The sequence below is a fragment of the Brevibacterium aurantiacum genome, assembly GCF_007558825.1.
Taxonomy (GTDB): Bacteria; Actinomycetota; Actinomycetes; order Actinomycetales; family Brevibacteriaceae; genus Brevibacterium; species Brevibacterium aurantiacum_A.
Genome location: NZ_VLTK01000008.1, coordinates 1 through 230686, shown reverse-complemented (window position 1 = coordinate 230686; position 230686 = coordinate 1). Strand labels below are relative to the sequence as shown.

200 protein-coding genes, 6 tRNA genes and 9 pseudogenes (1 of these 215 cut by a window edge) are annotated in these 230686 nt (G+C 61.6%); 111 read left to right on the top strand and 104 right to left on the bottom strand.

Annotation, left to right across the window (positions count from 1 at the left end; translation table 11 throughout):
- The 22 genes and pseudogenes from FO013_RS14960 to FO013_RS14865 all read right to left on the bottom strand — a co-directional run.
- A protein-coding gene (locus FO013_RS14960; protein WP_260848180.1) for a type IV secretory system conjugative DNA transfer family protein crosses the window boundary here: on the bottom strand, positions 1-869 show its 5' portion. Its footprint begins 1063 nt before the window's first position; the window shows 869 of its 1932 coding nt (coding positions 1-869); it begins with the start codon at positions 867-869; its stop codon lies beyond the left edge, outside the window.
- Positions 869-2407 carry a conjugal transfer protein TraC gene (locus FO013_RS14955; RefSeq protein WP_143923351.1) on the bottom strand — a complete coding sequence of 513 codons (1539 nt, stop codon included), beginning with the start codon at positions 2405-2407 and terminating at the stop codon, positions 869-871. Before FO013_RS14955 ends, FO013_RS14960 begins: the two co-directional genes overlap by 1 nt.
- A gap of 3 nt (positions 2408-2410) precedes the next feature.
- Positions 2411-4054: an SCO6880 family protein gene (locus FO013_RS14950; RefSeq protein ID WP_143923350.1), complete on the bottom strand. Its 1644-nt coding sequence runs from the start codon at positions 4052-4054 to the stop codon at positions 2411-2413.
- Position 4055: 1 nt separating this feature from the next.
- On the bottom strand, positions 4056-5204 hold the full coding sequence (locus FO013_RS14945) for a hypothetical protein (protein ID WP_143923349.1): 1149 nt from the start codon (positions 5202-5204) through the stop codon (positions 4056-4058).
- A gap of 38 nt (positions 5205-5242) precedes the next feature.
- Positions 5243-5569: a hypothetical protein gene (locus FO013_RS14940; RefSeq protein ID WP_143923348.1), complete on the bottom strand. Its 327-nt coding sequence runs from the start codon at positions 5567-5569 to the stop codon at positions 5243-5245.
- 73 nt (positions 5570-5642) lie between these two features.
- Complete coding sequence (locus FO013_RS14935; RefSeq protein ID WP_143923347.1) at positions 5643-6416, bottom strand: hypothetical protein; 774 nt, start codon at positions 6414-6416, stop codon at positions 5643-5645.
- A gap of 135 nt (positions 6417-6551) precedes the next feature.
- Complete coding sequence (locus FO013_RS14930) at positions 6552-7109, bottom strand: hypothetical protein (RefSeq protein ID WP_143923346.1); 558 nt, start codon at positions 7107-7109, stop codon at positions 6552-6554.
- 75 nt (positions 7110-7184) lie between these two features.
- Positions 7185-7502 (bottom strand): hypothetical protein, encoded by a 318-nt coding sequence (locus FO013_RS14925; RefSeq protein ID WP_143923345.1) that lies wholly within the window; start codon positions 7500-7502, stop codon positions 7185-7187.
- Between the two features lie 2 nt (positions 7503-7504).
- A complete protein-coding gene (locus tag FO013_RS14920) occupies positions 7505-8371 on the bottom strand; it encodes a sigma factor (protein WP_186293136.1) in 867 nt (288 codons plus the stop codon).
- 8 nt (positions 8372-8379) lie between these two features.
- Positions 8380-8997 (bottom strand): hypothetical protein, encoded by a 618-nt coding sequence (locus FO013_RS22925; RefSeq protein WP_260848175.1) that lies wholly within the window; start codon positions 8995-8997, stop codon positions 8380-8382.
- Positions 8998-9378: 381 nt separating this feature from the next.
- Positions 9379-9582 (bottom strand): annotated as a pseudogene (locus FO013_RS23300) (helix-turn-helix domain-containing protein); the annotation flags it as partial.
- A 58-nt stretch (positions 9583-9640) separates the two neighbouring features.
- Entirely contained in the window at positions 9641-9952 is a 312-nt protein-coding gene (locus FO013_RS14910) for a hypothetical protein (RefSeq protein WP_143923342.1), read from the bottom strand.
- A 125-nt stretch (positions 9953-10077) separates the two neighbouring features.
- The gene (locus FO013_RS14905) at positions 10078-10293 is read right to left on the bottom strand and encodes a hypothetical protein (RefSeq protein ID WP_143923341.1); all 216 of its coding nucleotides are present in this window, start codon (positions 10291-10293) and stop codon (positions 10078-10080) included.
- Positions 10290-10451 carry a hypothetical protein gene (locus FO013_RS22415; RefSeq protein WP_186293135.1) on the bottom strand — a complete coding sequence of 54 codons (162 nt, stop codon included), beginning with the start codon at positions 10449-10451 and terminating at the stop codon, positions 10290-10292. Before FO013_RS22415 ends, FO013_RS14905 begins: the two co-directional genes overlap by 4 nt.
- A 28-nt stretch (positions 10452-10479) precedes the next feature.
- On the bottom strand, positions 10480-10731 hold the full coding sequence (locus FO013_RS14900) for a hypothetical protein (RefSeq protein WP_143923340.1): 252 nt from the start codon (positions 10729-10731) through the stop codon (positions 10480-10482).
- A complete protein-coding gene (locus FO013_RS14895) occupies positions 10728-11330 on the bottom strand; it encodes a hypothetical protein (protein WP_143923339.1) in 603 nt (200 codons plus the stop codon). The genes FO013_RS14900 and FO013_RS14895 overlap by 4 nt, the downstream gene beginning before the upstream one ends.
- A 168-nt stretch (positions 11331-11498) precedes the next feature.
- Positions 11499-11981, bottom strand: coding sequence for a hypothetical protein (locus FO013_RS14890; RefSeq protein WP_143923338.1), 483 nt, complete (start codon positions 11979-11981; stop codon positions 11499-11501).
- The gene (locus tag FO013_RS14885) at positions 11978-12538 is read right to left on the bottom strand and encodes a hypothetical protein (RefSeq protein ID WP_143923337.1); all 561 of its coding nucleotides are present in this window, start codon (positions 12536-12538) and stop codon (positions 11978-11980) included. Before FO013_RS14885 ends, FO013_RS14890 begins: the two co-directional genes overlap by 4 nt.
- Positions 12531-13418 (bottom strand): DUF2637 domain-containing protein, encoded by an 888-nt coding sequence (locus FO013_RS14880; RefSeq protein WP_260848179.1) that lies wholly within the window; start codon positions 13416-13418, stop codon positions 12531-12533. The genes FO013_RS14885 and FO013_RS14880 overlap by 8 nt, the downstream gene beginning before the upstream one ends.
- A 212-nt stretch (positions 13419-13630) precedes the next feature.
- Positions 13631-14473 carry a hypothetical protein gene (locus tag FO013_RS14875; RefSeq protein ID WP_143923335.1) on the bottom strand — a complete coding sequence of 281 codons (843 nt, stop codon included), beginning with the start codon at positions 14471-14473 and terminating at the stop codon, positions 13631-13633.
- Positions 14470-15165, bottom strand: a complete 696-nt coding sequence (locus tag FO013_RS14870) for a hypothetical protein (protein WP_143923334.1) — start codon at positions 15163-15165, stop codon at positions 14470-14472. Before FO013_RS14870 ends, FO013_RS14875 begins: the two co-directional genes overlap by 4 nt.
- A gap of 212 nt (positions 15166-15377) precedes the next feature.
- The gene (locus tag FO013_RS14865; protein ID WP_143923333.1) at positions 15378-15635 is read right to left on the bottom strand and encodes a helix-turn-helix domain-containing protein; all 258 of its coding nucleotides are present in this window, start codon (positions 15633-15635) and stop codon (positions 15378-15380) included.
- A gap of 111 nt (positions 15636-15746) precedes the next feature.
- On the opposite strand from FO013_RS14865, the gene FO013_RS23295 reads away from it, so the two are divergent.
- Positions 15747-16073 carry a helix-turn-helix domain-containing protein gene (locus FO013_RS23295; RefSeq protein ID WP_143923380.1) on the top strand — a complete coding sequence of 109 codons (327 nt, stop codon included), beginning with the start codon at positions 15747-15749 and terminating at the stop codon, positions 16071-16073.
- Here FO013_RS23295 and FO013_RS14855 read toward each other — a convergent pair.
- Positions 16033-16106 (bottom strand) — tRNA-Met (locus tag FO013_RS14855). The genes FO013_RS23295 and FO013_RS14855 overlap by 41 nt on opposite strands.
- Positions 16107-16385: 279 nt before the next feature.
- Positions 16386-16459, bottom strand: a tRNA-Met gene (locus FO013_RS14850).
- A 189-nt stretch (positions 16460-16648) separates the two neighbouring features.
- On the opposite strand from FO013_RS14850, the gene FO013_RS14845 reads away from it, so the two are divergent.
- Positions 16649-17197 (top strand): YceI family protein, encoded by a 549-nt coding sequence (locus tag FO013_RS14845; protein ID WP_143923332.1) that lies wholly within the window; start codon positions 16649-16651, stop codon positions 17195-17197.
- A gap of 142 nt (positions 17198-17339) precedes the next feature.
- Here the strand turns inward: FO013_RS14845 and FO013_RS14840 are convergent, their stop codons facing one another.
- From FO013_RS14840 to FO013_RS14820, 5 genes are read right to left on the bottom strand one after another with little or no spacing between them, the layout of a single operon-like run.
- Positions 17340-18611 (bottom strand): aminotransferase class I/II-fold pyridoxal phosphate-dependent enzyme, encoded by a 1272-nt coding sequence (locus tag FO013_RS14840; RefSeq protein ID WP_143923331.1) that lies wholly within the window; start codon positions 18609-18611, stop codon positions 17340-17342.
- Positions 18612-18651: 40 nt separating this feature from the next.
- Positions 18652-19458: a histidinol-phosphatase gene (gene hisN, locus FO013_RS14835; protein ID WP_143923330.1), complete on the bottom strand. Its 807-nt coding sequence runs from the start codon at positions 19456-19458 to the stop codon at positions 18652-18654.
- A 9-nt stretch (positions 19459-19467) separates the two neighbouring features.
- Positions 19468-20505, bottom strand: a complete 1038-nt coding sequence (rsgA, locus tag FO013_RS14830; RefSeq protein ID WP_143923329.1) for a ribosome small subunit-dependent GTPase A — start codon at positions 20503-20505, stop codon at positions 19468-19470.
- Position 20506: 1 nt separating this feature from the next.
- Positions 20507-21823 (bottom strand): 3-phosphoshikimate 1-carboxyvinyltransferase, encoded by a 1317-nt coding sequence (gene aroA, locus FO013_RS14825; protein WP_143923328.1) that lies wholly within the window; start codon positions 21821-21823, stop codon positions 20507-20509.
- Positions 21816-22313, bottom strand: coding sequence for a DoxX family protein (locus tag FO013_RS14820; protein ID WP_143923327.1), 498 nt, complete (start codon positions 22311-22313; stop codon positions 21816-21818). Before FO013_RS14820 ends, aroA begins: the two co-directional genes overlap by 8 nt.
- 196 nt (positions 22314-22509) lie before the next feature.
- On the opposite strand from FO013_RS14820, the gene FO013_RS14815 reads away from it, so the two are divergent.
- Positions 22510-23118: a sigma-70 family RNA polymerase sigma factor gene (locus FO013_RS14815; RefSeq protein WP_143923326.1), complete on the top strand. Its 609-nt coding sequence runs from the start codon at positions 22510-22512 to the stop codon at positions 23116-23118.
- Positions 23115-23387 carry a mycothiol system anti-sigma-R factor gene (gene rsrA, locus FO013_RS14810; protein WP_143923325.1) on the top strand — a complete coding sequence of 91 codons (273 nt, stop codon included), beginning with the start codon at positions 23115-23117 and terminating at the stop codon, positions 23385-23387. The genes FO013_RS14815 and rsrA overlap by 4 nt, the downstream gene beginning before the upstream one ends.
- A gap of 101 nt (positions 23388-23488) precedes the next feature.
- Here rsrA and FO013_RS23290 read toward each other — a convergent pair whose 3' ends face one another.
- The 3 genes from FO013_RS23290 to FO013_RS14800 form a co-directional block, all read right to left on the bottom strand.
- The gene (locus FO013_RS23290) at positions 23489-23563 is read right to left on the bottom strand and encodes a 50S ribosomal protein bL37 (protein WP_373270343.1); all 75 of its coding nucleotides are present in this window, start codon (positions 23561-23563) and stop codon (positions 23489-23491) included.
- Positions 23564-23674: 111 nt separating this feature from the next.
- Positions 23675-24289, bottom strand: a complete 615-nt coding sequence (locus FO013_RS14805) for a GDSL-type esterase/lipase family protein (protein ID WP_143923324.1) — start codon at positions 24287-24289, stop codon at positions 23675-23677.
- On the bottom strand, positions 24286-28041 hold the full coding sequence (locus FO013_RS14800; RefSeq protein ID WP_143923323.1) for a multifunctional oxoglutarate decarboxylase/oxoglutarate dehydrogenase thiamine pyrophosphate-binding subunit/dihydrolipoyllysine-residue succinyltransferase subunit: 3756 nt from the start codon (positions 28039-28041) through the stop codon (positions 24286-24288). Before FO013_RS14800 ends, FO013_RS14805 begins: the two co-directional genes overlap by 4 nt.
- Before the next feature lie 101 nt (positions 28042-28142).
- Here FO013_RS14800 and guaB1 point away from each other — a divergent pair, with 101 nt between their 5' ends.
- The 30 genes from guaB1 (at position 28143) to murA (ending at position 59514) form a co-directional block, all read left to right on the top strand.
- On the top strand, positions 28143-29600 hold the full coding sequence (guaB1, locus tag FO013_RS14795; RefSeq protein WP_143923322.1) for a GMP reductase: 1458 nt from the start codon (positions 28143-28145) through the stop codon (positions 29598-29600).
- A gap of 9 nt (positions 29601-29609) precedes the next feature.
- Positions 29610-29732, top strand: coding sequence for a hypothetical protein (locus tag FO013_RS22920; RefSeq protein WP_260848174.1), 123 nt, complete (start codon positions 29610-29612; stop codon positions 29730-29732).
- Positions 29732-31060, top strand: a complete 1329-nt coding sequence (locus FO013_RS14790) for a hemolysin family protein (RefSeq protein ID WP_143923321.1) — start codon at positions 29732-29734, stop codon at positions 31058-31060. Before FO013_RS22920 ends, FO013_RS14790 begins: the two co-directional genes overlap by 1 nt.
- Positions 31060-32115 carry a hemolysin family protein gene (locus FO013_RS14785; RefSeq protein WP_143923320.1) on the top strand — a complete coding sequence of 352 codons (1056 nt, stop codon included), beginning with the start codon at positions 31060-31062 and terminating at the stop codon, positions 32113-32115. Before FO013_RS14790 ends, FO013_RS14785 begins: the two co-directional genes overlap by 1 nt.
- Before the next feature lie 277 nt (positions 32116-32392).
- Complete coding sequence (locus FO013_RS14780; RefSeq protein ID WP_143923319.1) at positions 32393-33430, top strand: M15 family metallopeptidase; 1038 nt, start codon at positions 32393-32395, stop codon at positions 33428-33430.
- A gap of 87 nt (positions 33431-33517) precedes the next feature.
- Positions 33518-33593: transfer RNA gene (locus tag FO013_RS14775), tRNA-Arg, on the top strand.
- Between the two features lie 94 nt (positions 33594-33687).
- Positions 33688-34443: an ABC transporter ATP-binding protein gene (locus FO013_RS14770; protein WP_186293134.1), complete on the top strand. Its 756-nt coding sequence runs from the start codon at positions 33688-33690 to the stop codon at positions 34441-34443.
- Positions 34440-36989: an FtsX-like permease family protein gene (locus tag FO013_RS14765; RefSeq protein ID WP_143923317.1), complete on the top strand. Its 2550-nt coding sequence runs from the start codon at positions 34440-34442 to the stop codon at positions 36987-36989. The genes FO013_RS14770 and FO013_RS14765 overlap by 4 nt, the downstream gene beginning before the upstream one ends.
- A gap of 45 nt (positions 36990-37034) precedes the next feature.
- On the top strand, positions 37035-38210 hold the full coding sequence (locus tag FO013_RS14760) for an MFS transporter (protein WP_143923316.1): 1176 nt from the start codon (positions 37035-37037) through the stop codon (positions 38208-38210).
- Between the two features lie 113 nt (positions 38211-38323).
- Positions 38324-39226, top strand: coding sequence for a DALR anticodon-binding domain-containing protein (locus FO013_RS14755; RefSeq protein WP_143923315.1), 903 nt, complete (start codon positions 38324-38326; stop codon positions 39224-39226).
- Entirely contained in the window at positions 39226-40662 is a 1437-nt protein-coding gene (gene lysA / locus FO013_RS14750; RefSeq protein WP_143923314.1) for a diaminopimelate decarboxylase, read from the top strand. Before FO013_RS14755 ends, lysA begins: the two co-directional genes overlap by 1 nt.
- A 31-nt stretch (positions 40663-40693) precedes the next feature.
- On the top strand, positions 40694-42001 hold the full coding sequence (locus FO013_RS14745) for a homoserine dehydrogenase (protein WP_143923313.1): 1308 nt from the start codon (positions 40694-40696) through the stop codon (positions 41999-42001).
- Between the two features lie 2 nt (positions 42002-42003).
- Complete coding sequence (gene thrC / locus FO013_RS14740; protein ID WP_143923312.1) at positions 42004-43092, top strand: threonine synthase; 1089 nt, start codon at positions 42004-42006, stop codon at positions 43090-43092.
- A 2-nt stretch (positions 43093-43094) separates the two neighbouring features.
- Positions 43095-43997 (top strand): homoserine kinase, encoded by a 903-nt coding sequence (gene thrB, locus FO013_RS14735; protein ID WP_143923311.1) that lies wholly within the window; start codon positions 43095-43097, stop codon positions 43995-43997.
- A gap of 224 nt (positions 43998-44221) precedes the next feature.
- Complete coding sequence (rho, locus tag FO013_RS14730; protein WP_143923310.1) at positions 44222-46324, top strand: transcription termination factor Rho; 2103 nt, start codon at positions 44222-44224, stop codon at positions 46322-46324.
- Position 46325: 1 nt separating this feature from the next.
- Positions 46326-47405, top strand: a complete 1080-nt coding sequence (gene prfA, locus FO013_RS14725) for a peptide chain release factor 1 (RefSeq protein ID WP_143923309.1) — start codon at positions 46326-46328, stop codon at positions 47403-47405.
- A gap of 34 nt (positions 47406-47439) precedes the next feature.
- Positions 47440-48327, top strand: a complete 888-nt coding sequence (gene prmC / locus FO013_RS14720; protein ID WP_143923308.1) for a peptide chain release factor N(5)-glutamine methyltransferase — start codon at positions 47440-47442, stop codon at positions 48325-48327.
- 54 nt (positions 48328-48381) lie between these two features.
- The gene (locus FO013_RS14715; RefSeq protein WP_143923307.1) at positions 48382-49032 is read left to right on the top strand and encodes an L-threonylcarbamoyladenylate synthase; all 651 of its coding nucleotides are present in this window, start codon (positions 48382-48384) and stop codon (positions 49030-49032) included.
- A complete protein-coding gene (locus FO013_RS14710) occupies positions 49033-50142 on the top strand; it encodes an MraY family glycosyltransferase (RefSeq protein ID WP_143923306.1) in 1110 nt (369 codons plus the stop codon).
- Positions 50139-50585, top strand: a complete 447-nt coding sequence (locus tag FO013_RS14705) for a Cg1360 family ATP-synthase-associated protein (protein ID WP_143923305.1) — start codon at positions 50139-50141, stop codon at positions 50583-50585. The genes FO013_RS14710 and FO013_RS14705 overlap by 4 nt, the downstream gene beginning before the upstream one ends.
- Positions 50586-50791: 206 nt before the next feature.
- Positions 50792-51604, top strand: coding sequence for a F0F1 ATP synthase subunit A (gene atpB / locus FO013_RS14700; protein ID WP_260848173.1), 813 nt, complete (start codon positions 50792-50794; stop codon positions 51602-51604).
- An 82-nt stretch (positions 51605-51686) separates the two neighbouring features.
- Complete coding sequence (gene atpE, locus FO013_RS14695) at positions 51687-51911, top strand: F0F1 ATP synthase subunit C (protein ID WP_009884049.1); 225 nt, start codon at positions 51687-51689, stop codon at positions 51909-51911.
- Positions 51912-51930: 19 nt separating this feature from the next.
- Positions 51931-52482 (top strand): F0F1 ATP synthase subunit B, encoded by a 552-nt coding sequence (locus tag FO013_RS14690; protein ID WP_143923304.1) that lies wholly within the window; start codon positions 51931-51933, stop codon positions 52480-52482.
- Positions 52482-53288, top strand: coding sequence for a F0F1 ATP synthase subunit delta (locus tag FO013_RS14685; RefSeq protein ID WP_143923303.1), 807 nt, complete (start codon positions 52482-52484; stop codon positions 53286-53288). The genes FO013_RS14690 and FO013_RS14685 overlap by 1 nt, the downstream gene beginning before the upstream one ends.
- A gap of 84 nt (positions 53289-53372) precedes the next feature.
- Positions 53373-55007 carry a F0F1 ATP synthase subunit alpha gene (gene atpA / locus FO013_RS14680; protein ID WP_143923302.1) on the top strand — a complete coding sequence of 545 codons (1635 nt, stop codon included), beginning with the start codon at positions 53373-53375 and terminating at the stop codon, positions 55005-55007.
- Between the two features lie 31 nt (positions 55008-55038).
- Positions 55039-55971 carry a F0F1 ATP synthase subunit gamma gene (locus tag FO013_RS14675; protein ID WP_143923301.1) on the top strand — a complete coding sequence of 311 codons (933 nt, stop codon included), beginning with the start codon at positions 55039-55041 and terminating at the stop codon, positions 55969-55971.
- A gap of 27 nt (positions 55972-55998) precedes the next feature.
- Complete coding sequence (atpD, locus tag FO013_RS14670) at positions 55999-57447, top strand: F0F1 ATP synthase subunit beta (protein ID WP_143923300.1); 1449 nt, start codon at positions 55999-56001, stop codon at positions 57445-57447.
- Between the two features lie 3 nt (positions 57448-57450).
- Positions 57451-57711 carry a F0F1 ATP synthase subunit epsilon gene (locus FO013_RS14665; protein WP_143923299.1) on the top strand — a complete coding sequence of 87 codons (261 nt, stop codon included), beginning with the start codon at positions 57451-57453 and terminating at the stop codon, positions 57709-57711.
- Positions 57712-57733: 22 nt separating this feature from the next.
- The gene (locus tag FO013_RS14660) at positions 57734-58201 is read left to right on the top strand and encodes a DUF2550 domain-containing protein (RefSeq protein WP_009884056.1); all 468 of its coding nucleotides are present in this window, start codon (positions 57734-57736) and stop codon (positions 58199-58201) included.
- Positions 58201-59514, top strand: a complete 1314-nt coding sequence (gene murA, locus FO013_RS14655; protein ID WP_143923298.1) for a UDP-N-acetylglucosamine 1-carboxyvinyltransferase — start codon at positions 58201-58203, stop codon at positions 59512-59514. The genes FO013_RS14660 and murA overlap by 1 nt, the downstream gene beginning before the upstream one ends.
- Before the next feature lie 3 nt (positions 59515-59517).
- Here murA and nucS read toward each other — a convergent pair whose 3' ends face one another.
- Positions 59518-60213, bottom strand: coding sequence for an endonuclease NucS (gene nucS, locus FO013_RS14650; protein ID WP_143923297.1), 696 nt, complete (start codon positions 60211-60213; stop codon positions 59518-59520).
- Between the two features lie 444 nt (positions 60214-60657).
- A complete protein-coding gene (locus tag FO013_RS14640; protein WP_143923296.1) occupies positions 60658-62232 on the bottom strand; it encodes a coiled-coil domain-containing protein in 1575 nt (524 codons plus the stop codon).
- Between the two features lie 228 nt (positions 62233-62460).
- Between FO013_RS14640 and FO013_RS14635 the strand changes: the two genes are divergently transcribed.
- The 9 genes from FO013_RS14635 (at position 62461) to ettA (ending at position 71385) form a co-directional block, all read left to right on the top strand.
- On the top strand, positions 62461-63651 hold the full coding sequence (locus FO013_RS14635; RefSeq protein WP_143923295.1) for an acetyl-CoA C-acetyltransferase: 1191 nt from the start codon (positions 62461-62463) through the stop codon (positions 63649-63651).
- Between the two features lie 38 nt (positions 63652-63689).
- Positions 63690-64004 (top strand): thiamine-binding protein, encoded by a 315-nt coding sequence (locus tag FO013_RS14630; protein WP_143923294.1) that lies wholly within the window; start codon positions 63690-63692, stop codon positions 64002-64004.
- Positions 64005-64132: 128 nt separating this feature from the next.
- Complete coding sequence (locus FO013_RS14625) at positions 64133-64339, top strand: hypothetical protein (protein WP_143923293.1); 207 nt, start codon at positions 64133-64135, stop codon at positions 64337-64339.
- A gap of 142 nt (positions 64340-64481) precedes the next feature.
- A tRNA-Arg gene (locus FO013_RS14620) sits at positions 64482-64555 on the top strand.
- Between the two features lie 130 nt (positions 64556-64685).
- On the top strand, positions 64686-66383 hold the full coding sequence (locus tag FO013_RS14615) for a dynamin family protein (RefSeq protein WP_260848172.1): 1698 nt from the start codon (positions 64686-64688) through the stop codon (positions 66381-66383).
- Positions 66380-67960, top strand: coding sequence for a GTPase (locus tag FO013_RS14610; RefSeq protein ID WP_143923292.1), 1581 nt, complete (start codon positions 66380-66382; stop codon positions 67958-67960). The genes FO013_RS14615 and FO013_RS14610 overlap by 4 nt, the downstream gene beginning before the upstream one ends.
- Before the next feature lie 207 nt (positions 67961-68167).
- Positions 68168-68782, top strand: coding sequence for a single-stranded DNA-binding protein (locus FO013_RS14605; protein ID WP_143923291.1), 615 nt, complete (start codon positions 68168-68170; stop codon positions 68780-68782).
- A gap of 143 nt (positions 68783-68925) precedes the next feature.
- Positions 68926-69636: a DUF6993 domain-containing protein gene (locus FO013_RS14600; RefSeq protein WP_143923290.1), complete on the top strand. Its 711-nt coding sequence runs from the start codon at positions 68926-68928 to the stop codon at positions 69634-69636.
- A gap of 66 nt (positions 69637-69702) precedes the next feature.
- Positions 69703-71385 (top strand): energy-dependent translational throttle protein EttA, encoded by a 1683-nt coding sequence (gene ettA, locus FO013_RS14595; RefSeq protein WP_143923289.1) that lies wholly within the window; start codon positions 69703-69705, stop codon positions 71383-71385.
- Positions 71386-71527: 142 nt separating this feature from the next.
- Here ettA and FO013_RS14590 read toward each other — a convergent pair whose 3' ends face one another.
- Complete coding sequence (locus FO013_RS14590; protein ID WP_260848171.1) at positions 71528-71761, bottom strand: hypothetical protein; 234 nt, start codon at positions 71759-71761, stop codon at positions 71528-71530.
- Positions 71758-72666: an acyl-CoA thioesterase gene (locus FO013_RS14585; RefSeq protein WP_143923288.1), complete on the bottom strand. Its 909-nt coding sequence runs from the start codon at positions 72664-72666 to the stop codon at positions 71758-71760. The genes FO013_RS14590 and FO013_RS14585 overlap by 4 nt, the downstream gene beginning before the upstream one ends.
- Before the next feature lie 94 nt (positions 72667-72760).
- On the opposite strand from FO013_RS14585, the gene FO013_RS14580 reads away from it, so the two are divergent.
- Positions 72761-73300: an acyl-CoA thioesterase gene (locus FO013_RS14580; protein WP_143923287.1), complete on the top strand. Its 540-nt coding sequence runs from the start codon at positions 72761-72763 to the stop codon at positions 73298-73300.
- Positions 73297-73974, top strand: a complete 678-nt coding sequence (locus FO013_RS14575; RefSeq protein WP_143923286.1) for a DUF8185 domain-containing protein — start codon at positions 73297-73299, stop codon at positions 73972-73974. Before FO013_RS14580 ends, FO013_RS14575 begins: the two co-directional genes overlap by 4 nt.
- A 50-nt stretch (positions 73975-74024) precedes the next feature.
- Here FO013_RS14575 and FO013_RS14570 read toward each other — a convergent pair whose 3' ends face one another.
- Genes FO013_RS14570 through pepN form a run of 3 tightly spaced genes read right to left on the bottom strand, consistent with a single transcriptional unit; the run spans position 74025 to position 78256 of the window.
- Entirely contained in the window at positions 74025-74426 is a 402-nt protein-coding gene (locus FO013_RS14570) for a globin (protein ID WP_143923285.1), read from the bottom strand.
- Positions 74427-74428: 2 nt separating this feature from the next.
- Positions 74429-75547, bottom strand: coding sequence for a mechanosensitive ion channel family protein (locus FO013_RS14565; protein WP_260848170.1), 1119 nt, complete (start codon positions 75545-75547; stop codon positions 74429-74431).
- 12 nt (positions 75548-75559) lie between these two features.
- On the bottom strand, positions 75560-78256 hold the full coding sequence (gene pepN / locus FO013_RS14560; protein ID WP_143923374.1) for an aminopeptidase N: 2697 nt from the start codon (positions 78254-78256) through the stop codon (positions 75560-75562).
- A 104-nt stretch (positions 78257-78360) separates the two neighbouring features.
- On the opposite strand from pepN, the gene FO013_RS14555 reads away from it, so the two are divergent.
- The 3 genes from FO013_RS14555 to FO013_RS14545 all read left to right on the top strand — a co-directional run bounded on the left by FO013_RS14555 (position 78361) and on the right by FO013_RS14545 (position 80667).
- Positions 78361-78966 carry a mycothiol-dependent nitroreductase Rv2466c family protein gene (locus FO013_RS14555; RefSeq protein ID WP_143923284.1) on the top strand — a complete coding sequence of 202 codons (606 nt, stop codon included), beginning with the start codon at positions 78361-78363 and terminating at the stop codon, positions 78964-78966.
- A 98-nt stretch (positions 78967-79064) separates the two neighbouring features.
- Positions 79065-79538 (top strand): ribose-5-phosphate isomerase, encoded by a 474-nt coding sequence (locus tag FO013_RS14550; RefSeq protein ID WP_143923283.1) that lies wholly within the window; start codon positions 79065-79067, stop codon positions 79536-79538.
- A 16-nt stretch (positions 79539-79554) separates the two neighbouring features.
- On the top strand, positions 79555-80667 hold the full coding sequence (locus FO013_RS14545; protein WP_143923282.1) for an alcohol dehydrogenase catalytic domain-containing protein: 1113 nt from the start codon (positions 79555-79557) through the stop codon (positions 80665-80667).
- On the opposite strand, the gene FO013_RS14540 is transcribed toward FO013_RS14545, so the two are convergent.
- Both FO013_RS14540 and FO013_RS14535 read right to left on the bottom strand, forming a co-directional pair.
- Positions 80648-81772: a PQQ-dependent sugar dehydrogenase gene (locus tag FO013_RS14540; protein ID WP_260848169.1), complete on the bottom strand. Its 1125-nt coding sequence runs from the start codon at positions 81770-81772 to the stop codon at positions 80648-80650. The genes FO013_RS14545 and FO013_RS14540 overlap by 20 nt on opposite strands.
- 294 nt (positions 81773-82066) lie before the next feature.
- A tRNA-Pro gene (locus tag FO013_RS14535) sits at positions 82067-82140 on the bottom strand.
- A 178-nt stretch (positions 82141-82318) separates the two neighbouring features.
- On the opposite strand from FO013_RS14535, the gene FO013_RS14530 reads away from it, so the two are divergent.
- Together FO013_RS14530 and FO013_RS14525 are read left to right on the top strand one after the other, a co-directional pair.
- Positions 82319-82392, top strand: a tRNA-Gly gene (locus FO013_RS14530).
- Positions 82393-82487: 95 nt separating this feature from the next.
- Positions 82488-83675 (top strand): tyrosine-type recombinase/integrase, encoded by a 1188-nt coding sequence (locus tag FO013_RS14525; protein ID WP_143923280.1) that lies wholly within the window; start codon positions 82488-82490, stop codon positions 83673-83675.
- Between the two features lie 47 nt (positions 83676-83722).
- On the opposite strand, the gene FO013_RS14520 is transcribed toward FO013_RS14525, so the two are convergent.
- Complete coding sequence (locus FO013_RS14520; protein ID WP_186293133.1) at positions 83723-84319, bottom strand: TetR/AcrR family transcriptional regulator; 597 nt, start codon at positions 84317-84319, stop codon at positions 83723-83725.
- A gap of 88 nt (positions 84320-84407) precedes the next feature.
- On the opposite strand from FO013_RS14520, the gene FO013_RS22410 reads away from it, so the two are divergent.
- Positions 84408-84632 (top strand): hypothetical protein, encoded by a 225-nt coding sequence (locus tag FO013_RS22410; RefSeq protein WP_186293132.1) that lies wholly within the window; start codon positions 84408-84410, stop codon positions 84630-84632.
- A gap of 23 nt (positions 84633-84655) precedes the next feature.
- A pseudogene (locus FO013_RS14515) lies at positions 84656-85622 on the top strand (IS481 family transposase).
- Between the two features lie 52 nt (positions 85623-85674).
- On the opposite strand, the gene FO013_RS14510 reads toward FO013_RS14515, so the two are convergent.
- Positions 85675-86685, bottom strand: coding sequence for a multidrug effflux MFS transporter (locus FO013_RS14510; protein ID WP_260848178.1), 1011 nt, complete (start codon positions 86683-86685; stop codon positions 85675-85677).
- 276 nt (positions 86686-86961) lie between these two features.
- Between FO013_RS14510 and FO013_RS14505 the strand changes: the two genes are divergently transcribed.
- The 5 genes from FO013_RS14505 (at position 86962) to FO013_RS22655 (ending at position 90076) form a co-directional block, all read left to right on the top strand.
- Positions 86962-87432 (top strand): MarR family transcriptional regulator, encoded by a 471-nt coding sequence (locus FO013_RS14505; RefSeq protein WP_143923278.1) that lies wholly within the window; start codon positions 86962-86964, stop codon positions 87430-87432.
- A 286-nt stretch (positions 87433-87718) separates the two neighbouring features.
- Positions 87719-88243, top strand: a complete 525-nt coding sequence (locus FO013_RS14500) for a TRAP transporter large permease subunit (protein WP_395949777.1) — start codon at positions 87719-87721, stop codon at positions 88241-88243.
- A 312-nt stretch (positions 88244-88555) separates the two neighbouring features.
- Positions 88556-88909 (top strand): hypothetical protein, encoded by a 354-nt coding sequence (locus FO013_RS14495; protein ID WP_143923276.1) that lies wholly within the window; start codon positions 88556-88558, stop codon positions 88907-88909.
- Between the two features lie 282 nt (positions 88910-89191).
- Positions 89192-89731: a hypothetical protein gene (locus FO013_RS22660; RefSeq protein ID WP_222103645.1), complete on the top strand. Its 540-nt coding sequence runs from the start codon at positions 89192-89194 to the stop codon at positions 89729-89731.
- Positions 89732-89932: 201 nt separating this feature from the next.
- On the top strand, positions 89933-90076 hold the full coding sequence (locus FO013_RS22655) for a hypothetical protein (protein ID WP_222103644.1): 144 nt from the start codon (positions 89933-89935) through the stop codon (positions 90074-90076).
- Positions 90077-90248: 172 nt separating this feature from the next.
- Here the strand turns inward: FO013_RS22655 and FO013_RS14485 are convergent, their stop codons facing one another.
- Positions 90249-91475 carry a YibE/F family protein gene (locus FO013_RS14485; RefSeq protein WP_143923275.1) on the bottom strand — a complete coding sequence of 409 codons (1227 nt, stop codon included), beginning with the start codon at positions 91473-91475 and terminating at the stop codon, positions 90249-90251.
- A 222-nt stretch (positions 91476-91697) separates the two neighbouring features.
- Here FO013_RS14485 and FO013_RS22650 point away from each other — a divergent pair, with 222 nt between their 5' ends.
- Positions 91698-92282 (top strand): hypothetical protein, encoded by a 585-nt coding sequence (locus tag FO013_RS22650; RefSeq protein ID WP_222103643.1) that lies wholly within the window; start codon positions 91698-91700, stop codon positions 92280-92282.
- A 1191-nt stretch (positions 92283-93473) separates the two neighbouring features.
- Positions 93474-93731: pseudogene (locus FO013_RS14475) on the top strand (leucine zipper domain-containing protein); the annotation flags it as partial.
- A gap of 259 nt (positions 93732-93990) precedes the next feature.
- On the opposite strand, the gene FO013_RS22915 reads toward FO013_RS14475, so the two are convergent.
- The gene (locus FO013_RS22915) at positions 93991-94116 is read right to left on the bottom strand and encodes a hypothetical protein (protein WP_260848168.1); all 126 of its coding nucleotides are present in this window, start codon (positions 94114-94116) and stop codon (positions 93991-93993) included.
- Positions 94113-94367, bottom strand: a complete 255-nt coding sequence (locus FO013_RS14470; protein WP_143923274.1) for a MerR family transcriptional regulator — start codon at positions 94365-94367, stop codon at positions 94113-94115. Before FO013_RS14470 ends, FO013_RS22915 begins: the two co-directional genes overlap by 4 nt.
- Positions 94368-94528: 161 nt before the next feature.
- Here FO013_RS14470 and FO013_RS14465 point away from each other — a divergent pair, with 161 nt between their 5' ends.
- Positions 94529-94960: an Hsp20/alpha crystallin family protein gene (locus FO013_RS14465; protein ID WP_143923373.1), complete on the top strand. Its 432-nt coding sequence runs from the start codon at positions 94529-94531 to the stop codon at positions 94958-94960.
- A 1438-nt stretch (positions 94961-96398) separates the two neighbouring features.
- Here FO013_RS14465 and FO013_RS14460 read toward each other — a convergent pair.
- Together FO013_RS14460 and FO013_RS14455 are read right to left on the bottom strand one after the other, a co-directional pair.
- Complete coding sequence (locus tag FO013_RS14460; protein ID WP_143923273.1) at positions 96399-97040, bottom strand: biliverdin-producing heme oxygenase; 642 nt, start codon at positions 97038-97040, stop codon at positions 96399-96401.
- A 141-nt stretch (positions 97041-97181) separates the two neighbouring features.
- On the bottom strand, positions 97182-99608 hold the full coding sequence (locus FO013_RS14455) for an LPXTG cell wall anchor domain-containing protein (protein ID WP_143923272.1): 2427 nt from the start codon (positions 99606-99608) through the stop codon (positions 97182-97184).
- 211 nt (positions 99609-99819) lie between these two features.
- Between FO013_RS14455 and FO013_RS14450 the strand changes: the two genes are divergently transcribed.
- The 7 genes from FO013_RS14450 to FO013_RS14420 all read left to right on the top strand — a co-directional run bounded on the left by FO013_RS14450 (position 99820) and on the right by FO013_RS14420 (position 110931).
- On the top strand, positions 99820-101082 hold the full coding sequence (locus FO013_RS14450) for a heme/hemin ABC transporter substrate-binding protein (protein ID WP_143923271.1): 1263 nt from the start codon (positions 99820-99822) through the stop codon (positions 101080-101082).
- Positions 101079-102275 (top strand): FecCD family ABC transporter permease, encoded by a 1197-nt coding sequence (locus tag FO013_RS14445; RefSeq protein WP_143923270.1) that lies wholly within the window; start codon positions 101079-101081, stop codon positions 102273-102275. The genes FO013_RS14450 and FO013_RS14445 overlap by 4 nt, the downstream gene beginning before the upstream one ends.
- Positions 102272-103123, top strand: coding sequence for a heme ABC transporter ATP-binding protein (locus FO013_RS14440; protein WP_143923269.1), 852 nt, complete (start codon positions 102272-102274; stop codon positions 103121-103123). Before FO013_RS14445 ends, FO013_RS14440 begins: the two co-directional genes overlap by 4 nt.
- On the top strand, positions 103117-104508 hold the full coding sequence (locus FO013_RS14435) for a hypothetical protein (RefSeq protein WP_143923268.1): 1392 nt from the start codon (positions 103117-103119) through the stop codon (positions 104506-104508). The genes FO013_RS14440 and FO013_RS14435 overlap by 7 nt, the downstream gene beginning before the upstream one ends.
- A gap of 89 nt (positions 104509-104597) precedes the next feature.
- On the top strand, positions 104598-106928 hold the full coding sequence (locus FO013_RS14430) for an HtaA domain-containing protein (RefSeq protein WP_186293131.1): 2331 nt from the start codon (positions 104598-104600) through the stop codon (positions 106926-106928).
- 2176 nt (positions 106929-109104) lie between these two features.
- On the top strand, positions 109105-110376 hold the full coding sequence (locus FO013_RS14425; RefSeq protein ID WP_186293130.1) for a DDE-type integrase/transposase/recombinase: 1272 nt from the start codon (positions 109105-109107) through the stop codon (positions 110374-110376).
- 300 nt (positions 110377-110676) lie between these two features.
- On the top strand, positions 110677-110931 hold the full coding sequence (locus tag FO013_RS14420; RefSeq protein ID WP_143923266.1) for a hypothetical protein: 255 nt from the start codon (positions 110677-110679) through the stop codon (positions 110929-110931).
- Positions 110932-111471: 540 nt separating this feature from the next.
- Here the strand turns inward: FO013_RS14420 and FO013_RS14415 are convergent.
- The 8 genes and pseudogenes from FO013_RS14415 to FO013_RS14380 all read right to left on the bottom strand — a co-directional run bounded on the left by FO013_RS14415 (position 111472) and on the right by FO013_RS14380 (position 119889).
- The gene (locus FO013_RS14415) at positions 111472-112353 is read right to left on the bottom strand and encodes an ABC transporter substrate-binding protein (RefSeq protein ID WP_143923265.1); all 882 of its coding nucleotides are present in this window, start codon (positions 112351-112353) and stop codon (positions 111472-111474) included.
- A gap of 35 nt (positions 112354-112388) precedes the next feature.
- Entirely contained in the window at positions 112389-113549 is a 1161-nt protein-coding gene (locus FO013_RS14410) for an ABC transporter ATP-binding protein (RefSeq protein ID WP_222103642.1), read from the bottom strand.
- Between the two features lie 11 nt (positions 113550-113560).
- The gene (locus tag FO013_RS14405) at positions 113561-114406 is read right to left on the bottom strand and encodes a carbohydrate ABC transporter permease (protein ID WP_143923263.1); all 846 of its coding nucleotides are present in this window, start codon (positions 114404-114406) and stop codon (positions 113561-113563) included.
- Positions 114406-115317 carry a carbohydrate ABC transporter permease gene (locus FO013_RS14400; RefSeq protein WP_143923262.1) on the bottom strand — a complete coding sequence of 304 codons (912 nt, stop codon included), beginning with the start codon at positions 115315-115317 and terminating at the stop codon, positions 114406-114408. The genes FO013_RS14405 and FO013_RS14400 overlap by 1 nt, the downstream gene beginning before the upstream one ends.
- A gap of 30 nt (positions 115318-115347) precedes the next feature.
- Positions 115348-116478 carry an ABC transporter substrate-binding protein gene (locus FO013_RS14395; protein ID WP_222103641.1) on the bottom strand — a complete coding sequence of 377 codons (1131 nt, stop codon included), beginning with the start codon at positions 116476-116478 and terminating at the stop codon, positions 115348-115350.
- Between the two features lie 157 nt (positions 116479-116635).
- Positions 116636-117499, bottom strand: a complete 864-nt coding sequence (locus tag FO013_RS14390) for a polysaccharide deacetylase family protein (protein WP_186293129.1) — start codon at positions 117497-117499, stop codon at positions 116636-116638.
- A gap of 259 nt (positions 117500-117758) precedes the next feature.
- Positions 117759-118433: a GntR family transcriptional regulator gene (locus FO013_RS23285; RefSeq protein ID WP_143923259.1), complete on the bottom strand. Its 675-nt coding sequence runs from the start codon at positions 118431-118433 to the stop codon at positions 117759-117761.
- Positions 118434-118611: 178 nt separating this feature from the next.
- Positions 118612-119889 (bottom strand): annotated as a pseudogene (locus FO013_RS14380) (ISL3 family transposase).
- A 792-nt stretch (positions 119890-120681) separates the two neighbouring features.
- Between FO013_RS14380 and FO013_RS14375 the strand changes: the two are divergent.
- Entirely contained in the window at positions 120682-121971 is a 1290-nt protein-coding gene (locus FO013_RS14375; protein ID WP_222103640.1) for an ice-binding family protein, read from the top strand.
- 110 nt (positions 121972-122081) lie between these two features.
- Here FO013_RS14375 and FO013_RS14370 read toward each other — a convergent pair whose 3' ends face one another.
- From FO013_RS14370 to FO013_RS14345, 6 genes are all read right to left on the bottom strand, one after another.
- The gene (locus FO013_RS14370; RefSeq protein ID WP_260848167.1) at positions 122082-123260 is read right to left on the bottom strand and encodes a malate synthase; all 1179 of its coding nucleotides are present in this window, start codon (positions 123258-123260) and stop codon (positions 122082-122084) included.
- A 1771-nt stretch (positions 123261-125031) separates the two neighbouring features.
- Positions 125032-125856, bottom strand: coding sequence for a heme ABC transporter ATP-binding protein (locus FO013_RS14365; protein ID WP_143923258.1), 825 nt, complete (start codon positions 125854-125856; stop codon positions 125032-125034).
- Positions 125850-127064, bottom strand: coding sequence for a FecCD family ABC transporter permease (locus FO013_RS14360; protein ID WP_260848166.1), 1215 nt, complete (start codon positions 127062-127064; stop codon positions 125850-125852). Before FO013_RS14360 ends, FO013_RS14365 begins: the two co-directional genes overlap by 7 nt.
- On the bottom strand, positions 127061-128089 hold the full coding sequence (locus FO013_RS14355) for a heme/hemin ABC transporter substrate-binding protein (RefSeq protein WP_143923257.1): 1029 nt from the start codon (positions 128087-128089) through the stop codon (positions 127061-127063). The genes FO013_RS14360 and FO013_RS14355 overlap by 4 nt, the downstream gene beginning before the upstream one ends.
- Positions 128090-128252: 163 nt before the next feature.
- On the bottom strand, positions 128253-132194 hold the full coding sequence (locus FO013_RS14350) for a non-ribosomal peptide synthetase (protein ID WP_143923256.1): 3942 nt from the start codon (positions 132192-132194) through the stop codon (positions 128253-128255).
- Between the two features lie 7 nt (positions 132195-132201).
- Entirely contained in the window at positions 132202-133455 is a 1254-nt protein-coding gene (locus FO013_RS14345) for an alpha/beta hydrolase-fold protein (protein ID WP_143923255.1), read from the bottom strand.
- Positions 133456-133632: 177 nt separating this feature from the next.
- Here FO013_RS14345 and FO013_RS14340 point away from each other — a divergent pair, with 177 nt between their 5' ends.
- The 8 genes from FO013_RS14340 to FO013_RS14305 all read left to right on the top strand — a co-directional run bounded on the left by FO013_RS14340 (position 133633) and on the right by FO013_RS14305 (position 144871).
- A complete protein-coding gene (locus FO013_RS14340; protein ID WP_143923254.1) occupies positions 133633-134778 on the top strand; it encodes a nucleotide disphospho-sugar-binding domain-containing protein in 1146 nt (381 codons plus the stop codon).
- Positions 134775-138584 (top strand): ABC transporter ATP-binding protein, encoded by a 3810-nt coding sequence (locus tag FO013_RS14335; RefSeq protein ID WP_143923253.1) that lies wholly within the window; start codon positions 134775-134777, stop codon positions 138582-138584. The genes FO013_RS14340 and FO013_RS14335 overlap by 4 nt, the downstream gene beginning before the upstream one ends.
- Positions 138581-139378: an SDR family oxidoreductase gene (locus FO013_RS14330; protein WP_143923252.1), complete on the top strand. Its 798-nt coding sequence runs from the start codon at positions 138581-138583 to the stop codon at positions 139376-139378. Before FO013_RS14335 ends, FO013_RS14330 begins: the two co-directional genes overlap by 4 nt.
- 37 nt (positions 139379-139415) lie before the next feature.
- The gene (locus FO013_RS14325; RefSeq protein WP_143923251.1) at positions 139416-140600 is read left to right on the top strand and encodes an isochorismate synthase; all 1185 of its coding nucleotides are present in this window, start codon (positions 139416-139418) and stop codon (positions 140598-140600) included.
- The gene (locus FO013_RS14320; protein ID WP_222103639.1) at positions 140597-142294 is read left to right on the top strand and encodes a (2,3-dihydroxybenzoyl)adenylate synthase; all 1698 of its coding nucleotides are present in this window, start codon (positions 140597-140599) and stop codon (positions 142292-142294) included. The genes FO013_RS14325 and FO013_RS14320 overlap by 4 nt, the downstream gene beginning before the upstream one ends.
- Positions 142291-143163 (top strand): isochorismatase family protein, encoded by an 873-nt coding sequence (locus FO013_RS14315; RefSeq protein WP_143923250.1) that lies wholly within the window; start codon positions 142291-142293, stop codon positions 143161-143163. The genes FO013_RS14320 and FO013_RS14315 overlap by 4 nt, the downstream gene beginning before the upstream one ends.
- Positions 143164-143221: 58 nt before the next feature.
- Positions 143222-144064: a 4'-phosphopantetheinyl transferase family protein gene (locus FO013_RS14310; protein WP_186293127.1), complete on the top strand. Its 843-nt coding sequence runs from the start codon at positions 143222-143224 to the stop codon at positions 144062-144064.
- A gap of 159 nt (positions 144065-144223) precedes the next feature.
- Entirely contained in the window at positions 144224-144871 is a 648-nt protein-coding gene (locus FO013_RS14305; protein WP_143923248.1) for a homing endonuclease associated repeat-containing protein, read from the top strand.
- A gap of 110 nt (positions 144872-144981) precedes the next feature.
- Here FO013_RS14305 and FO013_RS14300 read toward each other — a convergent pair whose 3' ends face one another.
- Positions 144982-146118, bottom strand: a complete 1137-nt coding sequence (locus FO013_RS14300) for a pyridoxal phosphate-dependent aminotransferase (RefSeq protein WP_260848165.1) — start codon at positions 146116-146118, stop codon at positions 144982-144984.
- 174 nt (positions 146119-146292) lie between these two features.
- On the bottom strand, positions 146293-147192 hold the full coding sequence (locus tag FO013_RS14295; protein ID WP_143923246.1) for a LysR family transcriptional regulator: 900 nt from the start codon (positions 147190-147192) through the stop codon (positions 146293-146295).
- 112 nt (positions 147193-147304) lie between these two features.
- On the opposite strand from FO013_RS14295, the gene FO013_RS14290 reads away from it, so the two are divergent.
- Both FO013_RS14290 and FO013_RS14285 read left to right on the top strand, forming a co-directional pair.
- Entirely contained in the window at positions 147305-148609 is a 1305-nt protein-coding gene (locus tag FO013_RS14290) for an MFS transporter (RefSeq protein WP_143923245.1), read from the top strand.
- Between the two features lie 66 nt (positions 148610-148675).
- On the top strand, positions 148676-150301 hold the full coding sequence (locus FO013_RS14285) for an amidohydrolase (RefSeq protein ID WP_143923244.1): 1626 nt from the start codon (positions 148676-148678) through the stop codon (positions 150299-150301).
- 5 nt (positions 150302-150306) lie between these two features.
- On the opposite strand, the gene FO013_RS22905 is transcribed toward FO013_RS14285, so the two are convergent.
- A complete protein-coding gene (locus FO013_RS22905; RefSeq protein WP_260848164.1) occupies positions 150307-151233 on the bottom strand; it encodes an NAD(P)/FAD-dependent oxidoreductase in 927 nt (308 codons plus the stop codon).
- A 56-nt stretch (positions 151234-151289) separates the two neighbouring features.
- Positions 151290-151760, bottom strand: coding sequence for an FAD-dependent oxidoreductase (locus FO013_RS22900; protein ID WP_260848163.1), 471 nt, complete (start codon positions 151758-151760; stop codon positions 151290-151292).
- A gap of 631 nt (positions 151761-152391) precedes the next feature.
- Here FO013_RS22900 and FO013_RS14275 point away from each other — a divergent pair.
- The 10 genes from FO013_RS14275 to FO013_RS14230 all read left to right on the top strand — a co-directional run bounded on the left by FO013_RS14275 (position 152392) and on the right by FO013_RS14230 (position 166206).
- Positions 152392-153342 (top strand): ABC transporter permease, encoded by a 951-nt coding sequence (locus FO013_RS14275; protein ID WP_143923243.1) that lies wholly within the window; start codon positions 152392-152394, stop codon positions 153340-153342.
- Positions 153339-154355, top strand: coding sequence for an ABC transporter permease (locus FO013_RS14270; RefSeq protein ID WP_143923242.1), 1017 nt, complete (start codon positions 153339-153341; stop codon positions 154353-154355). The genes FO013_RS14275 and FO013_RS14270 overlap by 4 nt, the downstream gene beginning before the upstream one ends.
- Complete coding sequence (locus FO013_RS14265; RefSeq protein WP_143923241.1) at positions 154352-155929, top strand: ABC transporter substrate-binding protein; 1578 nt, start codon at positions 154352-154354, stop codon at positions 155927-155929. The genes FO013_RS14270 and FO013_RS14265 overlap by 4 nt, the downstream gene beginning before the upstream one ends.
- A complete protein-coding gene (locus tag FO013_RS14260; RefSeq protein WP_143923240.1) occupies positions 155926-156798 on the top strand; it encodes an ABC transporter ATP-binding protein in 873 nt (290 codons plus the stop codon). Before FO013_RS14265 ends, FO013_RS14260 begins: the two co-directional genes overlap by 4 nt.
- The gene (locus tag FO013_RS14255) at positions 156795-157574 is read left to right on the top strand and encodes an ATP-binding cassette domain-containing protein (RefSeq protein ID WP_143923239.1); all 780 of its coding nucleotides are present in this window, start codon (positions 156795-156797) and stop codon (positions 157572-157574) included. Before FO013_RS14260 ends, FO013_RS14255 begins: the two co-directional genes overlap by 4 nt.
- 271 nt (positions 157575-157845) lie before the next feature.
- Positions 157846-159933, top strand: coding sequence for a hydantoinase/oxoprolinase family protein (locus tag FO013_RS14250; RefSeq protein ID WP_143923238.1), 2088 nt, complete (start codon positions 157846-157848; stop codon positions 159931-159933).
- The gene (locus FO013_RS14245; protein WP_222103638.1) at positions 159930-162113 is read left to right on the top strand and encodes a hydantoinase B/oxoprolinase family protein; all 2184 of its coding nucleotides are present in this window, start codon (positions 159930-159932) and stop codon (positions 162111-162113) included. Before FO013_RS14250 ends, FO013_RS14245 begins: the two co-directional genes overlap by 4 nt.
- On the top strand, positions 162110-163372 hold the full coding sequence (locus FO013_RS14240) for a CaiB/BaiF CoA transferase family protein (RefSeq protein ID WP_143923237.1): 1263 nt from the start codon (positions 162110-162112) through the stop codon (positions 163370-163372). Before FO013_RS14245 ends, FO013_RS14240 begins: the two co-directional genes overlap by 4 nt.
- A complete protein-coding gene (locus FO013_RS14235; RefSeq protein ID WP_143923236.1) occupies positions 163369-164184 on the top strand; it encodes an enoyl-CoA hydratase/isomerase family protein in 816 nt (271 codons plus the stop codon). The genes FO013_RS14240 and FO013_RS14235 overlap by 4 nt, the downstream gene beginning before the upstream one ends.
- A gap of 54 nt (positions 164185-164238) precedes the next feature.
- Positions 164239-166206 carry a helix-turn-helix domain-containing protein gene (locus FO013_RS14230; RefSeq protein ID WP_186293126.1) on the top strand — a complete coding sequence of 656 codons (1968 nt, stop codon included), beginning with the start codon at positions 164239-164241 and terminating at the stop codon, positions 166204-166206.
- Positions 166207-166208: 2 nt separating this feature from the next.
- Here FO013_RS14230 and FO013_RS14225 read toward each other — a convergent pair whose 3' ends face one another.
- Complete coding sequence (locus tag FO013_RS14225) at positions 166209-167537, bottom strand: MFS transporter (RefSeq protein ID WP_186293125.1); 1329 nt, start codon at positions 167535-167537, stop codon at positions 166209-166211.
- A gap of 186 nt (positions 167538-167723) precedes the next feature.
- Between FO013_RS14225 and FO013_RS14220 the strand changes: the two genes are divergently transcribed.
- Together FO013_RS14220 and FO013_RS14215 are read left to right on the top strand one after the other, a co-directional pair.
- Positions 167724-169001, top strand: coding sequence for a hydroxymethylglutaryl-CoA reductase, degradative (locus FO013_RS14220; RefSeq protein ID WP_143923233.1), 1278 nt, complete (start codon positions 167724-167726; stop codon positions 168999-169001).
- Complete coding sequence (locus tag FO013_RS14215; RefSeq protein ID WP_143923232.1) at positions 168998-169924, top strand: hydroxymethylglutaryl-CoA lyase; 927 nt, start codon at positions 168998-169000, stop codon at positions 169922-169924. Before FO013_RS14220 ends, FO013_RS14215 begins: the two co-directional genes overlap by 4 nt.
- Position 169925: 1 nt before the next feature.
- On the opposite strand, the gene FO013_RS14210 is transcribed toward FO013_RS14215, so the two are convergent.
- The gene (locus FO013_RS14210; RefSeq protein ID WP_143923231.1) at positions 169926-171266 is read right to left on the bottom strand and encodes an aminotransferase class I/II-fold pyridoxal phosphate-dependent enzyme; all 1341 of its coding nucleotides are present in this window, start codon (positions 171264-171266) and stop codon (positions 169926-169928) included.
- An 83-nt stretch (positions 171267-171349) separates the two neighbouring features.
- On the opposite strand from FO013_RS14210, the gene FO013_RS14205 reads away from it, so the two are divergent.
- Genes FO013_RS14205 through FO013_RS14195 form a run of 3 tightly spaced genes read left to right on the top strand, consistent with a single transcriptional unit; the run spans position 171350 to position 175280 of the window.
- Positions 171350-172033 (top strand): FMN-binding negative transcriptional regulator, encoded by a 684-nt coding sequence (locus FO013_RS14205; protein ID WP_143923230.1) that lies wholly within the window; start codon positions 171350-171352, stop codon positions 172031-172033.
- Positions 172033-173631 carry an amidohydrolase gene (locus tag FO013_RS14200; RefSeq protein WP_143923229.1) on the top strand — a complete coding sequence of 533 codons (1599 nt, stop codon included), beginning with the start codon at positions 172033-172035 and terminating at the stop codon, positions 173629-173631. Before FO013_RS14205 ends, FO013_RS14200 begins: the two co-directional genes overlap by 1 nt.
- The gene (locus FO013_RS14195; protein WP_143923228.1) at positions 173628-175280 is read left to right on the top strand and encodes a thiamine pyrophosphate-binding protein; all 1653 of its coding nucleotides are present in this window, start codon (positions 173628-173630) and stop codon (positions 175278-175280) included. Before FO013_RS14200 ends, FO013_RS14195 begins: the two co-directional genes overlap by 4 nt.
- 230 nt (positions 175281-175510) lie before the next feature.
- Here the strand turns inward: FO013_RS14195 and FO013_RS23280 are convergent, their stop codons facing one another.
- Positions 175511-175894, bottom strand: a complete 384-nt coding sequence (locus FO013_RS23280) for a transposase (RefSeq protein WP_143923227.1) — start codon at positions 175892-175894, stop codon at positions 175511-175513.
- A gap of 460 nt (positions 175895-176354) precedes the next feature.
- Here FO013_RS23280 and FO013_RS14185 point away from each other — a divergent pair, with 460 nt between their 5' ends.
- Positions 176355-176957 carry a TetR/AcrR family transcriptional regulator C-terminal domain-containing protein gene (locus FO013_RS14185; RefSeq protein WP_222103637.1) on the top strand — a complete coding sequence of 201 codons (603 nt, stop codon included), beginning with the start codon at positions 176355-176357 and terminating at the stop codon, positions 176955-176957.
- An 83-nt stretch (positions 176958-177040) separates the two neighbouring features.
- Here FO013_RS14185 and FO013_RS14180 read toward each other — a convergent pair whose 3' ends face one another.
- The 4 genes from FO013_RS14180 to FO013_RS23275 form a co-directional block, all read right to left on the bottom strand.
- Positions 177041-177838, bottom strand: a complete 798-nt coding sequence (locus FO013_RS14180; RefSeq protein ID WP_222103636.1) for a siderophore-interacting protein — start codon at positions 177836-177838, stop codon at positions 177041-177043.
- Complete coding sequence (locus FO013_RS14175) at positions 177835-178500, bottom strand: vitamin K epoxide reductase family protein (RefSeq protein ID WP_143923226.1); 666 nt, start codon at positions 178498-178500, stop codon at positions 177835-177837. Before FO013_RS14175 ends, FO013_RS14180 begins: the two co-directional genes overlap by 4 nt.
- 516 nt (positions 178501-179016) lie before the next feature.
- Entirely contained in the window at positions 179017-179421 is a 405-nt protein-coding gene (locus FO013_RS22895) for a hypothetical protein (protein ID WP_260848162.1), read from the bottom strand.
- Between the two features lie 497 nt (positions 179422-179918).
- On the bottom strand, positions 179919-180335 hold the full coding sequence (locus tag FO013_RS23275; RefSeq protein ID WP_395949802.1) for a DDE-type integrase/transposase/recombinase: 417 nt from the start codon (positions 180333-180335) through the stop codon (positions 179919-179921).
- Between the two features lie 185 nt (positions 180336-180520).
- Here FO013_RS23275 and FO013_RS22890 point away from each other — a divergent pair, with 185 nt between their 5' ends.
- From FO013_RS22890 to FO013_RS14155, 3 genes are all read left to right on the top strand, one after another.
- Positions 180521-180784: a hypothetical protein gene (locus FO013_RS22890; protein ID WP_260848181.1), complete on the top strand. Its 264-nt coding sequence runs from the start codon at positions 180521-180523 to the stop codon at positions 180782-180784.
- Entirely contained in the window at positions 180673-181122 is a 450-nt protein-coding gene (locus FO013_RS14160; protein WP_313900589.1) for an ATP-binding cassette domain-containing protein, read from the top strand. Before FO013_RS22890 ends, FO013_RS14160 begins: the two co-directional genes overlap by 112 nt.
- 129 nt (positions 181123-181251) lie before the next feature.
- Positions 181252-181686 carry a hypothetical protein gene (locus FO013_RS14155; RefSeq protein WP_143923223.1) on the top strand — a complete coding sequence of 145 codons (435 nt, stop codon included), beginning with the start codon at positions 181252-181254 and terminating at the stop codon, positions 181684-181686.
- Between the two features lie 679 nt (positions 181687-182365).
- Here FO013_RS14155 and FO013_RS14150 read toward each other — a convergent pair.
- Genes FO013_RS14150 through FO013_RS14115 form a run of 8 tightly spaced genes read right to left on the bottom strand, consistent with a single transcriptional unit; the run spans position 182366 to position 191406 of the window.
- A complete protein-coding gene (locus tag FO013_RS14150; protein WP_143923222.1) occupies positions 182366-183055 on the bottom strand; it encodes an O-methyltransferase in 690 nt (229 codons plus the stop codon).
- A gap of 40 nt (positions 183056-183095) precedes the next feature.
- Positions 183096-184352 carry an MFS transporter gene (locus FO013_RS14145; protein WP_143923221.1) on the bottom strand — a complete coding sequence of 419 codons (1257 nt, stop codon included), beginning with the start codon at positions 184350-184352 and terminating at the stop codon, positions 183096-183098.
- Positions 184349-185839, bottom strand: coding sequence for an ATP-binding cassette domain-containing protein (locus FO013_RS14140; protein ID WP_143923220.1), 1491 nt, complete (start codon positions 185837-185839; stop codon positions 184349-184351). The genes FO013_RS14145 and FO013_RS14140 overlap by 4 nt, the downstream gene beginning before the upstream one ends.
- Positions 185836-186573: an energy-coupling factor transporter transmembrane component T family protein gene (locus FO013_RS14135; protein ID WP_260848161.1), complete on the bottom strand. Its 738-nt coding sequence runs from the start codon at positions 186571-186573 to the stop codon at positions 185836-185838. The genes FO013_RS14140 and FO013_RS14135 overlap by 4 nt, the downstream gene beginning before the upstream one ends.
- Complete coding sequence (locus FO013_RS14130) at positions 186566-187201, bottom strand: MptD family putative ECF transporter S component (RefSeq protein WP_143923218.1); 636 nt, start codon at positions 187199-187201, stop codon at positions 186566-186568. The genes FO013_RS14135 and FO013_RS14130 overlap by 8 nt, the downstream gene beginning before the upstream one ends.
- Positions 187198-187836, bottom strand: a complete 639-nt coding sequence (locus FO013_RS14125) for an MptD family putative ECF transporter S component (RefSeq protein WP_143923217.1) — start codon at positions 187834-187836, stop codon at positions 187198-187200. The genes FO013_RS14130 and FO013_RS14125 overlap by 4 nt, the downstream gene beginning before the upstream one ends.
- A 28-nt stretch (positions 187837-187864) precedes the next feature.
- The gene (locus FO013_RS14120; RefSeq protein ID WP_143923216.1) at positions 187865-189598 is read right to left on the bottom strand and encodes an ABC transporter ATP-binding protein; all 1734 of its coding nucleotides are present in this window, start codon (positions 189596-189598) and stop codon (positions 187865-187867) included.
- A complete protein-coding gene (locus FO013_RS14115; protein ID WP_143923215.1) occupies positions 189595-191406 on the bottom strand; it encodes an ABC transporter ATP-binding protein in 1812 nt (603 codons plus the stop codon). Before FO013_RS14115 ends, FO013_RS14120 begins: the two co-directional genes overlap by 4 nt.
- 289 nt (positions 191407-191695) lie before the next feature.
- On the opposite strand from FO013_RS14115, the pseudogene FO013_RS14110 reads away from it, so the two are divergent.
- From FO013_RS14110 to FO013_RS14100, 3 genes and pseudogenes are all read left to right on the top strand, one after another.
- Positions 191696-192100, top strand: a pseudogene (locus FO013_RS14110) (transposase); the annotation flags it as partial.
- A 142-nt stretch (positions 192101-192242) separates the two neighbouring features.
- Positions 192243-192428: a hypothetical protein gene (locus tag FO013_RS22640; RefSeq protein WP_222103634.1), complete on the top strand. Its 186-nt coding sequence runs from the start codon at positions 192243-192245 to the stop codon at positions 192426-192428.
- Position 192429: 1 nt separating this feature from the next.
- On the top strand, positions 192430-192609 hold the full coding sequence (locus FO013_RS14100; RefSeq protein WP_143923214.1) for an ATP-binding cassette domain-containing protein: 180 nt from the start codon (positions 192430-192432) through the stop codon (positions 192607-192609).
- An 856-nt stretch (positions 192610-193465) separates the two neighbouring features.
- Here the strand turns inward: FO013_RS14100 and FO013_RS14090 are convergent.
- Complete coding sequence (locus tag FO013_RS14090) at positions 193466-194041, bottom strand: helix-turn-helix domain-containing protein (RefSeq protein ID WP_143923213.1); 576 nt, start codon at positions 194039-194041, stop codon at positions 193466-193468.
- Between the two features lie 130 nt (positions 194042-194171).
- On the opposite strand from FO013_RS14090, the gene FO013_RS14085 reads away from it, so the two are divergent.
- The 3 genes and pseudogenes from FO013_RS14085 to FO013_RS14080 form a co-directional block, all read left to right on the top strand.
- On the top strand, positions 194172-195557 hold the full coding sequence (locus FO013_RS14085) for an MFS transporter (protein ID WP_143923212.1): 1386 nt from the start codon (positions 194172-194174) through the stop codon (positions 195555-195557).
- 33 nt (positions 195558-195590) lie between these two features.
- Positions 195591-195749 carry a hypothetical protein gene (locus FO013_RS22405; protein WP_186293124.1) on the top strand — a complete coding sequence of 53 codons (159 nt, stop codon included), beginning with the start codon at positions 195591-195593 and terminating at the stop codon, positions 195747-195749.
- A 239-nt stretch (positions 195750-195988) separates the two neighbouring features.
- Positions 195989-198187 (top strand): annotated as a pseudogene (locus FO013_RS14080) (ATP-dependent DNA helicase); the annotation flags it as partial.
- A 77-nt stretch (positions 198188-198264) separates the two neighbouring features.
- Here FO013_RS14080 and FO013_RS14075 read toward each other — a convergent pair.
- Positions 198265-199113: a DNA-processing protein DprA gene (locus tag FO013_RS14075; RefSeq protein ID WP_143923211.1), complete on the bottom strand. Its 849-nt coding sequence runs from the start codon at positions 199111-199113 to the stop codon at positions 198265-198267.
- A gap of 69 nt (positions 199114-199182) precedes the next feature.
- Entirely contained in the window at positions 199183-199524 is a 342-nt protein-coding gene (locus FO013_RS14070; protein ID WP_143923210.1) for a sulfate permease, read from the bottom strand.
- Between the two features lie 626 nt (positions 199525-200150).
- Between FO013_RS14070 and FO013_RS22885 the strand changes: the two genes are divergently transcribed.
- From FO013_RS22885 to FO013_RS23270, 4 genes and pseudogenes are all read left to right on the top strand, one after another.
- On the top strand, positions 200151-200285 hold the full coding sequence (locus tag FO013_RS22885) for a hypothetical protein (protein WP_260848160.1): 135 nt from the start codon (positions 200151-200153) through the stop codon (positions 200283-200285).
- A 334-nt stretch (positions 200286-200619) separates the two neighbouring features.
- Entirely contained in the window at positions 200620-203154 is a 2535-nt protein-coding gene (locus FO013_RS14060) for a DEAD/DEAH box helicase (RefSeq protein WP_186293123.1), read from the top strand.
- 75 nt (positions 203155-203229) lie between these two features.
- A complete protein-coding gene (locus tag FO013_RS14055) occupies positions 203230-203784 on the top strand; it encodes a hypothetical protein (protein WP_143923208.1) in 555 nt (184 codons plus the stop codon).
- A 368-nt stretch (positions 203785-204152) separates the two neighbouring features.
- A pseudogene (locus FO013_RS23270) lies at positions 204153-205408 on the top strand (NAD(P)-binding domain-containing protein); the annotation flags it as partial.
- Positions 205409-205425: 17 nt separating this feature from the next.
- On the opposite strand, the gene FO013_RS14045 reads toward FO013_RS23270, so the two are convergent.
- From FO013_RS14045 to FO013_RS14030, 4 genes are read right to left on the bottom strand one after another with little or no spacing between them, the layout of a single operon-like run.
- Positions 205426-207267 (bottom strand): ABC transporter ATP-binding protein, encoded by a 1842-nt coding sequence (locus FO013_RS14045; RefSeq protein WP_143923207.1) that lies wholly within the window; start codon positions 207265-207267, stop codon positions 205426-205428.
- On the bottom strand, positions 207260-209014 hold the full coding sequence (locus FO013_RS14040) for an ABC transporter transmembrane domain-containing protein (RefSeq protein WP_222103633.1): 1755 nt from the start codon (positions 209012-209014) through the stop codon (positions 207260-207262). The genes FO013_RS14045 and FO013_RS14040 overlap by 8 nt, the downstream gene beginning before the upstream one ends.
- Before the next feature lie 3 nt (positions 209015-209017).
- Positions 209018-210013 carry an ABC transporter substrate-binding protein gene (locus FO013_RS14035; protein WP_186293122.1) on the bottom strand — a complete coding sequence of 332 codons (996 nt, stop codon included), beginning with the start codon at positions 210011-210013 and terminating at the stop codon, positions 209018-209020.
- Positions 210010-211902 (bottom strand): siderophore-interacting protein, encoded by a 1893-nt coding sequence (locus FO013_RS14030; RefSeq protein ID WP_143923205.1) that lies wholly within the window; start codon positions 211900-211902, stop codon positions 210010-210012. Before FO013_RS14030 ends, FO013_RS14035 begins: the two co-directional genes overlap by 4 nt.
- Positions 211903-212120: 218 nt before the next feature.
- Here FO013_RS14030 and FO013_RS14025 point away from each other — a divergent pair, with 218 nt between their 5' ends.
- Both FO013_RS14025 and FO013_RS14020 read left to right on the top strand, forming a co-directional pair.
- A complete protein-coding gene (locus FO013_RS14025) occupies positions 212121-213689 on the top strand; it encodes a helix-turn-helix domain-containing protein (RefSeq protein ID WP_143923204.1) in 1569 nt (522 codons plus the stop codon).
- Positions 213690-213811: 122 nt separating this feature from the next.
- Positions 213812-214081 (top strand): annotated as a pseudogene (locus tag FO013_RS14020) (transposase); the annotation flags it as partial.
- A 20-nt stretch (positions 214082-214101) separates the two neighbouring features.
- Here FO013_RS14020 and FO013_RS14015 read toward each other — a convergent pair.
- From FO013_RS14015 to FO013_RS14005, 4 genes and pseudogenes are all read right to left on the bottom strand, one after another.
- Positions 214102-215169 (bottom strand): IS110 family RNA-guided transposase, encoded by a 1068-nt coding sequence (locus FO013_RS14015; protein ID WP_143923202.1) that lies wholly within the window; start codon positions 215167-215169, stop codon positions 214102-214104.
- A gap of 296 nt (positions 215170-215465) precedes the next feature.
- Positions 215466-216302, bottom strand: a pseudogene (locus FO013_RS14010) (IS5 family transposase).
- A 244-nt stretch (positions 216303-216546) separates the two neighbouring features.
- A complete protein-coding gene (locus FO013_RS22400; protein ID WP_186293121.1) occupies positions 216547-216696 on the bottom strand; it encodes a hypothetical protein in 150 nt (49 codons plus the stop codon).
- A 183-nt stretch (positions 216697-216879) separates the two neighbouring features.
- On the bottom strand, positions 216880-217527 hold the full coding sequence (locus FO013_RS14005; protein ID WP_143923201.1) for a helix-turn-helix domain-containing protein: 648 nt from the start codon (positions 217525-217527) through the stop codon (positions 216880-216882).
- Between the two features lie 286 nt (positions 217528-217813).
- On the opposite strand from FO013_RS14005, the gene FO013_RS14000 reads away from it, so the two are divergent.
- The gene (locus FO013_RS14000; RefSeq protein ID WP_186293120.1) at positions 217814-218794 is read left to right on the top strand and encodes a YkvI family membrane protein; all 981 of its coding nucleotides are present in this window, start codon (positions 217814-217816) and stop codon (positions 218792-218794) included.
- Positions 218795-218837: 43 nt separating this feature from the next.
- On the top strand, positions 218838-220016 hold the full coding sequence (locus FO013_RS13995) for an NAD(P)/FAD-dependent oxidoreductase (protein WP_143923199.1): 1179 nt from the start codon (positions 218838-218840) through the stop codon (positions 220014-220016).
- 761 nt (positions 220017-220777) lie between these two features.
- Here FO013_RS13995 and FO013_RS13990 read toward each other — a convergent pair.
- The 12 genes from FO013_RS13990 to FO013_RS13935 form a co-directional block, all read right to left on the bottom strand.
- Positions 220778-221374, bottom strand: a complete 597-nt coding sequence (locus FO013_RS13990; protein ID WP_143923198.1) for a copper resistance CopC family protein — start codon at positions 221372-221374, stop codon at positions 220778-220780.
- Entirely contained in the window at positions 221371-222069 is a 699-nt protein-coding gene (locus FO013_RS13985; protein ID WP_143923197.1) for a YcnI family copper-binding membrane protein, read from the bottom strand. Before FO013_RS13985 ends, FO013_RS13990 begins: the two co-directional genes overlap by 4 nt.
- A gap of 89 nt (positions 222070-222158) precedes the next feature.
- Positions 222159-222449 (bottom strand): ATP-binding cassette domain-containing protein, encoded by a 291-nt coding sequence (locus tag FO013_RS13980; protein WP_186293119.1) that lies wholly within the window; start codon positions 222447-222449, stop codon positions 222159-222161.
- Between the two features lie 23 nt (positions 222450-222472).
- The gene (locus FO013_RS13975; RefSeq protein WP_143923196.1) at positions 222473-222682 is read right to left on the bottom strand and encodes a biliverdin-producing heme oxygenase; all 210 of its coding nucleotides are present in this window, start codon (positions 222680-222682) and stop codon (positions 222473-222475) included.
- An 824-nt stretch (positions 222683-223506) separates the two neighbouring features.
- On the bottom strand, positions 223507-223887 hold the full coding sequence (locus tag FO013_RS13970; RefSeq protein WP_143923195.1) for a hypothetical protein: 381 nt from the start codon (positions 223885-223887) through the stop codon (positions 223507-223509).
- Positions 223888-223907: 20 nt separating this feature from the next.
- On the bottom strand, positions 223908-224873 hold the full coding sequence (locus FO013_RS13965) for a hypothetical protein (protein WP_143923194.1): 966 nt from the start codon (positions 224871-224873) through the stop codon (positions 223908-223910).
- Positions 224874-224923: 50 nt separating this feature from the next.
- Entirely contained in the window at positions 224924-225961 is a 1038-nt protein-coding gene (locus FO013_RS13960; protein ID WP_143923193.1) for a hypothetical protein, read from the bottom strand.
- A gap of 44 nt (positions 225962-226005) precedes the next feature.
- Positions 226006-227001 carry a hypothetical protein gene (locus FO013_RS13955; RefSeq protein ID WP_143923192.1) on the bottom strand — a complete coding sequence of 332 codons (996 nt, stop codon included), beginning with the start codon at positions 226999-227001 and terminating at the stop codon, positions 226006-226008.
- A gap of 135 nt (positions 227002-227136) precedes the next feature.
- Positions 227137-228084 carry a hypothetical protein gene (locus FO013_RS13950; RefSeq protein ID WP_143923191.1) on the bottom strand — a complete coding sequence of 316 codons (948 nt, stop codon included), beginning with the start codon at positions 228082-228084 and terminating at the stop codon, positions 227137-227139.
- A gap of 36 nt (positions 228085-228120) precedes the next feature.
- Entirely contained in the window at positions 228121-229503 is a 1383-nt protein-coding gene (locus FO013_RS13945) for a J domain-containing protein (protein WP_143923190.1), read from the bottom strand.
- Positions 229504-229569: 66 nt separating this feature from the next.
- Entirely contained in the window at positions 229570-229905 is a 336-nt protein-coding gene (locus tag FO013_RS13940) for a hypothetical protein (RefSeq protein WP_143923189.1), read from the bottom strand.
- Between the two features lie 6 nt (positions 229906-229911).
- Positions 229912-230112 carry a hypothetical protein gene (locus tag FO013_RS13935; protein WP_143923188.1) on the bottom strand — a complete coding sequence of 67 codons (201 nt, stop codon included), beginning with the start codon at positions 230110-230112 and terminating at the stop codon, positions 229912-229914.
- Positions 230113-230686: the final 574 nt, after the last annotated feature.

Here is a 230686-nt window from a genome sequence, read left to right as displayed (position 1 = left end):
TGCATAATCAGCACAGCCGGCGACTTCCACTCAGCATTCGTGGAATGCTCCGACAATCCTGCGGCACTGATGAGCGAGTTGGCTCGTTGGTTCGCCGTCTGGCCACGCTGACAACCGGTCACAGGCGACCACTTCAACGTCGTGGCCTTACCTGTCAGACCCTGCGGATCGAACAGCGTCACTGGCCCCTTCTTCGCGCGGAGGGGAGCAGTCATCGAGTAGTTGTCCGCACGAGTCGATGTCGTGATGACCGGGCCGGGAGCATCGAGGATCGCACTCACGAGAACGTTCACGCCTTTACCTGAACGCGGAGGTCCGATGAGGATCATCGAATCTTCCATGCTCACGTAGATGGTCACACCCTGGCTGATCCCGAACTTCACGGTGCCCATCTCGGGAGTGATCTGTTTCTTCGGGATCGTGGGGCGCACCGTCCGGGCCATCTTCTTCGCCTTCCGCTTGCCCAGGGTCCGTCGTACTTCCCACCATTTGGCGATCCCGCGGCGCTTGCGCAGTTCCTCGACAAAGTATTCGTCCGATTCGACTCGCACCTGGTACCAGATGATGCCGCCGATGACGGCTACGAGAATCAGTCCGATAATGATCGACCACGCTGTGATGACGCTCCACGTTGGTGCTGAGCATCCGTCGGGAGTCGTGCCGAATACACCGGTGTCTCCGGATGAGATGAACGACAGGACGTCGAACACCCCTCGAGGTGTCGCCCACGCACCACACGCGAGGCGATTCACCACCATCGCTATCCCGGTCAGAGCCGCCAGGAATCCGAGAATTGCTCCGACCACGACGACAAGGACATCTTTGCCGGAGTGGATGAAGCCCTGCCTGCCTTCTCTTTCTTCGAACATCACGCTGCCACCCAATCGTCGACAAGGACATTGCCGAAGTCGTCTGTCTTCGCCTCCGCGCCCGTGCGCTGGTCGGTGTCCAACAGAGGCTCCTCTTCACTCGTGAGCTTGTTGTAGACCTCGAACGAAGCCTGTCCCACACGCCATAGGCCCTCACCCTTTTGATACGACCTGAGCTTGGTGCGCTCTCGTTCGTTGAGCTCCAACTGGTTCGTCGTTGCTTTCAGCGCGGCCGCGTCCTGCCGGTAGATCACTTTCACATCAGCATCGGCCAGCAGCGAGTTCGCCATTGCCGCCATCTGTGAGCCAGCGTCGCCGGCCATGTCGAGGTCAGTGACCTTGTGCATCAGCAAGACATTGAAGATTCCGTAGTCACGCGCCAGCTTCCAGTTCTCAACCATCCGCTCCAGGTCGGCCCGGTTCGTCACCGAGTCCCAACCCTCTTCGTAGACGACGATGCGTTTACCCGAATCCGAGTTCGACACCATCGCTTCCAACCAGGCCGCGCAGCAGATCGAGACCATGCGGCGCGCAGTCGGTGTGGCACCGCGCATTGCGGACGTGTCGATGGACACTGCCGGTGCTTCTGACTGGAATCGCTCTGTCGACTCACCGTTGAACATTCCGGCCACGTCGCCGGTCGTCATGCGTCCCAGCGACAGGGCAATGTCCTCGCACGCCGACGCGATCTTCACACTGACAGAGGTCTCAACGTCCTTGAGACCCGCGATGACGTCGGAGATGATCGGTGAGCGATTCTCTTCAGCGCCATACTCGACGGCCTGGTCCACGCCCAATTCGAGGGCGGCGTGTTCTGCTGGGGTCAGTTCGTCTGAGCCGGTGAGTACCTTGAGCAGGGTTTCGAGAATCGAGAGCCTGCGTGAGCGGACCACCAGTGCCCATTTTTCGTCGGTCATCGGTTTCCCGAGCCGGTCAACACTGGGTCTGACGCCCTCATCCAGTGGATTGATGCACGTGCCCAGGCCGGGACCGACCTGGATGACCGGACCACCCAAGCGCCGCACCACGCGCGTCCACTCGCCTTTCAGGTCTGATGCGACTGCGAGCTTCCGCCCTGCACCGACCATGCGCATCGCCATCGCCTTGACCAGTGACGACTTACCGGTACCGACCGTGCCGAACACGATCATCGACATCCCGGAAATGATCCTGCTGTCGTAAAGTTCCCAAGGGTCGAAGTTGAATGCGCCACCGCCATTGAGGTCCTGGCCAATGAAGTTGCCCCGTGTGCCCAGTGAAGGACCCGACACGAACGGGAATGCTGTCGCGGCAGTGTGCGCGGCGACCTTGACTCCACGATCCTTCAACACCATCGCACCGAACCCGGACTTCGGCGACGAATCGCCACCGCCTTTGAACTGCCTCTTCGGCAGGTCATCGTCCTTCTTGACCTTGGACGCGAGAGCATCTTCCCACTCTTTGTCCTTGATCAGTTCCCGTAGTTCGCGGCGTTGGCGACGTCGGGTTTTGCGGTCCCCGTCGATAATGGCAAACGCGCCGTGTTTGCGAGTTCGCATCGGTTACACCTCCAGCTTTCCAAAGGGCAGAGCGCCAGCTATGAACCCTTCCTCGGCCTGCCCGTAGAGGACGCGCAGGTCCAGATTCGCCTCCGCCGCACGTGTTTCCAGGTCCGCGCAGTTGGCATTGAGCTCACGGTCGGTCTCAGCGGTAACGGTGATGACGCAGATGAGCTTCAACGGTGCGTGACCGGCTGTGACCTCATCCTCTTCTTGCACGAGGTCCTGGATCTGTCGCTCCTTGCGCGCGGTCTGCTGCTTGCCGATCTTGTCGCGGATCTTGTCATTCGACGACCACGTCGCACGATCTCGCTCATTAGCTTTCAGCGCTTTCGCCGTATCGCGCGGCTTGATATAAAGACTGACTGTATGACGGAAGTCGCCCGCGAACACGAGCTTATCCAGGAAGCCCAGACGTGCCTGTGAGTGAGGCCATTCCGCGATCTTGTACGTCCGGTGCAAAGCTCCGTCCGATTCATAGGTTTTGATGTCTCGCGGGGCCGCGTACATCGGTCCTGCCTGCCTGACAGCAACACCGTCCTCCCCACGCTCGGAGACCTGAATCGCGGAGTCTGGGTCGAACGCAGTGCGTGTGCGTGCGGCCAGAGTGTGCGGGGAGTGCCACTTCGTGACGTACGCCCCGGAAGTCGGAATGGCGTTCTCAATAGTGCCCATCATCGACAGAGCTGTTTCCATGAACCCAGCGACGCCACCGCCAGCGGCCACGATGCGTTCGTTGAGTTTCTCCTTGCTCAGCACCACAGCCATCCACATATCGTGGACCGGCTGGTTCTCCACCGACATGATCGTCTCCACCAGCGACTGGTGCATAAACGGGTCCACATCAGGACCGGCCTGACGAACCGTCTCTCCGTCTGCCGTCGTCACTGCTGGGGCTTTGAGGATCTGTTCTTCATACCAGTGACGAATCGAAGCCCCCGAGATCATGGTCGTCTGATCGGACAGCTGCACGATGTCGACACCAGGAATTCGAGCAATCGTCGACTGCACACTGACCCATTCTCTGAGTCGGTCTTCCTTCTCCTCGAACGAGTTCAGCTGGAACGCCTTCTCAGTCATGACTTCAGCCACCATGGTCGCGACCTTCAAGACGGGGTCATAGATGAATGCTCCACCACCCGGCAATTGGTACACGAGCAGTTCACCAAACTCTCCCGGCAGGGACATCCGCACCGGTTTTCCAGGGCGGATACGATTCTTCCCATCACGGGGAGTGTCATCACCGCGACGCACCGAGCCGTCCATGATCTCGAACTCGGGTCCCTCCACGATCTCAACTTCTCCATCGTCGGTGAAGCCGATCTCGACGCCGTCATCCTTCTGCACAAACTGGTCGTTGCCAGACCGCTGCCGCGACTTCGAACGAAAGAAGATCCGTGCCCACCCGATCAGAGAATTTCCCTTGATACGGGGTATGCCGATGCCGCCGAAAACGATAAGCAGGCCAATGGCTGCCGCCAGCCCCCAGGGGAACCCGTTGATCATAACGACCAACACCCCGAGGACGACTCCCACAGCGATGAAGATGACCTGGTCGGCCTCCATCCCGAAGATGACGCCGGTTGATTCCTCTCGACCGTACTTCGCGCCGTCCCATTCGCTCTCGACGGGTTGTGTCGAACTCATGTCACTTTCCTCCCGTTAGGATTCGACCGCCTTGGCGAACACCGCCGCCGACTTTCCTGGCTCCATTGCTGGTGAAGCGAACGACCGAGCGGGTCGAGTTGGCCAGACGTTGCTGCCCTCCGCGCATCATTCCGCCTGCCGCGTTCTCGAATTGATGTGTCCCGCCTCCGGTCATGAAGCTGATGATGGCCACGACGAAGACCGGGGCCAGAGCCGCCAGTAGCACAAGCGCGATTCCGGCGATCATCATCACCCAGTCGGTACCGATGGAGGCCATAGTGATTCCGAACTTCACTATTCCTGCGGCTATTGGTTTGGCCAGTAGTAGTCCGACGACGAAGCTGGCCCACTTCGTGAAGATTCCTTGGCCGATTTCCCACGTCAGGGAAAATACTGCCACTGGAAGGAACGTGGTCGAGACGAGAATTACCAGAGTTCTCAGCAGCATCATCAGCATCAGTACGATGCAACAGGCCAACACGACGAGCGCGACGATGAACGGCAGAATGATCTTGCCTGGTTCGTTCTCGATGGTGCCCCACCGCCAGACCTCGAAACCGGCATCGACCATGACTTTGCCCTTGCCATCATCGGCAGTTGGGTCCCACCACAGTCCGAAGAGCCGCAGAATGGCACCCACACCAACATCGTCGCCGGATGTGTCCCCTTTGCCGACTTCGAGGATCCATAGTGAGATCTGGTCGAACGCCAGCAGAAGCATATACACGATGCCGGAAATGGCATAGGTGGCAGGCACCGCCAAGATCGATCCGGCAAACGCTCGCAACATGCCTGCCGTGGACGAGCGCACTACAGAGGTGACGACTTGGAACACGAGGAAGATCACGAGCACGGGGAGCATCGCCATGACCATGACGTTGAGCATTCCGGGATACTCGACGGTGTGCTGGTAAGCGCCGTCAGTGTAGACCTCGACACTGCCACCCATGACGGCGACCCACCAGTCCGCCGCGCCACCGTCTTCGCTCATACCGCCGACGGTGAACGCACCCTTCAACGACTCCCACGCACCGACGGCAAACCCATCGATGGCCTGCGCCAGTAGAGCACGGAAGGACTCACCCCAGTCATCGAGTGGGAGTTTGATCCCATCCAGCCAATTCTCTGGGGCTGCCATGATCTCAGTCATTCCGGTCACCTCCTTTCTTACTGATCGTGATCAGGTGCTCAGGCGAACAGGTTGAACCCGGTGAAGTACATGACCATGGACGCCGCCGATCCGAGCAGGACACAGACGATGATGCCGATGATCACTCCCATCACGCCGATGTTCTGGGCGTGGCCTGCACCGAAGGCTTTCGCGCCACCCCAGACGATGGCCGCGATCACAATGAACACGACGGTCAAGATTGCGCCGGTACCGATGATCTGTCCGGCGATGGTACGCATAAATCCCATCCACGGGGCATCCATACGGATCTTCACCCCGGTGTCTGTTCCCTTGGCGATCAGGGTCGTCGCTGCCGCGACGAGTTCAGTAGTGTGCGAATGCATTGTGCTTTCCTTTCTTCGCCCCGGCCTTCTCCGATGAGCCGGGAAACATATTGGGGGAGTGTGTTGTGGCTTGTTATGTCACTGGGATTCGGAACATGCGGTACCCGTACTGTTTTGCTCCGCCGGTGGGGTCGTGGTTGCTTCCCGACCCGGTCTTGTAGAGCTCCCAGAAGATCACTTCGACTGGAGCGCCCTTGGCGGCATGGAAGTTCTTGTTGTCACACTTGCCTTTCGTTCCGTCAGGCAACCACTGGATCCGCGAATACATGGGAGTGTGCTTTTCCATGTAGTCGGCACGATTTTCTTTCCAGTCCTCCTTGGCCGGCATATCGCCGAAACGACCGCCCCAGGCAATCGACTTGGTCCAGACCTTGTCTGCCGCCATCTTGTCGGCACCAATCTCGCGGATAGCCTTGCCCATCTTCCCGGCCTCGGCCTCCGTGGGTTTGTACTGCACACCCTCTTCGTCGTCGGCCTTGTCCTTCTTCCCATCGAGATGCTTATCCGAAGCGATGGAGACCAGCTCTTCGCACTTCGACGACGGTGAGTCCCGGTCGACCCGAATGGTGCGTTGCTTCGCCGCTTCCGGCAGAAGGTCTTCTGTCATGCTGTCTTTGGTCGAGTATTTGATTGCTCCGCTGATGCTTGCCAGAACCACGCAAGCAATCACGACCAGGACCACTCCGGTCTGTCCTCTGCTCGTCAGTCGTGCGCTGCCGAATGCCTTACCACCGGTCCAGACATTGCCGAGAATCACCGCTGCCGCGACCATGATCACGAGTGAGGTTCCAAGCACCCATCCCGCGACGGTGTCGAGGTCTGAGTTAGGCGGGTTGATATCCAGCATTCACGGTCTCCTTGACCATCGAAGTTTCATCCGACATCCGTGTTTCCGCGCTGGGCCTGGACAATGTCTGTCAACACACAAATGGTGGGTGCCCCACACCTGGAGCACCCACCATGAATTCGTCTGATTGACCGGCTACACCCGCACTCCGATCTTGAATTGCTCAGAAGCGATTCCGACGGCCAGGTCAAACTCCGCCTGTTCCAACTGGTCAGAAATCGCCCGAAACTGCGCTGTCTCCACATCGTCGAGACCACCCGCATCGCGCCGACGCCGATGAAACGCAAAGACCCGATTCTGCAGAGACTCAACAAGGAAGCCGACGTCGGCCACCTCGGTCAGAATCCGGGAATCCACGTTCCACAATTCCTGGGGCACCGACCACGTGTCGCCATTCTGTTCCCCCGGATCGATGTACACGTGGAAGATCACGCACATGATGGCCGATGGCACTCCGACGATGATGACGAATCCGGGCACAGCGAGCATCCCCGGCAAGTCAAGGTTGGCCCATCCCACGACACCCAAGGTGGCGACTGCGGCCGTCGCGATCAGCACCACCGCAGCACCGTGGCGCTGCCACAAGGTGGACTTCCGCACTTGCACGTCAACGACCGCCGCCTCATTCCCGACGTCGGACCAGTCACCTCGCGACCAGTGCCGTTCGACTCTCCACTGAGTTCCGTACTTCATCGTCGTTCCCCTCACTCACGCATAGGCATTACGGACTATTCGCCCGATGCCCGATAAATGTTTGTCTCCACGGTCTTAAGTGACGACGAGCACGATCACGATCAGCCACCCCAGCAGAACGACGATGGTTGCCGCTCCCATAATCAGTCGCCCGCGAAGCCCGTGCAGCCACCGGGGAAGCCCCTTTGGTGCATCGTCGTCGCGGGGCATCGTCTCCAGCCACTGATCCCACCAGACCCCGAGCAGATTCGTGAATCGCAGCCACAAGCGCTTACCCACCCAGGGGCGTTTCGCGGGGCGGGTGTCCTCGCCGCTTTCTCCGAGATTGATTGACAGGCTTGTCGTTGACTCGTCGGTTTCTGTTCCAGTTGCTTTACTCCGTCGACCCCTCATGGTCACTCTCCTTCGGTTGTCTTGGCTACGAGCACACCCAGTGCCACCTGTAGAAGTGTTCTCGTGATTGGCAGATACTGTCTGGCAGTGTTGGCCTTCCACCCGGTCTCGGCCACCACATGATCGACGGTGACCTCCGAGAGGCGTCCTGGCCAGGTCTGGATGGCCGCACTCACCTGACGCGTCCAGGCACCCGCTGATCCTTCTTCAGGAAGGCAGTCGAGCAGATCCGACAGATGCACTTGTCCGACGAGCTCGGCCTTCTTCTGTTGGGCACGATGGATGACCTGGCAGTGCAGCTCGAACGAGCGTTTGCAGTCACGGATCCGCTGTGATGAGACTCCGAACTTCTCTGCCGCGTCGGCGGCGTGAGAATCGAAACGTACGTAGGTGAGGAACCCGACGATGAAGCTGGCCGTGTCCATCACCGATGCTGCTGCCGCGACGACCGGCTGGAGCCATGAGGTAGTGGCCAACTGCTCTGCCACCGCGACCGCGAAGTCGTCGACCACTTGGTCCGCCGCAGTCGCGGCCAAGCGCTCGAGGATTTCGTCGGATGACATCGAGTAATCACCATCGAGGATTAGATGACCATGTTTGCGCGATTCAATGTCGACGCGATCCGCGAGGCGATTCTTCGCGATCTGGTTGATCCAGGATTGGAGACGACCGCGCTGAGGATCGAACTTCTCACGGCTCTTCCACGCCGACAACATCACCTCTCCGGCCACATCATCAGCCCACTGACCGAGGCCGTATGACCGCATCCGAGGACGAATGATTCTGTCCGTGGCGATGCTGACCGCCGCCAACAGTGCTTCGTTGGTGAATCCAACCTGCTGAGTTGTGTTCTCTGGTTGCTCTTGCATGACTCTCCTCATCCGAATGACCGGTCAGCTGACCGGACAATCGGTGATCTTGTCCGGTCACGGTTGACCGGCACTTCGACGACGGTGACCGTCTGGTCCCGGTCAATGAGGTCGCGGACATCGGGATCCAGGGCTTCATAGATTGACCGGTCGAGCATCTTGGGGAAGTCCAGCTGCTTCCGGCAACCGGGACAGTTATGGGCTTTCCACCCACAGTCGGCGTGATGGGGGATCGGGCACTTACGGTCATCGACACGGTCCAGTCCGGATGACCGGTCATCGGCACCGAAGTGGTCAATGACCGCTTCCTGCCAGTCGTGACCGTCGTTGACCAGGCTGCGGCGGACGAACGCGTCCGGGGACCCGACCGTGCGAGCTGACCGACCGATGATGGCCTCGGCCAGCCACACAGCCCGGTCACGGTCGAGGGTGACCGTCCAGTGTCCGGCCACGACCGCAACCAGCTTGTCCAGATCCACCGCGCCACGCGCATTCGCCACTCGGCAAGTACCGAACCGAACCGGCTGCGACTCGGGTACGTGCTCTTTCACATCACTTTCGTTCTTCGTCGTCGTCTCACCGGCTCCTGCCGGTGACCGGTCCTCAGCACGGACGCTGGGACTCATAGACGACGATGAGGGTTCAATGATGGTTAAAGACGCACCCGCGTCAGTCTTCGCGCGCGGGACCTGACTGTGAGTCAGGTGGGACCTGACTGTGTGTCGGTTAGGGTCACCTTGCCTGGGGGACCTGACTGTGTGTCGTGTCTTGAATTCTCGGGGCTGAGAGGGGGCACCTGACTGTGTGTCGTGTCTTGAAATCTCAAGACCAGACACTGTGTCACCCCTTGAATAATCAAGACCTGCCTCTGAGTCACCCCTTGAAGATTCGGGGAGTGCCTCAGTACGCGCAATGGGTTGATTTACCGCCTCCGGGTGGAATCTGTACGTGTTTCCGGACTTCGCCCCGCTCTTCTTGTAGCGAGGTTCGATGCTGATTAACCCAAGATCACGGAACCGTTTCACTGCACGGATTACAGCGCGTTCGCTGTAACCGGAATCATGTGCCAGAGTCTTTTGGAACGGCCATGACGACCACAACCCTGTCTCTTCATCAAACGATGCGTTGTCAGCCAACAGCATCAGAATGAGCCGTTCTGGACCGGAAAGTTCGAACTGGTCGAACACTTGCCTCCTGGCCCACGTGATCATCTCATTCGCCATGGTTCACCCCCTAAACCGTCAGTCGCCTTCAGCTTCGTCATCATGGTCATCGCCTCACTGAGTCAGGGAAACGACGATTGAGGGTGAAAGCGGTGGCCATGGGCACACCGTTGTCTCGGGCGAACCAGGACACCACGTTGTTCTCGCGGAGAATCTCGAGATGGTGTTTGACGGTCTCAATGCTCATCCCGGCATCGGTGCTCAGAGTTTCGAGAGTCTCGTCTGATTCCCACTGGTCATTGACCGTCAGAGCCATCAGCCACACCAGCAACAACTGCTCAGGTGCGAATCGACCGGTCCTGCCAAGTTCACGCGTCCACTCTCGGGCCTCATCACCGTGGACTGTCCGTATGTTCATTGCCTTCGTCCTTCCCCTGATTCCGCACTGCTTCGTTTCTCTGATCTCTTCGGGAATCTCATTGAGTAAATCGAGTTGCCCCGGGACTTGAATCCCCTCAGCGGTGCTCTCTGACTGCATTGTCATCACTTCCTCGGTGGTCCCTCATGGCCTTGTGTCTGTGTGCCGTCGAGCCACGGTTGGGACATCACCCAGTCGACGAAGCTTGTTCCCACGGCCCACCACCACTTCAGATCGAGGACGGATAGGTAGGCCGGACCGGTCTCGGACACGTTCGTGAACGTTCCAACTCCGAGGAAAAACCCGACCGCGCCGAGCGCGATCGCACTGATGCCCTTCATGTCTGATCCCATTCGTCGTTTTGAATCGAGGCATAAGCGTCGAAGCCTGCTTCCTGGATAGTTGAACTCGAGGCGGTGGATCCGAAACCGAATTCGGTGAAGTCCTCTTCGCCGTCTTCGCGCTTCATGATCGAGAAATCAATTCGGTAGTCAGCCATCACGGTCTCCCTAGGTCGTTCTGGGCACTCACTGGACGGATCCCCTCTTCACCCACCGGTGGACCCTCCATTCGCATCCGGACATCAGCGCGCACCCGTCGCCGAGTCCCACATGCGTGGCGCGTTTCCCGCAGCAGGGGCATCTGCGCCGCGATGTGGAGTGGATGGGTGCCATAGCGCGGTGGCCGTCCACTGAACCGTGTCTGCCGTCGGCTGTGATCTTCCCTGCAGCCAGAGCACGGTTGTCTTCGCGTTGGAGAATGCTGTCGTGGTCACTCATTGGTTGCCTCCTCCAGCCTCCGTGTTGACCTCGGACCGGGTTTTTCCTGTCCCGGACCCGAGGAAGATCAATGGTTGCGGTGACCTCAACTGCTCGTCGTCTCCGGAAGTGACGTACACGAGGCGGGTCCGGTTCTGACCGATCCGAATAGCGCGTCCGATGATCTTGCAGGTTCCCCAAAAGATCACGAGAGTCACGGTTCCTCCGGCTACCTGTTCTGCCGGTGCCTCGCGTACCCATTCGATTCCATCGACGAGGATCGAGGTCTGCGTCAGGAATGCCACCACATAGCTCACGCCAGCAATCCAGCCGCCGATGCCCAATAGTTGCCGCAGTTTCGAGGACTTGCGTTGATACACCGTCACCGGCTGATATCGGCCAGCAAGGTCGTCGCTGACGGCCTTACCCGTCACTGCACCGACCGTGCCCAGACGCATCGGCCACCTGGTCCCCTGCTCAGCTCGACCGAGCATCACACGGTCCTTGACACCGCTGGTGCACCTCGCGGTCCGGTTTTTCTCCGTCGGAAGTTCGTAGTCGCCGATACTCGGCCTCTGGTGGCCAGTTGTCGACACAGAGTTCGTGGGGTGATCAGTCATTAGACTCCTCCTCGATTCGATTAGCCCGGTCTCGGAGCCACGCACCGATATCCGGTTTCGTCGACGCGAACCTCCAGACGGTCGAAGAGAGCATTCGCTCGTCAAACTCCAAATCGTCAGCAGCCTCTCGCAATGTTTGTGCCGCTACCTTGTGATCGTCGGTACCAGTCATGCCTGTTCTCCTTCGCTCAAGGCCCCAGTCGCTTTTGTGTTTCGTTCGCGCTTCGGTTTGCCCCATTCACGCGCAGTGAGACGAATGATCACGAGGACGACTGCGCTTGCTGCCGCAATCGGCATAGCGGCCCACACGGCTACTGCCAGCAGTAAGAGGGCTCCACTGGCGACGGTCACGATGGCCACATCGATCAAAGGTGAGACGCTTCCCCCACCCGAAACCAGGCCCAGAGTGACGGCGATGGCGGCTATACCAATGAGGACCAAGAGTCGCTTAGTGGAAATGCGACCCGTCTTCGACCGGGCAATCATGGCGAGACTCCACCAGATGATGAAAGCCACTCCTGACAGCGCAGCCAGGTACAGCGGGGACACAGACTGTGCATGATCGAACGCCTGCGTTGTGTTCGGCATCGGTTTCGGCCAGTCGGCGTCAACCCAATGTGTAGGCAGAAAATCGATATACGAGTGCATCACTGCTCGGCCTCCTCAACGAGTGAGTCTTCCGACTCGTCGACTGCCTCTGGTGGTAGATCGCGTGCCTCGACGACCACCGGACCGGGAAGTCCCGCGTCCATCAGTCCCGACATGCTGGCACCGACGGGAACGCCATTGACCTCGAGTTGAAAGTCCCACCACACCGGGTCACACCAGGCGCACTCCGCCCTGTCGACACAGACCACACGGTCATAGGCCATGAACAGCACACGGTCGTCGCCTACCAGACTCACCTGAATCAGTGGCTTGCCATTGAACGGATGAAGGGAGCCGGCCCCGGTCCACGCGAGGCTGTCGACCAGCGGTGTCTCTCGGGGATCGTCCGGGGCAAAATGTCCCGCGTAGAGGAACGGCACTTCGGTCTGCTGTCCGAGAAGATGAACGATGCGCTCCACAACCGATTCGGGAGGGGCCGCGGTGTTATTGAGGAACGGCACTGCGGTCTCCCGCCCGAGAAGATGAGCGATGTGCTCCTCAATCGCCTGAGATGTGGTCGCGGTGGCTGTGGAGTTGAATGGATCGGTGTTCTCACGCATCGGTGCCTCCCACGAAGATGTGCGGGTGAGACTCGCGCAGTGCCGACAGGCGGCGGCGTCCCGTCTTGTCGCTGAAGCCGAACTCATTCGCCAGATCAGATCCGGATGTGTCCAAGCCCTGTTCCGTTCGCGTGGAAATGAACTCCACGACCTCATTGAGATCGCTGTTCTTCGGCTTCGGAGACCCAGGCTTCGGATCTGGCGACTGGGACGCGACAGGCTCTTGTGCTACCGGCTCTGGCACGCTGGCCAGTGTGGGCGACTGGGGCAGTGCGTAGACCTCGCCGCGCTCAGCGGCCTGTGCTGCCTGGGTTGCGAGGGCTTCACGCTGAGCACGAACAACTTCGAGCTGGGTAACGTGCTGTTCCCTGGCAATTTCGGATTCCTGGCGTGCTCGTTCACGTTCAGCTTCGACCTCGAGTTGCTTCCGCTCGCGCTCGGCTTGCGCCGCCATCCACTCGGACTCTTCCTGCAGCTCCTTACGGCGAGACAGGGGATCTTCGACAGCCACTCGCGACAACTGCTCGGTGGCGGCGAACACTGCCAGGGGAACCATGCCTGCGATAACTGCACCGATGATCGCCTGCCACGAGTCGCGATTCGCGGTCCCAAACGTCAGTGCGTGGGAGGCATTCGCCACCACCGACAGTGCGGTGAACGTGCCCAGGAGCATCCACGATGGCCAAGTACGTTCACCGCGTGTCTTATGGATCAATACCGATCCGGCGTAGACGAGGATCGCGGTATCGATGAACGCAGGCACGGCCCAGTTCATCCACTTCGGCAGTCCCAGCCATGACGCGACTTCCATCAACGTCACGAAGGAGATTGCGAATGCGACCAGTCCAGCGAACGCGACCCCGATGATGATAATGCGGATGAATTTGGGGTCGTCGGGATTGATTCGTGACGACCTTGAGCGGGTTACAGAAATAGTCGCCTCCCGACGTGTACTCTGGTGTTCGCCTGCAGTTTCTGTAATAGCTCTTGCATGACTCTCAGGTAGGGCGGTCGTCTCGTTAGGGGCGACCGCTCCTTCGTGCTCGTCAGGTGTGTTCTCAGCGATTGCGCTGCTACTCACGTTTGCCTCCTTCATTTCTGGTCCTCGGCGTTCGAGTCGTCATCCAGCCACTTCTGTGCGACTTCCTGTGCCTCGACTCGTCGGGTTTCTTCTTCGCCAATTGATGTCGCTCGCACAGCCACATCGAAGTCGTCCGCGATGTCTGCCGAGAGCGATTCGAGTTCGTTGATCTGGTCGTTGAGGTGATCGAGTTCGAGCTTCACGCTGGCCTCAACTGGTGTGCCGGACACCTGTTCCAAGTGCTTCCGGCCCTCAACCCACCGTTGCCCGAGTCGGTCCAGCGAGTCCTGATGCTTAACCCATCGTTCGAGAGCAATGAGTTTCGCTGGTTCACGCTCGATGAGCTGCAACCACTCGATGGGAACCACTGCACTCGGCCCATCCCAGTTGCACACACGCGCATCCACCGCGCAGCTCACATGCATGAGCCCCGGAGAATAGACCCGCTGAAGCACCCGGAATTGTTTATCGACGCCGATCCCACGTGATTCCCGGACCATGTTCCACAGACTCAACAGCATTGGTGCTCCGACTACACCAATCACGAGCGGAATGATCGAACCGAGGAATGCCGTAGCGAATATGCCCGTCATGCTCCCAAAGGCGAGGCCACAGAACGTGTACCGGTGGAGAACGAACCGGTCCCCAATCACGACGAACTTGCTCTCAAGCGAGTCAGTGAAATTGACCAGGTTGACCGGCTGAGTGTTGAGTAGAGCAATCTTGTCGATCCACCCGCGTGGCATCACGTCCACGGCATCATCCACTCCGAGGGAGACGAAGAAACGCGGACGTTCCTTAGATGCTCGGCGGACAGCTCGTCCGGTCAGCTTGGGTAGGTGGTCCATGGTCATGACCGGTCACCCGTAATCATGCTCAGGTTCTTGACCGCCTTCCGCATGGAACCGGCAGTATCCCGGTCGGTCAGCACTGACCGGACACTCGGTCCGCTGCTGTCCATCGCGGTCAACAAGTCGGTGAGCACGGCGACCGTGTCCGCGACGTCCTGACCGAGGTCGGTGATCTGCTCCAACTCGAACTGGTCACTATTGGCCAGGCCGGTCGCGAAGGCTTGTTCCAGTAGTTTGGACTTCTTCTTGACCAACGGCAGAGGTGCCCTTGTGCCTGCGTGCAGTTCGTTGACCACCCGGACAATGTGCGCTCCGGACAGTGGAGCGTCCGTACCGGTCATGGTGACCGCGATTGGCTCGATTCCCAGGTCTGAGGCCAGCCGGTCAGTGTCCGGCACTTGACCGGTCACATGCCATGTCTCTTCGTACTCAATGACCTCGGCATCCACGATGTCTTCTGACCGGTCAGCCGGGGGAGCGGGACGCTGAGGCTGGTAGGACTTACCATCCAGGCCGATGACCGGGGCAGGAGTAGCAGGTGAGTCATTTGACTCACCTGCGTGGGTCGTGTTCGCAGGTGTCCCATTTGGGACACCTGCATCAGCTACCCGGCGGTCAATTGTTGACTTACTGATATCAGTGGCGGCAGCGATGCCCCGCACGCTCATTCCTGCTGCGCGAAGTTCCCCGATCACTTGATCCTCGAGATCCTTCGGCGGGCGAAGGCTTACATCTCTGAATTCTTCGTCGAGGTAGTCCTGCCATGATTCGTAACCAAGCGCCAGCCAGATTCGACCTTGCCACGCGGTGGAAATCTTGACCTGTAGCGATCCGTAGTCACTTCGAAGCTCGTCTGTAAGCTCCCGTGCCTCAGCTTCAGAGAACTTTGATTCCAGTGCAAGAGCCATCATGCACCTACCGGCTTGGGGTCGCCATTAGGAGCGAACGGGTCGTCTTCTGTTCCTTCGAGCAAGGTAGCAATCGGAATGTCCCACGCTTGCGCTAGCCGCAGCAGATCCCCGATTCGCCAGTCTGTTTCGCCGGTCATGCGTTTCGACACTGAACGCTGACTTGTGTTCAGAACTTTCGCAACGTCACCTTGTTTGAGTTCTCTTCGGCCCATCTCAGCGAGCACGTTTGCTCGCACCTGTTTTGTATATCTCATGGTGCCACCGTATACACATAGGTTTTACGGGTCAAGGACATACAGATCTATAGGTTCTCGGAGTGTCGCAATATCGTTTACATTGAGTCGCTTTCGATCTACGCTGGACTCATGACTATTGGAGAACTGCAGTTAACTGAGAACGAGAGGGTCGGGCGTGAGGTCGCAGCGTGGATGACCCGGTACAACCTGAGGCAGGCAGACATTGCTCAGATCCTCGGGTTTGCCCAGCGAAACGTGTCGAAGCGGATCCGTGGCGAGATGCCATTTCGGATCGATGAACTGCTTGCGATTGCCCGGTATATGGGCATCTCGCTTTCGCAGCTGCTGGGTGAGGGCATTGTGAATGAAAAGAACCCCCAGTCAGTTGAACTGACTGAGGGTTCTGCCACTTTCGTGGCGGGGGGAGGATTTGAACCTCCGACCTCCGGGTTATGAGCCCGGCGAGCTACCGAACTGCTCCACCCCGCGGCGTTTGTCTACTCGTTAAATACTACGTCCTCGCAAGTCAGAAGCATAATCGGGTGCTCTTCGCGTCATTGCTCCCTGGCGGCCTGTGGAGTCTGACCCTCAGCACAGGTGAGTCCTTCAGGAGAGGCCAGTCCCTCAGAAGAGTCCAGCCCCTCAGGAGAGGTGAGTCCCTCAGAAGAGTCCAGCCCCTCAGGAGAGGTGAGTCAGAAGCGGAGGTGAGTCAGATACAAAAAATGTGCCGCAACATCGAGTCAACGATGCTGCGACACATTCACAACGTGGCGGGGGCAAGATTTGAACTTGCGACCTCCGGGTTATGAGCCCGGCGAGCTACCGAACTGCTCCACCCCGCGTCGTGATCCCCACTTTACATGAGCTGTTTCCTGCAGGCCAAACCGAAGTCGGGTGACGTCCGCCACATGTCCACCTGCCGTTCACCTGAGGTGCTCAGTCTGAAATCAATTCCGATTCAGGGTTGCGGATGGTTGAAACCTAAACTATAGTCAATCTCGTATTTCAAATTTCAACTAAAAGGAGAAATCATGACTGCTCTTCCACAGGGGCTCACCGCAGGAACCTGGAACATCGACCCGGTGCACTCCGAGTTCACATTCACCGCTCGCCACGCCGGCGTCTCGAAGGTCCGCGGACACTTCGAAGACATCGCGGGAACCGTCAACGTCGGCGAGACCCTCGAAGACAGCACGGTCACCGCCGAGGCTGACGTCGAATCGATCAGCACTCGCAATCCTCAGCGCGACGGTCACCTCAAGAGTGGTGACTTCTTCGAAGCAGAGACCAACCCGAAACTGACCTTCAAGTCCACTGGGATCAATGCGGCGTCGAACGATGAGTTCGAACTCATCGGAGACCTCACCATGCGCGGCGTGACCAAGGAAGTCAGCTTCACCACCGAATTCAGCGGAGTTGCCACCGATCCCAACGAGAACCAGGTTGCGGGCCTCTCGGCTGTCGCCAAGGTCGATCGCAAGGACTTCGGCATGGAGTTCAACGCTGTTCTCGGCGGCGGCGAGCTGCTCGTCTCCAACAAGATCAAGATCGAACTCGAGCTCGAGCTCGTCAAGGCCTGAACCGCCTGACGCTGCCACCAGTGCACTGGCAGCGAGGCAGTCGCAGCGAACAGAGAAGGGGGCGGGCCGCAGCAACGCGGTCCGCCCCCTTCTCTGTGTGCTCTTGACGGTTCTGCCTGTCTTCAGCACGGCGCTGGTGCAGTCAGCTCTGCCTGCGAAGCGCAGCGGGATTCTGGTCTAATTCGGCAGCGAGGTCGTAGAACAGCTGTGCCCCGCGATCGACATCGGCCGCAGACTTGCAGAATGAGTAGCGGATCGATGATCGGTATGCGCCATACGCAGGCGATCCGTTCCGGCACAGGGCAGGCACGGGAATCCCGACGATCGAGTACCGCCTGGCCAATAGGTCGTTGAGCTCGAAGGCGTCAAGATCGGTCAGGGCTGAGAAGTCGACGACGGTGAAGTATCCTGCGGCCGGTGTAGACGCGATGACTCCCGGAACAGCACGACAGGCCGGCACCAGGACCTCCGCTCGTTTCTGCAGTGAGGATCGATTCTCGGCCACGAAGGTCGATCCATCGGTCATGGTCCGCGCCAGGCCCACCTGCAGGGGACCGCTTGCTGTGAACGTGAGGAATTGTTTGACCGCCTGAATGGCCTCCCTGACCTCAGGCTCAGCAATCACCCACCCGATCTTCCATCCGGTCGTGTTCCACGACTTTCCCGCCGAGGAGACTGTGACGACTCGTGCTCCGTCGTCCATGGCCACCGCCGGCGCCACATGGGGCATGCCATCGAGGATCAACTGTTCATACACCTCGTCGGTGAGGACCCAGGCGTCCGCGGAGACTGCGGCTTCACCGATGCGAGCCAGGTCCTGTGCGCTGAACATGAACCCGGTCGGGTTGTGGGGAGTATTGATGAGAATGATCGAAGGGAGGCTGTCGGCAGCGGTCACAGCCTGATCGAAGCTCTTCCAGTCGGGCGCGAACCCGCCTTCCGCGGTCGGAAGGATCGGCACGGTGACCAGCGATCCTCCGGCAGCGGTGATCGCCGCAGGGTAGGAATCATAGAACGGCTCGAAGGCGAGCACGGTCCCGCCGCGGGGGAGCAGGGCAAGAATGGCGGCAGTGAGGCCCTCTGTGGCCCCGCACGTGTAGAGCACATGCTGCGGTGACACCTCGTGCCCGAAGTCCCGAGACCGCTGTTGGGCCACGGCCTCGAGCAGTGCAGGATATCCCTGACCGGGTGCATATTGGTTCCAGCCTTCTCGCATCGCCTCGGCAGCGGCATCGATGAGCTCGGCAGGAGCATCGGTTCCCGGTGCTCCCTGTCCCAGATTCACTGCTCCGGTCTTCGCTGCCAATGCTGTCATCTGACCGTAGATCGTCTCACCGATCGTTCCGTCGGCATTGATCAGACCGGCCGCATCAGCCATCGAATGCCACAGATCGGCACGCATCACATCGGGCATCTGTCTCCTTCTGCAGAGATGATCGGGTTTCGGTGAGAACTCACACTTGTGTGTGCGCAGGAGGGGCGGCAGGGGCAATCCGTCCCAGCGAATCAAGGGTTCGTTCATGCAGGCGCGAATTGCTGGCCAGGGCATTTCCGCCGAAGGGCCCGCTGACCCCTGCCGTGTTCGTGAACGTCCCACCGGCTTCCAGAACGATCGGAACCAAAGCACCCATGTCGTAGAGCTCGAGTTCGGGTTCGCATGCGATGTCGACTGCACCTTCGGCCAGAAGCATGTATGAGTAGAAGTCGCCATAGCCTCGAGTCCGCCACAGGCTCTCACACAGGAGAAGGAATTCGTCGAGGACCCCGAGGGCCTTCCAGCCGGACAGCGATGCGTAGGACATCGAGGCATCCCCGAGGGAATCGACGTCGGAGACGTGGATGCGTTTGGCGGCTTCTCCCAGCGCCGAGGTGAATGCTCCCTGACCTGCCTGGGCCCACCATCGGCGTCCGAGAGCGGGAGCGGAGACCATGCCGAGGATCGGCGTCTCGCCGTCGTAGAGCGAGATCAGGGTGGCCCAAATCGGAACTCCGCGGACGAAGTTCTTCGTACCGTCGATCGGATCGATGATCCACCGCCTCGGCGAACTTCCGTGGGAACCGAATTCCTCCCCGAGGACGCTGTCATCCGGACGTTCGCGGTGGAGGCGTTCCATGATCGCAGACTCCACGGCCCTGTCGCATTCGGTGACGGGTGTCAGATCGGGTTTGGTCTCGACGGTGAAGTCCTGGGCCGCGAAATGACGGTAGCTGATGGAGTCTGCGAGGTCGGCGAGTTCGGTCGCCAGGTCGAGATCGTTCATTCCTCCACCTTATCCAGTCGAGGGCAGCAGTCTGCGCAGCGACTCCAACCGTGAGACTCCGCCGGGTCCCGCATTGCCGGCATCGACCCAGGCGTCGAGCTGGCAACCCGGCGCATCGGCCTGATGAGTGCACCCGCGTGGGCACTCGGCAGTGGCTTGGACGAGTTCCGGGAAGGCTGAGATCAGCGTGTCCCGATCGACATGGGCGAGCCCGAAGCTGCGGACGCCAGGTGTGTCGACGAGCCAGCCGCCTCCGTCAAGACGAAGGCAGATCGCCGACGACGAGGTGTGCCTACCGCGCCCGGTGACATCGTTGACATGGCCTGTGGCTCTCTCAGCGCGGGGGACCAGCGCGTTCATCAGGGTCGATTTTCCGACTCCCGAATGTCCGACCAAAACGCTGATCTGGCCCTGCAGACGATCGAACACCGTCGCATCGGTCAGCGTCCCGTCGGGGCTGAGCCCGGAGGACACGATCTCCACTCCGGTCTGCGAGAACCGTTCAATGATGTCATCGGCCGATTTCAGGTCGGTCTTGGTCACGATGAGCAGTGGAGCGATGCCGGCGTCGAAGGCCGCTGTCAGTGCCCGATCGATGAGCCCGTATGAAGGCTCAGGGTCCTCGGTGGCGGTGACGATGCCCATGACGTCGACATTGGCAACGATCACCCTTTCCGTCGGATCCGTGTCGTCGGCGCTGCGACGCAGCAGGGACCGCCGTTCTGTGATCTCGACCAGGCGCGCCAAAGATCCCTTGCTGCCCGAGGTATCTCCGACGAGCTTGACGATGTCGCCCGGCACCACTGCATCTTTGCGCAGGTGGGAGGCTCGTACAGCCGTGACGTCTGAGGTGGCGGCACCAGCCCTGTGGGATTCACGGACGTCGCCGGTATCATCGGCGACGACTACTCGATATCGTCCGCGGTCAACGGCAGTGACGAGTCCCTCGATCGCTTCGTCGTGCTTGGGCCTGTTCTTCGTCCGGGGCCTGGAGCCGCGTCTGCTTGGGCGAGGGCGGTAATCCTCGTCGCGGTAGATCCGTGCCATCTCAGGCGCGCCGACTGAGCATGTCTTCCCACAGCTGGGTGAATTCGGGCAGTGTCTTCGCCACAGTGTCGGCGTTCTCGATGACCAGTCCATCGACGTGCAGACCGAGAATGGCTCCGGCCATGACCATCCGGTGATCGTTGTACGTATGCCACGTTCCTCGGCGCGGGGCCGAACCGGTGATCCTCAGAGACGTCGGCTGTTCGTCGACGTCGATGCCGATGGCACCGAGCTCGCGGCGAAGGGCCGAGAGCCGATCGGTCTCATGCCCACGGAGATGGCCGATCCCAGTCAGATTGGACGTGCCGTCGGCGAGTGCTGCCAGGGCAGCTACGACGGGCGTGAGTTCACCGATGGCAGAGAGATCGAGGTCAACAGCTTGCAGGACTTCGGGCCCCTGAACCCGCAGACCATTGCGGTCCAGGGTCACAGTACCGCCGAAGGCTTCGGCGATGGATCGGAATCCGTCACCGGCCTGTGTCGTATGAGCTGGCCAGTCGAGGACGGTGACATCGCCGTTGGTGGCCATGGCCGCGGCGACGAAGGCTGCTGCGTTCGACAGATCCGGTTCGACGTGGACATCGAGTCCGCGTGGCAGGCCAGGCTCGACGATCCACCGTTCGGGTTCGGGCTCTGTGACGTCGACCCCCGCATCGGCGAGGACTTCGATGGTCATGTCGACGTGGGCCCGGCTGGGCACGGAACCGCCGCGATTGACGAGCTCGATTCCCAGGGGCAGCGCAGGGGCAGTCAGGAGCATCCCCGAAACGAATTGGCTGGAGGCGCTGGCGTCGATCTCAAGGTGCCCACCACGAAGGTGGGATTGTGAGTGGATCGTCATCGGCAGCAGGTTGTTCTCTGCGGTGATGGAGGCGCCGAGGCGGGTGAGAGCGTCGATGATGACTGACATCGGCCTGACCCTGGCCTGCTCGTCGCCATCGAGGACGATCTCGCGTCCGGTGGCGGCGGCGAGCGGAGGAACGAAGCGCATCACGGTTCCGGCGAGACCGCAGTCGATGGTGATCGGAGGATCTTCACGGTGTGCGGCGAAATCAATGGGGGTGATGTGCAGGCTGCCGTCGACTTCGTCGATGTCGGCCCCGAGCGCTCTCAGCGCCTCGACCATGAGCAGCGTGTCACGGCTGCGCAGCCATCCGCGCACAATCGACTCGGATTCGGCTAGAGCAGCGAGGATGAGATAGCGGTTGGTGAGGGACTTCGAACCGGGGACGCTGACATTCGCGGTGACGCCGCCACCGGCGACCGGAGCAAGCCAGTCGCCGGTGGCGGGTGCAGTGAGATCGGGTGTGTCAGTCAACGCCAAGTGCACTCATTGCCTGTTTCGAGGTGTCTTCGACCGAGGACCAGAGATCTTCGGCGGCATGCTGCGTGCGCCACCAGAGTCCTGGCTTGCCCGCTGTGTCGACACTGGCCAGCAGCGCGCCGCCGAGCATCGAGGTGCGGATCAGGGTGCGCTCTGTGCGCGCCCGTTTGTCTTCCTTCGAAGTCGCCTTTTCCGCTGCGATACGTTCACCGACGGTGTCGAGGAGGTAGGTGCCGACGAGGATCGTGGCGCTGAGACGAGGGAATCTGCCGATAGCCAGCAACGATCCAGCAGCGACCTGAGCCGCCCCAGTGGCGCGTGCCAAGGTAGGTGCGTCGATGGGCACGTCGATCTGCTTGCGTGCCATGTTCAGCAGCGGACCGATCGATGCGGCTGCCGCTTCTGGTCGGCGCAGACGATCGACCCCGTTGCTGATGTAGCCGGCGGCCAACATGGGCCGTGCCAGGAATCTGATTGGAGACACTATGGTCCTTCCTACGTGTCGGGCATCTCACTGGCAAGCATAACGGTTGTCCGGGAATAGTGGGGGCTCGCCCCGGTGTTGATCAGAGAACACGCACCGGTGAGGGCGATCCTGCCGGTGCCGAGTCGAAAGGCAGAAGGAGAAGTCTGTGAACGCCACTGCCGTCCTAGAGAGAACGGGCGTACCATTGACTACGATGACCGAATCAGTCAAAGAAGTCCCCGAGACCAAGGCCGAACGTTCGGCCCGTTTCGAGCGTGACGCTCTGGAATATCTCAATCAGCTCTACGCAACTGCTCTGCGGATGACCCGAAATCCTGCCGATGCCGAGGATCTCGTCCAAGAGGCCTACGCGAAGGCCTACGCGGCGTTCCACCAATACAAGCCGGGAACCAACCTCAAGGCATGGCTGTACAGGATTCTGACGAACACGTTCATCAACAACTACCGGAAGAAGCAGCGTCAGCCGCAGGAACACGGCAGTGAGGACATCGAGGACTGGCAGATCGCCCAAGCCGCGAGTCATTCCTCCTCCGGGGGCCGCTCGGCGGAACTCGAAGCGCTCGACCATCTGCCTGACTCCGACGTCAAAGACGCGTTGTCGGAGCTTCCGGAGGACTTCCGCATGGTGGTCTACTATGCCGATGTCGAAGGTCTGCCGTACAAGGAGATCGCTGAGATCATGGATACGCCTATCGGCACGGTGATGTCGCGTTTGCATCGGGGGCGCCGTCAGCTGCGTGAGAGATTGGCCGATTACGCTGCGGATCGCGGCTTCTCCAAACCTGCGGGAGGTGCGAAATGAGCGATGAATGCTGTGAGAGTGTGCGTGCGGAGTCTCTGACGCGCATCTACCATTATCTTGACGGGGAGCTGACTACGACGGAGATCCGTGAGATCTCGGTGCACCTCGAACAATGTCCGTCGTGCCACGACGAGTATGAGATCGAGGCACTGCTCAAGGAGCTGGTGCGCAGGTCCTGCAGCCGGGAAGAGGCACCGATGGGACTGCGTGAGAAGATTCGTCAGCGCATTGCCACTGAACAGACAGTCTGGCCCGGAGCTGGAGCTTAGTCGCCTGCAGCGCACATGAAGAGGACGGCGCACATGAAGAGGACGGGAAGAATAGATATTCTCCCCGCCCTCTTCACATGTCCTGAGCTGATTCGAAAGAATCAGCCGTTCGGACGCTTACCATGGTTCGCGTTGGAACGACGACGGTCGTGACGCTTACGGCTGCGCTTGCTCATGACTACACTCCTTCACTAGATGCTTCATTCTTTCATGACGACTGTGCCTGGGCAAAGTGTCACCCATGCCTCAAGGACCAGGCTCCTGCGGTTGAGACGGCAGCGCGGAGATCAGGAATCGCCCATGGCATCCTGGACGCCGAGCCACGGGAACCACCCCCGGTGCAGAACCAGCCAGGCGAGCAGACCGTAGCCTTCCTGTCCGGGAAGATGGTCACGCGAGGATGCGATCTCCCGCTGCCACACAGGATGGCCGAGCAGGGGCGTGAACGTATCGACATAAGCGATGCCGCGTCGTTTTGCGACATCCGAGAAGCTCGTATTGAGCTCAGCGATTCCACGATTGCGCTCGGAGTTGTACTCAGGGGGAGGCCCGATGACGAACGCCGAAACCTTCAGTGCCAGTGCCTCGTCGAGAACATTGGCCACATCTAGACGGGCACGGGCGACGGAACGACCCGAATCGAGATCTCCCGAACCCAAAGCAAGGACCAGCCGATTGTCACCGTCCGAGGTGTACCTCAGGGACGCCTCGGCGATGGTGCGGGCATGCAGACCAGAAGAGTCCTCGTGCGGCACTGCCAAAGGAAAGACCCTGAGATCGGGCAGGCTGGGCAACGTCCTGGCAGTGACGCGTCCAACCCACCCGAGACCACGACCATCGCCGTGACCGGCGACCAGGGGGCCACCGATCACAGCAACAGTCGTCGGAGTCACGGTGCTCACCGGCGGAAGATCCGGTCGATGACTTCCTGCTGCTGGACTTCGTGGACATGCTTGAGTCCGGTTGCAGTCGCAGCGGAGGCAGGACGAGAGATCACGGTGATCTCACGGTCGCCCAGCAGCTGTGGCATGTTCAGCGCCATGAATGGCCAGGCTCCCTGGTTCTCAGGCTCTTCCTGTGCCCAGATCAGCTCTGCGCTGTCAGGGTACCGGTCGAGCAGAGCCGCGATGGAGTCTTCGTCAAGCGGGTAGAGCTGTTCGACACGCACGAGTGCAGTCTTCGTGTCTTCACGCTTCTCCCGCTGAGCCAGCAGCTCCCAGTAGAGCTTGCCGGAGACCATCACGACACGGTCGACCTTTTCGGGATCGACGACGGCATCGTCTATGACGGCCTCGAACGTTCCCGAGGTGAAGTCCTCGGGAGAGTTGGCCGCGGCCTTGAGTCGCAGCATCGACTTCGGGGTGAAAACGATGAGCGGACGCTTGTTCGTCGTCATCGCGTGGCGACGCAGCAGGTGGAAGTACGACGCACCATTCGATGGCAGAGCCACCGTCATGTTCGACTCGGCACACAGCTGCAGGTAGCGCTCGATGCGAGCAGAGGAGTGGTCGGGGCCCTGTCCCTCGTATCCGTGGGGCAGGAGCATGACGACGCCGGAGTTCTGCTGCCACTTCTGTTCCGAGGACGAGATGAACTCGTCGATGACGGATTGGGCACCCTGCGCGAAGTCACCGAACTGAGCTTCCCAAGCCACCAGTGCATCCTTGCGCTCGACCGAATAGCCGTATTCGAAGCCGACCGCCGCGTACTCGCTCAACAGCGAATCATAGACCCAGAACCGGGCCTGTTCGTCGCTGAGGTTCTGCAACGGCGTCCACTCGTTGCCGTTGACGGCGTCGATAAGCACCGAATGGCGCTGCACGAACGTGCCGCGACGCGAGTCCTGGCCGGCGAGGCGAACAGGAATTCCGTCCATGAGCAGCGAGCCGAAGGCCAGCAGCTCAGCGAAGCCCCAGTCGATTCCGCCGGACAGCGACATCTCCTTGCGCTTCTCGAGGAGGGCACGCAGCTTCTTGTGGATGGTGAAGTTCTCCGGAACAGCGGCGAAGGTCTCACCGATGTGGTGCAGCGTCTCCGTGCTGATCGCGGTCTCGGCATTGTTGAACGCTTCGATGTCACTGGGCACATGCGGTGCGTTGAAGGCATCGCCGTCGTCGGAGCCGGTCTCGGCTTCCTTTGTCTCGGCGAACGCCGATTCCAGCTTCGACTGGTAGTCCTTGAGCGCTTCGCTGGCTTCCTCATCGGTGATGCACTTCCTGCCGACAAGCGATTCGGTGTACAGCTTGCGCACCGAACCCTTCTTCTCGATGAGGGAGTACATCAGCGGCTGCGTCATCGACGGATCGTCGCCCTCGTTGTGTCCGCGCCGGCGGTAGCAGACGAGGTCGATGATGACGTCGCGGTTGAATTCCTGACGGTATTCGAACGCGAGTCGTGCTGCTCTGACGACGGCTTCGGGGTCATCCCCGTTGACGTGGAAGATCGGTGCGTTGATCGACTTCGCAACGTCGGTGCAGTAGAAGGACGAGCGGGCCGAGGCGGGAGGGGTTGTGAAGCCGACCTGGTTGTTGATGATGATGTGGATCGTGCCACCGGTTCGGTAGCCGCGCAGCTCCGAGAGGTTGAGGGTCTCGGTCACGACACCCTGACCTGCGAACGCCGCGTCGCCGTGGACGAGGACGGGAAGCACGGTGAAACCGGCTTCTCCCTGGTCGATGAAGTCCTGCTTGGCGCGCACGATGCCTTCGAGGATCGGATCGACGGTCTCGAGGTGGCTGGGATTGGCCGCGACGTAGACATCGGTCGAATTGCCAGCAGGCGACGTGAAGGATCCCTCGGTGCCCAAGTGGTACTTGACGTCGCCGGAGCCCTGAACGCTGTCCGGAGACATCGTTCCGTCGAACTCACGGAACATCTGTGCGTAGGACTTGCCTGCGATGTTCGTGAGCACGTTGAGACGTCCACGATGGGCCATGCCGATTGCGACCTGTTCCATGCCGGTGTCAGCCGACTGGTTGAGGACTTCGTCGAGGAGGACGATGGCTGACTCGCCGCCCTCGAGGCTGAAGCGCTTCTGACCGATGTACTTCGTCTGCAGGAAGGTCTCGAAGGCTTCGGCCGCGTTGAGGCGACCGAGGATGTGTCCCTGCTCAGATCGAGTCAGCTCCTGATGCGGAACCTCGATCTTGGCCTGGAACCAACGGCGCTGCAGCGGATCGGCGATGTGCATGTATTCGAAGCCGATGGTCCGGCAGTAGCTCTCGCGCAGGAGACCGAGGATGTTGCGGAAGGGCATCATCGGCTTGGCCCCGAAGCCGCCGGTGGGGAACTCGCGTTCGAGATCCCACAGGGTCAGACCGTGTTGATTGATGTCGAGGTCTGGGTGCGAGCGCTGACGGTACACGAGCGGATCGATGTTCGCCATAAGGTGTCCGCGGGTGCGGTAGGCGTCGATGAGTTCGATGACGCGGGCGGTCTTATTGACATCGTCCTGGTCTTCGGCCGAGACGTCAGGCACCCAGCGCACGGGCTCGTAGGGCAGTCGCAGCGACTCGAAGACGTCGTCGTAGAAGCCGTCCTCGCCGAGCAGGTAGCTGTGGACGAGCTTGAGGAACTCACCGGATCCTGCGCCCTGGATCACACGGTGATCGTAGGTGGACGTCAGAGTCAGGACCTTGGAGACGGCCAGCTTGTTGATCGTGTGCTGGCTGGCACCCTGGAACTCTGCCGGGTAGTCGAGTGCACCGACGCCGATGATGCATCCCTGTCCCTTGGTCAGACGAGGCACGGAGTGTACGGTACCGATTCCGCCGGGGTTGGTCAGTGAGACCGACGTGCCCGCGAAGTCGTCAGCTGTGAGCTTTCCCTGCCGAGCCTTGTCGACGAGGCCGTCGTAGGCATCGACGAACTGGCGGAAGGTCAGAGTCTCAGCCTTCTTGACGTTCGGCACCAGAAGAGTGCGCGAACCGTCCTTCTTCGGCACGTCGATCGCGAGACCGAAGTTCACGTGTGCGGGGGAAACCATGACGGGCTTGCCGTCACGGACATCGTAGGACACGTTCTGGGAGGGGAAGTTCTGCAGAGCTCGGATGACTGCGAAGCCGATGAGGTGAGTGAAGGAGACCTTTCCACCACGGGTCCGCTTGAGGTGCGAGTTGATGACGATTCGATTGTCGATGAGTGCCTTTGCCGGCAGCGCCCGCACGGACGTGGCCGTGGGAACTTCGATCGAATCGTCCATGTTCTTGGCGATCAGCTTCGCCGGACCGCGCAACGGAGTCACGGTCTCTTCGGGAGCCGGCTTCGGCTCAGTGTCCTTCACGACGACCTTGGGCACGGACTTGGTCTCGGCCTTCAGAGTCTCGGTCTGTGCCGAAGACGGGGAGATTCCGCGGGGACTGTCATCCGCAACAGAGTCTGCGCCCGAGGTGTCCTTGGCGGACTTGTCGGCCGGCTTCGCAGGAGCCTTCGATGCTGACTTCGCGGCCGGCTTGGTGCCGGTCTTCGCTGCGGGTTTGGCGTCTGCAGTCTTCGCTGCTGCTCCATCCCCGTTCTTTTCGTACTTGTCGAAGAACGGCCACCATGATTGGTCGACGGAGTTCTTATCGGACTTGTACTGTTCATACAATTCCTCGACCAACCACTCATTCGACCCGAAGTCGTCGACGGTGCGGTTCGGAGTATTGACGGACACGGCGTTGATCGCCTACTTCCTGATTCAAGAATTGCTGCTTAACGACATGACCAGCCTAACGCGATGTACCCGAGTATGTCCGCATAGGGGACAATAGTGTTATGCGTTTCATCTCAAATGACCCGAATAATGATCTGACGTACTCAGATGTGTTCCTGGTTCCCAATTCGTCCTCACTGACTTCCCGGTTCGACGTCGACCTGTCGACGACCGATCCGACCGGCTCGACGACACCGATCGTCGCTGCAAATATGACCGCCGTGTCCGGTCGTCGGATGGCGGAGACCATGGCTCGCCGAGGTGGCCTCGCTGTTCTGCCGCAGGACATCCCCCTATCTGCTGCCCAGGACACGATCGAGTGGGTGAAGAGTCGCGATCGCGTCTTCGATTCGGCGCTGCGGTTCTCCCCGGAGGACACAGTGCTGAGCGCACTGCACGTCCTGGCCAAACGGTCCCACGGCTACGGAGTGGTCGTCGACGACTCCGGCAAGCTCGCCGGGGTGATCGATTCGACGAGTCTCAAAGGCGTCGACCGGTTCACTGCGGTGTCTTCGCTGCTCGAACCGTCGCCACATGTCATCCGGGCTTCGGACATCGACTGGTCCGATGGCGCACAACTGGAGTCTCTGTTCGAGTCCATGAACGAGGCCCGGACCCCTTTCGCAGCCGTCGTCGATGACAGTGACAGGGTGCTGGGGTCCCTGACTCCCAAGTCGCTGCTTCGGTCATCGATCTACGCCCCCAACCTCGATGATCAGAACAGACTGAAGATCGCAGTGGCGGTCGGAGTCAACGGCAACGCCGTCGACCGAGCCTCTGCGCTGGTCTCAGCCGGTGCCGATGTGCTGGTCGTCGACACTGCCCACGGCCATCAGGTGAAGATGCTCGACACCTTGAGCTCGATCGCGGGCGCTGACCTGGGAGTTCCCATCGTCGCCGGCAACGTCGTCACCGCCGATGGTGTTCGCGACCTCGTTTCGGCCGGTGCTCAGATCATCAAGGTCGGTGTCGGCCCCGGTGCTATGTGCACGACGCGCATGATGACGGCCGTCGGCCGTCCGCAGTTCTCTGCTGTTCGCGAATGCGCCGAGGCTGCCAGGCAGCTGGGTGCTCATGTCTGGGCGGACGGAGGAGTGCGCTATCCCCGGGATGTGGCGCTGGCTCTCGCCGCAGGCGCATCACAGGTCATGGTCGGCTCGTGGTTCGCCGGCACCCACGAGTCTCCGGGTGATCTTCTTGTCGACGGTGAAGGCCGCAAATACAAGGAGAGCTTCGGCATGGCTTCGGCGCGGGCAGTGGCGAACAGGACTCGGACGGAGTCTGCTTTCTCCCGCGCACGCAAGGGCCTGTTCGAAGAGGGCATTTCTTCGTCGACGATGTACATTGACCCAGAATCTCCCGGTGTCGAGGATCTGCTCGACGGCATCACTTCGGGCGTACGCAGCTCATTCACCTATGCAGGAGCCCGCAGTCTCGGGGAATTTGCGGAACTCGCAACGGTCGGAGTTCAGAGCGCTGCAGGCTACGATGAAGGCCGCCCTCTGTCCCGGAGTTGGTAAGATCTAGCCATGCACAGTGACAGTCCCAGCCGGCGGGAAGCCGGCGCCCCAGACGACGACCCTCACCCGTTGAGGCTCGATCTCATCACCTACTCCGATCTCCTGACCGCGAACGGCGGGGATCGTCACTGATGGAATGGTTCTACCTTGCGTTAGCCCTCATCCTCATCTGCGGCACCGGCGTCTTCGTCGCTGCCGAGTTCTCCCTTCTCACGCTCGATCGTCACACCGCGGACAAAGCGGTGGACGACGGTATGTTCGGGGCCAAGACTCTCCGTCGTTCGATGACCCACCTGTCCACGCAGCTGTCCGCGGCCCAGGTGGGCATCACCATCACGACCCTGCTGACCGGTTATCTGATGGAACCATCCCTGGGCAAGCTCCTGGCTCCAGTCTTCGAATCGTTGGGCGCGAGTCCGGGTCTGGCAGCCCCGATCGCCCTGGCGATCGCTCTCATCGTGTCCACGTTCCTGTCGATGATCTTCGGCGAACTGGTGCCCAAGAATCTGGCGATCGCAGTGCCGTTGGCAACCGGCCGCATTGCCGCGCCGATGCAGTATGCCTTCTCCCTCGTCTTCAAGCCCGTGATCAGCGTGCTCAACGGCACCGCGAACAAGATTCTTCTGTCCTTCGGCATCGAGCCTCAGGAAGAGGGCTCGGTCGGTCGGTCGCCCGAAGAGCTGACATCTCTGGTGCGTCACTCCGCTGAAGAGGGAATGCTCGATGAGCAGACCGCCGACCTCCTCGAACGGACTCTGAGTTTCTCCGAGCGCACCGCAGAGGACGTGATGACTCCGCGCACACGCATGTCATCGGTGTTCAAGGATACGACCGCGCGAGCGATCATCGAACAGGCCCGAGAGACAGGGTTCTCTCGCTTCCCGGTCGCCGGCGAAGATAAGGATCACATCGTCGGCGTCGTCCATGTCAAACAGGCATTTGCGGTTCCGCTGCCCAATCGTGACGATGCATACGCCGGAGGACTGATGACCGAGGTGACAGAGATTCCTGAAACTCTCCGGCTCGATCCGCTCCTCATGGAGCTTCGCGCCAAGGGCCTGCAGCTGGCCGTCGTCGTCGACGAATTCGGCGGCACCGCCGGTGTCGTGACGCTCGAGGATGTCGTCGAAGAACTCGTCGGTGAGGTCGCCGATGAGCATGATCGGATGCGTGTGGCGGCGCGGCCGGCTCGGGATGGCACATGGATCGTTCCGGGACAGCTTCGTCCCGACGAAGTTTCGTCGACGATCGGACTCGAGATACCGGAAGATTCCGATTATGAGACTCTGGCGGGCTTCGTCCTCAAAGAACTGGGGAGGATCCCAGAACCAGGGGACCAGATCCGAACTGATGACGCGCTGATCCGTGTCGAACGGATGCATGGTCGCCGGGTCGAGAGATTGCGCATTCTCCTTCGTGCGACCGACGCAGCCGGCTATGAACAGGGTGGTGAATTCTGATGAGCACTGACTGGTTCGGCCTTATCTGGCTCGTCGTACTGCTTCTGGGCAACGCCTTCTTCGTCGCAGCCGAATTCGCGGTGGTCGCGGCCAAACGATCACAGCTCGAGCCCCGGGCTCAGGAGGGGTCATCCGCGGCGAAGACCGCTCTCTACGCGATGGAGCATGTCTCGGTGATGTTGGCGATCTGCCAACTCGGAATCACCGTGTGCTCTCTGCTGTTGGGCAATGTGGCAGAGCCGGCCATCCACCATCTCCTGTCAGGGCCGCTGGAAGGGCTGGGCATTCCGGCCGGGTTGTCCTCGACGATCTCTTTCATTCTGTCTCTGGGAGTCGTCACATATCTGCATGTCGTAATCGGCGAGATGGTGCCGAAGAACATAGCTCTGGCAGCCTCGGCTCGCGCCGTGATGCTGCTGGCGCCCCCGCTCGTCTTCCTCTCCCGCGTCTTCGGCTTCGTCATCAAACCGCTCAACGGTCTGGCCAACTCGATCCTGCACCTGTTCAAGATCGAAGCACGCGACGAGGTCAACGAGGCGTTCACGATCGAGCAGGTTGAGTCGATCGTCGCCGAGTCCAAACGCGAAGGTCTGCTCACCGACGACACCGGGCTTCTCAAGGGTGCACTGGAGTTCAGCGACAAAACAGCCGCCGACATCATGGTCCCGATGTCCGAACTGATCACCATCTCCTCCAGTGTGACTCCTGATGAGCTCGTCACCCTGGTCGGAAAGACCGGGTTCTCGCGCTATTTCGTCACCGACGAAGACGGATATCCGCAGGACTACCTCCATATCAAAGACGTCCTCTATGCCGACAGCACGCTCGAATACGGTGCACCGGTTCCGACGAAGAGATTCCGCCCCCTGTTCACGGTGACTGCGGGTGACGAAGTCGAAGAGGCCCTCTCCCAGATGCAGAAGGTCGGCATTCACGTTGCCAGGGTCGTGTCTGCAGACGGGAACGTGCTGGGACTGCTCTTCCTCGAAGACGTCTTGGAAGAACTCGTCGGGGAAGTCCAGGACGCCATGCAGCGGGGCCGACACGAATACTGAGCATGACATCACTCAGGTACGGTGATGAATGTGTGACACACGTCATCCAAATGCCTGTTCTTTTGTAACAATATGTTACTAAAGGCCCCCGCCGGAGCCCGCAAAAACCCGATCTGTGACGCTCTGGTGGGGGTTGAGACTTGCTAAACACCAGGTCACACGCCACATATGAACGGAAAGTGACAATCTGTAACGACCTCGTTATAGTGTTGTGACATAAGGTTTTCGTTCGCCCGGATACATGGCGGCCGAAATACGGACAACAGTACGGAGTAATATGTCGAGTGAGTCCTCGACCGCAGAGATGCCACTGGTTCGCCGTCGCGATCTGCGCAAGCAGCACACAGCTTCACCTGTGCCATCTGTCTTTTCCAAGCAGTCCGCGACATCGGTGTCGCAGCATTCGGACCCGACTCCATCCGCACCCCTTTCGCCGCGTCGTGCCGCGATGGCTGCAGAAGCCAGGGCCGCCGCTGGATCTCCCCGTCGGGCCGCGATGGCCAAGGAAGCTTCGGCCCATCCCGACCATGGCGGTTCGGCCTTCGTGGCCGCTCGCATGGGCAGCCGCGGATCTGACGGTTCACTGCTGCGTTCGGTGCGTCGACGTCGTGTGACGACCTTCTCGGCTTTGGCCACTGTCTCTGTCACAGGAACCGCGATCGCCGCCGTCATGGTTGCAGGCAACATGAGCGGCAATCAGGAAGTCAAGGTCGACGAGACTGCCGCCGATAGCCAGACTCGCGCCATCAATTCTGAATCCGTCTCCGCCGATATCAAGGCAGACGACGAGAAGACGAGCATGGCCATCGGCGCCCCGAGCGCCAAACAGACCAAGGTCGAGGCCGCTTCGCGTGCCATCACCAAAACAGTGCTTCCCGGATGCGAAGGCGAGGCTCCGAAGGGCGAGGCGTCGAACGGTGAGGTCCCCGAAGAGTGGCTGTGCGATATCGGCGTCGGAAACCACCAGCTGCGTTCGGACGCTGCGGTGTCCTTTGCCAAGATGAACGCTGCGTTCAAGAAGGACACGGGAAAGGAACTGGCAGTCACCGACTCGTATCGGTCGCTGGAATCTCAGATCTCCGTCGCGGAACGCAAGCCCGGATTCGCTGCTCGCCCCGGCACGTCCAACCACGGCTGGGGAATCGCGCTGGATCTCGGTGCGGGAACTCAGAACGGAACCGGCGTGCAGTATGACTGGCTCGTCGCCAACGGTGAGAAGTACGGTTGGGAGAACCCCGACTGGGCAAAGCGCAACGCCTATGAACTCTGGCACTGGGAATATGTTCCAGGCCGCAAGGACCTCAAGGGCGCCTGATGCCGATATCCGCGTGCAATCGAGACTCGATTGCACGCGGATCCGTTTTGGGAAGCACCACAAGTCGGTGATAGCATTGCACCCGTTGCCCGCGTAGCTCAGTGGATAGAGCGTCTGCCTCCGGAGCAGAAGGTCGTAGGTTCGAATCCTGTCGCGGGCACCACACACCGTCCTCCTCATCAGCTGAGGTGGGCGGTTTCTGCTACCACCGATTATGGTGGTTCCTAAGCAACCTCAACCAGCTGATGAAGGCCCTGATGTCGACTCCTGCGGATGTGACGAACGCCGATGTCGTGCTCAGCGCACAATCGGTGCGTAAGAGCTTCGGTCGCGGCGACACCGCTGTGACAGCCCTCGATGACATCACGGTGAACTTCGAAGCCGGCAGGTTCAGCGCGATCATGGGACCCTCGGGCTCAGGAAAGTCCACGTTCATGCACGTCCTCGCCGGACTCGACAGAGTGGATTCCGGAACCATCACGATGGGCGGCCAGGAGATTACCGGTCTCAATGACAAAGAACTGACCCAACTGCGGCGAGACCGGGTCGGATTCATCTTCCAAGCATTCAATCTTGTTCCCACACTGACCGCTGAACAGAACATCGAGCTGCCGGTGTCGCTGGCTCGCAAGAAGATCGATCCGGAGTGGAAAGCAGAAGTCGTTGAGCGTCTTGAGCTGGGGGACCGGCTCAGACACCGACCGCACGAACTCTCCGGTGGCCAGCAGCAGCGCGTTGCTGTGGCTCGGGCTCTTCTGACTCGCCCGGACGTGATCTTCGCCGATGAGCCCACAGGCAACCTCGACTCCCAGGCAGGAGCAGAGGTGCTGGCCCTGCTCCATGGCGCAACCACCCGCTACGGGCAGACGATCATCTTGGTCACCCACGACCCCGTAGCCGCCTCCCACGCCGATCGCGTCGTGCTGCTCAAGGACGGACGGGCCGGGGGAGAAGTGCAGCAGCCGAGCAGGGAATCCGTGGTCTCCGCGCTGGGTGAGCTGAGCGATCTGTGATCGCAGTCGCTCTGGCGGAGATCCGAATCCACTGGGCGCGATTCCTCGCAGTGGGTCTCGGCATCGCGCTGGCGGCTGGATTCGTCGCCTCGACCCTGATCATCAGCTCATCCCTGCAGACGAGCCTGCAGGAATCGGTCGGGCACACATTCTCCGAATCGGATCTCGTCATCGTTCCGGGCCAGGACGTCTTCGTCAATGGGCAGGAAGTCTCTCCTCTGGTGAAGCCTCTGGAACGGGTCGACGGGGTCAGCGGTGCGGCCGTCAGTGCTCGCACGACGACGACAGGTCGAGGTCAGTCCTTCTCTGAGAGCACGTTCGCTCTGAATCCTGCACCCGCCGATACGAGCCTGGATACGTTCTCCATCACCGAAGGCACACGGCCCGATTCGAATACGGATCTGGTCCTGGATGAGGCCACTGCGACAGATCTGGGTGTGGGCATCGGCGAGGAGATCCGCTTCTCCGTTGACGCGGTGTCCGTCGGACCTGATGAAGATTCGATGCCCGTCTACCGGGGACCTCGCCAGAGCAACACGACGTTCACCGTGGTCGGTCTGGCCTCCATGGGCAGCGGTCCCGCGACTGCAGGCATGCACCGGGGAATGACAACCTCGGCGAGCTATCAGGAGTACTTCGCCCAAAAGGGCGACGTCATTGCGATCCAGATCGCGCTCGACGCGGGTGCGGATCCGGCCGCGGTCCTCCCGCGTCTGCAGGCGACGATCGACGACTCTGCACTGCAGGGGAGCCTGGAGGCGATGACCGTCTCCGACGCCATCGACGTCAAAGCGGAACGGCTTTCCGGCGGCAACGAGGTCATCACCTGGCTGCTCCTGGCCTTCGCCGGCGTCTCAGTCATCGTGGCGATACTGGTGGTGTCCAACACGTTCTCCGTCATCGTGGCCGGGCGCAGACGCGAACTGGCACTGCTGCGCTGTCTGGGAGCCTCACGTCTTCAGCTCTACGGGTCTGTGGTCACGGAGGGTACGGTCGTGGGGCTGCTCGGGTCGATCATCGGTGTGGCTGCAGGGGCAGGCTTCAGCTTCTGCCTCGCTGCCGGAGCGAAGCAGATCTGGCCCAAGGAGTTCGACTATCTGAGCCTCAGTGTGCCCCCATCGGCATTGTTGATCGGCGTTGCCGTCGGGGTGCTTCTCACGGTGCTCGCCACCATCCGACCGGCCCGCAGCGCCATCGCGGTGACACCGCTGGAGGCGCTGCAGCCCTTCGACGAGGCGCTGTCTCCTTCGCGCCAAAGCAGGCTGCGACACATCGTCGGGTGGTCGAGCATCGGCCTCGGAGTCGTGCTCCTCCTCGCCTCGATCTATCTGATTGAACAGTCGCAGGCATGGATCCTGGGCGGCGCACTTGGGGGAGCTCTTCTCGTCTTCGGCCTTGTGCTGTGCTCCGTGATGATCATTCCCCCGATTGTCGTGGCCATCGGTGACCTGGCCTTCAGCCCCTTCGGTATCCCGGGTCGACTGGCCACCCTGAACACCTTGCGCAACCGCCGGCGAACAGCAGCGACCGCAACCGCACTCATCATCGGCGTCACCCTTGTGTCGACGATTCTGGTCGGCGGAATGTCAACGAAGGCCACGATGGGTTTCGGCCTCGACCAGCGCTATCCCATCGACATCGCTGTCCCGCTCGAAACCACCGTCGACCGCGACGAAGCCGATGGCGTGCGTGACATCGCGGGCGTGGAAGCCGTCGTCGTCGCTCATCGGGCACAGGTGATCGGCGATCACGGCGACTCACCCCCTGAGCTCTATGTCATCGATCCCGAATCGGCGCAGACGGTCATCAGCGAGGGCGCCGAGGCCCCAGTCGCCGGCAAAGTGCTCGTCCCCAAGGACTTCGCTCCCGACAGCATCCGCATCAAGGGTCTCACCGAGGCGACGGTTCCGGTTGAGAAGGCCGGTGACTCGAGTCTGGTGTACTTCACCACCCCAGATGTCGGCAACGACCTGGGCGTGTCCGCAACCTCCACGTCCGTTCTGGTCAGGGTCGACCCGAAAGCTTCGGTCTCAGACGTCTTTCGGATCCAGCAGGACGTGGCCGAAGTACTCGATGTCACCAGCGACGAGGTGGCCGGTTCAGCAGTGGCTCGTGGCCAATACTCCGAGTTCATCGACGTGCTTCTCATCGCTGCTGTGGCGCTCCTATTCGTTGCGGTCCTCATCGCCCTGCTCGGTGTCTCGAACACGGTGAGCCTGTCGGTGATCGAACGTCGGCGGGAGAATTCCCTGCTCCGGGCCCTGGGTCTGAGCATCTCCCAGCTGCGATCACTGCTCGCTCTCGAAGCCACCCTCATATCCTCAGTTGCGGCGCTCATCGGGCTCCTCCTCGGCGGTGCGCTCGGCATTGTCGGTACCCATCTGGTCACGCACGACTATTCCAATCGGCTCATCGTTGACTGGTCTCTTCCCTCCTCTTTGGGCATCCTGCTGGTGGCTATCCTTGCGGGGCTGCTCTCCGCTCTGGCACCGGCCAGACGGGCCGCGCGGCTGTCACCGGTCGAGGGACTCAAACAAGAGAACTGACCCCGCCGACGCTGGTGCGGTGAACAGGATGATAGAAATGCAAGCATGAAATCTGCGTGGGCATCCGGTCTGATCGTCATCGGAATCGTTGTCGCAGCATTCAACCTTCGCCCGGGCGTGACCGGCCTGTCGCCGCTGCTGGATGCGATGGGCACCGAGATCCATCTCAGCGCGGTGTTCCTTGCAATCATCGGGATGCTGCCGCCGCTGCTCTACGGAATCAGCGGCTTCATCACGCCACGGCTGTACAACCGCTTCTCCGGACTGACGATCTCATTGGCAGTGATGATCATGATCACGGCTGGCTTGGGCCTGCGCGCGATCGTCGACTCTCCCGCACTCTTCTTGGCACTCAGCGTTCTCGCGCTGCTGGGCATGGGCATCGGCAACGTCGTCGTGCCACCGATCGTGAAGTCCTACTTCCCGGACCGTGTCGCACTGATGTCGACAGTGCACGTGGGTCTGCTGCAGTTGGGGACTTTCATCCCGCCACTCGTGGCGGTGCCGCTGGCATCGCAGTTCGAATGGCGCGGTTCCCTGCTCGTGTGGGCTGTCTCCGCGGCGCTGGGGATCGCCGTCTGGGCAGTGATCGCTGTGCTCAGACCTGCACCCCGGTCGCAGGTCTCGGCCACGGTCGTCGGCGGAAGCGAATTGCTGCGACTGGTGAAGACCCGCCGGGCCTGGGCACTGATGACGATGACCGGACTGACCTCATTCAACAATTTCATCCTGTTCACCTGGCTGCCTTCCCTGCTGACACGAGCGGGCTTCGACCCGGCATTCGCAGGAGCCATGCTCGCTCTCGTGACCGCCATTCCCCTCGTCCTCGGGTTCGTCCTGCCGCTTCTCGCGCAGAAGATGCACACAGCGTCGCCGATAGTCGCGGCCTTCTGCGCCTGTCTGGCTGTCGGTTACCTCGGCCTGTGGCTCATGCCTCAGGCAGCACCGGTGCTGTGGACGGTCCTGTTGGGCATCGGAATCTCGACCTTCCCGCTGGCTCTGACCCTGATCACCCTGCGCTCGCGCAGCGCCGAGGCCTCGGCGGCACTGTCCGGGTTCGTTCAGGGAGGCGGTTATCTGATGGCCGCGACCGGACCCCTGATCTTCGCCTTCCTGATCCAGAGCTTCGATGTGATGTGGCCGGCTTACGCCGTGGTGCTGGCCTCCACAGCGGTGAAGTTCACGGTCAGCTTCTCCGCCTGTCGTCCCGGCTCGATCTGATCCAGGCACCACACGAACTGGGGCACCACGCGAACTGGGGCACCACACGGTCCGAGGCGAAGACTATGACACCTGATTCGCCGTCGACAACCGGACACGAGTAATCTGAACGGGTGACCCCGGAACTTCTGCAGACCGCTCTGGCGCGTGCACTGGCGAGCAGCGCTGCCGCACGAAGAATCGACAGTGCCCCTGTACCGGACTCGACCCTTCGCAGGGCGCAGGCACAGCCTCACGGCGACTGGGTCTCGACCATCGCACTGCGCAGCGCCACATCTCTGCGCACCGAGCCCAGAACGCTGGCAGAGGAGATCGCTTCACGGCTGCGCGATAACACCGGAATCACCCGTGTCGACGTCGCCGGACCCGGGTTCCTCAACATCACAGTGAGTCCCAGCAGCCTCGCTCAGGTCGCCGCCGACATCGTCGGCACAGGCACGGCCTTCGGTCCTGATGCGGACACAGCAGCGCGCATCGAAGCCACGGTCGATGAGCGCATCTCATCCAACCCCGAACTGCGGACTCTGCTCCCTGCCGTGGGAAGCGACTCGCTTCGCTTCCTGGCCGCACGCGGCAGCACGGTTTCATCACATACGGCAGACGTGGGACTGCTGCGCACGGCCCATCCGGACAACCCGGTTTACCTCGTCCAGGTCGCGCACTCCTCAGCCTGTCGCGTCGAACGTCGCGCGGCAGCGGCTGGCATCAGCGCCGCCGACTTCGACCCGAACGCCCTGACCGATGCCACAGAGACCGCGTTGGCTGCAGCCCTGGCAGACTTCATCACCACCACCAACGCCGCCGCCTTCGCGCACGAACCTCGGCACATCACCTGTCTCCTCGAAGCCACCGCACAGCTGTTCCTGGGTTGGGCAAGAACATGCCCAGTGACACCGAGGATCGATGAGGACATCACGCGGATCCACGCTTCCCGGCTGGTCCTCGACCGAGCCGCCATCATCGTCCTGGCCACAGGACTTCGACTACTGGGCGTTCGCGCCCCGGAGAGGATGTAATGCCTGCCCATATCGCCGGCACCATGCACGCCACCCCTGCACCCGTGTGGCTGCCCTACCCCGAGGACGTCAACGCCCTCCTTCCCAGCTTGTGGTCGGACAACGTGACGAAGTCCGACTCCGGTGTCCTCACCGTCGCCGGGCACACGGTCACCGATCTGGCTGAACGCTACGGCACCCCGACCCTCGTCATGGATGTCGCGGACTTCACCGCCCGCGCCGAGAACTATGTCAGCGCGTATTCGGCCGCATTCTCCGCAGACAAGGGACTGTCCGGTGTCGACGTCTTCTATGCGGGCAAGGCATTCCTGTGCACCGCTGTCGCCCGGTGGGTCCACGAGGCGGGTCTTGGCCTGGACACCTGTTCCCTGGGAGAGATGATGGTGGCCCGCGCAGCAGGAGTTCCAGGCGATCGAGTCGGTCTGCACGGCAACAACAAATCTGTGGCCGAGCTCGAATATGCCCTCGACTACGGTGTGGGACGCATCTTCGTCGACAGCCTCGACGAGATATCCCTGCTGGAATCGATCGCGGCCGCGAAGGGCGCCGTTGCACCAGTGATGCTGCGGGTGACGGTGGGAGTCGAGGCACACACGCACGATTTCATCGCCACAGCTCATGAGGACCAGAAGTTCGGGCTCTCGGTCTCCGCCGGAACAGCAGCAGAGGCCGCCGAGGCAGTGGCGAACTCACAGCATCTGCGTTTCGATGGTCTGCACTCGCACATCGGCTCGCAGATCTTCGACATCTCCGGCTTCCAGGTCGCTGCCGCCCGTGTCCTGGCCCTGCGAGCGGAGATCATGGACGAACACGGTGTCGATCTGCCCGATGTCGATCTGGGTGGTGGCTTCGGCATCCGCTACACCTCGCAGGACACGCCCATTCCGGTGGCCGAGATGGCACAGGAGCTTGCCGCGGTGGTCGCCAAGGAATGCCGCGGACTGGGCACGAACGTGCCGCGGATCTCCATCGAGCCCGGACGCGCGATCGTGTCCCCGTCTATGTTCACCCTCTACCGGGTCGGCACGGTCAAAGAGGTCGACACCGACAACGGTGTGCGCACCTACGTCGCCGTCGACGGGGGGATGAGTGACAACATTCGGACAGCTCTCTACGATACCGACTATTCGTGTACCTTGGCCAATCGGAACTCCAGTTCCGAACCCGCCATCGTGCGCGTCGTGGGCAAGCACTGCGAATCCGGTGACATCATCGTCCGAGACGAATACATGGGATCCGATGTGTCCTCCGGGGATCTTGTCGCGGTCCCGAGCACCGGTGCCTACTGCCGGTCACTGGCCAACAACTACAACCACCTGCCGAAACCAGGGGTCCTGGCCGTGAGTGCGGATAAGGTTGAGTGGATTGTGACGCCCGAGGACTACTCTCAGATGTTGCGCAGCGATCCGGGAATGAACGTCGGTGAGCGCGTGTGAGTGCCATTGAAGACAGCGAAAAGGTGGACAAATGCAGGCTTTGAAAGTTGCCATGCTCGGATGTGGGGTCGTCGGCACCGAGGTCGCCGCCCGCATCCAGGACCGGAGCGAGGCTCTGGCCGAACGGATCGGTGCGCCTCTTGAGCTGAGCGCAATCGTCGTCCGCGACACCGCGAAGCAGCGTCCCGGAATCGATCCGAGCCTGCTGACGACGGACGCAGAAGCTGCCATCGCCGACGCCGACATCGTCATCGAGCTCATGGGCGGCATCGAGCCTGCCAAGACGCTCATCCGCTCGGCACTCGATCACGGCTCCTCCGTCGTCACCGCCAACAAGGCCCTGCTGGCAGCCAACTACGGTGAGCTCATGTCAGCGGCGGACACGGCAGGAGTTCGTCTCGAACACGAAGCCGCCGTCGCCGGTGCCATTCCCATCATCCGTCCGGTCGGTGACTCGCTGGCCGGGGATCGGATCGACCGGATCATGGGAATCGTCAATGGCACCACCAACTACATCCTCGATCAGATGGACTCCGAGGGCTGGGGCTTCGATGAAGCGCTCAAGACCGCGCAGGAGCTGGGATTCGCCGAGGCGGACCCGACGGCCGACGTCGGCGGACATGATGCTGCGGCCAAGGCCGCGATCCTCTCGTCACTGGCCTTCCATGCTCCAGTCACGATCGACGATGTCCACGTCGAAGGCATCGAGGACATCACCCCCGAGATGGTCGCCACGGCCCGGGACCAGGGATTCGTCATCAAACTCCTCGCTGTCTGCGAACGAGTCAGCGAATCGCCTGCCGGGCCGGGACTGTCCGCTCGCGTCTACCCGGCACTGCTGGGACGCAATCACCCTCTTGCAACGGTGCGCGGCGCCTTCAATGCGGTCTTCATCGAGGCCGAGGCCGCTGGTTCGCTCATGTTCTACGGTCAGGGCGCCGGCGGCGAACCCACCGCCTCTGCGGTCCTCGGCGATGTGGTCTCTGTGGCCCGTCGCAAGGTTCTCGGAGGTCGGGGTCAGTACGAACGTCCTTTCCACAAGGACTCGACGATCCTGCCGATATCGGCGATCACCACCCGGTACCACATCACTCTCGACGTCGTCGATCGTCCGGGCGTCCTCGCAGCAGTCTCCGAGGTCTTCTCCGATGAAGGCGCGTCGATCGAGCTCATGCGCCAGACCGTGGGAGAAGTCGACGAACAGGGCACACAGCACGCGAAGCTCGTGCTCGCCACCCACTCGAACACCGACGCGATCCTGCAGGGAACGGTCGACCGCCTCGGCGGCCTTTCCGTGGTGCGCGCCGTCAAATCCGTGATCCGTGTAGAAGGACAGTGAGAATGACCGAATTCCCCAAAAAGCAGTGGCAGGGCGTCGTCGAGGAATACCGCAGCCTCCTCGACATCTCCGAGACCACACCGGCCGTGACTCTGGGTGAGGGCGGAACTCCGCTCATCCGCACGGAGAAGCTCAGCGAGCTCACCGGCGCTGACGTATGGGTGAAGTACGAAGGCCTCAACCCGACGGCGTCTTTCAAGGACCGCGGGATGACCATGGCCATCACCAAGGCTGCGGCTCAGGGCGCGAAGGCCGTCATCTGCGCCTCGACCGGCAACACTTCAGCCTCGGCGGCGGCCTACGCCACCAAGGCGGGACTGACCTGCGCCGTGCTCGTGCCCACCGGTAAGATCGCCCCGGGCAAGATGAGCCAGGCCATCGCCCATGGGGCCACGCTGCTCGAAGTTGACGGAAACTTCGACGACTGCCTGACTCTGTGTCGGAAGCTCTCCGAGTCCTACCCGGTTCACCTCGTCAACTCCGTCAACCCTGATCGCATCGAGGGACAGAAGACCGCCTCCTTCGAGGTTGTCGACGTCCTGGGCGACGCCCCCGACATTCACGTGCTGCCTGTGGGCAACGCGGGCAACATCACCGCCTACTGGAAGGGTTACCGCCAGTACCAGGAGATCGGCGTCTCGACCCGTCTGCCGCAGATGTGGGGCTTCCAAGCAGCAGGATCGGCACCGATCGTGCTCGGACACCCTGTCGACGAACCCGATACGATCGCCACCGCCATCCGAATCGGCAATCCTGCCAGCTGGCAGCAGGCCATCGAGGCGCGTGACTCCTCCGGTGGAGTCATCGACTCGGTCACAGACGAAGAGATCCTGCGCGCACACAAGATTCTGTCCCGGGAAGAGGGAATCTTCGTCGAGCCCGGTTCGGCCGCCTCGGTGGCTGGTCTGCTGAAGATGTCCGAAGCGGGCAAGGTCCCTGCCGGTGCGAGAATCGCGGTCACCGTGACTGGTCACGGCCTCAAGGATCCCAGCTGGGCACTTCACACAGCCGACGGTTCCGAGATCGAGCCCAAGCGGGTCTCCGTCGACGCCGTCAGCGCGGCACGGGCCCTCGGGCTCGAAGACAGGTGAGCGTGAGGATCCAGATCGAGGTTCCGGCCACCTCGGCGAACCTCGGCCCTGGCTACGATGCATTCGGCTTGGCACTCGGGATCTTCGACACTCTGACATTGACGATCCACGACGAACCCGTCGATCCCAGCACCTGTGTGAGTGTGACAGGGGAGAGTGCCGAGACTCTGCCGACGGATCAGTCCCACCTCATCATGCGTGTGATCGTCGACGTGCTCCATGAAGAGTATCCCAACGCCCCTTCAGACTTGGGGGAGAGGCTCAGCCTGGACTGTGTCAATCGGATACCGCATTCGCGCGGACTCGGATCTTCTGCGGCAGCGATCGTGGGCGCCATTGCGCTGGCCGGCGAGATCGGGGCCTACGCCGGCGGTGTCCAACTGAGCCGGCAACGCGTGCTTGAGCTCGCCTCCGAACTCGAGGGCCACCCTGACAATGCGGCTCCTGCAGTGTTCGGGGGACTGAACGTCGCCCTGCCGAACCCCGCCCGCTCGTGGCAGGTGCCGTCCAACACCCTCGCCGAGGTGACCGTGCTGGTGCCCGAGGTGCGTTTGGATACGGAGATCGCACGAAGCGTGATCCCCGTATCCGTCGAACATGAGGTCGCCGCAGAGAACTCCGCACGTGCCGCGCTGCTCATCCACGGCTTCGTCACCGATGCCTCTGTTCTGCTGGAGGCCACCGACGATCGGCTCCATCAGGAATTCCGACGTGACGCATACCCCGAGTCGATGGCCATTGTCGACGGTCTGCGTGCCGAGGGCCTGCCCGCCGTGATCTCGGGCGCGGGACCCACCGTCCTCGTCCTCGCGAACACGGTTCCTCCGGCGCTGCTCCCGCCATCGGTGACACTCATTCACACCTCGATTGACCTCGGCGGATATCGCGTCAAGGAAAAGAATTAGGCACCGGATTCGCGTGATCGGCGTTGAGCACGTAAACTGATGGTGTTCCGTCAGTGATCGGATTCGATGATACTCATCGCGAATCCACTGTCTATTTCACAAATTCTGGAACGTCTCCTGCTCATTCTTAGGCAGGTTATCTTTCACATGCACCGTCAACGGTGTTTCCGTCGCCGTGAGTAAACGGCTCTTGCCGCACGGCCGAAAGAGGGAGAAGGACCTTCGTGTCTGAAACCACTACTCAAGATTCCACGCCACGCACCGGCAGTCTGACCGCTTTGCGTCTGCCCCAGCTCCAGGAAATGGCAGCGGGACTCGGGATCAAAGGGTACCGTCGACTTCGCAAAGGCGAACTGATCGACGCCATCAACAACCACAATGGCTCACAGGGCGGTTCGGGACAGGCTCAAGCAGCCCCGAAGACCGCACCAGCCGCTTCCGCAGGCTCAGAGAAGGAAGCCAAGGAAGACAAGAGCGGTTCCAACGCAGCACCCGATGAAGCCAAGCGTCGTCCGGCTCGTCGCAGCGCAGCTGCGACATCTGATGATGATGCCGTCGCCGCACAGGGAACAGCTGCGGCAGCGACGTCTGCTGAAGCCTCGACCGTCGCCGATACGCCGGTCGCAGGCGACACTTCGTCCGAATCAGGCGGGGAGCCGGACAAACAGCGTTCGCGTCGCAGTCGTTCGCGCTCGCGTGGCGCTGACGCCCAGAACGAGGACAACGGACACAGCTCCGATGACTCGGTTGAGCGCTCGGACCGCAATGATCGCGGAAACGGTCGCAATCGTCAGAACGACGACAACGACCGCGGCAACGATCGCAATGGTGAGCGCAACGACCGCAACGGTGACCGCAATGATCGCGGAAACGGGCGTAACCGTCAGAACGACGACAACGACCGTGGCAATGACCGCAACGAGCGCGGAAACAACCGCAACCGTCAGAACGACGACAACGATCGCAACAACGACCGGGGCAACGATCGTAACAACGACCGTCGCGGACGCCAGAGCGACGACAACGATCGCAGCAATGACCGCAGCAATGACCGTCGGGGACGCAACAACGATGACGACGATCGCGGCAACCGTCGCGGACGTGGTCGTGACCGTGACCGCAAACGTCGCGGAGGACGCGGCGGCGACGAGCCCGAGATCCGCAACGATGACGTGCTCATCCCCGTCGGCGGCATCCTCGACGTGCATGACAACTACGCTTTCCTGCGTACCTCCGGGTACCTGCCCGGACCCAACGACGTCTACGTCTCGGCTTCGATGGTGCGCAAGAACCAGCTGCGCAAGGGCGACGCCGTCGCCGGTGCCATTCGCCAACCTCGCGAAAACGACCGCAACAGCAAGCGTGAGAAGTTCGACGCACTGGTGCGACTGGACTCGGTCAACGGCCTGACCGTCGATGATGCCCGGAGCCGTGTCGAGTTCTCGAAGCTGACACCGCTCTACCCGCAGGAGAGGATGCGCCTTGAGACCACTTCCAAGCAGCATTCGACCCGGCTCATCGACCTTGTGACTCCCATCGGCAAGGGCCAGCGTGGTCTCATCGTGGCACCCCCGAAGGCGGGCAAGACGATGATCATGCAGCAGGTCGCCAATGCGATCACCGAGAACAATCCGGAAGTTCACCTGATGGTCGTCCTCGTCGACGAACGTCCCGAGGAAGTCACGGACATGCAGCGGGCGGTGAAGGGCGAAGTCATCGCTTCGACCTTCGACCGTCCCGCCGATGATCACACGACGATCGCCGAGCTGGCTATCGAGCGCGCCAAGCGTCTCGTCGAAATGGGTTCCGACGTCGTGGTGCTCCTCGACAACATCACCCGCCTTGGCCGCGCCTACAACATTGCGCAGCCAGCCTCGGGTCGAATCCTCTCCGGTGGTGTCGACGCGAACGCGCTCTACCCGCCGAAGCGATTCTTCGGCGCTGCCCGCAACATCGAGAACGGCGGCTCACTGACGATTCTGGCCACAGCCCTCGTCGAGACCGGTTCCAAGATGGACGAGGTCATCTTCGAAGAGTTCAAGGGCACCGGCAACATGGAGCTGCGTCTGTCTCGACAGCTCGCTGACAAGCGCATCTTCCCGGCTGTGGACGTCAACGCGTCGAGCACCCGTCGTGAAGAGATGCTGATGACCAACGAAGAGATGAAGGTCATGTGGCAGCTTCGTCGTGTACTGTCCGGACTCGAACAGCAGCAGGCTGTGGAGCTCCTGATGTCGAAGCTGAAGGAAACCGGCTCGAACGTCGAATTCCTCATGCAGGTGCAGAAGACGACACCTCTGCAGAAGTCTTCCACCGACAACAACTGAGATGACCGACGATGACACCCTCAAAGCCAGCGTCAGCGCACTGCTCGACGAGCACGCACGCCTGCAGTCGGAACTCTCCGATCCTGCGGTGCACGCTGACGCTGGCCGTGCCAGGAAGCTGACAAGGCGCTACGCAGAACTCGACAAGGTCGCAGTGACCGCTCGTCGGTTCGCCCAGCTCGAAGACGACGCCGTCGCCGCGGATGAACTCGCGGACGACGACGCCGAATTCGGTGCTGAGGCCAAACGCCTGCACGAGGAGGCCTCGGATGTCGAGGCTGAGCTCAGAGACCTCTTGGTTCCCAGCGATCCCGACGATGCGCGTGATGCGATCATCGAGATCAAAGCCGGTGAGGGTGGTGACGAATCGGCGTTGTTCGCAGGGGATCTCCTGCGCATGTACCAGCGCTGGATCGACTCGCGCGGATGGTCCTCGCAGATCCTGGATGCCACGCATTCTGATCTCGGCGGTTACAAAGACGTCACTCTGGCGCTGAAGGCCAAGGATGACGGTGCCTACGGTTGGGTGAAGTTCGAAGGTGGAGTCCACCGGGTCCAACGCGTGCCCGTGACCGAATCCCAAGGACGCATCCACACCTCGGCCGCCGGAGTGCTCGTATTTCCTGAGGTGGACGAGCCTGAGGAAGTCGCACTCGATGACAACGATCTCCGCATCGACGTCTACCGGTCCTCGGGCCCCGGTGGTCAGTCCGTGAACACTACGGACTCCGCCGTGCGCATCACCCACGTGCCCACAGGCATCACCGCCAGCTGTCAGAACGAGAAGTCACAGCTGCAGAACAAGGAAGCAGCAATGCGCATGCTCCGGGCCCGCATCCTGGCCAAACAGGCCGAGGAGGCCGCAGCCGAGGCCGCGGACATCCGACGGTCCCAAGTTCGCACCGTTGACCGCTCTGAACGCATCCGCACCTACAACTTCCCCGAAAACCGCATCACCGACCATCGGACGGGCTACAAGGCCTACAACCTTGACCAGGTTCTCTCCGGTGACCTCGATCCGGTCATCGGCTCCTGCCGTGAGGCCGACAAAGCGGCACGACTCGACGCACTGGGGGACTGACCTGATTCCGCGCCCTCCCAGTCCCGAAGAGGACGTGTCGACGGTGCTGCGCGGAGCGGCACGGCTGCTGGCCGATGCCGGCGTCGCCAACCCCGACCCGGATTCCGCGGCGCTGCTTGCCCACGCCTGGAGAATCGACGCCTCCGACCTGGCCCGCAGACGCCTCCTCGGCGATGGTGTCCCCGCCGAAGTCACGGAAGTCTTCGCACAGCTCATCGACCGACGACGTCAGCGCGTCCCGCTTCAGCACATCATCGGAGTCGCGGCCTTTCGTCACCTCGAACTGCAGGTGGGCCCTGGAGTGTTCGTTCCCCGGCCCGAGACCGAGCTTCTCGTCACCGAGGTCCTCGATGAACTCGACAGGCAGCAGAATGCGTATGAGCCCTTCGTCATCGATCTGTGTTCGGGCTCGGGTGCGATCACGCTGTCCCTTGCTGCCGAACATCCGCAGCTGCGCATCATCGGCGTCGAGCGCGAAGCCGAGGCCTTGAACTGGTCGCTGAAGAATCTGGCTTCGGTCAGCCTCGGCGACTCCAGCGTCGAGCTGATCTGTGGTGACGCGACGAAGTTCGCTGACGATCGACCTGACCTGTGGGGCAGCGCGGATGTCGTCGTGACCAATCCTCCCTATGTGCCCGATGAAGCTGTGCCGCGCGATGCCGAGGTGCGCGAACACGATCCGGCAGCCGCTCTCTACGGAGGGTCGACGGGCCTGGAGATCCCAGGACTCATTCTGAAGCAGGCGGAGAAGCTACTGCGTCCCGGTGGCTTCTTCATCATGGAGCATTCCGAGGAACAGGGGCCCGGCGCCCGCGAACTCATCATGTCGACGGCCAGTCTCAGACAGGCCGCCACCTACCCGGACTACACTGGACGCGACCGCTACACGGTGGCTCATCGTGTGTCAGGGGTCGACCTGTGACCATGGACCACCCGGTTCAGGCCACTGACCACCACGATCCGAAACGGAGTATTCGTGTCGAGACGATTCGACGTGACCCAAAGCGACATCCGTGATCTTGTCCTGGACGAATGCGCCAGGGTGAGTGAGACGGGCAATCTGCTCGTCATTCCCACGGACACCGTTTATGGGATCGCCGCAGACGCATTCAGCGCTTCGGCGGTTTCCGCCCTGCTGGCAGCGAAAGGCCGCGGACGTGACATGCCGCCGCCTGTCCTCGTCCCGCGTGCGGAGACCGTCTTCGGCCTCGTCGACGGTGTCGACGAAAGGATGCTTTCGCTGACCGCCCGGTTCTGGCCCGGACCGCTGACGATCATCGCGAATGCACAGCCGTCGTTGGACTGGGACCTCGGCGACACCCATGGCACCGTTGCGGTGCGAATGCCCGACGACGAGTACGCCCTCGCCTTGTTGGGGCGGACGGGGCCACTGGCCGTGTCCAGTGCCAACACCTCTGGTGAGCCCGCCGCCACCTCGGCGGATGAGGCGATGGAGATGTTGGGCGACGATGTCGACATCTACGTCGACGGCGGAGTGAGGACGTCGGGAATCTCCTCGACGATCATCGACCTCACCAGCGAAGTCCCGCGCATGGTGCGCGAGGGTCCCGTGACCATCGAAGAACTGCGCGAGATCGTCCCCGATGTCATCGGCCTGGACGGCTGAGTGCGCGCCTACCTCTTCATCCTCATCATTTCGGCCCTCGTGGCCTACCTGCTGACCCCGATGGTCAGGCGGGTAGCCGAGCGAGGGCAGATCTTCTCGCCTCTGCGCGAACGCGATGTCCATTCCGTTCCGACGCCGAGGTTGGGCGGGGTCGCGATGTTCGGGGCTGTGATCGTGGGCCTCATCTTCGCCTCCCAGACACCGTTCCTGCAGAGGATCTTCTCGGATATGGGACCCATCATCGGCATCGCCGGCGCGGCCACCGTGCTGTGCGTGCTGGGCATCATCGATGACATCTGGGATCTCCACTGGATCACCAAGCTTGCAGGGCAGGCACTGGCAGCTGGATTCATGGCCATCAACGGCGTGGCACTGCTGTCGATCCCGTTCGGGGGAGTGATCATCGGTTCGCCGCGGATGTCGATCATCATCACCATCCTCGTCGTCCTGGTCACCATCAATGCTGTGAACTTCGTCGATGGGCTCGACGGTCTGGCAGCGGGAGTCGTCGCGATCGGCGGCAGCGCATTCTTCATCTACTCCTACGGTCTGGCCCGGGATGCATCGCCTGAGTCCTATGCGAACCTGGCCTCGCTGATCACCGCAATCCTCGTCGGCGCCTGTGTCGGCTTCCTTCCGCACAACTTCAATCCGGCGCGGATCTTCATGGGCGATTCCGGGTCGATGCTCATCGGTCTCCTGCTGGCCGCATCCACCATCCGCGTCACCGGCCAGGTCGACCCGGCGCTGCTTGGGGAAGAGCGAGTCTTCGCGACCTTCCTGCCCATCGTTCTGCCAGTCGCAGTGATGTTCCTGCCGTTGCTCGACCTGGGGTTGGCAGTCATCCGTCGTCTCATGGCCGGCCAATCACCGTTCTCCGCAGATGCGAAGCATCTCCATCACAGGATGCTCAGACTTGGGCACTCTCATGCTCGGGCGGTCCTCATCCTCTATACCTGGACCGCGCTCATCGCATTCGGATCTGTCATGCTCCTGCTGATGCCGTGGATCTACGTCGTCTGCATCGTCGGCGGGCTGTTCGCCATCACCCTGCTCTTCACCTTCTACCCCCTGCGGGTCCGTCAGAAAGCCAGAGAGGAAATCTCATGACCGATGAGTCACCGCGTCAGGAAACCTACGTTGAAGCAGCATGGGCCAGAGTCTGGAAGACCATGTTGGTCCGCGGCGTCATCCTCGTCGTTGCTGTCGCTGTGCTCGGAATGGGCATCGGCTACCTGGTTTCCGGGACCGAAGGCTTCAACGGCGGGGCCGTCGGCGGGGGACTGGCTGCGGTGTTCATCATCGTCACCCTGGTGATCATGTATGCGGGGCGCAACATGGGGCTGACAGCAATCGCCGGATTCTTAGGCATCGGATTCCTCTTCAAGGCGTTCATCTTCATGATCGTCATCTGGCGGATCAAGGACGCAGACTGGCTGGACGGAAATGTGGCGTTCCTCACGATCGTGGTCGCTGTGATCGGATCATCTCTCGTCGAGGCGATGACTGTGGTCAAGGGGCGCGTGCCCTACGTCGATCCCGACGCGAAATAGGCGGAATCGACGATTGCGCCGGGGTCTGCCAGAAGATGTACAGTCAAAGGTGATGAATTTGTCGGCAGCTCTCTACAATTGGTAGAGTTGTTGCGGTGCTGGAGCCAATTGTCGCTCCAAGTCGCTCCTGAACCTATACCTACACAATCAATGTGTGGATCAGGCCAGGCCATTTAGGCTTTTGACCATGGGAGAGTAAAGGAAACGTGGGAACACTCAACGCTGCGAACACAACGATCCAAGCCGCTGAAAGTGGTTTTCACGCCCCGTCCATGGCGGAGTTCTTTCCCGCCGCGTTCCTGTTCGAAGGCACTCCCTTTGAGATGAACCGCGTGATGCTCATTCGCGTCCTCGCCACTGTCGCAGTCGTTGTTCTGCTCGCTGTGTGGGCCAAGCGCATGAAGCTGGTACCCAGCCGTTTCCAGTCAGCTATGGAGCTGGCCATGGAATTCGTCACCGTCGGCATCGCCGAAGACACCATGGGCAAGGAGAAAGCCAAGAAGTTCATGCCGCTGATCGTGGCGATCTTCTTCGGCATCCTGTTCTGGAACGTCACGAAGCTCATTCCGTTCCTCAACATGCCGGGCACCGGCGTCATCGGTCTGCCGATCGTCCTCACGCTGACGGTATACGTCACGTACCACTGGGCCGGCATCGCAGAGAAGGGGTTCGGTCGCTACATCAAGGACTCGCTGATCCTTCCCGGCGTCCCCTGGCCGATGCACATCCTGCTCATCCCCATCGAGTTCCTGACCAAGTTCGTGACTCAGCCGTTCACCTTGGCGATCCGACTCTTTGCCAACATGATGGTCGGCCACCTTCTGCTGGTGCTGTGCTTCTCCGCAACGAGCTTCTTCCTGTTCGATGCCGCCAACGGGTTCCAGTTCTTCTCAATCATCACCTTCGCCGGCGGATTCTTCGTCTTCATCCTCGAGATGCTGATCGTCGTCCTGCAGGCCTACATCTTCGCCCTTCTGTCCTGCGTCTACATCAACGCCGCGATCTCAGACGATCACTGAGGCAGCGCCCCACATTCTGTAACCTCAGACGTTACAAGGGCCGGGCCAACCACCCGGCCGACATATGAAAGGAAAGCATTCAATGGATATGCTCGCTGAAGTCACCGGCAGCCTCAACACCGTCGGTTACGGCCTCGCCGCAATCGGCCCCGGCGTCGGTGTCGGTATTGTCATCGGTAAGACCATCGAGGGAACCGCTCGCCAGCCTGAAATGGCCGGCGCACTGCGCGGAAACATGTTCCTCGGAATTGCGCTGATCGAGGCCCTGGCCCTGATCGGCATCGCCACCCCGTTCTTCCTGCCCTGATCACGAAGAGGACTAAACGATGACTCCGGTACACATTCTTGCTGCGTCTGAGAATCCACTTCTCCCGGCGTGGTACGACATCATCTGGAGTGCCATCTGTCTGCTGATCGTCTTCCTGGTTGTCTGGAAGTACGTCCTCCCGGCCTTCAACAAGACTCTTGATGAGCGCGCAGAGCGCATTCAGGGTGGAATTGAGAAGGCTGAGAAGGTGCAGGCTGAAGCCGATGAGGCTCTGGCCGAGTATCAGAAGCAGCTCGCCGACGGCCGTGCAGAAGCTGCACGACTGCGCGCCGAGGCTCAGGAAGAAGGCGCCCAGATCATCGCCAATATGAAGACCCAGGCTCATGCCGAGTCCGAGCGCATCGTCGCTCAGGCCCAGACGCAGATCGAAGCCGAGCGTCAGTCCGCCATGGTGCAGCTGCGTTCGGAAGTCGGCACTCTGGCCACCGATCTGGCATCGCGTATCGTCGGTGAATCGCTCACCGATGACCAGCGTTCTGCCAACGTGGTCGATCGCTTCATCTCCGATCTCGAGTCGCAGTCGTCGGCACAGCCGGTCAAGGGGGCGTGATGCTCCAGTCGAGCAGATTGTCCCTGCAGGCCGTACTTGAAACCGCCAACGCTGAGATCTCCCGCGGTGACGCGCGTGAAATCGGTGCTGGTGAACTGGCCATCGTTGCCGTTCTCGCTGAGAACGTGACGCTGCGCAAGGCCTTGGCAGACTCGTCCGAGTCGGCTGAGAAGAAGCAGCAGCTGCTGCGGACTCTGTTCTCGACACGGACCACTGATACGGCCCTGCGTCTGAGTGAACTGGCCGTGAGCCAGCGCTGGGCGAGGACTCAGGACTTGGTGACCAGCCTTGAGGTTGCCGGAGTGACAGCTGTCGCAGCTGCTGCTCAGGCATCCGGTCAACTCGGCCAGGTGGAAGAGGAAGTCTTCCGCTTCGCCCGTCTGTGCGAAAGCGAACACGAACTGGCGCGGGCCTTGGAGTCCGATGCATCTGCATCGGCCAAGCGCGCGCTCATCGCAGACTTGCTGGCAGGTAAGGCACAGGCCGACACCATCACACTGATCGAGCAGGCGGTTCTGTACCCACGTGGGCTCCGCGTGGCGAAGGCTCTGGATCAGTACAGCGATATCCTCGCGGCACGACAGCAGCGTTCAGTCGCCGATGTCACCGTCGCCAAACCGTTGAGCGAAGCTCAGACCCAGAAACTCGCGGCCGCTCTGTCGGCCAGCTATGGACGCGACCTCGTGCTCAACGTTCAGGTCGATCCTAAGGTCGTCGGGGGAGTCCGGGTTCAGGTCGGCGATGAGATGATGAGTTCCACAGTGGCTGATCGTCTGGCCGAAGTTCAGCGCAAGCTCGCAAGTTAAATCGAGGGGCCGGCCAGTCCGGCAGCACAGGCGGCCCACCGGTCGTCGGACACAAGTTTTGAGTAAAGGAAGCAGGGAAACCAGATGGCGGAACTGACAATTCGCCCGGAAGAGATCCGGGACGCTCTCGGGAAGTTCGTTGACTCGTACAACCCCGAAAGCTCGGTAAAGTCCGAGGTCGGCAAGGTCGTCACCGCAGGTGACGGAATTGCCCACGTCTCGGGTCTGCCCGGCACCATGGCCAACGAACTCCTCCGGTTCGAAGACGGCACCTTGGGCTTGGCACAGAACCTGGACGAGCGCGAGATCGGCGTCGTCATCCTCGGAGAGTTCTCCGGGGTCGCGGCTGAACAGAACGTCCACCGCACCGGTGAGGTTCTCTCGATTCCCGTCGGCGACGGCTACCTCGGTCGAGTGGTCGATCCTCTGGGTCAGCCAGTCGACGGACTCGGTGAAGTTGAGACTGTCGGACGTCGTGAGCTCGAGCTCCAGGCCGCAGGCGTGATGGATCGCCAAGAGGTTCGCGAACCTCTGCAGACCGGCTACAAGAGCATTGACGCTATGATCCCTGTCGGCCGTGGACAGCGCCAGCTGGTCATCGGTGACCGTAAGACGGGTAAGACCGCCCTTGCGATCGACACGATCATCAACCAGAAAGCCAACTGGGAGACCGGTGACCCGAAGAAGCAGGTTCGCTGCATCTACGTCGCCGTCGGCCAGAAGGGCTCGACCATCGCAGGAGTCCGCCGTTCGCTCGAAGAAGCGGGTGCCCTGGAATACACCACGATCGTGTCCTCTCCTGCTTCCGACCCTGCAGGCTTCAAATACCTCGCCCCTTACTCCGGTTCGGCCATCGGTCAGCACTGGATGTACGAAGGCAAGCACGTCCTCATCGTGTTCGATGACCTCTCGAAGCAGGCCGAGGCCTATCGTGCAGTGTCACTTCTGCTGCGCCGTCCGCCGGGCCGCGAGGCTTTCCCCGGAGACGTGTTCTACCTGCACTCGCGCCTGCTTGAGCGTTGTGCGAAGCTCTCCGATGAGCTCGGCGGCGGCTCGATGACCGGTCTACCGATCATTGAGACCAAGGCCAACGACGTCGGAGCGTTCATTCCGACCAACGTGATTTCGATCACCGATGGTCAGATCTTCCTGCAGTCGGACCTGTTCAACGCAGGCCAGCGTCCTGCAGTCGACGTGGGCATCTCCGTGTCCCGCGTCGGTGGCGCCGCTCAGACCAAGGCCCTCAAGAGTGTCTCAGGCACATTGAAGATCTCCTTGGCACAGTATCGCTCGCTCGAGGCGTTCGCGATGTTCGCCTCCGACCTCGACGAGACGACCAAGCGCGACCTGGCTCGCGGTGCACGACTGACCGAGCTGCTCAAGCAGTCTCAGTTCTCGCCGATGCCCTTCGAAAAGCAGACCGTGTCGATCTTCGCAGGTACACACGGCTATCTTGACGAGATTCCTGTTTCGGACGTGCTCAAGTTCGAAACCGAGCTCCATGATCACGTCGAGCGCAAGACCGGCATCTTCACGACAATTCGTGAGACGCTCAAGCTCGATGATGACACGTCGGCAGAGCTGGACAACGTCTTGACGGAGTTCACCCGGAACTTCGTCAGCTCCGACTCCAGCGGGTCAAAGGCAGGCAGCGAAGATACTGCCACAGCCTCATCCGATGAAGTCGAGCAGGAGCAGATCGTTCGGCAGAAGCGTTGAATCTGATCCGTAACAGCGAAAGGAAGAACTGATGGGAGCCCAGCAGAGGGTCTTCAAGCAGAAGATCCGCTCCACCTCGTCCTTGAGGAAGATCTTCAAGGCCATGGAGCTCATCGCTGCTTCACGGATTCAGAAGGCCATTGCTCGATCGCAGTCTGCCAGCCCATACGCCAACGCCCTGACTCGTGCGGTCTCAGCGGTGGCGAGTGAGTCCAACGTCGACCACGTGTTGACGACGGAACCTGAGTCGGTCACTCGTGCAGCAGTGCTGGTGATCGGTCCGGACCGTGGATTCGCTGGCGCTTACTCGGCGAACCTGCTGCGCGAGGCTGAAGAGCTCAATCGCCTGCTGCGCAGCGAAGGCAAGGATGTATCGCTCTTCACTGTCGGAGGGAAGGCCAAGAACTACTACACCTTCCGCGACCGTGCGATCGAACAGTCCTGGACCGGGATCTCTGAGATGCCGACTCCTGAGAATGCTCGGGAGATCGGTGAGGCGCTGTTGCAGAGCTTCAATACCGATTCCGCGCAGACCGGTGTGGATGAGATCTACATCGTGTTCACGAAGTTCGTCTCCAGTGTCAAGCACGACCCGGAATACCGGCGTCTGCTTCCGCTCGAGGTAGTCGACGCGGACGAGGTCGCCACCGGCGGTACGTCCGAACCGGCGAAGGACGGAGCTGCGTTCCCTCTCTATGAGTTCGAACCCAGTGCCGAGGCCGTCTTGGATTCGTTGCTGCCGCGCTACATCGACTCGCGGATTCTGTCCGCGCTGTTGAGCGCCTCTGCTTCCGAGCAGGCTTCGCGTCAGGCTGCGATGAAGACTGCGACCGACAACGCGGACGATCTGATCAAGACCTACACCCGGTTGGCCAATACGGCTCGCCAGGCGGAAATCACCCAGGAACTCACCGAGATCGTCGGTGGGGCCGATGCCCTCGCGGCATCATCAGCCGGCGACTGACCGGCGAGAGCAGAGAAGAAAGAGACCATGACTGCCACAGCTACGGATACCTCCCCGGCGCAGGGCACAGCCCTCGGCCGGATTTCCCGAGTCATCGGCCCGGTTGTCGACATCGAGTTTCCGCTCGACTCCGTGCCAGCCATCTACAACTCCCTTTCCACCTCGGTGGAGCTTTCCGAAGGCACGCGTAAGCTGACCTTCGAGACTGCACTGCACCTGGGCAACGGCCTTGTGCGTGCCGTCTCCCTGCAGCCCACCGACGGACTGGTTCGCGGCCAGGAAGTCGTCGACTCCGGCGCTCCGATCACCGTGCCGGTCGGCGATGTGACCAAGAACCACGTGTGGAACACCACCGGTGACTGCCTCAACCTCGAAGAGGGCGAGAAGCTCGAGATCAGTGAACGCTGGCCCATCCACCGGACAGCGCCTGCCTTCGACGAACTGGAGTCGAAGACCGAGATGCTCGAAGTCGGCATCAAGAGCATCGACCTCCTCACCCCGTACGTCCAGGGTGGAAAGATCGGCCTCTTCGGTGGTGCGGGCGTCGGCAAGACCGTCCTCATCCAGGAGATGATCTTCCGCATCGCTCACAACCACAACGGCACCTCGGTGTTCGCCGGTGTGGGTGAGCGCACGCGTGAGGGCAACGACCTCATCATGGAGATGGACGAGGCCGGCGTGTTCAAAGATACTGCCTTGGTCTTCGGCCAGATGGACGAGCCACCAGGCACCCGTCTGCGCGTCGCGCTGTCGGCACTGACCATGGCGGAGTACTTCCGCGATGTCCAGAACCAGGACGTGCTGCTGTTCATCGACAACATCTTCCGTTTCACGCAGGCCGGCTCCGAGGTTTCGACCCTTCTGGGTCGCATGCCTTCGGCCGTGGGCTACCAGCCCAACCTGGCGGATGAGATGGGTGTTCTCCAGGAGCGCATCACCTCGACGCGTGGTCACTCGATCACGTCGATGCAGGCGATCTACGTTCCCGCCGATGACTACACCGACCCGGCTCCGGCCACGACGTTCGCACACCTGGACGCGACGACCGAGCTCAACCGTGACATCGCCTCGCGCGGTCTGTACCCTGCCATCGATCCGCTGACCTCGACATCGCGTATCCTCGATCCGCTGATCGTGGGCGAAGAGCACTACCGTGTCGCCAACGAGGTCAAGGCCATTCTGCAGAAGAACAAGGAACTGCAGGACATCATCGCCATCCTCGGCGTCGATGAACTCGGTGAAGAGGACAAGCTCGTCGTCCACCGTGCTCGTCGCATCGAGCAGTTCCTGTCGCAGAACACCTACACCGCTGAGAAGTTCACGCAGGTGCCCGGCTCGACAGTTCCTCTTGCTGACACCATCGAAGGGTTCTCGAAGCTCTGCGCCGGCGAGGTTGACCACATCCCCGAACAGGCGTTCTACAACGTAGGTGGGCTTGACGACGTCATGCGCAACTACGAAGAGATGCAGAAGTAAGCCATGGCTGCACTCGATGTGAACGTCGTAGCAGCCGATCAAAAGGTATGGGCTGGTGAGGCCAAGCGCGTCATCGCCCGTACCTTGGACGGCGAGATCGGCATCCTGCCGGGCCACGAGCCAGTTCTTGGTGTCGTTGCCGATGGTGAAGCACGTATTCTCACGACCTCTGAGGAGACCATCCGGGTCAAGGCCGATGGTGGATTCCTCTCGGTCGAGAATGATCGCGTCATCATTGCCGCTGATCAGGCCGAACTTCTCTGATCCGTCAATTAAACTGGCAACCGTGAACCCTTCCGTCCTTCTGATCGTTCTGCTCTCGTTAGTAGGACTCGCCCTCGCATTGATCGTCGTCGTGACGATTCGACGCAGGTCGATTTCGAAGCTCTCCGGTGCTTTTGACTGTTCCATCAACGTGGGCGAGGAATCCTCTTCTCGCCCACGTTGGCGTTTGGGTGTAGCAGTGTTCTCAGTGGCATCACTGGACTGGTATCCCGTATTCGCGCTGACTCGACGCGCCGCAGTTCGTCTCCCGCGTGCCGACCTCGATATTCTCGTCCGTCGCAAACCCACGTCCGGTGAACAGTACTCGGTGCTGCCCGACGCAGTGGTGGTGGACTGCTCCTACGGGAAGGCTGATGGCCGACCTCGTTCCGTATCTCTGGCCATGGACACCGAATCGCTGTCTACGATGGCCTCCTGGCTGGAATCATCGCCCCCCGGCTTCAACCCGACGATGGGAAGGTTCACCTGATGGATGTCTTTCGCTTGACCGGTCCGAGTCGGCTGCGCGGTGAGGTCGATATCAGGGGAGCCAAGAACAGCGTCCTCAAACTCATGGCGGCCAGTCTGTTGGCCGTTGGCCGTACGACGATCACCAATGTGCCGGCGATCCTCGACGTGCGCATCATGGTTCAGCTTCTCATTCGGCTCGGCTGCGACGTCGATTACGATGCCGATCGGGGCATCGTCAGCATCGATGTTCCCGCGGAGGTCGGCATCCAGGCGGACTATGAGCTTGTGCGCGCAATGCGAGCGTCGATCTCCGTCCTCGGGCCGCTGACCGCACGGATGCGTGCAGCACATGTAGCCCTTCCCGGCGGAGACGCGATCGGCTCCCGGGGCCTGGACATGCATCAGGCAGGTCTCGAAGCTCTCGGTGCAACGGTGCATCTCGATCACGGCTATTTCGTCGCGGAGGCTCCCAGCGGTCTGCACGGAACGGACATCGTTCTCGAATTCCCCTCCGTCGGTGCGACGGAGAACCTGGTCATGGCGGCAACGTTGGCCCATGGTGTGACCACAATCTCAAATGCGGCCAAGGAGCCGGAGATCGTCGACATCTGCGCAATGCTCGTCGATATGGGCGCCCAGATCAGTGGGATCGGCACGGCCGACCTGACGATCACCGGTGTCGGCGAACTCCATCCGGTTGATCACCGTACGGTGGGGGACCGGATCGTAGCTGGAACCTACGCCTTCGGTGCGGCTCTCTCCAACGGTGATGTGACCGTGAAGGGAGTCGGACTCGAGCTGATGCCCAATATCGCGATCAAACTTCGCGACTCGGGCGCCACCGTCGATGACCTCGGTGAAATCGAGCTCGGCGATGGCACGCGTGGAAATGGATTCCGAGTCATCGGTGCCGAGCGGCCGCATGCGATTCGCGTCGCGACTATGCCGTTTCCCGGCTTCCCCACAGATCTGCAGCCGTTCGTGATCGCACTGAATTCAGTCTCAGACGGTGTCGGACTGCTGTCGGAGAATCTGTTCGAAGCTCGTTGGAGGTTCGTCCAGGAGATCGCGCGACTCGGCGCGAAGGTTCGAGTCGACGGCAACCACGCCCTGATCTCCGGTGTCAACAGCCTGTCCGGTGCCGAGGTGGAAGCCTCAGATATCCGCGCCGGCGCCGGCCTGGTGATGGCGGGCCTGCGGGCCGCGGGAATCACAGAGGTCTCCGGCATCGACCACATCGAACGCGGCTACGAGAATTTCGTATCGAACCTGCGCAGTCTCGGCGCCAACATCGAACGCGTTGAAAAAGCCGATATCCTCAGCTTCGAATAGGACTCAGAACAGACGCGAGTCAGGGTCGTCCATACCGCGCAGCGCATCGTAGTCTAAGACGACGCAGCGGATGCCACGATCCTCGGCCAAGGTCCGAGCTTGGGGTTTGATCTCCTGAGCGGCGAAGACTCCCTGGACCGGTGTGAGCAGCGGGTCACGGTTCATCAGTTCCAGATACCTCGTCAGCTGCTCGACGCCGTCGATATCGCCACGTCGTTTGATCTCCACGGCAACGGACTTGTGGCCGTGGTCGCGGGCGAGGATGTCGACTGGCCCGATCGCCGTCATGTATTCGCGCCTGACTAGGCTGAAGCCGTCTCCGAGAGTCTCTATATGTTGGGCCAGCAGTTCCTGCAGGTGGGCTTCCACTCCGTCTTTGACCAGTCCGGGATCGGTTCCGAACTCATGCTGGTCATCGGCGATCACCTCGGCGATTGAGATGACGAGCTTGTCACCCGTCTTGGCCTGCGAGACCGTCCAGATTTCGGTCAGACCGGCCTCCTCCTGTTCCTGGCTCGGATCAGTGATTCTGATCGAACACGGGGGAGTCATCCAGTTCAAAGGCTTGTACGATCCGCCATCCGAATGGATGAGGATCGAGCCGTCGGCCTTGAGCATGATGAGACGGGTGGCCATGGGCAGATGGGCGGTCAGACGACCGGCATAATCAACGGAGCACTTAGCAATGACGAGACGCACGCGCTTCACCTTACGTGAGAGAATGGGCAGATGCCACGATCTACCTCCTCGCGTCGCAAAAACAAATGGCAGCAGGCGCCGCGTGAGCTCTCCGACTCCGTGAGTGGTCTGCGCACAAGTCGAGATCTGCCCGACGGGACATGGTCGGTGCAGAGCGTTGCCGGCAATTCTCAGGGCAAGGTCTATATCTGCCCGGGGTGCGGACAGGACGTGGCGTCGTCGACGGCACATATCGTTGCCTGGCGACAGGCCGCGCGACACGGCACCGAGGTGGGAGTTGATTCCCGTCGCCACTGGCACACGAGGTGCTTTCAGAAATTCAGGTGAGGGTACTGGTCGTCGGCCGATCGTAGGCGGGCCAGGAATCGAGACCCGAAAAAAAGGGGCCAGTTCTTTGTGAACTGGCCCCTTCTCATCGGTGTGGGCTGTGGGATGGTGCAGACCTCAGCGCAGCGAATTCCCGGAACGCGACGCCTTGCTGCTCTTGCTCTGCGACCCCGAAACCTGAGCATCGATGGCTATCGTGTCGGCATCGGTAGCTCCATTCGGCAGGTCGGAGTCCTCGGCCGCATTGGAATCGTCCGTCGTGGCAGGTTCCTCGGCCTCCAACTGAGCTCCCTGAGGCTCCGCCGCCTCGGAAGGCACGGTCTGATCCGATGCCTCCGCAGTGTCCGTGGAGTCCGGTGATGCAGCTGTGTCGGTTGGGCCGTCCGTGCTCTTCGCGCCGGAATCCGCGTCGTCAGCAGCAGCGATGTCATCAGCCTTGTCTGTCTCCTCGGGATCCTCCGCCAGAAGGTCGGCGAGCTCCTGCTCATCGGCGATCTGCTCGGTGGCATGGGACGCAGACTCAGCCTTGGCAGGGTCGACGGAATCGCCGCCCATCACACCGGGCATGGCGAACAGCGAACGGAGCTGATCGAGCTGCGCTGTGATCGTCTTGCGCTGTTTGGTCAACAGGTCGACCTGGGACTGAGCCGATGCCACGTTGCGCTTGGCTTCGGCCGCGGATTCCTCAATGGTGGCTTCGGCCGTTGCCCGGGCTTCACCGATGAGGGTCTGCGCGCGAGTCTTGCCGTCGGCAATGATGTCGTCAGCCTTCTTCACCGCATCCGAACGGGTCGTCTCCGCTCTCTCTGCGGCTTCCTTGGCCTCTGTATCTGCCTTCGCCGCACGCGCCTGAGCCTCGTCGATGAGTTTCTTGTTCTCTATCTGAGCTGCGTCGTAACGCTTCTTGCGATCAGCCTCCGCCGCCTGGCGCTTGCCAGCCAACTCGACCTCCAGTTCGTCAGAAGCCTTGGTCGATGCCGCGTCCCGAGCCTTCGCAGCGGCGAGGAGTTCGTCGGCTTGTGCCTGAGCAGTGCTGATCGACTCATCTGCCTGGCTCTTGGCCTCTGCCCGCAGATCGGCAGCCTCCTTCTCAGAAGTCGCCCTGAGCCCGGCGAGCTCGTGTTCGAGGCTTTCGCGGGCTTCCTTCGTGGCAGCCTCATTTGCCTCTTTGGCCTGGTTGTATTCGCGTTCTGCTGTCGCCTTGAGCTCTGCAGCACGCTTTTCGGCAGCTTTCACAGTCTCGTCGGCGCGCAGCTCGGCCGAACTGATGATGGCATCAGCCTCGGAACGGGCATTGGACAGAGTGTCGTTGCTCTCTGTGTGCATGCGGGCACGAGCCGAAGCGGCTTCGGCTCGTGCCTTATTGCGAATCGTCTCTGCGTCGGAGTTTGCCTGTGAGAGAGTCTCGCGTGCCTGGGATTCAGCGATCTTGAGCAGATGGTCGATGCGGCTTCCGGGAGGACCTGAAGCCTCGGCGCTGTCATTGGCCGCCTTCTTCAGCTGGGCCTTCGCCTCGGAGAGTTCTCCGGCGATCTGAAGTTTCGCGCGATCAGCGTTGATGACCTGACTTCGGGCATCGGAAAGGGCCTTACGAACGGACTCGACCTCGGTTCGCAGCTGCTGCAGGCGAGAATCAACTTCACTTTTTTCGTAGCCGCGCATCGCTGTGCGGAATTCTTCGGTGGGCGTCACTGAAGTGGACTCCTGTCGTGTCAAGGTATGTGGTCAAATCGTCCCACCACTACTCTAACGGACTCACCATGAGTGTTGGGTGCGAATTCCCAAGTGTGGACGTCTCTCGCGACCATGACACATAACCCCCGTGACGGAGGCCACAGACAGCTGGACTACCCTTGGAGCAGGCAACACTTCGTCGACTTCCCTCGCTTTGAGCGGGGTACGAATATCTGAGGAGGAAATATGGCTGAAGCAGTGATCGTCGCGGGTGCGCGTACTCCGTTCGGGCGTCTGCAGGGAGGCTTGTCGTCGCTGACAGCTGTGCAGTTGGGCGGCAAGGCGATCTCGGGCGCACTTGGTCGCGCAGGGATCAGGGGCGAGGACGTCGAATACGTCATCATGGGGCAGGTTCTGCAAGCCGGGCTCGGTCAGGGACCTGCGCGGCAGGCCGCGGTCGAAGCCGGCATCCCGATGCACGTGCCCGGTGTCACCGTGAACAAGCTGTGTCTGTCCGGCATCAACGCGATCACACAGGCAGCCCAGCTGGTGCGGGCAGGGGAGTATGACGTCGTCGTCGCCGGAGGACAGGAATCGATGAGCCTGGCTCCCCACCTGCTGGAGAAGTCACGTTCGGGCTACAAATACGGTGATGTCGTGGTCAAGGACCATATGGACTATGACGGTCTGTGGGATGCCTTCACCGACCAGGCCATGGGTGGTCTGACCGAGGAGGCCAACGCCGGTGACTTCGAATTCTCGCGTGAGGACCAGGACGCCTTCGCTGCCCGCTCACATCAGCGTGCAGCGCAGGCCTGGGAATCGGGCGCTTTCGCCGATGAGGTCGAGGCAGTCACCATCACCGGTCGCAAGGGTGACGTGACCGTCTCCACCGATGAGGGCGTGCGCGCAGAGACGACCCCGGAATCGATGGCCAAGCTGCGACCGGCCTTCCGCAAGGACGGCACGATCACTGCCGGAAACGCCTCACAGATCTCCGACGGTGCATGCGCAGTCGTCGTCATGTCTCGTGAGAAGGCTGAAGCGCTCGGTGCCCCCATTCTCGCCGAGATCCGCTCGCACGGGTGGACGGCAGGTCCCGACTCGTCGCTGCAGCATCAGCCTTCACAGGCGATTCAGGCGGCTGCCGCGAAGGAAGGGGTCGCGGCTGATTCGTTCGACCTCTATGAGATCAACGAAGCCTTTGCCGCAGTCGGGCTCGCCAGTTCGAAGGACCTGGGCATCGATCCTGAGAAGGTCAACGTCAATGGTGGTGCTGTTGCACTGGGCCACCCGATCGGCGCCTCCGGAGCGCGCATCGTATTGACTCTTGCGCTCGAGCTCCAGCGCCGAGGTGGCGGCACAGGTGTCGCCGCCCTCTGCGGTGGTGGCGGCCAGGGTGACTCGCTCATCGTGTCCGTGCCCGCACAGAACTGACAAAGATACTTAAGACAAAGATACTTAAGGAGGGCATCATGCTCGTCGCATTCTCCGTCGCACCCAGCGGCGGTGACAATACGGACGCATCGGTCCACGATGCGGTCGCCGCGGCTGTCGAAGTCGTTCGACGGTCCGGGTTGTCTCACCGAACTGATTCGATGTTCACCACGATCGAAGGTGAATGGGATGAGGTGTTCGCTGTCGTCAAAGAGGCCACCGACGTCGTCGGTGAGTTCGGCCCGCGAGTGGCGCTGGTGCTGAAGGCCGATATTCGTCCCGGTTACACCGGTGAGATCGATGGGAAGCTCGAGCGCCTGGAAAGGGCCCTCGACGCTCGCGACAACGGCTGATCAGTCTGCTCATCACCGTCGAATGGTACCGACAGGTAAGTTGGGCACAGGTGAAACTCTCGGACATTTCCTAGTGACGCAGGTCTCATTCGGGTCTACTCTTTCTTTAAGGAAGAAGGAGATGAACAATGAACGGTTCCACGTATTTCACCACAGCCACCGCACTGACGATGGTCGCCCTGCTCGGGTTCATGGCGGCCGGTTTCTTTCCGGTCATCGTCGACTTCGCCTTCGCCATCGAAGCAGTGGCCGTCATCCTCGCCCTCACCGGACTAGTGGCGGTCTCATTCGTGACGGTGCGAAAGTCACTGGAGCGCGTCGCTCGCGAGTACTGATCCGCACGTCGAACACCCCTGCTGCGGGGTGAGAGTAGCTGCCCGGACACAGCGGCCCTCGTCAGTGTCTCAGAGTTCGATCTCTGAGACACTGACGAGGGCCGCTTTCTGTTCTCGTTCCGGCATCGGTTAGGATATTTGAGCCTCCGTAGCTCAGTTGGATAGAGCAACCGCCTTCTAAGCGGTAGGTCGCGGGTTCGAGCCCCGCCGGGGGTACTTTGGGGGTACTTTTTCTCAGACTGAGAGACCAAGTGACGCTCCCAGTATTCCCACCAATAGGCAATTACCCGTCGTTACGGCGTGGCAATTGGTGCACGGCTGGGAAAACGTAGAGAGTGGATGCGTGATGACAGACAGTAAGAGTGCCGTGACGCCACCAGTGGGAGGAGCGCTGAGCGATATCGCGAAGCGAGTCTCCGAAACCCGCTTCACCTTGCAGACCGAAGATTTCGCTGACGGTCGCGAACTGCACCGTCAGCTCTCCTCGGAGTTGACTGACTACCTGCTGCCGCGGATCAATCGGACGCAGACGCCCTTCATGATCGCCGTGGGCGGATCGACCGGCGCGGGCAAATCCACGCTCGTAAACTCACTGGTGGGACGAACAGTGAGCCCTGCCGGAGTGCGCCGACCAACGACGGGCAACCCGATCGTGGTCCATAACCCCGCCGACACCAAATTCTTCGAATCACAGTCCTTCCTGTCCGATCTGCCTCGCAGTACGGACCCCACGACTTCGACCCCATCTGTCGTACTCGTTCCCAATGACGACGTCGAACCCGGCACCGCTGTGCTTGACTGCCCGGACATCGACTCAATTGCCGAGTCGAACCGCGAGCTGGCTCGACGAATCCTGATGAGCGCCGACCTGTGGATGTTCGTGACCACAGCCAACCGCTATGCCGATGCTGCACCCTGGGCCCTGCTGAGGGACGCCGCGGTTCGCAACACCTCCGTGGCCATCGTGCTCGACCGGGTGCCGCCGGAGGCGAATCGCGAGGTCAGGCACCATCTTTCCAGCCTGCTGTCCGAATCGGGTCTGGCGAATTCGCCGATCTTCGCGGTGGCTGAACTCGAGCTGGCAGAGGGCCTGCTGCCTCACTCAGCGATCTATCCGATCCGATCCTGGATCAATCAGGTGAGCTCGGAGGCCCAGTCTCAGGAGCGCATCCGACAGCGGACCCTCACCGGATCGATCGGCGCAATGCCCGCCCAGGTGAAGTCTCTGGCCGACTACGCAGAGTCGCAGGAGTCGACTTTCGACGATCTGCAGCTCAGCCTTGACCAGACCTTCAATGCTGCGAGCGAAGGACTTGCCGAGATATTCTCCGACGGTCGCGTCCTGCATGGAGAGGTCAATGCCAGATGGCAGGACTTCGTAGGGACGGGACAGCTCTTTCGCGGTCTGGAGCCCACCATGGCTCGCATGCGCGACAGAATCTCCGCTGCGGTCACAGGCAAGCACGATGCTGCCTCGCCTCTGCACATCGCGATACTGCGCAGCGCAGCGATCTCACTGCGGGAACAGGCGATCGGTGTCGTTGACGAGATCAGTGCCCAGTGGCTGCGCAATCCGGCCGGATCGGCGTTGCTGGACGCACACCCCGAACTCCGGCAGAGCGCGAACGACCTTGAGGATGCGGTCAAGTCTGCCGTGAGCGGATGGTCCAACGAGGTGAACGCGCTCGTGCGAGACATCGGCCAGGGCAAGAAGTCTAAGGCCAGGATCCTGTCGTTCGGCGTCGGCGGAGTCTGCGCTGTCGTCGAATACGCGGCATTCTGGGACCCTAAGTACACATATGCGGACGATCATGCTTCGCGCAATGACGCGAATGTCGCTCTCAGTCTCGCCGGCACGATCTTCGGTGAACAGGAGGCCGTGAATCTCATCGGATCTATCAGGGATCGCTTCCTGACTACAGCGGCAGGAATCCTCGGCGACTGCCGCATGCCTTTTGACAACGTATTACGACTATCCGCGGTACCGGCGCGGCAAGCGGGCGTTCTGCGCGCCTCCGGTGATCGACTTGAGGTGGCATTGTGAACGATCCTGCACAGTCCGAGATCAGGCGTCGGGCCGAAGGCATCCGAGACACTCTGTCTCTGGGGCCCGACAAACTGAGTCCTGAAGTTCGCGAAGACGCGCAGAATCTGCTCGACCGCGCCGAGGATCGCCTCGGCCTGGGCGAGGAATTCACCGTCGTGGCCTTCGCTGGTTCCACTGGCTCGGGAAAATCGTCACTGTTCAACGCTGTCGCCGGGCTGGACATCGCCCGGGTCGGTGTTCGCCGTCCGACTACTTCCCGCCCCACTGCATGTGTGTGGGGCGAAGGTGGCAACGACATCCTCAACTGGCTGCATGTCCCAGAACGCAGCCGGACCTGGCGCGAATCGGCGCTCGACGGTGACGATCAGCGTAAGCTCCATGGTCTGATTCTGCTTGATCTGCCTGACCACGATTCGACCGCAGTCAAGCATCGTGTCGAATCTGATCGACTCGTGGGCCTCGTTGACGTTGTCTTCTGGGTCGTCGACCCACAGAAATATGCTGACTTCTCACTGCACTCCGAATACCTGGCGAAGCTGGCAGAGAACAGCGCGAACATGGTCGTCGTTCTCAACCAGGTCGACAAACTCAGTGACGAAGAGCAGAAAGCTGCTGCTGACCACCTGCAGAAGCTGCTCGTCGAGGACGGGCTCACCGACACCAAGGTGCACTTGACGTCTGCCGTGACACGAGATGGTGTTCCTGACGTCCGGTCGATTTTGGCTGACACCGTCGATTCCAAGCAAGCCGCCTCTGAACGCCTGTTGGCTGACATGCAGGCGATGGCGAAACGGATGCAGAACGAACTCGGCGAGCCGGTGGTTCCACCCGATGAACGTCCGGGAGCTTCGCGTCTGGTGGAGACAATGTCTGATGCCGCCGGCGTCGATGCTGTCGCGCAGACCGTCCACGATGACTATATTCGCCGGGCTTACCGCAAGACGGGGTATCCGGTGCTGGCATGGATGCAGAGAAATGCCCCCGATCCGTTGGGAGCTAAGCACGGTCAAGGCAGAGACGAACTCATCCGCGCGTCGGTGCCCGCGACCAGCAGAGCCCAAAGCTCTCAGGTGCGCCTGATGGCCCATGAGCTCATCGCAGAATCAGTGTCGACTATGCCGCGACCATGGCAGAGCGCAGTCGCGGAGGCTGAGAAGGCGAGCACTGCTGAGCTGTCCGACACGCTGGACTCCGCCGTCACCGCTGTGGATATCAAACCGCAGACTCCCGGTTGGTGGTCCTTGGCCAGGTTTCTGCAGATCATCTTCTTCATCGCCACGATCCTCGGGCTGCTGGGTGTCATCGCCACAGCGATCCTCGCCATCGTAGTGCCCGGAGTGCTTCCGGGATGGAGCTGGATTGTCAGTATCGGTCTGCTGGTGGTGGGGATCATCGGGTCCGTTGTGACTTCGGTGATCGCCAAGTCCGCGCGGAACAAGGGCGCGAATGAGGCGGCCAGCGACGTCGATCGCAAACTTCGCGAGGCTGTTGGGAGCGTGGCACAGAGCTCCTATCTGGAGCCTGTCAATGCTGTGATCGGCGAACACCGGCGCGCCTACGAGACGCTGCACTGACACTTCTGTGCACATGAGCAACGACTCGTGTGCCAGTGCCCTGTGGACGGTAGACAACCGTCCACAGGGCATTTTTCATGTCTGGACACTGGGCTGCCTGGCACGCTCAATGGTGGTTGACGTGTTCGGTCGATTCAGACCGTTTCGTCCCCGATGGGCGATCCGGCAGGGCAGATCACGAAACTACCCAAGAAATGAGGCAACACGATGTCCATCATTCCGATCAACCTCAGCGGTACTGTGGCCGCCGATCCGCAGAGCCGGACGCTTCCCTCGGGCAGAGCCTGCGCTTCCTTCCGTTTGGCGGTCAATCATTGGCGCCTGGACAAGGGGACCGGGGAATATGTCTCCGATACAACTTCGTGGTTCAGCGTCGACTGCTATGGGCCCTTGGCCAGCAACGCCTCGATGAGCCTCCATCAGGGAATGTCGGTGGTGGTGCAGGGGACCCTGAAGATCCGCGAATGGTCGACAGCGGAGAAGAGCGGAATCTCTCCGACTGTAGTCGCCGAGCACATCGGTCCCGATCTTCGCTACGGAACCGCCAATTATCAGAAGGCCGGCAGTGTGAACCGACAACACGATGGCCAGGCGCAGGAATCGTCAGGCAGCGACTCAGCCTGGGGAAGCCTCGGCGGGGCAGGCGCAGACGATGTCGGGCCCGATGCCTCCGAAGCGTCGAGCCTCGGCGCAGGGAACGAGGGAGAAGGCGACTCGGTAGGTGCAGGAGATGATGTGACTGCCGATGCTGCCGGAGGAGACTCCGGAGACCTTGATGATGCCATCGCTCGTGACACGGTGAGCGCAGCAGCACCGTTCTGAGCGAGGAGGAACAGAGCTGCATCACGGTCATCGCAGGGGTCACGTGAACTTGTCGATGCTGGAACACGTTGGATCTGACCGCGATAGTGCGCGCAATCGGTTAAAGTGAGACTGTTCATCGTTCCCACCTGCTGAGGTTGTTGATGCGTCTCGTTCCCCTCCTGAGTCTCGGAGCTCTGACCTTAGCTCTGTCGGGCTGTTCGCTGCTGGGCATCGGTGGTGATAGTTCTGATCCGACGCCCGCCCGCACTCCGGCGAAACCGGTAGCCGAGGTCGACAAGGTCGTCAAGGCACTCAAGCCACTGACCGGCAATGAGGAGAAGGTCCCGTCGACGAAGAAGTTCTTCACGACCATGATCGATGCAGGCTATGATGCGGACCAGCTCGAAGCCACAATCGACGATTCGCCGTTGGGCAACGACGTTCCCTCGAAGATGTTCGGCGTCAAAACCGACAAAGGCTGCGTCATCGGAGAGATTCGGAAAGGCAAGGCGACTGCAGAGCTGATGCCTCCCACAGAATCGACCGGTTCGTGTCTGTTCGGCGAGGTCGAACGTCCGAAGGGTGTGAAGGCACCTGAAGGCGACAAGCGCGAAAAGGACGGCGATTCCAACGGCGCCGGGCATATGCCTGGCGAGGATATCAACGGCAAGGACGGAGCCTCAGAGAGTCCGGCGCCAGACGAAGGGTCGGAAGGCACCTCGTCGCAGGGCACATCTTCAGACGGCTCTTCATCCGAAGGTTCTTCTGAGGGCACCTCCTCCGAAGGCTCTTCGTCCGGAGGGACATCGTCGGAAGGCGGCTCCTCCGAGGGGTCATCTTCGGGTGAAGCACCATCATTGGGCGGCGGTTGATCCAAGGGTTTCGAGGAGTGACTCAATTGGCACTTGTGCGTGCTGAACCGATAACCTGAAGTTATTATGGCCGAATTCATTTACACCCTTCACAAGGCGCGTAAAGCGCACGGCGACAAAGTCATTCTGGATGACGTGTCGATGTCCTTCTACCCCGGTGCGAAGATCGGCATGGTCGGTCCGAACGGTGCCGGTAAGTCGACGATTCTCAAGATCATGGCCGGACTCGAACAGCCGTCCAATGGTGAGGCTCGGCTCAGCCCCGGCTTCACAGTGGGCATCCTGCTGCAGGAGCCACCACTGAACGAGGACAAGACTGTTCTCGGCAACGTCGAAGAAGGCGTCGGCGAGATCAAGGCAAAACTCGACCGCTTCAACGCGATCTCTGAGGAGATGGCCAGTCCCGATGCAGACTTCGATGCCCTGATGGAAGAGATGGGCAAGCTGCAGGAAGCGATCGACGCTGCGGATGCCTGGGACCTCGACTCTCAGCTTGAGCAGGCGATGGATGCTCTGCGCTGCCCACCGCCCGACGCTGACGTCAGTGTGCTCTCAGGTGGTGAACGCCGCCGTGTGGCGTTGTGCAAACTGCTGCTCGAAAAGCCTGATCTGCTCCTGCTCGATGAGCCCACAAACCACCTTGACGCGGAATCTGTGCTGTGGCTGGAACAGCACCTGCGGACCTACCCCGGCGCTGTCATCGCAATTACTCACGATAGGTACTTCCTCGACCACGTGGCCGAATGGATCGCTGAGATCGACCGCGGACACCTCTATCCCTACGAGGGCAACTACTCGACCTACCTGGAGAAGAAACAGGAACGTCTGCAGGTCCAGGGCAAAAAGGACGCGAAGCTGTCGAGGCGCCTCAAGGACGAACTCGACTGGGTCCGGTCCAACCCGAAGGCCAAGCAGACGAAGTCCAAGGCCCGTCTGGCACGCTATGAAGAGATGGCAGCAGAGGCTGAGAAGACCAAGAAGCTGGATTTCGAAGAGATTCAGATCCCTGCCGGTCCTCGCCTCGGCGACATCGTCATCGAAGCCGACAGCCTGCAGAAGGGCTACGATGATCGTCTTCTCATCGACGGGCTCAGCTTCTCACTGCCGCGTAACGGAATCGTCGGTGTCATCGGCCCCAACGGCGTCGGCAAGACGACTCTGTTCAAGACCATCGTCGGACTCGAAGAACTCGACGGGGGAGACCTCAAGATCGGCGACAGCGTCAAGACCTCCTACGTTGACCAGTCCCGCGGCGGAATCGATCCCAACAAGAACCTGTGGGAAGTCGTTTCTGACGGACTCGATTTCATTCAGGTGGGCAACGTGGAGATGCCGTCGCGAGCATATGTCTCCGCATTCGGGTTCAAGGGCCCGGACCAGCAGAAGAAGGCGGGAGTGCTCTCCGGTGGTGAGCGCAACCGCCTCAACTTGGCGCTGACCCTCAAACAGGGCGGAAACCTGCTGCTGCTCGATGAGCCGACAAACGACCTCGACGTGGAAACGCTGGGTTCCTTGGAGAATGCACTCCTGGAGTTCCCCGGCTGTGCAGTGGTCGTCTCGCACGACCGTTGGTTCCTCGACCGCGTGGCCACGCACATCCTCGCCTGGGAAGGCACAGAAGACAACCCCGCGGGCTGGTTCTGGTTCGAAGGGAACTTCGAGTCTTACGAGAAGAACAAGATCGAACGACTCGGTGAAGACGCGGCTCGCCCTCATCGCGTGACCCACCGTCGCCTCACCCGTGACTGACTGATTGAGTTCTGCGTGATGGACACTGTCAGCGCAGCGCACAGGGCTGATTGCCTACTGATGATGCCCCGGTTGATGACCGGGGCATCATCAGTAGGCAGGAGTTCTGCGTGTTGAGATCGGTCAGCGCTCTGGCAGCCGCCTATCGGGAGAACAGATCGCCGAGGCGAAGCACAAGCTTGAAGAGATATCTCACGGCGATGGTGCCGACGATTCCGATGACGATTGATAGGAGCGCAATCAGCGCGAGGTTGATGTCCATTGCCTCGCGGAGGAATACCAGGGCCACGATCGTGATGACGATGAAGAGCGCGACATTGACCAGACGGGAGAGGATCCTCCCAAGGATCTCGATCATCGCGGTGTCGTGGTTCACTGAGGTGCCTTGATGCGGACCATGCCCTCCTGCGCCACTGTGGCCAGCAGCTCGCCGGTCTGGGCGAAGATCCGCCCGTATCCGAGACCGCGGCCTCCCTGGGCGGCGGGAGACTCCTGAACGTAGAGCATCCACTCATCGACCCGGACCCGACGATGCCACCACATCGCGTGGTCGAGGCTCGCCACCCGGAGCCCCGGACTCGTCCAACTCAGTCCCTGACGGCGCAGTACCGGTTCGAGCAGGTTGAAGTCGCTGGCGTAGGCCAGTGCGGCAGCATTGAGCACCGGATCATCGCCGAAGGGCGAGCTGGCGCGGAACCACACGTGCTGCCGTTCGCGCTGGCGGTCATCGGTGGAGGTGAGATACAGGGAGGCCTCAACTGGACGGATCTCGAAGGGTCGCTTATTCAACCATTCGGTGACCTGTGGTGTGTCCTGTCCTGCGAGAATGTCGCGCAGCTCCGGGCACTCCAGTGGACCGGGCAGGCCCGACGGCATGGTCTCAGCGTGTTCGAAGCCCTCCTGCTCGATTTGGAATGAGGCGATCAGGGACAGGATCGGCACATCCTTCTGATAGGCGTGGACACGCCGAGCGGAGAACGATCGCCCGTCACGGAGTCGTTCGACACCGAACTCGATCGGTTCGCTGACATCCCCGGCACGAAGGAAATAGCCGTGTAGTGAATGGATGAGGCGATCATCCGGCAGGGTCGAGGCAGCGGCGACTACGGATTGTGCCACCACCTGACCGCCGAAGACACGCCCATCTGGCTTGTATTGGTTCTGTCCGACGAAGTAGTCGCTCTCTCGAGACGCTGAAGCGGAACTCAGGGTGTCGAGTTCGAGCACTTTGCGCAGTGTGTCGACGTTCGCCTTCGCAGTCGTGGGTTCTACATCGCTCATATGGGCCTCCAGCCTGCGACAATGATTCTCGTCCTTGTGCTCATGATCCTATCGCGGCACTCACCGCCGCAGTGAAAGTGGCATGATGGGTCCTATGCACACTGGCACCACAAATCCCCATCTGCACGAATTCACACGAGTCCTGCTGGAACTGAGATGGGGTGACATGGATGCCTACGGCCACGTCAACAATGTCACTCAGCTGCGCCTGCTCGAAGAGGCACGTGTCCGAGCGTTGGGGTCACCGACGCACAGCACCGATGCCCCCACAACTCCTGGTCAGCTGGGAATCTCGGGCACGGTATCGGGGATCACGATTCCGGCGATCTTCGCCGAGGCTTCGAACACCACCGAGCTGCTCGTTGCCTCGCACACGATCGAGTATCGCCGACCGATTCCCTATCGCGCGGGACCCATTGCCATTGACCTGGTCATCAGCGAGGTCAAGCCGGCGTCTGTGACCATCGGTTACGTCATCGCCGAACCCGATGGTTCGGTCGCCTATACGCTGGCGGAGACGGTCATCGTCTTTGTGGACAGAACAAACTCTCGACCACGGCGCCTGAGCCAGGAGGAGACAGCAGCTATGTCAGATGTCATTCGACCAGCCGTTCCGATGCGGAGTCGCCGGTGACGGAACTGGAGATCGCCGATCCGCTCGCGATGAAGGATCTGGCCGCATTCACTTCGCTGGCCCATCGTCTGGACCCCGATGGAGCCATGCGTCTGCACGTATCATCGACCGTGCTCGTCGTGACCATTGCACCCCTGTACCCGCATGGGATCGGCGACTCCACACCCCTGGTGCTGGCTATGCGCATGCTGCGCCTGAACGGACCGGAAATGGACGGTCTCGATGAGGTCGTGCCCTTGGCCAACCTCAAGGATCGCTTCGCCAGAGAGGAGAACGCCACCCGTCTGCCAGTCCCGCCGAACTCGGTCCTGGTGTCCTGGACCGGCATAGCGCCCCCGAAGGGGCAGTGGTCGGCCCGTGACAGAATCGCCGGTGACGTCCTTCGTTCGACCGCCGAGGCGGGAGTCGCGGAGATCAGCGACGGTGCTCCCGAGGGTGCCGGCTCACACGCGGTGAAGGCACTGCGTTCGCGTGTGTGGTCGAAGCCGATGACAGGGGTAGGAGGCACAGAGCTGCCCGGGGGGCTCGCATTCGCCGCGAGCGCGCTGCGGTTCATCCCGGAGGCCGATACCGCCTCGGCGGGGGAGACCACCGAGGAATACGAAGTCTTCGCGACCTCCGGATGGCTGCGTATCTCAACTCCGGGCGGGCATCTTCTCACCCGGGCCCGATGACCCCTCAGCTGTGACAGCTCGGCGTCGCTCCCGCAGGCAGCGCCGAGCTCTCAGACCGGATTGCTGTTCGTGTTGACCATGGCCGTAGCCGCCCGTTGGAAATAGTCCCAGAAGATCTCATCGTAGAGCGGCGGCAGCGCCACATCATCAAGCGCTGCCCGCATGGACGTCAGCCAACGGTCACGAGCGTCGAAGTCGACGGCGAAGGGGAAATGGCGCATCCGCAGCCGTGGGTGGCCGCGTTCTTCCTGGTAGGTCGTGGGACCGCCGAAATACTGCTCCAAGAACATCTGCAGCCGGTGCTTGGCGCCGGTGAGGTCGTGTCCCTCCGGGTACATCGCGATGAGCACCTCGTCGCGGTCCACGTGATCGTAGAAGACATCGACGAGGCGGGTGAAGGTGGGATGGCCGCCGACAGCGTCAAAGATGGTCTCGTTCGATGTCTGGGTCATGTTCAGCTCTCTCTGTCTGAGGTGTCGGTTCCGGCTTCATCCGCTGTCGACCGGATCTCGTCATCACTGGGCAGCGGCGAGGGTCCGTGATCCTTGGTTCGCCGCGTCACATGGGTGGCCCGAGCCTGGTCATCGGCGTCGGCGTCGATGGTGCTCTCAGGCGACTCAGTCGACCGCGGAAGCGTCCTGAGGACGGTCTCCTGAATGATCGGGATGGTGATTCCGCGCCTGTCGAACTCATTCGTGAGTTCCGCCCGGAAGGCACGTTCGACCATCCACTGCAGATTGGGCTTCGTCTTGATCATCGTCCTGATCACCCTGTACTCGGCAGAGAGAGACTGGACGCCGGCGATCTCGGGGAGTTCGAGCATTGCGGAGGCGACCTCCGTGTCCTTGGCCATTTCAGCGGTGACTGTTTCAGTGATCTCACGGTAGGTGTCCATGGAGGTGGAGTAGTTGACGGGGATCTCGAGTACTGCACGCGCCCAGCCCTGCGACAGGTTGCCGACTCGCATGATCTCACCGTTGCGCACATGCCACAGGGTTCCCGTGAGATCACGTACAGCTGTCTTGCGGAGACCGAAGTCCTCGACCTCGCCGACGGCTTCGCCCAGGTCCACGGTGTCGCCGATGCCGTATTGATCCTCGATGACCATGAAGAACCCGGACAGGTAGTCCTTCACGAGCTCCTGAGCGCCGAAGGCCAATGCCACACCGACGATGCCAGCCGAAGCCAGGATCGGTGCGATATTGAAGTTCAACTGGTCGAGGACCATGAGGATCGCGATGACGCTGATGATGATCGTCGCCACGGACGAGAGCATCCGACCCACGGTCTTCGCCCGCTGCGCGCGGCGTTCACGAATCACAGTCGGCTCGATGCCGGTCCGCTGGGATTCCATGACCGAGCTCGAGAACTTGCTGTTCTCCGCCTTCTTCTCGCTGCCCACGGTGCCCTTGGCCACTGCAGTGGAGAAGCGTCGGATGAACAGCCGCATCACCACGTTGAGCACGATCGCGCCGATGATGATGATGACGATCCTCAGCGGAGCATCGAGGAGAAAATCCCAATCGATCTTGGGTGCGGTCACGAGGTCAGTCTTCAGTGCATCGAAAGTCATGATGCCACGAGCCTAACGGCCGAAGGTCAATGCGCCCTTGGAACTGCTGGACACTTCCTGAGCGCTCAGAGCTCGCTGGGCATCGGCAAGATTCTCACGCATCAGGCGAACTAGACCTTTAGGGGCCGCGGGGTGATCGTCCAGCCATTCCCGGGTGGCTTTGACAGTGTGCTCGCTGACCGGGGGGAACAGCCGCAGCGTCATGGTCTGCGCCATCTCCAGGGTCCTCGTCTCCCACCATCCGGAGACCCGCTGGAAGTACTCGGTGGAGAAGTCGCGCAGTGGTTCCTCCGAGACGAGGATCTCACCGGTCTCCGTCTGCAGACCGGAGGCGAATCCCAGCGCGAGAGCCGCGAGTTCCGAGTTCGGGAGGTCAGCCTCGTCGAGAATGCGGATGAACGCCTTCGACTTCGCCGCCGAGGTGGGGCGTGCGCTGCGAGCGGTCGCAGCCTGACGTGCCCCGGTGGCCGAAGGGTCCGTCTTGGTCATGGCCGTGATTGCGGAGTCATCGATCGCATCGTGTGCCGCGAGTGCGATGATGATCTCCCAGGTGAGATCGGTATCGATGGTGATCCCGTGGACTGTGTCCCCGGTCGCGTCCAACCAGGACTGCAGTTGGGAGATCTGGGCCTGAGATGAGGCATGTTTGATGAAGCCGCGGACGAATTGGAACGCCTGGTCTGTGCCTCCGGGCACGGTGTCGAGGAGTTGCGCGAACCGATCGGCGATGGATGTGTGAGCCTCTGCCCGCGCCTGCGGGGCCAGGTAGGCCCCGACAGCGGTTTCGAGTTGACGCATCTGGGAGAGCAGTCCCGAGGAATGTGTCACGACCGCACAGTTGTCCAGGACAGTGGTGATGTAGTCCTGGGCCGGACGCTGTCCGTCGCGCACCGTGTCCCAAAGGGTCCCGAGGATCAGCAGCTGCGTCAGCGAGTCGTCGAAGTCCCCGAGCCGCTCGGCCGCGACGTCCATGCTCTCGCGATCGAAGCGGACCTTCGCATAGGTCAGATCTTCGTCATTGACGATGATGACGTCGGGCTTGGACAGGCCGCGAGCTTCGTCGACGATGGTCGAGTCCGAATCGATGTCGATCGGGAAACTGTGAGTGCGGACCAGTCGGCCATTCCCATCGTCGGAGTAGAACCCGATGGCCAGGCGATGCGGACGCAGCGACGGAGCCGGCTGTCCTTCGATGATCCAAGGCTCCTGGGTCACACGCAGCTTCGTCACCACCTCGGCGCCGTTGTCGGACTCGGTGTCGACCTCGGCCTCGATGAGGTTGATACCGGATTCCTCGAGCCACAGATTCGACCAGGTGGCGAGGTCACGTCCGCTCGTCGCCTCGAGCTCGCCGAGGAGGTCTGGCAGTTCGGTGTTCGACCACGCATGCTTGTCGAAATAGCGTTTGAGACCGGAGAAGAACTCTTCCCGACCGACCCACGCGACCAACTGTTTGAGCACCGAGGCACCCTTGGCGTAGGTGATGCCGTCGAAGTTGACCTCGACATCTGCGAGGTCTTCGATGCTGGCGACGATCGGGTGTGTGCTCGGGAGCTGATCCTGGCGGTAGGCCCACGACTTCTCGATCGTGGCGAACGTGGTCCATGCCTCCGTATACTCGGTGGCCTCGGCGGTGGCCAAAGTCGACATGAACTCCGCGAAGGACTCGTTGAGCCACAGGTCGTTCCACCACTTCATCGTGACCAGATCGCCGAACCACATGTGCGCCAGTTCATGGAGCACGGTCACGGTGCGGCGCTCGACAAGAGCCTCGGTGGGCCGAGACCGGAAGACGTAGTTCTCCAGAATGGTCACGGCGCCGGCGTTCTCCATCGCACCGGCATTGAACTCCGGGACGAAGAGCTGATCGTACTTCTCGAACGGGTAGGACACCCCGAACTCACGTTCGTAGAACTCGAATCCGGCCCGTGTGATGGTGAACAGGTTCTCGGCATCGAGATGGTCGAAGAGCGACTCGCGGCAGTACAGTCCAAGGGGGACAGGCGAGCCATCGGAGGAGATGAGCTCGGAATGCACGCTGCGGTACGGGCCGGCCACGATCGCAGTGATGTAGGAGGAGATCGGAGTCGTCGGGGCGAACTGCCAGACTGCGGTGTCCTCAACCGGCGCTTCGTCGAGTTCGGTGAAGACTTCGCTGGGATCACCGGGAGTCGGAGTGGGGGAGTTCGACACGACCGTCCAGCGCGCGGGCGCCACAACTGTGAAGGAGAACGAAGCTTTGAGATCGGGCTGTTCGAACACAGGGAAGACGCGTCTGGCGTCGGGAACCTCGAACTGTGAGTAGAGGTAGACCTCATCGTCGATGGGATCGACGAAGCGGTGCAGGCCCTCGCCGGTGTTCATGTAGTAGAAGTGGGCATCGATGACGAGCTCATTCTCATCGGCGAGGCCCGGCAGAGTGATCCGGGACGCAGAGACGACCTCGGAGGCCTCGAGATCGAGTCCGTTGAGTCGGATTCGTTCGACGCTGGCGGTGATGGCATCGATGAATGTCGTTGACTCGGGTGTTGCGGTGAAGCGGATGCGGGAGCGAACTCGGAAGCTGTCGCCCTCTCCTGTGAGAATCAGGGTGTTCTCGTAGCTCGAGACGTCGACGAGGGATGAACGTCTGCGAGCTTCCTCGCGGGTGAGGTTGTATTGGGGCACTTTGAGGTGACCTCCGCTTCGGGTCCGGGTGTACTTCGCCATTCTTTCATGGACGCATTCCTCATCGGTGCCGAGGCTTGATAAATTGGCCTCGGACATCGCGGGAGTTTCGCCGGATCCCGCGCCCACCCTAATGAGGAGTGAAATTGAGCAGAGAAACACTTGACCTGTGGTTCGACACGGCCTGCCCGTGGGCATGGATGACGTCGCGCTGGGGCCTGGAGGTCGCCAAGGTCCGCGACATCGAAGTGAAATTCCATGTCATGAGCCTGAACATCCTCAACCGCGACAAGGACATCCCGGCCGACTACCGGGAGCTGATGGATCGTGCTCTGGCACCGATGCGCATCGTCACCGCTGCAATCGCCGAACACGGCGAGGAGATCACCGAGTCTCTCTACACGGCGATCGGAACCCGCATTCACCCAGGCGGCGAGCAGGACTTCGGCAAAGCCGTCGCCGAGGCGCTGGATGAGGTCGGTCTGCCCGCTGACCTCATGCAGTACAGCGAGAGCGACGACTATGACGCCGCTCTCCAGGAATCTCATGATGAGGCACTGGCACTCGTCGGCGACGATGTGGGCACGCCCATCTGCCGTGTGGCAGGAACGGCTTTCTTCGGCCCGGTCGTCACTCCGGCGCCGAAGGGCGAGGATGCTGGTCGACTCTTCGACGGAGTTCTCGCTGTCGCCTCGACTCCCGGCTTCTTCGAGCTCAAGCGCACGCGCAATCAGGGTCCGATCTTCGACTGAGGCTGTGACCGCGTCTCAAACACGTCCCGAAGCACACACGAACACACGCACAGTCTTTCCCGGGCATCTGGTCCCGGGCACTTCGAAGGAGTGACCACATGAAGGTTCATCTCGGAACCGACCACGCAGGATTCGAATTCAAAGAGGTTCTCAAGGCCCACCTCGGCGAGTCGGGTCACGAGGTCATCGACCACGGCGCGCTCGAATACGACGCACTCGATGACTATCCCGCGTTCTGCATCGCCGCGGCACAGGCCGTCGTCGATGATCAGGCAGCGGGTGTTGAGGCCCTCGGTGTCGTCATCGGCGGGTCCGGCAACGGAGAGCAGATCGCTGCGAACAAAGTCAAGGGAGCCAGGACCGCCCTGGCCTGGAACACTGACACCGCAAAACTCGCGCGCGAACACAACAACGCTCAGATCGTGTCGGTGGGCGCCAGACAGCACACGGAGGCTGAGTCGATTGCCATCGTCGATGCCTTCCTCACGGAGCCCTTCTCCGGCGAAGAGCGGCACGAGCGTCGGATTCGGATCATGGACGAGTACGAGGCCACAGGCAAGGCCGGCCTGTGATCACGGGGGCAATGCTGTGAAGATCCGTGGAGCCGTGCTTCGGGACATGGGTGCCCAGCGCCCTTACGCTCAGACTCGGCCGATGTCGATCGAGGACCTCGAACTCGACGGGCCCGGTCCCGGTGAGGTTCTCATCCGTCTCAGCGCTGCCGGTGTCTGCCATTCCGATCTCTCCGTCGTCGACGGCAACCGGCCTCGGCCGCTGCCGATGCTGCTCGGGCACGAAGGCGCAGGAATCGTCGAACAGCTCGGTGCAGGTGTCGATGACTTGGAGATCGGCGATCAGGTCGTCACCGTGTTCCTGCCGCGCTGCGGCGAATGCGCGAACTGTCTCACGGACGGCAAGCTCCCGTGCACTCCGGGCAGTGCCACGAACGGCACGGGAACCTTGCCGTTCGACGGACATAAGGTCCGCCTTCACGATGATGCGGGTGCCGAAGTGCTCCACCACCTCGGTGCGTCGGTGTTCGCCTCCCACGCTGTGCTCAATCGCGCCTCAGTCGTCCCAGTGGCCTCCGACGTTCCCGCATCGATCGCGGCCGTGCTCGGCTGTGCGGTCCTCACAGGCGGGGGAGCGGTCCTCAACGCGGGAGTTCCGGGACCTGAGGACGAGGTCATGATCGTCGGACTGGGCGGGGTCGGGATGGCTGCCCTGATCACGGCCCTGTCCGTTGAGACTGCCGGCGTCATCGGCGTCGATGCGAATCCGGACAAACTGCTCCGGGCAAAGGAACTGGGCGCTGCCGAGGTCTACACTCCCGAGCAGCTGGGCCAGCGACGGGCACCGATCGTCATCGAATGCGTCGGCCATCCGCGGGCCTTCGAAACCGCGTTCTCCGCGACCGCGGTCGGCGGGAAGACCATCACAGTGGGCTTGCCTGCCCCGGACGCGCAGGCACACATCACCCCGGTCACCCTCACCGCCGAGGCACGCACCGTCATCGGTTCCTACCTGGGCTCGGCGGTGCCAAGCCGTGACATTCCCGTCTACGCCGATCTGTGGCGTCAGGGCAAACTGCCGGTCGAGGAGCTGGTGTCGGACACAATCGGCCTCGATGACCTCAATGAAGCCTTCGACGCTCTGGCGGGCGGAACTGTTGTGCGGCAGGTCATCGACTTCCGGCGCTGAGGTCAGATGGAATGCGGAGGATCCGGTCGTCGCCGTCGGCCGGATCGCCGCGCCCGTCCGTGTTGTTCGTCAGGATCCATACCTCGCCACTCGGTGTCGTCACCACATCACGCAGGCGACCGAACTCACCGGAGTAGGAAACTTCGGACTTGGCGACATCCGCTGATGGCACGGTCCGCAGGACCTGACCGCGAAGGTTGGCGATGAGAATTGTGTCGTGGCTGATGGCGATTCCACTCGGGCTGGCCTGGTCGGGGCTCCACTGCTGAATCGGATCGATGAAATCATCGTCATCGGCGCCGCCCTCTGAGATCCCTTCGATCTCCGGCCAACCGTAGTTGCCGCCGCCCTCGATGATGTTGAGTTCGTCCCAGGTGTCCTGGCCGAACTCGCTGGCATACATGGTGCCGTCCTCGTCCCAGGCCAATCCCTGCGGATTGCGGTGGCCATAGGAGTAGACGAGGGAATCGTCGAAGGGGTTATCCTCGGGCACACTGCCATCGGGCTTCATTCGCAGGATCGAACCCGAGAGCGACTCACGATCCTGTGCAGCACTCTGGTCGCCGGCATCTCCGACCGTTGCATAGAGCATCCCGTCCGGGCCGAAAGCCAGGCGCCCACCGTTGTGGAATCCGGCCTTGGCGATGCCGTCGACGATCGTCTCGGGCGAGCCGAGTTCGATCCCATCAGAACCGCGCGTGATCGGAAAGCGCTGGATTCGGTTGTCCGATTCGGCAGTGAAGTAGGCATAGAGACTGTCGCCGCGGACGCTCAGTCCCAAGAGACCACCCTCACCCGAGGCGGAGACGCCTGCAACCGTGGCGGCCTCCCGGACGTCTGCGGGGCGCTGAGAGTCGATTTCGAGGATACGAGCGGAATCCCGTTCACTGACCAGAGCTGTCTCCTCATAGAAGGCAATCGACCATGGGGCCTCTAGATTCTGGGCCACAACCTCCGATTCTGCATCGAGGCGGCTATCGTCATCGGCCCCGTTGCCGTTCTGCGAAGAGGGAGCCGCTGAGCTAGCTGAAGGCGAATCTGCGTGGGGCGTATCGCCTTGATCGGAGCCGCAGCCGCTCAGCGCCAGCATGAGTGTCATCGCCATAGCGGCGCGTCTACGAGCGGTGGCAGCAGGGCGGTCTCCGAACTGTGCCGCGAGGTGGTGCGGACCCGTGCATGGTGGCACCTTGTGGAGGAGTGGTCTGTCGTGTTCTCGGGTCGGCATCGGCGGCGCACCTTTCGGCCTCGGCAATCTGCGAGCCTGCCTTCCCATTGTCCCCTGTACTGACGAAAGATGGGAGGCGAGATCATCATGAGAGCGAGTTCAGCACGAGTCAGTAGTGGGCCATGGATACGAAGAAAGCCGCCCGGACATTCAGTCCGAACGGCTTCACTATCGTCGGGATGACAGGATTTGAACCTGCGACCCTCTGTTCCCAAAACAGATGCGCTACCAAGCTGCGCCACATCCCGCGACGTAGACAATCTAACCACAGGCAGGGGTCAAGATGCACATCGATTCGGCTCCTCAACGCGAATGGGATGCAGGTCACAGGCGGCACGTGAAGTCGCGGCAGGCGGTGTGACTCAGCTCATCTTCGGTCAATTTGGCGGCCGGTGCGGATGTCGACTATAGTCGTTAACGCAACACGGGGATGTAGCTCAATGGTAGAGCCTCAGTCTTCCAAACTGATGGTGCGGGTTCGATTCCCGTCATCCCCTCCAAGTTTTAGCCCTCTCACCAGGGCAAACGTCACCGAGAAGGTGATTTGGCCGCATGGATCCGAATTTTGGCCGCATGAAACCCGTATGATCGGGGCATGGCAAGCATCCGAAAGTACTCCACGACGAAGGCAAACAAGTGGCGCGTCGATTGGCGTAAGCCTGGTTCTCGGGACAAGGCGTCGATGACATTCGATACCGAAGCTGAAGCTCGAATGTGGAAGACCATGCTCGATGAGACTGGTTCTGACGTCATCGAAGCCGGACGCCGGTGGAACGCGGCTCAGTCTAAAGACGAAACTATCGAAGATCTCGTCACCGAATACATTGCCTTTCAATCGCGTGGTGACTCACGAACGCTCAAGGACTATCAGGCGCTTCAACGCAACCACATCACGAATGAGATCGGTTGGAAGTCGGCAGCGAGCGTTGAAGCAAAAGACCTGCGCAAGTACGTGAAGACACTGTTGGCGAAGAAACTCTCGCCGAAGACCATTCGCAATATCTTCACCATCGTCTCGGCCGCATTCAACTTGGCTGTCCAAGATCGCCGCGTTCAGGCCAACCCCTGCACCGGCGTAAGACTGCCGACTCTGATCAAGACAGAGCCGCCCATCATTGCTCAGCGCGACATCGATGTCATCATGAAAGCGATCGACCCTCACTTCTCGCTTCTCATTCGCACTCTGGCAGGTACCGGCCTGCGTTGGTCGGAGAGTGAAGCGCTTCTGTGCTCGGACCTCTACCACCGCAACGGCGTGACCTACATTCGTGTGTCGAAAGCGATGAAAGGCACAGGTAAAGGTCGCCACCCTGGACCGCCGAAGACGCCTGCAGCCGATCGCGACATCGCTCTCGACGATGACCTTGCAGAAGCCCTGGTCAACCACGTGAAGCTGCGCTCACTCGACGATCACATGTTCACGATGAAGCGCGGAGGCAAAATGAGCTACCTCGGCTTCACCGCGAAGTACCTCATCCCGACAGTGGAGCGAAAAGACGTCGACGTCAATTCAACTATTCGCTGCCACTCATTCCGCCACTATCACGCCAGCGTCTTGGTAGCAGCCGGTGTCGACCCCATTAAGGTCGCTCAGCGCCTCGGGCACACCGATACAACGATCACGCTCAACAGGTACTCGCACCTTCGTCCGGGTGCCGATTTCGAGACGCTGCAGGCTCTCAACGGAATCTGGGGTGACAACAATGAACCGGTGGATCCTGGTGCGGCTGCTCAGTCGGATGACGCGTCAGCATTCCTCGGCAGTATCCTCAACGGCAGCTAGTTGTTGCTGGCCAGGACGTTATTGACTGTTGAGGCTGGCTTGGTCTCCTACGGACTGATGCCCAGCCTGCGCAGGTGATAAGTGAAGACATCGAGCGCCTGAGCTGAGCTGCCACCATAGACCGCGACTTGTGTCCCGAGTCCTGTGGCCAGGCCGAACAAGAGTCGGGCTTCGGCCACGGGGTCGAGGTCGGCATTCAGATGGCCGTCTCGTTGCGCCTGGGCGAGGACGTGCGTGCAGAGGCCGATGATCTCGTCGTCGCCGGATGTCAGGAGGTCATGGATGCGAGGCTCGTTCTGGGTTCGGGCAGCGAACGCGACATTGACGCGGATTGCGTCTCGCACTACCGCTTCCTCGCCGAGAAGTACGGTCAGGATCGCCAGCATCACTTCGCGCGGCGAGCCCTCTGCCTCGGCGAGCAGTTGTTCGAGGTGCTGCTCGATCAGCAGGTAGGAGTGCTCGACCCCAGCGAACAGCAGGTCGTTTTTCAACGAGTAGTAGTGCTGCACCTGCCCCATCGACACCTTGGCCTCGACAGCGACGGATCGCAGTGACACGGCGTCGAGTCCTCGGGCGGCGATGACGCGCCACACGGCGGCCGCGATCCGCGCCCGGTGCTCCTCAACGTTCACGATCTTCGGCACGGGGCCATCATATTGCAATGCGATCGCATTGTCATATAGTCTCGGCATGACAATGCGAACGCATTGCAACAGGTGAGAGGGGTCGGCTATGAACGCGAAGAACTTAGAGATCGCGCAGGGGTTCGCCGTGTTTGCGGGGATCCTGCTGGGCGTGATCCCGTTGGTCGGAGTACTCATCGGCCAGGGGCCGATGCTTTGGAATCTCGTCCTACCCGACGAACACGGCGCGTCTCACTATGTCGCGCCTATCGCCGTCCTGGTGATCGCCGTCATCACCGTCTTCGCGCTTGAAGTGGCGAAGAACCGTCGGTAGATACAGACGGCTCGCACCGCGCTATGACTCATCGCAATGCACCGTTGACAGTCGAAGGGCGTCGTCGCCTGGTCGATCGTTGCCGCACCCGCCCGATCGCTCACCTCGCCTCTGAGACGGGCATCTCTCGAGCAGCTGCATCGAAGTGGGTCAATCGTTATAAGCGATTCGGCGACCTCGGGCTCATGGATCGCTCGTCAACGCCGCTGCGCCAACCAACTGCAACAGATCCTTCGGTGGTCGCGAGGGCCGAGTGGATGTGCCGCGAACACAAATGGTCAGCGGCGCGGGTCGAGTTCGAGCTCGCGCTCGGTGGCTTCAATATCAGCCGTCGCACGATCTCTCGCATCCTGCTCCAACTCGGCCTCAATCGGTGCAGATACATCGATCTGGATGGCGAGTCGAACCGCGAGCCTCAAGAGATCGTCGCCGAACGACCCGGCCATATGGTTCACATCGATGTGAAGAAGGTCGGACGCATCCCCGACGGCGGCGGCTGACGCGTCCACGGGCGAGACAGCGAAGAAGCACGGCACCCGACGCGGATACGTCTACCTTCACTCTGCAACCGGTGGGCACACCCGGCTCGCCTCTATCGAAGCCCTCGACGACGAAAAGGGCGCGACCGCTGCCGGGTTCCTCGAACGCGCAAAGAACTGGTTCGCCGCGCACGGCATCACCACGATCGAGCGGATCGTCACCGATAACGGCGCGTGCTACCGATCGAAGGTCTTCGCCGAGGCCATGTCCCCAACGTGGCACCAGCGGATCACGCCCTACACGCCGCGCCACAACGGGAAAGTTGAGCGCTACAACCGCATCCTCGCTGAGGAGTTCCTCTACGTCCGCGCCTGGCACTCAGGGCAAGAACGCTCAGACGGGCTCGTGGTCTGGAACATGCACTACAACTACCACCGGCCACACGGCGCACAACCACCAGCATCCGCCGTTCCCGTTGCTGTCAACAATGTCCTGGCCTCATACACCTAGCGCCCGGACGCTCCCACAACTGGCGCTGGAACCGCGAGAATAAGCAAGACTCTCAGCTGCGGCGGGGATAGACAACGGTTAGCGCGGCTGAGGCACAGATCGTCATGGTTGTACCCATGGCGACTGCGGTTACTTGGCCGGGCAAGCTCATGGCGGAGGCGGCGAGGCCGCCGACGAGGAATTGCAGTAGTCCCTGCAGGGAGGAGGCGGCTCCGGCAGCGGAGCCGTGGTCGCTCAGAGCCAGGGATGTGGCATTAGCCAGCACGATGCCCAGCATGGACACCGCCAGGAAAAGGCAGGTCAGCAGCAGCGGTAGTGGGAGGCCCAGCAGGGCGCAGGTAAGGACGCCGGCGGAGCCGAGGGTGGCCACGATCAGGCTGACACGCAGCAGGGTGTGCTCGTCGACGGCGCGGCCGACGAGCCAGGCGCTGACTTGCCCGAGCAGCACGATGCCCAGTCCATTGAGGCCGAAGACGATGCTGAACTGCTGTGCTGTGAGCCCGTAGGTGTCTTGCAGGACGAACGACGATCCGGAGATGTATGCGAACACGGCGGCGAACATCAGCGCTGCGGCGAGCACGTACCGCAGGTAGAGGAGGTCGGTAACCAACGATCGGAAGGTCCGTAACGTCGTGCACAGGTGGGCCGGCGCCCGATTGACGTGCGGCAGCGACTCGGGCAGTGCGAAGACGACCGCAAGTAGCAAGATGGCGCCGACGGCCGCGAGCGCTAGGAACACCGCCCGCCAGGTGGTGAGCGTCAGCAGTTGGCCGCCGATGACGGGTGCCACGACCGGTGCGACGCCGTTGACGACCATGAGGGTGGAGAAGAACCGGGTCATGGCGCTGCCGGAGAACAGATCCCGCACGATGGCCCGCGCCAGGACAGTGCCTGCAGCCGCACCCAGCGACTGCAGTATCCGGCCGGCGATCAGGTAGCCAACGGTGGGCGCAAGCGCGCACCACAGCGACCCCGCCATGTACAGCGCCATCCCGGCAAGCAGCAGGCGGCGGCGCCCCCAAGCGTCCGACAACGGACCCACGACTACTTGAAAGAGGGCCAGGCCGACGGACGAACGCCGTAAGGCTCATTTGAACCAGCGGAGCACTGGTGTGCAGCTGGTGGGCCATGCTTGGCATGGCGGGTAGGTACATGTCGATCGTCAGTGCACCGAAAGCGCTCAGCGAGCCGAGCAGCAGGGCCAACCGCATCCGGCGCCCCAGGCTCATCGGCTTCGGGCTGTCGATACCTGCCGTCTTCGTGACCTTCCGCGGATCTTGCGCGTCTCCATGAGTTATGGACATGGAATTATGTTGTCATAACTCGGTAGTATAGTGCCATGCCCCGAGACATAAAAGAACCCGTCGGCGGGGACGCCGGTGGCCAGCTCGCCGATCTCGCTGATCTCATTCTCAACGTCGGTCGGCTGGTTCGTGCCCGGACTCCGGAAGGCCCGCAGGTTGTGTCGCTGACCGAGACCGAGCGGCAGGTTATGCGGATCGTCGACTTGTACCCAGGGGCTGCACCGAGTGAGATCGCCCGCCGCGCCCGCCTGCAGCGCACCAACGTGAGCACGGCGCTACGAAACCTCGAGGGCAAGGGGATGGTTTCCCGAGCCGCCGTCGACGGCAGCGGCATCGCCGTGTGTCCGACCGATCGTGCGGCGTCCAACCTCCTGGTGCTCCGCGCCGCCTGGGCACAGGAGCTCACCGTTGTCCTGGGCGACGACCTCGACGCGGTCCGGAAGTGCACCCACCTACTCAGGCACCTGGAACACCGTCTTACCGCCGACGACCGCGGCGAACCATGACCCGAGACCCACTCGACTCTCGAATGGTCATGGCCTGGCTCCACTAGACCAGGCGACTGTGACTCATTCTGAAAGCATCGATGAGCATCGGCGCTGATCAATCCATGTGAATCGGTAGCAATCACCAGTTGTGCCGAGGTGCGGGCTTCAAATTCGGATCGCAGAACGCCGTATTGATCCGGTTCCGCTGACGGTGTAGAAACATGCATCGATTGCCGCCATATGAATGCGATTATGGGAGAACGAGAGTCTGGCGCCAGAGGCCCCGCTATGACTCACGCGCGCCTTGTTCGCCGGGTCTGCTGGCGAGAACTCGGTGATGACGATGATCTGGACTTCGATCTTTGGCGCTCTCATCGAGAAGGTCATGTTCGCCACGCTGGTCTTCGTCTTCGTCTCCGACTTGCTCGAGCGCACGCCGGTGTTCACGAAGCTCGTCGATCTGCTCAACTCGCTGCTTGGTCGTTTCCGCGGCGGCCATCTCTACACGACCACTATCGCCGGGGCCATCTTCGGGGCTATCGCCCACATCGGTGCCGTCATCACCGCTGCGGTCGGGTCGATCACGATCCCGTGGATGAAGAAGTCAGGGGTCAAGCCCGAGATCGCGGCCATAGTCGCCTCGGGGCTGGCCGGGTTCGGTGTCAGCTTCCCCTTCTCCGGGACGATGTTCATCCTCGTCGGCGGACTCGTCGCCCAGGGATCGATGGAATCTCAAGAGATCGTCAAGCCGCTGTTCTTCGCCGGGCCGTGGGCGCTCGTCTATCGTCTGATCGTCGCGTTTTCGATCGTGCGCAAATACAAGATATGATCGGTTGCGCCCGAGGATCGGCGGCCCATCCGCATGAACGCATCCCAGGGGTGGACGACAATTCTGCTGCTGGTCCCGATCTTGGTCCCTGCTCCTGTCGTTCGGCCCGCTCGCAGGCTTCCTCGCACACGCCACCGGAGTCAGCGCTCAGCCCGCGCCGGGCAAGACACTCGGCGACGGCACCGTCCTCGATCCGACACCGCTGGCGATGCCGGACGTGGTCAGCCTGCTCACCTAAATTCCCGTGCTGATGATCGTTTTCGTACGCATCCTCGGCCGGAAGTCCCTGGCGAAGTCGGTCTTCGGATGGTGTTGGCTCATCGAAGATTCGGCGTCAGGGGAATCACGATCTTCGCCGCCTCCTCAGAGTCGAATCTGCTCTGGGAGATCGGACTGGCCACTGAGCTCGAGTCGCTGCTGTCCTACGTTGATGTGCCTAAGTGGCTGATGGCGATCGCCATCGACGTAATCATCATCCTCATCGCGATGCCTCTGACTGCGAGTGCCACGATGGCGGCGATCGGACCGGTGACGGTGATGACCATGGCCAGCGCGGGCATTGCCGATGTTAACCCGCGCAAGACGTTCACCCCTCTGCTCAAGTACTACTGTGTTCCGCCGCTGGGTATCGGCACACTCATCGTTCTCGAATTCCTCCCGGTGTGAGTTTCGAGACGTCAAGAAAGGAATCGGAGAATGAATGATTCGACGGATCAGAAAAGCGGCCGCGTCCAAGCGGTGTTCTCGCATCTCTTCGCCGCCTCGACAGTGCTCTTCCTCCTCGGCGGGGCGGTGATCATCGTGTGCCAGATCGTCCTCATCGTTACTGCGAGGGAATGGCGGCCATCGACGTCGTCGAGGCGGTCGGACCTTATGCGTTCGGTACGTCCTCCGTGGTCGGACTGCTGGCCCTCGCCCTCAACTATTTCCGTAAGGTAGGACCTACCAGTGACTCGCGAGTATCCGCGGTACGCCGAGCTGGCGGCGAACACTCCGGAAGGATCCTCGTGGGGCGTATTCGCCGGCGCCGAGGAGGTGCGGACCGCAGCGAGGTCAGTGAGCAGTGGAGCAGTGTTCAATCTCGATAATGTCCTCGACCCCATCGAGCCCATCGACCCGCCGATGGCCAGGGCGCGGAAGGTATCCGAGCACGAGATCCTCCAGGCACACCCCGAGTCGCGCGACGATTTTCTCCATGAGTTCTTCTTCCAGGCGACCTCGCAGGACGACGGGCTGCGGCATCGTCGGGCATCCAGGCACGGGTTCTACAACGGGGTCGCCAATGAGAGGATCGCCGTCGGTATTCCGGATCTCGGAATCCAGGAGTGGGCGCAGCAGCCCGTCGTCGGCCGGCGAGTCCGGCTCGACTTCGCTGGGACTCTTCGCCGAGGCGGGGCGACCACTCGAGCACCGAGAGGGGCCGATCCTCGAGACGGGGCGTCTGGACGAGGCGTGCTGCCAGCAGGGGGCGTCCATCGAGGTTCGTGACGACGTCCGCTCGGGGCGCCGAGCGAGCGGTTTCCGGCAGAAGCGCTCCCGGGCCGAATGGATCGGGGATCATCGGGTGGCCGTGTTCGCCATGGACACCTTCGCCGTCGAAGTCCCGCCCGGCGCCTCTGACAGTGACTTCTTCGAATCGGCTCCCGAAGGCAGGGGGATGATGCATCAGGAACTCATCGCCACGCTTGGGTGCCTCGGGGTGAGCTGTGGAATATCAAGTCTCTGCTCGCCGATTCGATCACCACCGGACGGTGGGATGCGATGTGCGTGGTCAAGCCGCTCAACCTCGTCGGCGGTGTCGGCTCTCCGTCGAATGCCACAGCAATCCGTTGAAGGCTAATCCGCCTTGGGCCGGGAATGAGCAGGGGCTCGTTGCGGATTCTCGACGATCATTTTTCTGACAGTGCCAGGCTTGATTTAGACGTTGAGAAGAGCTGTCGCTGGAGAGATACCAACTGCTTTGCACAGATCACTATATACATTGGTTACGCGTAACTCTTGACAACTAGTGACGAGCAGCTGTTCGTTGGCTTGCAAACGTGGATCTGCTGGGACGCTGAGCCCCGGGTCTCACGACGAGAACTCCCAGGGCCGTGGTCAGCGGGATGGCAATGACGAGACCGATCGAGCACACGAGGATGCTGACCACTTCAATAGACATCTCTCCTAAAGTCAGCGTTTCGAAAAACGACTGATCATTGGCAGAGAAGATGAGAAGTGTCATGAGCGCCGAGCCTGCGTAGGCGAATGTGATCGTGTATACCGTCGAGGCGATGTGATCGCGGCCAATGCGCATTGCCCGTGCAAATAGGTGTCGGCCGCGGAGGTCGGGGGCGACTGCTGCCAGTTCCCATACCGCTGAAACTTGGGTGATGGTGACGTCGTTGAGCACGCCCAGCCCGGTGATCAGGATCGCACAGACGATGAGATCGTCCATAGCGAGGTTTGTGGAGTCAGCGAGGATGAACCCGTCTTCTGTATAAGCGATGCCCAAATTCGCCCACGATGTCATCCAGGCGCCCAAGACACCTGTGAGGATGATTCCTAATATTGTGCCGAACATTGCTGTGGTTGTTCGGGTTGAGATCCCGTGGGCCAAGTAGAGGGCGATCATCATGATGGCACTGGCTGAGACCATCGCCACGAGCACGGGAGGCTTCCCGCCGAGAATTGCCGGGAACATGAAGGCCAATAGCACGAGTCCGGCGAATCCCAGACCGAGAATCGCACGAAAGCCTCGAAGTCCGGCTACTGCGAGCACGACGATTCCGTAGATGATTGCCAGAGCCAGAATAGGCACGTCTCGGTCGTAGTCTATGAAGATGTAATCGGTACCCGTATTTGCCTTATCTGGCGAATTGGAGAAATCGATGACTTTTACTTCGTCACCGGCATTGACTCCGGCTTGGAATGCGTCGGGGGTGACGTAGAGGCTGCCCGTGTCCCCGTCTGCTTCGGCCTGGAAAGTGGTGCAGTCTGCCAGCTGCGCTGGATCGGTTGTATCAGGCTCGCACGCCGAGGAATCTACAGCTGTTACCGTTGCAACTGTGTGCTTGGCGCCTTTGTCCATCTGTGCTGTCGGGTCATCAGTTGGCAGTGTTTCCTGGGCTCCTCCGGGCCATAAGGCGAAAAGGCCGACGATGGTGAGGGCGACCAGAGGGATGAGGCAGGCGATCATCGTCACCCGCGTTCGCAGTGAAGCAGCAAGTTGTGCGTGAGATTGCATGTGCATAATCGCGGCCTACTTCAATATGTTCAGATTCAGGTTGGGCCTTCTCTCAAACTGAGATAGACAAGTAGGCCCAGTTTAGTGATCAGGCTTGCCCTGATCGTAACCGAATTCGACCCTGATGCGCAGTATAACGAACAGACTCGTTTAAACAGCCCGCGAGCCACCCTAGGTGCCTCATATACTTTTGCCCGCGAAATGGTGGACCCTCGGACACTAGGTGGAGTGAACTGTCGATGGCGACTCGAACAGAGATCACCGCCGAAATACGCCAGGGAATACAAGAAGGCCTCGAAGAAGATCAAAGGGGCCGTGCTCGACGAGGTCACCGCCGTCACCGGCTGGACTCGCGGCAATGCCCGACGGCGCTTGGCCCAAGCAGCGAACCACCCGCCCGGACCCGGCAAGACAATCGCCACACGGCCGCGGAAACTTCGGGCCAGGAAATACTTCTACGACGCAGTGAAAATCCTCCAACGCGTGTGGGCGATCTCCGGCGGCCAATGCGGCAAATACCTTCATGCGACGATGCAGATCCTTCTCGACCTCCTCGAAGCTCACACCGAGCTCGTCTACGGCCAGGACCGCTACTCCAAGACGGTGCGTAAGGAATTACTGGCGATGAGCCCGGCCACGATCGACCGGTACCTGCCGCCCACACGGGCCAAAGACGCCATCGGCGGGCACTCAACGACGAAGCCTGGCACGCTGCTGCGTTCAGCGATCACGAACCGGCGGGCCGGTGACGAGGCCGAAGACGAACCTGGCTTCTTCGAAGGCGATACCGTCGCCCACTGCGAGCCCGTCTAGTCCGGAGAATTCGCGCGTACGCTCAACCTCACCGACTTCCACACCGGATGGACCTACACCCGCATCGTACGCAACAACGCCCACACGAACATCCTGGCTGGGCTGAAGACCGCAGCGCGTGAGGTTCCGTTCCAGATCACTGGCCTGGACTTCGATAACGGGTCGGAGTTCCTCAATCAATACGTCCAATACGTCATCGAATGGGCCGGATCACAGGGCATCTACTTCACCAGGTCGCCTCCATATAAGAAGAATGATCAGGCCACGATCGAGTCGAAGAACAACCACGTCGTCCGCCGCTACGGGTTCTACTACCGCTACGCCACTGACCTGGAGAGACGCGCACTCAACCGACTCTTGCGCCTGGTCAATGATCGGGTGAACTATCTGATGCCCACGATCAAACCCACCGGATACTCCTCCACGCGCAACGGGCGACGTAAACGGGTCTACGACGCCCCGCGCACACCCTTCGACAGGCTCCTTGATGCCGTGTCCTGTCATCGAAGCAGGTGGAGGAGATGACGGCGTATCGGGATAGTCTCAACCCGGCGAAGATCGCTGCCGAAATCGCCAGGATCCAGGACTGGCTGCTGGTGCTCTCACGCGAGAAGACCGAGCAGTTATACCTGGCGTCGTTCACCAACCTAGTCGGCCAACACCGGGCCAGCCACTATCCATTAGAGAGGCATTACGATATGACCGATGCCTCTGTTCTATATCGCGTCCTCGGCCGATGTACTAGACCGTGTCTGGCAGGAACTCCTTGTTGACGGAGCGGCACTCATGGCCAAAAGCGACTAGGAACTCGGCCCCTTTGGCTGGCTCAATGACCTCTTCGGCCAGCCTTGATAACTCAGCTTCCACTCTGGTGAAGTTCATACAGAGATCTGAATATGGAAGAAACACGGCATCCGTACCGGGGCGCTTAGCGCTTTAAGAACTTCTCGACGTGCAAAGTGCCACGGTATTTCGTGCCCAAAGTAGTTCGCACCTCTACACCTGATCGAGAGCAGAAGTCATGATCTTTCGCAGCAGGCTCGACCCTGGACAAGAGCGCCTGACGAGGCTCAGCCGAGCCTAGGTGTATTAACCATGGAGGTTAGTGACAGACGGCGTGGCATCGTGACATGAAGTAGAACCCCGAGTGAGGTGGTGCTTGTCTAAGAGCCCATCTACCCGGAGGTCTACATCTCCCATCCTAACGCCGTACTCTCACCCAAAAGACGTCTGCTCTTGGCTCGGTGCATCGTTGATGATGGGTGGCCACTACGACGCACTGCCGAACGTTTCCAGGTCTCGGTGCCCACCGCCGCCCGCTGGGCTACCAGATACCGCAACGACGGTGCCGAGGGCATGCAGGATCGCTGCAGCCGGCCCACACGGTCCCCACGACAGACTCCTGTCCGCCGCGGACGTCGAATCATTGCCATGCGTATCAACCATCGTGGTTGGCGATCATGTCACTCATCTTCTTCGATATGAGTGGTTCGGCTGGCCGGTGATACAGGTCGGGCTCCGAGGTTCGGCATCCACGTTACGGTCGGGCTCAAGGCATGTGCTCTGCCAGTGGTTCTGGCCCCTATGAGCGATTTCCCTGGTGCCTTCGACTCCCGGTGACAACACTTCTGGATCATGATGACTGGGGGCATGAATCATGCCGGGGCTTTTAGGCAATCGACCCCTTCTATCCTGACGGATGTTGGGGCTACTTAAAAGGTAACGGGGCCAATGCATCGAGACGATCGGCATCGACCTCTGTGGCATCAATGACCTGTTCGTTCCAGTCAGACTCTGGTACTTCCACACCGGGCCGGTTGTCTTCCGTCATCATTGCTTCCTCCTCAATTCGTACCGAAGCGAGGTGTTCTCATCCTGGAGGTCGAGGATGATTCCGATGCTAGCGAGATTCGCACCCACGTCAACCAGCTCGCGCACACGCCGCAATCGAACAATATCACCGCGACTGAACCGCCGCGTCCCACCCTGGCTCCGGGCCGGCGTCACCAGCCCACGAGCCTCATACTGCCGCAATGACTGCACGCCCACCCCTGTCAGCTCAGCAACAGTCGAGATCGTGAACATGAGCCCACCAGGGGCTGATATCGCCTTTTCAGCGTCTCCCAAAATCTTTCCTTCCGACGATTGACAGTATCGCTCAGATCGACTATATGTATGTGCATCAGATGATGTAGATCATATCATCTACATGAATCCACCATCCAGAAAAGGAGGTTTCACCAATGATCATGATGCGCACTGACCCATTCCGAGAAGTCGAACGCCTGAGCAGAGAAATCTTCGCAGCCACCGGCACAACTGCCCGCCCCGTAATGATGCCCATGGACGCCTGGCGCGACGGCGACACCTTCCGCGTCGAACTCGACCTACCAGGAATCGATCCTGACAACATCGACCTCGACGTTGAGAACAACGTCGTCACCGTCAAAGCCGAACGGCCCGCCCCCGACCACGGGGAGTCTTCAGTCGCCGCCGAGCGGCCCCGTGGAACCTTCAGCCGTCAGCTTGTCCTCGGCGACAACCTCGATACCAGCACTATCACGGCGGACTATGACGCCGGCGTGCTCACACTCAGTATTCCCGTCGCGGAGTCGGCGAAGCCCCGCAAGATCACCATCAACTCGGGTTCTGCTGAACCGGCGGCCATCAGCGCATAGTGACCGTAGGTGGTGTGTTGTCATGCAGAACACGTATGCGCCAGATGGCCAGCTGGGTATCGATGCTGCGTTCTGGGCGATCGTTCTCGGCGACCCCGGCCTGCGGGAACTCGACACAAGTCAGCACGCAACCGACCAACCACGGGTCACAGTTGGTTGCGGGTGCCGGGTCTTCAGGCGCTCCAACCCGAGGCCGTTCTTCCAGTCGCCCGGTCTCCCGGCATGCCAAGTTGCCGCCCACAGAATAGTCCCATGTCAGCGTTCTCCTCCCCGGTTTGAGGACGCTGACACCACCGACGAATGGAGTTGAGAAGCTTCCGTATTTATGTAGGCCTATGGAGTCGTGTGGTCGCGCCCGCCGTTCTTCCTACCTGTGTGCTCGACGCATGATGCGCGGCAGTGACGCCACAATGACGGTGAAAACGATGCGGGCCCGCCCACGGCTTCCCCTACTGGCCCCGGGGAAATATCCCGGGGCCAGACCATGTTCGGTTGAGAGACGAGAAACGAGGAGACCTTGATTATCAGCTTCCTGGAGAGACTGTTCGTTGTCTGGCCCTGGCACGCTCGAGCACTCATTGGCAACGCCATATCATCCCGCCACCGACCACTGGCGGGCCAGCAGCCTGTGCCGTTTGACCGCCTCAGGGCCCCATAAGCAACGCGTTGACCAGTTCGCGGGAAGTCTCAGCGTGGAGGAACGCTCGAACGCGCTCGACTGTCTCATCGCTTCGGAGCTTGCTTCGTTGCCATCGTGCACCCTCGACGAAAGCTTCCCGTTTGCGCTCGCGCACAACCGAGAGCGAGTATGAGTGTCTCAAAACGTCGAAGTCGGTGTTCGGGTGAATTTGTTCTGCGGTCTTTAGTGCCTGTCGGTCCCAGTTCACCCTTGTTTCGCCTTCTTCCGGTTCGTCGGCCGAAATCTTTATGTCAGTGTTATATACTGAGTGGTCGATCCTTCTAAGGTCTGAACGATAGGGTTGCTGAAGGCCAGGTCATGGAGTCAACCAAGTCCCTGAACCTTCTCAGCAATCAGTGAATCATTGGAATGATTGGCCCCTTGCCCAAGATGGATTTTGAGCCCGAATGCTTTCAAGACCTGCCCGAGCAATGACTTCGACGACCGGGACTTCTCCGTGATCTTCGCTCGCGAACAATGACTCGTATTCTTGAGCGCCGGGTACAGTGTGTCTACTACGACGTTTGACTTGTTCGGGCATAACGGGGCGCGCTAAAGGAAGCTCGATATTCGATTCTCCGACCGCGGCATCCATCACGTTTTTCGACCGCAGGAGTAGATCCTTCCCGGACCTTAGACGCCTGGTCCAACGCTCCAACTGGTCGCATGCACCTCCTGAGAATGCCAGCTCGGCTAGGGTCCTTCTCGTTGCGTCGTATTCCATTCGACATGCCATTAGAAACGGATTAACGGCGAAAACTACTCCTCGACTGTGGTTGCCGGGCGCTCGGTCATGGGCGTCAGCTCGGCGAGGAGGTGTCCGTTGAGCTTGAACGCGGTCATCGTCTCGTCGAGAACCGTCTGCTCATCGCCACCTGTGCTTGTGATCTCGTTGAGGTGCAGACGGTATGAGTCCTTGTAAGGCTTTGTTTTGCCGAGAGCGGCGAAGTCCCAAATCGTCAGAGAGCTTGCCGGCAGGGCGTAGTGCCTGCCCATCAGAGCTCCGATGGCTTGTCCGCCCGACAAGTCGCCGAGGTAGCGGGTGTAGTGCTGAGCGATGAGCTGCTCGGGCTTTTCGATCTGTTCGAGGCGGGCCGCATAGGTTTCCGCGCTGGAGGTGATCGGAAGATCGGCACCCTTGAGTTCATACAGATCGTTGACGATGCGCTCGAAGCGAAACAGATTCGCGTCGTGGAACGGCGTGAAGATCGGGTCATTGGCGAATTCGCGCGACTTCCTCTCGAGGGCGTCGTAGATCGTCCCGTACTGTTTGAGCAGGAGAGCGTAGGCGGCAGCATCCAGCCGACCTTCCATGAGGTCGACCACGAAATTGGTGTGTTCAACCTCGTCGTGGATGGTGGCTGTGCTGTTCTTGAGGCGAGTGGAGAACGGTTCAGTCATGATAGTTCCTCATTGAGAGATCGACGATCCAGCGATCGGGTCGTGATGATATGGCTGTGTGTGAGTTCGTCCCGGTTCGGTGAGAAGACACCGAACCGGGACGAACTCACAGGTTCACTACATTGCTTGTTTTAACTCGGTTTAGCGTTTGCGCATCCGAGAGAACATCACGGATGCTGCACCGAGGACGATCAGACCGGCCGCGATCGGCAGGGTGACCAGTTCGGTACCTGTGCGCGGCAGGTTCGATCCGCCAGCGGAGCCCTCGAAACCGGAGTCCGCAGACGAGGAGCCCTCGGTACCCGACCCTGCGCCGGCGTTGGATCCATCGGCTGAACCCTCAGCGGCATCGGCGGTGCCGTCGGCTGATCCGGCGGCATCTGCTCCGGTGCCGTCGGTCGAACCTTCGGCTCCGCCAGCGGCTGATCCGGCGGCAGCGTCGTCATCGGCTGCAGCATTCACTGTGACGGTGAACTCTGCAGTGTCCGAGGGAACGCCCTCGACCGTTGCGGCTGCGGTGTAGGCGTACGTGCCTGCGGCACTCGGGGCCTTGGCGGTGAAGTAGCCTTCAGCGTCGGCCGTGACGGTCACTGTGCCTTCAGATGGAACCTCGTCCTCGGACGCTGTGGCCTGTGTCTTAACCTGAGTCTGAGCTGCCTGGTTCTCGGCCGTGTCCGGGGTCCACGCGAGAGTCACCTCGGCGTTCGGTGCGGCCTTACCCGTGATCTCGCCGTTCTCGCCAACTGTCTGGTCGCCGATCTCAGGCTTCGCGGGTGTTTCGACTCCGCCATCGTCGGATCCATCGGAATCGCTGCCGTCGGCCGAGCCTTTTGAGTCAGCCTCTGCACCGTCGGCGGTACCCTTGTCGTCAGCTTCGGCGCCGTCAGCGGTACCTTCGGAGTCGGTCTCAGCTTCAGCCTCGGCTCCGTCGGCAGCGCCCTTGTCGTCAGCCTCCGCACCGTCGGCGGTACCCTTGTCGTCAGCTTCGGCGCCGTCAGCGGTACCTTCGGAGTCGGTCTCAGCTTCAGCCTCGGCTCCGTCTTCGTCGCCTTTGGCTCCGTCGGCAGCGCCCTTGTCGTCAGCCTCCGCACCGTCGGCCGATCCGTCCTCGTCAGACTCGGCACCGTCGGCTGCACCTTCGGTGTCGGTTTCGCTGTTCGCTTCGTCGCCCTCGGCGCCGGTGTCGGAGTCGGCCTCTGCCTCATCCGTGTCTTCGCTGGGGAAGAGGGCTTCCTTCTGCTCGTGGCTCAGTTCGATGGGTGCGCGGTAGAGCAGTGCGTCGCCCTGAGCCAACCCGTGAGCGACCCAGGTGACGAGGTCGTAGTCCTTTGCTTCATCGAGATCAGCCGTCTCGGCGAGGACATCAACATCGATCTTGCCGTCGGTGATCTGCGTTGGACGCACGTATTGCACGCCGGCGGTGTTGCCCGCATTGATATCGTCGCTGGCCAGCTCGCGATCGACGACCGCAGCGTATGCGCCGGCGGCCGGAGTCCCGAGGCTGGAGTTCGGCAGATTGTCGTAGCCCTCACCCTTGACGTTGACGGTCAGACCCTCCTCGGCGTCCACCGACTTCACCGAGTGCGAGGTCGAGACATCCGGGGCCGGAGCTTGGGCGGTGTATTCCACCGTGACCGGATTGGTCTTTTTGCGCGGCTGGATCGAGGTGGCGGCACCTGCGGTCGTGTACCAGTAGGAGTCCTGGCCGGTCTCAATATTGAAGTCGATCCAGTCCTGAGGCATGGCGCCCCACCAAGACTCGTTCTCGGCAGACTTCGGAGCCTGGAGATTACGACCATCGGTCGTAGTTTCCACGCCGAGGTAGTCGGGGGTGAATTCGAACCCATCCTCGGTGACGTCGACGGATCCGTTCTGAATCTCGACGACATCGCCTTCGCGGGGATCGAGCTTCTTCCAGACGCTGAGGTCGTCCATGTCCGCACCGTAGCCGGAGTAGGTCCCGGTGATCGTGCCCTTGCCGTCCTTGACCTCGAGCTTGGGGTCAGAGATGGTCCAGTAGGTCATGCCGCCGTAGTAGGCGAAGCTCCAGGAGCCCTCCCACTGGATCGACGCATTGTCGGCATCGGGATCAATTGTGCCCGTGCCGTTCTTGATTTCGACGTGGTCACCGGTGTGGTTGTCCGCGGCTTCAGCATTGACCTTGCCGTTGACGACTGTGCCCTCGCCGGTCTTGCAGCGGTCATCGAAGGTCGACAGCTCTCCGTTGGTTTTGACGATGGATGTGTTCTCATCGACGAATTTCCCTGATCCGTCGACCTTATACAGCGTTCCACTGTCATTGGCCGTCCAGATTCGTGCCATCGTTGCGTCCCCGGCAACGCCAGCCGTCAGGAAGTTGCATCCACCGAAGTAGGAACCGCCGGTGGACTCGTCGTTGACCGACCATTGGAAGACAGCGTCGTCGACGGTGTTCTCGGCAGCAAAAGCCGGTGCCGACAGCCCGAGCCCCAGCAGGCCGGTGGCGGCCGCGACCGCGGCCCCGACTGCCAGCGGCGGTGTGAAGCGTCGTGCTGTGGAAGCACTCGCGCGCACACTCCTGTGCGTCATAGATTCTCCTCATTCTTTGCGCCGAAGGCGGCGATGACTGCGTGATTCCAGGAGCCGTTGCCGTGCCTGGACCGAACTTCAGCAAAACTTGTGGATTTGCTGAACGGTAAATAGACTACACAGATATAACCTAAAAAAACAAGGCGAGCCTAACCTTAATTGAAGCAGCCTTGCCTAATTAACCTGACTAGTAGAGATGTTCGGGTAACTCATGCCGAAGTGGACATTGCGGAGGGCGCTGCGTCAGCGCTCCTTCCGCAGAACTGCCTGGCTCGCAGGCGGTCTGATACTGGCGATCCTGCTGTGGAACAACGGTATCCACAACGTCGGTTCGATCAACGCCCAAGGTGAGGCCGCATGCCAGCAGCCTCCCGCACGATTGACTCCGAATATGCCGACGGTTCCTCACGTCGACCGGTCCGCACTCCCGGACCCGACGGAGATCACCGGGCCGACGACCGCCTACACCCAGGCGGGAGAGATTCCGCCGGTCTCTGACACCGCTGCCCATGAAGCGAACCTGCCGGTGACCGTCACAAGCAACGACGGCCCGCAGCAGACGGTGAAGAAGACCGACCGGATCCTCGCCATGAATCAGAACGGCGGGATCGCCGCTGCCGTTGTCGGGCTCGGATTCGGCTGCAACCTTGTCGGACGTGACATCGCCACCGACTTCACCCAGCTGGTCCCCGGTGCCCAGCAGCTTCCCCTCATCACTCAGGGAGGGCATGAGATCAACGCCGAGGCGGTGCTGGCGCTGTCACCAGACGTGATCCTCACAGACACGACGATCGGACCCTACGACGCCCAGCTTCAGCTGCGGAACGCCGGAATCCCCGTGATCTTCATCTCATCCTCCTATTCCGAGGGTGTGCGTTCGGCAGGACCGCAGATCCGCGAGGTCGCCGAGGCACTCGGCGTCTCCGAACTCGGCGAGAAACTCGCCGAGCGAACCGTGCAGGAGATCGATGAGACGAAGAAGGCCATAGCCAAGTTGGCACCGAAGCAGCCGGCCGATCGTCCGCGGACGGTGTTCCTCTACCTGCGCGGCAGCATCTACTACTGGTTCGGCGTTGGATCGGGTGCCGACTCGCTCATCCAATCTGTCTCTGCCCGTGACGTCGCCGCCGAGGTCGGGTTCGAAGGCATGTCGCCGACGAACTCAGAAGCGCTGATCAAGGCTGCTCCCGACGTCATCATCGTCATGACCCTCGGGCTGGCCTCGGTGGGCGGAATCGACAAGGCCCTCGAGCTTCCCGGCATCAAGCAGACGCCCGCAGGCGAGAACAAGCGCATCGTCGATATGAGCGACTACGAAGTGATGAGCTTCGGGCCGCGTTCGGCGCAGATCCTCGCGGCACTCGGAACCGCGATCTATGCCCCGGACCTCGCCTACCACCCTGACCATCCACCGACATCGATCGAAAAGCGCTTGGAAGAGATCAATGAAGAACTGGAAGACGAGGACTCATGAGTGAGTCCACCGACACGCAGGGCCTGCCTCTGCGCCGCTCGCAGCGACATTACGACCAGAATTCGGGCGGTGGCCGCTCAGCGCGGGTCGACCCGACCGTCGGGCTCGATGTCACCGCCGATGCCGGCGAGCTCGACCTCGGCAAGCTTCGAGGCCAGCGGACTGCGCGGGCCGGAACCCTGTTCCTCGTCCTCATCATCGCGCTCGTGGCCGCCTGCATCCTCTCGGCCGCGATCGGCCAGCTCTTCATCCCTCCGCTCGAGGTCGTCGGATCCCTGCTGAACAAGGTCGGCATCGACTGGTTGCCGGGGCCAAGCCGTGAGTTCGGCGAGGAGGCCCTGTGGCAGGTGCGTTTCCCCCGCGTCGTGATGACGGTCCTCGTCGGCGCGGCACTGGCCGTGGCCGGAGCGATGATGCAGGGCGTCTTCGGCAACCCCCTGGCCGAACCAGGTGTCGTCGGGGTTTCCTCCGGCGCCGCCGTCGGCGCCAGTGCATCGATCCTCTTCGGCTGGACCTTCCTCGGCGGCTTCACGACTCCGGCGTTGGCCTTCGCCAGCGGCCTGATCACGACGTTCATCGTCTACACGGTCTCCCGCTCTGGCGGCCGCACCGAGGTGATCACGCTTGTGCTCACGGGCGTCGCTGTCAATGCCATCGCCGGAGCGGCGATCGCCTACATCACCTTCGCCGCTCCCACCTCGGCGAGAGAGCAGATCGTGTTCTGGCAGATGGGCAGCTTCAACGGCAGCCTGTGGTCGCAGGTCGGGCTCATCCTCCCGCTCATCGTCTTCGGCATCATCATCGCTCAGACCTTGGCCCCGGGTCTCGATCTCCTGTCCCTGGGGGAGAAGAGCGCCCGGCACGTCGGCGTCAATGTCGAGAGACTGCGGCTCATCGTCATGGCCGTCGTCGCTCTCCTCGTGTCCGCCGCCGTCGCCTTCTGCGGGATCATCGCCTTCGTCGGCCTCGTCGTCCCGCACATCATCCGCATGATCATCGGCCCCGGGCACCGGCTGTTGCTGCCGGCCACCGTCCTCGGCGGTGCGGTGCTGCTGTCCATTGCGGATCTCGCCGCTCGCACCCTCGTCGAATTCGCCGATCTGCCGATCGGCATGCTCACCTCCCTGGTGGGCGGACCGTTCTTCTTCTACCTCATCCGACGCAGTCGCCGAGAGTCCGGAGGCTGGGCATGAGCATTATCTCCCTCAACCGCTCCCAGGTTCGCCGCCCCGACTTCCCCGTCCCGGGCAAGCCCATCATCTCCGTGCGGGGTGCCGAGGTCAGCTTCGGAGATCGGCGGATTCTGGCCGGCATCGACCTCGACATCAATTGCGGAGAGGTGCTGGCGATCGTCGGACCCAATGGTGCGGGCAAGTCGACCCTGGTCAATGTCGTCACCGCCGACGTGGAGCTCGACGTGGGCAAGGTCTACATCGACGACGAGGTGGAGTACTCGTGGTCGACCCGTGAGCTGGCGATGCGCCGAGCCGTCCTCCTCCAGGACATCGGTCTTGCCTTCCCCTTCACGGTCCTCGAGGTGGTCGAGATGGGCCGGTCTCCGTGGGCGGGCCTGCGCGAGTCTCAGCATGATGACCTCATCGTCTCCGGCGCCATGTCGAGGACGGAGACCGTGCAGTTCGCTGCTCGAAAGTTCACCTCGCTCTCCGGCGGTGAGAAGGCCAGGGTGGCCCTGGCTCGCGTGCTTGCCCAGGCCACACCCGCGCTTCTGCTCGACGAACCGACGGCTCCCATGGACATCCGTCATCAGGAGCTGGTCCTGCAGCAGGCCAAGGACTACGCCGCTACAGGAGGCGCCGTGGTCATCATCGTCCACAACCTCGACATCGCCGGTGCCTATGCCGATCGGATCGCCATGATCTCCGACGGATCGATCATCGCCCAAGGCCAGCCCTCCGAGGTGCTGACTGCCGACCTCATCAGTTCCGTCTACGACTACCCAGTGACAATCGTTGCCGACCCGAACACCGGTGCGCCCCTGGTGGTGCCCGTGCGAGCCGGTCGAAAGGAAAGCCCATGCTGAACGCGGTACGCAAGCGAGCGACCACCTCGGCGCCGGTGAAGAAGATCCTGGCGCTCATCACGATCACCGGCCTCCTGGCCGTGCTCGTGACCCTGACCTCGACGACGTTGAACCCCAGCCCCGCCGAGGCGGCCGCCAAGGTGTCCGTGTTCGGGACCCCGAAGGCCGACGGGGAATCATCCCTCGACCTCTCCGGTTCGGGATTCCAGTCGGTTGAGGGCGGATTCGGAGGAATCTACGTCCTCTTCGGGTGGGTCGACGACCAATCCGGCGGCTGGCGCCCGAGCAAAGGCGGAGTCACAGGGACGAACTACCGCTACGTCTACGACGACGAGACGAATCCGACCGGTTATCAGGTCTTCGTCACGTTCCCGGGCTCGAGCACGGCCTATGCGGCCAACGGCGGAGAGATTGCGGCGAACGGCACATGGAAGGCGACGATTCGGGTGCCGGGGTCGACCTTCACGACCTACGACCGGGCTCAGAATGAGACGCAGGTCGACTGCACCCAAGTTCAGTGCGGGATCATCACGATCGGGGCTCACGGAGTCACGAACGCGAACAACGAATCCTTCACCCCTGTCGACTTCTCCGCCTCCGGTGCTGCCGCGAGCGGGGACGCGGAGAAGAAGGACGAGGACGCAATGGCCTCGGACAGCGAGTCAGAGAAGAAGGACGACACCGAGACCACAGATGCGGCCGAGACAACCTCTGCCGACACCGGCACCTCCGGCAGCGGCACTACTGGCAGCGGGACCGCGAACGACGCCGGTGTGCAGGCTCCTGCGGTCGCACCCGTGGAAAGCGAACCACCGATGAGCACCTCGTGGCTGATCTTCTTCGCGATACTCGCCGGAGTCCTCGTGCTCGGATCGATCATCGCGATCGGACTCGGCTTCGGCATCGGCGGCTACCTCGCGGTCAAGAGCCTCCTGCTCGGCGTCAGTCCGGCAGCCATGGAGAAGGAACGTGATCGGCGAGAGAAGAAGCGGATCAGAACCAAACACAAGCTGGCCAAGCGGAGGATCAGGATGCAGCGGCGGAAGAAGCTGCAGCTGGCCAAGCTCGAACGCAGCTCCGAACGCGCCGTGGCCCAGAGCAGCCATCAGGGTGGCAGCAATGGGGCCGGGAAGCTCCCGCCGCAGGTGATCGCCTTCTTCGAGGATGAGAACACGGGGCCGGGCAGCAGGTCGCGAGTCGCGGCAGAGGCGGGCGATGGTTCCGCACCGGACTTCTACACGGGCGGTTTCGTCCCGGGAGCCGGAAAGCTGACAGACGGTGGAGCAGACGCACAGACGGATCCCGAGGAGCGCAGGGACACTCGGGTTCTGGCTCGTGTGCGTGCGGACGAAGCGGAGACAACGACCCTCCCGGAAACGAAATGACGACACGCTCACGGACCGTCCCCGGGGACGAGAACGGACAACGATCAGAGATGAACACGCAAAGCTCTTCACTCGCACGGAGATCTGCCGTGCGGAAGCCATTTCGGCAGAGGACCTTCCGGCAGGGTTCATTCCTGCGGGGAGCGGCCGGTATCGCAGTACTCGGGTTGCTGGGGCTCGGCCTCGGTGCTCCGGCACGAGCCATGACCGCGCCGTACTCGACTCCCGGGACGACGAGCTCGGCGACTGATGATTCGACAACCGCTCCCACCGAAGGCGAGAGCACGATTGACGATGCCGTCTTCGAATGGTCGGTCAACGACGAGTCGACCGGCGGTTCCTATTTCGGAGGGTGCAACTTCCTAACCGCGGGCAAGGCCGGCGACGCGGGGCTTTCGAAGGTGTGGACAGCCGAGGACACCGCGAAACTCGCCGGCACCGATGACTCCGGAAACTTCACCGACGGAAACGTTTCGATCGTCAAGACCGACAACACATACAGTACATTTGCATCTAGGTGTAAATCTGCCGACGGCACCTTGGTCAATGGAGCGACGAATACGACAGCGAAGCCCAATCACACCGGAGACATTGTGAGGATCACGAACGGTCAGGGCACCGTCGATCCTGCCGCCGACAATGCCGCCATCACCTGGAAGGGTTCCTGGACTTTCGTCTACTACGGCGGCATGACGTACTGGACCATCTCCGATCCCACCCTGACGGTTGAGAACGGCCAGGGCACCATCACCGGAACCTACTCCGGGTATGGCGCTGACATGGACGATCCGAGCGTCTGGAAGGAGCTGACTCCCAAGAAGGGAACCATCGTCGAGCTCCAGAAGGGGAAGGTCGACATACAAGACACCGGGTTCGAATTCACTCCCGACTACCTCGACGTGAAGACCGACACGGACGGCCGCAACCCGCAGGCGAAGCAGACTGCCGACAACCAATCCTGGTGGGGTGCGATGCCTCAGGACTGGATCGACTTCAACGTCGATACCGGTCAGGACTCATACTGGTACACGACCGACGGTGCAAGCACCTCGATCCAGCCGCGGAAGAAGACGAACCCCCTGAAGGTCTCCTACAGCCAATCGGTCGAGGAGCCGGGGGACGGTGACCACACCCCCGACCCGGACAATCCCGGTGATGACGGCAGCGGTGCGGGCGATGACGGTTCTGGTGACAAAGGCTCGGGCGATGACGGCAAGACCGGCACTTCGGGCGATGGCTCGGCAACCCTGTACTGGTCGCTCAATCAGGAAGCCAACGGCGGTGCGTTCTACGGCGGCTGCAACTTCCTCGTCGCAGGCAAGTCGAAGGACTCCGGCGGTGCCAAGGTCTGGCCGAGCGGCGGAGGTGGCTTCTACGCATCGAAGTCGGGGAATGTCACGATCGAAAAACCGGAGGGTTCGACCTTCAAGGAAGCATCCTGGGACAACAGGTGCCTCGATCCCACCGGCGAGTCGGTCTCGACCTCACGTAAGGGGTCCTGGACACAGTCGCGTGTGGCGATCAAGAGCGGCGAGGTCAGCGAAACCGATTCCGGAGTCACCGTCCAATGGAAGGGCAGCTTCACCGTCGCGTTCTACGGCGGCATGACCTACTGGTCGGCCACCGATCCTAAGCTCGAGGTCGACTCCAGCGGCAAGGGCACGCTCACCGCGAGCCTCAGCGGCTACGGAGCCGACATGTTCGACTCCTCGAAGTGGGTGACGCTCAAGGCTGAATCGGTGACGATGGCGAACTTCGCCAAGGTCGATGTCGATGCCCTCCTCGATGACGGCCACATCACCGCCACCCCCGACTACCTCGGCGTGAAGTATGACAGCAAAGGCAAGCAGGGATCGTCGGGCAGTGCGGTGGGCGGCTCGGATGAGAACGCCTCGGCTCAAGCGAAGAAGGATGGTGAGAACTCCGACTACTGGGGATCGTTCCCACAGAGCTTCGTCGACTTCCAGCACAAGACCGGCCAGTACTCGTATTGGTTCACCTCGGGCGGGGTCCGCGATTTCTACAAGGCGGCCGAACCGGTGACCATTTCGCTCGGCGACTATGCGCCGGGAGCCGGGGACTACAGCGCAGCAGCCGGCAACGGTGGCCAGCAGCAGAACGCCGGCGGAGCCGGAGGCGGCGCGGCCGGTTCCGGACAGGCTGGCACTGGCTCGGCTGGCGGGGCTGGCGGAGGAAAGCAGTCCACGAGCAGCAAGGACAAGGATGCCGCGAAGAAATCCGACGTTGATGACGACACGGTATTCGCGCAAGAAGCTGACGAGCAGCGCGTGGCCTCCGAGGTGCCTGTGCGTGCGTGGATCGTCATGGGCACGGGGCTCGCGGTCGCAATCGTGGCAGGCTTCGGCATCCGTTCCGGTATCCGTCGCAGCATCGGTCTCGACCCGTCCCATCTGCAATGATGCATTGCGGACAGTTGTAATGAGGTACTGGCCGATCGAATGCAGTCAGACGAACACTCTTGCACTACTACTGTATATAGCAGACTATGACAGACGCGGTGACCATTTCCATCCAGTCACTTCTAGCAATGCAATGGTGACGAATACAATTCGCCCGCGGAGGAACTTGACTTGAGTTCGACGCCCCAAGCCCGCGGAGATGGCTAGCTTGCCCACGCAAATCGATTGGTATTGCACCTGGCGATGCATGGGCGGAGGACACCTTAACGGACGGTTCCCGCTGTCGCGGTCAAGAAGACCAGTGAGCGGTTTCTCCGACACCGAGACAGCAGAAAATCCCATGATCGGGTTAGGTGCAGATGATGAGCCTGCAATCCAACCTATAGGTTTGAAGCAGAGGTGAAAAACACGTGAGTGTAACCCTACAACGGCGATTCCGGATGAAACAGTGTCACCAACCGATGACTCTGGGATACCAGAGTTAGGTTGTAGACGGCGATGGTGTAATGGGTAGAGTGAACCTATCGCCGAAAGTGCCGGCAATGGCGACAGGGTATTCTGGCTGCGATTGAGGAAAAGCAGGTTCTATCGCTGTGGCGGGATAAACCCACGCTCAACCAAACGTTTAGCGATCTTTGTGAGCTAGAGGGGAGAAATGCCTCCGACTCTGGAACTTGAGGAAGTCCACGTGTTCGAGGCGATACCTTGTAAGTGTTGCCGCACTCCGTTTGCGATCTACCAACCAATATAGGCACCGTTATCGCGATGAAGTGAACCATTCCGAGGGTTTCAGGCCGGTCATGCTTTCCTGACGGTTAGTGTTGCTACTCGATTGGTGGGGAGAGCGGACGAACTGTCGACCAGCGGTGTGGGTTCATCGTAACGATGTGGTGCCCGGTTCAATAACTAGTGACCCTAGTCCAACGAAAGGACAAGACCATGCATGAAAATGACCGAACCACAGTCGCCCGGTTCTGATTCATTGGCGTTGCTGTCGGACCGGCAATCATCGAAACCGCCCGTCTTAACAGCAACTAGGAGGTGCTCGAATCGGTCTATCTCATCGTTCGTGTTCTGCCCAGCCAAATTGACTCTTCCGAAGCCAGCAGCTCATATCCACGAGCCGTATTGCATTCGAAAAAGCTGGTATTTTCCAATGCCGCAACCACCCAGGAGGGGCCATCAATCGATAGCTCGGCCACTCGAGACCCGTCCACATTGCACCACTGTGATTGATCCGCATCGAGACCACCTAGTCGTTTTGGTCGTGATGGCACTGGTCACCCAGATGATGTTTAGGTTCTTGATCATAACTTGCACGGTCGGCGCGGGCCGCGCTTCGCTCAATGCCACGACCTTGACTAAGTCGAGCTGCAATCGAGCAGGGCTCCACTAACGAATACGTCAGCTGCCCGTTGGCTGTCAGATGGGACACGCTCTCGTGTCCACCGATATTACCCGTGACCTCGGCTAACGTCCGTCGTGTGGGACTAACAACTTGCATGCGCGACGCTCCTATCGCTTCCTGTATGCACCTCGCGACTGCCAATGCTGTGAACGCCGCCGTGAGATGTGCATCGATCGCCCCACACTGAAGACGAATGATCGGGCTCGAACGCGAGCATTGGAGTCCGGAAATACTGCTCGAGGTGCCACAGGTCGTGATAGCCAACGATGAGTTAACGGGCGGTCATGGCTCTGTCCGCAAAGAACCTGACATGTTATTTCACTTGGGCAGACTCGTGGTCTCGTCATGGCTGCACGCGCTCATCGGCTTCACCAACCGTGCTGCTTTCGGCTTCGATTCCCCATAGATGATGCGGCTGGCTCTATTACACTTCAGAATCAGAGCCTCTCTGACTCTGACTACCCGCATACTTTGAGACTGGTACAAAGTTCACTACGGCTGCGGGTGCCAAGTCAATGACCACACCGGTTCAGCACGAGACAGAGTAGGGGCGTTGTGCAACGCAACCGCCGGTCGTGGCGTGGGGGCATCGATACTAGTAGTTGTTAACCTTAGTGTTCGTGTCATTGCGGGTCAAGAACACGACGAGACTCATGGATAGTCCCCGCGTAGCCAGGGGTCGTGCCTCACATAAATTTCCCCGCGAAACTCTTCACCCGGGAACACGGACACGACGACGATGGGGTCATGGTCGACAAGGACGTTTCCATGAACACCAGAATCGAGATCACGAAGAAATACGCCACCGCGTATGCCAAGGCCGATAGACATCAGAAGTCGGCCATCCTCGATGCCGTCACCGACATCACCGGCTGGAACCGCGACCACGCTCGCCAACAACTCATGCGTCGGACTCGCCAACCCAAAGGCAGAGCCAACGCCACCGTGGCCGTGATCGATCGCAGGAAGACCAAAGCCCGCAAGTACTCCTACGACGCGATCAAGATCCTGCAATACGTGTGGTCCGTCGCTGGTGGAATCTGCGGCAAATACCTCGCCGCGGCAATGGCCGATCTCCTCGACTCCCTCGAAGCCCACGACCGCCTGATCCCGGGCCAACGCCGCTACAGCACAAGCGTGCGCGACGAACTGGTGTCGATGAGTCCAGCCACGATCGACCGGTACCTGGCACCGGCCCGGGCCAAAGACACCCTCCGCGGGAAGTCGGCAACGAAGCCGGGCACCCTGCTGCGCAACTCGATCCAGGTTCGTAAGGCCGGTGACGAAGTCGAAGCCGAACCCGGGTTCTTCGAAGTCGATACCGTCGCCCACTGCGGCCCGACATTGAAGGGCGAGTTCATCCGCTCGGTCAACTACACCGACATGCATACCGGGTGGGTCTACACGCACGCGATCAAGAACAACGCCGCTGTGCACATCGTGGATGCCTGCACAGCCTTCGTGACGGCAGCGCCGTATCTCGTGACGGGCCTCGACTTCGACAACGGCTCGGAATTCATCAATCACGACCTCATCGACTGGGCGGCCCAGCGGAAGATCTTCTTCACCCGCGGCAGGCCCTATACGAAGAATGATCAGGCCACGATCGAGTCGAAAAACAACCATCTCGTGCGTCGATACGGGTTCTACTACCGTTACGACACGGCAACCGAACACGGCCTCCTGACCGCGCTCTGGGCGCTGGTCAACGACCGGTTGAACTACTTCACTCCGACGAAGAAACCCACCGGATACTCCACCGATTCGGTGGGTCGGCGCAAACGTGTCTATGACACACCGCGGACCCCGTTCGTTCGTCTGTTGGACTCAGGGATCCTCAGCCTGGACCAGACCACAGAGGTCAAGGCTTACAAGGCTGGCCTTGACCCGGTGCATATCGCGGCCGAGATCGACCGCATCCAACAGAGGCTGATCAAGCTCGCGGCTGGTAAGACCACGCGCATGGAGCGCGAGATCGAGGCCAAGCAGGCGCTGCCTGACTCCTCGGGTATTCGCATCAGGCCGACCCAGGCGGGATGAGAACAGTTCCCGGGGATAATTTACGTGAGGCACGGCCCTAATTTGCCGGGGGTCTTGACGTGAGGCACTCCGGAACATCACCGAGCTAGTCAGAACACTCAAGGTACTGGTTCCGACAACGAATCGCAACTGGGCAGCATTTGTGGTCTTCGAGTGGGAAGCCGACGTGGCCGACTGAGAGGTCGGCAATGCTCTGCGGATCAACCCGTCCTTCTAGAGAGGACTCAATTTTGCGCGTCGGACTTCTTTTGCCTGGAAATTCAGAGCAATCACACATAAAGAACCTGTGAAGCCCCTGTAATGGCTGCCGAGTTCTCAACACAATTGGTTGGCGATGGTGGCTCGGTAAGTGTTGGAATTGACCCGTTGCAGACGTTGAGTGAAGGTGGTCCGGTGTTTGGTGACGAGTCCGAGTCTGAGTTCGACGAGGACGCGAATGCTGCCGGACTTCGGCGTGGTATCGACGAGTATCACAAAGATAAGGTGGAAGGCTGTCTCCTCTTCGAAGTGGAAGCCAAGCTAGTCGTAGGTGGTGTGGACGATGAGCAGGTTTGATGCTGAGCCTGCGATTCGTAGATTTGCTATCGTCGAGGCATTTTCGCCGGCATAGAGATCGAGTGTCATTTGTCCTGTGGACTTATTGGTTTTCTTGTGGCTGACGGCGTCAAGGGCTGCGCGTTGGGCTGAGGTCGGCGGAGCCGCGATGTTCGATGACGCTTAGTTTGCCATGGTGTCTCATCGCGTTCTGGACTGCGGAAGACCCAGTCGCAGAAGCAGGTTCGTCGTGTCTCGAAAATCGCTTCTAACAACCCTGTGGTGAACCGCGCTGCTGATATCGGATCCTTCGAAATCGACCACGGCGAAGCATCCCAGGTCGGATGGCCCGCTATACTTCGTCGGTGGGCCACCCGACCTGGTAGCAGTGAAAGGCTATTGTTCAATTTCCGGAGTGATTGTTTGGAGCATGAGACTCAACGTCGTGTTGGCTTTTGGTCGACTCGCAAACTTTAATCCTCTTCCTGCGCAGCGAGACTCTGGCAGCGTTCAGTACCGGATTGCACCGATCTCAAGTGGCGAAACAAAATACATGGTTAATCAAGGCGTGTCGACGAAATCGTCGTGAGAAATCGTCGAGTGAATGAGGTGCCCGTCCTTAATGCCTTTCTGCCATCGTTCGTACGGTTTCTGATCAATCTGTGGGGTTGACCACATACCGTTGTCTTTGAAAGACTGTGCCAGCGAACGCAGAAGCTCGGGGTTCCTACCAGGAAAGAGTTCTACAAGTTGCGGTAGATATTCCTCGACTTGGTGATGCAAGATCCATTCGGTGCCTCGAGCAATAGCGCGGTAGAAACGTTCGTGCAATGATCGATTCGCGTCATCAAGTCCGCCGCGAACGTAATAGACGCTCCACGGTATGTCGCCTCCTTCGCGTACTGCTGAGAAGACGATCGTTACGTCATTTGAATCAGCCACGTGTTCGGCACTGAGCTGGTCGATTAGTAGGTAGTCGCCCATTCCGCCGACGAACAACTCACTCAGCATCGCACCGTCGAGGTCCTGAATGAAGTTGACCCTCGTTGGATCGATGCCGTTCTCGCGCAGGAGCATCTTGAAATACAGTCCGACGCTAGCTCCATTGCTACCCTTCATAAGCACCGTCTTGCCGACGGTATCTGCGACGCTAAAGTGTTTGGAGTCTCCTCTCCCTAGTAGTGCGAGAGGCGCTCTACCTGCAATTTTGGCAAATGGAGTGAATGTGTCCGCACGGCCGCGATACATTGATGGGACCCAGATTCCGCCAAGAGCTGCCTCGGCGCTTCCCGACCGCAAGTCATCGAGCACTTGGTCCCAGGGACTGGGTACTGAGACTGAATAGGCAATGTTTTCGTCATGGAAGAATCCGTTCCATTCGGCGGCGTATTCGGGCAGGTAGTTCAAACTATGGCCAGTCGCTGTGACGTGGTAGCGATCCATATCGTTATTCTCCTTTTTCTCTGTTTTACAATCTGTCAGATGGGACGGGAGGCGTCGTCGATGCGGTTGCCTCGTGCGCCATCGAACCAAGTGACATCGTCGGGCGAATAGTCGATGTAGCAAGTGTCTCCAACCTGCAACTTGGGGTTGTCAGGAATTCTCACAAAGATGCGGTTCTGTCTATCGTCAGAAATCACTGAATCAGCAGGTGCCTCCGTTTGTTCGAGACTGCATCCAAGCAGCGTCTCGGCCCCAAGCCGTTCGACGATTTCCACGCGAGCTGAGAGCTTGCATTGGCTGCTCGCGGAAAGTCTCAATTTCTCCGGCCGTATACCGAGCAATAGGCTCTCTGCCGTCGGTACAGGCCCAGGATGAGTCCAGATTTGGCGGGCGCTACTCAATTGCTGCTTTGATGCTATGACGGGTAACAAGTTGATCGGAGGCGAGCCGACGAACCGGGCGACGAATGTATTTGCAGGGCGAGCATATATGTCGTCTGGGCTTCCTATCTGCTGCACTTCGCCCTTATCGAGAATGATAATTTTCGTCGCCATCGTCATCGCCTCCACTTGATCGTGGGTGACATAGACAAAGGTCTTTTGCACTTTCTTATGCAACTCAGTAATCTCGCTGCGCATCTGTGTTCGGAGCTTTGCATCGAGGTTCGACAGAGGTTCGTCGAGTAGGTAGAGAGAGGGATCGCGAACCAGGGCACGAGCCAATGCAACGCGTTGGCGTTGGCCACCAGAAAGACTTGCGGGTCGTCGAGACATGAGATCGGTCAGTCCAAGTTGGCTGGCGATTTCTTCTGTCCGCTTGGTGACTTCGGGTTTGCGAGAGATCGCTCTTCGGGCAAAGAAGTTGACGATTGGTATGTGGTGCCATGGTTTGAAACGTTCCATGACTAGAGGGAAGGAGATATTCTCGCTGACGCGCATGTGTGGGTAGAGCGCGTAGGTCTGGAATACGAAAGCGACCCCTCTGCGGTGGACACCCCAATCGTTAGCGAGCTCATCTCCCAGTAGTAGACGTCCATCACTGACATCAGTTAGACCCGCAATAAGGCGGAGCAATGTCGACTTCCCACATCCGGATGGTCCGAGGAGGACGAGGAACTCGCCGTCGTCAACTTCGGCGCTGAGCTCGTCGATGATCGTTGCGTCACCGAACTTCTTGGTGATGCGGTCGAATGTCAAGCTAGTCATAATTAACCTTTCACTGCGCCGGCGGTAAGTCCGGAGACGATCTTTCTCTGAACAAGTAGGAAGAACACAATCGCTGGAATGCTGAACACGACGGCCGCTCCCATGACCGCGGGCAGAGGCGTATCGTATTGGCCGATAAACGACGCTAGGCCGACGCTTGCAGGCCATTGTCCGGAGTCGAGGAGGAAGGTGGCGGCGAACAAGTACTCATTCCATGCTGCAAAGAACGTGATAACTGCAGCCGCAGCAAGGCTTGGAAGGATGAGCGGGCAGACGATCATAGTCAACACGGTGAATCGGGGTGTGTTATCGACCATTGCAGCTTCCTCGATTTCGTACGGCACGGAGTCGACGGCGCTTTTGACAATGAACGCGGCCACTGGGAGCGCAAATCCTGCATTGGCTATGACAAGCCCCCACAGGCTGTTGATCAGACCGAGCGAAACGAACAAGCCGTAGAGCGGAACGAGAATAAGAGCCTCCGGAATCACCTGGGTGGTGTACATAAGAGTAGAAACGACGCCCTTGCCACGGAATCGGAATCGACTGAGTGCATATCCAGCGAGAATTCCAAGCAACAGACTCAGGACAGTGGTTCCCGCGGCGATAAATGTGGAATTTCTGAGCCACATGAAAACAGGGACTGTGCTGAGTGAATTGAAGAATTCGGGTAGTCGATCAAGCTGAAGCCAACTTGACTGGCCGTCTTTCGTATACAGTGTCTCGGGGTCTGCTAGCGCAGTGTTGAGCATCCAATAGATTGGAAAACCTGCGATGACTACCAGAATGAGAAGTAGCGCATACCGCACGATAAGTCGCGTGATGCGTGACGACGGGTATTGGCTCATCAGAGGTCCCTCATCTTCTTTAGCAGCTCACTCGCAGTCACCAGGATGATTGCCAAAATAAGCCCGATCACTCCAAAAACTGCGGCTTCGCCGAGATGGTAGTTTTCGAAAGCCGTTTGTCGGAGTCCAACGACTAAGATGTTGGTGCTCTTGCTGGGGCCACCACCCGTTAGGAGATAGACCACTTCAAATCTCCGGATCGTCCAGACGGTGACAAGGAGTCCAACTAATGTGATCGATGGACGGATATGTGGGATTGTGACTGAGCGCAGCACGTTCAGACCATCAGCACCGTCGATTTGAGCCGCCTCCTTTACTTCGGACGGAACTGACTGCAGAGCTGCGAGTACGACTAGCATGACAAGAGGCGTCACTTGCCAAACGGTGACCATTGTGACTGACCATAGTGCGAGTTCAGGCGAGGTCAGCCACTTTTGACTGGTCATTCCCAACCCGTCCGCAATCGAGTTGAGCACTCCGGAGCGATCATTAAACATCCAAGACCAAACCAGAATTGCGGCAACGCTTGGAACGGCATAGCCGAAGAGCATCACGGAGCGGGCCACGGTTCTGCCTCGAAATGGAATATCGAGTGCCAATGCACTAATCACTCCGAGCACGAGAGAACTGACTACCGTGGTCGCGGTGTATAGGATGGTGATCCAGACTGAGGAACTGAGTTCGTTATTCGCCAACAAGCGACGATAATTCTCGAATCCCACGAACTCGCCACCATTGGGCTCCATCAGCTTCGTGTCCTTGAAACTGATGACTATTTCTTGGAGCAGCGGCCAGAACATGACCAGCGTGAGGTAGGCAATCGGGAGCAGAATGAATATGTATGGTGTCAGGCTGGTCTTGTTGGGATTCTTTAAGTGCCTCGATACGAGTAGATTCGTGGTTTCACTCATTACGGTGATCCTTTGTCTTCGAAGCCCGTTTTAGCCGACCAGTCCGGTGGCTTCTTCCTGGGCCTTCTCCAGTTCTTTGCGTGGATCGGCGTTTTTCGTAAGAACTCGTTCCACTGCGTCCATAACAGGGCGCATGATCTGGGCAGTCTCGAGCTCGTAGCCCTCAATGACCGTGCCAGACGAGTCCGCCGCTGCTTCGTAAAAGTTCTGGGCCCACGGATTCTTTTTGGCGAACTTCGGATCGAGAGGAACGTCCGTTGCCAGTAGGTCCGGTCCGGAAGCTGAACGTAACGCTTGTTGAGCGTCGTCGGTGAGCAGCCACTGCACGAAATCCAACGCTGCCCTCTGTTTCTCTCCGTCCATGTTCTTATTGAGAGCTAGATAGATCTGCTGATGTGAACCCGGACTTGGGAAAGGCAGCCGGGATGCTCCTACGTCCGAGGAAACTTTAGACCCGGTAGCCATATTGAGTGTTCCACCGCTGTTATCAATAGAGAAGCCGACGTCACCCGACTTGAATCTATTGCGCTGGGTAGGGAAATCGTCGCCGTAGGGGATGACGTCGGCGTCGTATAGCTTCTTAAACGCTTCGACTGCAGCGATGTTATGCGGTGAGTCGATTGTGAGTTGTCCTTGGGTCGCCCATTGGCCTCCGTAACCGGCTGTCCAGTTCATGAAGTCCTTGTACCAGTTGTCGAACTCATTCATCTGGTGCCTTGAAGTGAAGCCGATTGCTCCGGTTTCGCTCTGCACCTCATGAGCTGCTGTAATAAGTTCATCAACAGTCTCCGGAGGCTCAACCCCAGCCTCATTGAGGAGCTTCCTGTTGAAGACAAGTCCGTAGGCAGCACGTTGCCACGAAACTCCGAGTTGTCTGCCTTCGACCTGCGCACCGTCGTTGGTTGCATTGAGATTGTTTGCTTCCGCAGTCGCCTCGTCAAGCGGCAAAAGGGCATCACGGACCACCCAAAATAGTGGTTCTTGGAGCATCATGACATCGGGACCGAGCTTGGCACCTAACTCGGTTGGGAGTTTAGTTTGAATGTCTTTTGACGGCACCTCGGACTTTTCGAGAACTACTTTAGGATTGACCTTCTCGTATTTCTCCATGACAGCCCAGAGCTTGTCGCCCCGTAAGGCGTCCATCCATTGGGAATTCATCAGAACTAGAGTGGTTTTTCCGGAGTAGTTTCCGTCGCTTTCGCATGCGCTCAGACCTACAGCTCCCAGCGCAAGGGCTATTGCGGCGGCGATCGTGCGGACACTTCTTCGTATCATAGATATCACTCACCTAACTCAGGGTATTAACGATGGAGTGTTAGCTGTCTGTGGCTAGGGGCCAGTTCCACGTATCCTCGGGTGCGAAGCGTTCGGCAAAGGCTCGAGCGATGTCGCTGCGTTTGGCGATGAAGACGTCATCCTTCTCGCGCAGATATTCGAGAAATCGCCGGATTGATGCAGCTCTTCCGGGTCTCATGATCCGCGCATGTAGCCCGACCGACATCATCCGTCCAGTAGATTCAGACTCCTCGTAGAGCGTATCGAAGCTGTCTTTGAGGTAGTCGAAAAAGTCAGTCGATCCGGTAAATCCAGGTCCGGATTGCCCGCCCCAGAATCTTGCATCATTCGTATCCACCGCATAGGGAAGGACAAGCATAGGCCTGCCTTCGACAGGGTAGAAATAGGGCAAGTCGTCATTTGTCGTCGCAGAGTCGTACAGGAGACCTTCTTCTGCCATTATTCGGCGGGATTCCGTCGTAATGGGCGGGCGCGGGAACGCGCCGAGTACTGGTTTGCCAGTCAGGGTCCTGACGTCGTTGATGCATTTGCGTAGGTCCTCTCGCTCCTGTTCGGGCGTGAGGTCGACACGTGAAATTGATCGAGTTCCATGGGAAACGAAATCGCAGTCCATTTCGGCGAATTGCTTTGCCGTTTCCGGGACTACCGACAGCGCCTCAGACGAAACGAAAACACTGAACGGAGCTCGATACTGATTGAACAGGCGTAGTAATCGCCAGATCCCAGCTCGCGTTCCGTATTCGTACTCGCCTTCCTGCATGAGGTCTCTGGCTTCCGGTGGTAACGCGCTCTTCACCCAGGTTCGGGAGTCGCGCTGGCCGTCACCCAAGAGTGGGCTTCGCTCGGTGCCCTCCTCGAAATTGATTGCGAAATTGACTGCCACGCGAGCATTGCCCGGCCACCTGAACTCCGGGGGATTGGCACCGTATCCATCAAAGTGTCTTGGCCGGCGACTTGCTGTCTCATTCCAGTTCAGAACCATGTTCCCTCGTCTTTGAGTATTCGCTGGTATACAGGTATACCAAAGCAGATCGTGAACTGCTCTGTCAAGAAGTTCAGAAGCATTTGTTGCCGCGGACCGTTCTCTTTGCCTGGAAAGTGGAATGCAACTTCCATGGCCTGAACAGGGCCAACCGCTCGGTTCAGTCCTCGATGTCGAAGCTAGGAAGAATGTTGTCGCGAGTCTGACGTACATGTTTCGCCGCGATGTGAGCCGCCCGGTCTGCGTCCCCAGCGGAAATTGCCTCAACGATTTGCGTGTGCTCATTGAGAATGGTCAAAGGCTCTTGATCGGGAGCGAAGTGCCAGCGAAGGCGAACGCCAACTGGCTCAAGCATCGTGGTTAGGGCTGGGTTGTCAGCGAGAGTGACGACTGTTTCGTGAAATTCTAGGTTCAACCTGGATTGTTCGGCTGAGTCACCACCCTCGGCAGCTTTCTCAGCTCGGGACAAATTGTGGTGGAGTGCAGAGGCCTCAGCCGAGGTCGCGTTCTGCGCAGCTAGACGAGCGGCCAAGCCTTCAAGCACTTCGCGAATATGAAACAGATCCGCTGCGTCTTTGGCGGTCAACCTTGTTACGACGGCTCCGCCTCGAGGAAGTGACGATACCAGCCCTTCTCCCTCTAGCAGTGCGACAGCCTCCCGAACGGGCACACGTGAAATGCCTAGGTTCTGGGCAATTTCTCTTTCGCGAACTCGTTCGCCTGGCGCGAATCGACCTGAGACGATCCAGGACCGAAGAACTTGACGTACTTGATCGCGGAGAGAGCGAGGATCATCCTCGTGGAGTTCCCGAGAACTGTCCCCCTCTACTGCCATGCTTTTCCTTCTAACAGGCTAATCGAAAAGTGCGCATACGGGGTCAACCAGGGGGCAAGCACTTTGTTGAAAGTCTTCTGATTCATAGAATCATTCTATGCATTGTCGAGGCGCGCTACCGCCGTGAACGATCCGTTTAGAGGGCTGATGCAGGAGCGGAGGACATCTGGGCTCTTCATTAATAGGGCTGTAGGAGAGTTGCCAATCCTCCTGCGTGGAGCAATGCCCGGATGAGGTAGTTGCCTCGGTTGCGGAACCCCAGGGCGATTCCGCGCATATGCTCGAGCCTGCCGTTGATCGCTTCAGTAGGCCCTTTCGAGGTTCCCGGATGATCGAAGTAGGTCAGGATATCGGCTCGGCGACGCTGGAACGTCGTCTGCAGACTCCGCAGCTCTTTCAGCTCATCAGGGATCGTTGCGGCCAGAGTGTCGATGAGTCTGCCCATGAGCTTCTTGCCTTTGCTCTGATGCGCAGCGTAGGCGGCGATCGTGTCTTGGTAGAACTGCCAGCACACCAGCAGAGCGGCATAATTGTCGGCGGCGAAGACAGTGTTGAGGCGATGTTTCTGCTTATCGGTGAGTAGACCGACGCGGGTGCGGGCCGTTTTCCGAATGCCGTACAGGTCGTCACCAGATCTGCCCCTGCGTTCATGGATCTCTGTCTGGAGTCGTCTCCTCGTTTCATCGAGCTTCGTACCGACCAGGGCAACGACGTGAAAGGGTCCATGACCGTGTGGCGTCGGGCACCATTTCGGTCGCGGCCTTCTTGTATCCGGCGAAGGCATCCATGGCGACATGGTCGATGCCAGCCCTGAAATCATCGGGCTGATCTTCCAGCTAGTCGGCGAAGACTTCGGCTGAACGGCCGGGGACGATGTCGAGCAGCCGCGCGGGGCGGTGGGTGAGGTCGACGATGACGATCACCCACCGGTCGATGCCGCGGTGGGACCAGCAGTGTTCATCGACGCCGATCGTGGACACACCGTCGAGCCGGGTGGCATCAGCGATCAGCAGGGACCGGCCGAGGTCGAGCACAGCTGTGCAGACGGTGTTCCAGGAGGTGTCGAGGTTCTTCGCGATCACGTGGATGCTCATCTTGTCGGTGACCACGGACTTCAACGCCCACAGGCGTGCCGTGGTCGAGAGCTTCGATCTTCCGGTGCAGGTTCTTCTGGGTGTTTGGGACCAGCGTTGGTGGCAGCCGGGGCAGGTGTAGGTGCGGATGCGAATAGCTAGGGTCACTGCGGTCAGGCCGATTGGGGGATGGATGAGTCGGCGGGTCCTGGTGGATCGGACGAGTCCTCGTTGCTCGCATTCTGGGCAGGAACTGTCGTCATCGGTGAGCAGGCACAGTACGGTCAGGTGCCGATCGGCGTGGTGTAGTCTCCGATCGCGGTGAGTCCGAGGTCGGGCAGGAAGAGTGTGGTGTCGAGGCAGGGCGGGGTAAAGTTGTGCACGAGGGACCTTGGGTCGTGATGGAGTCTTGAACACCTACATCATTGCACCGAGGGTCCCGTTGTCTTACGAACTTGTTTCAGCTCTTCCCACCGACTTATCTATGAAGAGCCCTCAAACTGAGCGCTGAACCGCTGCAGAGCGAGGAGGGTGCACTGAAGGTATTCTCGATCGAATTCGTTTGGTCGAGAAGGCAGGGAATGGATTCTGATTCCATCACTGGTCATGGCGCCGCGGATCCATAAAGATCTCTGAGGTCAGAGATTGATTTCAAGTTCACCTCAGGCGAAAAGATTCGAACATTGCCCCGACGAGCGGCCCCTCGAATCGGGTGAGAGGTCGCGCATTGGCTCCCCACGATCCTTTCCGGACGAAAATGATGTTTGACGGTTTTATGCGAATGTCGCGATATTGCCGAAACACCGAAGAAGGCCGGCAATTCACTCCGAGACGATATCAACAGGAACCGAATCGCTCGAGGCCCGCGGCTCGCAGAACCACGGCGGTCTCCCGCGCACACAGTCTTTCCACTGGCTCCGGGCCCTTCAGCGCCCGGGGCCAACGCCTTCGTTCATCGCGGCGGAGCCACACTGAATCTCACCGAATTTTCGTCGGCGAATCCACGGGAGAAGGACGATCTCTCACCTCGACTTCTATGCCCAAATCGTGCGCAGAATCATTCGGAGCGATTTGTTTCAACCACACTGATTGTCACGCTAACTGTCGGTGGCGTATATACTGGGAATGGTTCACGTTCACTCCTGTGTGCCGTTCCGATGGAAAAACAGGTGAGTATGGCACTGTTTCAACGACGACAAGGCACATCGGTCATCCGCGACAACCCGAACGAGTCTGCGCCCGGGCCCCGCCCACAGAAATACCGTGCTTTGGTTGCTTCGGTGGGCGCGGTCAGTCTCGTACTGGCAACCATCAATATGTGGGCGCCGACTGCAGCAGCGGCTACCGCTGTCAATCTCGCCACAGCGGAGTCCTACGCTGTTCTGGGCGGATCGACTGTCACGAACACCGGGCCCACCATTCTCGATGGTGACCTCGGCGTTGCTCCTGGCACGGCGATAACAGGCTTCCCGCCGGGAACCGTGCAGGACGGAACAATCCACGCCAACGATGCAGTGGCTCAACAAGCACAGACCGACCTCACCACGGCGTACGATGTTGCGGCAGGACAGCCCAGTGACTTCGACATCACTGCAGACCTCGGCGGGCAGACGCTCGTTCCGGGAGTCTACACGGCTGAGACTGCTGCGGAGCTGACGGGAGATCTGACTCTTGACGCCCAGAATGACCCGTCTGCCGTCTGGATTTTCCAGGTCGGATCCACACTGACCACAGCAAGCGCCAGTTCTGTGTCGCTTATCGGTGGCGCGCAGGCATGTAACGTGTTTTGGCAGGTGGGAAGTTCGGCGACGCTCGGGACCAATACCTCGTTCGTCGGCACCATTATGGCGCTGACATCGGCGTCGCTCGTGACCGGAACCACCATCGATGGTCGCGCACTCGCTCGTAATGGAGCCGTGACTCTCGACAGCAATGTCATCACCGCGCCGGGCTGCGGCGACGATGGTGAGGATGCCGACACCAACGTCAATGCGGAGGCCGATTCGACTGCCGAGGCCGAGGCCGATCCGTCTGCCGACACGGAAGTCACAGCCGACGCCACGACCGACGACACCGGTGCAGAAGTGACGGCCGACGACAACGCCACTGCTGACACCGGTGCAGAAGTGACGGCCGACGACAACGCCACTGCTGACACCAGTGCAGAAGTGACGGCCGACGACAACGCCACTGCTGACACCAGTGCAGAAGTGACGGCCGACGACACGGTCGGCGCAACTGCCGATGTCACTGCGAACGCCGGCGCTGACATGGACACGAGCACAGGTGCACAAGTCGATGCGGACATCGATGTCGCTGCAGGAGTGACCGCCGAAACCGATGTGCGAGGTGAGCTTCCCTCCACTGGTGCCCAGAACCTCTGGATCGCACCAGTAGCCGTCGGACTTCTCATCGTCGGAGCTGCTCTGATGCTGCTGATCCGACGGCGCCGGGTTGAAGGCTGATCACTGGCGCGTACCGTACCAGCCGATATCCGTACGGCTCCCCACCTTCCGGGGCGGAGCCGTACGGAAGGGGCAGCGGTCCGATTCCGCTGCCCCTTCCTGCCGCCCGCTCACCGTGTACAGCTGAACCCGGCCGCCCTCACGCCGCGAAGATCGACCCCCGTGGAGACACGATCGCGGAGGTGCTCGCTGTAGGCCGGTATCGTGAGGAACTCAGGGAAGTCACCGCAGAGTGCGCTGCGCCGGAAGACCTCCACCCCCTCGGCGAGGTGATCATTGGGCTTCCGCTCGATCCGCGCGAGCTCCTCGGCCAGGTATACCTCGACGAGCTCGCGGGTGAGCTGGTGCCCGTTGTCGAGGGCCACCTCGTGCCGGATCCACTGCCAGATCTGCGACCGGCAGATCTCTGCCGTCGACATGTCCTCGAGCAGATCCTCCAGCGCCACGTTGCCGCGCCCGCCCAGCCAGGCTGAGATGTAGCCGATGGCGACTCTGACGTTCACCCGCACCCCTGCTTCGGTGACGATCGGCTCCAAATCGGTGAGGTCGAGCAGATGCTCCGCGCAGACGATGGCCTTGGAGCGCAGATTCTCGAGCTGATGAGGACGCTGTCCGAGAGCCGCATCGTAGACCGCGAGCGCTGCGGGCACGAGGCCCGGACCGGCGACCCAGGTGCCGTCGGACCCCTGCCATGCCTCGCGCGCCTTGTCCTCACGCAACCTGGCGAACTCGGCGGCGACGTACTCCTCGTCGGAATGGTCGATCATGAGATTGCTCATCGTGCTGATCGCATAGGCGCCGAGCCGGTGGCAGGTCCGGACCAGGCGGTCGGTGAACGCCCGCATGAGCGGCAGGGCATTCGTCAGCAGCTCACGGTCGGGCAGAACGAACTGCGGCAGATTCCGAAAGCTCTTGACGACGGAGAACAGGTAGTCCCAGACGGCCGCTTGGAGCCCGGCGCAGTGCTCGCGCAGTTCCCAGAGGATGACTTCCATCTGAAATGCCGCGGTGATGGTCTCGATGCGGACGGTCGCCCTGATGGTGCCGCGTGCGATGCCGAGGCGATCCTGTGCGAACTCGAAGAACCTGTTCCACAGTCTGGCCTCGAGCGCCGACTCCAGCTTCGGCAGCCAGAAGTAGGGACCCGAGCTGGATTCGATGAGGGCATGCGCGTTGTGGAAGAAGTAGAGGCCGAAATCGACGAGCGCACCCGATGCCGGTATGCTGCGACCGGCGTCGTCGACGACGCTCAGATGCTTCTCCGGCAGACGCCATCCACGTGGTCGCATGCCGACGGTGGACGGTTCGCGTTGTCGACGCCGGGCAGCCGATCGCGCACGACGTTGAAGAGGGAGACCTGTCCGCCGATGATGGTGGCCCACGTCGGGCTCGTCGAACCCTCGAAACCCGCGACCCAGACCAAAGCCTGCGAGCTGAGGGCAGCGACGACTTCGGGTCCGGTGACGGGGCTGACGACCCGCCGGTCTTCGAGACCCGGTGCGTCCGCTGAGCCGGCGACTGCCCAGGACAGGTCGGCGCTGATGCGGACGGTGTCGGGGTTAACTCTTCATAGATAGGGCTGACAACTCTCCTACAGCCCTATTTATAAAGAATCGACATCTGTTCTGGTTTGTACTCCGACAAACCTGGATGAATAGACACCATGCCAAAGCTTTTACAGCTAGAGCTTCTCGATGACATCGTCTGCGTTGTCCTGGGCCGGGATAGGAACACCACGATCGCTAAAATCGGCAGAGACTTCGGTGCTCATGAGTCAACGATCACGAAATGGGTTCGCTGGGGCGAGCTCAATACGGGCGATAGCATGAAAGTGTCCGCCGAACTCTTTGGGCTCAAGCACCGTCCCCTGGCTGCTCGACCAGGAGACCGAAGTTCTGCGGCGCGCTCGCGCGCGTATGGTGCAGACACGAAGTTGCCGTCAAGCGGGACTGATGCAAGGAAAGGTGACACTCGAGGTATCACGCTGCGACTGCAGGTGACTCAATGATTACTTCGTACTCGACAGGTGTCAATCGACCCAACCGGGCCTGCCGCCGCCGACAGGGTGCCTGTGACGGTGCCGTGCCGGGTTCTGAAGCTCTCTCCTGCCAGTTAAATTGCCGGCGGCTGGAATCACCGATTCCCAATGCCGATATCATCGAATTGTAATGGTTCAACGACCCGGCCCGACGCTAGCGACGACATTGAGTTCGGGGACCGACCGGTACCTGATCGAAGAGGCCGCCGCGAATGGACTGCCCATGGCTGTACGAACCGGCAAAGTGAGCGACCAATTCGTATGTTATCGGCCTTCGGTGAGGGCCGCGTCAGACCACCAGTTCTGTACCGAAAGAACTGGGTGAGCGTTTGTTAAGCGCGTTATCCGAGGGCCCTCGATGGCAGGACAGTGTGGACGGCGAGTGTGTCCGTGACCGCAAGGCTCAAGGCAGCCGCGGGGAGGTGTTCGAGGAGAACCAGCGCAAGGATGGCGACGGTGACGAGAATTGCTGCGGCCGGGATTCGGGAGCGTGCGAAGCGTCTGACTCGCGTTTGCAGGAAGAGTAGGTTGCCTGCAAGGTAGATCAAGGGGCCCGCGACGGCCACCAGTGCGACCTGTGAGGTGAGGTGATCGTGGGATAGGAGCAATCTAGGTGGACGGGGCAGTCGCAAGATCGTAGACCGAGCTATCGACACGAAGCAGGCCTCCGCCCTTGCAGCGAATGCTCTAGATATGGCACGCCGGATATGAACTCCAGCGCCTGTTGGGATTGTGTACGCCGATCAGGGGTTCGGTGCAAATCATGGGCATTCACTCAGAGAATTCGTTAGTGCTGAAGGCTTGAGTCCACAATATATGTTTGTACGACCACAAGCGTGAGCTTGTGATGTTCATAGCCAATAGTGGTCGTCTCCGAGACGCGAATGATATTACCGATGAGGAGCTAGAGCTTACGCAGGTAGATGTGGAGCTGTCACAGCCGGCGCTGTCGTACTCACCGGTAAATTGCAGAGCTAACCGTTTCCGGGTATACCGAGTGCTGCCCCGGAGAAATGGGTTCCTTAGACAGGGATGAGAATGGGGGACTCGACGCCCTCGGCCTCGATGCGGCGTACACGTTGACCGTAGACTTCTTCGACAAGGTCCTCGCTCAGGGCCTCACTCGGGGGCCCATCGGCGACGAGTCGACCGTCGCCGAAGACGAGTACGCGCTCCGCGTAGCGAAGGGCGAGATTGAGGTCGTGGAGTACGACGATGACTGCCGCTCCCTGACCGCTTAGACGTTTGACTGAGCGTAGGAGGGATTCCTGATGTCTGAGGTCGAGAGCGGCTGTCGGTTCGTCGAGGAAGATGATGGGCGTCGTCTGCGCCTTCGTCCGTGCATAGGACACCCGTGCGGCTTCTCCGCCAGAAAGGGTGGTGATGTCGCGGGCCTCAAAACCGTGCAGGTCCGAGTCCGTGATCGCTTCGGCGACGAGCTCCTCATCACGGTAGACGTCGACGTTCCAGGGCAAGCGTCCCATGTGGACGGCCTCCTTCACGCTGAAGGCGAAGTTCGAACTGTTGTGTTGAAGCATCACCGAACGCTGGCGGGCCAGCGGGCCGGATTTCCACGCCCCCGCCTCGACCCCGACGATCTCGATGGTGCCCCGGGTAGGGGCCACGTCACCGGACAGGAGTGAGAGCATTGTCGATTTGCCCGCGCCGTTGGGACCGACGAGCGCGACGACTTCACCGGGATAGAGGGCGAACGAGATCCCGGTGACGAGCTCCCGGCCGTCCACGGCGAAGGTGACGTCCTGGGCCCGGACGATCGCTTCGGCGAGGGTGTCCGCGCGGCCTGCAGCGGTCCGGTTCGCAGCGTCGGGGGTGCAGGTTTTCACCATGAGCTCTTTTTCATTCGGACAACGAGGAACAGGAAGAACGGCGCGCCCACGGCCGCAGTGAAGAGGCCGATTGGCACCTCCGCAGGTGGAGCGACGACGCGGGAGCCGCAGTCGGCGGCGACGATGAGGATCGCGCCGGCAATCGCGGAGATCGGCAACAGACCGCGGTGGCCGGGACCGACGATGATGCGCACGATATGTGGGACGACGAGACCGACGAACCCGATCGCACCGGCGAAGGCGACAGCGGCACCTGTGAGCAACGCGGTCGCGATGATGATGATCAGGCGGCTGCGTCGGACATTGAGACCGAGGTGCTGAGCCTCTCGTTCGCCGAGGGTGAGCACGTCCAGGGCGCGGTAGTTGAGTAGGACTATGAAGAGGCCGATGGCGAAGATCGGTATAGTTGCCCAGAATTGCGGCCAGATCACCTTCGCCAGCGAGCCCATCTGCCAGAAGGTGAGGGTCTGGAGCTGCTGGTCATCGGCGATGAAGGTGAAGAATCCGGTCAACGCCTGGCAACCTGAGCCTATGGCGATTCCGACGAGCAGCATACGCGACGTCCCGGTGTTGCGGCCAGGTCGAGCGAGGACGTAGATGAGTCCGGTGACAGCGAGGCCAGCGAGGAAGGCGCCGATGGGCAACAGCCAGGTGGTGCTACTTCCGGCGAGCACGATGACTCCGACCGCTCCTGCCGAGGCTCCGCCGCTGACGCCGATGATTCCGGGGTCAGCTAGCGGGTTGTTGAACAGGCTCTGCAACGCCGCACCGGAGATGGCGAGCGCCGCGCCGACGAGTACGCCCATGAGCACACGTGGGACGCGCAGTTGCCAAACGACCGAGACATCGCGTTGACTGAGCTTCGCACTGTCAATGGCGCCCAGCTGGGCACCCACGATGTGTGCGACATCGACGAGTGGGATGCGCAGGGGACCGACCGAGGCCGAGACGACCATGAGCAGTGCGAGGACCACCAGGCCGACGATAATGCAGGCGAGTAGCGGGAGGCGGCGGACGGCGTGGCGCACCTCGGTGCTCGAGGCGGCCCGACGGCGGCGTCCTGGGAGTGCGGTGGATGCTGTCATTGCCGCCGAGGCCTCGGACGCCGTCGAAGCACTGGTGGTATCCGTGCTGTCGGGGCCACCGGTTCCAGCCAAGGAAGCAGCCCTGGCCTTGGTGCCGGTGCGTGTCGACACCTTCGGGGTCACGGGAGCTTCGCGACGGCCTCGGCCAGCGCTTGAGCGCCGGCTCCGATCTCCGGGCTCGAGTACTTCAACTGGGCGTCGGGCATGACGAAGATCGCGGAATTCTGGCCTGCTGGAGTCTGGTCGAGCGTCGGGAACGCCTTCCACAGCCCGTCTTCGCCGCCCCACTTCTCGTAGTCGGATTCGGTCATGACGATGACATCTGGTGCAGAGGCGACGATCCCCTCATTGCTGAATTCGCGGGAGTAGCCGCGCAGGTTCGACTCTGCTCCGACGCTCGTGTAGCCGAGAGTCTCAATTATCTCGTTGCCCGGCGTCCCGGTGCCAGCAACCGAATTCTGCCCACCCGCGCCGGTGGCCGTCACCTCAACGATGGAAAGACCCTGCTTGCCGGATTCCTTCGCGGTCTTCGCGGCATCGGCGAGCTGGTTGTCGACGGTCTTGGCGAGTTCTTCACCGGCTTCCGCGGCTCCCACGTAGGAGGCCACAGCCTTGAGCTTGTCTCGCTGGGGCTGCTGATCGTCCATGACGACCGCGTCGGTTCCGGCGTCGCGGAACTGACCGGCGACATCACCGTGCCGTTGGGTGTTATCGCCGATGAACAGGGTGCCGTTCATCGCCAAAAGACCTTCGACACCTGTGTTTTTGCCGAATTCGAAGTGCTGCGGGGCATCGATTCCTTCCGGGGCAATCGAATTCTCCGGTGCGGCTTCGATATTATCGGTCAAGCCCAGTGCGCCGAGCGTCGATGCGATGCCGTCGCCGGCGACGATGATCTTGTCGATGTCCTTGATCTTTACCTCGGTGCCGGTGCCGTCGGTGACGTTGGTAGGTAGCTTCGGTGCTGCCTCGATGGCGGAGAAGTCGCTCGTGCCGCCGATCTGGGACCATCCTTCGGGAAGGGGGACCGAGAGTTCCGAGCCTGTCGCTTCGGTTGATGTGTCGTCCGCGGTCTCGGAGCCGGTGCCGCCGCAGCCGGCGAGAGCCAGGGCGCACGTGATACCGATGATCGAAAAGCCTTTTCTCATTGCTCTCTCCATTTGGTTCGATTTGCTGTGTCGTGTGAGTCGTTCCAGCGCAAGCGTGTCACGCTGGTTAGCCTAACCTAATATGACTGTGGTTGGGGTTTAGATGTGGTTCTGTTAGATAGTTCACCTGATTTGATTGGCTGTAGAAGGGTCGAACTGTGTCTCATTGAGTTGCTGTGGAGCCGATCTCTCGGACGATTCGGGCTAGAATGTGCGGGTGGATGAGGGCGGGGTGGGTGCAGTCGATGTCATGGTTGCGGACAGTGCCTGTAACGAAGGGCTCCCAGTCGGAGACGTGGAGCCAGTCCTGTTCCTTGTCTGCTGCGGTGAAGAACTCGACGTCTCCGTGATAGACGCGGGCCGTGTGCCTGCGCATCAGCAAGGCATTGGTGGCGACAGTTCGCGCTACCCGCTCCACCACCTCGGGCCGGAGCTCGCTGAAGGGGCCACTCGTCTCCGCCAACATCTCGAGCACGGTCTCCCGTGACAGGTCTGATGCCTCGGAATCGTAGTCCACGCCACCCATGATCAGCAGCGCTTCATTGATCTCACGATCAGTGGGATCGTCACGATGCTGCCACGAGCTGGGCGGGTAGGCGTCGAGCAGCGTTAGAGTCTCGACGGTGACACCGATCGAGGCGAGCTGGATGGCCAGCTCGTGAGCAATCACTCCACCGACGGACCAACCGAGGAGAACGACCGTCCCCTGGGGGGCGTGGCCGACGATGTCGACGGCGTACCCGGCTGCGAGTTCTGACAGTGACGCGGCCGGCTTCGGCTCTGGCAGAGCGGGATCCAATCCCGGTGCCTGCAACGCGTAGACTCCGATCTCGGGATCGATATGTTGAAGCAGATTGACATATGACCACCCAAGTCCTCCTGCCGGATGAAGGCAGAACACTGGTGTTCCGCTCCGGTGCTCACGCAGAGTGAGCAGCCGCGAATACGGATTCGCGTGCCCTTCACCACCGAGACGACGAGCAAGCGATGCTGCGGTGGGTGCGGCGAAGACATCGCTGAGCTCGACTGCTGTTCGAGCGGTGATGTCATGCAACTCCTCGAGCCGACGGAGGAGGCTGACTGCTGTCAATGACGTGCCGCCGGCATCGAAGAAGTTGGTGTCCACGCCGAGGCGCTCTGTACCCAGAACGTCATCGAATGCCTGGACGATTGCGGTCTCGAGCTTCGTCGACGGTGCCCGGGTGGACAGCGGTTCCTCGGGGGCAGGGAGCCGCTGACGGTCGAGTTTCCCGTTGGCGGTCATCGGGAGGTCGCTGACGCAGGTCAGGGTTGAGGGCACCATGTAGTCCGGCAATCGGTCGACAAGCCAATCTCGCAGTTCTTCGGTGCTGATTGCACAACCTTGGACATACCCGCGGAGACTGGCAGCGGTCCCGGTTCCGTGAGGAACGACGACGGCTCTGTGCACCTCTGGGTGTTCGGCCAGGACAGACTCGATCTCGCCGAGCTCAATACGCAGCCCACGGATCTTGACCTGGTCATCGACGCGACCGAGGTAGTCGAGAGCCCCATCTGAGCGCCACCGGGCGATGTCACCTGTAGCATAGACGCGTTCACTCCGCCCTCGAGCTCGGCCGAGGCCGGGATGGTCGAAGAACTTCTCAGCGGTCAGCTCCGGTCGCCCGACATAGCCTTGAGCCAACTGACCTCCGGCCAGATGGAGATGGCCCGTGGCGCCGGGCGGCAGGAGCCTCCCAAGCCCGTCCAAAAGGTAGACGCGGGTGTTCCAGACGGGGCGACCGATCGGCACCGGTCCGCTATGCTCAGCCGATACGGGCCAATGTGTGACGTCCACGGCGGCCTCTGTGGGTCCGTAGAGGTTGTGCAGCTCAATGGGAAGAACTGCCATCAGGCGGTGAGCGGTTTCGGAGTCGAGAGCCTCTCCCGAGCAGAATACCCGACGCAGACTCGTGCATTCCTGCAGTTCGCGTGTCCCGGTGAAGACTGACAGGGCAGAGGGGACGAAATGGCAGGTTGTGACTCCATTGGCAGTGATCGTTCGTGCGAGTGCCTTGGGGTCTTTGTGGACCTCGGGCTCCGCTATGGCGAGCACAGCGCCGGTGATGAGTGGCCAGTAGAATTCCCAGACCGAGACATCGAAGCTGAAGGGCGTCTTCTGCAGGACGATATCCGTGTCATCGAGCTGGTATTCGTGCTGCATCCACTCGAGCCGATTGACGATTGCGCGATGGCTGACAGCCGTCCCTTTGGGGGCTCCGGTCGATCCTGAGGTGAAGATGACGTAGGCGGTGTCGTCTGGGGCGGCAGGTGATGGGTCGACGGGATCCTTGACCGAGTCGGCATCTCGGAGACAATCGAGTGTGTCTTCACCCAGCCGCAGAATCGGGCGAGCGCCAGTTTCACCGGGCGCAGGAGCGCCCTCAGCACCGGTGATGACAATGATCGGTTCCACGTCCGCGATCATCGAGTCGAGGCGGGACATGGGCAGTGTCGGTTCCAGGGGGACGTATGCGGCACCGCTGAGAGTGGTGGCCAGCAGCGACATCACCATGGCCGGACCGCGGCGCAGATGGATGCCGACGGTTCTGCCTGGACCAGCGCCGTGTTCGCGGAGCGTGTCGGCCAGTTGCTCGACACGATCGAAGAGGTCGGAATACATCAGCGACTCTCCCCGCCACTGCAGGGCGGGAGCGTTTGGGGTGCGATGGTGCTGGTCGATGAGCAGATCGGCCAATGTGCGGTCGCTCGTGGGTGCGTCAGTCGCGTTGAAGACGTTGAGGATCTGATCGCGTTCGCTGGGCAACATGACTTCGATCTCGCCAAGTGTTCGGTGACCCTCGCGAGGTGTGCGTGCGAGCAGGTCGGTGATCCGCTCCAAGTGGCGCTGCACCTCGGCAGCGGTGTAGAGCTTGGGGTTGGCTAGAATCCGTGCTTCCAGTCCGCCCGAAGAGTCGAGCGACAGCGCAATGTCGAGGTCATCAGTGGGGCCGGTGCGAATATTGTGGACAACTCCGGTGGCTGCGTCGAACGCGACCTGAGTGTCGAAAGGTCGGATGTTGACAGTCGGACCATGTAGTCGATGTGCGGTACCGACTTTGGACAAGTCTCGACGAATCCATTCGGAGCGATATGTCTGAACCTCGCGCACGGAGCTGAGCTCGTAACCGATTGCGGCCGCGAAATCGACAATGGCAGTGTCGGCACTGGTCTCTGCTGGCAGGCACAAAGGGAGGACATTGACGCGTGGAGCTGCCGACTTGGCTGCGGTGCTGTTTGAGCGGTTGAGCCAGGGGATGCCCAGTACAGCTGGTCGGTCGGTGAGGTGTGACTGAAGGTAGGTGCCGATGAGAGCGAAAGCCATTTCGATCCAAGTGGATCCGGAGCTGTGTGCGTAGTCGGTCAGCGCATCGACCTGATCAGGTCCCATTCTGTACGTGAAGTCATGCTGATCGACGGCAGCCGCCGCCGTGGCCTCGCACAGAGATCCGACGGACTCGAGCCGGTCCGCGCGCTGAGCCCAGAACTCTTTGCCCTTCGCCTCGATTGTCTCGGCTTCTGTCGGTGCGGTGCCGCGGGCGTTCTCCGTCGTGGTGAAGGGGCAGTCGTCGAGCTGTGTCGGATCCGAGTAGACCTGACCCACCCAGCGGATGAATGCGTGCATCGAGAATCCGTCAATCACGATGTGATGAAATCGGGCGAACCACCATTGCCGGTCTTCATCCAACTGCAGGAGAGCGTGCCCGCTGACATCACGCGCAGTCAGCACGACCGGTCCGTCGGATTGGGCCGGTCGAGTAAGTTCGGAGTCCATCCACTCGTGGGCGGCAGCTTCCGGGTCGGGAGAGGAGCGCAGGTCGATGACGCTGGGGGAGTCGGGAGATTCGGCTGGCCGCAATCGCGGGCCGGAAGGTGTGTCGAGGAATTCCGAGTCCAGCCCGGCGACCCTGAGACAGCTGCTGACGGACTCGGCCCATCGGTGGGCGTCGAGCGGACCGTCGATGTCAACGTATTCTGCACACTGGTACGTCGCCTTCGAAGCGTCCCCGAGGTGGCCGAACCACATCGCGAGCTGACCGTCCGTGAGGTCGCACAGATCTGAGTGGATAGGGGTCTGAATCGTCATTGCTCTCTCATTTCTCCTTCAGGCTGTCGATCAAGGCGATGCGCCAACAGGCAAAGTCATGTCCTCCGCTGAAGTGGGTGACGCTCGTCCGGTATCCGAGCGAGGTCAGAACGTCATGGAGCTGATCGACGTGGTCGTTGGTGATGTCTTCTCGTGTGCCGACGCGCAGGTCGATGTGAGTTGATGTGGGGGTTCGCCGGGCGAATTGTTCGGTGATCCACGGTTGGTGCTCATGTGTGTAGGTTCCAGGTGACATGCTGCCGTCCGGCATCCACCACAACGAGGGTGAGTGAGACTGAACTTGGCCGAAGCATTCCGGCCGTCGCAGCGCGGCGAGTAGCGCCGTAAGGCCGCCAAGGCTCTGGCCGGACAGGATGGTCCCTTCGGGTCCCTGCAGCGGGAGTGTTTTCTCGATCCTGCGCCGGGCAGCGGGGATTGAATGGGCAGCGAGGTCGTCAACAAAGGCAGGATTCGCTCCCAGCAGGTCGATCCGGCTGGCCGTGTCGTCATTTGCGATCCCCAGGACAGCAACTGGATGGATAGTGCCCGCCGCCGCTGCCGCCTCCAGCGCCGCGGGCAGGTTGAGTCGATCGAACCACACCTCGGCATCAGTGACGACGAGCAGGCGCGCAGGGTCGCGGACGGTGGTTGGAGGTGGAATATAGGTGAGCTGTTCTACGGTGCGCTCAAGAGTCGGAAGTGTGGTTCGACTCCGCAGCACCTCTCCGCGCAGGTCACTGTGTTCTGCCCTTCGCCAGATGTCCGAACTGGGCGCATCGTCCATTGAAGCCACAGAAAGGGCTCCCGTTCCGGTCGCATCGATGGAGGCATGGTGGTTGAAGGGATCGACCCAGGCCGGACGTCCTGACCGCCGGTGGCTTGCGACCGCGTCGGCGAAGGCGCTCGCTGATGAATTGAGTTCACGGAATCCGTAGGTGAAGACAGATGATGAGTCCACCTCGAGGGTCGCGCACCAGACATCTGTCCCTTTGAGGCGCCGCATCTGCCCGTGTTCGACACGGTGCTTGTCCGTCAATCGATTTGCCTCCAGGTACACCTCGTCCGCGGTCTGGCTGCGGTAGAGAAACGTGGCCCTTCTCATATCTGAGCCATCTGAGCGTGACACCAGGGGAGTTCCACGACGATGGACAGCCGTCCAGAATTTCACGGGATCAGTCGGCGGCGGGAGATCGGACTCGACGAGGATCTGGGAATGGAGCCGGAGCGTCAAATGGAGCTCGCTTTCTTCGTCGGTGGACATGCATCTCAGGGGTCCCTGCCAATCAGCCTTGTGCCGAAGAGAGGTTGAAAGGCGATGGAATCTAGGTTAGCGTAGCCTTAGCTTACTCAGCTGAGGCTAACCTAATCAAATTGAGCCGACCTGAGTCTGAAATATCACGACTTGCGACGCTCAACCCGACGAATGTAGGTATTCATTTTGCGTGTTCTTTTCGTGGGCCCACCTCTCTACGGCCTGCTCTATCCCATCGTTTCGCTCGCCCAAGCCTTTCGCGTCTCCGGGCACGACGTGGTCGTCGCAAGCGCCGGTGGATTTGCCGACAAGATTGCGGACGCCGGCTTGGTCGCCTACGACGCAGCACCGGACCTCGATTCCGAAGCAGATTACAAACGCCGCGAACTCGATCGTCTGAGGAACAATGCCGGCACCAAACCGGGCGACTTCTCCTTCTTCAGCGAAGAGATGTCCGATGCGCTTGTCGAGTTCACTAACTCGTGGCAGCCGGACCTCATCGTCTATCCGCCTCTCGGCGTTGTCGGACCACTGCTCGGGACGAAGTTCGGGATTCCGACCGTCATGCTGACCGTGGGCTTCATGCACGGACAGAAACAGATCGACATCGTCTCCAAGGCTCTTCGACATGCTTACGAGCGTCACGGGGTTGGTCAGCGTCAGAGCGACGCGGCTTGGCTCGATGTCGCCCCTCCCAGCATCAGCATCCTCGACCACCCGGGTGCTCTGCCGATGCGCTACGTTCCCTACAACGGGGGCACCGTGCTGAGCCAGGGATGGGAGAAGACCGCAGGTCGTCGCAGGGTCGTCGTCAGCCTCGGTACGCTCAAACCGATGGTCGAGGGTTCGGGCCTCATCGATTGGATCCTGCGTGACGGGTCGGCCGCGGACATCGACTTCGTGGTCCAGCTGGGTCACAACGCCCGCCAGGGCATTCCCGACACGCTGCCGGAGAACGTGAGCATCGTGGATTGGATCCCGATGGGTCCGATGATGAGCGAAGCCGACTGCTTCATTCACCACGGCGGCGCCGGCAACACGCTGACAGCGTGCGACGCCGGGATCCCCCAGATCATCTTCGGTGAGGGCGCTGACCGGCCCACCAATGCCAACCTGATCCAGAAACGCGGATGTGGGGTGATACCCAGCGAAGGCAGACTCACGGGTTCGATGGTCCTGGAGGTCCTCGACGACTCATCGATCGCGGCGAACGCGGGAGAAGTGCGGGATGAGATGCGCAGCCTCCCGACACCCCCGCAGATCGTGACCGAGATCGCCGAGCGTATCGGGCAATCGGCTCAGACAAAACTCAGCATGGCGGGACGGCGATGACTCGATCTTCCATAGAGAAGAGCGTCTCGAAGCGCAGCGATCGATCAACCACCTCCTCATCTGGTACGCCAGATCAGGATCAGGCGGAGGACGGGAGCACACCCTCCTCGAGTGAAGACCGTGCCCACGCCACGCCCGCCGCTGTCCTTCCTGGTCAGGGTGCCAGGTGGTGGGCAGCGCGGCTGCTGAGCGGCTGTTGGGCGCATCGACGACTGTCAATCGGGATTCTTGCGTGGTCGGTCGTCACCATCGCTTTGGTGACAGTGGGCCCCCTACTGACTCGCCGTGGTGTCAACGAAGCGGTCGACGGACACACCACGGGCCTCGCCTGGTTGGTGGCAGGCCTCGTGCTGATCGCCGCAATCGACTTCGTCGGCAACTACTATCGCCGAAACCTCGCGGGACGTCTTTCGCTGTGGGTGCAGCATGAATTGCGGGCTCAGGCCTTCGGATCGATCCAACGGCTTGATGGGCACGCGCAGGATTCCATGCGGGTCGGTCAAGTGGTTTCGCGGACGAACAGCGACCTGGAGCAGGTTCGCTCGATGCTTCAGATGATTCCCGTTCCGGTCTCGGTCGTCACCTACTTCGTCAGCGGCACCGCGGTCATGGTCTATCTCTCGCCCGCTCTGACCGTGGTCAGTCTGACCGCTATGGCGCTTCTGGGGCTGACGGCTTGGCGCGCCCGCAAACGTGTGTTCGCAACATCCGCGCAGGCCGCCCAGGACGTCGGCGAACTGACCGAAAGGATCGGTCAGACCATCGACGGCGTTCGTGTCGTCAAGGGATTCAGCCAACAGAACCGTGAGATTCGCTGGTTGGAACGTGCCGCCGGCGGAGTCTTCGGACGCAGGATGCAGACGGCACGAGCGCAGGCAGCCCCCGGGGCGACGATGCTCGCGCTGCCGGTTCTGGGGCAATTCGCCGTGCTCGGCTACGGCGGGTGGCTCGTCCATGACGGTGGACTGGACATCGGTACGTTCGTCGCGTTCGTGACCTTCCTGACCATGCTCACGGGCCCGACCCGAGTCTTCGCGTCCTTCCTCGTGATCGCTCAGCGCACACGAGCCAGTGCCGAACGCATCTTCGAACTGATCGACTCGCGCCCGGAGATCCACGACGGCACACGCTCGATGCCTGAGACGCTGTCCTACCTGAAGCTTGAGAACGTGTCCTTCGGCTATACGGCCGACAGACCGGTGCTGAATGGGCTCGATCTGCACGTCAGCGCGGGCGAGACCGTTGCGATCATCGGACCTTCCGGGTCAGGCAAGTCCACGATCTCGCTGCTGCTGCCTCGCTTCTACGATCCCACGACAGGAACAATCAGAGTCGGGACCGAGGACGGAGAGATCGCCCTCAACGACTTCCGCATCCAGGATCTGCGGCAGCACGTCGGTACGGTATTCGAAGACCCCTTCCTGTTCGCCAGCTCAGTCTCGCAGAACATCGGATACGGCCACCGCGATGCCACGGGAGACGAGATCCGAGCGGCCGCAGCCGCTGCCGGGGCCGATGAATTCATTCGCCAACTCCCTGAAGGCTATGACACAGTTCTCGCGGAACGAGCGACCGATCTCTCCGGTGGCCAACGACAGCGTCTGGCTCTGGCCAGGGCACTGCTGCGCCGTCCGCAGATCCTCGTCATCGACGACTCCACGAGCGCCGTGGACGCGTCCACTGAATCCGGAATCCTCAAAGCTCTGGACAATCAGAGATCGGCGGAGCACATCACTGTGCTCATCGCCCGGCGCAGATCGACCCTGTCCATCGCGGATCGCATCGTCGTCATGGACGAGGGCAGAGTGGTCGATGCGGGTACGGCAGCTGAGTTGGCCGACCGTTGCCAGCTCTACCGTGAACTGACCGACGGCGAGGATGTCGACCATCAGACCCGGCGAGGTGACGACGAGCTGTGGCCCCCGATCGAACCGGACCAGGCAACGCAGGCAGCCTCCGAAACGCGCGGTCGTGACGTCGTTTCCTCGGCCGCGCGAAGGACAGCACTCGACAGTTCGATCCGCACCGTTCGCTCGGTGCTCCGACCTGTTGCAGGTCTCCTCGTTGTCGCCTTCGTCCTCATCGCGTTCGATTCGCTGGCCAATGTGGCGAGTCCGATTCTTCTGCAGCGGGGAATCGACTCGGGAGTGCTCAAGGGCGACTTCGGCTACGTCGGGCTGGTGTGTGCGCTGGCCGCCGGGATCGTAGTCATCAACTGGGCGGTCTTCATAGCCCAGAGCGTGACAACGGCGCGAGCCTCCGAGCTGGTGCAGTACATAACCCGAACTCGCTGCTTCGGACATATGCACTCCTTGGATCTGCGCCATTTCGAAGGCAGCGAATCCGGATCTCTGATGACTCGGATGACGGTGGACATCGATTCGCTCTCCCGATTCATGCAGACCGGTCTTGTCAACGGAATCATGAGCCTGGTGACCATGGCGGGCATCGCCGTTGCGATGTTCGTGTTCCATCCGCTCCTGGCGGCAGTGGCTCTCGCCTCTCTGCCTCTGATCATCATTGCCACTGTGGTCTTCAGGCATCTCAGCTCGCGTGCCTACCTCCAGGCGAGGACTGAGATCAGAGACGTCAATCGCAATCTGCAGGAGAACATCGACGGCCTGCGAACCGTGCAGGCGAACGGCAGGCAGAAGGCCGCCATCAGTTCCTTCAACCGTCTCTCGGACAAGCACCGAACGACACGGACCAAGGCACAGCAGTACATTGCCGTGTACTTCCCGTTCGTCAGCTTCCTGGCTGAGACCAGTTATGCCCTCGTGCTCGGCGTCGGCGCCACACTGGTCGCCCGCGGCGAACTCTCGCCCGGAGTGCTGATTGCCTTCCTGCTCTTCCTCAGCCAGTTCTACAATCCCATCCAGCAGCTGTCCAACATCGCCGACAGCTTCATGCAGGCCGCAAACGGAGTCAGGCACATCCGTGAGCTCCTCGCCCTGCCGGCCGCTGAAACGCAGGAGGCGGCAGCGTTCGATTCCCCGCCGATGCCGCGACGCCTCCGGGACGAGCTCGAAGTCGAAGGCCTCGGGTTCAGCTACGGCGACGAGTCGGGGGGCGCACTCAGCGATATCAGCCTGTCGCTTGCCCCCGGACAGTCCTTGGCTGTGGTCGGTCGCACCGGTGCCGGGAAGACGACTCTGGCCAAGCTGCTCTGCCGCTACTATCCGCTGGAGTCCGGCCGAATCAGCTTCGACGGCATTCCGGCGGAGAAGTTCGCATTGCATGACTATCGACTCGGCATCGGCGAAGTCGCTCAGGAGGGGTATCTCTTCGAAGGCGATATCGCGGAGAACATTCGCTATGGGAAACCAGAGGCGGAGGACCGAGAAGTTGCCGACGCAGCTGTACGAGTCGGGGCGCACAGCGTCGTCGCAGGTCTGGAAAGCGGGTACAGACACCAAGTCGAGGCCGGGGGACGGAACCTGTCTGCCGGCCAGCGGCAGCTCATCGCGTTGGCCCGTACCGAACTGACAGATCCGGGGATCTTCGTCCTTGACGAGGCGACGTCAAGCATGGACGCCCAGGCTGAATCCGCAGTTCTCGACCATGTGCTCGCCGGCGACCGGGACAGATGCTCGATCATCATCGCGCACCACCTCACCACGGCGTCACGATGCGACAGAGTCGCCGTGCTCGACAAGGGTCGGATCGTCGAAATCGGACGGCATGAGGACCTGATCCGTCAAGACGGTCCCTACGCCCGTCTCTGGAACGACAGCCAAGGCACAGACGAAAGATCGTCCACAACAACGCAGCCCACCAGTGAGGGGCTTGAAGGAGCAGTGAAATGACCCGACCGCATTCCACAATTGTGACTGGATCCGGAAGCGGCATAGGACGAGCGATCGTCCACGCCCTGGCCCACGACCCTGACGATCCGCCGCAGGTGATCGCCGCCCTGGACTCGGGATACTCCGAAAAGGTCCGCCAGACCCGTACGGGTGCATCAGTCATCCTTGAGTTCTCTGCCGACGTCACAGACGAAGAGCGAATCGCAGAGATCTTCGACGACCTCGCTACGAACCACCCTCCTGTGCTGAAAGTCGCACATGCCGCCGGAGTTCTCCAACAGGGTGCGCTCGCCGACACTGGCCTGGACGAATATTCCCGCGTCATGGGAGTCAACGCCACAGGCACCTTTATCGTCCTGAGACAGACTGCGCGCACATTGCGCCTGCAGCACGAGCAGGGGGAACATCCGGGAGCCATCGTCACCGTCTCGTCGAACGCTGCGGCGGTCCCGCGCATCGGCATGGCAGCATATGCGGCCAGCAAGGCGGCCGTGTCGGCGCTCAGTGCCAACGCGGCGCTCGAACTCGCTTCCTTGGGCGCTCGCTGCAACACTGTCGCGCCGGGGTCGACGGACTCACCCATGCAGCGGTCCATGTGGCATGACGATGACGACCGTGACCGGGCCAGAGTCATCGCGGGCGACCCAGAGGCGTTCAGACTCGGAATCCCGTTGGGCAGGATCGCCGACCCTCGTGACATCGCCGAGGTGGTCCAGTTCGCCCTCTCGGATAAGGCCCGCCATATGACCATGCAGGAGATCGTTGTCGACGGCGGAGCAAGTTTGAGGTCGTGACAATTCACCCGTTTTCCACATTCGAAGGATCACCACAATGAGCATCACACCCGCAGAGCGGATCAACCACGAAACGGACGAAGTCGAGACGACTCTGAGTCGAAGTCGCCCCTGGGGCGTCCAGACGGAACGGACGGCTCGCTTCGTCTCGCAACGAATCGATGCGCAAGTGCGCGGAGATATTCAACAGGTACCCACGGCCGACTTCGAAGATGCGGTCGAAACAGCACTCGCAAACGACCCCACTGCCGATATCGTCATCGGATGTCTGCCGTTCGACCCGGACGATTCCGCTGTCTTCATCTGCGGTGTCGATGAATCCGCGCTGGGCGCGGAGCAGTCAGATCTGCGGCACACTGGCTCGGCTCGCATCCGGTCCGTGATCGATGTACCAGACGTCGCCGAATACGAACAAAGGGTCGCCGACGTTCTTCGCCTCATTGAGGAGGGCACGTTGGAGAAGGTCGTACTGGCCAGATCCAAACTGGCTGCTGCTGACGCTCCGATTGATCCTCAACTGCTGCTTGAACAGCTTCGAGCGAGCTCGCCTCATGGATTCGGCTTCCATATTCCGCTCGTCGACGGCGGTTCGTTCGTCGGCCTCAGTCCGGAGCTTCTCGTCGAGCGTGATCATCTGTCCGTCAGCTCTCATCCGCTGGCCGGCTCACGGATTCGCACCGGTCACTCCGGCGCGGATGAGGCCCGGATCGCAGATCTTCGGGCCTCCGGCAAGGACGCACGAGAACACCAGCTGGTCGTCAAGGCGGTGGCGGAAGGTCTCGCCCCGTATTGCTCGGACATCATTGTGGATGATCAGGACACCACTGCCACCGATTCGATGTTCCATCTGGGGACGTGGATCCGCGGAAGCGCTGCCGCCGATGAATCTGGTCACCTGCCATCTGCGTCAGCACTGGCCCGTGCCCTCCATCCGACACCAGCCGTGTGCGGGGCTCCGACTGAACAAGCACGTGAAGTCCTACGCCGAGTCGAGGGAGATCGCGGCTATTTCACCGGTGCCGTCGGCTGGCAGGACCGCGACGGAAACGGCGAATGGGCTGTGGCGATCCGCGGAGCGATGATCGATGGGTCGACAGCACTCGTCTCAGCAGGAGCTGGGATCGTTGCAGGGTCCGAACCGCGTTCTGAAGCCGAAGAGACAGGAGCCAAACTGAGAACCGTCCTCTCAGCTCTGGGCCTCGGAGAGCAGGTGTCTCGATGAGTGTTCAGACACAGGACGAAGTGGGCGCAGGGCTCCTCATGGCTGAAGGGTGCGAGTGGCCAACGGACGTGGTCGAATCGTATCGTCGCAACGGATACTGGACTGGCGAGCGGCTCGATCGCATCGCAGACGCGGCGGCAGCGCGCACGCCTGAGAAACTGGCCGTCATCGACGACCACGATCAGATCACTTACGCCGAGCTCCTCCAGCGCGTGGATCGACTGGCAGCATCATTCTCTCGTCGAGGACTTGCCGACCGGGACCGGGTCATCCTTCAACTGCCGAACCGCATCGAACTGATCACAGCCGCGACGGCGCTCATGCGCATCGGTGTTGTGCCCGTGTACTGTCTGGGCAGCAGTCGCAGACGTGAACTTGCGGCGATCTCACATCGCGCACTTGCCGTCGCCCTGATCGTGGACGCCACGTCTGAAGACGGTGATGGAGCCCAGCTCGCTGCAGACGTCGTCGCCGAGGTCGATTCCCTCAAGGATGTCATCACGTCTGAGGAGATCCGCAGTGCTTCGACAATTCCAGACCCCGTGCCATCGGGCTCATCTTTCCAGTCTCGTCCAACACAGCAGATTGCCGGGCCGGACGATGTGGCCTTTCTGCAGCTTTCGGGCGGGACGACAGGGACGCCGAAACTCATCCCCCGGACGCACGACGACTACCTCTATTCCGTTCGTCGGAGCAACGAAGTCTGTGGCCTGGTCCAAGACGACGTATTCTTGGCGGTTCTCCCGGCAGTCCACAACTTCCCGATGAGCTCTCCAGGCTTCCTTGGAGCTCTGATGGCAGGCGGCACTGTCGTCCTGACCGAGAGCCAACATCCAGCTCAGGTCTTCGACCTCATTGCGCGTTGTGGAGCCAGCATCGTGCCGCTCGTTCCACCGATGGCACACGTATGGGCCAATTTCGCGGATATGGATCCTGCGGCCGCTTCCAAGTTCTCTTCATTGCGGCTGCTGCAGGTCGGCGGTGCGAAACTTGTCCCCGAATTGGCCAGACGCCTCGTCAACCTGGTCCCGGGAGCTGTCCAGCAGGTCTTCGGTATGGCCGAAGGACTCGTCTGCTACACCGATCCCGACGATGATATCGACATCATCATCAACACCCAGGGACGCCCGATGAGTCCGGCGGATGAGATCAGAATCGTTGACCACCACGACCAACCGGTGCCAGAAGGCGACAGCGGCCATCTGCTGGCTCGCGGCCCCTACACGATCCGCGGATACTTCAACGCCCCTGATGCGAATCATCGTTCCTTCACTGATGACGGGTTCTATCGGACGGGTGACATCGCCAGGATACGTGCTGACGGAACACTTGTCGTCGAGGGCAGGTCGAAAGACCAGATCCACCGTGGGGGAGAGAAGATCTCCGCGGAGGAGGTCGAAGACATCCTGCTCGCCCACCCGAGCGTCGACGATGTCGTGGTCGTCGCCGAACCCGATGAATTCCTGGGTGAGCGGAGTGTGGCCGTGATCGTGGCACACAACGAACCGCAGCACGATGAATCGGCACTCAGGCGAGCGTCGATCGCTGAGTACATGCGCAATCGCGGTGTCGATGCGATGAAGGTACCCGATCGGGTGGATCTCACCGACAGTTTTCCAGTGACCGGAGTCGGGAAAATCAGCAGGGCCCAATTGCGGACCCTGATCAGAGAACAAAGGAGCACTGCCAAATGAACACCACATTGACTGATGATTCGAACCGCGAGATTCCCGGAGGGATCGCCTACGACGTGCCGAAGTGGCTTGGCGCGAATCGGGTGGAAGATTGGTCCATTCCGCCTGATCGCACCGTCCTTCTGGTGCACGATATGCAGGATCACTTTGTCAGCAAGTACGAGGCCGATGCTGAGCCGATCAGCACTGTGCAGAAGAATATCGCTGAACTCATCGCCAGCGCCCGGAGCCTGGGTGTGCCGGTGGTCTACAGCGCGCAGCCTGGGGATCAAGATCCTCAGGAGCGGGCCCTGCTCACCGACTTCTGGGGCTATGGGCCGCGCACCGAGAACATCGGCATCATCGATGCTCTTGCTCCGGTCGACACGTCGGAAGTCATGCGGAAATGGCGTTATAGCGCGTTCCAACGCACAGATCTGATTGAGCGTCTGCGGTCGACCGGCAGGGACAAACTGGTCATCACCGGCATCTACGCTTATATCGGGTGCATGGCCACAGCGCTCGAAGCCTTCATGAACGATATCCAAGCGTTCATCGTCTCGGATGCTGTGGCCGACTTCACGGCCGATGATCACACGAGAGCTTTGGAATGGGTGTCAGCACGGTGCGGCGTCGTCTCCTCTACCAGGGATCTCAACCGCCAATGGGCGGGGGCGATGGTCGTCAACGAAGCAGCGGCTCTGCTTGATGTGCGCCCTGAGGAGATCGGTCTCGACAGCGACCTCAACGACCTCGGACTGGACTCGATGAGATTCATCCAGCTGTCGATGAATCTCAAACGTCGAGGAGTCAACCTTCCCTTCGAGAATATGATCACCGGCAATACGATCTCCTCGTGGCTTGCCCAGGGGGCAACCGTGGGAAGTTAGAAGTGATGAGGCGCTGAACCAGAGTCCATCGCGACGGCAGAAGTGGAGCGCCGAACCTGTGATCGGTGATCGGCGCTCCACAGAACGCCGATTCGCATTGCTCCGATACTCCCGCTTCGTTGAAAGGTATGCCATCTCTCTAGGGCCCGGTTCTCTGCGGCAGCTGCTTCCGACTGCCATCCATATCGCCGAGACCGAGGCAGACGTGGCGCCTGAAGAGAGCGAGAATCCATTTGCGGATGTCGAATCGGCAGGGCTCCATCAGGCCGTTGAACAGCGGCGGCGGGAGTTCCTGACAACACGATGCTGCGCACACGCGGCGCTCGAGGCGGCAGGAGCACCGCCGGAAGCGCTGCTGCGCGGTGCACAGGGGCAGCCACTCTGGCCGGACGGTGTCATCGGCAGTCTGACCCATTTCTCCGCTCGCACGGATCGCGGCAAGGTCTACCGCGGCGCGGCCGTGACGACGACCGACAAGTACGCTCTGCTGGGTATCGATGCAGAGCTGGGCAAGCCACTGCCACGGGGGCTCCCGGAGATGATCACCTCTCGAACGGAGAGACGTTCCGCTGCGAAGCTGTTCGAGACCGTGCCTGAACTTCCTGTTAGCCGACTGATGTTCAGCATAAAAGAGAGCTTCTACAAAGCGCGCTTCCCCGTGAGCGGTTCATTTCTCGACTTCCTTGATGTCGAGATTGACTTCGCACAGTCCGAACGCTGTGTTCCCGAACTGACTCCGGAATATGCAGAGTACGCTGCCGACGGAATGAGTGTGTCGGGCACCTTCGCGGCGAGTGTCGTCAATCCGGCACGCAGTCACCGATCACTGCCTGACGCCCTTGAGGGACGTTTTCTCGTGGGGGGAGACAGGATCCTCACCGCCGTCATGCTGGAAAGGTGACGATCTTCTCTCGTCGGAGTCAACGCGCGCGGATTCGGACGCCTGATGTGACCCAGGGTCGCCCCATGGTTGAGTTCGCTTCCGTTTCCCGCGCTCAGACCGGCTGACGCAGGACGGGATCGTTCGGAGGGGCTGAATGGTGCTGGTTCGCCACGTAGGATGAGAGCTGTGAATGACGTCGTTACGGACAAATCCCATACCTCATCGTCGGCATTGCTGGGGGCTCTGCTCTACCTTGCCGCCGAGGGCAATGAAATCGAGATAGACCGGTCGGCCCTGCCTCAGCTGAGCCTGCGCGATCGCGAGATCCTCGCCGGGGTGGAAGTCGCACTGTTCCATCAGACCGATGACGCAGTGCTCGTGAAGACGACCCTCGCCGAGGTGGCCGGATCGATCGCGGCCCTGCGCAGTTCACATGAAGAAGTCACGCTGACCGGGACGAAGTACGACGCACAGCGTTCGGCGGTGCTCGCGCAGCTGGGCGTGAGTTCCGTGAAGGGTGCGACCGCCTGGCCGCCGACCAGCCAGACCGCCGTGCAGCGATTCGGATCGTGGAACCACGCTCTTAAGGCCGCCGGACTCGCCACGAACAAGATCGGACGCGCCAAGGGTCAACTGCGCTTTGACGCCGACGCCTACGACAGGGCCATCGCAGAATTCGTCGCCGACTGCGAGTCCCGCGAGCTCGGCGCCACATACAAGGCCTACGGCGAATACGCCGCAGAGCACAAGAGCGATGTGCCCTCGGCAGCGGCAGTCCGGAAGTTCTACGGAAGCTGGAACAAAGCGTTCGATTTCATCAGCTGAGCGCTTCGGCGATCGGGGTGTCGCCGTCGTGGAAGTTGAGCGTCTTGCCGAAGCTGGTGGTCTCGGCAACAGTCACGGCATCGAGAGTGAGAACCGAAGGCCCGAGGACCTCACCGGGCGGCGAAGGCCTCGAGCCGGTCGCAGGCCGTGTTGATCGTCTCGGGCGATACGGCGAACGTCAGCCGCAGGTATCCCTCCCCGGCCGGTCCGAAGGCCGATCCGGGAATCGTCGCGAGATTGTGGTTCTCCAGGAGTGCGATTGCCAGCTCCCACGAGCTCAGGCCCCACTCCTTGATGTTGACGAAGGCGTAGAACGTGGCTTCGGGGCGGATGACGCTGAGCCCGTCGATGGCGTTGATGCGATCGATGAGGATCTCGCGCCGCTCGGCATAGGAGGCCACCATCATCTCCACGGCCGTCTGCGGCCCTTCGATTGCGGCGACCGCTGCCTCCTGGACGAACCCGGGAAGGCTGGAGGTCAGCCCCTCCTGGAGCAGCGACATCGGAGCGATGAGGTCCTCGCTCCCGATGACGAAACCGCAGCGCCAACCCGTCATCGCGTAGGTCTTCGAGAAGCTGCCGATCGCGAGGAACTTATCGAAGCCCGGGTCCACCTCGGCGATGGAGGTGAATACCGCATCATCGAAGACCATCTCGTCGTAGACCTCATCGGAGATGACACTGAAGCCATGTTCATCGGCGAGCTCAGCGATCTGCTCGAGCTCGGCGCGGTCCATGACCGACCCCAGCGGGTTCGACGGACTGTTGATGATCACTGCTGCGGTCTTGTCGCTGATGGCCGCCCGCACATCCTCGGCGCGCAGCTTGAAACCGTTGTCCTCCAGTACCGGAACCGAGACCGCGACCCCGCCGAGGCGGTGGACCTGTCCCAGGTAATTCGGGAAGCTGGGATCGGGGATGATGACCTCCTCACCGGGGGAGACGGTGACATCGAGGGCGAAGGTCAGCGCCTCCATCGCCCCGAAGGAGACCATGACGTTGCCCGGCCCGATGCCCCGATCCCACCGGGCTGAGTACTTGCGGGCGATCGCGCTGCGCAGTTCCGGAATGCCGGCATTGGCGACATAGCGAGTGTTGTTGTTCTCGATGGCGCGGATCCCGGCGGCCTTGATGTGCTCGGGGGTGGTGAAATCGGGTTCGCCGACGGTGAGTTTCACGGCATCGGGGAAGTCGAGAGCCAGATTGAACATCTCGCGAATGTCCGAGGCCGGGTAGTTCGCGGCCACCGGCGAGATGCGGCGGTATGGGTGGGTATGGGTGGGTCATCGGACTCCTTTTCTCGTCAGTGGGCGAAGAGTGTCGTCGTTTGCGCCCTGCAACGGCTGGTTGAGTCCGATGATTTCACCTGCCGAGCCTGTGGTCGCATCCGTCCGGAGGATGGAATCGTGGACGCTTCAGACCTACGATGTCGAAGGTGAGAAGTCGAGACCGCTGAACAGCGGATTGTCTTGCATCCAGGAGAGGAGGTCGTTGATGAAGTCCGAGATCGAGTCCTCCGCAAAGTGATCTGGTTGCCACGCTGCCCACTCCTCGGCGAACAGGGGCACATCTCCATCGGTCAATGCCAGTGAGATAAGACCATATTTCGGCGGGTCGACGGTGACGATGACACCCGTCCCCGCCTTGACCATTGCCTGACCGATATGAGCACGAGAGACTTCCTGGAGCGGTTTGAATAGGACATGGGCACGTGTCAGATGGCGGTCGAACTCGGTCCGTGTCCCATTGGACTTGTCAGGCACGATGACCGGTAGCCCGGCAAGGTCTCGGATGTCGATCGAATTGCGGCCGGCGAGCTCCGATGTGTCGGAGACCTGTGCTGTGAAGGGGATCCGGTAGATCATTCGGGAGGCGAATTCCGGCGGGGGCATTGCTGGTGCCAGCGCGAGGTCGGCCGTGCGACGCGAAAGGGACTCGAAGATAGAGATCGTGGGCCGTTCGACGATATTGGCCACTGCGGTCTTCGTCTCTGCGACGAACGGCAGCAGAACTCCCTCGGCCACCATCGTCGGGCATGCCACCGTCAGGGGAACTCGGACCTCGTTGAAGGTCGATACGGCTGATTCCGCGGTCCGAACCTCGTCGACGAGGCGGCGGAAGACTGGTTCAAGCTGCCGTGCCGCATGTGTGGGTCGCATTCCCGATTTCGACCGGGTGAACAGAGTCGTTCTGCAATGCTTCTCCAACGCGTGAATCTGCCGCGAGAGCGCCGGTTGAGACACGAATCGCTGCGTCGCTGCCGCGGTGGCCGTGCCAGTGTCGAAGACTGCAAGGAAACTTTCGCACGCTGCAATATCCATGCGTGGAAGCTATCACAATCTTCAGTAATAAGTATTGGAGCGTATGGAAATCGAACCCTAGAGTTGGGCAGGCAATCGTGCGTCAGCGCAGACCTTCACCAATGGAGCAACCATGTCAGCGACAGTTCAGACTGCCCAGCAACGCCAGAAGCGGTCGATCCTCGGTGCCTTCGTCGGCACTGCCATCGAGTGGTACGACTTCTTCTCCTTCGGTACGGCCGCCGCTCTCGTCTTCAGCACGGTGTTCTACCCCGACCTGGCCCTGGGGTCCGGGCTGCTCGCCTCCTTCGCCACCTTCTGGGTCGGATTCCTCGCGCGGCCCATCGGCGGATTGGTGTTCAGCCACTTCGGTGACAGGTTCGGACGGAAGAACACGCTGATCGTCACCTTGCTGATGATGGGCATCGCCACGACGTGCATAGGACTCCTGCCCACCTATGGTCAGATCGGCTTGGCGGCACCTGTCCTCCTTGTCGTGCTCCGGGCAATTCAGGGTCTGGCCGTCGGAGGCGAATGGGGAGGCGCCGTCGTGTTGGCCACGGAGAACTCCGCGTCGAACAAGCGCGGGCTCGCCGGAGCCTGGGTGCAGCAGGGATCGCCGGCGGGCTCAATCCTCTCGACCGTGGCCTTCATGCTTGTCGGTCTCCTCCCTGATGAGCAGTTCCTGTCCTGGGGGTGGAGGATCCCGTTCCTCTTCTCCGCCGTGCTCGTCATCGTCGCACTTCTGATTCGCACGCGCGTCGAGGAGTCTCAGGAGTTCTCTGAGATCAAGGCCCAGGGCGAGACTCCGAAGGTGCCGGTCGTCGAAGCATTCAACGTCGCCGGACTCTTCATCTTCTTCGGAGTCATGGCCTCCATCGTCGGAATCGCCTCCGCCTACTTCAACAACACCTTCATGCTCTCGTGGACGACCGGAATCTTGGGGATGGACCGCACAGTCATCCTCAATCTCATCCTGCTCGCAGCGGTGATCCAGTTCTTCTGGCAGCCGGTTGCCGCCAAACTCTCCGAGCGGTACGGCATCAGAGCGATCCTCATCTGGGGTCTTGTGCTCACCCTCGTCATCACACCACCGTTCTTCCTAGCCATTCAGTCGAAAAACGAACTGTTCCTGGCCATCACGATCGCCATCAACACGATTGGGTCGACGGCCTACTATGCAATGCTTGCCACTGCGCTCGCCGACGCTTTCCCCGCCAGAGTGCGCTACACCGGTGTCTCCCTGGCCTACCAGCTCTGCGCAACGATCTTCGGTGGAACCACACCGATCATCGCTCAATGGCTCCTGAACTCGACAGGCAACAGCCCATGGTCGGTCATGATCTTCTACATCATCCAGGTCGTCCTCTCCATCATCGGGGTGATCGGTTTGTACAGAACCAGAGCTCGCCGGCAACTGGCCTCAGAAAGCATCTGACAGGCTGGAAGCAGACGGTACCCAACTGATTTCTGACAATGTTCATCGTGTGAAAGAAGGAACCCAATGAAGATCGACAGCATCTGGCACGGACGATTCTGGACAGGGAACCCCGATGCTCCCGAAGCCACTTCAATCGCCGTCCACAACGGCCGCATCGTCGCCGTCGACGATATGGACGGACTGAGCGCGAAAGAGGAATTCGACTTCGGCGAGAAGCGAGTCATCCCTGGCCTGCACGATGCCCACCACCACACGATGGGAACGGGAGAACAGCTCGCCAACGTCGATCTGCGCTACCCAACTGTGACGAACCTCGACGAACTCTATGCCTCCTTGGCCAAACGCGCCGAGTCCCTGCCGACCGGAGCATGGGTCAGGGGCAGCGGATACGACCAGAACCGCCTCGGCGGGCATCCCACTGCCGAAGGTCTGGACAAGGTCACCGGCGGGCGTCCCGCAATCGTCGAACACGTCTCACACCATATGATCGTCGCGAACACGGCAGCCTTTGAGCTCGTGGGCGCGAGAGGCAGAGAGGGGTATCCCGATATCCCCGGTGGCCGAGTCATCCGTGATGCCCGGGGCCGTGCCGAGGGCCTGCTGCAGGAGAACGCCGGTGATCCGATCCAACTCGAGGCGGCGAAGATCACGGAGAATGAATCGCTGGAGGCTCTCCGCCTGGCGTCCGAGCAGTCACTCAAGTACGGCCTGACCAGTCTCACCGAACCCGGAATCATCGTCGGCGGAGCACTGGGGCTCAATTCTCCGATCATCAACGTCTACCAGTCGGCGATCGCGCAGAATGCGCTGCGCCCCCGGATGACGATCATGCCGTTCCACCACGTCTTACATGAACTGGAGCTCAACTCTGAAGGGAAGCACACGCTTGACTTGGGAATTCGCACCGGTTTCGGAGGGGACCGTCTGAGATTCGGGCCGGTCAAGATCGTCTCCGACGGCTCCCTCATCGGCAGGTCGGCCGCGGTCCACGAGTGCTATTGCGGAGAGAGCGCGAATCGGGGGCTCATGGTAGTCGAACCAGAAGAGCTGCTCACGATCATCCCTGCCCACCACCGCGCCGGGTGGACCGTCGCTACCCACGCGATCGGGGACCGGGCCATCGACCACGCGCTCGACGGCATTGCCGCCGCGCTCGCCGACTCACCGAGGAGCGCCAGGCATCGCATCGAGCACTTCGCCATCGCCACGGACGAGCAGGTCGGACGGGCAGCGGAACTGGGCGTCGTTCCTGTCCCACAAGGCGTATTCATCTCCGAATTCGGCGACGGCATCCTCACCGCCATCGGCGAGGAACGCGCCCGGGGCACCTACCGCATGCGTTCCCTCCTCGATGCTGGAATGGTCGTGCCGGGATCCACCGATTCTCCGGTCTCCGATGCCAACCCCTTCGTCTCGATTCACGACCTCGTCAACCGCAGAACATCCTCGGGCGCTGACTTCGCACCGGAGGAGCAGGTGACCATCACAGAAGCCCTGCATGCATATACCTACGGTTCGGCCTATGCGGTTGATCGAGAGAACGAGGTCGGCACACTGCGGGTCGGTCAGCTTGCCGATTTCGTGGCCCTGAGCGAAGACATTCTCGCAGTCGAGTCCTCATCGATCTCGTCGGTCGTCGCGACGGCGACCGTCATCGGCGGAGAGCTGCTGTACGGCGATGCGAAATGATTCGGCTATTCGTGCAGTCCGGCCAGACGTGACCCGAACCGAGCGAGCAGGCTCGTCTTCTTCGCGCCGGTGATGGCCTCCCATTCATCGGCGATAGTGAAGATCCGATGCATCGAGCGGATGCCCAGCCAGCGGATCGGTTCGGGCTCCCACCTACCGGAGAAGTGGTCATTCCACGGCAGCGATGTCAGCGGGGTCGGTTGGCCCGAGGAGCGGTCGAGCAATGTCTTCGCCGCCAGGTGCGTGGCGGTCACCCCATGACCGGCGTAACCGCGGGTGACCCCGATCCGCCGGTCCTGGTCGAAGAAGATTCCGGCGCACCAGTCCCGGGTCACTCCCAAAGCCCCGGGCCAGGCGTGGGCGACCTCGAAGTCAAGGTCTGGGAAGAGCGAGGACAGTCGCGTCCGGAGCAGATCGACCACCTCGGCGGGAACCTCACCGTCACCCGGCAGACCTGAGCCAAAAGCGTACGGTGCCCCGCGCCCGCCCAGGGCGATCCGATCGTCGTCGGTCCGCTGGGCGTAGATGAAGGTGTGTGCGGTGTCGCCGAGGCATTCCCTGCCCTCCCAGCCGATGTCCTCCCACGCCGAGGTGGGGAGCGGGTCGGTCGCGATCATCGAGGAGAACACGGGGATGACCTGGCGTCCCGCCAGCCCCGGGAGGTCGCCGCTGACGGTGTCCGAATAGCCTTCGAGGCACACGAAGATCGTGTCCCCGGTAACGGGGCCGCGGTTGGTCGAAACGACATTCTTGCCGATGTGGCCGGCCGCGGTGTCCTCACAGATCGTCACGCCCTGGGTGCGGAGCACTCGTGCGAGCCCGTGCGTGAGCAGCGCGGGGTCGATGCGGGCCGCGCCGGGGAAGAACACGCTGCCCTGAGCATTGTCGACGTTGATGTGAGCCTTCGTCGCCTCGGCATCGAGGAATTCCATGTCCTCGGGGCCGTAGCCGTACTGACGGTCGCCGTCGAAGAGTTCGTGGAGACGGGTCAGTCCGGCCTGGACTGGGCGATGTCGATGTGGCCGCCGCGGACCTGATGGGCATCGATGTGCTCCCGATTGAGGACCTCGAGGACTTCGTCGATCGAGTCGAAGAGCGCCGATTGGAACGATCGCACGGACTCCACTCCGCCGATGCCTGTCGAGCCCACAGGCCGGTTCGGGTCCTCGGTTCTGGCACGATCGACCGCCTCGGCGTACTTGGCCCGATTCCCAGGCATCAGGGTCGAGAGCCAGCCGCCGTTGCGGCCGGAGGCCCCATAGCCGATGTGCTTGGCCTCGATGATGGTGATCTGCCAGTCGGGATGGGCCTGGCGGGCATAGTAGGCGGACCAGAGTCCGGTCATCCCACCGCCGACGATGACGAGATCCTGCTTCTCGGTGGGAAGCGGGGAGGAAGTGTGAGGATCGGCGGGTGACTGCGCCAGCCAGTGCGAGGCTTCGCCGTTGAAGTAGGGCATGGACCAGTTCTATCCCACTCCGATGACGTGTGTAAATGGTGTGCACGCCGATGTCACCCCGGGTATTCCGATGTGGCGCTGCTGACGGCGGTAGGTCGTCTTCCTATGAGAGGGCAGGCGTCTCTGTGGCTATTCCACATACCCATCGCAGCTCATTTATCGTACGGTCGAACTTGCTGCGTGGTGATTCGCATGTGGCTGACCGCACGATCTCAAAGATGAGACAGGAATCCGATATGACACCTCTGGCAGCAATCGACGGCGACACTGGGCACATCCGGGCCATCGCGGTCGACATGGGCGAGGACTCTCGCAAGACTCCGTTCGCCCCCAGCTGATCGGGCTCGCTTCGGGCTGAGCAGGCTCAGTCCGAGTCGACCGGACGAGCGTCATCTATGTTCACGCGCGCCTCTTCGACATCCGCCCGCGGACGAAACACCGGAGAAATCTCAATGTGTTACAGTTCACAATCAATGATTCAGTACAGAAAGAAAGTGTGATAGTACAGTATGTTCACTTTTCGTTTGTGCACGTCCGAGAAGTCCCCGGGCAGGGCCTGCGAGCGAGGCCTTGACCGCGGCAGTGACTCTGCCGCCGGGACTCCGCTCATGAGTCGAAGGAGAGACCAGTCGTGCTCCACTACCTGATCAAACGGGTTGGTTCCTCCCTCTTCGTTCTCTTCCTTCTGTCACTCATGGTGTTCGCGATGGTGCGAGCCATTCCGGGTGATCCCGTCGCTGCTTTGATCGACCAGAACAATCCCGACCCAGCGGTGATCGCCTCCCTGCGCCACGAGCTCGGCCTTGACCGACCGTTCTGGATCCAGTACTTCTCGTGGATCGGCGGTGTCCTCCAGGGGGACTTCGGCCAGTCTCTGACAAAGCCCTACACCGTCATGCAGCTGGTGGCCGGCCGGCTACCCGTGAGCATTGAACTGGCGATCATGGCCACGGCCTTCGGTCTGGTCATCGGCATCCCCGTCGGATTGTGGGCGGCTCGTCGAATCAACGGCGTGTTCGACACCAGCAGTCGATTCCTCAGCTTCGCATTCCTGGCGATCCCACCATTCGCCCTCGGCACGGTGCTGCTTCTGCTCAACTCCCTGACCGTGCGGGCTCAGCTCTTCGGCTATGTTCCATTCACACAGGATCCGGTGAAGAATCTGAGCGTCTTTCTGCTGCCGGCGCTGCTGCTGGGCGTCGTGATGGCAGCGGTCATTATGCGCTACCTGCGCGGAACACTCCTCGACACCTTCTCGCAGGACTTTGTGAAGAGCGCTCGAGCCAAAGGGGCCCTCCCCGGGCGCATCATCACCCGGCATGCTTTTCGGAATGCACTCATTCCGGTCACCACCGTGGTCGGGATCGAGCTCGGCACTCTCGTGGGCGGGACGGTGGTCGTTGAAACCGTGTTCTCACTGCCCGGCTTCGGCACGACGCTCGTCGATGCGATTCGGTCCTCGGACTACCCGGTGATCCAGGCCTGTGTTCTTCTCATCGGCTGTATGTACGTGCTCATCAACTTCGTCATCGATCTGATGTACCCCATCATCGATCCACGTGTAAGGAGCTTGTCGTCATGACCAATCCGAACACCGGCATTGCCCGGATACCGCGAGCTCGCAAGCGATCGGGCCTGCGAAAGGCGCCGTCTTTGATTGCCGGCGCCGTCATCATCGGACTGCTCATCTGCTGGGCGTTGGTGATGTTCCTCGCACCGACATTTCCGATGAACGAAACCGTCGGCGACCCGCTGCTCTTGCCGTCGGGACAGCATCCGCTCGGCACCGATCACGTCGGCCGAGACCTGCTCGTGCGAATGGGCATCGCTACTGGCCTGTCCCTCCTGATCTCTGCCGGTACGGCCGTGCTCGCCGGGGTCGTCGGCACCATTCTCGGCCTGATCGCCGGTTATGCCGGAGGGTGGATCGACTCAGTGATCATGCGGATCGTCGACACTGTGCTCTCCATCCCGGCGATTCTGGTCGCCCTGATCGTGGGCGTGGCCTTCGGAACCGGGCCGCTGCCTCTCATCTTCGCCCTTGGCGTCGTCTTCGCTCCGTCATTCGCCCGAGTAACGAGGGGACCGGTTCTCGTCCTCAAAGAGCGTGACTTCGTTCGGGCCGCGGAGATGAACGGGGTGGGCCCGGTGCGCATAGCGCTCAGCCACCTCCTTCCGAACGCCTTCACTCCGCTCGCCATCAATTTCGCCACGGTGGCTTCGACCGTCGTGCTCGTCGAGGCTGCGCTGAGTTACCTGGGACAGGGAGTGCCTGCACCCAATCCATCGGCGGGAAGGATGATCAGCGAATCGACGAGATTCATGCAGATCGACCCCCTCCTCGTCATCTTGCCCACGTTGCTCATCGTCGTCCTCGCCATCGCGTGGAATCTGCTCGCCGACGGTGCCCAGGAATACCTTGCGCCCCGTGTCGATGTCGGTCTGCCCGGTTCAAGAGGCGGGCCCACGATCCTTCGCAAGTCGAAGACTCCGTCGCCGGCGGGCACCGCGGACCAGACAGATTCGACAGAAACAGAAACCGCACATCAGCCCAAAGACGTCGTATCGACCGGATCTGAAAGGACACGACGATGAAGAGAAGCATTCGCTCGGCCATTGCCGTGATATCGGCCGCGGCCATGCTCATTGGTGTGACAGCCTGCGGGAACACCTCATCGACAAGTGCAGACGGGCCTCCCGCCGACGGCGGCACATTGAAATATGCCATTGCGATCCAGCCCCCGGCAGGAGGCATCGACCCGGTGATCGCATCGTCCATCGCAGGCCAGCACCTCATGGACCAGGCCTACGAGTCTCTGCTGTCGAAGGATGAGTCGGGGAAGATCCAACCAGAGCTGGCGGTGTCCTACTCTCAAGAAGACGAGACGACCTACCGCTTCCAGCTGCGTGAAGGAGTGAAGTTCGCAGACGGATCTGCCTTCGATGCCGACGATGTCGTCTATTCGTTCGAGCAGTACATGAAGTCGACCTCAGGCAAAGCCGCATATCTGCCCGGTCTGAAATCGGCGAAGAAGCTCGATGAGTACAGCGTCGAGCTCACTCTCAATCAGGCAGACAGCACCTTCATCAACGCTCTGGCCAACAGGGAGCTGTTCCTCATGGTCAGCTCCGATGGGTACGCGAAAGCGTCCAAGGAAGATCGTGAGAAGCGCAGCTACGGCACGGGTCCGTTCGTACTCACGGACTGGCAGGACGGCGTTTCGATGACGTTTGAGAAGAATGACGAGTATTGGGCGAAGGACCAGCCCAGATTGGACGGAATAGAGTTTCGCATCATTCCAGATGACAGTACGAGATTGGCAGCGGTCCAACAGGGCAGTGTCGACGCAGCGAGCTTCACCGATGGCGTCACAGCGAAGCAGGCCGCATTCGGCAACTGGACGCTGGGCAAGACCTATTCCACCCAGGCTCTGCCGATCTTCATCAACCCGACATCCGGCCCTTTGAAGGACAAGAAGGTCAGGCAGGCGGTGTCACTGGCACTCAACCGGGATGTGCTCATCAAGACCGCTCAGTACGGTGACGGTGAAGTCTCGTACGCGGCGCCCGCAGGCGACCCTGCTGCCCCAGCGGTCACGGACAGTACTCCCAACTACCAGCGCAATCTGGACAAGGCCAAACAGCTGCTCCAAGAGACTGAGACACCCCACCCCACCATTGAGCTGTCGTACTTCGGAGACACCTCCCAATCACAGCACCCGATCTACGAGCTCATGCAGCAGCAGCTCTCGGACGTCGGCATCAACGTCAGCCTCAAAGCGAAATCAACGAGCGAGCTGAGTCCGATCTTCACGTCGGGACAGAGCTTTGACGGCCTGGTCTCACTGCCCTGGTCGTACAAGCCGGATCCGACCTTTTACTACGACTCGTTCCTGTCAGAGAATGGTGCGCTCAACCAGTGGAAGGACAATCCTGACGCTGCCAAGGCCATGGAGCTGCTGGCTGAAGCGAAGAAGGAAACCGATGAGGAGAAGAAGGCGCAGCTCATCCAAGACCTCGCAGACAACGTTGCCGAGGAGGCACTTGTGATCGTTCCAATGGCTGTCCCGTCGGACTTCGAAGTATGGAATCAAGACGTCCTCAAGGACTACTCCACTGACTACAGCACGTCTCGAATTGCGCTGCGCACCGCTTGGATGTCGCAATGAACCGGGCACAGGCGGGAGGAAACGACGCCCTCGCCATCGAGGGGATGGACCTGCACTACGGTTCGGGAAACAACGTCGTCAGCGACGTCAGCCTGACTGTGGGCAGCTCAGAGATCGTCGGCCTCATCGGCGAGTCCGGCAGCGGAAAATCAAGCATCGCCCATGCTGCTCTCGGCCTCCTTCCGGATTCGGCAGTGGTCTCCGCTGAGAGGCTCGAGGTGGCTGGTCGGGACATGATCGGAGCCAAGGAGACGGAATGGGCCGAAGTCCGAGGTCGGAATGCCGGCATGGTGTTCCAGGAACCGATGACGGCTCTTAACCCGTGCGTGAGGATCGGCGATCAGATTGCCGAGGCGCTCTATATCCACGGCCATCCGACCAAGCAGGAGGCAGACGCGCGCGCTCTCGAACTGCTCGAAGCGGTGAGAATGCCGGATGCCAAGCGACGTATCGGTGCATTCCCGCATGAGCTCTCGGGAGGTCAGCGACAAAGAGTCGTGATTGCGATGGCGATGGTGGCTGGACCACGGCTGCTGGTGGCGGACGAGGCCACAACAGCCTTGGACGTCACGGTCCAGGCACAGATCCTCAAGATCTTCCGCGATCTGCGAGACGAAACCGGGATCGGAATCCTTTTCATCAGCCATGACCTGGGAATAGTCAGCGAGGTGTGCGATCGGGTGGCGGTGATGTACCAGGGACGAATCGTCGAACGTGGTCGAGCCGCAGCAGTTCTCGATGCACCCGAGCACCCTTACACACGAGCTCTGCTCGAGAGCCTTCCGCGCAGAGCATTGTCGCCACGTTCGCCCTTGGCAACCATCGATGCCGTCAGACGGCAGACCATCCAGGAGTTGGAAGACGCATGAGTGAGAGTACGCCGAAGATCGCCGCAATCGACCTCGTCAAAGACTACGGCCACGGCAAGAACAAGTTCCGTGCCCTTGACGGCGTCTCTCTGGAGGTTCCCCAAGGTCAGACTTTTGGGCTGGTTGGAGAATCGGGGTGTGGGAAGAGCACCCTCGCTCGCGCCATCACACTGATGGATGCACCGACTCAGGGATCCATCGTCATGGATGGGCAGGATGTCACCCACCTTCCGAAGAGACGACGGAAGGCCTACCGGAGAACGGTGCGAATGGTCTTCCAAGACCCAAATGACTCGCTGGATCCGAGGTACTCGGTGCGGCGAACACTTGTCGAACCTCTGCGGTCCGCCAAGAGCCCGCGAGCCGAATGGGACCGAAGAGCCACCGATGCGTTGGAATCCGTGGGACTCGGACAAGACGTGCTCGACCGCCTGCCACACGAATTCTCCGGGGGACAGCGCCAGCGCATCGCGATCGCAAGGGCGATCATCACCGAGCCAGAGCTCATCGTCTTGGATGAGCCGACCTCGGCGCTCGACGTTTCGGTCCAGGCCCAGGTCCTCAACCTCCTCGTCGAGATCCAGAATGCCACGGGAATGACCTATCTGTTCATCTCGCACAACCTTGCCGTCGTCCGCCACCTGTCCCACCGCATCGCGGTGATGGAGCGAGGGAAGATCGTCGAGCAGGGTGCCGGTGACGCAGTCATGGACACCCCAGAGAATGAATACACTCGGCAGCTGGTCTCCTCGATGCCTGGGCTCTATCGGAGCTGACCGGTCCGTGGCGGTGGAGCTGGGGGCAGGTTCTCATGGGAGCCCAGATCTGGCATTGGGGTCATGCCCAGCGCACTGCCAGCCAGGAAGTCGGCGACGTCATCGAATCGTGCACGGTGCGATAGTGGCGATTCGGCCATAGTTCCGCCTGCAGGTTTGTGCCTTCGTCATATGTTCGCCGCATCGTCCTCGTTCTAGCCTCGAGTGAACAGTTCGGCCGGTGACGGTCTGGTCATTTACAACACGCTCAACGGAGAGGCAGGAGCTCATTATGGCGCTGCATGTGGGAATAGACGTCGGCGGAACATTCACCGACGCCGTGGCAATTGAAGACGGACGAGCTTACACAGCGAAAGCATTCTCCACCAAGGATGTGACGACGGGGATTCTCAGCGCACTTGAGGTGCTTCGCGATCGCTTGGGACGTAATGAAGAGGAGTTCGTGCCGAAGATCGAACGCTTCGTTCTGGGAAACACCATAGTGACGAATGCGGTCGATGAGCAGAAATACGCCCGCGTCTCTCTTCTCACGACAGCAGGATTTCGCGATACTCTGCGGATCGCTCGTTCGGCTCGCACGGATGAACGTGATCCCCATGCCATGGCTCCGCCACCTGATGTCGTCGAACGCAAGAGGATCTTCGAGGTGCCGGAACGGATCGACACGCATGGAAATGTGCTGCTTCAGCTTTCACCTGAAGGCATTGAGAAGGCCGTCGAGGCGGCCATTGCCTCGGACGCCGAATCTATCGCCATCTGTCTTCTGTGGTCATTCAGAAACTCTGCACATGAAGAGGCTCTGGCCGAATACATCGATGAGCACTACCCGGGGGTGCCTTACACGCTTTCAAGCAGATTGACCCCCGTGTACAGAGAATATGAGCGGATGGTCACGACAACGCTGGACGCAGCGGTCAAACCCTTAGTCGTCGAGCACTTTCATGAACTCGACCGGAGGCTCAAAGCGTCTGGGCTGCGTACCCCCATCCAAATCATGCAGGTACACGGCGGGTTTCTCTCGGTCGAAGAGACATCGAAGGCGCCGATCTCGATGTTCAACTCCGGTCCGGTCGGAGGGGTGACCGGGGCGAGAATGCTCGGAGAAGAACTTGGCCGGACCAAGATCCTGACTGCAGACATGGGAGGAACGAGCCTTGACTCGGCCGCAATTGTCGGCGGAGAGTTTCGTGTCCTCCCGCGAGCCGAAGTCGGCGGCATGCCGACAAGTCTGACCGCCGTCGACATCGAGACCATCGGTGCTGGTGGAGGCAGCCTCGCGTGGGTCGATGGTCGGGGACTGATGCGAGTTGGGCCGCACAGCGCCGGCTCGGTTCCCGGCCCTGCATGCTACGGCGAGGGTGGAGAACATCCTGCAGTCACAGATGCGGCATTGACTCTGGGGCTGATCAATCCCGAGTACTACCTCGCGGGAACAGTGCCCCTTTATCCTGAGCGCTCGCGACGCGCCATTGAGAAGCAGGTGGCAGAGCCGCTTGGACTCGATGCAGATGAGGCAGCTCAGGGAATCTACCGTTTGGCGGCTTCGCAGATGTCGAACGCGCTGAGAAAGATCACCGTCAATCGAGGTCACGACCCTCGAGAATTCATATTAGTCGGATTTGGGGGAGCTACTGGGCTCTTCGCAGCCGCTCTCGCACGCGAAGCCGGAGTGTCTGAGATCGTCATCCCCAGGAACGCGGCTGTGTTCTCCGCCTATGGTCTGATGCACGCCGACTCGGTCTATTCCGCCGTACGGACAAGCCCTTGGACCCTAACTTCAACGGCGGACGATCTTGAGAAGGAGTTCGCTCAGCTCGAGACTCGCGCGGAAGAGTGGTTCTCCTCCGAAAAGATTCCCGACTGTCGTCGCGAACTCACACGAGAGGCAGACATGAAGTTCGTGGGACAAATCTTCGAAGTCACGACCACACTGCCTCCGGGGCCGTTCTCCGAAGCTGACAAGGAAGGGCTGCGCACACAGTTCGTGAAGGACTATGAGTCCGAGTTCGGAACCGGAACCGCCTGGACTGAGGCCGAACTGCTGCTGGTCAACTCGCGAGTGAGAGCAGTGGGGTACAGCGAAGTGCAGAGTGCCAGCATGTCAGGCGACGGATCGTCGCACACTGCCTCAGACTTCCGCCGAACGATACTCGAACCACATGGAGATAGGGTCGAGGCTCGCGTCTATCGGGGCTTCAGCACAGAAGGCGCGGTCGATGGCCCCTGCCTTCTGGAAGAGCCGGACACCACCATCTACGTTCCGTCCGGAGCTTCAGTCGAAACCACCTCACAGGGGCATTTCCTCATCAGACTCGACTCGCCGGCCCAATCTGCCCACCTGCAAGGAGATCAGTCATGAACGTGACGACATCTGATACGAGAATCGATCCGATCCGCCTCGAGGTTATCCGCATGCGGCTGGATTCCATCGTCGAAGAGATGGGCATCGCCATGATTCGCTCTTCGGGATCTCCGGTGATCACAGAGGCAGGTGATTTCAACACAGCCCTCTTTGATCCAACTGGTCGCATATACGCCTACTCGGACTTCGTTCAATTCCACATCGGGTCCGGCAGCGTGGCGGTTCAGGAACTCGTTAAGACCATCGGCGACGAACCGGTCTACCCGGGCGACGCTTTCATCAGCAACGACCCGCACACGTCAGGAGCAAGCCACCCACCGGATACGAACATCATCTCGCCGATCTTTGCAGGCGACGAACTGGTCGGTTGGGCACAGTCGCAGGCCCACCTCGTCGACGTCGGCGGAATGACCGCCGGGGGCTTCGCACCTGGGGCCTATGACTGTTACAGCGAAGCACTTCGATTGCCTCCGGGGGTCAAGATCTTCGATCGCGGTGAACCCGTAGAAGCCGTCAGGCGTCTGATACTCAATAATGTTCGGGTCCCAGCACTGTTTTGGAATGATGTGCGGTCACTCATCGCAAGCAATAACACGGGGATACGACGTCTGCTCGCCTCAATCGACGAGTTCGGGATCGACGAGTTCAAAGAGTGCACACGCATGAGTTTCGAGCTGGCGGAAAAGGTGGTGCGATCCCGCATCTCTCGCATTCCGGACGGTGTGTACCAAGCGGAAGAGTGGACGGAGCACAACGGCCACGTCGATGAGCTCTTTCGGGTCGCCTGCACGATGACGAAGACGGCTGATCGAATCGATTTCGACTTTACCGGGTCGAGTCCACAGACCGATGGATTCGTGAACTGCAGCTTCGGTGCTCTTGTCGGAAGTGTTGCCTCGGCGGTGGTGCCTATTCTCGCCTGGGACGTGCCGTTCAACGAGGGCGTGATGACCGCATTCGGAGTGGAGGCGGAAACCGGGTCGATCGTCAAACCGGTTCCGCCTGCGCCGATCAGCAACGGACATCTGACGACGGGTGCTCGGGTCAGCAGAGTCATCACCAAGCTGCTGAGCGAGGCCTGCAGCCGGAGTGCGGATGACGAGATCGTTGGCCGCGCTCAAGGCGTGTGGGCGGATTCCTGGACGGGAGGAATTTCGGCCGGCACGGACGATGACGGAGAGTTCTTCGTTCTGTTCAATATGGACGGCGGAGGAATGGGCTCAGGTGCGCAGCCGATGCGTGACGGTCTCGACTGTGCCGGAATGATGACCCAGGTCAACAATATGCTTCCGGACGTTGAGATGAACGAAATGCTCTACCCCGTCCTCTATCTGTGGAAACAGCTCAATGTGGATAGCGCCGGTCATGGGGCACATCGTGGTGGGCTCGGACTCCAATTCGCGTGGACACTGCATGGGGCACAGGAAGTGACGCAGACAGTCTTTGCCCCGAATTCGGCAGTTGTTGCGGACGGTTTCGCTGGAGGCCTGCCAGGCGGTGGCAGCGGCCATCGAGTCCTGAGGGAAACCGATGTTGCATTCGCACTGCTCAATGGCGTTGTTCCGACACAGGACCGTCTCACCTTCGGCGATAATGAATTGCTGGGTATCAATCAGCAGTCGGTGACGATCCGTAACCAGGATGTGCTGGTGCAATGGATCGCCGGAGGTGGAGGCTTCGGTGATCCCCTATTGCGAGATCCTGAGGCGGTGTTGAGCGATGTCATCAACGGTTATGTCACCGCCACTGTCGCGCGCAAGGTGTATGGCGTCATCCTCCGACCAGACCCATCTGGAGAAGAGAAGGTCGACTCGTCGGCGACTGCTCGGGAGCGCAGGCGAATTCGCAGCGTCCGAGTTTCAGCGTCGGGTGAGGAACCGGGTGTACTGACTACAGACGTTGATTCCCCTGCTCGAGATCTTGCGGCACCGAAGCGTGATGAGGAGGGTTGGTACTGCCCATCTTCCGGCGCGCGTCTCGGCGATGCCGACGATTGGAGAGACGCGGCGGTGCGCGTTCGCACTCCTGCCGCCCAGCGCCTTGGCGAACTCGGCGTCCGTGCCAGAGAACGCTGTTCAAAGAGCGAGCGCATCCTCATCGAAGAACTGTTCAGCCCCGAATGCGGCACACTGCTCTCGGCAAGGGTGCTCGTCGAACCGACAGAGGAGAGAGCATGACAGAAATTGATCGACTCCTGACCGCGCTGCGTCAGGAATCCGCAGCCCCTGGGGCGCTCAACGGAGTTGTGGTGCTCGACATCACTCGAGTTGTTGCCGGCCCTTACTGCTCGGAGGTACTGGCCGATCTGGGTGCGACAGTCATCAAGATCGAACATCCGGATGACCCTGACTACACCCGGGGCTTCCCCCCTGAGCTGCGGACCGGGGACGCCCGCGAGCCGGTGAGCGGCTTCTTCGCGCAGTACAACAGAAACAAGCTGGGTCTCACTCTCAACCTTCGCCATGAGGAGGGCAAGGAGGCGCTGCGCAGACTTGCCGAACGGGCAGACGTGTTGGTCGAGAACTTCCGCGCAGGCACGATGGACAAACTGGGCCTCGGTTGGGACAATCTGCGCACCGTCAATCCGAAGCTCATCTACACAGCGCTGTCCGGCTATGGGCAGACAGGCCCCTATCGACGCAAACCCGCTTACGACAACAGCGCGCAGGCAACAGGCGGGCTGTGGTCGATGAACGGCGAGAAGGGCGGACCGCCGACTCGCGTCGGAACGATCATCGGGGATCTCTCGGCAAGCCTCTATGGGGTGATCGGGACGCTTGCCGCTCTTCGGCACGCTGAAGCGACTGGAGAAGGTCAGCTCGTCGACATCTCTCAGCAGGATTCAGTCCTCAGTCTCACCGAGAATGCGGTAGTCGCCTATGACGTCGAGGGCACGGTCCCACAGCCGCTTGGCAACCAGCATCCCTTTGTTCGGCCCTACGAGCTCTTTCCGTGCAAGGACGGATACGTGTTCTTCGGCGGATACACCGACAAATTCTGGCGTCTGAGCTGCGAAACCTTCGGAACAGCCGATCAGGCAGATGATCCCGAGCTTGCAACCATGGCCGCACGGTTCGACGACGAGGTCTACGAGCGCAAGGTGCGTCCGCTGATCATCCATTGGTTCGCCGACAGGACGAAGACGGAGCTCAAAGAGCTCGCCGGGGATTCCCTTCCGCTCAGCGCGGTCAAGGACATCGCCGAGGTTGTCGACGATCCGCAGATCGCCGCTCGAGACATGGTCGTCGAAGTCGACTATCCCGACCACGGTCCGCTGCGAATGTTCGGTTCGCCGATCAAACTCAGCCGCACACCGCCGCTGACTCGGGCGTTGGCCCCATCCACGGGAGAGCACACCGATGCTGTCCTTCGAGAGCTGGCGGGATATGACGATGCAGGCATCGCGGCAATGCGAGCCGAGGGCACTGTCCGATGAGCGGGATCACTCTCGAGTGCTGCGACGGCGTGGGAGTCATCACGATCGACCGCCCGGAAAAGCTCAACGCGCTCACGCTGGCCATGTATGACGAGTTGTCCAATGCCTTTGACGAGGTACGCGACGATCCCGCGATCGGAGTCGTCATCCTCACGGGCGCCGGGGATCGGGCGTTCTGCGTGGGTGCCGACCTGAAGGAATCGATTCCTGCTCTGGCCGAGGAACGCTTCGACATCTCCGAGTGGGACGGCGCCCACCAGAAGCACTCGCGCCTGTTCAAGCCGGTCATCGCGGCGGTGAACGGGCTCTGCCTGGGCGGCGGCTTTGAGATCATGCTCTCTACGGATCTTCGGATTGCTGCAGATACCGCACGCTTCGGGCTGCCGGAGGCGGGAGTGGGGGTCGTTCCTGCAGGAGGAACTCTGGCCCGCCTCACCCGGCAGATTCCCTATCCTTGGGCGATGGAGCTGCTGCTCACAGGGCAGCCAGTTGATGCAGCGACCGCTGAACGTCGAGGCCTCGTCAACAGAGTGGTACCGGCAGGCGACCTCCTTGACGAGGCGTTCGCACTTGCACACCGGCTGCTCGAATGCAGTGGGACCTCGCTCTCCGTCATCAAATCTGCGACTGCCCAATTGTCCGAGATGCCGTTGAATGCCGCTTTTCACGCCGAAGCCCTCTACGGGCAGCAAGCGTTCGCGAGTCCAGATGCGAAGGAGGGACTGGCAGCCTTCTCCGAGGGGCGAACTCCTCAGTTCCCCAGCAGGACAGAGGCAACGAAGCAACCGCCGGAGGGGCATGAGAGGGGCTGACCTGCAGGGGCTGCGGCGACGATGATGTCGGTGCACGAGAACTATGATGAGCTTATGGAGCAACTGAGTTCGCATGACGGGCATTCTGAGGTCGATCGACTCTCGACTGACACCGTTGTCGAGCTCCTCAAAGCTGCGAATTCCGAGCAGCAGGATACCCTCAGAAGCCTCGACGATCGAGTCCGGTCCGAAGGGATCAGCCCCGAGAGATCGAGACAGGTCACCGATGCAGTCGGGCAACTGCAGAGCACCAGATCCCACCTTCGTCGACGCTCGCAGGAATTGACCGGGCTGCTGGCAACGGCGCGTGAACTCGTCCAGCTCCACGACGTCGGCACAGTGCTCAGCAGGCTGGTGCAGAGAGCCCATGAGCTCATCGGCACCGATGTCACCTATCTCGCCGAGACGGAAGCCGGTGCAGACGGCATGCGAGTCAGACATTCCGTCGGCACAGTCACCGAGATCTTCAGGGACCTCTTCGTTCCAGCCGGTAAAGGACTGGCGAACAAGGTTGTGGAAGCGCGGGCCCCGGTGTGGGTCGCACGATACGACGACATGGTCGCGGCCCCGAGGGACCCGAGCATCGATGCGGCGGTTGAGGCAGAAGGCCTGGTCTCATTCCTCGGGGTTCCGATGATGGTCGGTGACGAGATCATCGGTGCACTGTTCGCCTGCAATCGCTTCGACCACGAATACACCCCTGAGCAGATCGCTCTCCTGTCGGCCTTTGCCGATCATGCGGCTCTGGCACTCAATTCTGCGCGTCTCCTTGGCAACAGCGAACTCGCGGCACAGCGAGCAGAGGAGGCCTATCGTGAACTTGCCGATCACGTTGCCGATATGGAACGCGCGAATCGAGTTCACGAGACCCTCACGGCAGCTGTCGTAGCGGGTGGCTCGATTGGGGAGATCACCGCCACCCTCGCCCAGGCGCTGAACCGACCGGTCATCGCGGTTGATGCCCGCCTGCGGAGAGTGTCGTCGTCGCCGAGCGACTGCGAGTCTGCTCCTCCACCACGTCTCCTTGCCTCTGCCGTCGCTGAGAGTCGCGACAGCGGTCGGTGCACCGCGGTCAAAGCCGGAGGCACAAAGTGGATCGTCGTCGCAATCGTTGGTGCCGATTCCGTAACCGGCGCGATCGTAGTGCCTGTGGCTTCCGGACAGCGACGGGACGTCGAGGGCAGACTGCTCGAACGCGCGGCGCATGTGGCCGCTCTGCTGTCGTTGAAACAGGAGGCGGTCGACAGCGCCCGTGCGAGCCGGCGGTCTCGTATCCTCAACGACATCCTTGACGGCACCGAACTTGCTCGGGCCGACCCTGCCGACGAACTCAAGTCGCTCGCAGGTCCCCTCCAGTCGGCGGCGGCCCTGTGGTCGCCCGGCGGCGAGCTCAGTCGCCGATCTCGACGCCTCGTTCAGCTCATCGGAGATTCCGCCCTGTTCGCGATGCGCGGCGAGCACCTGATAGTTCTGTGGGCAGCGGGGGATGGAGGGAAGCGCACAGAGGCCCTGCGCGAGCACCTCGAAGCTGAGAACCGCAACCGCACGACCGCCGTTCACTCCGAAGTGACTTCTTCGGGCATCCTCAAAGCCGTCGAGAGGGTCACGGGATGCCTGGAGCTCCTTCCCTCCTTTGGCATCGAGGGAGTGAGCGTGCCTGCCGTCTCCTTCGCTCCGTATCAGGCCTTGGTGTCATCCGACCCCGGTTCAGCTGAGCAATTCATCGCCGAGATGCTCGGACCGATCATCGCCTGGGATGAACGCAGGGGAACAGAGCTCTTCGGCACCCTGAGCGCGTACTTCGACACCGGAGAGAGCGGCAGCGGATCGGCACGAGAACTCCACGTCCACAAAAACACCATCCAACAGCGACTGGAACGGATCGGCGAACTCACCGGCGGTGCCTTCGCCGATCCCGAGTATCGTTTTCGGATGCATGCGGCGGTACGACTGCGCAGGCTCAGAAGCGAACTCATCGAGTCTGCGCATAATCATCTGTCGGGTCCGGCAACCGCGATTTGATCTCAGCGTCGGCGAAGCAGTGCCGAGGCTGCCAACGAGATCGCACCGGCGACGATCATATAGACGCTGATCGCCCACGATCCGCCGAACGTCGACAGCAGCTCAAGATAAATGATGGGGACGAAGGCAGAACCGAGAATGGTCCCGAGTCCCAGGGCAAGAGAGATACCCGTGTATCGGACTCGAGCGTCGAAGGCGTCCGCATAGAGGACTCCGAGGGTGCCATAGGCGGCACAGAACGCAATTGTGGCGAGAAGATAGCCGAGGAAGGCCAGCCCGGCATTGCCGGTGTCGATGAGCCAGAACGACGGGAGCGCGGTGACGGCAATGGCCGCAGATCCGACTCCGAAGATCCTCCGGGCACCGTATGCGTCTGCCAACCGTCCGGCGATCGGCAGCCCGACGATAGAGAGCAGCGAGCAGACCGTTGCCATCATGAGCATCAGACCTCGATCGAAGCCGATGTGCTCGGTCCCATACGTGAGGCTGAAGGTGAAGAGCATATAGAAGACCGCGCCGATGCCCGCGAAGCTCAGTGCGGCAAGAATGATCTCACGCCAATGTGTTCTCAGCGCATCCACGATCGGCATGCGTGAGCTGCGTCCTTCTGCTTGCAGAGCCTGGAACTCCGGAGTCTCGGAGATCCGCATCCTGATGAGCAGTCCGACGATGACCAGTGCGGCGCTGGCGAGGAAGGGCACGCGCCAGCCCCACGACGCGAATGCCGCGTCAGGAAGCTGGTTGAGGTCGAGGTAGATCAACGTCGCCAGAGTCAGACCGAGTGCGAGGCCGATCTGAGGCACGCTCCCATACAGTCCTCTGCGACTGGCCGGTGCGTGCTCGACGACGATGAGGACGGCCCCGCCCCATTCGCCGCCCAGAGCGAAGCCCTGGACGAAGCGCAAGGACATGAGCAACAGTGGTGCCGCAACTCCGATCTGCGAGTAAGTCGGGAGAAGTCCGATGGCGAACGTCGCACCTCCCATGAGCATGAGCGAGAGGACGAGCATGGTCTTGCGACCGATGCGGTCTCCGAAATGCCCGAAGACGATCGATCCGAGTGGGCGTCCGAAGTAACCGACTGCGATACCGCCGAAGGCGAGTATCATACCGACGATGGGGTCGTATTCGGGGAAGAACAGCGAATTGATGATGAGTGCCGCGGCAGTCGAATAGGCGAAGAAGTCAAACCATTCGACGGTCGTTCCCATCAGGCTCGAGAAGGCGATGGTCCGCATGCTCGGTCCAGGTGTGTCTCTCCCACCGTCGTTCACCGAGGCGGGTTGTGGTCCGGATATCTCTGGAGGCGCGTCGGAATTGGGCGTGGACATTGTTCTCCTCATCGAGAGCAGTGGACATGACAGCCACATCGTGTCCCATGCGCGCTGAAACCGGTATGGGTGGCCGCCCATGATGAGGAGAGCACGCATGGACTTTCGGCCATACCGCGGCACTGGGTATGGCATTTACAGTGACCACGTCAGACAATCGATGAGAACCATCAGTGGAGGAACAGCGTGAGCAGTGACGCGGCGCGAAGCAGCAGGATTTCGGGATTCCGAAAGTACTCAGTCAGCCTGAGACGGGCCGAAGTAGCCGAGGTCTCGGGCCTTTCAGAGTCTCGTTTCGAGACGTGGAACCCTGAGTCGGGCTTGCTGCTCGACCAGGCCGACCGGATGATCGAGAACGTTGTGGGTGTGCTCGGCACACCGATCGGGATCGCGACGAACTTCCTCGTCGATGGAAGAGATGTGCTCGTTCCGATGGCGACAGAGGAACCTTCTGTCGTTGCGGCGGCGAGCAATCTCGCGAGGATGACACGTGCGACCGGCGGATTCACCACGTCGCAGACAGATCCCCTGATGCAGGCGCAGATTCAACTCCTCGACATCACTGACCCCGAAGCCGCTCGTCTGCGGCTGCTCGAATCGACGGAAGAGATCAGCGCCCTCGCCGACAGCCAGGATCCCCGGCTCGTCGAGGTCGGCGGCGGCGTTCGTGACATCATCGTTCGCCTCGTGCCGAGCAGGCGAGGGACGTATGTCGTCGTTCACCTCGTCGTTGACGTGCGCGACGCCATGGGCGCCAATGCTGTGAACACGATGGCAGAGGCCGTGGCGCCGAGGCTGGGAGAGATTGCCGGTGGGCGTCCGCTGCTGCGTATTCTCACGAATAAGGCCGACCGGCGTCTCACCCGGGTGCGTGGTGTCTTCGACGCAGAACTCCTCGGCGGTGCCGATGTCGTCGAAGATATGCTCGACGCGGCCGAGCTTGCGGTCGCTGACCCCTATCGGGCCGCGACCCACAACAAGGGAATCATGAACGGGATCACCGCGGTGGTGTCGGCAACCGGAAACGACACGCGAGCAGTCGAGGCCGGAGCCCACTCGCATGCGGCGGCGCAGGGCCTCTACTCTGCGATGTCGCGCTACGAAGTCGACCGTGAGGGCAACCTCGTCGGCACGATGGAGCTCCCAATGCCGGTTGGGCTCGTGGGTGGAGCAACAAGTGTCCACCCGGCCGCGAAGACAGCAGTGTCGGTGCTTGGCGTAGCGACGGCGGCCGAGCTCGCCTCCGTGATCATGGCGGTCGGACTGGCGCAGAACGCTGCCGCATTGAGGGCACTCGCGACTGAGGGGATCCAACGCGGCCATATGTCCCTGCACGCTCGCAATGTTGCCGTCACCGCAGGTGCGCAGCCGCACGAGGTCGACCAGATCGTCGAACGGTTGGTCTCCGACGGCGCGGTCCGCGTCGAACATGCCGTTGAGCTGCTCAATGAGCTGCGGGCATGACACCGGCATTCCCTGATCCTCACCCCACAACGTCGACCATCGCCGAGGTGGCGATCTGCGAGGTGGGACCGCGTGATGGGCTGCAGGTCGAAGATCAGATCATCGCAACCGAGGACAAGATCACGTTCATCGAGCGTCTTGCGAATGCCGGACTCGACACTGTTGAGGCGACGAGCTTCGTGTCCCCGAAATGGGTTCCGCAACTGGCGGATTCCGCCGAGGTGTTCGCCGGGGTTCGTCACCTGAAGAGGGTTCATCTGCCCGTCCTCGTTCCGAACGAGCGCGGCCTCGACCGTGCGCTGGCCGCGGGCGTCGAATCCATCGCAGTCTTCGTCAGCGCAACGGAGAGCTTCGCCCGAAACAACCTCAACACCGGATGGCAGGAGGCTCTGGCTGCCGCCGAGAGGGTGACTTCCGTGGCGCAGACCTCAGGGCTGCACGTCCGTGGATATGTTTCGATGTGCTTCGGTGATCCGTGGGAAGGGCGGGTACCGATCGACGATGTCCTCAGTGTCGCTCGTCGTCTTTTCGCAGCAGGGTGCAGTGAAGTCAGCCTCGGCGACACGATCGGGGTCGCCAGCGCAGGGCACGTTCGTGAACTCCTCGGCAGGTTCACCGCAGAGGAGCGGACGCGCCTCGCGCTGCATGCTCATGATACTTACGGGCAGGCCCTTGCCAACGTCCTAGCTGGCCTTGACAGCGGGATCCGCATCTTCGACTCCGCTGCCGGCGGTCTTGGCGGATGCCCGTTCGCCGGCAGCGCGACGGGCAATCTCGCGACCGAAGATCTGGTCTGGATGCTCGAGGGCATGGGCATCCGCACAGGGGTGGAACTGCCGTCCCTGGTCGAGGCGAGCAGTTGGATGGCAGATCTTCTCGGCCGAGCTTCTCCATCATCCGTTGTGCGTGCATTGTCGGCGTGAGTCAGTACCTCGAGCTGCGGCCGCTGTGCATGATCTCGACCAGGGTGTCGGCAAACCGTTCGAGGTCATGTGGAGATATCTGAGAGACGCTGACGCGGAGGAATGGAGGAGACTCAAGACGGAAGGGTGCGCCGGACCGCACGCTCCATCCTGCCACCAGCAGGTGAGAGCTGATTGCGGTTTCGTCGTCGACGGAGATGAGGACGTTCATTCCGCTCGTCCCATGAGCCTCGATGCCGTGAGCTGCCAGGGCGCCTATGAGCTGATCGCGTCGAGCCGTGTACTCGCTCTCGGCCTCTCGCATCCGCTCGGCGACTGCGTCATCGTTCAGTGCTCGGGCTACCAGTCGCTGCAGGAAGTGGCTCACCCAGCCGGGACCGACGATGAAACGGCCCTGGACCTGTTCCGCCGTCTGGGGATCACTGGCGGTCACGGCGAGCCTGAGGTCCGGTCCGAGGGCTTTGTTGACGGACCGAGTGATGGACCATCGGTCGCGACCGGTCGTGACTGTCTGCATGGGGCTTCCGGCAACGAGACTGGCGTGATCGTCTTCAATGATGAACAGCGAGGGATCATTGTCCAGCACGGCACGCAGTGCGGCTGCGCGATCGGGATCCATAGCCGAGCCGTACGGATTCTGCGCACGCGGAGTGAGGATCACCGCGGAGCACTTGCGAGCTTTGAGTGCTTTTTCGAGCGCTTCCGGCTTCATGCCATGGTCGTCGATCGTCACCGGGACCGTTTCGAGGCCGAGGACGCGTACGAGCGAGAGCATCGAGCTCCACAGAGGGTCCTCCACGGCAACCGCATCACCTGGGTGGGTGATGGCAGAGAGGATTCTCTCTATCGCATCGAGCGAGCCGTTGGTCGGAGTGAGTTCGCCCGTGATTCCGTCGACGAGGAATGCCTCGCTCATCGCTCGGTGAAGTGCGGGATCCCAGATGTCTGTGCTGTAGGCGGTGGGCTGCCAGAGGTCGTCGCTGAGCAGTCTGCCCAGATCGGGCAGAAGAGTCGGATCGGGGGAAGCCGAAGAGACGTCCTTGGTACCGGGTGGAAGCGGCATCGACCGGGTGACCGGCAGTGCTGGTTTCGAGGTGACTCTCGCGCGGCGACGCTGAGCCGTGGTGATGACATTGCGGCGGCGAAGGATGGCAAACGCCGAGCTGACCGTGGCAGGACTGACGCCGCTGGTCGTGGCGAGACGCCGGATGGAAGGAAGTGCGGTCCCAGGTTGGAGCTCACCTGAGCTCACTGCCGAGGCGACGGCGTTGGCGATGTCGCGGGCAGTCTTTGAGCGGCGTAACTCATCATCCAGCACGCTTTCGAATCTATCAGACTGCATGAGCTTCCTAGACAACGAAGGGACGGTATGCAAAAGTGGACACGATTAGTTATAACACAGATTCTAACTGTACTAGGACAAATATGTGGATCAACCCTTTGTTCGAAGTCGATGCACTCGACGAGCTCGATCAACTCCTTGCGGAGAACTCGTTGGCGACCTTGGTCGTCGAGAATCCGCTGCGAGCTGCCCACGTACCGATACTCCTTGAAGACTCTGTGGATGGGATTCTGCTCAGTGGGCACATCACTCGATCTGACCCTGTGGAGCAGAGCCTTCGAGAAGGGGGTGAGGCGTTGGCGATCGTCCACGGCCCTCGGGCCTACGTGAGTGCCGGTTGGTACGACGATCCTGGACTGCCGACCTACAACTTCTCCGTCGTGCATTTGGCCGGCACTACGACAATGATGGACGAAGACGCACTGCGCGAACATCTCATCGACCTGGTCAGGCGGGAGGAAATTCAGAAGGACCCGAAATCCGAGGTTCCATGGGAGATGGACGAGACTGCGCGACAGCGCCTGGAGAAGCTGCTGCCATTGGTCAGCGGGTTCTGGATCCGGGTGGAGAAGGCTCAGGCGAAGGCGAAGATGGGGCAGAACCGCAGCGCAGACGATCGCGATCGCACCCGAGCTCACCTCGACGGTGCGGCAGGGCTGGAGCCGCGTGAAGTTTCGGCCAGAATGGGCGCGATGGACGATGGTACCGGCGGGCGACGTGGTGCCTCTCCGACGGTTGCGGCGACCGAGCGTCAGAAGGAGCAGTGATGGAACTCGATCTCAGAATTTCGGCCGATGTGATCCATACGATGGATCCGGGACGGCCCAACGCACGCAAGGTCGGCATCTGGCGCAACCGGATCGTCGGCGTCGATGAGCAGATCGAGGGATTGTCTGCACGGCGCGAAATCGCACATTCCGGCGCAATCCTTCCCGGGTTCATCGATGCCCACACCCACCTCCAGCTCACTGGGCAGACCCTCAACGCCCTCGACATCTCCGGAATTGACTCCGTCGACGGGGTGATCAAGCTGATCGCCGATTACGCCGCCGGCCTGTCCACTGGAACGTGGGTTGAGATATCTGGATATGACCAGCGGGCGTTCGGTCGAGACCTCACGGCAGATGATCTCGATGCGGCCGTTGGCGAGCGGAAGGCCTGGGCCCGGCACACCTCGAGTCATTCGTCAGTCATCTCGTCGGCTGTCATTCGCGACATAGAGGATCCGAATCTGCGGCAACATGCCATTGACGCTCGAGGCGTTCTCCACGAGGAAGAACAGGCAGTGGTGCAGCAGCAGCGACTGCCCTATCCGATCGAGGAGGTCAAGGGCGCAGTGGCCACAGCGGCCGGGCTGGCCGCACAGGATGGTGTCACGATGAGCATCGAGGCGGGGGCCGGCGGGAGCATCGGCAGTCTCAACCCGCTGGACCTCATCGGCTTCCAAGAGCTCATCGACGAGGGGCGAATGCCGATGCGCATCCAGATGATGCCCAGTCACGATGCCCTGCATGCGGTGACAGGCGGCATGGATGCGTTCTCGCGGGGGCTCGACCTCGGGCTTCGCACCGGCATAGGTTCTGACATGCTCAGCATCGGTCCCATGAAGTTCGTGCTCGACGGTGGAATGGCGGTGAGGACGGCACTGCTGACCGAGCCGTACATCGGAACCGACAGCTGCGGGATGCTGCGAGACGACCTCAGTGTCTTCCGCAGGAATATGATTGATGCCATCGCCGGGGGGTGGACGCTTGCTGTGCACGCGATCGGCGATGCCGCACTCGACATCGCGTTCGACATATTCGACGAATCGTTCCGCCTCACTCCTGACCACGTCGGTGGACACCGGATCGAACATGGCGGGCTTATTCGCGACGATCAGATTCCGCGCCTGGCCGCCCTCGGCCTCAGTGTCGTCGGTCAGTCCGGCTTCCTCTGGGTCTCCGGTGATGATTACGCCGAACAGCTGGGACAGGACCGAGTCTCCGGGCTCTACCGTGGTCAATCGCTCGTCGATGCGGGCGTGCCCCTGATCGGCAGTACGGATCGTCCACTTCCCGGCAGTCCGTTGCAGGGGATACGCACCTCTGTCGAGAGGCGGACCGATCAAGGCACGTTGCTCGCTCCAGCGGAACGGATCTCAGTCTATGACGCGGTCGCCGGGTGGACGACGTCAGCCGCAGCTGCGGCGGGGATGGGTGACCGCCTCGGCGCGATCCGCGAGGGGTACCTAGCCGATCTTGTTTTGCTCAGCGCCGACCCACACGCGGTCCCTGTCAGCGAGATCACTGACATCTCGATCGTCGACACAATGGTTGACGGACAACTGATCAGGGACGCCGACGGACTCGAGGATCGATCATGAAGCTGCACGAAGCGATTGCGAAATTCTTAGCAGACGAGCGCGGCACTCAGCCAGTGTTCGGACTCATGGGAGATGCCAATTTGGCATTCCTCGGAGACTACATCGAACGCGAGGGAGGCACCTACGTTCCAGCCGTCGGCGAGAACGGCGCTGTCCTCATGGCATACGGCTATGCACGGGCCAGCCGCGGCTTGGGCGTCGCCACTGTCACGCACGGTCCCGCGTTGACGAACACCCTGACGGGTTTGACGGAGGCGGTACGGGCGCAGGCTCCACTGGTTCTCCTCACGGGTGACACTCCTGATGTGCACGAGTTCTTCCAGCACACCGATATCCCGGGATTCGCTCAGCATGCGGGGGCGCAGTTCGAGCGAGTCAGATCCGCGGGTACAGCTCTGTCGACATTGGCCAAGGCGTTCACCAGGGCGCGGTTCGAATCGCGACCGGTTGTCGTCGACATTCCGCTCCCCTTAATGTCGGCAGACGTTGACTACGCGGTACCGACCTGGCCGTCGTTTGCGCCTCAGCGAATTCGCCCTGATTCGGACTGTGTCGAAAGCGCAGCGGCGATGCTGCTGGCGGCGAAGCGCCCGCTTGTCGTCGCTGGGCTCGGCGCCGTCAGGTCAGGTGCGGGGGACGCCGTTCTTGAACTGGCCAGGCTCATCGACGCCCCTGTGATGACCAGCCTGCTCGGGCGCGAGCTGTTCTCCGGGCAGCCTGAGAATCTCGGGATCTTCGGAACACTTTCGAGCAGGCTCGGCTCCGACCACATTGGGCAGTCCGACGTTGTACTTGTGCTGGGAGCATCGCTCAACAACTGGCAGACGGACAGTTATCGACTCCTGGCTGACAAGCGCGTGATTCAGGTCGACTCCGATCCGGAGGCGCTGGCGAGATATGGTCCGATCTCACTCGGAGCGGTCGCGGATGCCGGTGCTGCTGCAGAGGATCTGCTGGAGATCCTCCGTGACGTGGGGCAGGAGCCGAGTGGGTCTCGTCGTTTGGCCGAGATCGCGGAGGCCAATGCAGGAGAGAATCGCGAACATTTCACCTCGACTACCGGCGGCGGTTACGTCGACGCGCGCGAGTCAGTCGTCGAAATAGACAGGGTGCTGCCACCGGGAACTCGCCAACTGACCGATGTCGGCCGATTCACGGTGTCCGTGTGGCCACACATCACGCCGGCTCCTGGCACCATGGACTATCCGGGATACTTCGGCTCGATTGGGCTGGGTATCGGTGCAGGGGTCGGAGTCGCGTCAGTCGACCAGGCACTGCCGACAGTTGTCTGGGTCGGCGACGGCGGTGCGATGCAGGGCCTCGTGGAGATCACTACTGCCGTCCGGCAGTCGCTGCCGCTGATCATCGTCGTCATTAATGACGGCGGCTACGGTGCCGAATACCTCAAACTCATCGATGTCGGAGCGAAACCCGAAAACGCGTTCATGGCATGGCCTTCGATCTCACGAGCGGCCGAAGGCTTGGGTGCTGAGGGTATTCGGGTGACTGATCGGGAACAACTCACTGCTGCTGTCGCGCGCATAGAAGAATACAGTGCAGAAGCGGCAGGCGACGGCGTGACCTGCCCTCTCGTCATCGAAGTCATCGCCGATCCGCACCAAATGGCGAATGAAGCCTCGGTGGGGTGATATTGCACGGTCCCTGGCTACACTGATCGCATGAGCGCAACGAATCGGATCGACACCGACGAATACCCTCTCGACCACCAGCCGATCGATGGCGGGCAACGGGGAAGGGTAGCCCTGCCGAGGCGGCCCCGATAAGTGAGTTGGCCCCCGAAAGCTGGATTAGTTAAATTCTAGCTGTGTTCTCGGTTAAGGACACGATTTCGACTCTCCATCGGAGTTATGCCCTTCAGCTATTCCGGGGTCCAGCACATGTATAAATCGAACCACGCAATGAAATGGTCGACGCTGGCGAAATACTCGCCGGGATACATCTCAGCCTTAAGGTTCACGTAGGCGATAGTCGACTCATGAAAACGCATTCTTACTATCACTGTCCGATAGATCGCGGCATTCAATTGTCGATGCCTACCATGGTTGATACGGTATTTTCCACTCGTCATCTTCGACCCTGCCGGTGCCGGACTGATGCCAGCGAGCTTCGCGAACGCAGCTAACGACCGAGCTCGCTCGGGATTGGCGACTGCGACGATAGGGATCTCTGCAGCAGTTTCGACTCCAATCCTGAACTGCTCGAGCAATCTCGGGGCACTAGCAGTGACGAGTTCGCTGATCATCCCAGCCAGCTCGGGGCGGGAGGTCCTAGAACACGGCGAGCGCGTCGTCCTTTCCCAGTACGCGGAACTACATCGCGGACTGGTGCGGGGCAGTCGTGTGGACTGGGCGCGCGAGCTCCTTACCTTTCAGCAGGGCGAGAAACCGGGCCATCTGGGGGCGTCCGGCGATATCCGGGACGACAGGATGCGCGCGAGCTCGTCCCGGTCACCTCGATCATGTCGTGCCTCTCGTCTTCCTGGCGGCCACGGTCGGCGCCGCCGAGCAGCGTGTCGGCGAACAGGGGACTCGACGCGGGAAATGTTCAGGAGAACTTGACCCGCAAGGTTAGGGGTGGGTGCGCATACCGTCTGCATGCGAACGGCGCGACGAATTTCAAACTTGGTCGCTGACCAAGAATATGATTGGTTGGCAACTAATGTAAATGTTGGCGTCGCAGTCGTTGCCGGACAAGGAGGAGCAGTGGCCAAGCGGAGGAACCGGGCGGACGTGCTTCGGGTGGCCTTTGAGCTGCTTGAGGAGGGCGGCTTAGGGATGGTGACACTGAACGGCATCGCGCGGCGACTTGGAGCGCATCTGAACTCCGTCTCATTCCAGGTCAAGACGAAAAGGCGGCTACTGGACCTGATGGCCGCGGAAGTGCTTGGCCACTTGAGCCTCGATGATCTTCCGACAGACCCTATTGAACGGATCGAGGCGCTGCTCGAACGTTATCGCACCGTGTTGCTGGCCCATCGTGACGGCGCACGTCTAGTTGCCGGAACCGAGGCGGTCGAGCGCAACACGCTACGAGTGGCCGACGCATCCATCACTGCTCTTCTAGAGGCCGGCGCGGATCCACTCCGTGCGGTACGAACCTTCTGGTCGTTGCACTTCTTCCTCCTGGGCCTGGTGCAGGAGGAGCAGGAGAGATCTCCCATCACTTCAGACAGCTTCGCCCGACGTGTCGACGATCAGGAGTACCCGGCTCTCGCGACGGTCGGGCGGCAACTCATCGACGACCCTTTCGACGAGCGGTTCGCCCACGGACTCCGTTCTCTTCTGTCTTCTATCGCTGAGCAGTAGCGCTCCTGAGCCCCTTGGCATTTGCCGGTCGGATGGTGATTGACGCCGGCGCTACGCGGGGAGCGGAGACCGGGCTTGGTCACTTATCCGACAGCGGCTTTTCCGTACTTCCAATAGCCGACGAAGGTGATCGAGGACTTCGCGATACCACGCTCGGCGACCAGATGCCGGCGCAACCCGGTGGGCAGACCGCTCTCCCCAGCAAGAAAGCAGTAGATCTCACCGTTGGGTAGTTCAGACTGACGGACAGTGTCGAGAGCGCGCCGCCCCGGGATCTCGCCAGATCCATTCCGGGGCAGCCAGTGCATCCGTACGCCGTCGCGGAACGGGATGTCCCGTACGTCCTCGGAGGTAGGCACCTCGCAAAACACCTCCGCCCGGAAACTGTCGGCAGCATGATCGAGAATGCTCAGTATTGCAGGAACGGCGCTTTCCTCTGCTACGAGCAAGTGCGTGGTGACTTCGTCATTGGGAAGATACTGGATGCCTTCGGGAAACAGGCCGACTCCGTCGCCGGGGCGGGCACGCCCTGCCCATGCCGACGCCGGTCCGTCATCCCCATGGGTGACGAACTCGATATCCACTTCTTTCGCCTCCGGGCGGTGCGCGCGAATCGTGTAGTTGCGCACATGCGGCCGGATCGACGTGGGCGTCAAGAAGAACTTCGCGATCCATCTGTTGCCCGTAGCGGCCGGCAGCCGGAGCTCATTCTGCCCGGCACGGGGGAGGAAAAGGCGCACGGCCTGATCGAAGCCGAGATAGTCGAACTCGCCCATCGCTTCAGAGTGCAGTGTGATGCTGACAAAGCTCGGAGTCAGCCGTGTCACGCGGGTGACGGTAGCGCGGATCATCGTCCGGTAGCTCGGGTTGCGGATCTTCAAGCTTGGCAAGATGCTTCTCCCTTGACAGTGTTGGTCGGTGGAACGGGCGGAAGCCTCAGCCGGCGATTTACGCGCACGACGACGAACGTCAGTACGACCGCCGCCCAGACGGCGGTGACGGCAAGGCGATGTCGAGTGACGAGACGTCCGAAAGCACGGGGGTGTCGCACGTGTCCTTTCTGGACCTGCCAGGCGCGGGTGTAGAAGCAGCCGATTGCTGTGATCAGCCACACCAGAACGCAGTCACCGCAGATCACGCTGACACCGGCGAGGCTGTAGATCTCAAAGAGCACCATCAATATGAGCGCGGCCGTCATTCCGATACCGAAACAGGTCCAGAACCACGACGGCAGGCCGGCACGGCCAAGAGCGAGCACGCCGACGACGATCATGACGGTGAACCCGGACATTCCCAGGAAGGAGCTCGGAAAGCCGAGGAATGCTGCTCCAGGGGATGCGAATACTGGACTGCACATCATCACCCCGCCTTGATCACACACGAGGCTTGACTCGGGATCAGCGACGAGGTCGAGTTTCGCCATTGCCACCCCGTAGGAGAAGACCAGCCCAAGCGCTCCGAGAGCGACGAGCAGAATGCCGTACTTCCGCGCCGTGAGCGGCTTGCGAACGGACAGTTCACCCTGTGCGTCAATGCCAGTCATCAGTGCGTTCCTTCTATGTTTCCGTTGAGGTCTGACCCGGTGAGCCAACTCCTCGTCGTCAGGTCTCCCGAGATGGCACGGGACAAGCGAGCGCGATCATCGCTGCGATAAGCGACAAGGCCGCGGCTACGAGGGCGTTCAGCACGACGTGATGCCCTACCGGCGATGATCGACGACTTGGTAAGGTCACCATAACATCAATGGAGTAGCGTGGCATGACCTATCTCGCGTGTGACGTCGAAACTGTGCCCGGCAGGCTTCACGGTTCGATGTCGGGCTCGTTGCGTAGGTCGTTGACGTTACCGATCTCACATGGCGCCCGGCGTTTGTCGCGCGGCGCGTTGCGGCCTTGAGCCGCGACCGGGCGTCTGGTGCCGCCGCGTCAACGAACGCATAGAAGACCGACGCCGCTTGTGTCAGGGCCGCGTTAAAGTTCGTTGCCGGGGCAGCCAGAACGCACACGTCGGCGGCGGCATGGACTGCGTGGTCGAGACGCGTCACGCCCGTATGCTGTGGTTACCCTTGAATGGCCGTCAGCAGCGGTAGGAACATTGCTGTCAAGACGATGAACAAGAGGCCGACACAGGCCCACGCGTGTATACGATCGGGGATTCGGGGTGGGCGACGGCGGACGACCACGCTCACCGGGATCGCTTCGACCAGGAGGAGGGGTCCGGTGCCATGATCGACGATGCCGACGGCGAACACCGCACTGTCCAGGTTCGACGTGTGGCGCACGAGGAAGAACACGACGGTGGCGAGAATGATGATCACGAGGGTGGCGAGAATGATGATCACGAGGGTCAGAGGGTTCGCGAGCGCTGCAGCATGTCCCATCGGGAGACCGGCGCGGCGTAGTAGCGCGACGGTCATGACGCTGCCCCCGACACCGAGGAAAGCAGCGGCTGCGTGGATGGGCACGCAGGCGGCGGTCGGGATCGCTGGCCGTCCGGCATCGTCCTATGCAGTCCTGGCGGGGCGAACGAATCTGGGGCGGGCGAGCATGTCGATGATCGTGACGGCGACGTAAATTACGAAGCCCCACTAGCCCACTTCCGGCGGAATCGTCACAGCAGGCTGGGCGCCGAGCAGACCGCCGGCGGCGAGCAGACCCAGGAGCACACCGCGGCTGCGGACGGGTAAGGATCGAACGCGGCGTTGCTGCTGTGGCGACGGCGGCGTTGACGACCATCACGAGCGAGGACGTCGCGACAGCGACGGTGCCCGCGGTGGGGCCGATCGCGGCGTCGGCCCAGACAATGATGGGAACGGTGATGAACCCGCCTCCGTAGCCGAACAGCACGGTGGTCAGACCGGTGAGGATGCCAATAACTACGAGCAGGAGAATGGTCACTGAACTCATTCCAGTGCACACCCGCGTCGCAGGCATTCGATTGCCAAGCGGAGAACATCGAGTTTCAGCCAGTAGTTTCGTAAGGTGAGGAATGCGACGCTTGCGGAAGTGGATGTGCTACCAGTGACGGTATTGCCGATCGCGACGGTCTAATCGCCAGGGCATCTCTGGCGCGCTTGGTGAAGGCCCAAGCGCCGAACTGCACGCCTTGGTCGGAGCGGATCATCGTCCCCGGTTCGACGCTTGTGTCGAGGCGACTGTCGATGGCCATGCCGATGGCACTGGTAGCCAGTGCTCCTGTCGGTGAGGAATCGATCGACCAGACGACGACGCGGTGTGAGTACGTGTCGAGGATGACGTAGCAATAGACCTTGTCTACTGCGTTACCTTTTAAGCGGATCAGCGCCGCTGCGCGCCGTGGAGTTCGAAAGTCCCTCTCATGTTGCCTTCTCCTGTGGTCCGGACAACCCAGTCGGTGCATCATAGACATGCTTGCCGCGTCGACACCGGTCCCTACTTGGTGCGGGCCAGCCCGATTTGGTGCGGAGGGTTCCACGGGAACCGTGGATTGTTGCTACAAGCACGAGTACTAGAGTCCTGATTTGATTCCACCCCCTACGCGGCAGGCACCGTAATTGAATATCCAAACTCCGGTGGGGGCGTGTCATGGACCTCGTTCATGAACGCGCGGCAGGAATTGATATTTCCAAGCGTGATGCGAAGGTTGCTATCGGTGTTCCGGGCAAACGGGCCGGGTCGTTCACCACTTCCGTGACGACACCGGTCACCCCGCCGCCGATGACAAAGCGCTGGGCCACGTGGCCGGGCTCGCCCGGCTCGACACAGTACTCGGCCGTCTTCCCGACGGGTGGGCGAATCGAGTCGGCGAGGCTGGCAGCGCCCTGTCCGGCGGGGAGCGCCAGCGCGTGAGCATCGCCCGCGCCCTCGTCAAGCCGGCCCCGATCCCGCTCGTCGACGAGGCCACCAGCGCCCTGGACACAGAGAATGAGCGCGCAATCGTCCAGGCTCTCACCGACGACCCGACCTCGCGCACCTGCGTCATCGTCGCCCACCGCCTGGCCAGCGTCCGCGCCGCCGGCCGGGTGATCTTCCTCGAGGACGGCCGGATCGTCGAGGACGGCCCGATCAACGAGTTGCTCCCCGCCGGTGGCCGTTTCGCCGAGTTCTGGCGGGAGCAGGACGCCGCCACCGGCTGGCGGCTCGGCGGCGGCTCTGCGTCCGCCGAGCCGGACGGCCAGGAGGGATAGCGCAGCGCGGCGGTCCTCAGCCCTGGGCCTGCGCGGTCCCCTGGAGCGTTTCGATGCGAGCGGTCGGGCGCTGGGCACCAAGGCGGCCGACACGATGATGCTGCAAGTCGATCGCGCCCCGGTTTCCCGATGACGACGGGCTGCACCCGCCGCTGCTCGATGGCCTCCATGATGCCCGGATGGGGAGCGACGCCGCAGAGCTCGGCGAGGGCGGCCTCGCTGTTGGATCTGGTCGGGGTTGTCGCCGGCGGTGACGAGGGACTGTCCGAGGATCTCGACGCCGACACCGTGCAGTTGAACCACTTCTGGCGCGACGGCACGGACCACGACCTCAACCTGGGCCGTCGACAGCTCTTGATCTCGACGTCGAGGGCCTTCCAGCGCCCGGCCGGGTCACGCCGCGAGGTCTTGACGGCGGCCAGCACCAGCTGGTCGGGGTGGCTGACCAAGGAGAGCAGGTCCTCGGTCTCGGGGCGCAGCCGTAGGCAGCGGTCCACCGGAGTCCGGTTGGTGAGGTCAACCGGCTCGTCCCGGAGGGGACCAAGTGGACGCCACCACCGGTGACGTATTCTCCGCGGTGGTCGGCGAGGACGCCCACCTCCGTTCGGCTAGCCCTTATCGGAGCATCATGATCCGCGCCCCGTCACCACCTCGGTCAGCCACTGCCGGAAGCCGGGGAAGCTGCAGAGATCGTGAGCTCGCGCGCAGCGACTTCTGATCGCTCGCAGTGAGTGCCGCCCCCTCCCGCTTTGTCCCGTGCGGAACAGGACCATCTCAAGATTCGAGGCCCTACCGGTGGTTCAGGCTGAACCACTCGATGTCGAGAGTCTCCCGGCTCCGGCGATGCGGTGCGGGTGGTCGACGCCTCGAACACTCGACTCCGATCGGTAAGATGTGGCTGCACCTGAACCGCGAAGGAGTGGTGGTAGCCCGCTGCACGGTGGAGCTGCTGATAGACGAAGTTCGTTCTGATCGGGGCTCGGCGAACAAGGTCAAGCGCACCACCATCGGCGACCCAGCCACCACTCAGGCGGGTGACCTGGTCCGGAGGTGGCTTACCCCACCGGCGCCGAACCGGTTGTGCCTGCATCGCCGTCTCTACGACCGCTGTGCCGACATACCACCGGTCGAGATGTCGTCTGCCCCTCAACTATAAGCGTCGGAAAAGAGACCTGCACCGGCTGCTTTCCGACAGGCAGGTCCTGGTTTCGCCTGGAAATGCCCGGTGACTCATTCCGGGCACTCATATCCGCAGCGAGATCTCGCAGCGTTTTTTTTGCTCGGAACCGGAGAGTAAAGACATGCTCCGATAACCATTGGACGGGTTCCGGACATAGGCGAGGTAATCTTCCTCCTGGTTGTCGTTGACGACCACGGCGCCGGAACGCAATTTGGGCTCGATTACTTTCAGGACCTGGAGAGAGACGTCCGGATCCCAGCCGTCGATCAGCGCAAGGTCCACGCCGTCGGGCAGTTCGCGGTGCACGTCGCGGGCGTCTCCGACGCGAAAGTCGACGTAATCTTCTAGGCCAGCCCGGCGGATGTGCTCTTGGGCGGCCTGAGACTTTTCCGGTACCAATTCAGCGGTGTGCACGGTGCCCCCTCCGTTGTCCCGCACCGCCGCTGCGAGGAACAGGGTGGAGAACCCTCGTGATGTGGCGAACTCCGCCACGGTCCTCGCCCCGCTGTGCCTTGCCAGGAGGTAGAGCTGATCCCCGAGTTGCGGTGAGATGGAGAACCCCACTTCAGCGGCTTCGAAAGGGTCCCCGAGGCGGCGCCGCGATCCGCGCGATTCCCGGGTTCCTGAAGGGCTTTGCTCAGCCCGAGAACGCCTTTCTGCGAATGCACGGACGTCATGGACGGATAGTTCGACCAGGATCTCCCACACTTTGGGGTCGGAGATCATTTCAGAGTGAAACGGAGCGCGGCTCATTGGGTTCCTTTCGCAGGATGCGGGTTGTGGTTGCCCGAGATCATGCTTCGATGCTGGTGCCGTCGGAGTTGGCGGGCAAGCGCTGGAAGCGGGGATGTACGAACACGAACACGGTGATGACGGCCATGATGACCGCTCCCGTGGTCACCGGGAGCGGCGCCCACACCCCGTAGAGGGCAGTGCCGGCGGTGGGGGCGATGACGAAGGTGAGGCCGGTGGTCGCGCTGAGCAGCCCGGCCAGACCGCCCTGCTCCTCGCGGGTCACGAGGAGCGTGGGGCCGGCGGTGTAGCCGGGCATGGCGATGCCCAGGCCCAGGCCGATCAGCAGGATCGCGGCGAACAGTGGAACCGGGCCGGAATCGAGGATGAGCAGGAGGAACCCGCCGAATGCGATAGCGCCTCCGACGCGCAGCAGGGTCGGCGGGGCCCAGCCGCTGCGGGGCACGATCACGGCCTGCGCGAGGATCATCCCGACGCCTGCGGCCAGCAGCGCGCCGCCGGTGACGAGCCCGGTGGCCTGGGCGTCGAGGCCGAGGCGGTCCTGGACGATGAAGCCGGTGATGACCTGGATGAACCCGAGTGCGGTGAACATCCCGAAGCCGGCGAGCAGGAATGGCCATACACGCGGGTCGAAGGGGCCGACTCGGGCGGGGGTCTGGATGAGCTCGTGGCGCGGTTCGCGGCGCAGGCGTACGGCGATGAGGACGAGTCCGGGCAGGAGGAGCACGGGTACGGCGATGAGCGGGGTGATCAGGCCGAACGCGGACAGCAGCCCGCCAATGACGGACCCGCCGACCATCGCGATGCCCTGGACAGCGCCGACGCCGGCCATGCCCTTGACGCGGGCGGTCTCATCGGTGGTGACATCGGCGATGTACGCCTGTGCAGTCGGCGGGACGGCAGAGATCGCGGCGCCGAAACCGATCCCGCGGAAGAGCACGAACAGCAGGAACAGAGCCACACCGGTGATCGCGCCGGTCATACCGAGCCAGGCCAGCCACGCGAACAGGATCATCGTGACGATCGCGAGCGCGAACGCGGCTGCGAGTACGGGCTTGCGTCCCCAGGACTGGGAGCGGCGCCCCCAGAACTGGCTGGTGAGCACGATCATGAGCGCGGCGGCGCTGATCGTCACCCCGACCTGCCACTCGGCCAGTCCGACCTCGCGAGACAGCGGCGCGATGATCGGGTTGAGCGTCATCTGCCCCAGGTAGATGAGCAGCACCGCGCCTAGCACCAAGGGGATCTGCGGTCGGGCGGCTGTGGGCGGCGCAGCGGATGAAGTGTCGGCGGTCATGCTGTCTCCTCGAAGGGTCGTGTCAGGCCGACCGCGGTGCCCCGGCTCGCACTCTGCCCCCGGGCGATAGGGGCGAGGGTGAGCTGCCGATCTGCGGCGAGGGCGAGCAGGTCGTCGTCATGGCTGATGAGGAGCACGACGGCGCCGTCGGCGGCGATCTGCCGGATCTGGTCGGCGATGGACTGCAGGTGGCGTCGGTCGACGCCGGAGCTGGGCTCGTCGAAGATCACGATGCGCCGGCCGGAGACCCGCACGGTGGCGACGACGAGGCGCTGCTGCTGACCGCCTGACAGTGCCAGCGGGTGACGCTCGGCCAGCTGAGCGAGGTCGAGCGTCTCGAGCACCACGGCCGTGTCCGGTGCGGCCGGTTCGTCCGTGCGGGCGAGGTCGATCTCGGCCTGGACGCTGTCGGTGAACAACTGCCGCTGCACGTCCTGCATCACGATCGCGCTGGCCCGCTGCCGCGCCCGCCGGCTCAGTACTCGTCCGTCGAGCCGCACGGTGCCGGCAGAGCGCTGCAGGCCGGTGATGATGCGGGCGAGGGTGGACTTGCCGGCACCGTTGACGCCGCGAATCGCGGTGACCTCGCCCGCGGCGAACGCGGCGCGCTCGAGGTCGAGGACCGTGCGGCCGCCGAGTCGGCAGCGGATGCCGACGAGTTCCAGTGCCGCGTCCAGGACCTCGGCGGCCGGACTCGGGTTCAGGGCACTCGCTCCAGCTGTGGCGAGGATGGCCAGCTCGGGTGAGCGGATCTCTCCGCGGAGCCCTTCCCTCGCGAGGGCGTCGTCTGGAACGGCGCGGAACTGTTCCGCCGTCCATTCGATCTCGATGGCCCCGTCGCGCATCACGACGACCCGGTCGATGAGGTCCCGCAGGAAGCGCAGCCGGTGCTCGGCGACGACGATGGTGACGCCCCGCGCTTTGAGGTCCGAGAGCGTCGCGGCGAGCCGGCGCACGGCGTCGGCAGAGAGGTTGGAGCTGGGTTCGTCCAGCAGCAGGATGCGCGGGTCGTGGGCGGTCGCGGCGGCGATCGCGACTTGCTGCTGTTGCCCGCCGGACAGGTGCTGCAGGCGCTGTTCGACCGGAACCCGCTCTGCAAGGTCGGCGATGTTCGCATCGACGCCCGCTTGGATCTGCTCGCGGGGGAAGCCGAAATTCTCCATCGCGAAGGCTGTCTCCTCGCGGGCGTTGTCGGTGAAGAACTGCCGTCGTGGATGCTGGAGCACGGTGCCGGTGACCAGACCGAGGGCGTCGAGCTCGACGTCGGTGGTGACCATGCCTTCGACGGTGACGGTGCCGGTGAGCTGTCCGTCGTCGTGGAACTGCGGCACGAGTCCGTTCATGAGCCGGAGTGCCGACGACTTGCCCGACCCCGACGCCCCGCACAGGACCACGAACTGGCCGGGCGCGATTCGCAGGTCGAGGTTGCGCAGCGCCGGCTTGTCGGCGTGCGGATACCTCCAGGAGACTTTCGAGATCTCGATCATGCGATCACCGTCGTCAGGGGGTTCGGGAGCAGCAGGCTCGCCGCCGCGACGGTGGCCAAGGCGAGAACCAGCATGAGGTCGGGCCAGCCGAAGCGGGGTGGATCGAGAGAGACGGGAACGTGGCGTGAGCCGAGTCCGCGCAGGATCGCCGAGGCCGACAGGTCTTCGCTGGCGCGCAGGCTCGCGGCGATCATCGGCACGGTGAACCGCTCCATGCTGAGGATCGGATGCCGCGCGAGGCCGGTCGCGCCAGCGAGGCCGCGGAGGCGCATCGCATCCAGCACGGCCGCCGACTCGGCCGCGACGACGGGGAAGAACCGCAGCATCACGGCAAGGGTGACCGAGATCGCCCGCGGCAACCGCCAGGCATGCAGCGCCGCGCTCAACTGCGTCGGCGAGGTCGTCGCGATGAGGTGGGCACCCACTCCGAACGCTGCAACGAACCGGATGAGGTACCCGCAGCCGATCGCGACGACCGTGACCACCGGGTTGGTCCAGAGCAGCGGGAGCACCCAGCCGAGCAGGTACATCACGACGGCGGCGACGGGAATAACCACGATGCGTGACCAGGCGCGTTCCGACAGAGCGAGCGCAATCGCGAGCACGACCCCCGCCGGCACGAACAGCAGTCCGCCGGGGCTCATGACGGCGAGGCTGACAAGCAGCACGAGCAGGATCTTGCTGCGCGGGTCGAGCCCCCGCCGTGCCACAGCGGCGGCGGCGATCTCAGGCAAGGCCGGCGCGGACAAAGTGCTTGCGCAGCATCGCGGAGCCGAGCAGAGCGCCGAGGAACCCGGCGACCCCGATAGCGAGAGCGAGCACGCCGAGCACAGGAAGCGTGGCGAGCGCGTCGGCGCCGGCGACATACTCCTCGCCCATCCTCGAGAAGCTCGGGCTTTGGAGATAGTTCTCGCGATCGAAGACGAGCGGCAGGAACGGGGTGAAGAAACTCAGGGCGAAGATCGTGTACGACCAGATCGCCGCCCACCGCGAGCGGTAGCCACCGACCCAGAGCACGACCTCTGCGAGGGCCGCGAGCACGATGATACCGATCGTGCTGAAGATCGTGTTGCCGGTCAGCAGGTAGAACAGTGCGACAACGACGCCGAGCAGCGTCACCATCCCGGCGTGCTTGACCCGGGTGAGGAACAGCATGAACACGATCCCGTTGACGAGCACCGAGACCGGCACGGCGGCGAGCCAGACCAGCGGTGAGAGGATGCCGAGCATCCCGATCGCGTAGGTGACAACGATCATGAGGACCGCGAAGATCGCGACGTTGGTCAGGTCGCGCGCGCTGAACCTCAGCGAGAACGAGGGCCGGGCGGACTTCGCCCCGGCGGGCGCGGTCGTGTCGGTCACGCGAGTCCCGCCTTGACGAAGTGCTTGCGCAGCACTGCGGCTCCGACCAGGCCGCCCAGGAAGCCGAAGACGACCCCTGCGCCCCACACCCCGAGGATCACCGGAGCGGACAGCAGGGCGTCCATCTGCGCGATGTAGTCGCTGCCCATCGACTCCGATCCCTGCGATGCGAGGTAGGCGTCGCGGTCGAGGAACATCGGGATCCATGGTCCGATCATCCACGTGGAGAAGATTGTGTAGGTCCAGATCGCTGCCCACTTGGAGCGGTACCGGCCGAGGTACATCACGATCTCGCCGATCAGGGAGACCCCGAGGATCACCAGGACGCTTTGCCACGGGTGGCCCCACCCCATCGAGGCGAGCCCGAAGACCAGCCCGAACAGGGCGAGCATGCCGCTGTGGCGCACGCGGCTGAGGAACAGCATGTACGGGATGCCGGCGACCAGCGGGGCCAGCGGCAGGGTGATCACCATCACGAGGGGGCTGATGATGCCGAGCATGGCGATGGCGAAGATCACCACGATGTAGATCACGGCGAAGATCGCGACGTTCAGGAGATCGCGGGCCTTGAAGGTCAGCGAGAAGGGCTGGCGTTCGGCTGTGGCGGTCTGGGGTGGGGTAGTGGTGTCGGACATGGGGTGTTCCTTCCTGTGTTCGGGTGGTTCAGTCGTGGCGGGAGAGCTTCCAGCCGGCGGCATCGACGCGCTCGCGCCAGTAGCGGGCGTAGGCACCGCCCTGGGCGAGCAGCTCGGCGTGGCCGCCGGCCTCACGGATGCCGCCTTCACCGTCGAGCATGATGATCTGGTCGGCGGTCATGATTGTCTGCAACCGGTGGGCGACGACGATGAGGGTGCGGTCGGCGCGGATCTGGTCGATGGCCTCGCCGATAGCGATCTCGTTGCCAATGTCGAGCGCGCTGGTGGCCTCGTCGAGTAGCACGACGGGTGCGTCCTTGAGCAGGGCGCGGGCGATCGACACGCGTTGCCGCTCGCCGCCGGAGAGGTTCGACCCGCCTTCTCCGACTCGCGCGTCCCATCCGCCGGGGAGGCGTGCGACGATCTCTTCGACGCGGGCGCGGGTGGCGGCGGCGATCACCTCGTCGCGGCTGAGGTCGGGGTCACCTATCCAGATGTTGTTCAGGATGGTGTCGTCGAAGAGGTACACATCTTGGAACACCGGCGCAACAGCCGCCGCCACAACGTCGGTGCCGAGTTCGGGTACGGGCACGCCACCGATGCACACCGTCCCCGCCTCGGGGTCGTAGAAGCGCGCGATGAGCTTGGTGATCGTCGTCTTGCCCGAGCCCGATGGGCCGACGATCGCGGTCATTCCACTGGCCGGGGCTATGAACGAGAGGTCTCGCAGTACGGGATCGCCGCCGTAGCCGAAGGTGACGCCCTGGAACTCGACGTCAAAATCGGCCGGCGTCGCCGGATGCTCGGGCTCGGAGAGACGCGGGACCACGGCGAGCTCGTCGAGGCGGTCGATCGTGGTCTTCGCCACGGCGACCCCGCCACCGAGCTCGCCCGCGGCGACGATCGGCTCGTTAAACCGCACCCCGAGCACGAGCAGCGCGATCAGGGTCGCGATGTCGACCGTCCCGCCGACGGCGAGAAACGCTCCGACGACAAGGAGCACGGTGATCGAGAGCTGCACGAGTCCCGCGAAGATCGCGATCCCCGCGCCCCCGGTGATCAGCAACCCCCTGTACTCCTTGTGCTGGTGTTCGAGCGCCTCCTCGACGAGACGGTCGGCGATCGAGCTCTCGCCGGCGGTGCGCAGGGCGGGCTGGGCGCGGGCGAACTCGACGACGCGGTTCGAGGCTTCGGCGACCGCGAGCGAGTGCGCGTGATCGCCGCGTCCGATCCTTCGGCTCAGCCAGCGGTACCCGATCGCGATGATCGGCACCATCACGGTCATCGCCAGCGCCAGCCGCCAGTCGAAGAAATACATCCCGACCAGAACGGTCGCGGGAGCGATGAACCCGGCGAGGATCTGCCGCAGGATGGCGTAGGGCATCGTCGAGACGAACATCGCGCCTTGCGTGGCCAGTCCCGTGACGAGCCCGGTCCTGTCAGTCGAGAACCAGGCCACGGGCAACGAGACCACGCTGTCGCCGAGGCGCTCGAGCAGCGAGTCGAGCACGGCCGTGGAGGCTTGCATCCCGATCTGGCTCGCAAACCACGATGCGACGACGTAGCCGACGGCGGTTGCGGCGACGGCGATCAGCCATGTCGACGCGGCGTTGAGGTCTCCGATGAACAGCGATCGCAGCAGTGGGACGAGCAGGAGAAATGCGATGCCCTGCAGGAGGGCGGCGACCACGACGAGGCTCAGCTCCGCGATCACCAGGTGCCGGGCGCGGGGCGAGCAGTAGTGCAGCAGGCGGCGGATCACGGCTGGACTCCTTCCGGGAGGGAGCGGGCATGGTTTGCCTGGTAGTCGGCCCACATCGCGGCGAAGCGCCCGCCGCTCGCAACGAGTTCGGGATGCGTGCCGCGCTCGATGATGTGACCGTCGTCGAGAACGAGGATCTGGTCGGCGCTGGTGATCCTGTGCAGCCGGTGGGCGATCACGAGCACGGTGCGGTCGGCCGCGAGAGTGCTCAGCGCGTGCTGGATTGACGCCTCCGAGTCCGGGTCGGCGAACGCGGTCGCCTCGTCGAGCACCAGGACCAGGGCGTCTGCGAGAAGCGCGCGGGCGATGGTGACCCGTTGGGCTTCGCCGCCGGAGAGGTTGGCGTCCTCGCCGACCACGGCGTCGTAGCCGCGCTCGAAGCGCAGGATGCGGTCGTGGATCTGCGCGGCCCGGGCGGCGGCCTCCACGTCATCTTCGGTGGCGGCGGGGCGGGCGAGGCGGATGTTGTCGCGCAGGCTCGTGTGCAGCAGTTGCACGTCCTGGAAGACGAAGCCGACGTGACGGTACAGCTCGCCAGGCGCGACCTGGCGCACGTCCGCCCCGCCGATCTCGACACCACCTGCGTCGACGTCGTAGAACCGCGGAACGAGCTTCGCCAGCGTCGACTTTCCCGACCCCGAGGCGCCGACCAGGGCGGTCACGGTACCGGGGGCGCAGGATGCTGCGATCTCGTGGAGCACGCGGTGCTCCCCGTCGTAGCTGAACGCCACGTCGTCGAATCCGACATCGTGGCCCTCTGGCATCTGCGGCGTCTCGGGCTGCGTCACCGGCGGCAGGGCGAAGAACGCGGTCAGGGACTCCTGGGCCTTAGCCGCGTTGCGCAGGAACTGGCCCGAAGACCCGAGCTTCATGAGCGGCGCGGTGAGCCCGAGCCCAAGGAGGAGCCCGGGAAGCACGTCGACCGGGGACGCGCCGCCGTTCGCGACGAGCCAGACAGCGGCGGTCAGCAGCCAGGCGAGCACCACGATCGGCGAGACGAGGAGCTCGACGATCGTGAACAATACAGCGGTCTCGCGCGTCCACTCGCCGACGAACCTCGAGTATTCGCCGGTCGCGTTCCGGTAGCGGCGGTGGCTGCGCCCCACCTGTCCGAAGCGCTTGACGACGGCGATGCCCTGCACGAACTCGACGGTCGCGCCGGACAGTGCCTGCGTCGCCGCATCGTATTGACGGTACTTCTCGCTCGCGCCCCGCATCATCAGCGGGTAGATCAGCAGGACCAACAGCAGTGGCACGAGCGCAGCCAGCGCCATCCGCCAGTCAACGATGAACAGGTAGACCAGACTGATCACGGGCACCGTGATCGCGGTGAGGACGTCCTGGATGGAGTGCGCGACGAGCTGGTGCAGCGCGACGACATCGTTCTCGACGAGCTTGCGCATCGAACCCGAGTTGCGCTGGTCGAACCAGCCCAACGGGAGGCGCTGGAGGTGGCGGATGATCCGCTTGCGCAGCGAGTGCTGGAGTTCGGCATCAGCGAAATGACCGACGACGCCGGAGAGGAAGGCCGTGGCGAAGCTCAGAATCAGTGCGACCGCGGCCACGAGGACGATCAGCCACACCCGGTCCGCGTCGACCGGCGCCCCGTCGATCGTCGGCAGCAGGGTCCGCGCTAACTCGACGATCGCGATGAACGGGATCACACTGCTCACCGCGCCGACGACAGCCAGCACGATAATCCCCGCGAGGCTGCTCTTGACCGCACCAAAGAGACCCTCGCTCTTCGCCTGCGAGCCGGCGCCACCAGGCTCGGCCGCAATCGTTGCCGTCGCATCCGCTTCAGCCATGCGTCACACTCCCACATTCCTTTTTATTGAGAACAGTTATCAGTCTACACCGGGCACTGTTCCAGTCACTTGTGATCGTATAGGTAAGGTAAGCCTTACCGCAATACCGCGGCAAGACTCAGATAGACAGCCCGGATGCCACCCTAGGTGTCTCTTATACTTTTGCCCGCGAAATGGTGGACCCTCGGACACTAGGGGTAGTGAACTGTCGATGGCGACTCGAACAGAGATCACCGCGAAATACGCCAAGGCGTACAAGAAGACGACGAAGAAAACGAAAGGAGCCATGCTCGACGAGGTCACGCCCGACGCCGCGCTATTGGAAGAGACCGGCATCGGACCGGTCAATGCTGCAGTCGTCTACACCGCCTGGTCCCATCTCGGGCGAGTGCGTTCCGAGGCTGCGTTCGCTGCCCTTGCCAGAGTCAATCCTGTCCCAGCGTCGTCGGGAAACACTGTCCGACATCGGCTCAACCGTGGTGGCGATCGTCGTCTCAATAGTGCCCTCCACACGCCCGTCGTGGTCAGGATGGCACACGATCACGGCACCCAGAAGTACGTTAACCGGCCAACGACGGAGGGCAAGACTCCGAAAGAGATTCGTCGGTGCCTCAAGCGCTATCTCGCTCGTCACTTGTACCGAGCACTTAACGCCCTTCATGCCAGCACCGAGACCAGTCCCGAGGCGCATTGACTGATATAGAAGATTCGGATCATCAATGACAGGGCAAATCAGCCATACCAGGACCAGCGACCAGACCCCGTTTGGGGCCTACCAATAAACATAAGGGCACTCTCCGATTCTGCCCATCATCGACGCCGGAATCACCACGCCCGTGCGCGCCGGCGTTGCCTACGCCGCACTACTGAACAACATCATGCTCACCATCTCGATCGGCGACGACCGCCTCATCCACAAGGACGGCTGCCCCCGCGACCACGCCATCGGTCTGTTCACGGCAGCTCTTGGCGCGCCGTCCTTCCTATGGATTGTGATGCGGGCGAAGGAGGTACACATGTGAATTGCGACGAGCCCGTCATCCACGACGGAGTGAGCGTGCATATCAACGACCACCCCCGCTCGATGACGTACCGCTGCGAGCGCGGTCCAGGGAGGTCGTCGCACTGGTGTGGCCGAACGGCGCAGGCAAGTCGACATTGCTGCGTGTGCTCTCAGGAGATTTTCCAGCCGGCCCCAGTTGAGTCGGTGATCGCTTGGTAAGTCCGGAAGCCGATGGCTGCAAAGGGCGGAGCACCCAGAACATCGGGGCGTAGACGAGCTCATTACGGCACAGGTCCTCGCTGCCCGCCCACGCCGCGTCCTCGTCGACGGACTCCGCCCGAGGAACGTTGCGTGGTCGGTTGAGACAGACCGACGGCGCAACGGCAGCGTCTGCCCAGAGCGAAGCTGTCTCACCACCCAGCGAGTCGGGGATGTGCTGTTGCACGTCGCGACCCCTTCCAATCAAGTCGGGATCGCCGCGGCGCGGTTGTCGGTGTCGACGAAGGTGCTGGCATTCCCTCTGTCTGACATTTTGTCGCATGACCGATGCTCCTGATCACCGAAGCTCGTCGGTTGCGCAACCCGCGCGCGGCGTTGCAGGCCTACCGTGTTTCGAGGGCCGGTGTTCTCGCTGCCGCGTCGAGTGGGAGCGACAGGTGCGCGACGTCCGTCATTTTGTCGTCGGTGGCCTCGCTTTCCAAAAGTTGGTGAGCAGGCTGCGCGCGGTCGCGATGAAATTTGGCCATGTTGCGCTTTGGTCTGTGTTCTTCGGCGTCCTATGCGAGGAATGAGCCGTCTCGGGCGGAGTGGACGGTCGTCGTCTCTTAGGTCGATAGCGGCAGCAGGTCGGTTACCGCCGAGTCGGCGATGACTGTCCGCTTTGGTCCGTCCTCAGACGGTGATAGCGCTTCTGTCCGGTACCAGAGTGCGGGATGGGCGTCACAGCCGCCCCGCATATCGATCGTGAGGACGGCTTCCGCTAGCCCTCGAGCACGGATCTGCTTCTCAAGCACGCCTGTGCAGCCATCCATACATGAACTCCATCGAGATGCGATGTCAGATGACGCGGTGTTCGAGGCGGGGGACGGCTTGGCCGCCGTGGGGGCCGAATAGGTGCAGGATCTCCACGGGGGAGCCCTTTAGGGGGCCGAACCAGTGCGGCGTGGTGGCGTCGAACTCGGCCGTCTCGCCGGGGGAGAGGGTGAGGTCGTCGTCGCCGACGAGGAGTCTGAGGGCGCCGGCGAGCACGTAGAGCCAGGCATATCCCGGGTGAGAGACCAGTCGTGGTTCCCGCGGGCCGAGGATGTGCTTGAAGGCTTGCACTCGGGCCGGGTACCGAGTTAAGGGAACGATGACCCCTCCGCCTCGATGCTGTCGCGGCTCCAGGTGCAGGCGGGGATCTCCCGTCGGAGGAGCCGCGATGATCGCGTCCAGGGCGATGCGGTATTCCCGGGCGAGGGGGATGAGGACATCGAGGCCGGGATGGCGGTGCCCGGTCTCCACGCGGGACAGGACGCTGAGCGACAGGCCGCTGGCCTCGGCGACGTCGGAGAGGGACCGTCTGCGGGCTTCTCGGATCGACCGCAGACGAGGGCCGATCCCCGCCAGGATCTCCGCAGTCTCACCATCCATGCACATCGCCCCCGATCCTAGGTTTGCGGATTCTGCAAAACTCGTAGGTCTCCATGGTACGGCCCGACCAGGATTGTCGAAGAGCAGTTTCGAGATGATCGTGAAAGTGAGGGGTGTGGTGGTGGAAGCAATGGACGTGCCGGCGTTGGGAGTGAGGCGTCGCTGGTCGGTGTTGGCTGTCTGCGCTCTCGCGTTGTTCCTCGTCGGTTTGGACACCACGATCATCACCACCGGGCTCACACAGATCGGACGCGGGCTCGCTGTCGATGCGGCTGCTCTGTCGTGGGTGGCCGATGCCTACACCGTGGTCTTCGCGAGCCTGCTCATCACCGCTGGGGCCCTTGCTGACCGGATCGGTCGGCGGCGGGTGTTCCGCATCGGACTGCTGGTCTTCGGGGCATCGTCGCTGCTGTGCGCCGTTGCCGGGTCGTTGCCGATGCTCATCGCCGCCCGGGCGTTCCAAGGGGTCGGCGCGTCGATGCTCAGCCCGGTCGCGTTGGCGATCGTGGTGAACGTGATGCGCGACCCCCGCGAACGCGCGCAGGCGATCGGGGTGTGGGGTGCGATGTTCGGTCTGAGCATGGCCGCAGGTCCCCTGACGGGTGGTGTGCTGCTGACCGTGTTCGATTGGCGCGCCCTGTTCTGGATCAACGTGCCTGTCATCCTCGTCGTGCTCGCACTGGTCGCGCTCGTCGTCCCGGAATCGCGCGGGCAGAAGATCCGCCGCATCGACCTCCCCGGCCAGCTGTTGCTCATCGCGATCCTGGGAATCGCGGTGGGGCTGCTGATTGAGGGGCCGCGCCACGGTTGGCAGGAGGTGTGGGTGCTGCCAGCGATCGCGGGGCTGGTGGTGCTGCTCTGGGTGTTCGCCCGAGTTGAGCAGCGCAGGTCTGAGCCGCTGATCGATCCCGGCCTGTTCCGGGTGCCGAGCTTCACGGGGGCGATCCTCGGGGCGGTCGCGGTGTTCGTCGCGTTCAGCATGACGCTGCTGCTGACGACGAGGATCGTGCAGGGATCGTGGGAGTGGACAGCGATCGACGCCGGTGTCCTCATCCTGCCGATGGCGCTCGGCGCGACCGTGCTCGCTCCGGTATCGGGCTTCCTCGTCGGCCGGTACGGCCCCCGGCCCCCGCTCCTCGGCGCGGGAGCACTCCTCGCCCTGGGAGGAGCGTGTCTTCTCATCGCCGTCGAGACTGGTCAAGCCCTCGTGCTGATGGTGGCGTACCTGCTGGTCGGGTCGGGGATCGGTCTCGCGAACGCACCGATCACCAACACAGCCGTCAGCGGGCTCCCGCCCGACCGGGCAGGCGTCGCCGGCGGCACCGCCTCGTCCGCGCGACAAGTAGGGACGGCGATCGGAATCGCGCTCGCCGGAACCCTGCTCGCAGACGCAAGTCCCGGCCAGTACGCCGGTGCGAGCTTGCCGGGATGGATCATCGTCGCAGCATGCGGACTGCTCCTGATCACGGTGGGCGTGCTCGCGGCCCGCAGCACCCATCCACAACGTGGTGGATAGTTCACGCCGTGTCCCACGCTCTCTTCCCCTCCGGTGGCGAAACAGGTGTTCGCACTGGCAGCCAATGACGTGCAGCGATTCTTGGTCCGCTACTTCGTCTACTTCGCGTGGCTGATGCGCACCGGCGCCAGGACCACCGTGCGTCCGTCGACGAAGTACCAGATGCGCGCGGTGCCCTTGACTGTTGGCTAGTGCTGCTAGCGTTCGTGGTCCGTCCCGCTCGGGGTGATTGTGCCTAGCTCTCCTTTGAGCCGATAGTCCGGCGGCGCCAACGACCGCCACTTGCCATCCTGGACAGTCTGGACCCTGTTCGAGATCACCACATGGTGCCGGCAACGCTCACACGGTACGCAGGACGCCCGTCGGGCAGCGACGCCCTCCCAAAGACCTCGACCGCAGTGGCCAGATCGAATGCGATCACATCAGGAACCGCGAGGACGACGATGTTCGCCACCACGCAGGATCGCGAAGCTGTCATGGGCATGGTGGTGGACGCGGACGAGGTGGTGTCGCTGCGGCTGACACCTCCGGAGCTGGCGACCAGCCCGGCGCTGTTCCGTCGACCTGATGGCACGTCGGCGTTCCGTCCGAAGCACTCGACCGTGTTCTCCTCCGAGCAACTCCTTGCCGCGGAAGACCGCCTCCTCGAACGCGCCCGAGCCACGACCGGGCCGGCGGTGTCGCTGGACACGATCGAGAGGATCACGGCGCGACCGGATCGGGATGGGCGGCTGCTCGGCGATGATCAGGCCGCAGCGCTGGCCTCGGTCGCGGTCTCCGGACGCATGCTCGATGTTCTGGTCGGCCCGGCGGGTGCGGGCAAGACCACGGCGATGAACGCGCTCCGTCGGGCCTGGGAGACTGAGCACGGCACCGAGAGCGTGATCGGCCTTGCTCCGTCCGCGGTCGCGGCGCAGGTGCTCGCGGAGGACCTCGGGATCCCGGCGGAGAACACCGCGAAGTGGTGGACCAACCACCAGCTCCACGGCACCGCTTTCCAGGCCAGGTAGCTCGTGATCATCGACGAGGTATCCCTCGCGGGCACGCTGTCCCTGGACCGCATCACCGCGACAGCTGCCGAGGCGGGGGCGAAGGCGCTTCTGGTTGGTGACTATGCGCAACTGCAGTCCGTGGATGCTGGGGGAGCGTTCAACCTCCTCGTCTCCGACCGCGACGATGCCCCGGAGCTCGTCGACGTCCACCGGTTCACGCACGCGTGGTAGAAGACCGCCTCCCTGGCGCTGCGCCACGGGCGCACCGAGGTGATCGACACCTACCTATACGGCATGGCGCGCCGACCGGGCCGCGGGGCACGTGTCGGTGCTGATCGCGGAATCCCGGGACGATGTCACCGAGCTGAACAACCGGGCCCGAGCGGACCTGCTCCTCGACGGCACCCTGCGGCCCGGACAAGAGATCGAGCTGAACAGCGGCAGCCGGGACGGTGTCGGGGATACGATCATCACCCGCCGCAACGACCGCCGGCTGCGGAACGGGAAGGACTGGGTCCGCAACGGCGAACGTTGGACCATCACAGCCGTCCGCGATGACGGCTCCATCACCATCGGGAAGGCGGGGCGTCGGTTTGGCGGCGCGATCGTCCTGCCCGCCGCCTATGTTGCCGAGCATGTCGATCTCGGGTATGCGGTCACGGCGCATCGGGCGCAGGGCATCACCACTGACACCGCCTACGTCCTGGTCGAACCAACTACGACACGGGATAACTTCTATGTCGCCATGACCCGCGGCCGCGACTCCAACCGCGCCTACGTGGTACTGAACCGCCCCGACGACCACGTCGCACCGCACCCGTCAGACAACCCCGACGCGACCGCCCGCACCGTCCTGTTCGGCGTACTGCAACATGTCGGAGCCGAGCTCTCCGCCCACGAGACCATCACCGCTGAGCAGGAGGCATGGGGATCGATCGCACAGCTCGCTGCCGAGTACGAGACCATCGCCCAAGCCGCCCAGCGCGACCGCTGGGCTCAGCTCATCCGAACCGGCGGCCTCACTGGTGAGCAGGCCGAGGCTGGCATCGACTCCGACGCCTTAGGTGCACTGACCGCGGAGCTGCTACGGGCCGAGGCCAACCATCACGACGTCGACCGGCTCCTGCCACGCCTCATCCAAGCCCGCGGATTCGAGGACGCAGACGATCTCGCCTCGATCATCCACCACCGGCTCGCTCACGCCACCGCGCGCCCGGCTGGTTCCGGCCGTACCCGCAGGCCTGCGCGTCTGATCGCTGGCCTGATCCCACGAGTCGATGGCTCGGTCGCCGCAAACATGCTTCAGGCGTTGGACGAGCGTCGCGACCTGATCGAAGCCCGCGCCGATGCCGTCCTCAACGCAGCTCTTCGAATTAGCGAGTCCTGGACACACACGCTCGGCACACCGCCGACAGCTGCCCGCGGGCGGCAGCGGTGGCGTCAGCACGCGCGGGTCATCGCTGCCTATCGCGACCGCTTCGCGATCACCGGCGCGAGTCCGCTAGGCCGGTGCCGGAGGCGACCGCGCAGAAGATCGATCGTGCCCGCGCAGACGCCGCACTTCGCGCACTCACCCGACCGCAGCACCGAGACCAGCAGCGGCCAGCTCAGCGTCTCACCCGAGAGCTCGAACTATGACCAAGCGCGGACAAAGGGAAAGGGCCTCGCATCACGGTGAAGCGAGGCCCTGCACGAAGAGGACGGCGACCAGAGGCCTACATCGACCGCGTCGGCTTATCCGTTGACGGGACCGGGCGATACGTGAACTCCGGCCCCAGCTCCGCGCGATCAGCGCCGTGGCCAGGCGCCTGAGTGATCAGCTCCTCGACGTCGCTTCCGTCGGTGACGAGCTGGGCGGTGCCGTTACGCAGCAGCATGTGCGGATCGCTGCTGGTCACCGTCGGCACCGACCCCGGCGGCACCTCACTGACCAACAGACCGACATCCGCGATCCGATCAAGCAGTTCCCGGTGACCGGCCGGGTACGGGCGGTCGACCCCGTTGGCGAGCACCGCAATCGTGTCTCCACCAGACGCCAGCGCTGCCCGGTGCGCGGCACCCTCGATCCCGTACGCGCCACCGGCCACCATGACCCGCTCACCGCGCGACAGGTCACCAGCGATCTCGTTGGCGACCTGCTCGCCATACGTTGTCGCCGCACGAGCACCCATGACCGTCACCAGATCCGCGGTCGACCGGGCCAGGAACGACGTCGAGCCGCGCGCCCACAGCACATGCGGGGCGCGGTCGCCGAGCTCGTTCAACGCCTGCGGCCAGTGCGCATCGCCCGGAATCATTGTCGCGACGCCGGGCTGTTCGATGCCGCGCATCGGAGCCACCACGCCCTCGAGTCGGTGCGGCAGCGCCAGGCGATTGCGCCAGATCTGCGCGTCCACGCGATTCAGCCCCAGCACCGTTCCGTCGCCTTCGAGCAAGCGGATCGTCTCGACGCCACCCTCGCGGGCGAGAATACGGGCCGTGGTGGCGTCGTCGGGTTCGGACAGGAACGACAACAGCATCCGCGCGCGGCGCTCATCAGGTGCCAGATCAGCGATACCAGTCATAACGTGGCCTCCTTCTCGGTCAGATGATGCCGAGAAGGTGCACAGCCGAGCATGCGCAACAGGGGGCGGTCAGGCGACAGCGACAGAGCGGCGAGTCATGCGACGCTCGTGCCACTCGACGGCACGCGCCCGCAGCAGCAGAACGACGCTGACCGGGCCCATGATCGCGAACTTCATCGCGTTCCAGATGCACAACACCACCAGCACGTGCAGCCAGCCCGGTGCGCCGTCCTCGATCAGCACCGTCAGGAAGCTCGCGACGTACAGGTACGGGAGGGCCACCAGCATCGCCGGCACGCCCCACTTCAGCCCGAGACGGCTAAGGATCGCGTCCAGCAGGATGTTGGTGGGCATGTATCGGCGCAGGAAGTAGCGCGTGTAGACGCTGCCAATCCAGATCAAGCGGAACATGAGCACAGTCCTCTCCTCGTCTACGGCGACAAGGAATCAAGAAGGACCGCTCCGACCGAGGCCGACTGGCCGTCCCACCGCATCCGGCGGTGGGTCACGCAGGTAGAGGCCGCCTACTCATCAAAATACTCCTGTCAGAGCGAGGAGGGAAGGCCTCGAACGGCGCTCCGATGTCTGTGCTGCATGCGATCCTTGGTGCAGGCGGTCCTTCGGAGCAGGAAGTGGTGTGAGCATGGCGAGCGGGCTCAAGATCAACAAGCAGGCCATACGGAAGATGTCGCGTCAGATCGAGCGCGAGTTCGCCAAGAACCCGTCCGGGTGCCGCTGGAACCCGACCACGGCGCCGTCTCGCTCCCGGCTGCCACGACCGTCAACAACTACAACGGGCCGGTCGTCACCGTGAACGGCGCCACGCGCAGCTCGCATGGGACAACCAGAGCGTCACGCAGGTTCAGGAGCACAGCGAGCAGGTCGCCCCTGGGTACGAGCAACTTGCGCAACTGCTCACCGACATCCTGGCGAGCCTGTCGACCTTTCAGCTTGACGAGACCGACGGGTCAGACCTCCGCGAGAATGCCAACCTCGTCCTCCAGGAAGTTGTCAAGTCTGAGCCCGATCAGGGCATCGTGCGTCGAGGAGTCACTCTCATCAAGGGACTGCTGGCCCCTGTCAGCGCGGGTCTCGGGAAGGCTCTGACCGAGGAGACTGCCGGGGCCGCTCGACAGGTGATCGACGCGCTAGGGGCCTCGTTGCCGTTCTGACTGTCCGCGGCCTGTGTCCCTGTGATCGTACATCTGGTAACGGCAGCCACAGCCGATGCAGCTCTCGATAGACCTCTCGCGCACGGCCGCGTGTCGACTCACGAAGAACATGTGCGGTCCAGCATGATGAATTCAATGAGCATCTACAGATAGATGACCGTGTCACCGGTGGGAGGCACCCGGTGACGACACCAGACCTGGCGCAGTGCGCTGAAGCATGCCTGTGCTGGAAGCTCCGTAGATCATCTGGTCAACGGCCATCCCACGTTGACACGACTGTTTCGCAAGCGTGCGCTGGTGCGACCGCAGGGTGGCTGCGGGGAGAACCAGCGACGTGTGGGCGACCACGGAGGTCATCGGGAAGAACACGCTCCGTCAATTGCTGGTCCCGGCCTACGATGGACTCGACCTCGCGGACGGCGATGCTTCTCGCATTCGAAGCAGGTACGGACAGTGGCCGACCGCATCAGGGCCAGACGAACCGCGCGGAGAAGGCCTGGCCGCCGTCCTACCTGAGGACGGTGCATCGGGCGACGAGATCACCTGGGTGGGATCGAGGCGCCCTGTATCTGCGGATACCGTGCGGGACTCGTTCGACGGAGCGATCGGGTTCACGTCCCACGGCCGCCCGCGCAGCCTGCGTCGCCCGCAGATCGGTGCGCTGCATTCCATCGTCGGATACCAGTCGTCGGGCCTCACAGAGCCAGGAATCGTGGCGATGCCGACGGGGACAGGCAAGACCGAGACCATGTTGGTGTGGCTGATCGCGCAGCGTCCGGAACGCGTCCTCGTCGTGGTCCCTTCCTCGGCTCTGAGAGAGCAGATTGCCTCAAAGTTCGAGACGCTCGGCGTCCTCCAGCGAGAGGGCATCGTCGGGCCGGACGCGATGAGACCGCGGGTCGGACGAGTCGCCGGACGATTCGACAGCGAAGAGGACGCGGCCGCTCTCGTAGCTGCCTGCAACGTCGTGGTCGCAACTCCGAACGCGATCCACGCGTCGGAGGCTGCCGTGCGGCGAGCGTTCTTCTGCGGGTTCACGCACCTCCTGGTCGATGAGGCGCATCACGCGCCAGCGCGAACGTGGACGGAGATCATCCGTGCCTTCGGTGAGCGTCCCGTCTTGCTATTCACCGCGACGCCCTACCGGCGTGACGGACTGACGTTGCCGGGACGAGTGATCTTTCGTTTCCCGCTCCGGAAGGCACAGAAAGAGGGCTACTTCAGCACGATTGACTTCACGGCCGTCCTTGACCTGGATGACGATGACGAAGCGCTTGCCAGGGGCGCACTGTCCCGGCTTCTTCGTAGCGATCTGGACGCCGGGCAAGAACACCTACTCCTGGCGCGGGTCGCGACGAAGCCTCGGGCCGACGAGATCCACGCGCTGTACTCACGGCTCACCCCCGAGTTCGCTCCGAAGGTGATCTACGACTCGCTACGGGCGAGCGAACGTGACGCGGCGATCCAAGCCATGCGGGAGCGTTCCAGTCGCGTGATCGTCTGCGTCGACATGCTGGGCGAAGGCTTCGACGTCCCCACGCTCAAAGTCGGAGCGTTCCACGACACGCATCGATCCCTGAGCCCTATGGTCCAGCTCATCGGCCGGCTCGCACGTACGTCATCTCCCGTCCCGATCGGAACCGCGAGCGTCTTCATCTGCCAGGACCCGAAGCAGGCGCTCTCGCCGTTGCGCTTTCTCCTGCGTGAGGATCCCGACTGGGACAAGGTCCTCAGCGACATTACAGAGCGTGCGACCGAGCGCGCTGATGACATCAGGGAGTTCGAGGCCTCGTTCGTTGACAACCCGCCCGATGTGCCTGTTGGCCTTCTGGAACCGAAGATGAGCGCTCGCGCTTTCGCGACGACGACCGTGGACTGGGACCCGCTGGCGGCCCGTGCCGTCTACGGCGACGGCATCTTGGACGGCCTGATTAGCATCAACCGTGAAGACACCATCGCCTGGTTCGTGATCGAAACGGTCTCCGATCTCCGCTGGGGCGACATCCCGTCCCTGCGAGCCACTGATTGCACGCTCGTCGTGCTCTTCCTCGATCGGACGCAAGGCCTCCTCTACGTCCACTGCTCGGACACCAAACGCAGCCTGGACGATCTCGTCGAGGCAGTGGTCGGGCATGAAGCGGCGCCGGTCAACGGTTACGACACCTTCAAGGTGTTTGCAAAGCTCGACCGCCTCGTCCCGACGAACATCGGGCTCCTCGATGCTCGGGATCGTGACAAACGCTTCTCCATGCACGTGGGAAGCGATGTCGAGACAGCACTGACAGAAGCCGAGCGCACCCACAAGGCCAACACACACGTCGCAGCCAAGGCGTTCCAAGAGGGAGAACGCGTCACGATCGCAGCAGCGCTATCCGGGAGATTCTGGTCGATGCGAACGGCGTCGAACCTTGCAGAATGGCGACGATGGTGTCGCGATCAGGGAGCGAAGCTCCGGGACAGTTCTGTTGACGTCCGCTCGCTGTTCCGCGAAATGGTCATCCCTGTCGACGTTAAGGAGCGGCCCCCGTACCCGTTCCTTGACGTCGAGTGGCGATGGGAGCTCTACGTCGGCACTGGAACGTCCTCGCACGTTGTCTTCAACGCCAACGGCGTTCCGCTGACTGATGCCGAATTGAGGATCGACGATTACGGAATCGACGGCCCACTTCGTTTCTCCGTCGTCACACCTATCTGGGAGCTCCCGTACGAGGGGCGGTTCGGTTGGACCGGTGTTCACTACCGTGCACTGGGTGACGATGCCACGGTCGAGGGAGGGCGCGGATCGACAACGCCCCTGTCGACCTGGTTGAACAAACACAAGCCCACGCTCCTCCTCTCCGGCGACCGACTGATCACCGGCGATGACTGACTGCTCGCGCCGCGAACCGAACTTCCGCCATATCCCCGCGACAACCTGCGTTCTCTCGACTGGGCCACCGGAGGTGTGAACACCGCCGTCGAATCGCAGGGCCCCGATCGCAGAGCCGACTCGATCCAGGCTTTCATGGCGCGCTACCTCGGTGAGAACCAGATCTTTGACGTCCTCATCGACGATGACAGATCGGGTGAGGCGGCCGACCTCGTCGGCATCCGAATCGATGGAGGAGACCTGCACATCATGCTCGTGCACTGCAAATACTCCTCGAAACCAGACGCAGGATCCCGCCTCAAAGACCTCTACGAAGACTGCGGCCAAGCGATGCGCGGCGCACGATGGCGAGACAACGCAGCGCTCCCACTCCTCGAACACCTCGACCGCCGGGCCGCCGGATACACGCGCCGCTTTGGAGGAACGGCGTTCGAAATCGGGGATCGCGAGATGCTCTTCCAGATCACGCAGCAAGCGTCTCTGCTGTTCCCGCGGTTCACGACAATCATTGCCCAGCCAGGCCTGAGCATCGGTTCAGCGAGCGACGAGCAACTACGGCTCATCGCCGGTGCCGCCTCATACGTGCAGACCGTGACCAAGGGCCGGTTCGAGGTCTACGGATCGGTCTGATGGCCCAGATCCGACGAGCGAGAACGGCATAGTCAACCTGGAGATGCCGTAGCTGCCCCGCGTGATTACGGGGCAGCTACGTTTGGCGAGAGAAGCACACTGGGCTAGCCAGGGCTTGGCGGATGGTGCGGCGGTGAACGTTGTGGCGTCTAGCAAGCGCTCGGATCGAGAGTTCTTCGATGCGGGCGTCGCGGCGGATGGTGACGAAGAGTTCCACTCGTGACTCCACGGTGGCCCCGTTCTGTTGAACCAGTAGGTTCTTCTAGGTTCGGGTGGGGCCAGTTGTGGCCGTCGCAACACCATCGGCGAGTCGCGCGTGGGGCCAAATGAAACCGTCATGCCGGGGCCACTTCACAATGTCATAACCAGGGCTCGTCCGCTTCATCGACGCAGACGGCACGAAGGCCTCGACCATGCTCACTTCTCTGCAAAAGCTGACCGGGCACGAAGAGCGCCTTGGTACCCGCCGGGTCAAAGGCGCGGAACACGGAGTCGGCCCCGAAAGGAAGAGCTGGTCGGAGAAGCTCGCCGAGGAGTACGCCACCTGGCGGACAACCGCCGGCCCCTACATTCTCGTCGTCGGCGGAGAGCAGGGCGGAATCGCCCTCGGAGCTCGCCTCCTGTACCTCGGGGTTCCTGCGCTCGTCATCGACCGCTGGGCCCGGCCCGGCGACCAATGGCGTTCCCGGTACAAGTCACTGGTCCTGTCTGGTACGACCACCTGCTGTATCTCAAGTTCCCCGTTAACTGGCCGATCCTCGCGCGCGAGGACCAGATCGCCGATTGGCTCGAGTCCCACGCGAAGATCATGGAGATCCCTTACTGGTCATCGACTACAGCCACCTCGGCGAGCTTCGACGAATTGACGAAGACGTGGACGGTCGAGGTCGATCGCGACCAGGAGAAGGTCACGATGTATCCGATCCATCACGCGATGGCCACGGGCATGTCGGGCAAACCAAACATCCCGAGATTCCCGGGCTCGGACGTATTCAAGGGGGAGTAGCAACACTCGTCTCAGCACCCTGGACCGGACAACTACGAAGGTAAGAAGGTCATCGTCATCGGCAACAACAACTCCGCCTTCGACATCTGCGGGGTACTGTACGAGAACGGCGCCGGCGTCACGATGGTCCAGCACTCGAGCACCCACCTCGTCAAGAACAATTCGCTCATTGAGATCGGCCTCGGCGACCTCTACTCGGAGAAGGCCCTGGCCAACGAGGTAACTACGGAGAAGGCCGACCTCGTCGCCGACGGCAAGGTCAAACTCGCGAAGGTGTAAGTCGACCATCTGACCGAGGACGCGGTCGTGCTCTTCGACGGGACTGAGCTGGCGACCGACTTCGTCGTCTACGCGACCGGGTACGGATCGATGAACGGCTGGGTCGCCGACCTCGTCGACCAGGAGACCGCCGACAAGGTGGGCAAGTGCTGGGGACTGGGCTCCGAGACGACGAAGGATCTGGGCCCGTGGGAGAGTGAGCAGCGGAACATGTGGAAGCCGACTCAGCAGGAGAACCTATGGTTCCTGGGCGGCAACTTCCATCAGTCCAGGCACTACTTGCTCTACCTGGCCCTCCAGCTCAGGGACCGGTACGAGGGGATCGAGACGCTTGTGTAAGGGCAGCTGGCGTTCCATTACCTGGGGCGATGGGAATTGCGCGAAATATGAGGTCCGGCGCCGGGTGTGAATGCCTGTGCTTCGACCCAGGCCGACCACAATCGAGCATAGACCCCGCCTGCCTCACGCAGCTGGTCGGGGGTGCCGGTCTCGACGATCCGTCCACCCTCCATGACGATGATGCGATCGCAGACCGAGGCCTGGGAGAGCCTGTGGGCGATGACCATGCCCGTCCGGCCCCGCAATGTCTCCGCGGCCGCCTGATCGAGCAGCCCGGCCTGCGCCGAGCCTGCCTCTGCGGCCGCCTCGTCAAGGATCACCAATTCGGGGTCGAGGACCATGATCCGAGCCAGGGCGAGCTGCTGCGATTGGGCAGGGGTGAGTATGCGCCCACCCGCTCCCACCTCGGTGTCGAGTCCCTCTGGCAGCAGATCCACCAAGCCTTCGGCCCCAGCGGAAACCAGTGCAGCGCGCAACTTCTCGTCGCCGGCTTCGGGATTCGCCAGGGTCAGGTTCTCCCGCAGAGTACCGGCGAACACATGCATCTCCTGGGTCACCAGGGCGGTCCCGCGTGGGCAAACCAGACGCCCCGAATCCGGTGAGTGGATCCCCGCAATGACTGCCGCGAGCGTGCTCTTCCCAGCACCGGAGGCACCGATGACGGCGATGTGCTCACCGGTCTCGATGTCCAGATCGATGTCGGAGAGCGCCGGCTCCCGGCCGTCGTAGCTGAACATCACACCCTCGAGGCGCACCGTCCTCTCGCACAGAGCCGTGTCCTCGTGCGCCGGCCGTGCCAGGCCATCAGCAGGACGCGGTTCGGAAGGTCTGCACGTGTGCGGACTCCCTGACTGGGGGATCGTGAGGACGCCGATCATGCGCGAGAGCGAGGCGAGGACTGACTGCAGGGTGTCGACGACGATGAGCAGCTGATTGATGGGCCCGAACAGACGCAGGAACAGAAGCATCGCAGTGGTCGTCGCCCCAATGGTGGAGGAGCCATCGCCGATGAGGATGAAACCGATGACCAGGAGGACCGCCAATCCGAGGTATTCGGCGAGGTTGAGGCGACCGAAGAACATGTTCTGCACGGTCCGGGCGCGAAGGGAGTGTTCGACGACCTCCCAGGAGGTGTTCACAACCGTGTCGTGGCGCTGCCTCGTGAGACCGAGACCGACGACGGTGTCGTATCCGCGTTGGGACTCGGTGATCTGCTGAGCACGCCTGCTCATGGCCGCCCGCTCCGACCGATAGACACGTGGCCCGATCGCCAGATACCAACGCAGCGTGAACACGTAGACGGGGAGCACTGCGACGACGATGAGCCCGTACCAGGGGTCGAGCGCCGTCAGCCCGGCGAAGGTGACGATGATTGTGAAGACAACGGTGGTGAAAGTCGGGATGATCTGCGGAGCCGCATCGGCGATTTGGGAGACGTCATCGCTCGTGCGCGAAATGAGGTCACCTGTCCCTGCCCTCTCGATGACGTTCTGCGGCACGGACATCGCCTGTTCGACGAGGCTCTCCCGGAGGTCGGCGAGCATCGCATGATAGGCCCGTGCTGCGAGCACCACCGTGGCGGCCGTGCCGAGCGCGCCGAGGAAGGCTGCGAGTATGAGGGCGACCAAGGCGATGCCAACGGTGCTCGAGGTTGCGGCCCCAGTGTGGATGCGATCGACGAGTCCGCCGATCACCGCAGGCGTGACGAGACCCACTGCGGCACTCGCGACGCCCAGCACCGTGACGGAAAGGAAGACGAGTCGACGGCCGCGGCTCAGCGCCCATACCGTCTGCCAGGTCTGTCTGCCCCCGGCGACGGGAAGTGCGGTCACCGTCTCGGAATCTGAAGACTCAGACATCGGCGCCTTCCGTCTCCTGGATGTCTTTTGGCCCCTCGGCGGTTGGCTGCGACTCTGTCGGCTCACGCAGGTCGACAATGCGATCGCAGACACCGAGGAGAGGCGGCGAAGCCGTGATCACGATCGTCGAGCGTCCCGCGCGGGCGGCCGGCAGTCTTCCGGCGATGGTCTGTTCCGTCACCGAATCCACCGCTGTGGTCGGATCGTGGAGAACCAGAACCGGCGGGAATGCGGCGAGTGCGCGGGCAAGTGCCAGACGCTGGCGCTGGCCCCCGGAGAGTCTGTTTCCCATCTCTCCGATCTCGCGATCGGCATCCTCGCCGCTGGAGATGAAGTCGTCGCAAGCGGCCGTGTGCAGTGCTTTTGCAAGCAACGACTTCTCGGTGACGGAGTCTGACGCGGTTCCTGGATCGTGGTCGGGGACGAAAGCTTGGCCGACGGTGCCGCTGAAGAGGGTCGCGTGGTGAGGGGAGACTGTCACCCTCGCGCGGTAGCTTCCCCGGTTGATCGTACTCGACTCCGGGCTGAGCAGGACGTCGATCACCGAGGCGGCTGTGCGTTCGGTGGCGAGCACTCCGATCATTTCCCCGCAATCGAGGTCGATCGCTCTGTGACCGTCGACCGACAGACGCAGACGCGAATCGACGTCGACCGCCCGACCGCCGTTTCTACCGGAACGGCGCGGGGAGGTGTGCGAACCCTGCAGCGCATCGAAGATGCGAGCACTCGACGCACGTGCATTTGCCCAGGCCGGAACCGCGTTCATCGCCACCATCCGCATCGGCGGCAGGAGCGCCTGCGCGAGACCGACCGCCGCGATCAGCTCTCCGATCGTGATCTGGCCTTCGACCGCGAACCATGCCGCCAGTGCCGCGACCCCGCCGACGAAGGCTCCGCTGACGGTGTTGCTGCCGACGAGGAACCGACCGAGCAGCCCGACATTCCGATAAGCGCCCGCCAGGGTCTCCCGGCTGGCAAGGCGGTATCGTCGACTCGCCTCGGCGTCGGCTCGAATTCCCTTGATCACCCGATACCCGGACACGAGATCGCTCGCCCGCCCGACGGTCCCGGCTAAGAGTGTCTGATACTTCCGGCTGTCCTGGGCCAACCGCCCGCTGAGCAGGCCCATTAGCCACACTGCGGCGGGGACCCCGGCCAAGACGATGAGGCCCAGTGGCCAATGAACGAACAGCAGCGTCGAGGCGATGATGATGATTCCAGCGAACTCGGCCACCGGATACATGGTCAGCCCGATCGCCGCGGTCCGAGCCACGTCGTTGGTCATCAACGACACCGTTCCGCCGTCGGGGCGTGGGGCATCGGAACGATCAGCATGGAGCACTTCGCGAGAGAGGGTGATCCGGAGCCGATGCTGGACGATCTCAGTGGCGTATTCGACCAGCTGCGTGGCCAGCCGGAACCCCAGGGACAGCATGACGAAGACCGCCGCGAGCACGGCCAACCAGATGAGCAGTCGCTGCCAGTCACCGGTGGCCAGGGCTCGGTCGATGGCGGCGCCCATGACCACCGGTACTAGCGCTTCTCCGGCCTGCCACGCGATTCCGAGAGCGAGAGCTGGAATCGAGAAGCGCTTGACCGAAAACATCACGGACAGCAGGAAGCGCCGGGAGCCGGCCTCCGGGGCGATCGTGAACGCATCTGCCCGAGGCGGCTGGGCCGGAGCCTGCCAGAGCATGGGCAGTCGACGAGTCAACGGTCCGCGTCCCAGTCCGGCCGGATCAGCCATGGATCAGCCCTCCTGATTGAGCTTCGAATCCTCAAGCTGGGGGACGAGCTTGTCGAGGATGAAGGGCACGCTCGAGGGGCCGATCTGAGTGGGCATGGGGAGGTAGTTCTCCTTCGGACCGGCGATCACCATGGTCCCGTTCTTGACCGCGGGCAGCGAATCGAACCGGGAGTCGTCTTCGAGCTTCTGCCGAGGTTCGTCCTCGCCGCCGAGGACGACGACATCAGCATCGATCTCATCGAGCTTCTCGGGAGAGAGCGTCTGTGTCATATCGCCCGTAGGCTGGTTGTCGGAGGGCTTGAACCCGAGGGGTTCGAAGAAGTTCGCTGCTCCATTGATCGAGTAGATCCCGTCAGCGCTGGCGATGCCCTGGAAAAATGTCTTGCCCTGAAGTCCAGAGAGCTTTTCGCGGGCCTCGGCGAAATCTTCGTCGATTCTGCCGGTGACTTCGTCGACCCGGTCGGTCGTGCCGGTCAGCTTCCCGATGTTCTCGATCTCATCCTGGTAGGGCGGGAGGTTGGCATAGGCGTAGGTCGGTGCGATTTCGCTCAGTTGGGCGTAGCTGCTCTGCTCAAGTGGGGCGCCCGCGCCGAAATAGATGATGAGGTCGGGGTTCTGCGCCGCGACGGCTTCGGCGTCGGGTTTGTTGCCCGCGATGAGCCCCTCGACATATTCCCCGTAGAGGCCCTCGACCCAGGGGGCGAGTTCGAGGGCATTATCCTCGCCGGCCCCTCCGCCATAGACCTCGGCAGGCTCGCCCAGAGCGTCGAGGATGTCGACGTCGAGCGGTGAGCCGACGACGAACACTCTTTCAGGCTTCTCCTCGACCTCGAGTTCGCCGTACTGGGTGTCGAGGGTGGCCGGAAAACCGGTATCCGCGGCATCAGCGGTCTCGGTCTCCTCGGGACTGCCTCCGTTGCACGCGGTGAGTAGGAGTGCGGTGCTCAGGACTGCCCCGGCAGCGGTCAGGCCGCGGGAGGGAAAGGATGTGATGGTCACAAGTTGTTCCTCTCTTCTTCTGTGTCTGTATAGCGTTTCGGCGTGAGCTCGATGATGGTCGTCCCCCAGCCCACGGTGTGTGTGGCGATCTTCTGCAGCCCGGCATGAGCTATGACGGCGGCGAGTTCGACCTCCGTGCGCAGGCCGCTGCCATGGCGGGTCAGCGCAAGCAGGTCAGCTTCAGCGTCATGTTCGTCCAGATCCTCGAGGTCGAATGTGTCCTCGAGAAGATAGACCCGACCCGAATCGCCGAGGTTGACGGCCGCCTGCCGCAGCGCATGGGCGGCGTCTGCGTCAGGCAGTGCTCCGAGGGCACGGATGATGAACACCGCGTCCGCCGTGGGAGAGGGCTCGAAGGGTGACTGCACAACCACGTCGATTCGGGCGCGCTGCGACTCGGCTGGGATCGATACGGGCAGATCGCGTTCCAGCCAGTTCGCCTGGGCAGGGAGGGCGCAGATGGTGACTCTCAGCTCCGGGTTCGCGGCGGTGAACTCGCGAGCCTGCGCACCGGCTCCACCTGAATGGATGACGAGGTGCTCGACCCCATCGAGTAGGTCGGAGCCTGCGATCGGTGCGGCCAGTGCGGGTTGGAATCCCGCGACCCGTTCGAGCAGACGGTCCTCGTAGTCCTGCTCGTTGCGCACCTCGGCGAATTCCATGCCGGTGACCGAGGAATAGGAGGCGGTGCCCGTGCGAACCGATTCGGCCAGACCGATGATCCCCAATGATTGTCGGCCCAGGGCGCCCATGGGGGAGAGAGCATCGATCCAGAAGTCGTTCGTGAGGAATTCGCCGACTTCGGTCAGCCGGTAGCGGTTCGCCTCCGTCTCGCTGAGGAGATCGATCGTCTGCAGGTACCGGAGCAGTTTGCCCAGTGCCCGTTCATCGCTGCCGCTGCTGGCTGCGAGGCTGGGAACATCGGCGATACCGCGGCTGATGAGGTCGCCGATGCCGAGTTCGACCGCGACGCGGATCGCGATCGGCGGAATGAGTTCGACGAGATCATGGAATCTCTCGAAGACCGTCGTGGTGCGTTCGGGATCGGGCAGCGCTTCATCGCTCGGCAGCGCCACGACCTCGGAACGGCGCCAGTAGCCGGTGAACTCGATGTCCTCCTTCGCCATCCCGCGATCCTCGACGAGGTGTCTGCGGATGTCGCGGACGATGCTCTGCTCTCCGGCGACCCAGGCGAAAGCGTGGCCCTCCGGCCACCGGGACGAGCGCACGGCGTCGAGGAGCAGTGGGGTGCTTCCCGCTGGCGCGCCATCGCGCAGCAGCCAGGTGATCTCGACGCTGGGCAGTTCACGCAGATGTTGACGATGGGCATCCTCGGCGATTTCGATGAATACCTTTGCTCGGCTGTCTTCCCCAAGCTCCTCGAGCAGCCGACCGATCGCCGGCAGGGCGGTGTCGTCTCCGGCAACGAGCAGCCAATCGGCACTGGCCGGAAGCGCCCGGGAGAGCCTCGGGCCGACGAAGTGGATGGAGTCGCCGATCTGTGCCCGGTATGCCCACGTGGTCGCCACTCCCGTTCCGTGCTTGACGAAGTCGATGTCGATCTCACCTCTATCCGGATCCCAGTGACGCACCGAGTAGACGCGTCCGGTCGCGGCTGGGTCCTTCGGGCGTTCCGTATAGCCGTCGCACTGTATCGGCAGAACCGGTTCCGTCTCGCCGGGAGCGGTGAAGAAGAGCCGGATATCGTCGTCGAATCCGGGAGAGACGAACCCGGGCTGTGGGAAGCCGTTGTCGGATTCGAAGGCTCCCAGCTGCGGCCCGTTCAGGGTGATCCGACGCATCCCCGGGGTGACGTCGACGATTCGGGAAACCTCGGCGCAGCGCAGGCTGAGCGGGTGGACACTGACTTCGCGAGATGTCTTCGGCACGGATATGTCCTCGTTCGGAAACTGGCGGATGAGAGCGGGAGGGTGACCGACTGTCCGGGCACCCCCGAGTTATGTTAGGCAGGCCTTATCTTGAATAGGGTGCGTCAGTGCTCATATGATGCACATGTGATCTGCTTAACACCTCAGCGGCGCGAGCACGCCGCGACATCAGCGCGAGATCGTCTCCGGGTGGCGCCCGGCCCGGCGGGTGCGGGCCCATGACGGTGGCGGTGACGCAGGCCCCGCCCATTCCGCCCAGCCGTATGGGTGCCTCCTGGCTACACGATCTCAACCTGCTGCTGTGGGTGCGCTCCGGTTGCGCCGAGATCAGAACCGAGGGCGGCGCGGTGGAGAGAGTGCACGCCGGGCAGGGTATCTGGATGCCAGCAGGGCCGAGCATGACAGTGACCACCAAAGCGGAAACCGTGGCATTCCCCTACCCAGTTCCCCGTGGCGTCGATCCCGAGGCACCATCCCGCATTGTCCGTTTTGCTGTTCCAGAGCAGTGGCAGGACTGGCTGATCCTCCATTTCGTCCAGGGCTCGACGACCTTGCGGGTCTTCGGCTATTCTCCCGAGACCTTGAGCGGCGCACTGGGGATAGCGGACGCGACTCGTCCGTCGGCGGCGCCGGGTTGGGTGCCGGGAGATCAGCCGCCGATGCCGAGTGCTGCAGGCGCTCACGCTGTTGCGCGGGAACTGCGCGCCAACCCCGCCCTCGACCACAGCCTGGACGAGTGGGCGAAACTGACGACCTCGAGCGTGTCCTCCCTACGTCGCGGCTTCCTTGCGGGCGGCCGGCCATTCGAGCTTTGGCGCACCTTGACTCGACTGGCGGCAGGCTGCGACTACCTCGCCGCCGGCTTCGACATCGAACACACGGCGACACTTGTGGGCTTCTCCAGCCGCAACGGATTTACTCGAGCATTCGGACACTGCTATGGCATCACGCCGAGTAACTACGCCGTGCGCGCCGCGGCTTCCTACCGCGGCTCGACCTTCCGCGTCGCCGCCGCTCGCGGCACGGCCGCACTGGCGCGAATCCTCGGGCGTACGGGCGCATACGATGCCTCGCCTGCGGTGACTCGAGAGCTGCCGTCGACTCACACCTCATGGCATGCGAATGATTTGCACGTGCTCGCCTGGATCTACAAAGGGCAGGGTTTCTTGCGCATCGGCGAGTACCATCACCGGCGTCGCGAGGGCGAGGCTGTCTGGATTCCTGCCGGAGTCGACCATCAGGCGGGGAATCACGAGGGGTCGATCGGCCTGCCCATTGCCTACCTGGATCCCAAAGACCTGAGGATGACCGAGCCGATGCGCGCGCAGTTCCCTCCCAGCTGGAACGACTACTTGCTCCATCGGGTGATTGCAACGCGGTCAATGTTGCGGCCCTCGGAATTCGACCCGCGCGCTATTCTCGACCTGTTCGCGGAACAGCTCGCGATGCAGCGGACCCGGGCGGTGCCGATGCCCACCGATCAGCGGGCTCGCACCGTCGCCGCGGACTTTCTTGCCGGTATGCGATGGCCCGCCGCGTATCGGATCGATGCGGGAGTCCACGAGGTGTTCCGGAGTGAGACTGGAATGACGATCGCCCGCTGGCAGCACGTCGCCCGCATGCAGATCGCCGCGGAGCTCCTTGAGGCAGGTGCCGCACCGAGCATCGTCGCCAGACGAGTCGGCTACGCCCATCCGAGGAGCTTCAGCAGGGCGTTCCGGAGCTCCTATCAGATGACGCCGAGCGAATATTGCAAGCGGAGTGAGAGGTGCGGGCTGAGTGGTTAGGTGGTGGGAATGGGCCGATTCTGGCGAACAGAATCGGCCCATCTCGTCCACCTAGTAGTACTTGGTTAGGTTCGCGTGTGTTGTTCCCGTTAGCGGGTTCGCGTTGTTGTTGACGTGCCGGTGTGGATAAGCGCGGGATCAAGCGGGTGTGGGCTGAGCTGGACGGGTATGTCGGTGACGTGTTCGCGTCGCTTCCGCGTCGGGACCAGCGCGATAAGGGTGGTCTGTACCTGAGAGGGTTGACGCTTGACAGGCGCTGGAAATCGATGCAACCCATGGGTGACCGGATCGGGATCGATCACCAGCAGTTGCAGCAGTTCGTGTCCTCCTCGCTGCGGCCGGTCGAGCGCAGGCTCGCAGCGAGGGCGGTGGAGGTTATCAGTCCGGAGGCCTAGGGATCCTTCTATGTTTGTCAAATGAGGCTGATAGGTGTCTCGGTGGCGTTGAGTATCCGATAGATCTGGCGCGCGAGGTAGCGTTTCAAACAGCGGCGGATCTCCTTGGTGGTGCGGCCCTCGGCTTGTCGTTTCTCAACGTAGGCCCGGGTTTCCGGGTGGTGCGTCATGCGAGTGAGGGCGGCGATGTGCAGGGCTCGGTTCAGACGTCTATCACCACCGCGGTTGAGCCGGTGGCGGACGGTATTTCCTGAGGACGCAGGGATGGGGTTCACGCCTGCCAGAGCGGCGAATGCCGCTTCAGAGCGCACCCGACCGTGATGTGACCAAGCAGTCAGGCAGATGGCAGCAGTCACGGTTCCGATGCCGGTCTTCTCGAGCAGTGGCGCTGCCTGGCTGGCCTGGACGAGTTCATCCATCCGAACACTGTTGGCCGCGATCTGCTCGTCTAGTTCGACTACCCGTTTTGCCATCCGGATGGCCTCGGTCCTGGCTGTTGCAGTGCCGAGGTCTTCGTCGCGGGATCGCCAACGGGCCACCATCCCGACCTGCACGCGGGTCAAGGGTCGGCGGGCATCGATGCCCAGGTCGACGACGCGCAATAGCGCGATCAGCGCGTTGACTGTCGCGGTGCGCTCGGCAGTCATGTGATCACGAGCCGTCACGAGGACCTGCAATGCCGACCGCACTCCTTCGGCTAGGCGCGGTTGACGAAGCTGGGTGGTTTCCAGGGGAAGGACTGCGGCAGCGATGCGGTGAGCGTCCAAAGGATCCGACTTCCCCACCCCTCGGTTGGCCCGCGCGTTCATCCGGGCTGCCTCTACGACCTCGTAGCCGACCCGACTGGCAACAGCTGCAAAGCCAGCACCGTAGGAGGCAACGCCTTCGATGACCCAGAGCGCGGTCAGATCGCCGCCGGTACGGCGGGCAGCCCAGGAGATCGCGCGAGCCATTCCGGCTGTCGTGGTGGGGAATTGGGCAGTGTCGATGATTTCTCCAGTGGCAGTCAACACTGCGAGGGCGTGGTTGCGGGCGTGGGTGTCGACGCCGATGACGAATGGGTGAGTATGCGCGACGATAGTCATAGCGGTTCGGGTCCTTCCTACTCAGGGGCAATGGTCCGGCCGCTGGCGGCCGACACCGGTCTGGGTAGGAGTCACTTCGGGGCATCACTGTGATGAGTCACGCTCGAGGGAGCGGACAGCCTTCTGATCAAGTCACCGAGGTGGGCCAGGACGGTGTCGGCTGCCTCACCCCGAACGGACAGATCCCTAGCAGGCCACCCCCGAAGGAGGGGGCTGAGCGTGTCTTGAGTCACGACCGGAGTGAAGCGACCAACTCCTATCCTCGTCAGCCGGTCCCAGACCAGCCACCCCAAGACTCACAGCGTGTCTCGTAAATGCTTCAACCACGCGACGACGCCATTGAGGAAAACCGCGGGGCGATAGATAATCGCGAGCTTGTCGTACCGAGTGGCTAACCCGCGCCATTGCTTCAATCAACTGTAGCCACGCTCGACGACGTTGCGTCCGCGATACTTCTCGGCACCGAACTTCGGCGGACGCCCACCCGTTGACCCGCGACGCTTTCGGTGTCCTTGCTGATCCCGAGGTTCAGGAATGACCGCTTCAATGCGTCGTTTGCGCAGATAGGTGCGGATTGCTCGCAATGAATATGCTTTGTCGCCGCGTGCCGCATCGGGGCGGGTGCGTCGCCCGACCTTTACCTGTTCCATCAGGGGAATCAACAACGGCGAGTCGCCATCTTGCCCAGCCGTGCAGATCGTCACGACGGGCAGACCCTGCCCGTCGACGAGCTGATGGATCTTCGTCGACAGGCCGCCCCTGGACCGGCCCACTGCGTGATCAAGCGGCTCGATGAGCAGATTCTTGTAATTCGACAAGCCCTTTTTTAGGCGGGTGACATTGGTGGCGTGCTGGTGGGCCCGAGCGATTGTGGGGTCGACCGAAACATTCCAATCGAGGAGGCCGGCCTGTTCGGCATGGTCATGGAGGCGGGTTTGAATCAGGTCCCACGTGCCTTCACAGGCCATGCGGGCATGCCAGCGCCACACGGTCTGCCAGGGGCCGAACGTTTCGGAGATATCGCGCCAGGCGATGCCGCAGCAGTAGCGGTAGATGATGCCCTCGATCATTTTTCTGGCATCGGCGAACGGGCGGCCCTTTTTGCCGGTGGGGCCTGGGAGGAAGTCGGCGATGAGGTCCTATTGATCGTTGGTGAGGAGTTCGAACGTGTCACGTATCAAGGATTCCCGAGTTACTCGATTCCATTTGCGAGACACGCCCGAGGCGGTGAGCGGCTGAATGAGCTCGGTGCGTACCCGCTGGACTTCTTCTTCGACCTTACCGAGCAAAGCACTGTTCCCGTCGTCCTTTCCCCACGCCGAGTCCGGTAAAGGCGATCGGTGGCAGCTTGATCGCGTGAACCGAGGAGACCAGGAATTAGGAGGCGAAACACGCGGCTAGAGTCATGAGGACACCGATCCAGCTCAGTGAGGCGTTGCGAAAGCCGAGCACGAACACGATGCCGAGCAGCGAGACAACCTTCGCGACCAGACCAGGGACCTCCACCCAACCGACGGAATCGATCAATGGCTGCTACGCGCACCTACAAGGCCCGGCCCGAAACATTCCGCAACCTCGCTCTCAATGTTGAAGTGCACATACTCCAATCCAGTGCGTACATGACCGACCCGCGCCCACGATCCCAGTGTGCCGCAAAACCGGACAGCTGGCACACACCGATAACTATCCGCGCCGTCCAGTGTCGTCCTATCACACTTGCGCCGTTTTCGATCGGGACTTGGCATCGAGCACCAGCCAGTGGAAGACCGCCTCCTCCGCAGTCTCATTGGAGATGGAGTGGGCGGTGTTTGAAAAGAAGCGAAGCACATCACCTGACTCGAGTTTCACACGCGCTTCGCCGAATTCGACGATAACACGACCTTCGATCATCGTGATGAGATCGAGCGTTCCTGAAGGATTCGACAAAGTTCCTGTCTCTGAGCCCGGTGGCATACTGACCTGATAAAGACTGACTCCTCTATCGCTCTCTCGCAAGAGTACCGATTTCCGGACTCCGCCCTCAGTGACGAGCACTTCCCTGTCCGCAGGGACCTGCGGGGTCAGTTCAATTTTCCTCGACGAGAAGAGATCGGCAACCTCCACACCTAGAGCGTCACAGATCTTCGAGATAGTGGCCACCGAAGGGTTCGAACGCCCATTCTCGATATTGCTCACCAACGAAGCACTGACGCCGGCACGACTGCCGAGACTTCTTACTGTGAAATCTCGTAAGAGCCGCAGCGTCCGCAAGCGACTTCGAAAAGTGGAGTTCACTTCTTCAACTTCTCCAAGCATCAATCCCTCTCGGTCGTCCAGCGCAGCGCTGAGTTTCGCCAGCGTATCAAAGTGGTCCAGCACAGCTTTAGCTATGCACCCTCGCCGAAGACCTCCCGACCGGCCTCGTAGTATACAAACATCGACAACCTGTACACGTTGCGTTACGCTGAATCCGGCTAGTGTTTACCCCCTGGCTTCCGAGCCTCAACGACCCGGACAGACGCGACTACGAACAAGGTGGTTCATTGCGATGAAAGCAATCGTCCAAGCATTCGGCATCGCCGGAGCATTCCTCGGTTTTGTCATCGGAGCCGGTTACACATCCGGACAGGAGATTCTCCAGTACTTCGCTTCACACGGGTGGGGCTTGTTCGGAACTGTCGCCATCTACCTCGTCGCCGCAGTGTTCATCACGCCGGAGTTCATGCGGACAGGCCAACGAGAGAAGTTCCCGACTCAAGACGGAATCTACAAATACTACTGCGGCAAAGTAGTCGGGTCCTTCTACGACGTATTCGCCCACATTTTCGTCTACTCATCTTTCGTGGTGATGGTTTCGGCATCTGGCGCTACTCTGCACCAGCATTTCGGCGTTCCCGTAACGCTCGGCGCTTGGCTGACTGCTGGACTCGCCGCCCTCGTCGCCGTCATCGGATTTTTCCGAATCGCATCCCTGCTGTCAAAGTTCGGCGGGATCCTCATTATCATGATGCTCGCTGTTTGCACCTTCAGCATTGTCACCAGCGACACTTCCTTTACTGAGGGCACGAAAATTATGGCGAGCAGCGATGTCCTCGCGGCGTCGGAGTCCTGGTTCACTTCGGGCATCAATTACCTCGGATTCGCCTTGTTCTGGGCAGCTCCGTTCGTGGCCAAGTACAGTCAGACCTTGACCAATCCACGGGTAGCAGTCGCTGGGCAGGCGCTCGGAGAAATCACACTTGCGGTTGTTACCATGGTCATTTCGATTGCCCTGATTATGAATGTTCAGCTCATCGCTGACAGCCAAGTCCCGATTCTCGCTCTCGCTTCACACATCAACGGCGCATTCGGCGGCGTGTACGCCGTGCTGATGTGCCTAGCAATCTTCAGCACAGCTGTGCCGTTGTTGTCTCTGTCAACAAGCAGACTCGTCCCCGAAAACTCCCCACGCAGTCCGATTGCCCTCCTAGCTGCCGCATCACTCGGTGCGCTTTGTGCCTCATTGCTTCCTTTCGATGAGCTAATGAACTATATCTACGTCATCAACGGCTATGTCGGATTCGTGTTCGTGTTCTTCGTCATCGCCAAAGTCATCCGCCGCAGTGTCGCGACCCGTACTCGCCGGCGCGAGTCATACGCGGGCTGACTGAGCATATTTCGCTACCAGTAAGAAACAGGAGATAAAGAGAATGCCGAATTCAGGTACCACTGTACTCGTAGTAGGAGCCGGCGCGTGGGGACTACCCGCCGCCCTCCGCCTGCAGGATCTCGGTCACCATGTAACGCTGATCGATAGATTCGAACCAAACAGCCCCTACGCCTCAAACGGGGGCACGACCCGCCTGTGGCGGCTCGTCGACACACACGCGTGGCGAATGAGAGCGATCATGCAAACACTGCCGACTCTCGAACGCCTCGAGCAACGCGTCGGAAGGAAGATCTTCGAGCACACCGGCCTACTCTGGCGCGACAACCTCGCGCTGGAGAACACAATGCAGGCTCTCGAAACCGTTGACCAACCATATACCTACGTGGAGGCAAGTGCTGTCAGCGACTTCTTCCCCGGGCTGATCCCGGACGGGCGCAACGCGCTCTATGTCGACGAGGCCGGCGTGGTCTTCGCAGACCAGCTCCTCAACGGCTGTCTACGTGCATTCCTGGCAGCTGGTGGTGTCTTCGAACCGCATACCCGAGTGACCGCGATAGATCCACGGTCCTCGTCAGTGACCGTTTCCACCGACAATGGTCGGCGTTTCACGGCAGACCAGTTGCTGCTGGCAGCCGGTCCAGGAACCAAGGATCTTCTGCCGGGCTTGGATTTTGAACTCCCACTGCGAGCTTATATAGAACAAGTTGTCTACTTCGCTCCTGAAACACCAGGGAAAATGCCGATTCCGCTGCCTTCCATCGTCGATTGCGCTGTCGGCAACGGTCCAGGCCTCTACGCCATGCCCGATAGGAGCGGAGCTTACAAGGCAGGCACAGACCACCCGCTGCGTTCTCTCGTTAACGGATCGCTCGGCAATGACCTCGACCGCAGGTCGGATGACGACCGCACTCGGTCGATCGCTACGAGAGTAGGTCGCGATCTCACGACCGTCCCCCGACACATCGTCGGCACGCAGGTCTGCACATGGACGGACACGTCAGATGGCAACTTCATCACCGGCCGCACCCATCCGACGGTAGTTTTAGCATGTGGCGACTGCGGCGAAGGGTTCAAGTTCGCGGCGTTCATGGGTGAGTATCTCGCCGATCTCGTAGAGTCCTCCGAGCCGGACGACGAATACCACGTTCGCTGGAACCCTCTCCGCTTTGGCAGTCAGACTTCCCCTCCCGATGAGGTCGTATCCTTGGGCAGACGCTGACCGCTGAGGTAGTTGCACCCAGAAACTCACGGAGACGAAGTTGAACGCGAAAAACACCATGTCGATTTAGCGCACAAGTGACAACTCCATGTAAGGGGACGTCCCCGTCAAATGGACGATTGGAGTGCACCGCGAATAGCAGAGAAATGGGGAGGGAAAATTCTCATTCGTCAGTGAAACATTCCGATGAACTCAAGGCCCACGCCGTTGAACTCGTCATCCACGACCAAGCTGATCCAGATACTGTGAACAGGACAATCGCCCATGTCGCGAACGAACTCGGACTGAACAAATAAGCCCTACGGATCCGGGTGCGTAAGTACAAGGATTCCGGCAAGGCCACCCCGACTGAGACGGATCATCAAGAAGCAGGGGACCGGCGGCTGCGGACTGAGCTCGCCAGAATAAGGAGGGCCAACGAGACCCTGAGAGCCTCGGCTGGTCTGTCCCGGCGGAGCCAAGCCGCCCACGGAAATGAACGTCGGACTCAACGACGACAACCGTTAAGAGTTCGGTGTCAAGCCAATCGTGTACGCCCGCAACTGGACAGAGGCACGGATTGCCGTGAACTCGCCGGACGCGCACAAGAAACGCGCACCATCAATCAGAGCCCGACGGGACCGGGCGCAGAAATGGTGTTCCGAGGTGCACGGGTGCGGAGAAACACCAGCGTGGACGCCTAATTTAAGACCCTCTCCGTGCTGGAGGCTGTGCTCTTCCCCGTTGCTTCACGCTACCCACTTGACAAAGATCTCTACATATCAGTCCTCGGTCGCTGGCCTGCGCAGAATGAGAACGACGACTAAACCAACCACGACGATCGTCACAGCACCGAGACCCAGTCCCAACCACAGCCCATTGCCACCCGAGTCCGCTCGACTCGCCGGTGCCTCGGAGGGCTGGTCCGCACCTTCAGCTTCACCGCATTGGGGCGCGTCCGCCCCGGCCGATCGTGGACCAGCAACGGTAGAGGTGAACGAAAAACTGCCGGAGATCGGATGTCCGTCAGAGGACACCACCCGCCAGGTCACCGAGTACTCTCCCGCAGCGCCGAGCCCCACCGGCGTGATCACATGCCTGCCGGACAGGTTCGGGCAGGCTGTCTCGTAATACCTCCCGTCGGGTCCGCGCACCTGGGTGACGTTGCTGCCCTTCAACCCCTGTGGATCATTGTTGAAGACCATGTCGATCTCATCGGCCGCATCCACCTCCGAACCCGCAGCGGGATCTGTGGAGACCAGTGTGTCGTGCGCTGCCGCGGGTCCGGCTGGCACAAGCAGTATTGACAGGAACAGAAGTGCCGTGGCTGCCAGGGAACGCCAGCGGCGTCGTACCTTGACGATTTCTCGGCTCTTCATTTTGCAGACCTGCGGCTGTGAGCGAAAGCAAGTGCACCGAGTACAGCGCCGGCTGTGCCGAGGACAAGACCCGCGAGGCTCAGCCCGAGGGTGACTGAGGGTGACGGCTCGGGCCCCAGTGCCGCCTCGGCGGCTTCGGTCTGTTCTTCCGGCGGGCGATCATTGATCCACAGTACGGGCGCCGGAGACAAGGTGTCGTCCTCGGTCATTTGCTCCGGGGTCGCCTCCCACTCGACCACAGTGCCGTCGCTGTAGGTTTGTGTGGCCGGTATGACGATATGGCCAGTGTCGGGTACCGGACCTACTGAGACCAGGAAAGTCTGCACCTGTCCGGGCTTCGCGCCGCCATCGGCGGCGGTGTAAGTGATTTCGGTGGGAGCCTCGGGGACGGTGTTCCCAGCGACATTGACGGGTTCGGGGAGCGTCTTCTCCGTCACCTGTGTCGTCCATCCAGGCGTCGGCTGATAGGAGACATGGGTGAGAGGAGTGTCGGCGGGCAGATGAATCTGGAGCTTCGTAGTCGCGGCCGTATCGGATTCGGTCGGCATTCTGAACGTGAGGTAGGTCCAACCACCGGCGTCGGCTCGGCCGGGGTCGATTGTGACGTGGGCGGAGGCGGCCAGTGGCGCGGCAACGGTGAGGGCCGCGGTGAGAACGAGTGTCCCGAGCCCGCCGATGATGGTTCGTGTTCGCATATCGTCCAGGGTAGACCCGGAACTCCCCGATTCTTCTACTATAGGTAGAAAACCCGACGTTCAGTGTGATAACTCACAATTGCGCGTGCTCAGTTGTAGTAGAGGGTCACGGGGCGGCCGTCGATCTTGCGCACTTCGATCTCGGTGTCGTAGACCCGACCGAGCACCTCGGGAGTGATGATCGCGTCCCGATCGGCGTCGGCGACGACCCTGCCCTCGCGCATGGCGATGATCCGATCACTGTAGGTCGGGGCGAAGTTGATGTCATGGAGGACGATGACGATCCTCTTTCTCAGTTCATCGCTCATCCTCCGGACCAGTTTCATGATCTCCGTCATGTGTTTGAGGTCGAGGTTGTTGAGGGGCTCGTCGAGGAGCACGTACTTCCTGCTCTGGGCCTCCCTCAGGCAACGACCTCCTTCGGGGCGGGCTCGCGCGTGAGGTCCTCCAGCACATGGCCGTTGAGCGTGAACGCCGTCAGCGTCTCATCAATGACCACGGATTCGTCGCCGCCGGTGTCGGCCAGGCGGTCCAGTCGGCTCCGGTAGGCATCCTTGTACGGCTTGGTCTTGCCCAGATCATTGCTCGCCGTGGTCTCCAGCAGCCTCGGCAACTCCGCCTGCGTTGAGGATGACAGCGGCTCTTTTGACGATGGCGAGCTCGAGGGCCGGGCTTCGTCATGGTGTGTGTATAGGTCATTGTCGGCGCTACAGGGTCCGTTCTGATCGGCAACCCCTCGACCGCTTCTGCTCAAAGCCGGTGCTGATCGCGTTGCCTGCCCTGCTGGCGCTGAGCTTCGCTGTGGCGTGTCTGTTTTCTTCACCGGTCTTGTAGTCAATCGCGGCTGCGATCGGACGTGCGGCCGGCTGGCCGAGAGTCCCCACGCTGCAGCATGCCCTGACTACTGACAGGCCCGGGCAGGTGATGCCGATTATCGCGTTCCAGATGGCCGCGATCGCTGTTACCTGCCGCGTTCGCGCTGATGCTCGCCGGTTGGATCGCAGCAAATGTTTCTACGCGCAGGTCTCTCGTCTCCGCTCACGTGGAGGTCCGTAAGAGCGCCGCATGTTCGAGCATGCGATGACGCTTTGAGATTTGATGTGCGAACCCCGTGATTACGAAGGCCACGGGGTTCTGCACTTTTAGGTCATTGCAGACGCGGCGCGCTGAGTTACCATCGCGCTTGCCTGCGGTTGCGATGATCCCATGTGACTGTCGGTGTTGGCGACGTTAGGCTCGGTATAGAAGTGTACCGGTCCGATTCATCTGCCGCGCAAGTAGAAGATCTTGCAGATGCACCCAATGGATATGTTCGCGTCGGGCCATGTGGTTCTGTCAGCGAGTGTTCCCCAATCGCGGTCTTCGGTCGATGATGCCTTCATCTGAGCCCCTGATGTTCGGGCCCTCGGTTTCGACGACGTTCGCCTGTCGGTGGCCTCATTCAACTGTGTAACACATGCCTGACTGATTTGGCCACCAAAGATTCGATAGCCACGAGGAGTAGACCAATGAGGCTGACCTCGTCCGGTCAATCTGTACGTCGAAGCCGATGTCGGTGGTCACGATATGCAGGTCATCGGTCGTGACATAGGACTGCGGCCGACGTGCTCCGACATCCAGCCCGTCGTTGAAGTCGTCGAAGTACTTTCCGATGCGAGCCTCGGTGTCAGGGTCGCCGTGACCGAACTCGACGCCGGTCATGTCTCCGGCCTGAAACGCTTTCACGTCGAGGCCGGTGACATCGGGCCGAGCCTTCGCCGATTCAGCCCACTGGCCACCGATCGGAATGCCAGCCTGTACTCGGTTCTGTGCGCTCATCGTCTCAATGCTCCTACTGCTCAGGAATTGGCTTTGGTGACGCGCTCATGCAACTTCGTGGCCGCGTGCCTCGTTCGCATGTGTGGACCATCCTTGCGACGGCCGGCAGGACACTGGTGCGTGCCGACGGAAGTGAAGGTGCGATGGCACTGCTGGCACTCTGAGACCTCGACTTCGCCAGTGCCTTTGAGGACCTTGTTGATGTACTGGCCGGGCTTGTGGGTGGTGCGAATGGCCTCCAATACGTCTTTGCCGTAGGGGTAGCGGTAGCTGCGACCAGACGTAGTCGTGACCAGGACTTCCTTCTCGTGCTCGTCGAAGCCGACTGAATCCACCCAAGGGGACTTCAGTTTGTGGCTGCGTTTGGCAAACGACTGACGCCGAGTCTCACGGAAGTCAGCGATCATGTCCTTCTTCGTCTTGCCGTCGAGGTGATCGGTGATCCGCCTGGCTTCAAGCATCGACTTCACCCCAGCACCGACGGTGGCAGAGTCAGTGTTCGTGCGCTCACCAAGGGTCTGGACATTCCAGCCGGAGCCCTTGTCTTGGCTGACCCTGACCCAACCGATAGTCTGTCCACCTTTGCCGTCAGGGATGGAGACTGGGATGTCGAAGGGTGTGCCCCGTGGGTCGACTTCTGCGGCCATGCGTCGCACCGAGGTCACCGACGGCATCGTCAGCGCGAAATCCTGGCCACGGTAGGTCTGGCGCAGGGACCCGATTGCCTTCGGTGAGCGGCTCATCCGTTCAAATCCACCCTCGGTGTTGAACTCGCCCGTGGCTTCGGCGGCTTGACACCACTTTGTGGCCGTGCCGCCTGAGAGCTTCACCTGATCGGCGGGAACGAACTTGTTGGCGCGGAGCATTTCGTAGCGTGACTGCTCGTAATTGCGTCCGAACGTGGGAACTGGTGGCCGGGCCTTGGCCGTCTCTGACCACTGGCCACCTTGGGGAATGCCTGCCTGTACTCGATTCTGATTGCTCATACCCTCTCTACGTGCGGCAAAGTGCCGATACGCCGAGAGGGCAGGCGACGTCAGTTCAGGTTGAGGTCAGACTTCAACTGAGGCGGCAGTCCCACATAGTTTGTGGGCATCGGTGGACAAGGAGTCGTCGACGTCCACCCGGTCTGCCACAGAGCCAGTTTCGCCTTATGGTGAGCGAACTCTTCAGCACCGACGATGCGAGCGTATTCGGACTCTTTGCTCCGCTTGCTGATGAACATCTCGACATAGTCACCGAAGATGTCTGCCGCCTTCTCCCGAGCTTCGATTGCGATGAAGTCACCGGGGTTATCACGGGCAACTGCCGCGGTCGCAAACCGTTCTGATCGCATGTGAGCCAACGATTCGAAGTCTGTCGGAAGCTCAGGGCTGGTGTGCTCAGAATCGAGGGTTGCGGCTGGGGGAGCCTCTGTCGAGTTTTCGTCGTCGAGCCAGGCGAGGATGCGCGAGCTTACGCGAACCTGCTGACGGGCTTCGGTGGCGGTCTTCATCCGCGGCAGTGGCGTGTTCTTGCGCAGATTTCGGTGGGCTGCGACGAGAGCGTCGCGATCGGCTGTGAGGTTCCAGGGGGCGTATTTGCCCGACACAATGCCGTCAGCCTCTTCGCGAGTCCAGTTATTGGCCCAGTATTCCGCTCTGACTTCCATCAGTGCCAGGAGCCGGGGGTTACGGTCGTCGAGGACCAGAGTTGCGGTGCCGCGCTCGTCGAAGAAGTCATCGGATTCGATTTCGATGAAGCCGGGGAGGCTTTGAAGTGGTTCAAGGTCCTCCAAGTCTCCATGTACTTCCATTTCACGACGCCTGTTGCTTCCACGAGTCTCCGAGTTCAGGCACTGATGTTCGAGACCCAGGATAGAACAGATTTCAGCATCGGGATCGTCGTAGTGATCGTCGAGTCGGGTGAAGCGTTGGTGAACGGCGGTGTCGAGCTTCTCGGACAATGCCGCGTCAGTACTGTAAGTCTCGCCAATCGCCCGTGCGAGAATTTCAGCGGTGGACTGCGGCTGGTGGTCACCGGTGACCAGGCCGTCAGTGCGCTGGTCGTTCTGGGGCTCGTGTCGTGTGCTCATACTCTTCACTGATGTGGTGTCTCTGCTTGGCTCGTGGGCGGCACTCATTCCCATCGCATCTCCCCGAAGAAGGTGGGTTTGAAACGCTTGCGGAAGAAGCCCTGGAGGCGACGAGACTCAGGATCGTAAGCCGAGAGGAGGAGCCTGCGTCCGACTACTTGGGCTTCGAGATTGGAGTCAGAGTCGTCGAACTTCGCGCTCGGATCGTTGGGAGCATATGGGCTTCCCGGCGTCGAGCTGCCATAGAGCCGTCGGCCGACGTCGTTGAGCCCCGGCTCCTCATGATGCTCGGTTGTGAAATGGTCAACATCGCCGGAATTGTTCTTCAGCCACGGGCCCAGAGTCTGGGTGTACTCATCTTTGATTGATGCTGGCACCTTCTCGACGGTGAATAGACCCCAGGCTTGGTCAACCTCGTCTGGGGTGAACTCAGGATGCTCACCGATGTAGGCATCCCGTGATTCAGCCAGTGCGGCGTCCGTGTAGCCGTCGATGACTTGAGATTTCTCGTCATCGGAGACCTCGCGGGCGGGCAGACGAGTGCGATCGAACTCGGCAAGGCGTTCGCGCAATACCGAGGTGGCATCCTCTGACCCGTAGGTGCCTGGATCCATCTCGTTGTGCATGGCCACCGCCGACGTGTTCTCCCATAAGGCTTCGGCAGCCTGTCCTTCTGTCGCTTGTTCGGCGATGGGTTGGGAGAACTCGAATTCGGCAGCATCCCAGGACGGTCCGTGGATACCGTGATCGATTCCACCGAAGCCGTCACTGTCTCCGAAGCGTTCGACGAAGAAGCTATCGATAACCTCGGAACGGTGGTTGAGGTATTCCTCCTTCTCGTCGACATCGGAATCATTGAATTTCGGGCCCAAGTCCATGGTGAAGAAGTTGTCCCGCACTGTCCCAGTGACGAGGTAGCCCCCGTCGCCGGGATTGACTACTTCGATGCGGTCGAAGACTTCGCCGTCGGCTTCGATTTCGTGGGTCTCACCGACCTCGAGCGTGGGGATTGGATCTGTGGTGTCGTCGGGTTGACCCACATCGCCAAGATCGGTGACCCCTGGTCAGGCCTTAACTGATTCTGACCATTGCCCACCTTCGGGGATGCCTGCCTGGACGCGATTGGTGTTGCTCATGAATGCGGTGCCTTTCACTGCGGGAGGGGTGATCTCGATCTACTCGGTGATGGCGAGTTCGCCGTTGTCGTCGGGTTCTAAATCCCAATCGACGTCGGAGAGTTCATCGGCACTGGAATCGAGGCGGGCGGTGATCACCTTGGAGTCGAGGTCGCCGGAGTCCTGGTGAAAACCACTGCCGCCACGTGCAGCCATCGCCAACTTCTTCCCCACGGTGCGGGGTGAGGCATCGTTGTCTTTCGACCACGCTTGGAGGGAGCCGGAATGGCGCTGGCACCAGCGCCCGGCGAATTCGCGCAACCTGGCCTCGGAATCAGGATTCAGGCGCCTGGGTCCACCTTCATTGACAGATGAGACGAGGGCGGAGGTGAACTCGGTTGAGATCGCCTCGACTCGGTGTGTATCCATCGGCACAGGAGGCAGGGGAGCTTTGTCGTAGCCGTCGAGACGAGCAGCCAGTTTGACCTCGAACGAGTCGCGTCCGGCGAATGCGTCGCCGGCGATGTCCCCGGAGAAAGAATCGGAGTTGGTGTTGTGACGCAGATCGTTGCGCACATCTTCAACCGTGCCCAGCTCGCCGTTGGCGTGAGTCCAGAAGTCCACTGGAGTCTCAACCCAATCAGAGCTGTACCCAACGCTGACGCGGGACCCATACCCATGCTTGATGAAGTCGGAGATGACCTCTTCCCTGTCATTGAGATAGGCGGACTTCTCCTCCTGCGGCGCGTTGGCGAACTCGTAGCCGAGGTCCATGTGCACGAAATCGGCGGTCTTCGTACCCACGACGATGTGTTCGTCACCACCGACGTTGGTCGCTCGGGCTTCGTTGAAATCATCGAAGTGTTCGAGATTGACGGAGTCATACTCGTCGATGTCGAGTCGGCGCCCATCGATGTCGAGACCCGAAACATCTGGCCTGGTCTTGGTCGTCTCGGAGAATTGCCCACCTTCGGGGATGCCCGCCTGCACACGATTGAGGTTGCTCATACCCTCACTACGTGCGGCAGATGAAGGTATGAGCAATCAGGCGATGACCATGGCCATGATTCTGCCCATGAGCTCACGATCGACAGCCGGGGCGAATCGACCGCTGGAAGCGAACCATTCGGCGATGTCGGCGATGACGAACTGCGGGTCTCCGACGACCATGCCATTGCTGGCGTTGTTATCCCATGTGTGGCCGGCGTCCTCTTTCGTTGAGTGGATGAGCACCCAAGGACGGACCTCGTAGCCGGGGAGGATCTTCTGATAGTTAGCCGCGGCAGCATTCATGTGAATCGGGCGGATCTGACCCTGACCAATGGTGGGAGAGAACATCGTCTCGGGCGAGCCAGGAGATGGTGCCACTTGCACGTGCCCCGGAGCCCACATCTTGGAATCGATGAGAGCAACCTTGTCGCCATAGATCACAGCATGATCGACATCAGCCTCGGAGTCGACGTCGAAGCGCAGACCGTGGAAGATCTTCACCCCAGGGAACCGAGTCAGCAGCTGCAAGAGCTCGGCACTGCGATGCTCGCCAACAGATCCGAAACCACCCCGGTCACCGAAGGCCTCCTCCAGGCGCTTGCCGGGGGTTCCGAAGATGTCGAAGATGGCCGTTTTGTCATCGACGATTCGAGTGTCTTTCCACCGGCCTGATAATGGCGCCGAAGCCCAAGCGAAGAAGACTCCGAGCCAGACGGTCATAAACCCCAGCAGGTCGATGGGGTTGAAGAAGATGGACAGCGCGGTGACGGCGGCCAGCAGGACGAATGGCAGCATCCGGTCGATTCTGAAGGTCGCGACGAATGCCGCCCACGGGGTGATGATGACGGCAGCGGGCAAGAAGAGAACGAACCAGTCCTCATGCGTTGCTGCCAGGTACATGCTCAAGATCGCACCCCCGAAGGTGACGGGGCCGATGAGAATATTGGCCAACTGGCGTAGGCGCATGGAGACAGGCACTGTGTACTTGCCACCGAACGTGCGCCCCAGCGGTGGGCTGAAGCGCTGAGGACCTCGAGGCACGGAGACGGAGTCGAAGTTGATCGTCGGCAGTGGGGCCTCGTACCTCGCCGACTCCTTCTCACCCCAATTCTGGCCGAAGTTGGGGGCCTTGGGTGGCGGCTCGGAGCGGGGAGGTCCCGGCCGTGGTCGTGGGGGAGCTTGCGGTCCCGGATTCGGAGTAGGTTCTGGCTTGGTCTTGACGCCGATCGAGGCGTCATAAGTGGCACGGGATGAGGCATTGGACAGCACAGACATCGCTTCCTGGGCCGCAACGAAGCGTGGAGAAGATTCCCCGCCGTTGAGGTCCGGGTGATCGGTTTTGGCGACCTTGCGGTAGGCCTTCTTGATCTCCTCAGCCGTCGCGGCAGGGGTGATGTTGAGAATGTCGTAATAAGTGATGTTCGGTGCTTGTGCCATTGTCCTCACGCCTTGGTTGTGTTCTTGGTCCCTTCTGTTCGGTACAGATTCGAAAGGTCGTCACCATTACTGGTGTTGGGGTCCAGGCGTGGCTCGATCTGGATCTGTCAGGCCAGCAAAGATGGTTGCCACACTGGCCGTGACGAGGATGAAAAGCATTACAACGGTGATGAGGATGCACCCGATCTCAGCGAGGCTGGCACTCTCCTGGCCAGCGAAGCCGAAGAGGGTCGAGACCGTCAGCACAATGCCCAGCAGCCGAAGGACCGGTTCACCGGGAGTCACTGAAGCTCTGCCGCCGATACTGAGGTCATCGATGAGACCAGTCAGAGAACGAGCAGCGATCCACGATACTGCGATGGACACTGAGGCGAGGAAGCCAAGGAGGCCGAAGCTGTCCATGGCAGATCAGCCTGTGACCTTGTCAAGCAATGACTCCAGGAAACCCGCGAAGTCGGTGCCAAACCACGAGTCGATGACCCCGGCGCCGGCAACAGCGAGGACGAAGAGGAGCACGACTATCAGCAGTGGCCCGAGCAACGGAGAGAAGAGACTCAGGCAGGAGTCGAAGCAGTCTTCGTCTCCGTCGTCGTTGTAGTTGTATCCCATACAGGTATCTATGCGCCGATTGCCTGGGCACGGTCGAGGCCTTGACCCTAGGACAGAAGGCCCAGTCGTTGAACAGTGCACTGAAAAGGGGCACGAGACTATATTGGTTCCGGTTTTGCCCGCGTGATTGCTGCTCTGGGGCCCGGGCTTGTTGCAGTGCGGCAACTGCGAGGTCGCGAAGGAGGCCTGTGAGATCGACGAGTTCTTTGAGGGGCCGGGGCCGTTCTTGCTGTTTCGATTTGTCTGTGAATGTCCATCTCCTGCTTCGTCATCATTGGACGTTGCGTCATCCCAACCTCATAGCGATCATGCCTAACCTTCGTCGCAGCTGATGATGAAAATCCGCTCGTCGGGTGGAGGAGTGGATGGCGGCAACTCAACCTCTTGAATCCAATATACGAGCCGTATACCGTGAATGGTAACGGTGAGTTGCCGTGCAACATCGCAAAAGCAAAGGCGCTCCGAGCAACCAGGGACAGCAGGAAGCAACAACGAAGTTTTCCTGCAAGCGATGGACGCCCAGAGGAGAGAAGCATGTCGACTACAAACACGCCCAGTCTCGAACATGAAACTG

Excerpts from the sequence above, each read along its gene's own strand:
- FO013_RS22920 (WP_260848174.1), top strand. The coding sequence starts at position 29,610 with ATGCACAGTGACAGTCCCAGCCGGCGGGAAGCCGGCGCCCCAGACGAC.
- FO013_RS14400 (WP_143923262.1), bottom strand. The coding sequence starts at position 115,317 with ATGAGTGAAACCACGAATCTACTCGTATCGAGGCACTTAAAGAATCCC.
- FO013_RS14585 (WP_143923288.1), bottom strand. The coding sequence starts at position 72,666 with ATGAGCGATGTAGAACCCACGACTGCGAAGGCGAACGTCGACACACTG.
- FO013_RS14815 (WP_143923326.1), top strand. The coding sequence starts at position 22,510 with ATGACCGAATCAGTCAAAGAAGTCCCCGAGACCAAGGCCGAACGTTCG.
- FO013_RS14175 (WP_143923226.1), bottom strand. The coding sequence starts at position 178,500 with ATGACTGGCATTGACGCACAGGGTGAACTGTCCGTTCGCAAGCCGCTC.
- FO013_RS14955 (WP_143923351.1), bottom strand. The coding sequence starts at position 2,407 with ATGCGAACTCGCAAACACGGCGCGTTTGCCATTATCGACGGGGACCGC.
- murA (WP_143923298.1), top strand. The coding sequence starts at position 58,201 with ATGGATGTCTTTCGCTTGACCGGTCCGAGTCGGCTGCGCGGTGAGGTC.
- FO013_RS14140 (WP_143923220.1), bottom strand. The coding sequence starts at position 185,839 with ATGATCGAGATCTCGAAAGTCTCCTGGAGGTATCCGCACGCCGACAAG.
- FO013_RS22410 (WP_186293132.1), top strand. The coding sequence starts at position 84,408 with ATGAACGCGAAGAACTTAGAGATCGCGCAGGGGTTCGCCGTGTTTGCG.
- FO013_RS14425 (WP_186293130.1), top strand. The coding sequence starts at position 109,105 with ATGAACACCAGAATCGAGATCACGAAGAAATACGCCACCGCGTATGCC.
- FO013_RS22900 (WP_260848163.1), bottom strand. The coding sequence starts at position 151,760 with ATGCCCTACTTCAACGGCGAAGCCTCGCACTGGCTGGCGCAGTCACCC.
- FO013_RS14525 (WP_143923280.1), top strand. The coding sequence starts at position 82,488 with ATGGCAAGCATCCGAAAGTACTCCACGACGAAGGCAAACAAGTGGCGC.
- FO013_RS13935 (WP_143923188.1), bottom strand. The coding sequence starts at position 230,112 with ATGGGATACAACTACAACGACGACGGAGACGAAGACTGCTTCGACTCC.
- FO013_RS14285 (WP_143923244.1), top strand. The coding sequence starts at position 148,676 with ATGAAGATCGACAGCATCTGGCACGGACGATTCTGGACAGGGAACCCC.
- FO013_RS13985 (WP_143923197.1), bottom strand. The coding sequence starts at position 222,069 with ATGCGAACACGAACCATCATCGGCGGGCTCGGGACACTCGTTCTCACC.
- FO013_RS14025 (WP_143923204.1), top strand. The coding sequence starts at position 212,121 with ATGACGGTGGCGGTGACGCAGGCCCCGCCCATTCCGCCCAGCCGTATG.
- FO013_RS14675 (WP_143923301.1), top strand. The coding sequence starts at position 55,039 with ATGGGAGCCCAGCAGAGGGTCTTCAAGCAGAAGATCCGCTCCACCTCG.
- FO013_RS14435 (WP_143923268.1), top strand. The coding sequence starts at position 103,117 with ATGCTGAACGCGGTACGCAAGCGAGCGACCACCTCGGCGCCGGTGAAG.
- FO013_RS14330 (WP_143923252.1), top strand. The coding sequence starts at position 138,581 with ATGACCCGACCGCATTCCACAATTGTGACTGGATCCGGAAGCGGCATA.
- pepN (WP_143923374.1), bottom strand. The coding sequence starts at position 78,256 with ATGGCGAAGTACACCCGGACCCGAAGCGGAGGTCACCTCAAAGTGCCC.
- FO013_RS14920 (WP_186293136.1), bottom strand. The coding sequence starts at position 8,371 with ATGCAAGAGCAACCAGAGAACACAACTCAGCAGGTTGGATTCACCAAC.
- FO013_RS14565 (WP_260848170.1), bottom strand. The coding sequence starts at position 75,547 with ATGACTTTCGATGCACTGAAGACTGACCTCGTGACCGCACCCAAGATC.
- FO013_RS14420 (WP_143923266.1), top strand. The coding sequence starts at position 110,677 with ATGGCTGCCGAGTTCTCAACACAATTGGTTGGCGATGGTGGCTCGGTA.
- FO013_RS14570 (WP_143923285.1), bottom strand. The coding sequence starts at position 74,426 with ATGACCCAGACATCGAACGAGACCATCTTTGACGCTGTCGGCGGCCAT.
- FO013_RS22915 (WP_260848168.1), bottom strand. The coding sequence starts at position 94,116 with ATGATGACGGAAGACAACCGGCCCGGTGTGGAAGTACCAGAGTCTGAC.
- rsgA (WP_143923329.1), bottom strand. The coding sequence starts at position 20,505 with ATGGCACGGATCTACCGCGACGAGGATTACCGCCCTCGCCCAAGCAGA.
- FO013_RS14155 (WP_143923223.1), top strand. The coding sequence starts at position 181,252 with ATGACGACGGGCTGCACCCGCCGCTGCTCGATGGCCTCCATGATGCCC.
- FO013_RS14125 (WP_143923217.1), bottom strand. The coding sequence starts at position 187,836 with ATGTCCGACACCACTACCCCACCCCAGACCGCCACAGCCGAACGCCAG.
- FO013_RS14245 (WP_222103638.1), top strand. The coding sequence starts at position 159,930 with ATGAACGTGACGACATCTGATACGAGAATCGATCCGATCCGCCTCGAG.
- FO013_RS14605 (WP_143923291.1), top strand. The coding sequence starts at position 68,168 with ATGTCCATCATTCCGATCAACCTCAGCGGTACTGTGGCCGCCGATCCG.
- FO013_RS14845 (WP_143923332.1), top strand. The coding sequence starts at position 16,649 with ATGACTGCTCTTCCACAGGGGCTCACCGCAGGAACCTGGAACATCGAC.
- FO013_RS14785 (WP_143923320.1), top strand. The coding sequence starts at position 31,060 with ATGAGCACTGACTGGTTCGGCCTTATCTGGCTCGTCGTACTGCTTCTG.
- FO013_RS14580 (WP_143923287.1), top strand. The coding sequence starts at position 72,761 with ATGCACACTGGCACCACAAATCCCCATCTGCACGAATTCACACGAGTC.
- FO013_RS13970 (WP_143923195.1), bottom strand. The coding sequence starts at position 223,887 with ATGAGCGCACAGAACCGAGTACAGGCTGGCATTCCGATCGGTGGCCAG.
- FO013_RS14075 (WP_143923211.1), bottom strand. The coding sequence starts at position 199,113 with ATGACTGGTATCGCTGATCTGGCACCTGATGAGCGCCGCGCGCGGATG.
- FO013_RS23275 (WP_395949802.1), bottom strand. The coding sequence starts at position 180,335 with ATGCACCGACTGGGTTGTCCGGACCACAGGAGAAGGCAACATGAGAGG.
- FO013_RS14940 (WP_143923348.1), bottom strand. The coding sequence starts at position 5,569 with ATGCATTCGCACACTACTGAACTCGTCGCGGCAGCGACGACCCTGATC.
- FO013_RS14900 (WP_143923340.1), bottom strand. The coding sequence starts at position 10,731 with ATGAGTGACCACGACAGCATTCTCCAACGCGAAGACAACCGTGCTCTG.
- FO013_RS14415 (WP_143923265.1), bottom strand. The coding sequence starts at position 112,353 with ATGGATCGCTACCACGTCACAGCGACTGGCCATAGTTTGAACTACCTG.
- thrC (WP_143923312.1), top strand. The coding sequence starts at position 42,004 with ATGACCGAATTCCCCAAAAAGCAGTGGCAGGGCGTCGTCGAGGAATAC.
- FO013_RS14070 (WP_143923210.1), bottom strand. The coding sequence starts at position 199,524 with ATGTTCCGCTTGATCTGGATTGGCAGCGTCTACACGCGCTACTTCCTG.
- FO013_RS14440 (WP_143923269.1), top strand. The coding sequence starts at position 102,272 with ATGAGCATTATCTCCCTCAACCGCTCCCAGGTTCGCCGCCCCGACTTC.
- lysA (WP_143923314.1), top strand. The coding sequence starts at position 39,226 with ATGCCTGCCCATATCGCCGGCACCATGCACGCCACCCCTGCACCCGTG.
- FO013_RS14950 (WP_143923350.1), bottom strand. The coding sequence starts at position 4,054 with ATGAGTTCGACACAACCCGTCGAGAGCGAATGGGACGGCGCGAAGTAC.
- FO013_RS13940 (WP_143923189.1), bottom strand. The coding sequence starts at position 229,905 with ATGGACAGCTTCGGCCTCCTTGGCTTCCTCGCCTCAGTGTCCATCGCA.
- FO013_RS14690 (WP_143923304.1), top strand. The coding sequence starts at position 51,931 with ATGACTCCGGTACACATTCTTGCTGCGTCTGAGAATCCACTTCTCCCG.
- FO013_RS13995 (WP_143923199.1), top strand. The coding sequence starts at position 218,838 with ATGCCGAATTCAGGTACCACTGTACTCGTAGTAGGAGCCGGCGCGTGG.
- FO013_RS14305 (WP_143923248.1), top strand. The coding sequence starts at position 144,224 with ATGAGAGCTGTGAATGACGTCGTTACGGACAAATCCCATACCTCATCG.
- FO013_RS14145 (WP_143923221.1), bottom strand. The coding sequence starts at position 184,352 with ATGACCGCCGACACTTCATCCGCTGCGCCGCCCACAGCCGCCCGACCG.
- FO013_RS14505 (WP_143923278.1), top strand. The coding sequence starts at position 86,962 with ATGCCCCGAGACATAAAAGAACCCGTCGGCGGGGACGCCGGTGGCCAG.
- FO013_RS14290 (WP_143923245.1), top strand. The coding sequence starts at position 147,305 with ATGTCAGCGACAGTTCAGACTGCCCAGCAACGCCAGAAGCGGTCGATC.
- FO013_RS13945 (WP_143923190.1), bottom strand. The coding sequence starts at position 229,503 with ATGGCACAAGCACCGAACATCACTTATTACGACATTCTCAACATCACC.
- FO013_RS14790 (WP_143923321.1), top strand. The coding sequence starts at position 29,732 with ATGGAATGGTTCTACCTTGCGTTAGCCCTCATCCTCATCTGCGGCACC.
- FO013_RS14540 (WP_260848169.1), bottom strand. The coding sequence starts at position 81,772 with ATGGCGATGACACTCATGCTGGCGCTGAGCGGCTGCGGCTCCGATCAA.
- FO013_RS14635 (WP_143923295.1), top strand. The coding sequence starts at position 62,461 with ATGGCTGAAGCAGTGATCGTCGCGGGTGCGCGTACTCCGTTCGGGCGT.
- FO013_RS14485 (WP_143923275.1), bottom strand. The coding sequence starts at position 91,475 with ATGCACATGCAATCTCACGCACAACTTGCTGCTTCACTGCGAACGCGG.
- FO013_RS22415 (WP_186293135.1), bottom strand. The coding sequence starts at position 10,451 with ATGGCTGACTACCGAATTGATTTCTCGATCATGAAGCGCGAAGACGGC.
- FO013_RS14450 (WP_143923271.1), top strand. The coding sequence starts at position 99,820 with ATGCCGAAGTGGACATTGCGGAGGGCGCTGCGTCAGCGCTCCTTCCGC.
- FO013_RS14935 (WP_143923347.1), bottom strand. The coding sequence starts at position 6,416 with ATGCTGGATATCAACCCGCCTAACTCAGACCTCGACACCGTCGCGGGA.
- FO013_RS13960 (WP_143923193.1), bottom strand. The coding sequence starts at position 225,961 with ATGAGCACACGACACGAGCCCCAGAACGACCAGCGCACTGACGGCCTG.
- FO013_RS14255 (WP_143923239.1), top strand. The coding sequence starts at position 156,795 with ATGAGTGAGAGTACGCCGAAGATCGCCGCAATCGACCTCGTCAAAGAC.
- prfA (WP_143923309.1), top strand. The coding sequence starts at position 46,326 with ATGACCGACGATGACACCCTCAAAGCCAGCGTCAGCGCACTGCTCGAC.
- FO013_RS14395 (WP_222103641.1), bottom strand. The coding sequence starts at position 116,478 with ATGAATTCCCAATGGATGGACGCCTTACGGGGCGACAAGCTCTGGGCT.
- FO013_RS14875 (WP_143923335.1), bottom strand. The coding sequence starts at position 14,473 with ATGACCATGGACCACCTACCCAAGCTGACCGGACGAGCTGTCCGCCGA.
- FO013_RS14780 (WP_143923319.1), top strand. The coding sequence starts at position 32,393 with ATGTCGAGTGAGTCCTCGACCGCAGAGATGCCACTGGTTCGCCGTCGC.
- FO013_RS14270 (WP_143923242.1), top strand. The coding sequence starts at position 153,339 with ATGACCAATCCGAACACCGGCATTGCCCGGATACCGCGAGCTCGCAAG.
- FO013_RS14460 (WP_143923273.1), bottom strand. The coding sequence starts at position 97,040 with ATGACTGAACCGTTCTCCACTCGCCTCAAGAACAGCACAGCCACCATC.
- FO013_RS23280 (WP_143923227.1), bottom strand. The coding sequence starts at position 175,894 with ATGATCAGCGAACTCGTCACTGCTAGTGCCCCGAGATTGCTCGAGCAG.
- FO013_RS14205 (WP_143923230.1), top strand. The coding sequence starts at position 171,350 with ATGTGGATCAACCCTTTGTTCGAAGTCGATGCACTCGACGAGCTCGAT.
- FO013_RS14040 (WP_222103633.1), bottom strand. The coding sequence starts at position 209,014 with ATGGCTGATCCGGCCGGACTGGGACGCGGACCGTTGACTCGTCGACTG.
- FO013_RS14355 (WP_143923257.1), bottom strand. The coding sequence starts at position 128,089 with ATGAGAAAAGGCTTTTCGATCATCGGTATCACGTGCGCCCTGGCTCTC.
- FO013_RS14685 (WP_143923303.1), top strand. The coding sequence starts at position 52,482 with ATGCTCCAGTCGAGCAGATTGTCCCTGCAGGCCGTACTTGAAACCGCC.
- FO013_RS14195 (WP_143923228.1), top strand. The coding sequence starts at position 173,628 with ATGAAGCTGCACGAAGCGATTGCGAAATTCTTAGCAGACGAGCGCGGC.
- FO013_RS14615 (WP_260848172.1), top strand. The coding sequence starts at position 64,686 with ATGACAGACAGTAAGAGTGCCGTGACGCCACCAGTGGGAGGAGCGCTG.
- FO013_RS14235 (WP_143923236.1), top strand. The coding sequence starts at position 163,369 with ATGAGCGGGATCACTCTCGAGTGCTGCGACGGCGTGGGAGTCATCACG.
- FO013_RS14405 (WP_143923263.1), bottom strand. The coding sequence starts at position 114,406 with ATGAGCCAATACCCGTCGTCACGCATCACGCGACTTATCGTGCGGTAT.
- FO013_RS14760 (WP_143923316.1), top strand. The coding sequence starts at position 37,035 with ATGAAATCTGCGTGGGCATCCGGTCTGATCGTCATCGGAATCGTTGTC.
- FO013_RS14945 (WP_143923349.1), bottom strand. The coding sequence starts at position 5,204 with ATGACTGAGATCATGGCAGCCCCAGAGAATTGGCTGGATGGGATCAAA.
- FO013_RS14045 (WP_143923207.1), bottom strand. The coding sequence starts at position 207,267 with ATGTCTGAGTCTTCAGATTCCGAGACGGTGACCGCACTTCCCGTCGCC.
- FO013_RS14905 (WP_143923341.1), bottom strand. The coding sequence starts at position 10,293 with ATGAAGGGCATCAGTGCGATCGCGCTCGGCGCGGTCGGGTTTTTCCTC.
- FO013_RS14770 (WP_186293134.1), top strand. The coding sequence starts at position 33,688 with ATGTCGACTCCTGCGGATGTGACGAACGCCGATGTCGTGCTCAGCGCA.
- FO013_RS14015 (WP_143923202.1), bottom strand. The coding sequence starts at position 215,169 with ATGACTATCGTCGCGCATACTCACCCATTCGTCATCGGCGTCGACACC.
- FO013_RS22925 (WP_260848175.1), bottom strand. The coding sequence starts at position 8,997 with ATGAGTCCCAGCGTCCGTGCTGAGGACCGGTCACCGGCAGGAGCCGGT.
- FO013_RS14085 (WP_143923212.1), top strand. The coding sequence starts at position 194,172 with ATGGACGTGCCGGCGTTGGGAGTGAGGCGTCGCTGGTCGGTGTTGGCT.
- FO013_RS14630 (WP_143923294.1), top strand. The coding sequence starts at position 63,690 with ATGCTCGTCGCATTCTCCGTCGCACCCAGCGGCGGTGACAATACGGAC.
- atpA (WP_143923302.1), top strand. The coding sequence starts at position 53,373 with ATGGCGGAACTGACAATTCGCCCGGAAGAGATCCGGGACGCTCTCGGG.
- FO013_RS14090 (WP_143923213.1), bottom strand. The coding sequence starts at position 194,041 with ATGGATGGTGAGACTGCGGAGATCCTGGCGGGGATCGGCCCTCGTCTG.
- FO013_RS14365 (WP_143923258.1), bottom strand. The coding sequence starts at position 125,856 with ATGGTGAAAACCTGCACCCCCGACGCTGCGAACCGGACCGCTGCAGGC.
- FO013_RS14215 (WP_143923232.1), top strand. The coding sequence starts at position 168,998 with ATGACACCGGCATTCCCTGATCCTCACCCCACAACGTCGACCATCGCC.
- FO013_RS14260 (WP_143923240.1), top strand. The coding sequence starts at position 155,926 with ATGAACCGGGCACAGGCGGGAGGAAACGACGCCCTCGCCATCGAGGGG.
- atpD (WP_143923300.1), top strand. The coding sequence starts at position 55,999 with ATGACTGCCACAGCTACGGATACCTCCCCGGCGCAGGGCACAGCCCTC.
- FO013_RS13990 (WP_143923198.1), bottom strand. The coding sequence starts at position 221,374 with ATGAAGAGCCGAGAAATCGTCAAGGTACGACGCCGCTGGCGTTCCCTG.
- FO013_RS14230 (WP_186293126.1), top strand. The coding sequence starts at position 164,239 with ATGGAGCAACTGAGTTCGCATGACGGGCATTCTGAGGTCGATCGACTC.
- FO013_RS14345 (WP_143923255.1), bottom strand. The coding sequence starts at position 133,455 with ATGTCCACCGACGAAGAAAGCGAGCTCCATTTGACGCTCCGGCTCCAT.
- FO013_RS14885 (WP_143923337.1), bottom strand. The coding sequence starts at position 12,538 with ATGCGTGAGAACACCGATCCATTCAACTCCACAGCCACCGCGACCACA.
- FO013_RS14895 (WP_143923339.1), bottom strand. The coding sequence starts at position 11,330 with ATGACTGATCACCCCACGAACTCTGTGTCGACAACTGGCCACCAGAGG.
- FO013_RS14375 (WP_222103640.1), top strand. The coding sequence starts at position 120,682 with ATGGCACTGTTTCAACGACGACAAGGCACATCGGTCATCCGCGACAAC.
- FO013_RS14910 (WP_143923342.1), bottom strand. The coding sequence starts at position 9,952 with ATGAACATACGGACAGTCCACGGTGATGAGGCCCGAGAGTGGACGCGT.
- FO013_RS14350 (WP_143923256.1), bottom strand. The coding sequence starts at position 132,194 with ATGACGATTCAGACCCCTATCCACTCAGATCTGTGCGACCTCACGGAC.
- FO013_RS14455 (WP_143923272.1), bottom strand. The coding sequence starts at position 99,608 with ATGACGCACAGGAGTGTGCGCGCGAGTGCTTCCACAGCACGACGCTTC.
- FO013_RS14295 (WP_143923246.1), bottom strand. The coding sequence starts at position 147,192 with ATGGATATTGCAGCGTGCGAAAGTTTCCTTGCAGTCTTCGACACTGGC.
- FO013_RS14335 (WP_143923253.1), top strand. The coding sequence starts at position 134,775 with ATGACTCGATCTTCCATAGAGAAGAGCGTCTCGAAGCGCAGCGATCGA.
- FO013_RS22890 (WP_260848181.1), top strand. The coding sequence starts at position 180,521 with ATGGACCTCGTTCATGAACGCGCGGCAGGAATTGATATTTCCAAGCGT.
- FO013_RS23285 (WP_143923259.1), bottom strand. The coding sequence starts at position 118,433 with ATGGCAGTAGAGGGGGACAGTTCTCGGGAACTCCACGAGGATGATCCT.
- FO013_RS14210 (WP_143923231.1), bottom strand. The coding sequence starts at position 171,266 with ATGCAGTCTGATAGATTCGAAAGCGTGCTGGATGATGAGTTACGCCGC.
- FO013_RS14200 (WP_143923229.1), top strand. The coding sequence starts at position 172,033 with ATGGAACTCGATCTCAGAATTTCGGCCGATGTGATCCATACGATGGAT.
- FO013_RS14225 (WP_186293125.1), bottom strand. The coding sequence starts at position 167,537 with ATGTCCACGCCCAATTCCGACGCGCCTCCAGAGATATCCGGACCACAA.
- guaB1 (WP_143923322.1), top strand. The coding sequence starts at position 28,143 with ATGCGTTTCATCTCAAATGACCCGAATAATGATCTGACGTACTCAGAT.
- FO013_RS14265 (WP_143923241.1), top strand. The coding sequence starts at position 154,352 with ATGAAGAGAAGCATTCGCTCGGCCATTGCCGTGATATCGGCCGCGGCC.
- FO013_RS14625 (WP_143923293.1), top strand. The coding sequence starts at position 64,133 with ATGAACGGTTCCACGTATTTCACCACAGCCACCGCACTGACGATGGTC.
- FO013_RS14115 (WP_143923215.1), bottom strand. The coding sequence starts at position 191,406 with ATGGCTGAAGCGGATGCGACGGCAACGATTGCGGCCGAGCCTGGTGGC.
- FO013_RS23295 (WP_143923380.1), top strand. The coding sequence starts at position 15,747 with ATGACTATTGGAGAACTGCAGTTAACTGAGAACGAGAGGGTCGGGCGT.
- FO013_RS14925 (WP_143923345.1), bottom strand. The coding sequence starts at position 7,502 with ATGAGGGGTCGACGGAGTAAAGCAACTGGAACAGAAACCGACGAGTCA.
- FO013_RS14320 (WP_222103639.1), top strand. The coding sequence starts at position 140,597 with ATGAGTGTTCAGACACAGGACGAAGTGGGCGCAGGGCTCCTCATGGCT.
- FO013_RS14745 (WP_143923313.1), top strand. The coding sequence starts at position 40,694 with ATGCAGGCTTTGAAAGTTGCCATGCTCGGATGTGGGGTCGTCGGCACC.
- FO013_RS13965 (WP_143923194.1), bottom strand. The coding sequence starts at position 224,873 with ATGAGCAATCAGAATCGAGTACAGGCAGGCATTCCCCAAGGTGGCCAG.
- FO013_RS14240 (WP_143923237.1), top strand. The coding sequence starts at position 162,110 with ATGACAGAAATTGATCGACTCCTGACCGCGCTGCGTCAGGAATCCGCA.
- FO013_RS14600 (WP_143923290.1), top strand. The coding sequence starts at position 68,926 with ATGCGTCTCGTTCCCCTCCTGAGTCTCGGAGCTCTGACCTTAGCTCTG.
- atpE (WP_009884049.1), top strand. The coding sequence starts at position 51,687 with ATGGATATGCTCGCTGAAGTCACCGGCAGCCTCAACACCGTCGGTTAC.
- rsrA (WP_143923325.1), top strand. The coding sequence starts at position 23,115 with ATGAGCGATGAATGCTGTGAGAGTGTGCGTGCGGAGTCTCTGACGCGC.
- FO013_RS14250 (WP_143923238.1), top strand. The coding sequence starts at position 157,846 with ATGGCGCTGCATGTGGGAATAGACGTCGGCGGAACATTCACCGACGCC.
- FO013_RS14705 (WP_143923305.1), top strand. The coding sequence starts at position 50,139 with ATGACCGATGAGTCACCGCGTCAGGAAACCTACGTTGAAGCAGCATGG.
- FO013_RS14550 (WP_143923283.1), top strand. The coding sequence starts at position 79,065 with ATGAAGGTTCATCTCGGAACCGACCACGCAGGATTCGAATTCAAAGAG.
- FO013_RS14840 (WP_143923331.1), bottom strand. The coding sequence starts at position 18,611 with ATGCCCGATGTGATGCGTGCCGATCTGTGGCATTCGATGGCTGATGCG.
- FO013_RS14315 (WP_143923250.1), top strand. The coding sequence starts at position 142,291 with ATGAACACCACATTGACTGATGATTCGAACCGCGAGATTCCCGGAGGG.
- FO013_RS14445 (WP_143923270.1), top strand. The coding sequence starts at position 101,079 with ATGAGTGAGTCCACCGACACGCAGGGCCTGCCTCTGCGCCGCTCGCAG.
- FO013_RS22905 (WP_260848164.1), bottom strand. The coding sequence starts at position 151,233 with ATGGAATTCCTCGATGCCGAGGCGACGAAGGCTCACATCAACGTCGAC.
- FO013_RS13950 (WP_143923191.1), bottom strand. The coding sequence starts at position 228,084 with ATGAGCAACCTCAATCGTGTGCAGGCGGGCATCCCCGAAGGTGGGCAA.
- FO013_RS14470 (WP_143923274.1), bottom strand. The coding sequence starts at position 94,367 with ATGTTCACGATCTCGACTGTTGCTGAGCTGACAGGGGTGGGCGTGCAG.
- FO013_RS14665 (WP_143923299.1), top strand. The coding sequence starts at position 57,451 with ATGGCTGCACTCGATGTGAACGTCGTAGCAGCCGATCAAAAGGTATGG.
- FO013_RS14930 (WP_143923346.1), bottom strand. The coding sequence starts at position 7,109 with ATGAAGTACGGAACTCAGTGGAGAGTCGAACGGCACTGGTCGCGAGGT.
- hisN (WP_143923330.1), bottom strand. The coding sequence starts at position 19,458 with ATGAACGATCTCGACCTGGCGACCGAACTCGCCGACCTCGCAGACTCC.
- FO013_RS14325 (WP_143923251.1), top strand. The coding sequence starts at position 139,416 with ATGAGCATCACACCCGCAGAGCGGATCAACCACGAAACGGACGAAGTC.
- FO013_RS14150 (WP_143923222.1), bottom strand. The coding sequence starts at position 183,055 with ATGAGCCGCGCTCCGTTTCACTCTGAAATGATCTCCGACCCCAAAGTG.
- FO013_RS14865 (WP_143923333.1), bottom strand. The coding sequence starts at position 15,635 with ATGAGATATACAAAACAGGTGCGAGCAAACGTGCTCGCTGAGATGGGC.
- ettA (WP_143923289.1), top strand. The coding sequence starts at position 69,703 with ATGGCCGAATTCATTTACACCCTTCACAAGGCGCGTAAAGCGCACGGC.
- FO013_RS14370 (WP_260848167.1), bottom strand. The coding sequence starts at position 123,260 with ATGCGACCACGTGGATGGCGTCTGCCGGAGAAGCATCTGAGCGTCGTC.